We start from the raw sequence: 224,641 nt of genomic DNA on the forward strand, positions 1-224,641 counted from the left end.
GCTGCTCCCGCTGCGCCGGCTCCCGCTGCTCCGCCGGCACCGGTCGCCGTGCCTCCCGTGCCGCCGGCCGCGGCGCCCGCCCCCGCCTCCGCGACCCCGGTGGTGCACGCCGTCGCCGACGTCGCGACACCCCTGGTGGGGGCGGTGGGCGGCGCTCTGCACGACGTCACGTCGGGCGCCGGGGAGCTGCTCGCACCCGTCGCCGGTGGGGTGGCTCCCGTCGTCGAGGCCGCGTCGCCGGTCACGCACCGGCTCGACCTCGTGGGTGGCCCGCTCGCGCCCGTCGGCGAGGCCGTCGTCCCGGTGGTCGACGTCCTCGCGCCCGTCGGTGGCGCGTTCGCCCCGGTCGGTCGGGCCCTCACGCCGCTGGGCGAGGCGCTGGCGCCCGTGGGTGGCGCGCTCGCGCCGCTCGGTGACGCGCTGGCGCCGCTGACGCGCCCGCTCGCCCCCGTCCTCGGGCCGGTCCTGGAGCCGCTCGCCCCGACCCTGACTCCGCTCACCCCGGTGCTCGAGCCGCTCCTGCCGGTGCTCACCCCGGTCAGGCAGCTGCCGCCGTGGTCGCCTCCCGGTGCTCTCGACCCGCCCGCGGCCGGCCCCGCCGCCCTGCCGGGGCGCGCGCCCGGCGCGGCTGGTCCTGTGCACGTCGCCGACGCGGCGCCGATGTCGCCCGACGCCGTCGTCGCGGCCCCGTCCCTCTCGTCGTCCGTCGGCGTCGGGCCTGCGGCGAGCGCCGGGGCCCTGGCGCGTGTCGCGTCCGGACCCGTGTCGACATCGGCCACAGCTGACCCCGCGGACGGCGAGGTGACGCCGGAGCTCCCCGGCGCGCCGCTGCCCGGTTCGCCCGACGCGCCCGCGGCCCCGCCCGCCGGGACGGCCACTGGCGGCGCGCCCGGCGCGGCGTCGCGTCCGGCGCCCGAGGCGGTGCCCTCGGGCATCGCCGACGCCGCCGCGCTCCACCTGCTCGCGACGCTGACCGCCGGGCAGGACACGTGCCCGGCGGGCCCCGTCCTCGAGGTCCCGCACAGCCCCGCCTGACCGGACCGCCCGCGCCGTCGTGCGCGGCACGCGTCCACCGCGCCCCGAGCGGGCGCTCCCGTTCCTCAGGCAAGGAGCACGACCATGCACACGTACATCCGTCGAGCGCTGCACACGGCGCTCCTCGCAGGTGGCCTCGTCGCCGCCGGGGCCGCCGCGGCCCAGGCCGTCCCCACGGACGGCACCCTCCTCGACGTCGACATCACGCTGGGTGCCGACCACGCGGGAGGCGACGGGGGACTGATCGACCTCCCCGTCACCGTGCCCGTCGACATCTCGGGCGTCGCGCTCGGCGTCCTGGGTGACGCCACGGTCACGCGGGCCGCCCCCGCTCCGGTGGAGCCGCCCGCCCCCGCGCCGGCGGCCCCGGCACCCGAGCCGGCACCCGAGCCGGCACTCGTCCAGGTGCCGGTGACGGTGCCTGTCGACGTGTCCGGTGTCGCCCTGGGCGTCCTGGGCGACGCCGAGGTCACCGAGGCGGCGCCAGCGCCCGCTCCGGCCGCTGCACCGACCGCTCCGGCGCCCGCCGCGGAGCCGACCGGCCCCGCGGTCGTCGAGGCGCCCGTGACGGTGCCCGTGGACGTCTCGGGCGTCGCGGTCGCGATCGGGGGCGACGCCACCAGCGCGAGCACGGGCACCGCTCCCGCAGGCCCGGCACCGCAGGGCGACGCACCGGCGGCCACGGCCGGCGGCACGCTCGTGGACGCTCCGGTCGTCGCCCCCGTGGACGTGTCGGGGGTGGCCCTGGGCGTCCTGGGGGACGCCACGGTGACGGGGACGGGCACCTCGGTGCCGCACCCCGCGGCGTCCTCCGAGGGCACGGACCGCGCTCTCGTCACGGCTCCCGTCACGGCGCCCGTGCGGGTCGGCGGCGTCGCCGTCGCGGTGCTGGGTGACGCCGAGGTGGCCGGCACGGAGCCGACCGGCACCGGTCCGGGCGCCACCGCGCCGAGCACGGACGGCGGTCTCGTCGCGCTGCCGGTGACCGTGCCGGTGGACGTCTCGGGCGTCGCGCTCGGGGTGCTGGGGGACGCCACGGTGGCACGGGTCGTCCCGGAGGGGGCCGACCCGGTGAACCCGGCCGACCCGGTGAACCCGGTGAACCCGGCCGACCCGGCCGATCCGGCCGACCCGATGAACCCGGCCGACCCGGCCGACCCCGCGCAGCTGCCGGACCCGGCCTCCCCGGTCGGCGTCTCGGGGCGGAGCGGGTCGGGCGGTGACGGCACGGTGACCACGGGCGGCACGGTGACCGCGGGCTCCACGGTGACCACCCGCGCCACGGTGGCCGCCGGTGGCGCGGTGCGGACGGACCGGTCGGTCCTCGGCGCCGGCGCGTCGGACGTCCGGGGCCTCGCGGCACCGGCAGCCCCGGCCGAGCGCGCGGCGCTCGCCCGGACCGGCGCCGAGCCGTGGCTCGCGCCGCTCGCGCTGCTGCTCCTGACGGTGGGGATCGGCCTGCGGCGGCACGCCGCGCGCGGCCGCTCCCAGGGCGTCGTGACGGCCGCGCGGACCAGCGCGGTGACCGTGGTGCCGCGGCAGCGCGGCGCGACCGACGCGTCGTGAGCGTGCCGGTCGGCGGGGACGGGTGGACCGTCCCCGCCGACCGGGCGTCAGCGCGTGGCCTCGAGCCGCGCGAGCTCGGCCGCGACGTCGTACCCGGGCTCGGGCCAGCCGAGGTCCAGGTCGACGAGCGCGCGGTGCAGCAGCGCGCTCACGGCCAGCCGTGCGTACCACTTGCTGTCCGCCGGCACGACGTGCCACGGCGCGACCTCGGTGCTGGTCCGGTCGAGCACCTCCTGGTACGCGGCCTCGTACGCGGGCCGCCTGGCGCGCACGTCGACGTCCGACGGGCTGTACTTCCAGTGCTTGTCCGGCCGCTCGAGGCGCTCGCGCAGCCGCTGGTACTGCTCCTGGCGCGACACCCACAGCGCGACCTTGACGATCGTGGTCCCGGCGGCGGCGACCTGCGCCTCGAAGCGGTTGATCTCGTCGAACCTCTTCTGCCACACCTCCGGGGCGACCAGCTCGTCCACGCGCACGACCAGCACGTCCTCGTAGTGCGAGCGGTCGAAGACGCCGATGCTGCCGCCGCGGGGGAGCGCCCGGCGGACCCGCCACAGGTAGTGGTGGCGGCGCTCCTCGGCGCTCGGGACGCCGAACGACCGCAGCGCGACACCCTGCGGGTCCACGAGGCCGAGCACGTGGCGCACGATGCCGCCCTTGCCGGCGGTGTCCAGGCCCTGCAGGACGAGCAGCACGGAGCGCTGCCCCCCGGTGCGTCCGTGCGCGAACAACCGTTCCTGGAGGTCCGAGAGCTCGCCCCCCACCGCCGCCAGGGCCTGTTCGCCGTCGGACCGTGACCCGTCGAACCCGGGCGTGGCACCCGGGTCGACGTCCGCGAGCCGGAAGCCGGGGCGCACGCGCAGCAGCTCCGTGACGGCGTCACCGCGCACGAGCAGGTCGGTCGCGCTGCTCTCGGTCCCGCTCGCTGCCCCAGCCGTGGCGCGAGCCTTCGTCCGGGCCTTCGCCGCCTTGTCCGTCCCGGCCTCCGCCGCCTTGTCCTGCTTCCCGGCCTTCGCCGCCTTGTCCTGCTTGCCCGCCTTCGCGGACCTCTCCGCCGTGCCGGACCCCGCGCTGCTCTTCTTCGTGCCCTTCGCCATGACGGTCTCCTCGTCGTGATGCGGGTGGTGGGTGCGCGCGCTCAGGGACGTGCGGCGAAGCGCTCGAGCAGGTCGGCGTGGCCGCCGACGATGACCAGGTCGTTGGCCGAGATGCGGGTGTCGGGTGTCGCGTACTGGAAGTCGATCCCGGGCGACTTCACGCCGATGATCGTCACCCCGTACCGCTCGCGGACCTTGGACTGCGCCAGCGTGAAGCCCTGCGTCTCCTTCGGCGGGCGCATCTTGACGACCGTGAAGCCGTCCTCGACCTCGATGTAGTCGAGCATCTTGCCGCTGACGAGGTGCGCGACGCGCGAGCCGGCGTCGGCCTCCGGGAGCACCACGTGGTGCGCACCGATGCGCTGCAGGATGCGGGCGTGCTCGGAGCTGATGGCCTTGGCCCAGATCTGCGGCACCCCGATGTCGACGAGGTTGCCCGTGATGAGCACGGACGCCTCGAGGTACGAGCCGACGCCGACGACGGCGACGGGGAACTCGCGCGCACCCAGCTGCTCGAGCGCGTCGGGGTTCACGGCGTCCGCCTCGACCAGGGGGATGCGACCCGCCCACTGCGCGACGAGCTCCGGGCTGCGCTCGACGGCCAGCACGTCCTGGCCCAGGCGGTCGAGGGTCGCCGCGATCGCGGAGCCGAACCGCCCGAGGCCGATCACGAGGACACCCTGGTCCTTCTTGGGGGCGCGGGGCGCGGTGCGGGCGTCGCCGCCGGCCGGGCGCGGGCTGTCAGCCAATGATGGGCCTCTCCTCCGGGTAGCGGATGACACGACGACGGTTGCGCAGCGCGAGCGCGGCCGCAAGCGTCATGGTGCCGGTCCGGCCGATGAACATGAGTGTGACGAGCAGGTACTTCGCGGGTGGGGGCAGGTCCGCGGTGATGCCGGTGGACAGGCCGCACGTGGCGAACGCCGAGATCACCTCGAACAGGATGCGGTCCAGCGTCAGCCCGGTCATCGCGAGCAGCAGCAGGGACGCGACGAGCACGATCGTCGCGGAGATGAACCCGACCGCGATCGCGACCTGCAGCGTCTCGCGCGAGATCCGCCGGCCGAACGCCTCGACGTCGCGGTCGCCGCGGCCCTCGGCGACGATCGCCAGCAGCATGACGGCCAGGGTCGTGACCTTGATGCCGCCGGCCGTCGACGCGGACCCGCCCCCGACGAACATCAGCGCGTCGAGCAGCAGCCACGTGCCCTCGTGCATCTGGCCGACGTCCACCGTCGAGAAGCCGCCCGAGCGCGGCATGACGCCGGCGAACAGGGAGGCGAGGACCGTGCCGCCGGCGTCGAGCGGCTGGAACGTCCCGGGGTTGGTCCACTCGAACGCCGCGACGACGACGGACCCGAACGCGAGCAGCCCGAGGCTGGTCGTGATCGTCAGCTTGGAGTGCAGGCTCCAGCGACCCGGCTGGCGCAGGTAGCTGGCGACGTTGAGGATCACGGGGAACCCGAGGGACCCGATGAACACGCCGATGATGATCGGCAGCAGCATCCACCAGTCGGAGACGAACGGGCTCAGGCCCTCCGCGGTCGGCACGAACCCGGCGTTGTTGAACGCCGAGACCGCGTAGAAGCCGGCGTGCCACGCGGCGGTGCCGACGGGCTCGCCGTGCACGAGCAGCCGGGGGAACAGCACGATCGCGATGACGACCTCGAGCGCCGTGGACGTGACGATGACGGTGCGCACGAGCGACCCGACCTCGCCGAGCCGTGTCACCTTGGTCTCCGAGGAGACCAGCAGCCGCTGCGTGAGACCGATGCGGCGCGACACCGCCATCCCCAGCAGCGAGGCGAGGGTCATGACGCCCAGCCCGCCGATCTTGATGGCGAGCAGGATGACGACCAGTCCCCACGCCGACCAGTACTCCCCGGTCGGGACGACGACCAGACCCGTCACGGTGGTCGCGGACGTCGCGGTGAACAGCGCGTCCACGAACGGCGCCCGCTGCCCGTCGGCGGTCGCCCACGGGGCCGAGAGCAGCGCGGTGATGATGGCGATCACGAGGGCGAACACGCCAAGCGCGAGCCGGGCGGGGGACTGCCGGGCGGACCGGTCGACGTAGTCGCGCGCGCGCCACAGCAGGCCGGGCCCCGTCGCCATCCGACCTCCTGCCGCCGTGCTCGTGCTGACAGCACACTCTGGCACGCGGTGCCCGCGTCCACGCACCGGCGCGGCGGCCGCGCCACGGGGCCGGTCAGGTCGACACGTCCGCCACGGCGGTGGGACGGTGGGCCCATGTCCCCCACCGACGACCCGGCCGGCGGCGGCCGCGCGACGCTGCGGGTGGTCTGGTCGACGGAGCTGCTCGCCTACGACTTCGGCTTCGGGCACCCCATGACGTCGGACCGGATCGACCTGACGATCGCGCTCGCGGCCCAGCTGGGGCTGCTCGACGCGCCCGGCGTCGAGCTGGTGGGCGCGGAGCCGGCGTCCGACGCGCTGCTGGCCACGGTCCACGACCCGCAGTACGTCGCCGCCGTGCACGCCGCGGCCGAGCACGGGGTGCCCGACCTGGTCCGTGGGCTGGGCACGCGGGACGACCCGCTGTTCCCCCAGATGCACGAGGCGGCCGCGCGGGTCGTCGCGGGCACGGTCGACGCCGCGATGGCCGTGTGGGAGGGGCGGGCCGAGCACGCGCTGAACGTGGGGGGCGGCCTGCACCACGCGCAGCCCGGTGCGGCGTCCGGGTTCTGCGTGTACAACGACGCGGCCGTGGCGATCCGCGCCCTGCTCGACGCGGGTGCGCGGCGGGTCGCGTACGTCGACGTCGACGCGCACCACGGCGACGGCGTGCAGGCGGTCTTCTGGGACGACCCGCGGGTGCTGACCGTGTCGGTGCACGAGACGGGGCACGCGCTGTTCCCCGGCACGGGCTACCCGACGGAGACCGGCGGGCCGCTCGCGGACGGCACCTCGGTCAACGTGGCGCTGCCCTCGCGCACGGACGACCGCGGCTGGCTGCGCGCGATCGAGGCGGTCGTGCCGGCCGTGCTGCGCGAGTTCGCGCCGGACGTGCTCCTCACCCAGCACGGGTGCGACACCCACCGGATGGACCCGCTCGCGACCCTGCGCGTCTCCGTGGACGCGCAGCGCGTGGCCGCGACGATGCTGCACGACCTGGCCCACGAGGTCTGCGACGGCCGCTGGGTGGCGCTGGGCGGCGGGGGGTACGCGATCCTCGACGTGGTGCCCCGGACGTGGTCGCACCTGGTCGGCGTCGCGTCCCACCGGCCGGTCGACCCGCAGACCCCGCTGCCCGCGACGTGGTTGGACGCGGTCCGCCAGCGCTACGGGCGCGAGGCGGTGCCGTGGATGACGGACCACGAGCCCGCGACGTTCCGGCCGTGGTCCGCCGGGTACGACCCGGCCGACGACGTCGACCGGGCCGTCCGTGCGACGCGCAACGCCGTCTTCCCGTCCCTGGGCCTGGACCCCGAGCTCGACTGAGCAGCGTCCGCGCACCGCGCCGCGGTACGGCCGGGCGGGTGTCTCCCCTTTCCCACCTGTCACACCCGCCACTACTGTGATCCGAGCACCCGGCACGTCGGGTGCGCGACGCCGGCGCGCCCCGGCCTGCGGGAGGGCCGGAGCATGAGCGAGGGGCAGAGCGGTCCCCAGGGCCGCGTGCGGTTCCTCACGGTCGTCGAGGTCGCGGACCTCATGCGGGTCTCCCGGATGACCGTGTACCGGCTGGTGCACGCGGGCGAGCTGCCCGCCGTGCGGGTGGGGCGGTCGTTCCGGGTGCCGCAGGACGCGCTGGACGCGTACCTGCGCTCGTCGGCCACCGTCGAGCCCGAGGACCTGGGCGAGGGGCGCCGCACCTCCTGACCGACCCCCACGGGGCTCGGTGGCGGCCGCCGTTCGCGGTCGTGGGACCGGATCGCGTAAGGTGGGCGCTCGGACTTCTGCGTGCGTGGGTGATTCGGGTGGGCCCGATGCGCACCGCGCGTCGATCGACCACCATCTCGCGACCATGTCGGGTCGCGACCGGACACGAGTGAGGACCGCTATGGGTTCCGTCATCAAGAAGCGTCGCAAGCGCATGGCGAAGAAGAAGCACCGCAAGCTGCTGCGCAAGACGCGCCACCAGCGCCGCAACAAGAAGTGAGCTGACCGCCGCACCGCGGCGCGCAGTGCACCACGGGCCCGGTCGGACGACCGGGCCCGACGTGTGTCTGCCCTCACGGGCGAGGTCTACAACGATGTAGCCTGGCCCCGGTCCGCGATCCTGGAGCGCGGACGGCGGGCGCGGCCCGCCACGCGACGACGCGGCGACGATCGACGAGGCGGCCACGGTGAACCGACGACGCAGCGGTGCGGTGACCATGCACGACGTGGCCGCACGCGCCGGGGTGTCCATCAAGACCGTGTCCAACGTCGTCAACGGCTACCCGTACATCCGCGCGGAGACGCGCGAGAAGGTCGAGGCGGCGATCGCCGCGCTCGGGTACCGGGTCAACGTCGTCGCCCGCAACCTGCGCCGCGGGCGCACCGGGATGATCGGCCTCGCCGTCCCCGTGCTGTCCCTGCCGTACTTCGCCGAGCTCGCCGACTCCGTCATCCGCGCCGCCGAGGAGCGCGGCCTGACGGTGCTCATCGAGCAGACCGGTGGCGTGCGCGCGCGCGAGCTCGAGGTGCTGCACGGGCAGCGACGCCACTTCACGGACGGCCTGATCTACTCCCCGCTCGCGCTCGGCCCCGACGACGCCCACGAGCTCGACGGCCTCGACCACCCCCTGGTGCTGCTGGGCGAGCGCATCTTCGACGCACCCGCGGACCACGTGACCATGAGCAACGTCGAGGGGGCCCGTGCTGCGACGCAGCACCTGCTGGACCTCGGCCGGCGGCGGATCGCCGTCGTCGGCGGCGACCCGCACGAGACCGTCGGCGCGGCGGCGCTGCGCGTGCAGGGCTACGCCGCCGCGCTGGCGGACAACGGCGTGCCGTTCGACCCGGCGCTGCTCGGCGACGCCGGCCTGTGGCGCCGCGCCTCGGGTGCGCAGAGCATGGCGCGGCTGCTCGACGCGGACCTGGGCGTCGACGCCGTGCTCGGGCTCAGCGACGTGCTCGCCCTGGGCGCGCTGCACACCCTGCACCTGCGGCGCATCGACGTGCCGGGGCGGATCGCGGTCATCGGGTTCGACGACATCGAGGAGGCCGCGTTCTCGGCGCCCACGCTCTCGACCGTGCACCCCGGGCGCGAGCAGATCGCGACCACAGCGGTCGACCTGCTCCTGGAGCGCATCGAAGGGCGGGACCCCGGTGCGCCGTTCCGCCGGGTGGTGGCGGACTTCGCGGTCGTGCCGCGCGAGTCGACGCTCGGCCGCGGCGGCCCGGCCTGACCACCGCTGCGCACGCACCGGCTGACAGCGACGACGACCCGAGGAGGTCCCCGATGACCGTGGCACCGACGCCACCCATGGGCTGGAACAGCTGGGACTGCTACGGCACGACCGTCACCGAGGACGAGGTGCTGGCCAACGCGCGCTTCATGGCCGAGCACCTGCTGCCGCACGGCTGGGACACGGTCGTGGTCGACATCGACTGGTCCGACCCCGCGGCGCGCCCGCACGGGTACACCCCGGACGCGGACCTCGTGCTCGACGAGCACGGCTACCCGCAGCCGGCGCCCGGGCGGTTCCCCTCGGCCGCCGACGGCCGGGGGTTCGCCGACCTCGCCGCGCAGGTGCACGCGCTGGGCCTGCGCTTCGGGGTGCACGTGCTGCGCGGGGTCCCGCGCCGGGCGGTGGCGGCACGGCTGCCCGTGCGTGGCGCGCCCGCCGGCGCCGCGGCGACGACCGCCGACATCGCGGACACGGCCTCCACCTGCTCGTGGAACGGGCACATGTACGGGCTCGACCACACCCACCCCGCGGCCCAGACGTGGCTCGACGGCCTGGTGGCGCAGCTGGCGTCCTGGGGCGTTGACCTCGTCAAGGTCGACGACGTGCTCGCGCCCTTCCACGCCGACACCGTCGTGGCGTGGTCCCGGGCGATCGAGCGGTCTGGCCGCGACATCGTGCTCTCGCTGTCACCGGGGACGGGGCTGTCGACCGCGCACCTGCCGCTGCTGCGCGCGCACGCCCACATGTGGCGCGTCTGCGACGACCTGTGGGACCGCTGGGAGGACGTCCACGCCAACTTCGCCCGTCTGGCCCGGTGGGCGCCCTTCCAGCAGCCCGGTGGCTGGGCCGACGGCGACATGCTGCCGCTGGGCCGGATCGGCATCCGCGCCGAGCGCGGCGAGGACCGCTCGTCGCGCCTCACCCCCGACGAGCAGCGCACCCTGCTCACGCTGTGGGTCATGGCGCGGTCCCCGCTGATGATGGGCGGCGACCTGCCCACGTCGGACCCCGCGACGATCGCCCTGCTGACCACGCCCGCGGTCGGCCACGTGCTGCGCACGGCGACCGACGGCCGCGAGCTGCTGCGCGAGCCCGCCGACGACGGCGAGGTCGTCGTCTGGTCCGCACGCTGCGGCACCGGGCCGACGCACTACGCGGCGGTCTTCTGGACCGGTGCGGCGTCCCGCGTGCAGCGGCTGCCGCTGTCCGCGGTGCTGGGGGACGACCCGCCGGCCGACCGGTGGACCGTCCGGGACCTGTGGACGGGGGACCTCCTGCCCGACCCGGTGCGCGACCCCGGCAGCCCGGACACGGTACTCACGCTCGAGGTGCCGTCGCACGGGGTGCGGTGGGTGGCGCTCGACCCGGCCTGACGCGTGCGCGCCGTCCGGGCGGGTGTCAGAGCGGGCGCTCCAGCACGTAGTCGTCCTCGATCCGGGTGCCGACCCGGAAGTGCTTGACCCCGACCACGGCGAACCCCTCGCGCGCGTAGAACGCCTGGGCGCGCGCGTTGTGCTGGTTGACCCCCAGCCACATGCCGGCGCCGCCGAGCGCCCGCGCGTGGTCGAACGAGGTCCGCAGCAGCGTGGACGCGACGCCCGCGCCGTGCAGCGCCGGGTGCACGTAGCACTTCGACAGCTCGACGGTCGGGCGGATGTGGACGGCCGCGCGGGCGTCGTCGTCGGCGGGGTCACCGGCCACGAGCAGGGTGTAGCCCAGGAGCTCGTCGTCCGGCGTGGCCGCGACGAGCACCGCGCGCCCGGGCGCGGACGTGTGCTGCGTGAAGCGCTCGGCGCTCAGGTGGGCGTCGAGGAACGCCCGCTGGTCGGCCGCCGTCGAGCCCGGTGGGCACGCGAGCGGGAACGTCACCGCCGCGAGGTCGGCGAGCGCGTCCGCGTCCTGCGGGCGGGCGGTGCGCACCGCCCAGTCGGTCCTGGTCGTCATCCGGCCCCCATGCGCCGTCGGATCGAGCGGCGGACGGCCCGGGCGACCACGGCGACGGCCCAGGCCAGCCCGGCGAGGCTCGCGGCGTTGACGCCGCGCCGTGCCTGCCGCCGGCGCGAGCGGAACTCGCGCACGGGCCACCCCACCTCGGCGGCGTGCCGGCGCAGCCGGCCGTCGGGGTTGATCGCGCACGGGTGCCCCACGGTGGACAGGATCGGCACGTCGTTGGTCGAGTCGCCGTAGGCGTGGCACCTGCTGAGGTCGTACCCCTCGCGCGCGGCCAGCGCACGGACCGCGCTCGCCTTGGCCTCGCCGTGCAGGAGGTCGCCGACCAGCCGGCCGGTGTAGAACCCGCCCTCGTGCTCGGCGACCGTGCCCAGCGCGCCGGACGCGCCGAGCCGCCGCGCGATGAGCTCACCGATCTCCACGGGTGTCGCCGTCACGAGCCACACGGCGTGGCCGTCGGCCAAGTGGGCGTCGAGCAGTGCGCGCGTCCCGGGGTAGATGCGCAGGCTGAGGACCTCGTCGTAGACGTCCTCCGCGATCGCGGTGACCTCGGCCACCGAGTGGCCGCGCATGATGTCCAGCGCGCGGGTGCGCAGCTCGTCGATCTGCTCGCGGTCCTCGCCGAACACCCGGTACCGGGCCTGCTGCCACGCGAACCGGACGAGGTCGCGCTTGCGGAAGAAGCCGCGGCCGTACAGGCCGACGGCGAGGTGGAACGAGCTCGCGCCCCGGATGATCGTGTTGTCGACGTCGAAGAAGGCGGCGACCGGCGTCCCCTCGGGCACCAGCTCGGCGCGCGGCGTCTCGACCGTGGCAGCGACGACCGCACGCTCGTCCGTCCCGTCGCCCGCGTGCACCCGGCCACTGTAACGAGCGTGGCCCCGCGCGTCGCGGACCGTCCGGCGTGCGTGCGGCCCGCGGGCTAGCGTGGGCCCCGTGAGCGGTGCGACGACGCCTCGGGTGGTCCTCTACGGACGGGCCGGCTGCCACCTGTGCGACGACGCGCGGGACCTCGTGGCGCGCGTGTGCGCCGAGCTCGGGGCCTCGTGGGTGGAGGTCGACGTGGACGTCCCGGCGCCGGACGGCAGCGTGCTCGCGGACGAGCTGGGAGAGCTGGTGCCGGTCGTCGACGTCGACGGCGTGCGCCGCGGCTACTGGCGCATCGACGAGGTGCGCCTGCGCCGGGCTCTCGCGACGGGCGCCGGCAGGCCCTAGCGTGTGACTCCAGGCGACGGGGCCGTGCCGGCGCCGCGGGTGACGGAGGGGCGCGTGGACGATCGGCGCACGGCGGGACGCCGCAGCGGCGACCGGCGCGCAGGGCAGTCGGTGCCCCCCGCGACGGTCGCTCGGCTGCCGGGCTACCTGCGCGCGCTGGAGGCGACGGCGTCGCAGGGGGCGGTCCTCACCTCCTCCGACGAGCTCGCGGCGCGCGCGGGCGTGACGCCCGCGCAGCTGCGCAAGGACCTGTCCTTCCTCGGCTCGTACGGGCGCCGCGGCGTGGGCTACGACGTCGGCCACCTGCGCGAGCAGATCACGGTGGTGCTCGGGCTGGCCGACGTGCGGCGCGTGATCGTGGTCGGGGTGGGCAACCTGGGCCACGCGCTGGCGAACTACGCGGGCATCGCCGAGCGCGGGTTCGCCCTCGTGGGGCTCGTCGACGCGGACCCGGCGGTCGTCGGGTCGACGGTGGCCGGGCTCGTGGTCGAGCCGGCCGACGACCTGCGGGGCGTGGTGAGCCGCACCGGCGCGACGATCGCGGTGCTGACGACCCCGGCCGCGGTGGCGCAGCAGGTGTGCGACGAGCTCGTCGCGGCGGGGGTGGTGGGGATCCTCACCTTCGCACCCGGCGCGCTGCGTGTGCCCCCGCACGTCGACGTGCGGGCCGTCGACGTCGCCTCCGAGCTGCAGATCCTCGCCTTCCACGACCGCGCGCGCAGCGCGGACGGGGGCGCGTCGTGACGGGCGCGGTGCGTGCCGGTGGGGCCGGGCCGCGGGGTGGACGCGCCGCGGGGGCGCGACCGGTCGGGTCGCGCCCCCGCGGGGACGTGCGTGCCGGCGGCTGCCGGCGGGCGGCTCAGGCCTTGATGGCGGAGACGTCCAGGTCGATGCGCACCTTGTCGGCGACGAGCACGCCACCGGCCTCGAGCGCGGCGTTCCAGGTCAGGCCGAAGTCCTTGCGCGAGATGGTGACGGTCGCCTCGAAGCCGGCGCGCGTGTTGCCGAACGGGTCCACCGCGGTGCCGTTGAACTCGGTCTCGAGCTCGACCTCGTGCGTCACGCCGTGGATCGTCAGGTCGCCGACGACCACGTGGCCCGCGCCGGACTCGCGGATCGCGGTCGAGGCGAACGTCCACTCGCCGAAGGTCTCGACCTCGAAGAAGTCGTTGCTCTTGAGGTGCCCGTCGCGGTTGGCGTCACCGGTGTTGACCGTCGAGGGGTCGAGCACGACGGTGACCGACGACGACGCGAGGTCCTCGCCGACCGTGAGGGTGCCGGAGGTCACCGCGACGGTGCCGCGGACCTTGGAGATGCCCGCGTGGCGGACGGTGAACGACGCCTCCGTGTGCGAGGGGTCGATGGTCCAGGTGCCGGTCGTCAGGCCGGTGGGCAGCGCGGTCATGAGGTCCTCCGTGTTCGGTGCCGAACGCGATCGTTGATTCGACAAGTATCGGTTGTTGATATTTCTACTACAGTGGGGTGCGAGCCGCAACCCCTCCAGGAGGACGACGTGCCGACCCCGACCGCCGACCTGTCGACCGACGACGCCGCCGCGGGCCGCCCGGGCACCGGCGGGCCCGACCCGCGGCCCGAGCAGGCCGACGTGCGCTGGCTGACCGCGGAGCAGCAGCAGCAGTGGCGCGCGTTCCGGGACGGCACCGCCCTGCTCTTCGACGTCCTGGCCCGCGAGCTCGACGACGACAGCGGGCTGTCGCTGGGGGAGTACGAGGTGCTCGTGCGGCTCTCCGAGGCGCCCGGGCGCGCCCTGCGCATGTCCGAGCTGGCCGACGACCTCGCGCACTCGCGCAGCCGCCTCACGCACACCGTGGCGCGCATGGAGCGCGACGGGATCGTGCGCCGCGAGCCCGCGCGCGACGACGCCCGCGGCGTCAACTGCGTGCTCACGGAGCGCGGGTGGCAGGTGCTCGTGGCGGCGGCCCCCGGGCACGTGGAGTCGGTCCGCGCGCACCTGGTCGACGTCCTCGACGCCGAGCAGCTCGCCGCGCTCGGGGACGCCATGCGGGTCGTCGTCGAGCGGCTCCGGACACCGGACTGCCCGCCCCCGGGTGCCGGCCGCGCGTCGTCCGCCTGAGGCGCGGCCGGGGCACCCAGGAGACTTTGCGAGACTGTGCACATGGTCGCCACGACGGTCCACCTGCTGCGGCACGGTGAGGTCCACAACCCCGAGGGACTCCTGTACGGCAGGCTGCCCGGCTACCGCCTGTCCGAGCGCGGGCAGCAGATGGCCGAGCTCGTCGCCTCGACGCTCGCCGGCGAGCACGACGCGCCACGGCGCGACGTCGTGGTCGTGACCGCGTCCCCCCTGCAGCGCGCCCAGGAGACGGCCGCTCCGATCGCCGCCGCCTTCGGGCTCGCCGTCGGGACCGACGACCGCCTCATCGAGGCCGCCAACCACTTCCAGGGCATGGCCTTCGGCGTCGGCGACGGCTCCCTGCGCCACCCCGGCCACTGGCCGCACCTGCGCAACCCGTTCCGCCCGTCCTGGGGCGAGCCGTACGCGGAGCAGGTGGACCGCATGCTCGCCGCGGTCGACGCCGCCCGCGTGGCCGCCCGCGGGCACGAGGCCGTCCTCGTCAGCCACCAGCTGCCGATCTGGGTGACCCGGCTCGCGGTCGAGAACCGCCGGCTCTGGCACGACCCGCGGCGGCGGCAGTGCGCGCTCGCCTCGCTCACGACCCTGCGGTTCGAGGACGACACGCTCGTCGGCGTCGGCTACGGGGAGCCCGCCGCCGCGCTGCTGCCCGGCGCCTCGCCCGTCGCCGGGGCCTGACGTGCACCGCCGCCCCGTCGCCGGCCGTGCCGTGAACCGCGCGGTGACCCGCGCCGTGACCCGTGCCGCGTGCGTCGTCGCCGCGCTCGCGCTCGCGCTCGGCGGGTGCGCGGCCGCCGACGACGGCGGCACCACGGCGGACGTGGTCGACCAGGGCTACCAGTCCGGCGACGGATCGACGACGACGTGGGCCCGCGCCGACCGCCTCGGGCCGCTCGAGATCAGGGGCACCGACTACGAGGGCGGCACGCACGACCTCGCGCAGTGGCGCGGGGACGTCGTGCTGCTCAACACCTGGTACGCCGCGTGCCCGCCGTGCCGGGCCGAGGCGCCCGACCTCGCGGACGTCGCGACGGACTACGCCGAGCAGGGGCTGCACGTGCTCGGTATCAACAGCCGCGACGCGGCCGGGACCGCCCAGGCGTTCCAGCGCCAGCTGGGCGTGCCGTACCCGTCGCTCGACGACACGAGCGGGTCCGCCGTCGCCGCCCTGCAGGGCGTGGTCCCCGTGAACGCCGTGCCCACGACGGTCCTGCTCGACCGCGACGGCCGGGTCGCGGCGCGCGTGCTCGGCCTCGTCCGGCCGTCGACCCTGCGGGCGCTCGTCGAGGACCTGCTCGCGGAGGAGGCGACGTGACGTCCGGCGTCGTCGCGCTGGGCCTGGGGTCGACGGTCGTCGACGGGTCGCTGCTGCTCGCCGTGCCCGTCGCGCTGCTCGCCGGCGTCGTGTCGTTCGCCTCGCCGTGCGTGCTGCCGCTCGTGCCCGGGTACCTCGGGCTGCTGGGCGGGCTCGTGGGCGGGGACGCGCGGCCCGCGCCCGGCGCGCGGCTCGGGCTCGTCGACGCGACGGACGTCGTGCGGCTCGGTGCCCCGCCCGTCCCGGCGGCCGCGCACGTCCCGCTCACCGACGCGGCGACCGGACCCGCCACGCCGTCCGCGGCGGCAGCCGCCACCGCGGCCACCGCGGCCACCGCGGTCACCACGGCGCCCGCCACCGCCGGGCGCCGCACGCTCCTGCTCGGCGTCGTGCTGTTCGTCGCCGGGTTCTCGAGCGTCTTCGTCGCGTTCGGGGCGCTCGCGGGCTCGCTCGGTGCCGCGCTGTGGGAGTGGCAGGACCCGGTGAGCCGCGTGCTCGGTGCGGTGACCGTCGCGCTCGGGCTGACGTTCCTGGGCGCCCTGCCGTTCCTCGGCGGCGAGCGCCGGCTGCGCGTCGCCCCGCGCGCCGGGGTGTGGGGGGCGCCGCTGCTGGGCGTCGCCTTCGGGCTCGGCTGGACCCCCTGCATCGGCCCGACGCTCGCCGCGATCCTCACGCTGTCCCTCACCGGCGGGTCCGCGGGCCGGGGCGCGCTGCTCGCCGCGGTGTTCTGCGTGGGGCTGGGGCTGCCGTTCGTGCTCGTCGGGCTCGGTCTGCAGCGCTCGCAGCGCGCCCTCGGGTGGCTGCGTCGGCACCGGCTCGCCGTGCGCCGCACGGGTGGCGCCGTGCTCGTCGTCCTGGGTGTGGCCCTCCTCACCGGCGCCTGGGGGACGTGGGCGGCCTGGCTGCAGGGTGCCCTGACCGGCGGCGACCCGTTCGTGCCCGCGCTGTGAAGGACGACGTGACCCGCGACGACGTGACCCCGCCCTCCGCACCGGCGTACCGCCCCGAGGGGCTCGACGACGCGTTCACCGACGGCGGCGACCCACGACCCGCCGACGCGGGGTCCGGCTCCCTGCCCGCCCTCGGGCTCGTCGGCTGGCTGCGCTGGGTGTGGCGCCAGCTGACGAGCATGCGCGTCGCCCTGCTGCTGCTCGTGCTGCTGGCCGTCGCGGCCGTGCCCGGGACGATGTTCCCGCAGCGCCCGCAGGACCCGGCGGCCGTGGCCGCCTACCTCACCGACAACCCGTCGACCGGCCCCTGGCTGGACCGGCTCGGGTTCTTCGACGTCTACGCCTCGGTGTGGTTCTCGGCCGTCTACCTGCTGCTGTTCGCCTCCCTCGTCGGCTGCATCGTGCCGCGCACGCGCGTGCACGCCGCGGCGCTGCGCGGCCGCCCGCCGCGCACGCCGCGCAGGTTCGGGCGGTTCCCGGCGCAGGGGGAGGGGACCTCGGACGACGAGCCGCGGGTCGTCGTGGAGCGTGCCGCGGCGGTGCTGCGCCGGCGGCGCCTGGGGGTCCCGTGGTTCCGCGCCGACGTGCACGACGAGGGCGCCGGCACGTGGTCGGTGTCCGCGGAGCGCGGCTACCTGCGCGAGACCGGCAACCTCGTGTTCCACCTGGCGCTGCTGGGCCTGCTGGTCGCCATGGCCACCGGCCAGATGCTGCACTACCGCGGCCAGGCGATCGTCGTCCAGGGCACGGGGTTCGCCAACGTGCAGGCCGCCTACGACACGTTCGAGCGGGGGACCGCCTTCGACCCCGCCGACCTCGAGCCGTTCACGTTGCGGCTGGACGAGTTCGAGTCCCGGTTCGACCCCGTGACCCTGCAGTCCCGGGACTTCACCGCCTACGTCACGGTCACCGAGCCCGGCGGCGAGCCCGTGGAGCGCACCGTCAAGGTCAACCACCCGATCGTCGCCGGGGGTGCCAAGGTCTACCTGCAGGGCAACGGGTACGCCCCGGCCGTCACCGTGCGCGACGCGTCCGGCGAGGTCGCGTTCTCCGGTGCCGTGCCGTTCCTGCCGCAGGACGCCGTCTACACGTCGCGCGGCGTCGTCAAGGTGCCCGACGTGGCGGACGGCCAGCCGCAGATCGGCCTCGTCGGGTTCCTGCTGCCCACGGCCCAGGAGCCCGCGCCGGGACTGTGGCGCTCGGTCGACCCGCAGCCGCAGGACCCGCTGCTCGTGCTGTCGGTGTGGGCCGGCAACCTGGGGCTCGACACCGGCGTCCCGCAGAACGTCTACCGGCTCGACGAGTCGCGCATGGAGCAGGCCGTCGACGACGACGGCGACGTCGTCACGCTGTACGTGCGCCCCGGCCAGACCGTCGAGCTGCCGGACGGCCTGGGCACGCTGACGTTCGACGAGCTGCCGCGGTTCGTCGCGCTCGACCTGCGCCACGACCCGTCGCTGGCGTGGGTGCTGACGTTCTCGCTGCTCGCCCTGGCCGGCCTGACCGCCTCGCTGTTCGCCCCGCGCCGGCGGCTGTGGGTGCGGGCCGCCCCCGGGCAGCGCCGGGACGAAGGTCCCGGCGCCGGGACTACAGTGGTCACGGCCGCCGGGCTCGCCCGTGGTGACGACGTCGGCCTGCAGCCCGAGCTCGACCGCGTCCTCGCGCGCGTGCTCGGTGCGCCGGCCCCGTCGCACGACGCGACCGGGCTCGACACCCCGCAGGAGGGCAGGACATGAGCGTCGCCGAGCTGAGCGACCTGTTCGTCTGGTCGGCCGCGACCGCGCTGACGATCGCGCTGATCGCGTACTCGGTCGACCTCGCGCGGCTCACCGAGGCCGCGCAGGCCGCCCGTGCCGCGGCGCGCGAGCCCGTCACCGTCGGGGGGCCCTCGGTCGCCGCGGCGACGGCGCCGTCGGGGGTCACGGGCGGCGCCCGCGGGACCCGGGCGACCGGCATCGCGCGGTCCACCCTCGTGCTCGGCACGCTCCTGCTGCTCGTGGGCATCGTGCTGCGCGGCGTGGCGGCGGGACGCTCACCCACCGCCAACATGTACGAGTTCACGATCCTCGGCACCTTCTGCGCGCTCGTCGCGCTCCTGGTCATGCAGCGCCGCCGGCCCATCGCGTTCGTCGGGGTCGTCGTGTCGGGCATCGCCGTGCTGGCCCTCGTCCTCGCGCTCAACACCCTCCACGTGCAGGCCGACGCGGTGCAGCCCGCGCTGCAGCGCTACTGGCTCGTCATCCACGTCGGTGTCGCGATCATCGCGACCGGCATCTCGACGGTCGCGTTCGCGACGACGGTGCTGCAGGTCCTGCGCGACGCGCGGGACACGGGTCGCTCGCGCCTCGAGCGGCCGTGGTCGCGGCTCGACGGCGTCCGCCAGGCGTTCCACGGCGCCCGCGTCACCGGTCCGTCGTTCGCGTGGCTCGAGCAGGTGCCCGACGCGCGCCGGCTCGAGGCCTCCTCGTTCCGGCAGCACGCGGTCGGCTTCGTCCTGTGGACGCTGACCCTCATCGGCGGCGCGATCTGGGCGGAGGAGGCCTGGGGCCGGTACTGGGGCTGGGACCCCAAGGAGGTCGGCACGTTCGTCGCCTGGGTCGTGTACGCCGCCTACCTGCACGCCCGCACCACGCGCGGGTGGGCGGGCCGGCGTGCGGCCTACCTCGTGTTCGTCGCGTACGGCGTCGTGCTCGCCAACTTCACGGTCGTCAACCTCTACATCCCCGGCAACCACTCGTACTCGGGGCTCTGAGCCGCGCCACGGACGTGCGGCGCACGGACGTGCGACGGCACGGACGGGCTGCGCGGACGGGCTGCGCGGACGGTCTAGGCCGACGGCTTGCCGTCGGGGGCGTCGGCCGTGCCGGGTCCCTCGGCGGTGTCGTCGCGCGACCCCTGCTCCGGCGTGCCCTCCTGCCGGGCGCGTCGGCGCTGCTCCTGCTCGAGCCGGAAGAGGAACTCCGGGTCGTCGTCGGGCGCGACGGGTCCCCGGCTGCGCGGGCCGGCGGTGCCCGTGCGCGGGGTGCCGCGGCTGACGACGAGCCAGACCACGCCGCCCAGGACCGGCAGGGCGAGCACCACGAGCAGCCAGACCGGCGCCGGCAGGCCGCGGCGCGTGCGCTCGTCGCTGCCCAGCACGTCGAAGACGCAGTAGACGGTGAACGCGACGACGAGGACGAGCGGCAGGTACCTGAGCACCTGTCCACCCTAGACGCGTCGGCCGCGGCCTACCCTGGGGGAGTGCCTGTCGTCGTCTACTCCCTGCTGCGCGCCGCGCTGTTCCTCGCCGCCACCGGGCTGCTCTGGTGGGCCGGGATGCGCTCGTGGCTCGCCCCCGTGCTCGCCGCCGTCATCGCCTGGGGCCTGTCGTACGTCCTCCTGGCCCGCCAGCGCGACGCCGCCGCGCTGCACCTCGCGCAGCGTGCGGCGCAGCGCCGTGCGCGCGGCGGCCTGGGCGCGCGCGCCCACGAGGACGCGGCGGCCGAGGACGCAGAGATCCAGGACGCGGAGATCCAGGACGCCGAGATCCAGGACGCCGAGCCGGGCGTCGACCGCTAGCCGCGCGGACGGCGGGGCCCGTCGCGGCGACGCCCGCCGCGGCGACGCTCAGAGCGCGAGGCCGAGGCCCAGCAGCACGCCGAAGGCGAGCTCGAGCATCCCTGTGCCGCCCAGCACCGGCACCAGCGCGATCCCGCGCGCACCGGCGAGCACGCCGACGGCGAGCAGCACCGCGGGGGTCAGCAGCAGGAGCACGAGCAGCGACCACGGCGCGACGACCACGCACGCCGCCCCCAGCAGCACGGGCAGCACGACCATCACCGCGTACAGGCGTCGGGCCCGGTGGTCGCCGATGCGCACCGCCAGGGTGCGCTTGCCGACCAGGGCGTCAGTCTGGATGTCCCGCAGGTTGTTGACCATGAGCAGCGCGCACGCGAGCAGGCCGATCGCGACGGACCCCACGGCCGAGAGCCACGTCACGTGGCCCAGCTGCGTGTACGTCGTGCCGAGCACGGCCACGAGGCCGAAGAACACGAACACCCCGACCTCGCCGAGCCCGAGGTAGCCGTACGGCCGCCGCCCGCCGGTGTACGTCCACCCCCCGACGATGCACAGCACGCCGACGGCCACCAGCCACCAGGAGCCGGTGAGGACGATCAGCCACATCCCCAAGGCCGAGGCGACCGCGAACGACACGAACGCGGCGTTGCGCACCTGGCGCGGGGGCGCGGCGCCCGACGCCGTCAGGCGCATCGGCCCCACGCGGTCGACGTCGGTGCCGCGGACCCCGTCGGAGTAGTCGTTGGCGTAGTTGACGGCGACCTGCAGCGCGATCCCCACGCCGGTGGCGAGCACCGCCCGGCCGAGGTGCGCCCCGCCGGCGTGCGCCGCGGCGCCCGTCCCGACGAGGACGGGGGCGATCGCGGCGGGCAGGGTGCGGGGGCGCGCACCGGCGAGCCATTCGGAGGCGGTGGCCATCGTGCTCCTGTTCGTCGGGGTGGGGCGAGTCGTCGGGGTGGGGCGAGGGGTCAGGCGGAGGGGTGCCGGGCCATCAGCTGCGTCGCGAGGCGCGCGACGGCCCGCCGGTCGGGCTTGCCCGGACCGCGCGCCGGCAGCTCGTCGACCACGAGCACCTGCCGCGGTGCGCTGGCCGGCCCGAGCGCCGCCGCGACGGCGGTGCGCAGCGGGGTCAGGGCCGGCGCGGTGCCGTCCTGCGTGACGACGACCGCCACGACGGACTGGCCCCAGTGCTGGTCCGGGACCCCCACCACGCAGACCTCGCGCACGTCGGCGAGCCCGCCGACGACCTCCTCCACCGCGAACGGGTCGACCTTGACGCCCCCGGTCACCAGCACGTCGTCGAGCCGGCCCAGGACGTGCAGGACGCCCCCCTCGAGCCGCCCGCGGTCGGCGGTGCGCAGCCAGCGGCGTCCGCCGCTGGTGGTGAAGGTCGTCGCGTCCAGGTCGGGCCGGTGCAGGTACCCGGTCGCGAGCACCGGGCCGCTGAGCGCGACCCGCTGCTCGGCGTCCACGCTGACGGTGACGCCGTCCAGCGGGTGACCGTCGTACACGCAGCCCCCGCAGGTCTCCGTCATGCCGTACGTCGTGACCACCCGCAGCCCGGCGGCGCGTGCCCGGGCCAGCAGCGACGGCGGGCACGCGGCGCCCCCGACCAGGACCGCGTCGAACCCCAGCGCCGCGTCCGTCGCGTCCGGGTCGTCGAGGACCCGCACGAGCTGGGTGGGGACGAGCGAGGTGTGGTGCGGCCCGGGGCCGGCGGTCGCGGCGCGGGCCGCCGCCGTGAACCCGGCGGCGCGGAAGGGCCCCGGTGGCAGGGTCGCCGGGTCGCGCCCGGCGAGCAGGGCACGCAGCACCACCTGCAGGCCGGCCACGTGGTGCACGGGCAGGGCGAGCAGCCACGACCCGGGGCCGCCGAGGCGGGCGGCGGTCGCCGCCGCGGACGCCCGCAGCGCGGCGACCGACAGCATGACGTCGCGCGGGTGCCCGGTCGACCCCGACGTGCGCACGACGACCGCGACGTCCTCCGGCACGCGGTGCGCGGGCCCGGGGACCGGGACGTCGAGGACCCGCACCGCCGGACCGGTGCCGTCGAGCGCCGCGGTCAGGGCGGGGACGAGGTCCTGCACCTGCGCGGGCACGTCGCGCAGCGGCCGGTCCACCCGCACAGCGTAGGTCGTCCGTCCTGCGTCGCGCGCTGCGGGCCGGTGCGCGGTGCCGTCCGACCGGTGGCCGCAGCACGTCGCCGGGGTGGCGCGGGCGGGGCGTGCGCGCGGGCGTCGTAGAGTGTCCGCGGTCCGGCGCGTCCGGGCGGGCACCGCACCGCGGGCCCAGGGACGGACGGACGGCAGAACGCCGCAGCGGCGGGGGACGGGAGTGACGATGTCAGCGACGGCGGCACGCAGCGGATCGACGAGCACGGGCGCGGCACGCGGCTGGCACGTCCGGACCCGCGCCCTGGCAGCGACCGGAGCGCTCCTGGCGCTCGCGGCGTGCGGCTCGCCCGCGACGACGCAGCCCGCGCCCACCGTCACGGCGGAGGCGGAGGTCGTCGCCGACAAGCAGGCCGTCCCCGCACCGGAGGTGCCGCCGACGTGGCCGCTGACGGGCGTCGCGGGGACGCCCGACCCCCGCCCGGCCATCGGCGTGAAGATCGAGAACACCGCGGTCGCCCGGCCCCAGTCCGGGCTGGAGCAGGCCGACGTGGTCTGGGAGACGATCGTCGAGTTCGAGGTCTCGCGGTTCGTCGCCGTGTTCCACTCGCAGGCTCCCGAGGAGGTCGGCCCGATCCGGTCGGTCCGTCCCATGGACCCGCTGATCGTCGCGCCGCTGGGCGGCATGCTGGCCTACTCCGGCGGGCAGCCGGGCATCCTCGAGCTCGTGGCGGCCTCCGGCGTGCAGCAGATCTCGCACGACGCGGGTGCCCCCGGTCTGTACCGCTCGCGTGCGCGCACCGCCCCGCACAACGTCTACGGCACGCTCAGCACGTGGTGGGGGATCGCCGAGGCGGGCCGCACGGCGCCGCCCGAGCAGTTCGCGTTCGCCCGTAGCCCCGAGCTCGCCGCCGCCGCGACCGCCGGGACCCCGGCCGCGACCCTGTCCTTCCGGCTGTCGAGCCAGTCCCAGCCGGTCTGGACCTGGGACGCGGCGACGGGCACGTGGCTGCGGTCCGAGGGCTCGACACCGGCGACCGCGGCGAGCGGGGCGCGCCTGTCGGCCGTCAACGTGGTCGCCGTCACCGCCAACCACCCGAACACCCCCTTCGGTGCCCAGGGCGGCGCGCCGGTGCCCACGTACGACCTCGTCGGGTCGGGTGACGCCGTCGTCGCGACGGGCGGCAGCACCGTCGCCGTGCGCTGGCAGAAGGACGCGCAGGACCAGCCGCTGCGGCTCTACCTGCCGGACGGCTCCGAGGCGACGCTCGCCCCGGGCAACACCTGGGTGGAGATGGTCCCCGCCGGCTCCGGGTCGCTCACCGTCTCCTGACCCCCGGGCACCGACCACCTCTCCCCGACCCCCGGGCGTCGTCCGACCCGATACCTGCGGAGGACGGTGCCCCGCCGGCTGTCCACCCCGCGGGGGAGGTGGCGGACGCCGCAGGGCTGACCTCCGCGCGCAGGGACGGGACCCGGGGGCGACGCGCCGCGGGTGCCCCGCGGACGACGCTGGGGACATGGCCGCACACACCACGCTCCCCGTCACCGTCCGCCCCCACCGCACCGCCCGGCGCGAGCCCGAGGACCACTCGGTCCGCTCCGCCGTCGCCGTCGTCGTCGCGGGACTCGTCCTGGTCGCGCTGCTCGTCGGCGGCGGGGCGGTCGTCGCCACGCTCGTCGACCTCACGTCCTGGGTCGGCGGGGCCTGACGCGTCAGTACGCGTACCCGAACCCCGTCCAGTCCGGGTCGCGGCGCTGCAGGAACGCGTCCCGGCCCTCGACGGCCTCGTCCGTCATGTACGCCAGCCGCGTCGCCTCCCCGGCGAACACCTGCTGCCCGGCCAGGCCGTCGTCGGCCAGGTTGAACGCGAACTTCAGCATCCGCACCGCCTGCGGCGACTTGGTCGCGATGATCCGCGCGTACTCCAGGCCCGCGTCCTCGAGGTCCGCGTGGGCGACGACGTCGTTGACGGCACCCCACGCGTGGGCGTCGTCCGCCGAGTACTCCCGCGCGAGGAAGAAGATCTCCCGCGCGCGCTTCTGCCCGACCTGCCGCGCGAGGAGCGCGGAGCCGTACCCGCCGTCGAAGGACCCGACGTTCGCGTCGGTCTGCATGAACCGCGCGTGCTCGCGGCTCGCGATGCTCAGGTCCGCGACGACGTGCAGCGAGTGACCCCCGCCGGCGGCCCAGCCGTTGACGAGCGCGACGACGACCTTGGGCATCGTCCGGATCAGGCGCTGCACCTCGAGGATGTGCAGCCGGCCGGCGCGCGCCGGGTCCACGGCGGCGGCGCTCTCGCCGTCGGCGTACCGGTAGCCGTCGCGGCCGCGGATGCGCTGGTCCCCGCCCGAGCAGAACGCCCAGCCGCCGTCCTTGGGTGAGGGGCCGTTGCCCGTGAGCAGGACCGTGCCCACGTCCGACGACGTCCGGGCGTGGTCGAGCACGGCGTACAGCTCGTCGACGGTGTGGGGGCGGAACGCGTTGCGCACCTCGGGACGGTGGAAGGCCACGCGCACGACCGGCAGGTCCCGCTCGACGGCGCCCGCCGCGGCCTGCTCGGCCGTGGGCCGCGCCCGCCCGCGGTGGTACGTCACGTCCGTGAGGTGCGCGAACCCCTCGACGTCGCGCCACCGCGCCGGGTCGAACGTCTCGGAGACGCGCACGGGCAGGGGGGCAGGGCCGCTCTCGCTCACCGGACCACCCTAGCCAGCGGCATAGCCTGGTGCGGTGGGTGCGCAGCCGGACGTCGTCGTGTGGGACGTGCCGCTGCGCACCCGGTTCCGGGGCCTGACGCGGCGCGACGGCGTGCTCGTGCGCGGCGCCGCGGGGTGGGGCGAGTTCAGCCCGTTCTGGGACTACGACGACGACGCCGCGGTGCGGTGGTGGCGTGCGGCGCGCGAGGCGGCCGACGAGGGCTGGCCCGCCGCCGTGCGCACGCACGTCCCGGTGAACGTGACGGTCCCGGCGGTCGAGCCCGAGCACGCCCACCGCATCGTCACCGGCTCGGGCGGGTGCCGGACCGCGAAGGTCAAGGTCGCCGAGCCCGGGCAGCCTGCGGGCGCCGACGAGGCCCGCCTGGAGGCGGTGCGCGACGCGCTGGGCCCGGGCGGCGCGATCCGCGTCGACGCCAACGCGGCGTGGGACGTCGACACGGCGGTCGCGCGGCTCGCCGCGCTCGACCGTGCCGCCGGCGGGCTCGAGTACGCCGAGCAGCCGGTGCCGGGCGTCGACGACCTCGCGGCGCTGCGGCGCCGCACGCACGTGCCCCTCGCCGCCGACGAGGTCGTGCGTCGCGGCGACGACCCGCTCGCGGTGGTGCGCCGGCACGCCGCCGACGTCGTGGTCCTCAAGGTGCAGCCCCTGGGCGGCGTGCGCGCGTGCCTGCGCCTCGCCGAGCAGATCGGCCTGCCCGTCGTCGTCTCGTCCGCGCTCGAGTCGTCCGTCGGGCTGGCGGCGGGTCTGGCGCTCGCGGGCGCGCTGCCCGAGCTGCCGTACGCGTGCGGCCTGGCGACGGCCGCGCTGCTCACCGACGACCTCGTCGCCGACCCGCTGCTGCCGCGCGACGGCGCGATCGAGGTCCGGCGTCCGGTGCCGTCCGCGACGCTGCTGGCCGCGGCCGCGCCGCCGCCGGCGCTCGCCGCCCGCTGGGGGGCGCGGCTCGCGGCCGTGCGGGCTCGGGCATGATGGCGGGCGTGACATCCGTGCCCGAGGACCCGTCGGCCCGCCGTCGGCCGCGGCGGGCCCCGGCGAGCCTCGCCCCCGTCGGGGCCGCCCCGGCGTCGCCCGCCGTCACCGCGGCCCGCGTCCTCGTGCAGGCGCTGGCGGCGCTGGGGGTGCGGGACGTCGTCCTGGCGCCCGGCTCGCGCAGCGCGCCGCTGGCGTACGCGGTCGCGGACGCCGCGCGCCCGGACGACGAGCGTCCCGCCGGCGCACCGGCCCTGCGCCTGCACGTCCGTGTGGACGAGCGCGACGCCGCGTTCCTCGCCCTCGGGCTGGCCAAGGCGTCCGCGCACGCGGGGCAGCGCGGCCCCGGGCCCGCGCGGCCCGTGGCCGTCGTGACCACCTCCGGGACGGCCGTGGCCAACCTGCACCCCGCCGTCCTCGAGGCCCATCACGCCGGGCTGCCGCTCGTGCTCCTCACGGCCGACCGACCCCACGAGCTGCGCGGCACGGGCGCCAACCAGACGACCGAGCAGGCGCACCTGTTCACGTCGTCCGTGCGGCTCGCCGTCGACGTGCCCGCCCCCACCGGGCGCGCCGGGGAGGACCGCGACCTGCGGCGGGTGGTGTCGCGTGCCGTGGCCGCGGCGACCGGCGCACGCTCGGGCGACCCGGGGCCCGTGCACCTCGACCTGGCGTTCCGCGACCCGTTGGTCCCGGGCGACGAGCCCTGGCCCGCCTCCTCCGACGCGGGTCTCACCCACGTGGCCGCGCGCGCCCAGCCCAGCGAGCACGCGTCCGCGCTCACCGGTGCGCACCCGGTGGTCGTCGACCCCGTCGACGCGGGCGGGGAGTACCGCGCGGCAGCGTCGCGGCGTGCCCGCGGTGCGGTCCCCACCGTCGTCGTCGCGGGCGACGGCGCCGGCCCGGGAGCCGCGCGGCTGGCCGAGGCCAACGGCTGGCCCCTGCTGGCCGAGCCGTCGTCCGGGGCGCGGCAGGGCCCCAACGCCGTGGGTGCGTACCGGCTGCTCCTGGCCGACGACCGGCTCGGCGGGCGTGTCGGTCGCGTCGTCGTGCTCGGGCGGCCCACCCTGTCCCGGCCCGTGCAGGCGCTCCTCGCGCGGCCGGACGTCGACGTGCTGGTGGTCGCCCCGCGCGGCACGGACTGGCCGGACGCCGCCCGCAACGCCTCCCAGGTGCTGCTGGAGGTGCCGTGGCGCATGCGCCAGGGGCGGGTCGGCGCGCCCGCCGGCTGGCTCGACGCCTGGCGCACCGCCGACGCGGCCGCGCAGGACGTGCTGGCGGGGGTCCTCGACACCCCCGAGGACGCCCGACGGTCGCGCAGCGGGCCGCGGGTCAGCGGGTGGGCGCTCGCCCGCGCGGTGGCGCGCGCCAGCGCCCCGGACGACGTCCTGGTGGTCGGCTCGTCGAGCCCGGTGCGGGACCTCGACCTGGTCGCGCGCTGGGACCTCGCACCGCTCGTCCTGGCGAACCGCGGGCTGGCCGGGATCGACGGCACGATCGCGACGGCCACGGGCGTCGCGCTCGCGCTGCCGACCCGGCGGGTGCGCGCCTACCTGGGCGACCTGACGTTCCTGCACGACGTGGGCGGGCTGCTGCGGGGCCCGGGCGAGCCGGCGGCCGACCTCCAGATCGTCGTCGCGAACGACGACGGCGGGTCGGTGTTCACGACGCTCGAGCCCGGCGCACCGGAGCACACCGACGTCTTCGAGCGGGTGTTCGCGACGCCGCACGGGGTCGACGTGGCCGCCCTGTGCGCCGCCTACGGGGTGCGCCACACGCGCGTCGTCGACACCGACGGGCTGCTGCCGGCGCTGGCCGCACCCGGCACGGGCACCAGCGTCGTGGAGGTCCGGGTGGACCGCGCGCACCGGCGGTCGCTCACCGAGCGGGTCGAGGTCGAGGTCGCCGCCGCGGTCGACAAGGCGCTGTCCCCGTTGTCCTGAGCCCGCGCGCTGCCCTGAGCCCCCGGCCGGGCGCGTCCACAGCCAGCTCCCAGGTACCTGGGAGGCTGATCCCAGGACGACAGGGTGTGATGGGTGTCGACAAGGAGGCAGCCATGACCACCACACCCGAGCCGCGGCCCGCCGGCCACACCCCTGGTCCGGACGCGCACCCCACCCAGCCGCTGCCCGCCGCCGACGCGACGCAGCCCCTGCCGGCCCCGCAGCCGCCCGCACCGGCCGCACCGCCGGTCCCGCAGCCGCCCGCGCGTCCGGTCGACGCCGTACCACCGCAGCACCTGTCGCCCGCCCAGCAGTGGGCGCGCTACGAGGCGGCGCAGCGTGCCGCCCGGCAGCCCGTCGCCGCGGGCGTCGCCGCGGGCGTCGCCGCGGAACCTGTGCCCCCGGGGCACGGTCCCGGAGCACCGGCCGCGCCCGGCACCCCCGGGTCGGCCCCGGGCCAGGTGCCCCCCGGTGAGGTCCCGCCTCCCGGTGCGCCGGGCGCCGTGACCGGCACCCCGCAGCCGCGCCGCACGTCGCGGACGTGGGCCTGGATCGCCACGGCCGCGGTCGTCGGGCTGCTCGTCGGCGGCGGCTCCGTGGCGAGCGTCGCGTTCCTCGACCTCGGCACCTCGTCCGGCGACCGCGCCGCCTCGCTGGCCGACGTGGGACGTTCCGAGACCGGGCAGGTGCCGGTGTCGGGCTCGAGCGTCGAGAACCCCGACTGGCAGCGCGTCGTCGCGGCCGTGCAGGACTCGGTGGTCGCGATCGACGTGCAGACGCAGTCGGGCGAGGGCCAGGGCTCGGGCGTGATCATCGACGACGACGGGCACGTGCTCACCAACAACCACGTCGTGTCCGGCGCGCAGGGCGACGTCCGCGTGACGCTCACCGACGGCCGGATCCTCGAGGCCGAGGTCGTCGGCACCGACGCGAGCACGGACCTCGCTGTCGTGCGCCTGGTCGACGCCCCCGACGACCTGCAGGCCGCCGCGCTCGGCGACTCCGACGACGTGACGGTGGGTGACCCCGTGATGGCGGTCGGCAACCCGCTGGGCCTGGCGAACACCGTGACCACGGGCATCGTCTCGGCCGTCGACCGGCCGGTCTCGACGCAGGCCGTCGGCGGGGAGTCGGCGGTGACCAACGCGATCCAGATCGACGCGGCGGTCAACCCCGGCAACTCCGGTGGTCCGCTGTTCGACGCGACGGGCCGGGTCATCGGCATCACCTCGTCGATCGCGACGCTCAGCCAGCAGTCCGGCTCCATCGGCCTGGGCTTCGCGATCCCGGTGAACCTCACCAAGAACATCGCGTCGCAGCTCATCGCGGACGGCCAGGCGGAGCACGCGTTCCTGGGGGTCACGCTCTCGGACGGCACGGCCACGGCCGACGGCGTCACGCGCCGCGGTGCGGTGGTCGAGTCGGTGAGCGACGGCTCGCCGGCGGCCGCGGGCGGGGTGCAGGCCGGTGACGTGATCGTCGCCATCGGCGGGGACCCGGTAGGCGGTGCGGAGTCGCTGACGGCGTTCGTCCGCTCGATGGCCTCGGGCGACGACACCACGCTGACCGTCGTCCGCGACGGCCGGACGATCGAGGTCGACGTCACCCTCGCCACACGCCCCGACGACTTCGGTCAGAGCCCCCAGGGACAGGACGACCAGGGCCAGGACGACCAGGGCCAGGGTGACCAGGGCCGGCAGGACGACCAGGGCGAGGACGGCAGCGGCCTGCTGCCGAACGGCATGACGCCGCAGGAGTTCTGGGAGTGGCTGCAGCAGCAGCAGGGCCAGGGCTGACAGGACCCGGGCCGGCCCCCACCGGGGCCGCGCCCGTGCACCGCACCCCCGGGTGCGCGCACCGACGGGCCCGCCGTGAGCACCCCCTCTCGCGGCGGGCCCGTCGCCGTGCGCCCGTGCCCGGGCCCGTGCCCGGGGGCAGGACAGCCCGCGGCCGGGCTCAGGACAGCGCGTGCCGCATCGGGTCGAGCTTGGCGCGCGACTCCGCGAGCTCCGCCGCGGGGTCGGACGCCGCGACCACGCCGCACCCGGCGAACAGCCGCAGCCGGCGGGGGTCGTCGCGGTCCACCTCGGCCGAGCGCAGCGCGATGCCCCACTCGCCGTCGCCGTCGGCGCCGAACCAGCCGACCGGCCCGGCGTACCGGCCGCGGTCCATGCCCTCGATGCGCGCGATGAGCTCGCGGGCGGCCTGCGTCGGGGTGCCGCACACGGCGGCGGTCGGGTGCAGCGCGGCGGCCAGCGCGAGCGACGACGGGTGGGCGTCGTCGCCCTGGGGCGCGGTCAGCACGCCGGTGACGTCCGACGCGAGGTGCAGCACGTTCGGCAGGGACAGCACGAAGGGCACGTCCGGGACGTTCGACGACGAGCAGAACGGGGCGAGGGCCCGCGCGACGGAGGTCACGGCGTACTCGTGCTCCTCGAGGTCCTTCGACGAGTGCGCCAGGATCGCGGCGCGCCCCATGTCGGCGTCGTCGTCGCCGGTGCGCCGGATCGTGCCGGCCAGGACGCGGGACGTGACGAGCCCGCGCTCCGAGCGCACCAGCAGCTCGGGTGTGGCGCCGATCATGCCGTCGACGCTGAACGTCCAGCAGGAGCGGTACCGGTCCGCGAGCCGGTGCAGCGCCCACCGCACGTCGAGCGGGTGCTGCGTGCGGGCGTGCACGTCGCGGGCGAGAACGACCTTGTCGACCTCGCCGGCGCGGATGGCGGCGACGCCGCGCGCGACCACGTCGAGCCAGGCGTCCGCGTCGACCGCCCCGTCGGTGTACGTGACCTCGCCCGGGGCTGTCGGCGCCGTGCGGACCGGGGCGACGTCCGCCGGGCGCGGCGCCGGGCCGAGCTCACCGGCGGTGCTCAGGGTCGTCAGCCAGGCCCGCCCGTCACGGCGGCCCACGACGACCTGCGGGACGACGACCACGCCGCCGGCGGGCGAGTCGTCGTCGAACGCGAAGGAGCCGAACGCGACCGGACCGGTCCCGGGCAGCCGCACCTCGTCGCGCACGATCGCGTGGGCGAGGACCTGCCGCCACGCGCGCTCGGCGTCCGCGAACCGGTCGGCGCCGCGCACCTCGATGCGCACGGCCTCGCCCCACGCGACCAGGCCGTCACCGCGGCGCACCCACGCGAGGGGGGCGTCCGGGCCGAGCAGGTCGAGCAGGTCGGCGGCGTCGGGGACGTCGCCCGCGGGCAGGTCGCACGCGACGGTGCGGACCACCAGGGGGTGCGGGACGCCCCCGGTCACGGGGTCGCTGGGGGACGTGCTCATCGCCGTCCAGGGTAGGGCCTGGACGTGCGCCGCCCGCGCCCGTCCGCGTGCGACGCTCGTCTCAGCCGGGCCGGCGGGCCACCACGACGTCGCGCTCGATGGCCTGGTCGACGCGGTGCGCCAGGCCCAGGAACGGCGCGTCCTCCAGAGGGTCGAGCCCGGCGTCGACGAGCATCGCCACGAGGTCCTGGCGGGGCAGCACCTTGGTGTTCCACGACAGGCCGAGGGCGCCGCCGCGGCGCAGCAGCCCCACCCACACGGGGATCGCGTCGGCGAGCAGGTCGCGCGGCGAGCGCGAGGGGGTGCGCGGGCCCGTGACCGAGCCGTGCTGGATCCCGTACGGCGCGTCGGCGACGACGACGTCGAAGAACCCCGCGCGGTACATGCGGTCGGCGTCCAGCGTGTCGCCCTGCGTGATCTCGAGCGTCTGGACGTCGCCGGCGCGGAACTCCTCCTTGGTCGCGGCGAGGGTGAAGGTCGTCCGGCGTCCCAGGGTGGTGCCGGCGACCCGCACGCGACCGGTGCTGGTGCGGTGCTTGAGCCGCTTGTCCTGCAGCCACCGCCCCGCGAACGCCGTGTACGCCTCGACGTCGCGCCGGTCGACGTCGACGCCGTACGCGTCCCACCCGTACATGACCGCCTGGTTGAGGGTCGTCCCGCGGCCGCACATCGGGTCGAGGACCCGGACGCGTGAGCCGAGGAACCCGTCGCGCGGCAGCGCGGCCGCGGCCGTGAGGTTGAGCAGCAGCCGGGTGAGCTGCTCGTTGGTCTTGCCGACGTACTTGAGGATCGTCAGCAGGTCGTCGTCGTACCGGTCGAGGCGGTCGGTGTCGACGGGCAGCAGCGCGCCGTCGTCGCGCAGCTCGAACAGCGCGAACAGCGACGACAGGTTCGCGACCACCCGCAGGTCGTCCGCCGTGAGGTCCGCGTCCAGGACGAGGTAGGGGACGCCGCCCATCGTGCGCTCGGCCGGTCCGCCCCGTGCCGCGACGCGTCCGTCGAGCAGCAGCCGGTCGAGCGCGAGCAGCTCGTTGCCCACGAGGCGCGCGGCCTGCTGCGTGTAGACCCGGTTCGCCGACGGCTGGACGAGGATCGCGTACTGCGGCATGTCTGGTGACGCCCCCGGGGGTCGGCTCGGCGGCGCGACCCGGCGGCGCGCCCACGCCGCACGGTACCCGAGCACGGTGCGCGGCCCTGGGCCCGGACCTGCGACCATGGGGCCATGCCTCGCGCCGCCCTCGACAAGGACCCCCGCGACGTCGCCGCCATGTTCGACGCGGTCGCGCACCGCTACGACCTCACCAACGACGTCATCTCCCTGGGCCAGGACCGCGCGTGGCGCCGGGCCACCCTGGCGGCGCTCGACGCGCAGCGCGGGGAGACCGTGCTGGACCTCGCGGCGGGGACGGGCACGTCGAGCGAGCCGCTGGCGGACGCGGGCGTGCACGTCGTGCCGTGCGACCTGTCGACCGGCATGCTGCGCGTCGGGCGCCGGCGCCGGCCGGACCTGCCGTTCGTCGCGGGCGACGCGCTGCACCTGCCGTTCGCGGACGCGTCCTTCGACGCGGTGACGATGTCGTTCGGGCTGCGCAACGTGTCCGACGTCGACGCGGCGCTGCGCGAGCTGCTGCGCGTGACCCGGCCCGGGGGGCGCCTGGTCGTCTGCGAGTTCTCCCGGCCGACGTTCGCGCCGTTCCGCACCGTCTACACCAACTACCTCATGCGGGCGCTGCCGCCCGTGGCGCGGGCGGTGTCCAAGGAGCCGGACGCGTACGTGTACCTGGCCGAGTCGATCCGCGAGTGGCCGGACCAGCGCGGGCTGGGGCTGCTCGTGCGGGACGCCGGGTGGGAGCAGGTGGCCTTCCGCAACCTCACGGGCGGCGTCGTCGCGCTGCACCGCGCGCGCCGTCCCTGAGCCGACCACCGGGGCGTTCGCGCGCCCCGGGGTGTGCCCTGCGCGCCGGTCGCGCTGCGCCCGGGCGCGTGCTCGGCGACGATGGGAGGGGTCGGACCCCCGTGCCCCGTGGCTCGGGCCGCCGAGGTGGTGTCGGCACTGGTCGGGGGCGCCGGCGGGGACCAAGGTCCGGGCGCGTCGCTGAGGTAAGCCAACCCTTCGCAGACACGCCCGGGGGCGCTGGTTACACTCGCCAAGGTTGCACGTGAACAACGTCACAAGTGGGGTGGCACGGTGGTCGGAGCGGTCGATGACGCGGACGTCATCGTCGTCGGCGCCGGCCCGACCGGGGCCTCCGCCGCGTACCACTGCGCCGCCGCCGGGCTCGACGTCCTGCTGCTGGAGAAGGCGACGTTCCCGCGGGACAAGATCTGCGGCGACGGGCTGACGCCCCGCGCCGTGGCCGAGCTGGTGCGCATGGGCGTGCCCGTGCGCGAGCAGGACGGGTGGATCCGCAACCGCGGGCTGCGCGTCATCGGCGGCGGCCACCGCCTCGAGCTGCCGTGGCCCGAGCTGTCGGTCTACCCGTCGTACGGCCTGGCCCGCGCTCGCACCTCCTTCGACCAGACCCTCGCCGAGCACGCGCGCGCCGGTGGCGCCAAGCTGCTCGAGGGCACCGCGGTGACGGGTCCGGTGCGCGACGAGCGCACCGGCCGCGTGGTGGGGGTGCGCGCCCGCGCGGTCGCCTCCGACGGCGCGCGCACCGTCGACGCGGCCGACGAGGTCGAGTACCGCGCCCCGGTGGTCGTCGCGGCCGACGGGGTGTCCGCACGGTTCGCGACCGCCGTGGGCCGCACCCGCCGCGACGACCGGCCGATGGGCGTGGCCGTCCGCACGTACTTCCGCACGCCGCGGCACGACGACCCGTGGATGGAGTCCCACCTGGAGCTGTGGGACGGCGCTCCGGGACGCTCGAACCTCATGCCCGGGTACGGCTGGATCTTCTCGCTGGGCGACGGCACCGCGAACGTCGGCCTCGGCTCGGTGAGCTCGACCGCGACCGCGACCAAGGTCGACTACAAGGACCTGTTCGCCCGCTGGATGGCCAACGCGCCCGCCGAGTGGGAGTTCACGCCCGAGAACCAGCTCGCCCCGGTGCGCGGCGCGGCCCTGCCGATGGGCTTCAACCGCGGCCCGCTGTACGCCGACGGGCTCATGCTCGCGGGCGACGCGGCCGGGATGGTCAGCCCTTTCAACGGCGAGGGCATCGCCTACGGGCTGCAGGCCGGGCGCGTCGCCGCCGACGCGATCGCGCAGGGGCTCGCGCGTGGCTCGGCCGCGGGGCGCGAGCGCGCGCTCGCGACGTACCAGCAGCGCATGAAGGACGACCTCGGCGGGTACTACACGCTGGGCCGGGTCTTCGTGCGGCTCATCGAGCACCCGCAGGTCATGCACCTGTGCACGCGCTACGGTCTACCTCGGCCGCTGCTCATGAAGTTCGTGCTCAAGCTCCTGGCCGACTGCTACGAGCCGCGCGGGGGTGACGTGGTGGACCGCGTGATCGCCGGCCTCGCCCGCCTGGCGCCGGACGCATGAGGCACCGCGCATGACCACCGCACCGCGCGGCCGGCCCGCCGGCCGGACGTCTTCGACGAGGAGGACCGCCCGATGAGCAACCCGTACGTCCCGCTCCTGGTGATGATCGGGATCGCGGCCGTCCTCGCCCTGGGCGGGGTGGGCGCGAGCGCGATCCTCGGTCCCCGGCGCTACAACCGCGCCAAGCTCGAGGCCTACGAGTGCGGCATCGAGCCGACGCCCCACGCCATCGGCGGCGGCCGGTTCCCCATCAAGTACTACCTGGTCGCGATGACCTTCATCATCTTCGACATCGAGGTCGTCTTCCTCTACCCGTGGGCCGTCGGCTTCGCGGAGGTCGCGACCTTCGGGCTCGTCGCCATGATGGCGTTCCTGCTGATCATCACGGTCCCGTTCGTCTACGAGTGGAAGCGCGGCGGCCTGGAGTGGGACTGACCGTGCACGGACCGGCGCTCCCGGTCGCGACACCCGCCACGACGCGCCGCCGACCCACACCGAGGAGGGACTGACATGGGCATCGAGGAAGCGCCCTCGGGCTTCCTGCTGACGACGGTCGAGGACCTCGTCGGCTACTTCCGCAAGGCCTCGCTGTGGCCCGTGACCTTCGGGCTCGCCTGCTGCGCGATCGAGATGATGGCGGCCGGCACGAGCCGGTACGACATCTCCCGGTTCGGCATGGAGGTCTTCCGCGCGTCGCCGCGCCAGTCGGACCTCATGATCGTGGCCGGGCGCGTGAGCCAGAAGATGGCGCCCGTGGTCCGGCAGGTCTACGACCAGATGGCCGGGCCCAAGTGGGTCCTGTCGATGGGCGTGTGCGCGTCGTCGGGCGGCATGTTCAACAACTACGCGATCGTCCAGGGCGTCGACCACATCGTGCCCGTGGACATCTACCTGCCCGGCTGCCCTCCGCGCCCCGAGATGCTGCTGCACGCGATCCTCGCGCTGCACCAGCAGATCCAGGACGAGCCGCTCGGCGTCAACCGCCGCGAGGCCGCGCGCAAGGCGCAGGAGGCCGCGATGGCCGCGACGCCGACGTCGCACATGACGGGACTGCTGCGATGAGCGACGAGACGACCCCCGAGGACGCGACGGCCCCCGCGGACGACCGGCCGACCGAGGGCGCGCGACCCACGCCCGAGAAGGCCGACGCGTCCGCGGCGGCCAAGCCCGGCGAGGTGGCGCCCGCCGGCACGCAGCGTGCCACCGCCGCGGCTCTCGAGGCCGGGTCCCAGAACGTCCCCGCGGGCGTCGACCCCACCGCCGCGCGCACGCCGCTCGACATCGTCGACGTCCGCACCGGCATGTTCGGTGTCGCCGGCACCGGCGACACCTCCGGGTTCGGCGGCCTCGTGCGCACCGTCGCGATGCCCGGTCCCAGCGAGCGGCCGTACGGCGGCTGGTTCGACGAGGTCGTCGACGTGCTGACCGAGGTGCTCGACGAGTCCGGCACGGGGTACGCGACCGCGGTCGAGTCCGTCGTCGTCGACCGCGGCGAGCTCACGCTGAACGTCGCCCGCGAGCACCTCGTGGAGGTCGTGCAGGCCCTGCGGGACGACCCCGACCTGCGCTTCGAGCTGTCGCTCGGGGTGTCGGGGGTCCACTTCCCGCACGACGAGGGCCGCGAGCTGCACGCCGTCTACCACGTCGTGTCCGTCACCCACTCTCGCCGCCTGCGCCTCGAGGTCGCGGCACCCGAGGGCGACCCGCACATCCCGTCCACGACCGCCGTGTACCCCGCGAACGACTGGCACGAGCGCGAGACGTGGGACTTCTTCGGCATCGTCTTCGACGGGCACCCGGGCCTCGCCCGGATCCAGATGCCCGACGACTGGCCGGGCCACCCGCAGCGCAAGGACTACCCCCTCGGCGGGATCCCGGTCGAGTACAAGGGCGCGACCATCCCGCCCCCGGACCAGCGGAGGTCGTACAGCTGATGACCGCCCCCACGTCACCGACCCCCCACTCGACGCGCCACGTGCCGCTCGACGACACGCAGGGCGTGCCCTCCTTCGAGGCCTCCGGCGGCGACTGGTCCGACATCGCCGAGGAGGCCGCCCGCCTCGGCGAGGAGCGCATCGTCGTCAACATGGGCCCGCAGCACCCGTCGACGCACGGCGTGCTGCGGCTCATGCTCGAGATCGACGGCGAGACCGTCACCGAGGCCCGGGCCGGCATCGGCTACCTGCACACGGGCATCGAGAAGAACATGGAGTTCCGCACCTGGACCCAGGGCGTGACCTTCTGCACGCGCATGGACTACGTCGCCCCGCTGTTCCAGGAGGCGGCCTACTGCCTCGCGGTCGAGCGGCTCCTGGGCATCACCGACGACGTCCCCGAGCGTGCCTCGGTCATCCGGGTGCTGATGATGGAGCTCAACCGCATCACGTCGCACCTGGTCTTCCTCGCCACGGGCGGCAACGAGCTCGGTGCCACGACGATCATGATCCTGGGCTTCACCGCCCGCGAGGAGATCCTCAAGGTCTTCGAGATGATCTCGGGCCTGCGCATGAACCACGCGTACATCCGCCCCGGCGGCGTCGCGCAGGACGTGCCCCCGGGCGCGATCGACTCGGTCCGCGAGGCCCTGGTCAAGGTGCGCGGGTACTTCCGCCAGCTCGAGGACCTCATGCTGGCCAACCCGATCCTGCACGCGCGCATGAAGGACGTCGGCGCGCTGAGCCTGGCGGCGTGCATGTCGCTGGGCGTCACCGGGCCGCTGCTGCGTGCGACGGGACTGCCGTACGACGTGCGCAAGACCGACCCGTACTGCGGGTACGAGACGTACGACTTCGACGTCCCGACGCAGGACGCCGCGGACTCCTGGGCGCGGCTGCTGGTGCGGGTCGAGGAGTGCTACCAGTCGATGCGCATCGTCGAGCAGTGCCTGGAGCGGCTCGCGAAGCCGGGGCCGGTCATGGTCGCCGACAAGAAGGTCGCCTGGCCCGCGCAGCTGGCCATCGGCACGGACGGCATGGGCAACTCCCTGGACCACATCAGGGAGATCATGGGCACCTCGATGGAGTCCCTGATCCACCACTTCAAGCTCGTGACCGAGGGCTTCCGCGTCCCCGCCGGGCAGGTGTTCCAGACCGTCGAGCACCCGCGCGGCGAGCTGGGCGTGCACCTCGTGTCCGACGGCGGGACCAAGCCGTACCGGGCGCACTTCCGCGACCCGTCGTTCAACAACCTGCAGGCCGTCTCGATGATGTGCGAGGGCGGGCAGGTCGCCGACGTCGTCGTCTCCGTGGCGTCGATCGACCCGGTGCTGGGAGGGGTGGACCGCTGATGTCCGTCGAGCACGCGGGCGCCCCGGCGCCCCACGACCACGGCCGCACCCCGGGCGGGCGGCACGCCACCGGCTACGACGACGACACGCGCGCCCGGCTGACCGCCGACGCGCAGGAGATCATCGCCCGGTACCCGCAGGCGCGCTCCGCGCTGCTGCCCATGCTGCACCTCGTGCAGTCGCAGGACGGCTACGTCAGCCCGCGGGGCATCGCGTTCTGCGCCGCCACGCTCGGCATCTCCACCGCCGAGGTCTCGGCCGTCGCGACGTTCTACACGCAGTACAAGCGGCACCCCAACGGCACGTACACCGTGGGGGTGTGCACCAACACGCTGTGCGCGGTCATGGGTGGCGACGCGATCTGGGAGGAGCTCAGCGAGCACCTCGGGATCGGCCACGACGAGACGACCGACGACGGCGCGATCACCCTCGAGCGCATCGAGTGCAACGCGGCCTGCGACTACGCGCCGGTGGTGATGGTGAACTGGGAGTTCTTCGACAACCAGACGCCCGCCTCGGCGGTCGACGTCGTCGACCGGCTGGTCGGCGGCGAGGCGGTCGCACCCACCCGTGGCGCGTCGTCGGTGTGCACGTTCAAGGAGATGAGCCGGGTCCTGGCGGGCTTCCCCGACGGCCGGGTCGACGAGGGCGTGGGCGCGGGCGAGGCGACCGTGCGCGGCACCCGCCTGGCCCGGGAGCGCGGCTGGACGGCGCCGTCGTTCGACGCCGACGAGCACGCCGCCACACCCGTGACGGGCCAGGACGAGCCGGGCGCGGGCGAGGAGCGCTCGAGCGCCGACCGGCCCACGACCACGCCCGCGGACGCCTCACCGGCCCGTGAGCAGCGCAAGCAGAAGTCCGACGACGCGAAGGAGTCGTGATGACGACCCTCACCCCCGTGCTGTCCGCGCACTGGGACGCGGACCGGTCCTGGAAGCTCGCGCGGTACGAGGCCGACGGCGGCTACCGCGGCCTGCGCCGCGCCCTGGGCATGGCACCCGCCGACGTCGTGACGACCGTCAAGGACTCCGGCCTGCGCGGCCGGGGTGGCGCCGGGTTCCCGACCGGGATGAAGTGGGGCTTCCTGCCCGCTCCCGACGGCGGCCCGCGGTACCTCGTGGTCAACGCCGACGAGTCCGAGCCGGGCACCTGCAAGGACATCCCGCTGATGATGGCGAGCCCGCAGGAGCTCATCGAGGGCGTGGCCATCACCTCCTACGCGATCGGCTGCCACCACGCGTTCATCTACGTGCGGGGCGAGGTCCTGCACGTCTACCGCCGGCTGCTCGAGGCCGTGCGCGAGGCACGGGAGGCCGGCTACCTCGGCACGGACATCCTGGGCTCGGGCTTCGACCTCGAGGTCACCGTGCACGCCGGGGCCGGGGCCTACATCTGCGGCGAGGAGACGGCCCTGCTCGACTCGCTCGAGGGCCTGCGCGGCCAGCCGCGCCTCAAGCCGCCGTTCCCCGCGGTCGCGGGCCTGTACGCGCGTCCGACGGTGGTCAACAACGTCGAGTCGGTCGCGTCCGTGCCGGGCATCCTGCGCGGCGGCGCCGAGTGGTTCACGTCGATGGGTACGGAGCGCTCCGCCGGTCACGGGCTGTTCTCCCTGTCGGGTCACGTGACGCGACCGGGGCAGTACGAGGCGCCGCTGGGCATCACGCTGCGCGAGCTGCTCGACATGGCCGGCGGCGTCCGCGCGGGCCACCAGCTGAAGTTCTGGACGCCGGGCGGGTCGTCGACGCCGATCTTCACCGCCGAGCACCTCGACGTGCCGCTCGACTACGAGTCGGTCGGCAAGGCCGGCTCGATGCTGGGCACGCGCGCGCTGCAGATCTTCGACGAGACGACGTCCGTCGTGAAGGCCGTGTCCCGCTGGATCCAGTTCTACAAGCACGAGTCCTGCGGCAAGTGCACGCCCTGCCGCGAGGGCACGTTCTGGCTCGCCCAGATCATGGGCCGGCTCGAGGCGGGTCAGGGCACCAGCGCCGACATCGACCTGCTGCTCGACCTGTGCGACAACATCCTGGGCCGCGCGTTCTGCGCGCTCGGCGACGGGGCCACCAGCCCCGTGACGAGCGCGATCCAGTACTTCCGGGAGGAGTTCGAGGCGGGCACGCACACCCCCGCCGACGTGCTGTTCCCGCCCGAGCGCAGCTCGCTCTTCGACTACACGCCGCGTCGCAGCACGCAGCTGGCGGGGGTGCACGCATGACGATCACGACCCCGAAGGCCACCGACACCACGCCCCTGGTGCCGGCCGCGCCCCCGGTCACGGCCCCCGAGACCGACGCGACGGTGACGTTCAGCGTCGACGGCATCGAGACGACCGTGCCGAAGGGCACGCTCGTCATCCGCGCCGCCGAGCAGCTCGGCATCCAGATCCCGCGGTTCTGCGACCACCCGCTGCTCGCGCCCGCCGGCGCGTGCCGGCAGTGCCTCGTCGAGGTGTGGGCCCCCGGTCGCGACGGCAACGTCGCCAAGATGCCCAAGCCGCAGGCGTCCTGCACGCTCGAGGCGACGCCGGGCATGCAGGTCAAGACGCAGCACACGTCGCCGGAGGCCGACAAGGCCCAGCACGGCGTCATGGAGCTGCTGCTCATCAACCACCCGCTCGACTGCCCGGTCTGCGACAAGGGCGGCGAGTGCCCCCTGCAGAACCAGGCGATGAGCAACGGGCGGGGCGCGACCCGGTTCGTCGACGTCAAGCGCACGTTCCCCAAGCCCATCGCCGTCTCCACCCAGGTGCTGCTCGACCGCGAGCGGTGCATCCTGTGCCAGCGCTGCACGCGGTTCTCCGAGGAGATCGCGGGCGACGTGTGGATCGACCTGCAGAAGCGCGGCGCCGCGCAGCAGATCGGGACCTTCGACACCGAGGTGCTCGGGTTCGTCGGCGACACGCCCGTGGGCGCGTCGACGCTCGACACCAGCGGCCGCCCGTTCGCGTCGTACTTCTCCGGCAACACCGTGCAGATCTGCCCGGTCGGGGCGCTGACGTCGGCCGCGTACCGCTTCCGCTCCCGGCCGTTCGACCTGGTGTCGGCGCCCGCGATCGCCGAGCACGACGCCAACGGCTCGGCCATCCGCGTCGACCACCGGCGCGGCGTCGTGCTGCGCCGCCTCGCCGGTGACGACCCCGCGGTGAACCAGGAGTGGATCAGCGACAAGGACCGGTTCGCGTTCCACTGGCAGTCGTCCCCGGACCGGGTGACGACCCCGCTGGTGCGCCGCCGGCTGCCCGACGGCACGCGCGGCGAGCTGGAGCCGTGCTCCTGGACCGAGGCGCTCGACACCGCGGCGGCCGGGCTGCAGGCGGCCCTGGCACCGTCGGGCGCGGCGAGCCCGACGGGCGTCGGCGTGCTGCCCGGCGGTCGCCTGACGCTCGAGGACGCCTACGCGTACGGCAAGTTCGCGCGCACCGTCCTGGGCACCAACGACGTCGACCACCGGGCACGCCCGCACTCGGCGGAGGAGGAGGCGTTCCTCGGCCACGTCGTCGCGGGCCGCACGCTGCAGGTGACCTTCGGCGACCTCGTCGCCGCACCGGCCGTGCTGTGCGTCGCGTACGAGCCCGAGGAGGAGGGCGGCATCCTCTTCCTGCGGCTGCGGTCCTCCGTCGTCGCCGGGCGCACCCGGGTCTTCTCGCTGGCGGCGCTCGCCAGCCGGGGGATCGAGCGGCTCGACGGCACGCTGCTGGCCGCCGCACCCGGGACCGAGCCCGAGGTCCTCGACGCGATCACGACGGGGGCCGACGACGACCTCGGCACCGCGGCGCAGGCGCTCGGCGCCGACGGGGCCGTCATCCTCGTGGGGGAGCGCGCCGCGACGGTGCCCGGCGCGCTGACCGCGGTGCTGCGGCTCGCGGAGCGCACGGGTGCACGCGTCGCCTGGATCCCCCGTCGGGCCGGTGAGCGCGGCGCGGTCGAGGCCGGCACGCTGCCGACCCTGCTGCCGGGCGGTCGCCCGGTCGCCGACGCGTCCGCCCGGGTCGACCTGGCCGCCGCCTGGGGGGTCGACGAGCTGCCCGGGACACCCGGCCGCAGCGCGGACGAGATCCTGGCCGCCGCCGCGTCCGGGCGCCTGGGGGCGCTCGTCGTCGGGGGCGTCGACCCCGCGGACCACGCCGACCCGGCGCTCGCGCGGGCCGCGCTCGACGCCGTGCCGTTCCTCGTCTCGCTCGAGGTGCGCCGCAGCGAGGTCACCGACCTCGCCGACGTCGTCCTGCCCGTGGCGCCCCCGGTCGAGAAGCCCGGCACGTTCGTCACGTGGGAGGGGCGCCCGCGTCCGTTCGCGCAGGCCCTGACGACCACGCACCTGTCCGACTTCCGCGTGCTCGACCGGCTCGCTGACGCGCTCGGTGCCGACCTGGGGCTGATGACGCTCGCGGACGTGCACGCCGAGCTCGACCAGCTCGGCGGCTGGGACGGTGCGCGGGTCGCGGCGCCCGCGACGGACCCGGCCGAGCCTCCCGCGGTGCCGGCCGGTCACGCCGTGCTCGCCACGTGGCACCAGCTGCTCGACGCGGGCAGGCTGCAGGACGGTGAGCCGTACCTGGCCGGTACCGCCAAGCAGCCCGTCGCACGCGTCTCGGCCGCCACCGCGGCCGCGGCCGGGCTCACCGACGGCGACGAGGTCGCCGTCAGCACGGACCGCGGCACGATCACCGCTCCGGTGCAGGTCACGGAGATGGCCGACCACGTGGTGTGGCTCGCGACCAACCCGCGCGGCGCCGCCGTGCGCGAGCTCCTGGGCGCGGTCGGCGGCACGGTCGTCCGGCTGGCACCGGCCGGTCCCGGCGACGCGCCGGGCGTGACGGCCCGTGCGGGCTCCGGCCTCGCCGGGGACGCCGCGGAGGCCGTCGCCGGCGTCCGCGTGGACGAGGAGGAGCGGGCATGAGCGGGCTGGCCACGGTGCTGGGTGCGCTGCCGACGGCCGTCGGCGACGGCGCCGTCGCCCCCGTCACGGCGGACTTCAGCCAGGACGTCTTCTGGGTGTGGCTGGTCAAGGCGGTGGCGATCATCGTCTTCCTGCTGACGAGCGTGCTCATCGCCATCTGGTTCGAGCGGCGGGTCGTCGCGCGCATGCAGGTGCGCCCGGGCCCGAACGTGCACGGGCCGCTCGGCCTGCTGCAGTCGCTCGCGGACGCGATGAAGCTCCTCGTCAAGGAGGACGTCACCGTCAAGGCGGCCGACAAGTTCGTCTACATCCTCGCGCCGATGATCGCGGTGCTGTGCTCGCTGCTCGTGTTCGCGGTCATCCCGTTCGGTCCCGAGGTCAGCATCTTCGGCGTCGTCACGCCGCTGCAGCTCACCGACTTCTCCGTCGCGGTGCTGTACATCCTGGCGTGCGCCGCGGTCGGCGTGTACGGGATCGTCCTGGGCGGCTGGTCCTCCAACTCGACGTACCCCCTGCTGGGCGGCGTCCGGTCGACGGCCCAGGTGATCTCCTACGAGCTGGCGATGGGCCTGTCCCTGGTCAGCGTCTTCATCATGGCCGGGTCGATGTCGACGTCACAGATCGTCGACTCCCAGACGCAGGTCTGGTGGTTCCTGCCGCTGCTGCCGGCGTTCGTCATCTACCTCATCTCGATGGTCGGCGAGACCAACCGCCTGCCGTTCGACCTCCCCGAGGCCGAGGGCGAGCTCGTCGGCGGGTACACCACCGAGTACTCCTCGATGAAGTTCGCCTGGTTCTTCCTCGCCGAGTACATCAACATGCTCAACGTCTCGGCCGTCGCGACCACGCTGTTCTTCGGTGGCTGGCGCGCGCCGTGGCCGATCTCCGCGATCAACGACGGCATGTTCAACACCGGCTGGTGGCCCGTCCTGTGGTTCGTCGCCAAGGTCTGGATGTTCATGTTCCTGTTCGTCTGGATCCGCGGCTCGGTGCTGCGCTTCCGGTACGACCAGTTCATGAAGATCGGCTGGAAGGTCCTCATCCCCGCCGCCCTCGGCTGGGTGGTCTGCGTGACGCTCGTGCAGGGCGCGCGCCAGCTGTGGGACGTGGACCTGCGCACGCTGCTGTTCGTCCTCGCGGGCGTCGTGGCGGTCGGTCTGGTCGCCTCCTTCCTCGTGCCCGAGCGCACGCCCGAGCCCGAGCCCGAGCCGACCGGCCCGCAGGAGATCGACCCCTTCGCGCACGGCTACCCCGTGCCGCCCCTGCCGGGGCAGGTGCTGCCCCCGTCGCCGCGCGCGCAGCGACGCCTCGCGGCGACCGACCCCGGCGACCCGTCCGGACCCGAGACCCCGTTGGAGGTGCGCGGTGGCTGAGCAGCGCAAGAAGAAGCCCGCGCCGGGTGCAGCCGCGCCCGGCGATGCGGCACCGGGCACCGGCGGCCAGGTGCAGCGCACCACGGGCAGCGGTGGCGAGGTCGACCGCCCGGCACCGTACGAGTCGCTCATCGAGAAGCGCTCGGGCCTGAGCGAGCTGCTCGCGCCCGTCGCCGGCTTCGGCGTGACGTTCGCGAACATGTTCAAGCCCACGGTGACCGAGCAGTACCCGCGCGAGCAGGTGCCGACCAAGCCGCGGTACCACGGTCGCCACCAGCTCAACCGCTACGCCGACGGCCTGGAGAAGTGCATCGGCTGCGAGCTGTGCGCGTGGGCGTGCCCCGCCGACGCCATCTACGTCGAGGGTGGCGACAACACCCCGGACGCGCAGTTCTCGCCGGGGGAGCGGTACGGCCGCGTCTACCAGATCAACTACCTGCGCTGCATCTTCTGCGGGCTGTGCATCGAGGCCTGCCCGACGCGCGCGCTGACGATGACCAACGAGTACGAGCTCGCCGGGCCCACGCGGCCGGGCATGATCTGGGAGAAGCAGGACCTGCTGGCCCCGCTGCGGTCGGGCCAGCTCGCCGCGCCGCACCCCATGGTCGAGGGCACCTCCGACACGGACTACTACCGCGGCGAGGTGACCGGGGTGACGGACACCCAGGTCGCCTGGGTCGCCGAGCACCGCCCGGACGACCCGACGCTGCCGGAGAACGCCGCGCAGGGCGCGACCGTCCCCGACCTCGGGGAGACGCGTCTCGCGCAGCGCGCGATCACGGCCGCTGCGCACCGCCAGGGGGGTGCCAGGTGAGCACGCTGTTCACCGCGCTGCCGGCAGCCGCCGGCGCGCTGACCGACGCGGGCCAGACGAGCACGGCGGAGGCCGTGCTCTTCTGGACCCTCGGCCCGCTGATGGTGCTCGCCGCGCTCGGGCTCCTGCTGGCGCGCAAGGCGGTCCACGCCGCGCTCGCGGTCATCTTCATCATGATCTCGCTGGCGTTCATGTACGTCGCCCAGGGCGCGGAGTTCCTCGGGGTCGTCCAGGTGGTCGTCTACACCGGCGCCGTGATGATGCTCTTCCTGTTCGTCCTCATGCTCGTCGGCGTCGACCGCTCGGACTCGCTCGTCGAGACGATCCGCGGTCAGCGCTGGGTCGGCGTCCTCGCCGGCCTCGGGCTGGGCGTCGTGCTCGCGGGCGTCGTGGGCCGCGCGACGTACGGTCCGCCCGTCGGGCTCGTCGACGCCAACGCACCGTCGAACCCCGAGGCGGTCGCGTACCTCATCTTCGGTCGGCACGTGCTGGCGATGGAGGTCGTCGGCGCGCTGCTCGTGACCGCCGCGCTCGGCGCGCTCGTGCTCACGCACCGGGGCCGTCTGACCGCCAAGGTCGGGCAGCGCGAGCGGGCCGAGCGCCGGCTGCGCGACGGCGGGCACCCGGTGTCCCTGCCGGCGCCCGGCGTGTACGCCCGCCACAACGCGATGGACGTCCCGGCGCTGCTGCCCGACGGCTCGCCGCTCGACAGCTCGGTCCCGCGCGTGCTGCGCGTCCGCGGCCAGGAGGCCGACGCACGCGAGTACGCCGCGCGCATCGACCGCGTCCTGGCCGGCGGCTGGGCCGTCGGGGCGGGCACGTTCACGTCCGACGACGAGTACCGCGGGGGCCCCGGCGGGGCCGTCGCCGGGGGAGTCGTCATGCGCGACCCCGCCGCGGGGCCCGACGCCCCCGTGGACGGGACCGACGCACCGACGCACGACGAGGAGGACGGCCGGTGAGCCTCACCCACTACCTGGTGCTGGCCGCGATCCTGTTCGCGATCGGCGCCACGACGGTGCTGCTGCGCCGCAACGCGATCATCGTCTTCATGGGGGTCGAGCTCATGCTCAACTCGACCAACCTGCTGCTGGTGACGTTCTCGCGGATCCACGGCAACCTCTCGGGCCAGGTCCTCGCGTTCTTCGTCATGGTCGTCGCGGCCGCCGAGGTCGTCGTCGGGCTGGCGATCATCGTGACCATCTTCCGGACCAGGCGCTCGGCGTCGGTCGACGACGTCAACCTGCTGAAGAGCTGAGGGGCAGCACGTGCACACCCTGATCTCCCTGACGTCTCCTGCCGTCCTGCCGACGGTGGTCGAGGACGTCACCGCACCCGTCTCCTGGGCCGGGGGGCAGTACGCCGTCTGGCTCGTCGCGCTGCCGCTGCTGTCCGCCGCCGTGCTGCTGCTCCTGGGCCGCCGCGCGGACCGGTGGGGGCACTGGCTCGGCGTGCTGGCCTCCGCGGGCTCGTTCGTCGTCGGCCTGGGGCTGCTGCTGGGCCTGCTGGGCCTGCCCGCCGGTCAGCGCGTGCACGACGTGCACCTGGGCACCTGGCTCGACGCGGGCGCGCTGAGCATCGACGCCGGCCTGCGGGTCGACCCGCTGTCGCTGACGTTCGTGCTGCTCGTGACGTTCGTCGGCACCCTGATCCACGTGTACTCCGTGGCGTACATGGAGCACGACGCGGCCCGCCGCCGGTTCTTCGCCTACCTCAACCTGTTCGTCGCGGCGATGCTGCTGCTGGTGCTCGCGGACTCGTACGTGCTGCTGTTCGTCGGCTGGGAGGGCGTGGGCCTCGCGTCCTACCTGCTCATCGGGTTCTGGAACCACCGCACCCCGTACGCCGTCGCGGCCAAGAAGGCGTTCGTCGCCAACCGCGTGGGCGACGTCGGCCTGCTCGTCGCGATGGGGCTGCTGTTCGCGACGTTCGGCAGCCTGGACTTCGCGACGGTCGAGGCCGGTGCGGCGTCCGGGACCGTGTCCCAGGGCACCATGACGGCCATCGGCCTGGCGCTGCTGCTCGCGGCGTGCGGCAAGTCGGCGCAGTTCCCGCTGCAGTCCTGGCTGGGCGACGCGATGGCCGGCCCGACGCCGGTCTCGGCCCTCATCCACGCGGCGACGATGGTCACCGCGGGCGTCTACCTCATCATCCGCTCGGGCGCGGTCTTCACGGCCGCCCCGACCGCCCAGCTCGTCGTCGCGATCGTCGGTGCCGTCACGCTGCTGTTCGGTGCGGTCGTCGGCTGCGCCAAGGACGACATCAAGAAGGCGCTGGCCGCCTCGACGATGTCCCAGATCGGCTACATGGTGCTGGCCGCGGGCCTCGGGCCCATCGGCTACGCGTTCGCGATCTTCCACCTGGTCACGCACGGCTTCTTCAAGGCCGGCATGTTCCTCGGCGCCGGGTCGGTGATGCACGGCATGGACGACCAGGTCGACATGCGCCGGTTCGGCGGGCTGGGCCGGTACATGAAGATCACGTACTTCACGTTCATGGCCGGCTGGCTCGCGATCCTCGGCGTCCCGCCGTTCGCCGGGTTCTTCAGCAAGGACAAGATCATCGAGGCGGCGTTCGTGCCCGTCGACGGTCAGCCGTGGCGGGCCTGGGTCTTCGGCTGCGTCGCCCTGGTCGGTGCGGGCCTCACCGCGTTCTACATGTCGCGGCTGTTCTTCATGACGTTCGAGGGGCAGAAGCGCTGGAGCACGACCAAGGACGGCGCCGAGCAGCACCCGCACGAGTCCCCGGCCCTCATGACGTGGCCGATGATCGTGCTCGCCGCCGGGTCGGTGGGGCTGGGCCTCGTCCTGTCGCGCGTCGGGTTCGTCGAGTGGCTCGAGCCGTCCGTCGGGCACGCCGAGCACGAGGAGCCCGTCCTGGCGATCCCGCTGATCATCGGGCTCACGCTGCTCGCCGTGGTCCTCGGGCTCGTGCTCGCGTGGCGGCGCTACGCGGTCACGACCGTGCCCGTCACACCACCGCTGGGCACCGCGCTGACCCGCGCCGCCCGCGTGGACCTGCACCAGGACGCCGTCAACGACGCGCTCCTGGTCGCGCCGGGGCAGTACCTGACACGGTCGCTCGTCTACGGCGACAAGGCCGTCGTCGACGGGGCGGTGACCGGGCTGGGCCGGGCCACCGTCGGTGTCGGCGACCTCGTGCGTCGTGTCCAGAACGGGTACGCCCGCTCGTACGCCGCCGTCATGGTCGTGGGTGTCGTCGTGCTCGCGTTCGTCGTCCTGGCCGCGCGCGGCTGACCGAAGAGTCGACAGGAGACCTGGAACTGATGTCGAACTTCCCCTGGCTCACCGCGCTGGTGGTGCTGCCGCTGCTCGGCGCCGCGGCCCTGTGGCTGCTGCCCGCCGGCGCGCGCGCCCGTGCCCGCACGGTCGCGCTCGGCTTCGCCCTCGCGCAGGTGCTCCTCGCCGTCGGGGCCTTCGCGGCCTTCGACACGGCCGACGCCGCGACCCACCAGCTCCTCGAGACCGCGCCGTGGATCCCCGCGCTCGGGGTGTCCTGGGCGGTCGGCGTCGACGGCGTGGGGCTCGCGCTCATCGGCATGTCGGTGGTGCTCGTGCCGCTCGTCGTGCTCGCCGCCTGGCGGGAGCAGGGCTCCACCGACGGCCCGACCGACCGGCTGCGGCACTACCTGGCGCTCGTGCTGCTCCTCGAGGCGCTCATCGTGCTGGTGTTCGCCGCCCGCGACGTGTTCCTGTTCTACGTCGTCTTCGAGGCGATGCTCATCCCCGTCTACTTCATGATCGGCGCGTTCGGCGGCGCCCAGCGGCGCTACGCCGCCGTGAAGTTCCTGCTGTACTCGCTGGCCGGCGGGCTCGTCATGCTCGTGGGCGTCATCGCGCTGTACCTGCAGGGACCGGGCGGCAGCGACGGGTTCCTCGTCGAGAACCTCGTGGGACTCGAGATGGACCCGAACGTCGAGAAGTGGCTGTTCCTGTCGTTCTTCCTGGCGTTCGCCATCAAGGCGCCGATGTTCCCGGTGCACACGTGGCTGCCGGACGCGGCCCAGCAGGCACCCGCCGGGACGTCCACGCTGCTGGTCGGCGTGCTCGACAAGGTCGGCACCTTCGGGATGCTCACGCTGTGCCTGCCGCTGTTCCCCGCCGCCTCGCGGTGGGCGGCGCCCGTGGTCATCGTGCTCGCCGTCGTGTCGATCCTCTACGGGGCGCTGCTCGCGATCGGGCAGAAGGACATGATGCGCCTGGTCGCGTACACCTCGGTGTCGCACTTCGGGTTCATCGTCCTGGGGATCTTCGCCTTCACGTCGACGTCGATCGCCGGGTCGTCGTTCTACATGGTCAACCACGGGCTGTCGACGGGTGCGCTGTTCCTGCTCGTCGGGTTCCTCGCCGCGCGGCGCGGGTCGCAGCAGATCGCGGACTTCGGCGGGCTGCAGAAGGTCGTGCCCGTCCTGGCCGGCCTGTTCCTCGTCGTCGGGCTGTCGGCCCTGTCCCTGCCGGGCCTGTCGACGTTCGTCAGCGAGTTCCTCGTCATCGTCGGGACGTTCGCCCGGCACCCGGCGGCCGCGATCGTGGCCACGCTCGGCGTCGTGCTGGCCGCGGTCTACGTGCTGTGGCTCTACCAGCGCGTGTTCACCGGCCCCGTGCGGCCCGAGCTCGCGGACATGGCCGACGTCGGGGCGCGCGAGCGGTGGGTGGTCGGCCCGCTCGTCGCGCTCATGCTCGTCCTCGGGTTCGTCCCCGGCCCGGCGCTGGACCTGGTCCGGCCGCCCGCGCAGGAGAGCGTCGCGCAGCTCGACGTCGCCGACGTCGAGCCCACGACGACCACCACGACCCCCGCCGGTACGGAAGGGAGTGACCAGTGAGCGGCTTCACCGCCCCCGAGATCGCATGGGGGCCGACGGTCCCCGTGCTGGTCGTCCTGCTGGCGGCCGTCGTCGGCGTGCTGGTCGAGGCGTTCGTGCCCGTCGCCCGCCGCCGCGTCGTGCAGCTGGCGCTGACGCTGGCGGCGCTCGCCGGCGCGCTGCTCGCCGTCGCGGCCCTGTGGTCCGACGTGGCGCGCACGGGCGGCACGGACGTGCTCGGCGGCTCGCTCGTCGTCGACGGTCCGACGCTGGTCCTGCAGGCGACCATCGCCCTGCTCGCGCTGCTGTCGACGCTCGTCTTCGCCGACCGCGTCGCCGGGGGTGAGGACGCGTTCGCGCCCTCCGCGGCCGCCGTGCCGGGATCGGACTACGAGGAGCTCGCGCGCCGCAAGGGTCTGCGCCAGACCGAGGTGTACCCGCTGCTGCTGTTCGCGACCGGCGGCATGATGCTCTTCCCCGCGACCACCGACCTGCTCACGCTCTTCGTGGCGCTCGAGGTGCTCTCGCTGCCGCTGTACCTGCTGTCCGGGATGGGCCGTCGCCGTCGCCTGCTCTCGCAGGAGGCGTCGATGAAGTACTTCCTGCTCGGGGCGTTCGTCTCCGCCCTCATGCTGTTCGGCATCGGTCTGCTCTACGGCTACGCGGGCTCCCTGCGGTACAGCGACATCGCGGCCGCCACGGCGACCCCCAACGGCCTCGAGGGCCTGCTGGTCGTCGGCGCCCTGCTGCTGCTCGCCGGGCTGTTCTTCAAGGTCGGCGCGGTGCCGTTCCACATGTGGACCCCCGACGTCTACCAGGGCGCCCCGACGCCCGTGACCGGGTTCATGGCCGCGTGCACCAAGGTCGCGGCGTTCGGTGCGCTGCTGCGCGTGGTCTACGGGATGCTGCCCGGCCTCGCCTGGGACCTCGACGTGGTCCTGTGGGTCGTGGCCGTCCTCACGATGGTCGTCGGGACCGTCGCCGCGCTCGTCCAGACCGACGTCAAGCGGCTGCTCGCGTACTCGTCGGTCGCGCACGCCGGGTTCGTGCTGACGGGCGTCATCGCGCTCCAGGACTCGGGGATCACCGCGGTGCTCTTCTACCTGCTCGCGTACGGCGCGGCGACGGTCGGTGCGTTCGGCATCGTGTCGCTCGTGCGGGAGCAGGGCGTCGGCGACGACGACGGCCCGGCGGTGCTCGGCGAGGCCACGCGGCTGTCGCAGTGGGCCGGGCTGGGACGCAGCCACCCCCTCGCCGCCGTGACGTTCACGCTGTTCCTGCTCTCGTTCGCGGGGATCCCGCTCACCGCCGGGTTCGTCGGCAAGTTCGCGGTGTTCTCCGCGGCGGTCGAGGGCGGGGCGTGGCAGCTGGCGCTGGTCGGCGTGCTCGCGTCGGCCGCGGCGGCGTTCTTCTACGTCCGCATCATCGTGCTGATGTTCTTCACGGAGAGCCCCGACGAGACGGTCCCGGCCGGCCCGGGCGAGGTGACGTCGCTCGCGTCCGCCGAGGCCCCCGACGCCGCGCCGGCGGGATCGACGCCCGCGCCGGTCCTGACGGCGCAGGCCGAGCGGAGCGCGCGGGCGACCGTCACGGGCGGCGAGGGCCTGACGGTGGTCGCGGTCGCCGTGTGCGCGCTGCTCACGGTCGTGCTCGGTGTGGCGCCGTCCCCGGTGCTCGACGCGATCGCGTCGGTGGCGGTCCTGCTGCCGTGACCCCGCTGCTCCGACGGGCGGGGGACGGACCCGGAGCGACCGGACATCCCCCGTCCCCGGTTCAGCCCTTCGGCCGCCGGGCGGATAGGTTCGTGCTGTGACGACCGCCCTCGCCCTCCCGCTGCACGACGCCGCGCTCGCCGAGCGACTCACCGGGCGGCTCCGGCTCGTCGAGGAGCTGCTGCGCGACGCGGTCACGTACGCCGACCCGATCGCCCACGACGCGTCGAGCCACCTCGTCAACGCCGGGGGCAAGCGGCTGCGTCCGCTGCTGACCCTGCTCACGGCCGAGCTCGGTGACGGCAACCGTCGTGAGGTGGTGGACGCGGCCGCCGTCGTCGAGCTCACGCACCTGGCGACGCTGTACCACGACGACGTCATGGACTCGGCGCCCGTGCGGCGCGGGGCGCCGTCGGCGCACGAGGTCTGGGGCAACTCGGTCGCGATCCTCACCGGTGACCTGCTGTTCGCCCGGGCGTCGTCGATCGTCTCGGGACTGGGGCCGGAGGCGGTGCGGATCCAGGCGCAGACCTTCGAGCGCCTGTGCCTCGGTCAGCTCCACGAGACCGTCGGCCCGCGGCCCGGCGAGGACCCGGTCACCCACTACCTGCAGGTGCTCGCCGACAAGACGGCCTCGCTCATCGCCACGTCCGCACGGTTCGGGGCGATGTTCGCGGGCTGCCGCCCGGACGTGGTGCGCACGGTGACGCAGTTCGGCGAGACCATCGGTGTCGCGTTCCAGCTGGCCGACGACGTCATCGACCTCACGTCCGACGGCACGGTGACCGGCAAGACGCCCGGCACCGACCTGCGCGAGGGGGTCCCGACCATGCCGGCGCTGCTCCTGCGCTCGCGCGCCGCGGCGGCGCCTGCCGGGTCGAGCGACCGCGACGTCCTGGCGCTCCTCGACTCCGACCTGACCGACGACGCCGACCTCGCGCTCGCCGTCGAGGCGCTGCGCGGCCACGAGGTCGTCTCGCTCACGCGCCGCCGCGCCGTCGAGATGGCCCGCCAGGCCGTCACCGAGCTGGGCCCGCTGCCCGCGGGGCCGGTCAAGGACGCGCTCGTCGCGTTCGCCGACGCGCTCGTCGACCGCGCGTCGTGATGCGGGCGCGGTGATGGTCGCGGGCGTCCGGCTGCGGTCCGCCGTCGCCACCGACCAGGCGGCGCGGGAGACCAACGAGGACACCGCCTGGGCGTCGGACGGCCTGTTCGTCGTCGCCGACGGCATGGGGGGCCACGAGGCGGGGGAGGTCGCGTCGCGCCTCGCGGTGGACGTGGTCAGCGAGCTGGCGGGGACCAGCCCGACGCTGGACGACGTGACCCGCGTGGTGCGCGAGGCGCACCGGCGGGTGCGCGGCCTGCCCGTCGAGGGGGAGCGGCGCCCCGGGACGACGTTGACCGGGGTCGTGGTCACCGAGCACGCCGGTGAGGCCTGCTGGCTGGTCCTCAACGTCGGGGACTCGCGGACGTACCGCATGGTCGGGGGGATGCTCGAGCAGCTCACGCGCGACCACTCCGAGGTCGCCGAGCTCGTCGAGCAGGGGCTGGTCCCGGTGGAGGACGCCGCGCGCCACCCGCGCCGGCACGTCGTGACGCGGGTGCTGGGCGGGGGTGCGTCGCGGGTCGACCCCGACCTGCGCATGTTCCCCGTGAGCCGCGGCGACCGCATGGTGGTGTGCTCCGACGGCCTGACCGACACCCTGCCGGACGCCCGCGTGCAGGCCGTCCTGCGGGCCGAGCGGCACCCGCGGGCGGCCGCCGAGCGGCTGGTCCGTGAGGCGCTCGCCGCGGGGGCGCAGGACAACGTGACGGTGGTCGTCGTGGACGCCGTGGCCGTCACCCGGGAGCCGGGCGCGTCGGGGGGCGCGGACGTGGCACGATGACCGCGCACCCGACCCCGGAGGACCGCCCGTGAGCACCCGCGCCTCGGCTCCGCGCTGCGCATCGTGCGGCATGCCGCTCGCCCCCGACGCCGGCTCGTGCGCGGTCTGCGGTGCGCGCGTCCCGCTCATCGCGCGCCCGGCCTCCGAGGACGAGGAGCCGACGCACGACGAGGACGCGCCCCGTGCGGGCGGGCTGTCCGCGCGCCGTGCCGCCTCGGGTGCCGCCGGCGGCGCGGGCACGGCGGTGCCCGGCTCGCCCGTCCCCCCGGCGACGTCGTCGAGCGGGCTGCGCCCGCCGGCGTCCGGCGCGCCCGCGCCGCTGCCGGGCGGGTCGTCCCTCCCGGCGCCGTCGGCGCGCACGGCGGCGTTCGACGCGGACGCGGCGGCTCGTGACGTGCGGGCGGCCGCTCGCCCGGCGCGCCCGCAGGCCGCGCGGCCGTCGGCGGGGGCCCCGGCGATCGGCACGCGGGTCCTGGCGTACGCGGTCGACGTGCTGGTCGCCGCCGCGGCGGTGGGCGTGGGACTTCTTCTCGTCCAGCTCGTCGGGCGGGGGTCGGCGGTGCTGCCGGGGCTGCTGGCGCTGGTCGTCGGCGTCGGTCAGGTGGTCGCCGAGGGCCGGGGCGGTGCGACGGTCGGTGCGCGCCTGCTCGGCCTGCGCACCGTCGACGAGCGCACGGGCGAGGCCCCCGGCGTGCCACGGGCGTTCGTCCGTCAGCTGCTGGTGGGCGTGGGGGCGCTGGCGTGCCTGGTCGGCAACTGGGTCGTGGCCGCGTCGGGCGCGTGGGACTCCGGTCCCCGGCGTCGCGGCTGGCACGACAAGGCGTCGGGCACGGTGGTCGTGCCGGCGGGTGCGCAGGAGCCCGTGTCGGGCCGGCAGCCCCGCGCGTCGGCGCCGAGCGGGCCGCGCGGCACGTCGCGGCCGTGGACCCCGACCCCGCCGTCCGACACGGCCGCGCCGGCGACGGCGCCGGTTCCCGCTCCGCGGCTCGACGACTTCCTGTTCGCCCCGCCGCCCTCACCGGGCGGGGGTGCCCCGTCCGCACCGGTGGCCGCGGTCGAGCCCCCGGCACCTGACCTCGTCCCCGCCGCGCCCACGGGGCAGGGTGCGCCGTCCCCCGCTCCCGGCCGGCCCGAGGCCGACCTCCTGCCGCCGCCTCCCGCTGCCGGCCGGCGCGATCGCGGTGCGGCCCGTCCGCCCGAGCCGTCGCCGGCGGTGGTCCCGCCCCACGTGGACGAGGACCTCGCCGAGCTCGAGCACACCCGCGTCCGGGACCCGGAGTCGCTGCGCCGCCGGACGGGCACGCTCGCGCTGCACTTCGACACCGGCGAGCGGGTGCGGGTGGTCGGCCGTGGGCTGGTGGGCCGCGGTCCGCGGGCGGAGGACGGGCAGGACATCCTGCACGTCGTCGTGCTCAACGACGCGGCGCGCTCCCTGTCGCGCGTGCACGCGGAGTTCGGCCCGCAGCCGGCGACGGCCGACGAGGACACGGCGATCTGGGTGACGGACCGCGGGTCCACCAACGGCACGGTCGTCGTCGACCCGACGGGTCACGCACGGGTGCTGCCGGCGGGGACCCGCGCGCTCGTCGGTGCGGGCTGGACGGTCCGGCTCGGTGACCGTGAGGCGCGCGTCGAGGACGACTGACGGACGCCCGGTCGACCCGTCCGCGGCCGGTCAGGCGGGGGGTGCCGGACGCGCGGGCGGTGCGGGACGGCGGGAGTGCCGCAGGCCGTCGACGGTGAGGACGACCAGCGCGAGCCACACGAGGCCGAACCCCCACCAGCGGGCGAGCGGCATGCGCTCGCCGGCGACGAGGACGCCGATGGCGAGCTGCAGCACCGGGGCGAGGTACTGCAGCAGCCCGACGGTGGTCAGCGGGAGCCGCCGTGCGGCCGAGTTGAACAGCAGCAGGGGGACGGCGGTGAGCACGCCGGTGCCGACGAGGGCCAGGCCGTGCAGGTCGAGCGCGAAGGTCCCGGCCCCGACGGCGTGGAGCACGACCAGGTAGACCACCGCGACGGGGGTCAGCACGGTGGTCTCGGCGGCGAGCCCGGGCAGCGCGGCGACGCGGGGGCCGACCCGGCTCTTGATGAGGCCGTAGGTGCCGAAGCTGCCGGCCAGGACGAGCGCGATCCACGGCAGGCGCCCGTACCCGACGGTGAGGACCACGACCGCGGCGGTCCCGCAGCCGACGGCGACCCACTGCACGGCACGCAGCCGCTCGCCGAGCACGAGCACGGCGAGCGCGATCGTCACGAGCGGGTTGATGAAGTAGCCGAGGGCGGCGTCGACGACGTGACCGGTGGTGACGCCGTGGACGAACACGAGCCAGTTGACGGCGAGCAGCACGGCCGCGGCGCTCAGGCGCAGCAGCAGCCCCCGGTCGCGCAGGATCGTGACGTACGCGCGCCAGGTCCCGGTGACCTGCAGCAGGACGAGGCAGAACAGCAGCGACCAGACGACCCGGTGGGCGATGATCTCCACGGGGTCGGACGGCGTGAGCAGCGGGAAGTACAGGGGCAGGGCGCCCCACAGGGCGTAGGCGGCGACACCGGCGGCGAGCCCGCCGCGGCGGCCCGGGGCGGGGGCGTCCACCCGCCGACTGTAGGCCCCGTCGCACCGTCCCACATCGTGGACTGTCCGTATCGTGGAGTGGACGTCGAGCCGGTGCGCGGTCCCGTCCTAGACTTGGGGTGCACTGCTCTCGCACCGACGGCGGGCGCTCGGCCGCCAGGCGCGACGCCGGCTCCGGCAGGACGCCCCGTCGCGTGAGGGCTCCCCAGAGCGGAAGGCACCAAGGTCCCGTGAGCACCCCGACCCTGCGCGTCGCGATCGTCGGCGCCGGTCCGGCCGGCATCTACGCGGCCGACATCCTGTCGAAGACCGATCTCGACGTCAGCATCGACCTGTTCGAGCGGCTGCCCGCCCCGTTCGGCCTCGTGCGCTACGGCGTGGCGCCCGACCACCCGCGCATCAAGCAGATCATCGTGGCGCTGCACAAGGTGCTGGAGCGCGGCGACATCCGCCTCCTCGCCAACGTCGACTACGGCACCGACCTCAAGCTCGACGACCTGCGGACGTTCTACGACGCCGTGATCTTCTCGACCGGGTCGATCCGCGACGCCGCGCTCCCGATCCCGGGCATCGACCTCGACGGCTCGTACGGCGCGGCCGACTTCGTGTCCTGGTACGACGGGCACCCCGACGTCCCGCGCACCTGGCCGCTCGAGGCCACCCAGGTGGCCGTGCTCGGTGCGGGCAACGTGGCGCTCGACGTCGCGCGGATCCTGGCGAAGCACGCCGACGACCTGCTGCCCACCGAGGTGCCGGCCAACGTCTACGACCTGCTCAAGGCCAGCCCGGTCACCGACGTCCACGTCTTCGCCCGCCGCGGCCCCGCGCAGGCGAAGTTCTCGCCGCTGGAGCTGCGCGAGCTCGGCCACGTGCCGGACGTCGACACGATCGTCTACCCCGAGGACTTCGAGTTCGACGAGGGCTCGATGGCCGCGATCCACTCGAGCAACCAGACCAAGCAGGTCGTCAAGACCCTCACGGACTGGACCCTCAAGGAGCCGGAGGACCTCACGGCGTCGCGCCGCATCCACCTGCACTTCCTCCACAAGCCCGTCGAGGTCCTCGGCGAGGACGGCAAGGTCGTCGGGCTGCGCACCGAGCGCACCGTGCTCAACGGCGACGGCAACGTCACCGGCACGGGCCAGATGCACGACTGGCCGGTCCAGGCCGTCTACCGGGCGGTCGGCTACTTCGGCTCGCCGCTCGTCGACATCCCGTTCGACGACGTCGCCGGGGTCATCCCCAACCGCGAGGGGCGCGTGCTCGACGTCGACGGCCAGCACCTCGACGGGGTGTACGCCACCGGCTGGATCAAGCGCGGGCCGGTCGGGCTCATCGGGCACACCAAGTCCGACGCGTCCGAGACGATCCGCCACCTCGGCGAGGACGTCGCCGCCGCCGGCGACGGGTTCTACACCGCGACGGAGCGGGACCCGCAGGCCGTCCTCGACTTCCTCGTGCAGCGCGGCGCCGACACCATCGAGTGGACCGGCTGGGAGCTCCTGGACGCCTACGAGCGGTCCCTGGGCGAGCCGCAGGGGCGCGAGCGCGTCAAGGTCGTGCCGCGCGAGCAGATGGTCGCGATCGCGCTCGGCCGCGAGCTCCCGCAGGACTGAGCAGCAGCCGACCCGCGGGCCCCCGGACGACCGACCGTCCGGGGGCCCGCGCGCGCCCGGGGGAGACGGCGTGGTGGGCCGGTGCGGGAACGCCGCCGACCCGACGGGCGTTGGACGTGGTGCGCCGGGACGCACGACTCCGGGCGTGGGGAGGACGAGGGACACCGATGGGTCATCGGCACTACAACGGGCTCAAGACGGCCGCGCTGTTCGGCGCGATGTGGGCCGTGCTCCTCGGCGTCGGGTGGCTCGTCGGCGGGGCCCGGTACCTGTGGGTCTTCGCGGGGCTCGGCGTCGTGATGACGGGCTACAGCTACTGGAACTCCGACAAGATCGCGATCCGCGCGATGCGGGCCCGTCCCGTCAGCGAGATCGAGCAGCCGGCGATGTACCGGATCGTGCGGGAGCTCTCGACGGCGGCGCGGCAGCCGATGCCGCGGCTCTACGTGTCGCCGACGATGGCGCCCAACGCGTTCGCGACCGGACGCGACCCCAAGAACGCCGCCGTGTGCTGCACGGACGGCATCCTGGCGATCCTCGACGAGCGGGAGCTGCGCGGCGTCCTGGGCCACGAGCTCATGCACGTCTACAACCGGGACATCCTCACGTCGTCCGTCGCGGCGGCGGTCGCCGGCGTCATCACGTCGCTCGCGCAGTTCGCGCTGTTCTTCGGCGGCGGGGACCGGCGCGAGGGGGGCAACCCGATCGCCGGCCTGCTGATGGTCCTGCTGGCGCCGCTCGCGGCGACCATGGTGCAGCTGGCCATCTCCCGGACGCGCGAGTACGACGCGGACGAGGACGGCGCCCGGCTCACCGGCGACCCGCTCGCGCTGGCGTCGGCGCTGCGCAAGCTCGAGGCCGGTGCGCGGGCCCGTCCGCTGCCGCAGGACCGCGAGCTCGTCGACGTGTCGCACCTCATGATCGCCAACCCGTTCCGCGGGCCCGGGATGGGGCGCCTGTTCGCGACGCACCCCCCGATGCCGGAGCGGATCGCGCGCCTCGAGGCGATGGCGGGCGGCGGCATCACGCGGTACTGAGGCCGCCGCCCGGGGCCGTCAGCGGTAGTTGACGAACTGCAGGGCGGCGTCGACGTCGGCGCCCTTGAGCAGCGCGATGACGGTCTGCAGGTCGTCGCGGCTCTTCGCGGTCACGCGCAGCTCGTCGCCCTGGATCTGCGTCTTGACGCCCTTGGGGCCCTCGTCGCGGACGATCTTCGCGAGCTTCTTGGCGATCTCGCTGCTCAGGCCCTCCTTGATGGCCCCCGCGAGGCGGTACTCCTTGCCGGACGGCTGGGGCTCGTTCTCACCGGTGTCGAGCGCCTTGAGCGAGATCCCGCGCTTGATGAGCTTGGTCTGGAAGACGTCGAGCACCGCGAGCACGCGCTCGGGGGAGTTCGCGACCATGAGGACGCTGTCGCCGCTCCACGAGATGGAGGCGCCGACGCCCTTGAAGTCGTAGCGCTGCGTGATCTCCTTCGCGGCCTGGTTCAGCGCGTTGTCGACCTCCTGACGGTCGACCTTGCTGACGACGTCGAACGAGGACTCGCTCGCCATGCTGCTCCCTCCCGTCACCCGTGCGGGTGCGTCTGCGTCCGTGCTGGCGGGGGCCGTGCCGCTGCGTCGTGCGCGGCCGCGCGGGCGGTCGTCCGCGGGCCGCGACGCGGCCGTGTGCACGAGCCCCCTCTGGGAGTTGCTATCCTTCCATCCGCACGCCGTTCGCGCGGACGCGCCGGCCCCGCCGTACGACCAGTCGCACAGACCGGTCGGACACCGGGGGCGACGTCGACGACGCGGCCGCGCGCCCCTTGGCGGGTTACCCGAGTGGCCAAAGGGGGCTGACTGTAAATCAGCTGGCAACGCCTACGGGGGTTCGAATCCCTCACCCGCCACGTTCCGAAGGGGGCGTCCTGACCAGGACGCCCCCTTCGTCGTCCCGTGCGGGAGCGGGTGGTCAGCAGGTCCAGGTGCCGCGGGTGAGCGAGATCGTGGTGCCCGCGTCGCGCGTGTCGAAGACGCCGGCGTCCTGCTCCGAGGCGAACGCCACGCCCACGCCGACCGGCTCGGCGAAGTCCGTCAGGCCCGCGAGCTGCTCCTGCGCCCCGGACTGGCAGGCGGGGGACCAGGGCTCGACCTCGTAGCCCTCGTCGGCGAGGCGGGCGACCTCCGTGGCGAGTGCCGGGTCGTCGCCGTCCTCGGCGACGGCGGTCCAGACGACCCAGAACTCGCCGTCGGCGTCCGCGGGGGTGACCGCGGCGGGCCAGTCGGCGGTCGAGGGGTCGACGCCCTCGTCCCCGCCGCTGCAGGCGCTGACGGTCAGCAGGGCGGCCACGGACAGGGCGGTGACGGCCAGGCGGCCGTGACGGTGACGAGGGGTGCGCATGGGCCGGATCGTGGCACGCGGGCCGACGTGCCGCGACGAGCTGAAACGGTTCGGGCAGGCCTGGCGTGGGGCGCGCCCGTGCGTCGTCCGCGGGCGCGCGGGAGACGATTTCACGGGCACCCCGCGGCCCGTGTACTCTGGTCCGCGCTGCCCCGATAGCTCAGTCGGCAGAGCGTCTCCATGGTAAGGAGAAGGTCAAGGGTTCGATTCCCTTTCGGGGCTCTGTGGTGTGTCACGGGCCGATCGTCCTCGGACGGTCGGCCCGGGGCACGACCGCTGTGGCGGGATAGCTCAGGTGGTTAGAGCACACGGCTCATAATCGTGGTGTCGCGGGTTCGAATCCCGCTCCCGCTACCACGTCCGGCGACCATCCGTCGCAGCAGCGTGCGTCGGCCGGCGCGCGCCAGGAGAAGAACGCCGCCCCAGCGGGGCGCGAGAGGTGACACAGACATGGCCAGCAAGAGCGCGGACGTCCGCCCCAAGATCACGCTCGCCTGCACGGAGTGCAAGGAGCGGAACTACATCACCAAGAAGAACCGTCGGAACACCCCCGACCGGCTCGAGATGAAGAAGTACTGCCCGCGGGACAACAAGCACACGGTGCACCGCGAGACCCGCTGACGCGGCTCGTACCAGCCGACTGATCCACTGACGTGCCGGTCGACACCACCTTCGCCGGGCGGGCCTACCCGCCCGGCGACGTGTACGTGGTCTCCCGCGAGAAGCTGCGCGAGTTCGCCGAGGCGACGGGTGCCACGCACCCCGCCCACACGGACGTGGAGGCGGCCCGCGCGCTCGGCCACCCCGACGTCGTCGCGCCCCCCACGTTCGCCGTGGTGATCGCGCAGCGCACCGAGGCGCAGTACGTCGAGGACCCCGCCGCGGGCATCGACTTCAGCCGCGTCGTCCACGCCGACGAGCGGTTCACGCACCACCGGCCGATCCACGCGGGCGACCACCTGCGCACCGCGCTGCACGTCGACGCCGTGACGCAGCGCGCCGGACTGTCGATGATCACCACGCGGTGCGAGATCGCCGACGTGAGCGGGCAGCCCGTGGCGACGGTCGTCTCGACGCTCGCCGTGCGACCCGAGGACGACGCGTGAGCGCCCGGCCCGTCGCCGCCGGGCTCACGGTCGGCCAGGAGGTCGCCCGGCGCACCCTGACGGTCGACCGGGCCCGCCTCGTCCGGTACGCCGGGGCGTCGGGGGACTTCAACCCCATCCACTGGAACGAGCGGGTCGCCGCGTCCGTGGGGCTGCCCGGCGTCATCGCGCACGGCATGTGGACCATGGGAGCCGCCGTGACCGTCGTCGTCGACTGGGCGGGCGACCCCGGCGCCGTCGTCGACTACCAGACGCGCTTCACGCGGCCCGTGCCCGTGCCCGACCCCGGGGAGGCCGCGGTCGAGGTCGTCGCCACGGTGGGGGCGCTCGACGCCGACGCCGGCACGGTGCGCGTCGACCTGACCGTGACCGTCGAGGGTGCGCGCGTGCTGGGCAAGGCGCAGGCGGTCGTCCGGCTCGCCGCGGCCTGACCTGGCCGCCTGGTTCCCCGACCCGCCCGTCCGGCTCCGGGTCGTGCCGTCGGGGCGGTGCGTCAGGTGGTCGGGACCGGCCCGGTCGTCGTCCCGACCCGCAGCTCCACGGGCAGCACCCGCGGCTCCGGGGTGCGCCCCGCCAGGAGCTCGGCGACGGCCTCCCCGATGACGGCGCCCTTGCGGGCGAGCGGCTGGGCGACGCTCGTCAGCACGTCCGGTGCGAGCCACGGCAGGTCGAGGCCGTCGAACCCGGCGACGGAGACGTCCTGCGGGATGCGCAGGCCCAGCTCGCGTGCGGCGAGCACGACGCCCGACGCGAGCAGGTCGGACTGGCACAGGATCGCGGTGGGGCGGTCGGGTGCCGAGAGCAGCGCCCGCCCGGCGGCTGCGCCGTTCTCGACGAGGGACGCCGGGGTCTCGTACACGACGGTCGGGGTCACGCCCGCGTCCCTGACGCCGGCGAGGCGGCGCCGGGTGATCTCCCACGAGATGCGGGCGAGGCGGGCGGGGGTCGCGGCGCCCTCGGACCGGTCGCGGTCGAAGGGGAGCGTCACGGTGGCGATCCGGGTGTGACCGAGGTCGAGCAGGTGCCGCGTGAGCTCGGTCATCCCGCCCTGGTCGTCGATGCCCACCGCCGCGACGTCGGGCTGGGGCGTGCCCTCGACGAGGACCGTCGGCGTGCCGCGTCGGCGCAGCATCTCGAGGACCGGGTCGTCGGTGGTGCCGCCCCACATCTGGACCGCGACGTCCATCGCCGCGGACTCCAGGAGCGGGTCGACGGCCGGCTGCGAGGGGTCGTGCGGTCCGGGGACGAGCAGCACGCCGAGCCCGAGCGGGCCGAGGGTGCTGGTGAGCCCGTCGAGCACCTGGACGGCGACCGGGTCCCGGAAGGCGCGGCGCAGGGCGTCGCCCATGATGACCCCGACGATCCCCGAGCGGCCGCGGCGCAGCTGGCGTCCGAGCGGGTTCGGGCCCGCGTACGCCAGGGCCTGCGCGGCGTCCAGGACGCGCGAGCGCGTGGCGTCGGCGATCGGCCCGGACCCCGAGAAGGCCAGCGAGGCGGTCGAGACGGACACGCCGGCCCTCGCGGCGACGTCGGCCAGGGTGGTGCGCTGCGCGGACAGGGCGGGACCTCCGGGGCCGGCGAGGCAAGGGTCAGGGCTGACGTTTGACGTCGCGGTCAGCGTACCCGCAGGATGGTGCCGTCCCCTCATATCGATTCGACACCGTCACCGGCGGGGATCGAATCGATTCGACCGTCGCGGCCAGGTTGCGTCGTGCCGGGACACCGCCTCGTCCCCCGCCTCGGAGCTCCTCTGTGACACGTCCCGCCCCGGCCGTCGCCCGCGCGCGCCTCCTGCTCGTCGGGCTCTTCGCGCTCGCCGGCGTCGCCTTCGCGAGCTGGCTCGCGCGTATCCCGACCGTGCGTGACCTGCTGGACCTCAGCACGGCGGACCTCGGCCTGCTGCTCCTGGTGGGTTCCGTCGGCTCGCTGCTCACGGTCACCGCGTCCGGCGTCGTGCTGCAGCGCCTCGGCAGCCGCCGCGTGCTGCTGCTGTCGACCGGTGTGCTCGCCACGGCGCTCGTGCTGCTGGGTGTCGGCCCGACCGTCGGCTCGCGCGGCCTGCTGGCGACCGGCATCTTCCTCAACGGCGTCGCGGTCGCCCTCGGCAACGTGGCGATCAACGTCGAGTCGGCACGCGTCGAGCGCGCGCTGGGGCGCACCGTGATCCCGCAGTTCCACGCCGCGTTCTCCATCGGCGCGGTGCTCGGCTCGGCCACCGGCGCGCTCGCCTCCGCCACCGGCGTGCCCGTGGCCGTGCAGCTGCCGCTGACGGCGGTCGTCGTCGTGGTGTGGCGTCTGGCGTCCCTGCCCGGCGTGGTGCTGCCGGTATCCGCCGTCGAGTCCGACGAGCGCGCCGCCGTCGCCCCCGCCGCCGTCGCTCCCGTCGGCGCCGCCGCGGGCGTCGCCCGGCGGCGCGCGGGGCGGCTGGGCAGCGCGCTCGACGCGTGGCGGGAGCGCCGCACGCTGCTCGTCGGCGTCGTCGTGCTCTCGGCCGCGTTCTCCGAGGGCGCCGCCAACAACTGGCTGTCCCTCGCGGTCGTCGACGGCTTCGGGCGCAGCGAGTCGGTCGGTGGCGCGGTCCTCGGCCTGTTCGTCGCCTCCATGACCGCGGTCCGGCTGCTCGGTACCCGCCTCATCGACCGGTGCGGGCGGGTGGCGGTGCTGCGCGCGTCCGGTGTCGCCTCGGTCGTCGGGCTCCTGACCTTCGGGTTCGCCCCGACGTTCGGCCTCGCGTCGGCCGGTGTCGTGCTGTGGGGCGCGGGCGCCGCGCTCGCGGTGCCGATCGGGATCGCCGCGGCGTCCGACGACCCGGTGCGCGCGGCCGGCCGCGTGGCCGTCGTCTCGGCGTTCGCGGCGATGGCCTCGCTCGTCGCGCCGCCCGTCCTGGGCCTCGCCGCGCAGTCGGTGGGCGCCCGCCACGCGCTCGTGCTCATCGTCGCCGCGATGGTGGCGAGCGTCGTCGTCGCGCCCACGGTCGCCCGCGAGCAGATCGCCGACGCACCCGCCGCCCCCGGCGCGGCCGACGCCGGAGCCGATCCCGAGCCCGGCCTCGACCGGCTGGAGCGGGCGCGCCGCCACGTGCGCCCCGGGCCGTCCGGCCGGGCCCGCCCGCGTCGGCGCGCACCTCGACCCGCGACGCGCGGTGGGGCACGATGAGCCGCATGGCCGACGCCGGTCGCGCACCCGCCCCGCACGACGTCCGGCTCGCCTCGGCGGCCGTGTTCGCGGTGTTCCTGCTCTCGGGCGTGAACTTCGCCTCGTGGGCCGCGCGGCTCCCCGCCGTGCGCGACGCGCTGGACCTCACGCCCGAGCGCATGGGCGTGCTGCTGCTGATCGGCGCCTTCGGGTCGCTGTTCTCGCTGCCGCTGTCCGGGATGGTCGTCGAGCGGCTGGGGGCCCGCCGCACGGTCCTCGGCTTCGCCGTCCTCAACGCCCTGGGGTTCGCGGTGGCCTCCCTCGGCGTCGCCCTGGGGGAGGTGGTCCTGGTCGGCGCCGGGCTGGTCCTCGCCGGGATCGGCGCGGGCGTGTGGGACGCCGCCATGAACATCGAGGGAGCGGTCGTCGAGCAGCGGCTCGGGCGCACGGTCATGCCCCGGTTCCACGCCGGGTTCTCGTTCGGCACCATGGCGGCCGCGGGCCTCGCCGCCGGCGCGGCCGCGCTGCACGTGCCCGTGCAGGTGCACCTGCCCGTCGTCGTCGCGCTGTCCTCCGTCGCGGTCGCGGTGGCCGTGCGCGCGTTCCTCGCCGGTCCCGAGCCGGACCGCGGCCCGGACCGCGGCCCGGACGACGGCCCGGCGGGCGACCTGGACCGCGCGCAGGCGCCGACCGCCCCCGCCGGCGCGGTGACCGGCGCACCGGCCCCGCGCGGCGCGGCGCGCGCGGCGCTGCGCGCGTGGCTGGAGCCGCGGACCCTCCTCATCGGCCTCGTGGTGCTCGCGGCGGCCCTCACCGAGGGCGCCGCGAACGACTGGGTCAGCCTGGCGGTCGTCGACGGGTTCGACACGGGCCACGCCACCGGTGCCATCGGCTTCGGCCTGTTCGTCACCGCCATGACGGCGATGCGGCTCTTCGGCACCCCGCTGCTCGACCGGTACGGGCGCGTCGCGGTGCTGCGCCTGTGCGCCGGGCTCGCGGCCGTCGGGCTCCTGGTGTTCGGCCTCGCCGACCAGCTGTGGCTCGCGCTCGCCGGGGTCGTGGCGTGGGGCATGGGCGCGGCGCTCGGGTTCCCCGTCGGGATGAGCGCCGCCGCCGACGACCCCCTGCGGGCCGCACCGCGCGTGGCCGTGGTCTCCACCATCGGGTACTCGGCGTTCCTGGCCGGTCCGCCGCTGCTCGGCCTGCTGGCCGAGCACGTCGGGTACCGGCACGCGCTGCTGGCGATCCTCGCGCCCGTCGTGCTGGGCCTGCTGGTCATGTCCGCGGCCCGCCCGCTGCCGGTGACGCCCGCCGTCGCGGCCGCGTCGCCGCGCGCGCACTAGCCTGGGCGCGTGGAGCCCGACACCTGCGCCCTGCCCGGCCCGGCCCCCGAGCCGGCGCGACCGGCGGTCCCGACGCACGCCGGGACGCCGGCCCTCGCCGACCTGACGACGCTGCACGTCGGCGGGCCTGCCCGGCGGTACGTCGAGACCACGACGCAGGACGAGCTGGTCGACGTCGTGCGCACGGCCGACGACGCGGGCGAGCCGCTCCTCGTGCTGGGCGGCGGGTCCAACGTGCTCGTCGCGGACGCGGGCTTCGACGGCGTCGTCGTGCGCGACGTGCGCGGGGGGATCACCGTCCCGGACGCGTCCGCGTGCGCGGGCGTCACGCTCACCGTGCCGGCCGGCACGGTGTGGGACGACGTCGTCGCGTACGCGGTCGCGCACGAGCTCGTCGGCGTCGAGGCGCTGTCCGGCATCCCCGGGTCGACCGGGGCGACGCCCGTGCAGAACGTCGGCGCCTACGGCCAGGAGGTCGCCCAGACCGTCTCGCAGGTGCGGGTGTGGGACCGCGGACGGCGGCGCGTGCGCACCCTGCCGTTCGCCGCGCTCGGGTTCGGGTACCGCACGTCGACCCTCAAGCGGTCGATGCGCCCGGACCCGTCGGACCCGGCGGCTCCGTGGGGTCCCACCCCCCGCTACGTCGTCCTCGACGTGACGTTCCAGCTCCGGCAGGGGTCCCTGGCCGCGCCCGTGGTCTACCCCGAGCTCGCGCGGGCGCTCGGCGTGGCCGTGGCGGAGCGCGCGCCGCTGGCCGACGTGCGGGCCGCGGTGCTCGAGCTGCGGGGGCGCAAGGGGATGGTGCTCGACGAGGCCGACCCCGACACGTGGAGCGCCGGGTCGTTCTTCACGAACCCGGTCCTCACGCCAGCCGCCGCGGTCACCCTGCCCCCCGACGCCCCCCGCTGGCCCATGCCCGACGGCGCCACCAAGACGAGCGCCGCCTGGCTGATCGAGCACGCGGGATTCGGGCGCGGGCACGGTGCGCCCGGTCCGGCGACGCTGTCGACGAAGCACACGCTCGCGCTGACCAACCGCGGGGACGCGCGCGCCGCGGACCTGCTGGCGCTGGCCCGCGAGGTGCGCGGCGGTGTCCGCGAGCGGTTCGGCGTCCTCCTGGAGGCCGAGCCCGTGCTGGTCGGCGACACGCTCTAGCCGTACCGACACCCCGCAGGCGGGCGCGGAAGACTACCCGCGGGACCCGTGCGACGCATCGGCCGCACGACGGGTCCGGTCCCACCCCCGCGGCCGATGCCCGCGCCCGTCCGGTCGGGCCAGGCTGGCGGTGCGCCGACGGCCGGGCACCCGAGCACCGGCGGGCGCCGTGCAGGGGGTGCACCCATGAGACGACCACCGACCCGTCATGCCGTCGCCGCGACCGCCGTCGCGGCCTGCCTGGCCCTGACCGTGACCACGCTGACCTCCGCCGGGGCGGCCGCCCACGGCCGCGGCCCGGGCCACCCCGGGCACCCGGGACACGACCGGACCAGCCGCGTCGAGGCGGCGCGCGTGGACCGCGTCCCCACGCCCGACCCGCGCTGGACGGACTGCTCGCAGGCGGCCGGCACGACCGCCGAGTGCGGCACGGTGGACCTCCCGCTCGACTACGACCAGCCCCGCCGCGGCACCACGCGCATCGCGCTGCTGCGCGTGCCGGCCACCGACCCGCAGGCACGGATCGGCACGCTCTTCCTCAACCCCGGCGGTCCGAGCGGCTCGGGCGTCGACATGGCGGTGGACGCGCACGCCTTCCTCTCGCCCGAGGTGCTCGCCCGGTTCGACGTCGTCGGGTTCGACCCCCGCGGCGTGGGCTACTCCGCGCAGGTGCGCTGCTTCGCCGACATGTCGGCGCAGACGCAGGCGCTCGCCGGGATGTTCGTGGCCTTCCCGACGACCGAGCAGGAGACGACCGGCTTCCTGGCCTCGGCCCACGCGCTCGGCCGCGGCTGCTCGACGACCGGCGCGCCGCTCAGCGCGTCGATGTCCACGGCGCAGGTGGCGCGCGACCTCGACGTGCTCCGGCGGGCCGTCGGCGACGAGCGGCTCAGCTACCTCGGCTTCTCCTACGGCAGCGTCCTGGGCCAGGTGTACGCGAACCTCTTCCCGGACCGGAACCGGGTCCTGGCGATCGACGGGGTGATCGACCCGTGGGCGTGGGCGGGGACCCGGCGCACGGCGGGGACGCCCGTCACGGACCGGATCGGGTCGGGTGCGGCCGGGTGGCGCAGCATGCTCGAGGTCCTCGACCGGTGCGGGGCGGCCGGCCCCGACGTGTGCCGGACGGCGGGCCTGGGAGCGCCGCGCGACGTCTGGGCCCAGGTCACCGACGCGCTGCGGGTCGCGCCCGTCGGCCTGCCGGACCCGGACAGCGGCGCGCCACTGGGTGAGCTGGCGTACGCCGACGTGGTCGCGCTCGTGCTCGGTGAGCTCTACTCGCCCGTCGGTGCGCAGCGCGTGGACACCGTGGTCTGGGCGGTGCACCACCTGCAGCTGCCCGACACCCCCGAGAACGCGGAGCTGCGGCAGCAGGCCGCGCGCGAGCTCCTCGCCCTGTTCGACGTCCCGCTCGAGGACCTGGTCGAGGCCGAGCGGCGGTTCGTGGCGCTGTCCGAGGTCTTCGGTCGGGACACGACGTACGCCAACGGGTTCGAGGCGTTCTCCGGCGTCGTGTGCGCCGACGCGCTCGGCCCGCGCCGCGGCGAGGCGTGGATCGGCGCGGCGCAGGCCTCCGAGGCCGCGGCACCCGGGTTCGGGCCGCGCTGGACGTGGCTGTCGACGCAGTGCGCGACGCGCTCGTGGACGGCGCAGGACGAGGACGCGTACCGGGGACCGTTCGACGCCCGGACCGTGGCCCCCGTCCTGGTCGTCGGCAACCTGTGGGACCCCGCGACGCCCTACGAGGGCGCGCAGGCCGCGGCGCGCGAGCTGCCGCACAGCCGGCTGCTGTCGTCCGACAGCTGGGGGCACGTGGCGTACGGCACGTCCGCGTGCGTGACCGGCGCGGTGGACCGGTACCTGCTCAGCGGTGAGCTGCCGGCCGAGGGCGCGACGTGCGTCGGCGACGCCCAGCCGTTCGTCGAGCAGCCGCAGACGCGCTCCGCGCAGGAGCCCCGGTCGCTGCCGCCGGTGGTGCCGCCGGTCCCGGGGGCGACGCCGCGCACGTCCTGACGCCCCGACGGCGGGGACGGGTGGGGGCCGGTGCACGCCGGCCCCCACCTCGCGTCGGTGAGCTCCCCGACGGGTGCGGTCAGACCGCGACGGGCTCCGTCGCGAGCCACGCGTCCACGCCCGCGAGCAGCCGGGCGCGGGTGCCGGGGGACGCCGCGCTCGCGGTGATCGAGGCCCGCGCCAGGTCGGCCAGCCCCGCGTCCGTGAACCCGTGCTCCTCGCGGGCGATGCGGTACTGGTCGACCAGACGGGACCGGAACAGCAGCGGGTCGTCCGCACCGAGCGCCAGACGCGCTCCCGCGTCGACCAGGGCGCGCAGCGGCACGTCGGCCGGCCCGGCGTAGACGCCGAGCGACACGTTCGAGGCCGGGCACACCTCGAGCGGGACGTCCCGCTCGACGACGCGGTCGAGCACGCGGGGGTCCTCGCCGCAGCGCACGCCGTGGCCCAGGCGGTCGGGGTGCAGGTGGTCGAGCACCTCCTCGACGTGTGCCGGACCCAGCAGCTCACCCCCGTGGGGGACGCTCAGCAGCCCTGCGCGGCGTGCGATGGCGAACGCCCCGGCGAACTCGGCGGTGGTGCCGCGCCGCTCGTCGTTCGACAGGCCGAACCCGACGACCTCGCCCGGGCCGTCGCCCGCGTGCCGGACCGCGAGCCGCGCCAGGGTCCGGGCGTCGAGGGGGTGCCGCATGCGCGACGCGGCGACGACGACGCCGATCTCGACGCCCGTGGTCGCCTGCGCGGCGCGGGCCTCGTCCAGGACGATCTCGAGGGCCGGGGTCAGGCCCCCGACGAACGGCGCGTACGACGTCGGGTCCACCTGGATCTCGAGACGACCCGATCCCTCGGCGGCGTCGTCGGCCGCGGCCTCCGCCACGATCCGCCGCATGTGCGCCTCGGCGCGCACGCACGCGCGCGCCGCGTCGTACAGCCGCTGGAACCGGAACCAGCCGCGCTCGCCGGCGGGCACCCGCAGCGGGTCGTCGTCGAGCAGCACGGACGGCAGCCGGACGCGCTGCTCCGCGGCCAGCTCGGCCAGCGTCGCGACCCGCATCGACCCCGTGAAGTGCAGGTGCAGGTGCGCCTTCGGGAGCAGGGTCAGGTCGCGCATCGGGGCCAGTGTGCCAGGCGCGCGGCTCGGGGCCGTGTCACGCGCGCGCGTCCACCAGCCGGTAGCCGACGCCGCGGATGGTGTCGAAGTGCTCGGCCCCGAGCTTGCGTCGCAGGTAGCGCACGTACACGTCGACGACGTTGGAGCCGGGGTCGAAGTCGTACCCCCACACCTCGGACAGCAGCCGCTCGCGGGTCAGCACGTCGCCCGGGTTGCGCATGAAGGTCTCGGCGAGCGCGAACTCCCGGGCCGAGAGGTCGACCTCCGTGTCGTCGACCCGCATCCGGCGCGTGCGCAGGTCGAGCTGCAGGCGGCCGTGGACCAGGACGTTGCCCCGGGCGGCCGTCGGCGGCTGGCTGCGCAGCCGCAGCCGGACACGGGCGAGCAGCTCCTCGAACCGGAACGGCTTGGCCATGTAGTCGTCGGCCCCGGACTCCAGGCCGGTCACGGTGTCGGTCACCGACGAGCGGGCCGTCAGCACGATCACCGGGAGGTCGTAGCCCTCGGCACGCAGGAACCGCAGGACCTCGAAGCCGTCCATGTCGCCCAGGCCCAGGTCGAGGACCAGCAGGTCCACGCCCCCGGACTCGACGCGCTCGAGCGCGGCCTCACCGGTCAGGACGGCGGTCGCCTCGTACCCGTGGGCGCGCAGGCCCTTGGCGACGAACGCGGCGATGCGTTCCTCGTCCTCGGCGATCAGGATGTGGGTCATCGGTGGGGCTCCACGAGCTCGAAGGACTCGGCGTCGCCGTCGACGAGGCCGACGGCGGGCAGGTCGAGGACGAACCCGACGCCGGGACCGGCGCCGGGCGGGGGGTGCTCGAGGAACACGCGCCCCCCGTGGGCCGCGGCGATGGCCGCGACGATCGGCAGGCCCAGCCCGGCACCGTGCTGCACGCGGTCGGCCTGCCCGCGGTGGAAGCGCTCGAAGATCCGGGCCTCCTCCGCCGGTGGCACGCCCGGCCCCTCGTCACGCACCCACACCAGGAGGCGCCCGCCGGAGACCTCGCTGCCGAGCCGCACGACCGACCCCGGCGCCGAGAAGCGCACGGCGTTGGCGAGCAGCTGCAGCCACGCCTGCGTGATGCGCTGCGCGTCGACCTCGACGACGACGTCGGCGCGTGCGACGACGACGAACCGGCGCTCGCCGAGCCCGCGGGCCTTCTCCAGGACGTCGTCGGTGAGGCGTCCGAGGTCGACGGGGGCGCGCCGCACGAAGTCCGGCCGGTCGGCGGTCGCCAGCGTCACGAGGTCGTCGACGAGCCGCTGCATGCGGTCGAGCTCGTCGAGGGCGAGCGACTGGGTGGCGCGCACGTCGGCCTCGTCGCCGGGGTCCACCAGCTCGAGGTGGCCGCGGACGATGGTCAGCGGGGTGCGCAGCTCGTGGCCCACGTCGTCCAGCAGCTCGCGCTGCGACCCGAACGCGCGCTCGAGGCGCTCCAGCATCGAGTTGACGGACGCGGCGAGGTCCGCCAGGTCGTCCTTGCCGGTGACGTCGATGCGCTCGGACAGGTCGGACTCGGTGACGCGCCGCACCGTGTCCCGCAGCACCCGCACCGGGCGCAGCATGCGCCCGACGACGAACCACGCGACGAGCGACGTGACCGCGAGCGCGGCCAGGCCGACGGCCGAGTACGTGAGGAAGATCCGCCACACGCCGGCGTTCTGCGCGGTCCGGTCCGACGCGACCACCAGCATCCCGGCGACGTCGGGCTCGGTCGCCAGGCTCACGGGGACGGCCACCAGCCGGTACTCGGTGACCGAGGTGCGGACGGTCCGGGGCAGGGCGGCGAGCGGGTCGTCGGCCGGGCGCGCGGCCAGCCACGCCAGGAGCTCCTCGTCGGTGTCGAGACGGATCGCGCGGGTCTCGTCGGCGGGGCGGAAGTCGAAGGTGCCGTTGATCATCGACACCACGCCCTCGTGCTCCCCGGGCACCCGCGCCTCGACGGCCTGGCGCAGCAGCTCCCGCACCGACGTCCACGGGGCGACGGTGCCGTCGGGCTGCATCGTGCCGCCCGCCTGGGTGGTGCGCAGGGCGCTGACGGCCCGGCTCAGCGAGTCGTCGATCCGCGCGTCGGTCGCACGCAGCTGCAGCGCCAGGCCCGTCACGCCCGAGATGGTCATGGCCGCCGCGGTCAGGGCGACGACGGCGGTCATCAGCCGGCCCCGGACGGTGACGCGCGACGTCGGCCCGCGCGCCGGCTCCGCGGGCACGGCGACGGCGTGCCCCGTCGTCGGCCCGTTCCGCATGCGCACAGTATGGTCGCGGGCCCACCCCGGCAGCAGGTCCGTCCGAGCGCCGGGCGCTGCCCGCCCGGGCGCGGGAGGGTCACGCCCCGGGCAGGATCCCGCGCTCGATCGCGACCGTCACGGCGCGGGTGCGGTCGTCCACCCCGAGCTTGGCGAAGGCCCGCAGCAGGTGCGTCTTGACCGTGGCCTCGGTGATGAACAGCTCACGCCCCACGGCGGCGTTCGACAGCCCGCGGGCGACGCCCGCGAGGACCTGGCGCTCGCGGGGCGTGAGCCGGTCGCCGCTGTCGCCACGCACCTGCTGGACGAGCCGGCGTGCCACCGACGGCGACAGCGCGGACTCGCCACGTGCTGCGGCGCGCACCCCGGCCACGAGCTGCTCGCGCGGGGTGTCCTTGAGCAGGTAGCCCGTCGCGCCGGCCTCGACGGCCCGCAGGATGTCGGTGTCCGTCTCGTAGGTCGTCAGCACCAGTACGTGCACGCCGCCCGGCTCCGCGACGATCCGGGCGGTCGCCGCCGCCCCGTCCGTGCCCGGCATGCGCAGGTCCATGAGGACGAGGTCGGGGCGCAGCTCGCGGGCCAGGGCCACCGCGTGCTCGCCGTCGCCGGCCTCGCCGACGACCTCGAGGTCGGGCTCGAGGTCGAGCAGCGCCACGATCCCGGAGCGCACCACGGGGTGGTCGTCCACGACGACGACGCGGACGGTCATGACACCCGCCGACCGGCGGGGACGCGCAGGCGCACGCACGTCCCGTCGCCGGGGGCTCCCGTCACGTCCAGCGTGCCCCCCGCGGCGTCGGCGCGGGCCCGCATGCCGCGCAGCCCGGTGCCCTCGGGCGTGCCCGCCGGCAGCCCGCGCCCGTCGTCGACGACCTCGAGCACGACCTCGTCGTCCTCCTGCGCGAGCCGCAGCACGACGTGCGACGCGCCCGCGTGGCGCCGCACGTTGGCGAGCGACTCCTGCGCCGCGCGCAGCAGCACGACCTGGGCCTCCGACCCTGCCGCGTCGCCCGCGTCGTCGACGACGTCGACGTGCACGCCCGTCTCGGCACCGAACCGTGCGGCGAGCCGCACCAGGGCGTCCGCGAGCGTGCCGTCCTGCAGGTCGGGCGGGGCGAACGCGGCGACGAGCGCGCGGGCCTCGGCCAGGTTGTCCCGCGCGACGTCCTCGATGCGCGCGAGCCGGGTGCCGACCCGGTCGGTGTGGCCGCGGGCCAGCTCGACCGACGCGGTCTGGGCGAGCATGACGACCGACGTGAACCCCTGCGCGAGGGTGTCGTGGATCTCCGCCGCGAGCCGCTCGCGCTCCGCGAGGACCCCCGCCGCGTGGTGGGACGCGGCGAGCGCGTCCTGCGCGGCGCCCAGCTCGTCGAGCAGGTGGGCGCGTTCCTCGCTGCGCTCGGCGACCTGCGTGATCCACAGGCCGAGGACGACGGCGAACAGCAGCGCCGTGCCGAACTGGGCGGCGATCTCGGCGACCTGCGGGCCGGTCGCCTGCACGCGCAGCACCGCGGCCACCGTGATGCCCACGGTCAGCACGGACGACCACACGACCCCCGCGACGCGCGCGCGGGCGAAGAACCAGATCTGCGTGTACGCGAGGAACAGCAGGACCGAGCCGATGTCGCCGTTGGCGACCTGCCCGACCACGACGACGACCAGCACGACGAGGTACGCGTCGGCCAGCCGCCCGTCGCCGCGCCGCGCACCGCGCCGGCCGACCAGGACGTACGCGACCGAGAGCAGGGCCATCGTCGTCACCGGCACGACGGCGTCGGCGACCCCGTCCCCCTGCGCCAGCACCGCGACCAGGTAGACGGTCGCCATGCCGACGAACACGAGGTCGTACATCCGCAGCGTGCGCACCCAGAAGGCGTGGCGGTCCACGGTGCGGCGCTCGCGCTCCGGGTCGGACGCGGTGCTCATGGGCGCGACTCTGCCACGCCCCGGTGCGGCCGGTCGACGCCGCTCACCCGTCGTCCCGACGCCGCCAGCGGAAGGTCCGCACACCCACCACGAGCGCCGCGACGAACCAGGCCGCGAGCACCGCGGCCGTCGCGCCGTGCTGCCACGTGCCCGCCGGCTCCAGCGCCCGGGCCTCGTCGGGCAGGAACACCGAGCGCATCCCCTGCGCGACCCACTTCAGCGGGAAGACGGACGCCAGCTGCTGCATCCACGTCGGCAGCTCGTCGAACCGGAAGAAGACGCCGGACACGAACTGCAGGACCAGCACCACCGGGATCACCACAGGGCTCGCCGAACGCCCGGAGCGAGGGACCGAGGAGTACGCCACGCCGCACACCGCTCCGGCGGCGGTCCCGAGCGCGAAGACCCACGCGAACGTCCACCAGCGGCCCGCGTCCGTCGGCAGCGGCACGTCGAACACCACGGCCGCGACGACCAGCAGCAGCGCGGTCTGCACGCCGGCCGTCAGCAGCACCTGCCCGGTCTTGCCCAGGAAGTACGCGGTCGGGGGCAGGGGGGTCGACCGCAGGCGCTTGAGGGTGCCGTCGTCGCGCTCCGCCGCGATCGAGATCGCGAGGTTCTGGAAGCTCGAGAGCATGACGCCGGTGGCGACCATCCCGGGCAGGAAGTACTGGGGGAAGTACACCCCCGACCCGGGCAGCACCTCGGAGTCGGAGCCGAACGCGGCCGCGAAGATCGCCAGCATGAGGATGGGGTAGGCGAACACGAACACGACGGCGTCGCGCTCGCGGAAGAAGCCGACGACCTCGTAGGTCGTGCGGGACCAGGCGAGACGGGCCAGGCCCGGCAGGGCGGGTGCGGTCGGCCGCGCGCCGGGCGCCGTGCGGGGGTCGGTGGTGCCGGTCGTGGTGGTCACCGTGCCGCCTCCTCGTGCGCGTCCGTCCCCGTGCCGCCGATGAGCCCCAGGTAGACGTCCTCGAGCGTGGGGCGCAGGACCTGCAGGCCGGGGACCTCCCCGTCGGGCCGGCCGACCTGCGCGGCGAGTCGTGCGACGAGCGCGGTCGGGGTGTCCGTCGCCTCCTCGTGGCGCACCCCGTCGACGGTCCAGCGCACCCGTGCGCGTCGTGCCCCGCGCCCTCCCAGGTCCGCCGGGGCGCCCTCGGCGACGACGTGGCCGTGCGCCACGACCACGACGCGGTCCGCCAGGCGCTCGGCCTCCTCGAGGTAGTGCGTCGTCAGCAGGATCGTGGTGCCCTGCGCGCGGACCGACTCCACGAGGTCCCAGAAGTCGTGCCGCGCCTGCGGGTCGAACCCCGTGGTGGGCTCGTCGAGGAACAGCAGCTCGGGGTCGCCGACGACGCCGAGCGCGACGTCGAGCCGGCGGCGCTGCCCGCCGGAGAGCGCACGCGTGCGCGTGGACACCTTCTCCCGCAGGCCCACGGCGTCGATGACCTGGTCGGGGTCACGGGGGGCCGGGTAGAAGCCGGCCACGTGCCGCACGACCTCACCGACCGTCACCTCGGCGAGGTCGTGGTTGTCCTGCAGCACCACGCCCAGCCGGGACCGCCAGGCCCGGCCGGCGCGGGCGGGGTCCTCGCCGAGCACGCGCACGTGCCCGGAGTCGGCGCGCCGGAACCCCTCGAGGGTCTCGACCGTCGTGGTCTTGCCCGCGCCGTTGGGACCCAGCACGGCCACGATCTCGCCGTGCTCGACGCGCAGGTCCAGGCCGTCGACGGCGCGCTTGTCGCCGTACCTCTTGTGCAGCCCCTCGACCAGGACGGCCGGGGCTCTCGTCGTCGCCATGCCGACCAGCGTCGCGTGGTTGGGCGGCCGGCCGGGACGACCGCCCGGTCGTCCGCGGGGTCCACCGATCGGTGGACCCCGCGGCGGCGTCAGGAGGTCAGACGGCCTCGCCGAGGAGGGTCTGGATGCGGCTCACGCCCTCGACCAGGTCGTCGTCGCCGAGCGCGTACGACAGCCGCAGGTAGCCGCTGGGCCCGAAGGCCTCGCCGGGGACGACGGCCACCTCGACCTCGTCGAGGACGAGCGCGGCGAGCTCGGCCGACGTGGTGGGCGTGACGCCGCGGATCGTGCGGCCGAGCAGCCCCTCGACCGACGGGTAGGCGTAGAACGCACCCTGCGGCGCGGGGCAGCGCACGCCGTCGATCTCCTCGAGCATGCCGACCATGGTCCGGCGCCGGCGGTCGAACGCCGCGCGCATGGTCTCGACGGCGGACAGGTCGCCGGTGAGCGCGGCGACGGCCGCGCGCTGCGAGACGTTCGCGACGTTGGACGACAGGTGCGACTGCAGGTTCGTCGCGGCCTTGATGACGTCGGAGGGCCCGATCATCCAGCCCACGCGCCAGCCGGTCATCGCGTAGGTCTTCGCGACGCCGTTGAGCACGATCGTCGTGTCCGCGAGCTCGGGGACGACGCGCACGACGGGGGTGAACACCGCGTCGTCGTAGGTCAGGTGCTCGTAGATCTCGTCGGTGATGACCCAGATGCCGTGCTCGAGCGCCCAGCGGCCGATCTCCTCGGTCTGCTCGGGGGAGTAGACCGCGCCCGTCGGGTTGGACGGGGAGTTGAACAGCAGCGCCTTGGTCCGCGGCGTGCGTGCGGCCTCGAGCTGCTCGACCGTCACCAGGTAGCCCTGGTCGACACCCGCGAACACCTCGACCGGCGCGGCGCCCGTGAGCCGGATGGCCTCGGGGTAGGTCGTCCAGTAGGGCGCGGGCAGCAGCACCTCGTCGCCCGGGTCGAGGATCGCGGCGAACGCCTGGAACACGGCCTGCTTGCCGCCGTTGGTCACGAGCACGTCCGCGGGCCTGACCTCGTAGCCGGAGTCGCGCAGCGTCTTCGCGGCGATCGCCTCGCGCAGCACGGGCAGGCCGGCCGCGGGGGAGTAGCGGTGGTTGACCGGGTCCTGCGCCGCGCGCACGGCGGCCTCGACGACGTAGTCGGGCGTCGGGAAGTCGGGCTCGCCGGCACCGAAGCCGATCACCGGCCGGCCGGCCGCCTTGAGGGCCTTGGCCTTCGCGTCGACCGCGAGGGTCGCGGACTCCGCGATCGCGGCGACCCGGGCGGAGACCCGGGCGCGGGTGGACGTCGTCGTCGGTGCGCTGTGCTCGGTCACGCGGACATCCTCGCAGAGGGTCCCTGGGCCGACCCGCGGATATCAGGACGTGGAACGCGGGGTCCGGACGACGGGTTCGACCGTTCGGCCCGGGTCGCGTACAGTGATCCCCCGGCGGTTGACGTCCGCCATGATGAAGCACGCCTTGAGGCCGAGCCCGCGATGTCGGGCCAGGTCCGACGGTCGGGCGGGGTCGTGGTGGTGCTGGCCGTCGTAGGGCAGTGGCGCAATTGGTAGCGCAGCGGTCTCCAAAACCGCAGGTTGCAGGTTCGAGTCCTGTCTGCCCTGCGCACGCGGACCGGCTCGACCCCGAGACGTCTCGGGGTCCGGGCCGGCGTCGTGAGCAGGACCGCCGGTCGGTCCGGCGCGTCGCGTCGGCCAGTCCGTGCGTCCTCGACACGCGGCACCCACCCCGGGTGGCGCACCGATGACGAGACAGGGGCCAGACGTGAGCGATACCGCTGCCGCCGCGGCGTCCGACGCCGAGGGCTCGGCCGCCAGCAGGAGCGAGCGCGCGCCGCGTCGCGGCGAGGAGAAGAGCGGGCTGTTCGCTCGCATCGCGCTCTTCGTCCGCCAGGTCGTCGCCGAGCTCAAGAAGGTCGTCCGTCCCACCCGGCAGGAGCTCGTCACCTACACCGGTGTCGTGCTCGTCTTCGTCACGGTCGTCATGCTGTTCGTGACGCTGATCGACCTGGGCATCGGGCAGCTGACGTTCTGGGTCTTCGGGTGACGTCCGGCTGACGCCGACGCCTCACCCCACACGCGCGGGCCGAGCCGCGCACGCACCGGCGCGCGCCGGTCCACCACGGAGAAAGCAGGTTGCACGTGTCGCAGGAGTCGCAGGAGCCCACGCCGGGCGCCGAGGCCGAGCTCGCGGACGCCCTGGCGTCCGTCGAGGCCGTCGAGGCGAGCGCGGGTGACGAGGTCGACGACACGGACGCCACCGCAGGCGACGAGGTCGAGGCGACCGACGTGCCCGACGACGGGGCCACCGACGACGAGGCCACGGACGACGAGGTCGACGAGGCCACCACCGACGAGGCTGCCACCGACGAGGCCGACGAGATCGACCCCGACGAGGACCCCGTCGCGGCCTTCAAGGCGCAGCTGCGGCGCATGCCCGGCGACTGGTACGTCATCCACTCCTACGCGGGGTACGAGAACCGCGTGAAGGCGAACCTCGAGTCGCGCACGCAGAGCCTGAACATGGAGGACTACATCCACCAGGTGGAGGTCCCCATGGAGGAGGTCGTGGAGATCAAGAACGCGCAGCGCAAGGTCGTCAAGCGCGTGCGGATCCCCGGCTACGTCCTCGTCCGCATGGACCTCACCGACGAGTCGTGGGGTGCCGTGCGCCACACGCCCGGCGTCACCGGGTTCGTCGGCCACACGCACCAGCCGGTGCCGCTCACGCTCGACGAGGTCTTCTCGATGCTGGCACCCACGCTGGAGGCCAAGACCCCCGCGCAGCAGGCGGCCAAGGCGTCGAGCAAGCCCGTCGAGGTCGACTTCACCGTCGGCGAGTCGGTCACCGTCACCGACGGCGGCCCGTTCGACACGCTGCCCGCGACCATCTCCGAGATCAACGCCGAGAGCCAGAAGCTCAAGGTGCTCGTCTCGCTCTTCGGCCGGGAGACCCCGGTCGAGCTGTCCTTCAGCCAGGTCTCGAAGATCTGACCTGCTGATCCGCCCCGCGCACAGCGGGGTACTGCAACCGGGTCATCGCCCACGGCGTCGGCCCACGACACGAACGGAAGGCACCATGCCCCCCAAGAAGAAGGTCACCGGGCTGATCAAGCTCCAGATCAACGCCGGTGCCGCGACCCCCGCGCCGCCGATCGGCCCCGCGCTGGGTCAGCACGGCGTCAACATCATGGAGTTCTGCAAGGCGTACAACGCGGCCACCGAGGCCCAGCGTGGCAACGTCATCCCCGTCGAGATCACGGTGTACGAGGACCGCTCGTTCACCTTCATCACGAAGACGCCGCCGGCCGCCGAGCTGATCAAGAAGGCCGCGGGCATCGCCAAGGGGTCGCCGACGCCGCACACCGTCAAGGTGGGCTCGCTGACGACCGACCAGGTGCGCGAGATCGCGACGACCAAGCTCGAGGACCTCAACGCGAACGACCTGGCGGCGGCCGAGAAGATCATCGCCGGCACCGCCCGGTCGATGGGCATCAAGGTCGAGGGCTGAGTCCAGCCCCGCCAGCACCACCCCCGTCGGTGAGCGCGACCCGCGCTCACCGGCACGTGGCAGGGCCCGTGTGCGGCCCGGACGACCACGACTGCTGACACGAGGAGAACAAGCAGATGGCCAAGCACAGCAAGGCGTACCGCGCCGCCGTCGAGAAGATCGACCCGGAGCGGATCTACGCCCCCCTCGAGGCCGTGCGCCTCGCCAAGGAGACGTCGACCACCAAGTACGACGCGACCGTCGAGGTCGCGTTCCGCCTCGGTGTCGACCCCCGCAAGGCCGACCAGATGGTCCGTGGCACGGTCAACCTGCCCCACGGCACCGGCAAGACGGCCCGCGTCATCGTGTTCGCCAACGGCGAGCGCGCCGAGCAGGCCCGTGCGGCCGGCGCCGACGAGGTCGGCGGCGACGAGCTCATCGCCAAGGTCGCCGACGGCTGGACGGACTTCGACGCCGCCGTCGCCACCCCGGACCTCATGGGCAAGGTCGGCCGCCTGGGCAAGGTCCTGGGCCCGCGCGGTCTCATGCCGAACCCCAAGACCGGCACCGTGACGATGGACGTGGCCAAGGCCGTGTCCGACATCAAGGGCGGCAAGATCGAGTTCCGTGTCGACCGGCACGCGAACCTGCACTTCATCATCGGCAAGACGTCGTTCTCGGAGACGGCGCTCGTCGAGAACTACGCCGCCGCGCTGGACGAGATCCTGCGTCTGAAGCCGTCGGCGTCGAAGGGCCGCTACATCGCCAAGGCGACGCTGTCGACCACGAACGGCCCCGGCATCCCGCTGGACCAGAGCAAGACCCGCAACCTCACGGAGGAGGACGCGGCCTGACGGTCGCCCCTCCCGCGTGACGACGGCCCGGCACCCCGCGAGGGGCGCCGGGCCGTCGTGCGTCGCGTGCCGTCCGCGCCGCGGGCACGCGGACGGGGCCCGGTCCCCCCTGCGGACCGGGCCCCGCCGCACGCCGCGCGTGCGGCGTCAGCCCCTCACCAGGGCAGCCAGGCGGTCACGCACGTGCCGTCCGCGCTCCGGCAGACCAGGCGCACGGGTCCCTCGGGGCGGGCGTGGAGGCGGAAGTACCCCACCTCGTCGGTGTCGACGCCGGTGACGTCGCCGTCCGGCTGCCGCAGCTCGACGCGCCCGGGGCGTGCCGGGATGAGCTGCCCCTCGACCGCGCCGTCGGTGACCTCCACCTCGACACCCACGCCGTCGCCCTCGAACACCAGGGTCCGCGACGGCTGACCGCTGCGGTCCCGGACGCCCGCGAGCGCGCCGGCGGTGCGCGAGTCGTGGACCAGCGCGAGCAGGAGCAGGTCCGTGTCCAGCTCGTCGCGCAGCGCGAGCATCCCGCGGTGCGCGTGGAAGGCCGTCGACGCCGCGGCCGTCACCCGTCGCGCCACGTCGGCCTCCGCGGTGGCGCGGGCGAGGTCCGACGCGAGGGCGTCGTCGTCGTCCCACGCGTCCGCCGGGCGCGGCTGCGGCAGGCTCACGTCATCCGAGTGCCAGCACATCGCGGCCTCCTTCGCCGAGCACGGCGCCGGACGGCACCGCGAGGTAGGTACGGATCGCCTCCGTCCGACGCAGCCGGGCCAGCCCCCGCTGCCGGGTGGGGCCGATCGACCCCACCGGGATCCCGAGGCGTGCGGAGACCTCCTGGTAGCTCGGCGGAGGGTCCGTCGAGAGCAGGAGGAGCAGCTCGCGCTGGTGCGCGGGCAGCTCCTCGAGCGCCGCGCGCAACGCCGCGTGGCGCTCGCTGCGCAGCAGCTCCCCGTCCAGCTCGGTGTCGTCCTGCGCGTCGAGGCGGCCGGTGGTGGGGTCCACCGGGATCGACCGACGCGACAGGTGGGTCATGCGGATGCACTCGTGCCGGGTGGCCGTGGAGATCCACCCCGGCAGCGCCTCCGGCTCCCGCAGGTCGCCCAGGTGCTCGAGCAGGTTGAGCCAGACGGTCTGCGCGACGTCCTCGGCCTGCTGCGGCGTGAGCCGGAACTGCCGCACGCGCGCCATCACGAGGTTGGTGTGACGTCGCACGATCTCCGACCACGAGCCCTCGTCGCCGGTCAGCGCGCCCGCCACCAGCTGCGTGGTGGTGCGGCGGTCGTACGGTCTGCCCAGCTGTTCCCGGCTGCTCACGGCACGACTCCTTCGCCTGTCGGGTGCGCCCCGGAGCCCATCATGGCGCTCCGCGAGGCAGGTGCCCAGCACGTCAGGCCCCGGGCAGGATCTGCAGGGCCTTGCCGTAGCCCGCCACGGGCTTGCCGGCGGCGAGCAGCGCGTCCACCGCCTGCGGGCCGGTGACCCCGAGCTCGGTCATGGTGCGGGCGATCGCGCCCGACACCTGCGGCGCGGCGAAGGACGTGCCGACCCAGGACGCGAACGCGTTGGCGCCGAACGTCCGGCCCTCCCCGAAGGCCGGGTTCTGGGTGCCGGGGACGTAGGTGGAGACGACGTCCTCGCCGACGGTCGAGATGTCCACCCACGGCCCGTGGCTCGACCAGGTCGTGGGCTTCAGGTCCGCCGTGAGGCCGCCGACCGCGACGACCCGGCCGAACGCGGCGGGCCACGTCGGCCCCGTGTCGCCGTAGTTGCCGGCCGACGCGACGAGGACGGTCGTGCTGCCGCGCTCGTCCTCGATGTCGCGGATCACGTCGAGCGCGGCACCCAGCGGGATCGACGCCTCGTCGAACAGGGTCTGCGTCCCCAGCGAGAGGTTGACGACGTGCGCGCCGTCGCGGACCGCGCGGACGAGCGCGCACGCGACGTCGAGCTCGCACCCCGCCCCGCCGGAGCCGACGGCCTTGTACACGCGGATCTGCGCGCCGGGAGCGACGCGCGCGACGATGCCGGCGACGAACGTGCCGTGCCCCGCGTACACGTCGAGCCAGCCGTCGGCGGGGTCGGCGTCCAGCGGGTCGACGTTCGACTCGTCGCCGTGCGTGGCGGGGTCGTCGGCCGTGACCCGCGGGACGTCCGCGAGCCAGCCGTCGGTCCGCTGCTCGGGGGTGATGCCGGTGTCGACGACGGCGACGACGACGCCCTCGCCGTACCGCGGCCCCGCGCTCGCGTACTCGGGGAACGTGGCCACCTGCGGGGCGAACTCCCCGGTGTAGGGCTTCATGATCGGTCGTCCGCCGAGCGGCGTGACGTACGACATCGAGACCACGTGCCCGCGCTCCCGCCACGCCTCGACCAGGTCTCCCAGGCCCGTCGAGCCGGCGCCGTCCGTGCGGCGCAGGCGCACCACACGGCCCTCGAGCTCGGGGTGGTCCAGGGGCACCTCCGCCAGCCCTGCGGCCTGCGCCTCGGTGCGGATCTCCTCCCAGGTGCCCGGGGTCGCCAGGAGCTCGCCCGAGATCGGGAACACCTCGGCACCGTGATCGTTCGTCTCGACCTCCAGCTCGGGGGCGCCGCGTCGTGCCCACCCGGACCGGAGCCGGTCGACGACGGCCGCGCGGCGCCGCGCCACCGCCTCGTCGGGGTCGTCGGGGGACAGCGCCGCGCGCAGCCCGCGCAGGTACGGCGAGCCGGGCCCCGCGGGCCGCACCATCGCGGCCGCGGCCGGGCCGGTGCCGCGGCGGCGGCCCACCAGCCGGGCCCCGTACTCGTCGTCGTCGAACGGCCGCCCTGCGGGTCTGCGCGCGAATCGTGCCACGGGGTGCTCCTCCTCGGTGTCCGGTACCGTCCTGCCGCTGTGCAGAGGGGGGCGGTGCACCGCCTGATACGTCCGGCGCCCTAAAATCTCAGGGTGCAGCCTGCCGAGCGGTCGTCGTCCACGGACACCTCCCGGGCGGAGCTGGTCGACGAGGCCCGGACGCTGGAGTCCGCGATCGACGTCGACCCCGCGGACGTACGCCGGCGCGCGGGTCGCGTGGTGGCGCAGGCGCGCCGGTCGGACGTCCCGGAGGCGCTGGTCTGGGGCCTGCGGACCATCGCCGTGCTCGACCGCCTGGAGGGCGATCCGGCCGCCGCGGTCGCGCTGCTCGACGACGCCCTCGCGGTCGCGCGTCGGGCGGGGCTCCCGACGCTGTGCGCCTGGGTGCTGGCCTCCAGGTCCGTCACCCAGCTCGAGCTGGGCCGCACCGCGCGGGCCCGGTCGGACGCCGCGGCGGCGCTGGCGGTCGTGGACGAGCACCGCGCGCGCGACGCCGCGCTGGACGACCTGCACGCCCGGATCCAGCTCCAGCTGGCCGTCATGGACCACAACGCGGGCCGGCTGGTGGAGGCGGAGGCGCGCTACCGCGCGGTCGCCCGCGAGGTCGAGCCGGGGGACCCGAACTTCGTGCGGGCGGCGAACAACCTGGCGCTCGTGCTGGTCGCCCGGACCGCGTACGGCGAGGCGCTGCGCTGGGCGGAGCTCGCGGTCGACGGTGCCACCCGCCTGGGGCCGGCGCTGCGGTCGTGGCCGTACCTGACGCGCGCGCTCATCGAGGTCCAGACGGGGCGGCTCGGCGACGGCCTGCGTGACCTGGAGCGCGCCGCCCGCGCGTCCGAGGAGGCCGGGCAGTCGCCCGGGGAGTACTACGTGGAGTACGCGGAGACGATGCGCGAGCTGCGGCTCCTGCCGGAGGCGGCCGCGGCCGGCCGTCGCGCGCTGGAGGAGCTCGTCGCGGCGGGAGGCGGGCTGGTCGAGGTGGACGCCCGCATCTCGCTCGCGGAGACCCTGCTGCTGCTCGGCGACGCGGTCGGGGCGGCGCAGCAGGCGCAGACGGCCCGCGTCCGTGCCCGGGCGCAGCGACGCCCGGGTGCGCACGACCGGGCCGTGCTCGTCGCCGTCCGCGCGCGCGTGCGCGCCGGTGACGCCGGTCCGGCCGACCTCGCCGCCGTGCGCCGGGCCGCCGCGCGCCTGCAGCGTGCCGGCGAGCTGGGGCCGGCCGCCGACGCGCACCTCGAGGGCGGCCGGCTCGCGGCGGCGCTCGCGATGCCGCGGCGGGCCGAGCGGCACCTCGTGGCGGCGGCCGCGCTCGCCCGTCGGGGGCCGCTCTCGGTGCGCCTGCGGGGCCGGCTCGCGGCAGCGCTGTCGGGGCGCCTGGGCGGCGCGGACGACGACGTGCTGCGGCAGTGCCGGGCCGGCCTGCGCGATCTCGCGCGGCACCGCCAGGCCCTGCCGACGATGGAGCTGCAGGCGCTCGCCTCCGGGCACGGTGCCCAGCTGGGGGAGCTGGGGCTGGAGGTGATGGTGCGCCGGGGCGCGCCGGCGGCCGTGCTGCGCTGGATGGAGCAGACCCGTGCCGCCGCGCTGCAGGCGCGGCTGCCCGTGGCGGCGCCGGAGCCCGAGGGCGCGCAGGTCGCGTCGCGCGCGGGCGCGCAGGCGTCCTCCCCGGTCGGTCCGGACGCCACCGGCGACCGTCGGGCCGTCCGCCGGTCGGTGATCGTCGCCGACGACGAGCTCGAGGCCGACGCCCGACGGTCCGCGTGGCTGGAGGACACCGCGGACCGGGTCCCGACCGCCGGCCGGGTGCCGAGCCTGGCCACGGTGCGGGCCGCGCTCGCGGGTCGGGTCCTCGTCGAGTACGGGCGCCACGGCGACCGGTTCGTCGCGGTCGTCGTCGACGGCGCCCGGGCCAGGGTCGTCGACCTCGGACCGACCGCGGGTGAGGTCGCGGACGCGCTGCACGCGCTGGTCTTCGCGCTGCGCCGGATGGTCGACCCCAGCAGCGCCGCGGCGGCCGACGCCGCGCGCGCGAGCGCCGACCTGCGGCTGGTGCGGCTGCGCGCGGTCCTGCTCGAGCCGCTCGACCTGCCGCCCGACGCGGAGCTCGTCGTCGTGCCCGTCGGCGTCCTGCACGGCGCGCCGTGGTCGGCGCTCCACGACGGCCCGGTGGCGCTCGCGCCGTCGGCCGCCGCCTGGTTGCGGACGCGGGAGCGGCCCGCCGCCCCCGCGGGACCCGTCGTGCTCGTCGCCGGGCCCGACCTGCGGGGCGCCCAGGACGAGGTGGAGGCGCTGCGCGCGCTCCACCCCGGGGTGCGCGTCCTCGGCGCCCACGACAGCCACGCGGACGCGGTGGTCGCCGCGGTCGCCGACGCGGATCTCGCCCACCTCGCGTGCCACGGCACGCTGCGGTCGGACAACCCCATGTTCTCGGCCGTCGTCCTCGCCGACGGGCCCGTCACGGTGCAGGAGCTGCACCGCTCGGGGGTCGCACCGCGCCGACTGGTGCTGGCGTCGTGCCACTCCGGTGCGGACGTCGCCTACGAGGGCGACGAGGTCCTCGGGCTGGTGTCGGCGATGCTGTCGCGGGGGACGGCGGGCGTGGTCGCCTCGATCGCCGCGGTGCCGGACGTCGAGGTGGTGGACCTCATGCTGGCCCTGCACCGGCGGCTGGCGGCCGGCCAGACGATGGCCCGCGCGCTGCACGGGGCGCGCGGCGAGATCGACCGCGACATCCCGGCCGGGTTCGTCAACTGGTGCACCTTCAGCGCGCACGGCGCGGCCTGACGTGGGCGCGGCACGCGGTGGCGGACCGGGGCCGGGCGACGCGGATTTGGTCGTTCCCGCGGGTGTGTCGTAGTCTCGTGGCGCCCAAGACCGCCGGTCGTCGGTCCGCTCGTCGGACCGGCCGAAGCTCCGCGACACGCGGGGGCCTGCGCAGGTGAGAGTTCGTCGCACGTGATCGTGCTGCTCGTGGCCGCGGCCCGTGCGGCGGTCGGTGTCCGAGCCCCGCGCCTGCGCGGGGCTCTCGTCATGTCTGCGGCAGCGTCGGACGACGCCCGGTGGCACCACCATCGGAAGGAATGCCATGGCGAGGCCGGACAAGGCTGCCGCTGTCGCGGAGCTGACGGAGCGCTTCCGCGGCTCGAACGCGGCCGTGCTGACCGAGTACCGCGGGCTCACCGTCGCGCAGCTCAAGGCGCTGCGCAAGGCGCTCAGCGGTAACGCGCACTACGCCGTGGTGAAGAACACGCTGACCGCGATCGCGGCCAAGGACGCCGGCCTCGAGGGCCTCGACGACGCGCTCGCGGGCCCGTCGGCGATCGCCTTCGTCACCGGTGACCCGGTCGAGGCGGCCAAGGGACTGCGTGACTTCGCCAAGGCGAACCCCGCACTGGTCATCAAGGCGGGCGTCCTCGACGGCCGCCCCGTGACCGCTGCGGACATCACCAAGCTCGCGGACCTCGAGTCCCGTGAGGTCCTGCTGGCCAAGGCGGCCGGCGCGATGAAGGCCAAGCTCTACCAGGCCGCGTACCTGTTCACGGCTCCTGCCTCGCAGGCCGTGCGCACCGTCGAGGCCCTGCGCGTCAAGCGCGAGGAGTCCGACGCCGCAGCCTGAGCCCGACGCTCCGGCCGCACGCTCACGTAGCACGCCCAGCACCTCCCGCCGTCCGACCATCGGGCAGCGGGTCCGAACGGAAGGAACCGCCATCATGGCGAAGCTCACCACCGACGAGCTCATCGACGCGTTCAAGGACCTCACGCTCATCGAGCTGTCCGAGTTCGTGAAGGCGTTCGAGGAGACCTTCGAGGTCACCGCCGCCGCTCCGGCCGCCGTCGCGGTCGCCGCCCCGGCCGGCGGTGGCGCCGACGCCGAGGTCGAGGAGGAGAAGGACTCGTTCGACGTCGTCCTCGAGGCCGCCGGCGACAAGAAGATCCAGGTCATCAAGGAGGTGCGCACGCTCACGAGCCTCGGTCTGAAGGAGGCCAAGGACCTCGTCGACGGCGCGCCGAAGCCGGTCCTGGAGGGCGTCAACAAGGAGACGGCCGAGAAGGCCAAGGCTGCGCTCGAGGGCGCGGGCGCCACGATCACGCTCAAGTGATCCGCGCCGGCCGTCAGGCCGGCCGCGTCGACGAGGCCCGGTCCCCCGCACGGGGGACCGGGCCTCGTGCCGTCCGGAGGTCGTCCGGGCGCAGCGTTTCCCCGCAGCGGGCGGGTGTGCCACCATGGCACGCGGCGACGACGAGGTCGCCGGTGCGGGCGGTGTGGCCCGCAGTGGCACTGCCTGTGGGCTGAGTTGACGACGCCCGCAGAGGTGCGTACGCTAGCGCTTTGCGCTGGCCTGTGCCCGCGATCTCAGATATCCCGACACCGATCTCGACGCACGTGCGCGTCGGGACCTCGTGCCGTGGCCGGTGATCGCGCCTCGCCAGGCGGCGCAGCGTGCCACGATCCGCAGGGAAGGACCCCTCTTGGCTGCCTCGCGCATCCCTACTGCACCGTCCGCCGACGCCATCGCGAACCGCACCGCATCCCGTCGCATCTCCTTCGCCAAGATCCACGAGCCGCTCGAGGTCCCCGACCTGCTCGGTCTGCAGACCGAGAGCTTCGACTGGCTGCTGGGCAACGAGCGCTGGCAGGCCCGCGTGGCCGCCGCGCTCGAGGTCGGCCGCAACGACGTGCCGGAGACCGCGGGCCTCGAGGAGATCTTCGAGGAGATCTCCCCGATCGAGGACTTCGGCGGGACCATGTCGCTCTCCTTCCGCGAGCACCGGTTCGAGCCGCCGAAGTACACGGCCGAGGAGTGCAAGGAGAAGGACTTCACCTTCGCCGCGCCGCTGTTCGTCACCGCCGAGTTCGTCAACTACACGACCGGTGAGATCAAGTCGCAGACCGTCTTCATGGGTGACTTCCCCCTGATGACCGAGCGCGGCACCTTCATCATCAACGGCACCGAGCGCGTCGTCGTGTCCCAGCTCGTCCGCTCCCCGGGCGTGTACTTCGAGCGGACCGCCGACAAGACGTCCGACAAGGACGTCCTCACCGCCAAGGTCATCCCGAGCCGTGGCGCGTGGCTCGAGTTCGAGATCGACAAGCGCGACAACGTCGGCGTGCGCGTCGACCGCAAGCGCAAGCAGAACGCGACGGTCCTGCTCAAGGCGCTCGGCATGACGGAGAGCGAGATCCGCGAGGAGTTCGCCGAGTACCCCGCGGTCATCGACACGCTCGAGAAGGACCACGTCCAGACCCAGGACGAGGCCCTGCTCGACCTGTACCGCAAGATCCGCCCGGGTGAGCCGCCGACCGTCGAGGCCGGCCGCGCGCTGCTGGAGAACTTCTACTTCAACCCCAAGCGCTACGACCTGGCGAAGGTCGGCCGCTACAAGGTGAACAAGAAGCTCGGCCAGGACGCGCCGCTGTCCGACTCGGTGCTGACGCTCTCGGACGTCGTCGCGACCATCAAGTACCTCGCCGCCCTGCACATCGACAAGCCCACGCTGCCCGGCACGCGCGGCGGCGAGTCGATCGAGCTGCGCGTCGAGCCGGACGACATCGACCACTTCGGCAACCGCCGCATCCGCGCGGTGGGCGAGCTCATCCAGAACCAGGTCCGCACGGGCCTGTCGCGCATGGAGCGCGTCGTGCGCGAGCGCATGACGACCCAGGACGTCGAGGCGATCACGCCGCAGACGCTGATCAACATCCGCCCCGTGGTGGCCTCCATCAAGGAGTTCTTCGGGACGAGCCAGCTGTCGCAGTTCATGGACCAGAACAACCCGCTCGCGGGCCTGACGCACAAGCGGCGTCTGTCGGCCCTGGGCCCGGGTGGTCTGTCCCGTGACCGTGCCGGCATGGAGGTCCGCGACGTCCACACCTCGCACTACGGCCGCATGTGCCCGATCGAGACCCCCGAGGGCCCGAACATCGGCCTCATCGGCTCGCTCGCGACGTACGGGCGCATCAACCCGTTCGGCTTCGTCGAGACGCCGTACCGTCGCGTCAAGGACGGCAAGGTCTCCGACGAGGTCGACTACCTGACCGCGGACGACGAGGACCGGCACATCATCGCCCAGGCGAACGCGCCGCTGAACGCCGACGGCTCGTTCGTCGAGGACGCGATCCTCGTGCGCACGAAGGGCGGCGAGCCCGACCTGGTGCCCGGCGCCAACGTCGACTACATGGACGTCTCGCCGCGCCAGATGGTCTCGGTCGCGACCGCGCTCATCCCGTTCCTCGAGCACGACGACGCCAACCGCGCGCTCATGGGCGCCAACATGCAGCGCCAGGCCGTGCCGCTGGTGCGCTCCGAGGCGCCGCTCGTCGGCACCGGCATGGAGCGTCGTGCCGCGGTCGACGCCGGTGACGTCGTCGTGGCGACCAAGCCCGGTGTCGTGACCGAGGTGTCCGCCGACCTCGTGGTCGTCGCCAACGACGACGCGACGACGTCGACGTACCGGATCGCCAAGTTCCGTCGCTCGAACCAGGGCACCTGCTACAACCAGCGCGTGCTGGTCGAGCACGGCGCCCGCGTCGAGCCCGGCTCGGTGCTGGCCGACGGCCCGGCGACGGACGAGGGCGAGCTCGCGCTCGGCCGCAACCTGCTGGTGGCCTTCATGTCGTGGGAGGGCCACAACTACGAGGACGCGATCATCCTGTCGCAGCGCCTCGTGCAGGACGACGTGCTGTCCTCGATCCACATCGAGGAGCACGAGGTCGACGCGCGCGACACCAAGCTCGGCCCGGAGGAGATCACGCGGGACATCCCGAACGTCTCCGAGGAGGTCCTGGGCGACCTCGACGAGCGCGGGATCATCCGCATCGGTGCCGAGGTCGGCGCGGGCGACATCCTCGTCGGCAAGGTCACGCCCAAGGGCGAGACCGAGCTGACCCCGGAGGAGCGCCTGCTGCGTGCGATCTTCGGCGAGAAGGCCCGCGAGGTCCGCGACACGTCCCTCAAGGTGCCCCACGGCGAGTCCGGCACGGTCATCGAGGTGCGCACGTTCAGCCGCGACGACGGCGACGAGCTGCCGGCCGGCGTGAACGAGCTGGTCCGCGTGTACATCGCGCAGCGCCGCAAGATCACGGACGGCGACAAGCTCGCCGGCCGTCACGGCAACAAGGGCGTCATCTCCAAGATCCTGCCCGTCGAGGACATGCCGTTCCTCGAGGACGGCACCGCGGTCGACGTCGTGCTCAACCCGCTCGGCGTCCCCGGACGCATGAACGTCGGCCAGGTGCTCGAGACGCACCTCGGCTGGGTGGCCAAGCAGGGCTGGGACATCCAGCTCGCCGAGGGCGAGGCCGCCTGGCGTGACGGCGTCCCGGACGTCGCGGCCAGCTCGAGCCCCGGCAACCCCGTCGCGACCCCGGTCTTCGACGGTGTGCCGGAGCAGACCCTCACCGGCCTGCTCGGCTCGACGCTGCCCAACCGCGACGGCGAGCGCATGGTCAAGGGCGACGGCAAGGCGCGGCTCTTCGACGGCCGCTCCGGCGAGCCGTTCCCGGAGGCCGTGTCGGTCGGCTACATGTACATCCTCAAGCTGCACCACCTCGTGGACGACAAGATCCACGCCCGCTCGACCGGCCCCTACTCGATGATCACGCAGCAGCCGCTGGGTGGTAAGGCGCAGTTCGGTGGCCAGCGGTTCGGCGAGATGGAGGTGTGGGCACTGGAGGCGTACGGCGCCGCCTACACGCTGCAGGAGCTCCTGACCATCAAGTCGGACGACGTCCCGGGCCGCGTGAAGGTCTACGAGGCGATCGTCAAGGGCGAGAACATCCCGGACTCCGGCATCCCCGAGTCGTTCAAGGTCCTGCTCAAGGAGATGCAGTCGCTCTGCCTGAACGTCGAGGTGCTGTCGTCCGACGGCGCCTCGATCGACATGAAGGAGAACGACGACGAGGTCTACCGCGCTGCGGAAGAGCTCGGCATCGACCTGTCGCGGCGCCCGAACGCCAGCAGCGTCGAAGAGATCTGATGGCGAGCCCCGGTCCGGTGCGCACACCTGTGACGCCGGACCGGGCGCCCGCACCCTTCAGCACGTTTTCCGTTCCGTCGGTCCTCGAGGCCGGCAAGCGAAGGAAGTAGGACCCCCTTGCTCGACGTCAACGTCTTCGACGAGCTGCGCATCGGCCTGGCCACGGCCGACGACATCCGTGCCTGGTCGCACGGCGAGGTGAAGAAGCCCGAGACCATCAACTACCGCACCCTCAAGCCCGAGAAGGACGGACTCTTCTGCGAGAAGATCTTCGGCCCCACCCGGGACTGGGAGTGCTACTGCGGCAAGTACAAGCGCGTGCGCTTCAAGGGCATCATCTGCGAGCGCTGCGGCGTCGAGGTGACGCGCTCGAAGGTGCGCCGTGAGCGCATGGGCCACATCGAGCTGGCCGCCCCCGTCACGCACATCTGGTTCTTCAAGGGTGTGCCGTCGCGACTGGGCTACCTGCTCGACCTGGCGCCGAAGGACCTGGAGAAGGTCATCTACTTCGCGGCCTACATGATCACGTGGGTCGACGTGGACGGTCGCCACGAGGACCTCCCGAACCTCCAGAACGAGATCGACCTGGAGAAGAAGGAGATCTCGGACCGCCGCGACAACGACATCAACACCCGCGCGCAGAAGCTCGAGGCCGACCTGGCCGAGCTCGAGGCCGAGGGTGCCAAGGCGGACGCGCGCCGCAAGGTCCGTGACTCCGCCGAGCGCGAGATGGCGCAGATCCGCAAGCGCGCGGACGCCGAGCTCGACCGCCTCGAGCAGGTCTGGGACCGGTTCAAGAACCTCAAGGTCGCCGACCTCGAGGGTGACGAGATGCTCTACCGGGCGCTGCAGGACCGGTACGGCAACTACTTCGAGGGCTCGATGGGCGCCGCGGCGATCCAGAAGCGCCTCGAGGCGTTCGACCTGGTCGCGGAGTCCGAGTCGCTGCGCGACACGATCAAGAACGGCAAGGGGCAGCGCAAGACGCGTGCCCTCAAGCGGCTCAAGGTCGTCAACGCGTTCCTCACGACGAACAACTCGCCGACGGGCATGGTCCTCGACGCGGTCCCGGTCATCCCGCCGGACCTGCGCCCGATGGTCCAGCTCGACGGTGGCCGGTTCGCCACGTCGGACCTCAACGACCTCTACCGCCGCGTCATCAACCGGAACAACCGCCTCAAGCGGCTCCTGGACCTGGGCGCGCCGGAGATCATCGTCAACAACGAGAAGCGGATGCTCCAGGAGGCCGTCGACTCGCTGTTCGACAACGGCCGCCGCGGGCGTCCGGTGACGGGTCCGGGCAACCGCCCGCTGAAGTCGATCTCGGACATGCTCAAGGGCAAGCAGGGCCGGTTCCGCCAGAACCTGCTCGGCAAGCGTGTCGACTACTCGGGCCGTTCGGTCATCGTCGTCGGCCCGCAGCTCAAGCTGCACCAGTGCGGCCTGCCCAAGCAGATGGCGCTCGAGCTGTTCAAGCCGTTCGTGATGAAGCGCCTGGTGGACCTCAACCACGCGCAGAACATCAAGTCGGCCAAGCGCATGGTCGAGCGCGCGCGCCCGGTCGTGTGGGACGTGCTCGAGGAGGTCATCACCGAGCACCCGGTGCTGCTGAACCGCGCACCCACGCTGCACCGTCTGGGCATCCAGGCGTTCGAGCCCCAGCTCGTCGAGGGCAAGGCGATCCACCTGCACCCGCTCGTCTGCGCCGCGTTCAACGCGGACTTCGACGGTGACCAGATGGCCGTCCACCTGCCCCTGAGCGCGGAGGCGCAGGCCGAGGCCCGCATCCTCATGCTCTCGAGCAACAACATCCTCAAGCCGTCCGACGGCCGGCCCGTGACCATGCCCTCGCAGGACATGATCATCGGCCTGTTCCACCTGACCTCCGACAAGGAGGACCCGGTGGGCCAGGGGCGGTCGTTCAGCTCGGTCTCCGAGGCGATCATGGCGTTCGACCAGGGGTCGCTCGACCTCAACGCGGTCGTCAAGATCCGGTTCGACGACCTGGTTCTCTCCGAGGAGCAGGCGCCCGAGGGCTGGGAGCCGGGTCAGACCCTGCTGTACGAGACGACGCTGGGTCGCGCGCTCTTCAACGAGCTGCTGCCCGTCGACTACCCGTACGAGAACGGCGTCGTCGACAAGAAGCGCCTGTCGGTCATCGTCAACGACCTCGCGGAGCGGTACCCGAAGGTCGAGGTCGCCGCGTCGCTCGACGCCCTCAAGGAGGCCGGCTTCCGCTGGGCCACCCGCTCGGGCGTCACGATCGCGATCTCGGACGTCGCGACCCCGGCCGAGAAGCAGGGGATCCTCGACGAGCACGAGGCGCGCGCGGCGAAGGTGCAGGGCCAGTACGAGAAGGGCCTCATCACCGACGACGAGCGTCGTCAGGAGCTCATCGAGATCTGGACCAACGCCACCGACAAGGTCGCCAAGGCCATGCAGGCCAACTTCCCGGCCCGCAACACGGTCTTCCGGATGGTCGGCTCGGGTGCACGAGGCAACTGGATGCAGGTCCGCCAGATCGCCGGCATGCGTGGCCTGGTGGCCAACCCGAAGGGCGAGATCATCCCGCGCCCGATCAAGGCGAACTACCGCGAGGGCCTGTCCGTCCTCGAGTACTTCATCGCGACGCACGGTGCTCGTAAGGGTCTGGCGGACACCGCGCTGCGGACCGCCGACTCGGGCTACCTGACGCGTCGTCTGGTGGACGTCTCGCAGGACGTCATCGTCCGTGAGGACGACTGCGGCACCGAGCGCGGCCTGACCATGCCGATCGGCGTGGACGCGGGCGACGGCACGCTGCGCCGCCACGACAAGGTCGAGACGTCCGTGTACTCGCGGACGCTCGCGACCGACATCGAGGTGGAGGGCGAGGTCATCGGCCGCTCGGGCGACGACGTCGGCGACGTCCTGCTCGACCGGCTGCTGGAGACGGGCGTCACCGAGCTCAAGATCCGCTCGGTGCTCACCTGCGAGTCCCGCGTCGGCACGTGCGCGCGCTGCTACGGCCGCTCGCTGGCCACCGGCAAGCTCGTCGACATCGGCGAGGCCGTCGGCATCATCGCGGCCCAGTCGATCGGTGAGCCGGGCACCCAGCTGACGATGCGGACGTTCCACACCGGTGGTGTGGCCTCGGCCGACGACATCACGCAGGGTCTGCCCCGTGTCCAGGAGCTCTTCGAGGCGCGTACCCCCAAGGGCGAGGCGCACATCGCGGAGTTCTCGGGCCGGATCACGATCGAGGAGACGGACCGCGCACGTGCGCTCGTCCTGACCCCGGACGACGGCTCCGAGGAGATCCGCTACGCGATCACCAAGCGCTCGCGCCTGCTGATCCAGGACGGCGACCACGTGTCGGTCGGCACCCAGCTCGTCGTGGGCGCCGTCGACCCGAAGAAGGTGCTGCGCATCCTCGGCCCCCGTGCCACGCAGAAGCACCTGGTGGACGAGGTCCAGGAGGTCTACCGCTCCCAGGGCGTGGACATCCACGACAAGCACATCGAGGTCATCGTGCGGCAGATGCTGCGGCGCGTGACGGTGCTCGACTCCGGTGAGACGGGCCTGCTGCCCGGCGAGCTGGCCGAGCGCGGTCGCTTCGAGGACTTCAACCGCAAGGCGGTCTCCGAGGGCGGTCAGCCGGCCTCGGGTCGTCCCGAGCTCATGGGCATCACGAAGGCGTCGCTCGCGACGGACTCGTGGCTCTCGGCGGCCTCCTTCCAGGAGACGACGAAGGTGCTCACCGAGGCCGCGATGTCGAGCCGCTCGGACCCGCTGCTGGGCCTGAAGGAGAACGTCATCCTCGGCAAGCTCATCCCCGCCGGCACCGGGCTGCCCCGGTACCGGAACGTGGCGGTGGAGGCGACCGAGGAGGCGAAGGCCGAGCTGTACCCGGCCTTCGGCTACGACGAGATCGACTTCCCGGCGCTCGGCCTGGGCTCCGGCGAGGCGATCCCGCTCGAGGACATCGACTTCGGCGACTACCGCTGAGGTCGACCACCTCCCAGCTCGACCCCGAGGGGCCCGTCGGTTCGACCGACGGGCCCCTCGGGCGTCGGCCGGCGCTAGCATGTGCGCGCGGACCGCGGGCCCGGCAGGGCGCGCCCGCACGCCGAGGGTGTCGAACAGGACGGGGTCGAGTGGTGGGACGTGGTGCGCGAGCGGTCGGGGCCGCTCTGGTCGTCGGTGTGGTCGCCCTGCTCGGCGCGTGCGGCGCGCAGGAGCCGGACGTGCCCGAGGGCGCGGTGCACCTGAGGTCGGGTGAGCCGGTCGAGGTCGACGGGCTGACCCTGACCGCCGCGAACTTCGGGGAGGAGAGCATCTCCCTGATCGCGTCGGACGGTCAGGACTACGACGACGCGGTGGACCTGACGGTCGGGCGGGCCGGCGAGGTCAAGGGGCGTACCTTCGAGCTGGTGGCGGTCGACGTCGAGGGCTCGGGCGACGACGTCGTGGAGGAGTCGGGCCAGGCCTGGGTGCTCGCGACGGACTGACCTCCCCCTTTGACGCTCCGTTCCGCGCCGGGTAACGTAGGACACCGTGCCCGCGCCGTCGGGCCCTTGCGCGTGCACTCGGTCGACCTTCCGTCTCGGAAGCGAAGACGCGAGGCACCGGGTGGCTTCCCACCTCCTTCGGAACGGTCCCGTACGGGACGGTCGCCGTGCGGGGGACCGGGACGACACGCCCGGGCGCGGGGGTCGGTGCGGGACGCAAGGCCCCCCGGGGTAGTCGCGCGACGGGCGACGATCCGGACGCTCGCCGGCCGTCCAGGGTGACGGGTGCCGGTCAGACCAGAGAACACCGACAGACGGAGACGTAGTGCCTACGATCCAGCAGCTGGTCCGCAAGGGCCGGCAGGCGAAGACGAACAAGTCGAAGACGCCTGCCCTCAAGGGCTCCCCCCAGCGACGCGGTGTGTGCACCCGCGTCTACACGACCACCCCGAAGAAGCCGAACTCCGCGCTCCGCAAGGTCGCGCGCGTGCGTCTCTCTTCGGGCATCGAGGTCACCGCGTACATCCCGGGTGTCGGTCACAACCTGCAGGAGCACTCGATCGTGCTCGTGCGCGGCGGCCGTGTGAAGGACCTCCCCGGCGTCCGCTACAAGATCGTGCGCGGCGCGCTCGACACGCAGGGCGTCAAGAACCGCAAGCAGGCGCGCAGCCGCTACGGCGCGAAGAAGGGCTGAGACAGATGCCTCGCAAGGGTCCCGCTCCGAAGCGGCCGCTGATCGTCGACCCCGTCTACGGCTCGCCGGTGGTCACGCAGCTCATCAACAAGGTGCTCCTCGACGGCAAGAAGACCGTCGCCGAGTCCATCGTCTACGGCGCGCTCGAGGGCGTCCGTGAGAAGACGCAGTCCGACCCGGTCGTCGTGCTCAAGCGCGCGCTGGACAACGTGCGTCCCTCCATCGAGGTCAAGTCCCGCCGCGTCGGTGGTGCGACCTACCAGGTCCCGATCGAGGTCCGCCCCGTGCGGGCCACGACGCTGGCGCTGCGCTGGCTCACGGACTTCTCCCGCGCCCGGCGTGAGAAGACCATGACCGAGCGCCTCATGAACGAGATCCTCGACGCCTCCAACGGCCTGGGTGCCGCGGTCAAGCGTCGCGAGGACATGCACAAGATGGCCGAGTCCAACCGGGCGTTCGCGCACTACCGCTGGTGACCCCGGCGCTCGCCGCGGGCCGTCCGGTGACGGGCAGGGCCCGCGGCGACGCGAACGGCACCCACCTCAAAGCCAACCGACAAGGGGCTACCACGTGGCACTGGACGTGCTGACGGACCTCACGAAGGTCCGCAACATCGGCATCATGGCGCACATCGATGCCGGCAAGACGACGACCACCGAGCGGATCCTGTTCTACACGGGGGTCAACTACAAGATCGGTGAGACGCACGACGGCGCCTCGACGATGGACTGGATGGAGCAGGAGCAGGAGCGCGGCATCACGATCACGTCGGCCGCGACGACCTGCTACTGGAAGAACAACCAGATCAACATCATCGACACGCCCGGCCACGTCGACTTCACGGTCGAGGTCGAGCGCTCGCTGCGCGTCCTCGACGGTGCCGTCGCGGTGTTCGACGGCAAGGAGGGCGTGGAGCCCCAGTCGGAGACCGTCTGGCGCCAGGCCGACAAGTACGACGTCCCGCGCATCTGCTTCGTCAACAAGATGGACAAGCTCGGCGCGGACTTCTACTTCACCGTCGACACCATCGTGAACCGCCTCAAGGCCAAGCCGCTGGTCATCCAGCTGCCGATCGGCTCCGAGAACGACTTCATCGGCGTCGTGGACCTGGTCGAGATGCGCGCCCTGGTGTGGCGTGGCGAGACGGCCCTCGGCGAGAAGTACGAGATCGAGGACATCCCGGCCGACCTGCAGGAGAAGGCCGAGAAGTACCGGGCCGAGCTCCTGGAGTCCGTCGCCGAGTCCGACGACGAGCTGCTCGAGAAGTTCCTCGGTGGCGAGGAGCTGACGGTCGCCGAGATCAAGGCCGGCATCCGCAAGCTCACGATCTCCTCCGAGGCGTACCCGGTGCTGTGCGGGTCGGCGTTCAAGAACAAGGGCGTGCAGCCCATGCTCGACGCCGTCATCGACTACCTGCCGACGCCCCTGGACGTCGCGGCCGTCGCCGGTCACGACGTCAAGGACGCGGAGATCGTCGTCGAGCGTCACCCGGACGCGACCGAGCCGTTCTCGGCTCTCGCGTTCAAGGTGGCCACGCACCCGTTCTTCGGCAAGCTGACGTACGTCCGGGTCTACTCCGGCCGGGTCGACCAGGGCGCTGCGGTGCTCAACTCGACCAAGGGCAAGAAGGAGCGCATCGGGAAGCTCTTCCAGATGCACTCCAACAAGGAGAACCCCGTCCCCGAGGCGCAGGCCGGGCACATCTACGCGTTCATCGGTCTCAAGGACGTCACCACCGGTGACACCCTGTGCGACCCGAGCGCGCCGGTGATCCTGGAGTCGATGACCTTCCCGGAGCCCGTCATCGACGTGGCGATCGAGCCGAAGACCAAGGCCGACCAGGAGAAGCTCTCGACGGCCATCCAGAAGCTCGCCGAGGAGGACCCGACGTTCCGCGTCCGCCTGGACGAGGAGACCGGCCAGACCGTCATCGGCGGCATGGGCGAGCTCCACCTCGACATCCTCGTCGACCGCATGCGGCGCGAGTTCAAGGTCGAGGCGAACGTCGGCAAGCCGCAGGTCGCCTACCGCGAGACCATCCGCCGTGCCGTCGTCAAGATCGACTACACGCACAAGAAGCAGACCGGTGGCTCGGGCCAGTACGCGAAGGTCCAGATGACCTTCGAGCCGCTGGACCCCGCCGAGGGCGAGCTGTACGAGTTCGACAACAAGGTCACCGGTGGCCGCATCCCGCGCGAGTACATCCCGTCGGTGGACGCCGGCATCCAGAGCGCGATGCAGCTCGGCGTCCTCGCGGGCTACCCGCTCGTGGGCGTCAAGGCGATCCTGCTCGACGGTGCCGCGCACGACGTCGACTCCTCGGAGATGGCGTTCAAGATCGCCGGCTCGATGATCCTCAAGGAGGCGGTGCGCAAGGCGGACCCGGCTCTCCTCGAGCCGATCATGGCCGTCGAGGTGCGCACGCCCGAGGAGTACATGGGCGAGGTCATCGGCGACATCAACTCGCGGCGCGGCATCATCCAGTCGATGGAGGACGCGACGGGCGTCAAGGTCGTCCGCGCCCAGGTGCCGCTCTCGGAGATGTTCGGGTACGTCGGCGACCTGCGGTCCAAGACCCAGGGTCGTGCCGTCTACTCGATGCAGTTCGACAGCTATGCCGAGGTTCCTCGGGCGGTTGCCGAAGAGATCATCAAGAAGACCCGGGGCGAGTAGTCCCACAGGTCGAACCCTGCAGTTCCAGCTACACATCCGACCCGTAGGACCGCACGTCGAGCAGGTACCGTCAGGTGGCTGCCGTCGGGCAATCTCTACCAAGTCCTGAGGAGGACACCCAGTGGGCAAGGCGAAGTTCGAGCGGACGAAGCCGCACGTCAACATCGGGACCATCGGTCACGTCGACCACGGCAAGACGACGCTGACCGCCGCGATCTCGAAGGTGCTGCACGACAAGTACCCGGACCTGAACCCCTTCACGCCGTTCGACGAGATCGACAAGGCGCCGGAGGAGAAGCAGCGCGGGATCACCATCAACATCGCGCACGTCGAGTACCAGACCGAGAAGCGTCACTACGCGCACGTCGACGCGCCCGGTCACGCCGACTACATCAAGAACATGATCACGGGTGCGGCGCAGATGGACGGCGCCATCCTCGTGGTCGCGGCGACCGACGGCCCGATGGCCCAGACGCGCGAGCACGTCCTGCTCGCCCGTCAGGTCGGCGTGCCCTACCTGCTCGTGGCGCTCAACAAGGCCGACATGGTCGACGACGAGGAGATCCTCGAGCTCGTCGAGATGGAGGTCCGCGAGCTGCTGTCGTCGCAGGAGTTCGACGGCGACAACGCGCCCGTCATCCGCGTCTCCGGCCTCAAGGCCCTCGAGGGCGACCCGCAGTGGGTCAAGTCCGTCGAGGACCTGCTGGACGCGGTCGACGAGAACGTCCCGGACCCGGTCCGCGAGATCGACAAGCCGTTCCTCATGCCCATCGAGGACGTCTTCACGATCACCGGCCGTGGCACGGTCGTCACCGGTCGTGTCGAGCGTGGCTCGCTCAAGGTGAACGAGGAGGTGGAGATCGTCGGCATCAAGGAGAAGGCGATCAAGACCACGGTCACCGGCGTCGAGATGTTCCGCAAGCTGCTCGACTACGCCGAGGCCGGCGAGAACGTCGGTCTGCTGCTGCGTGGCACGAAGCGCGAGGAGGTCGAGCGCGGCCAGGTCGTCGTCAAGCCCGGCTCGATCACGCCGCACACGGAGTTCGAGGGCCAGGTCTACATCCTGTCCAAGGACGAGGGTGGCCGTCACAACCCGTTCTACGGGAACTACCGCCCGCAGTTCTACTTCCGCACCACCGACGTCACCGGCGTCATCACGCTGCCCGAGGGCACCGAGATGGTCATGCCCGGCGACAACACGGAGATCTCCGTGACGCTGATCCAGCCCATCGCGATGGAGGAGGGCCTCGGCTTCGCCATCCGTGAGGGTGGCCGCACCGTCGGCTCGGGCAAGGTCATCAAGATCACCAAGTGATCACCGCCCCTCGGGGCTGATCCGCCACGCAGGGCCCGGGAGCTTCGGCTCCCGGGCCCTGCGTCGTGCTGCCGGCGCGCGCTGCGGCCGCCGCGCGGATACTGTCGCGCGGTGGACGAGCGAGCGGGCGGGCGAGGCGGGGTCGGGACGACCGACGGGGACCGGCAGCGGCGCACGGGGTGGTTCGTCGTCGCCGGCGGCGTCCTGCTCGCGCTCGTCGTGGCGCTCGCCGTCCGCCCGTGGGACGACGGGAGCGCGGGCCCGTCGCAGGACGCGGCAGTCCAGGTGCCGCGGGGGAGCGCGGCGGCGGCGACCCTGGTGCTCGACGCACGGGCGGGGGACGTGCGGGTCGCGGCCGGAGCCGCGGCGGGCGACCTGCTCGACGCCCGCGGTGCGGGTGCCGACGCCTCGGCGGACCACGACGGCACGGGGGACGAGCACGAGGTGCGGGTCACCGGGACGTCCGCCACCGTGCGCCTGGCCGGCGACGTGGCGTGGACGCTGCTGCTCACGGTGGGGGCCGACGACGTCACGCTGGACCTCGGGGAGCTCGACGTGCGTGCCGTCGAGGTGGCCGGCGGCGCGGGCGCCGTCGTGCTGTCCCTGCCGGCTGCGGCCGACACCCCACGGGCCACGGTCTCCGCCGGCGTCGACACGCTGGCGGTGCGCCTGGTGGACGGCGACGCCGCGCGCGTGCTCGTGGAGTCCGGTGCGGGCTCGGCCACGGTGGACGGCACCCGGACGGACGGGCTCGGTGCGGGCAGCGAGGTGACGACCGACGGCCTCGAGGTCGGTGGCGACCACTGGGAGGTCGTGGTCGCCGGGGGCGCGGGGAGCATCACGGTCGACCGCGCCCCCTGACGCGGCCGGAGTTGGCCTTTCCCGGCCATCTCTGGCAGACTGTCGGGGTTGCCCGCTGGGGTGTGCGTTCACGCGCGCCCATCGGCTGGGCGAACAGACGTGGCGAGCGTCCGGACCCCGGGGTCACCCGGTGGGGGGCGTTCGACGACAACCACGACCCCTGTCCCGGGAACGGTACGCAGCACAGAGCCGCGTCGCGCAGAGCGACACGCCCGAGTGCGGGGGTCGGACGGACCGGTTTTTCGAGAGAGAGAAGTAGACGACGCCATGGCGGGACAGAAGATCCGCATCCGGCTCAAGTCCTACGACCACGAGGTCATCGACAGCTCGGCGCGCAAGATCGTCGACACGGTGACTCGCGCTGGTGCGTCGGTCGTGGGTCCGGTGCCGCTGCCGACGGAGAAGAACGTCTTCTGCGTCATCCGGTCGCCCCACAAGTACAAGGACAGCCGCGAGCACTTCGAGATGCGCACGCACAAGCGGCTCATCGACATCATCGATCCCACGCCGAAGGCCGTCGACTCGCTCATGCGTCTCGACCTGCCCGCGGACGTGAACATCGAGATCAAGCTCTGATCGCTGGGAAGGGACTGATCTTCATGGCTACCCAGCAGAACGCGCGCCCCGTCACGGCGCTGCTCGGCACCAAGCTCGGCATGACCCAGGTGTGGGACGAGGCAGGACGCCTCGTGCCCGTCACCGTCGTCGCCGTGGGTACGAACGTCGTGACGCAGGTGCGCTCCGCTGAGAGCGACGGCTATGCCGCGGTGCAGCTGGCCTACGGCCAGATCGACCCGCGCAAGGTCACCATGCCGCTCAAGGGCCACTTCGAGAAGGCGGGGGTCACCCCCCGTCGGCACGTGGCCGAGATCCGTACGTCGAACGCTGCCGAGTACACGCTCGGGCAGGAGATCACGGCCGGGGCGTTCGAGCCCGGGCAGGTCGTCGACGTCACCGGGACCACCAAGGGCAAGGGCACCGCCGGTGTGATGAAGCGTCACGGCTTCCACGGCGTCGGCGCCTCCCACGGTGCGCACCGCAACCACCGCAAGCCCGGCTCGATCGGTGGCGCCTCCACGCCGTCGCGCGTGTTCAAGGGCATCAAGATGGCCGGTCGGATGGGCGTCGCCCGTCAGACCACCCAGAACCTGACCGTGCACGCGGTCGACGCCGAGAGGGGTCTGCTGCTCGTCAAGGGCGCAGTTCCGGGCCCCAAGGGCGGCGTCGTCGTCGTGCGTTCCGCTGCGAAGGGTGCGTGACCTCGATGAGCGACACGCTGACCGTCGACGTCCTCGACGACAAGGGCAAGAAGGCCGGCACGGCCGACCTGCCCGGTGACGTCTTCGACGCCACGACCAACATCCCCCTGATCCACCAGGTCGTCGTCGCCCAGCTCGCCGCCGCGCGGCAGGGCACCCACGACACCAAGAGCCGCGGCGAGGTCCGCGGTGGTGGCAGGAAGCCGTACAAGCAGAAGGGCACCGGCCGCGCCCGTCAGGGCTCGACCCGTGCGCCGCAGTTCGCCGGCGGTGGCGTCGTCCACGGCCCGACCCCGCGTGACTACTCGCAGCGGACCCCGAAGAAGATGAAGGCCGCGGCGCTCCGCGGTGCTCTCTCGGACCGTGCGCGTGCCGGTCGCGTCCACGTCGTCACGGGCTTCGCCCCGGGCGAGGTCCCGTCGACGAAGTCCGCCATCGCGGTGCTCGACAACCTCTCCGGCCGCAAGCACGTCCTCGTGGTCGTCGAGCGTCAGGACGAGATCACCTGGAAGTCGCTGCGGAACGTCGAGCGGGTCCACCTGCTCGTCGCCGACCAGCTCAACACCTACGACGTCCTCATCTCGGACGACGTGGTCTTCACGCAGGGCGCGCTCGACGCGTTCCTCGCCGGTCCCGTCACGCGCTCGAAGAGCTCTGCGGCGACCGCGACCACGTCCGACGACGAGGCCCGCGAGGAGACGAAGTGACCGCCCTCGGCAAGGACCCGCGCGACATCCTGATCGCGCCGGTCGTCTCGGAGAAGAGCTACGGCCTGCTCGACGAGGGGAAGTACACCTTCCTCGTCGACCCGCGGGCCAACAAGACCGAGATCAAGATCGCCGTGGAGCACGTCTTCGGCGTCAAGGTCGAGTCGGTCAACACCGCGAACCGTCAGGGCAAGGCCCGCCGGACCCGCTTCGGCATCGGCCGCCGCAAGAACACGAAGCGTGCGATCGTCACCCTCCGCGAGGGCTCGATCGACATCTTCGGCGGACCGGTCGGCTGACCGAGAGCGAAGAGGACTTACTTTCATGGGAATCCGTAAGTACAAGCCGACGACGCCCGGCCGTCGTGGCTCGAGCGTCGCCGACTTCGTCGAGATCACGCGCTCGCAGCCCGAGAAGTCGCTCGTCCGCCCGCTGCACAAGACGGGTGGCCGCAACTCGACGGGTCGTATCACGACGCGTCACCAGGGTGGCGGGCACAAGCGTGCCTACCGCGTGATCGACTTCCGTCGTCACGACAAGGACGGCGTGCCGGCCAAGGTCGCGCACATCGAGTACGACCCGAACCGCACCGCACGCATCGCGCTGCTGCACTACGCGGACGGCGAGAAGCGCTACATCCTCGCGCCGAACAAGGTGTCGCAGGGTGACGTGCTCGAGGCCGGTGCCGGGGCGGACATCAAGCCCGGCAACAACCTGCCGCTGCGCAACATCCCGACCGGTACGGTCATCCACGCCATCGAGCTCAAGCCCGGCGGCGGCGCGAAGATCGCACGGTCGGCCGGTGCGTCGGTGCAGCTGGTCGCCAAGGACGGGCCGTACGCGCAGCTGCGCATGCCGTCCGGCGAGATCCGCAACGTCGACCTGCGCTGCCGCGCCACGGTCGGCGAGGTGGGCAACGCCGAGCAGTCCAACATCAACTGGGGCAAGGCCGGCCGCATGCGCTGGAAGGGCAAGCGCCCGACCGTCCGTGGTGTCGCCATGAACCCGATCGACCACCCGCACGGTGGTGGCGAGGGCAAGACGTCCGGTGGACGTCACCCCGTCAGCCCGTGGGGCCAGTCCGAGGGCCGCACCCGTCGTCCGAACAAGCCGAGCGACAAGCTCATCGTGCGCCGTCGGCGCACCGGCAAGAAGCGCTGATAGGAGCCCGAGAGAATGCCTCGCAGCCTCAAGAAGGGCCCGTTCGTCGACGGCCACCTGCAGAAGAAGGTCGACGCGCAGAACGAGGCCGGCACGAAGAACGTCATCAAGACGTGGTCGCGTCGTTCGATGATCACGCCGGACTTCCTCGGCCACACGTTCGCGGTGCACGACGGCCGCAAGCACACCCCGGTGTTCGTGACGGAGTCGATGGTCGGGCACAAGCTCGGCGAGTTCGCCCCGACGCGGACGTTCCGCGGCCACGAGAAGGACGACCGGAAGGGCCGTCGCCGCTGACCCCCGGGTCAGCCTGGTGACGCCCTGACGGCAGAGACAAGAGAGCAGGACAGCGATGGAAGCCAAGGCGAAGGCGCGGTTCGTCCGCGTCACGCCCCAGAAGGCCCGCCGCGTCGTGGACCTCATCCGTGGCAAGCAGGCGGCGGAGGCCGTGGCGGTGCTGAAGTTCGCGCCGCAGGCCGCGGCAGAGCCCGTCCTCAAGACGGTGCAGTCCGCGGTCGCCAATGCGGTCGAGGGAGCGAAGCGCAACAGCGAGCGCCTCGACGAGGCAGACCTCTTCATCTCGGAGGTCTTCGTCGACGAGGGTCCGACGCTCAAGCGGTTCCGTCCGCGGGCGCAGGGTCGGGCCAGCCAGATCCTCAAGCGCACGAGCCACATCACCGTGGTCGTCGCTGAGCGTGAGACGAAGGGACGGGCCCGATAGTGGGACAGAAAGTCAACCCGCTCGGGTACCGCCTGGGCATCACGACCGACCACCGTTCGCGGTGGTTCGCCGACTCGACGAAGCCGGGTCAGCGCTACCGCGACTACGTCCGCGAGGACGTGCAGATCCGCAAGCTCATGAGCACGGGTCTCGAGCGCGCCGGCATCGCCAAGGTCGAGATCGAGCGCACGCGTGACCGCGTGCGCGTCGACATCCACACCGCCCGCCCGGGCATCGTCATCGGGCGTCGTGGCGCGGAGGCCGACCGCATCCGCGGCGAGCTCGAGAAGCTCACGGGCAAGCAGGTGCAGCTGAACATCCTCGAGGTCAAGAACGCCGAGATCGAGGCTCAGCTCGTCGCCCAGGGCATCGCCGAGCAGCTGGCGAGCCGCGTCTCGTTCCGCCGTGCCATGCGCAAGGGCATCCAGTCGGCCCAGCGCGCCGGTGCCAAGGGCATCCGGGTGCAGGTCTCCGGCCGCCTCGGCGGCGCGGAGATGAGCCGTACGGAGTTCTACCGCGAGGGTCGTGTGCCGCTGCACACGCTGCGCGCGAACATCGACTACGGCTTCTTCGAGGCCCGCACGACCTTCGGCCGCATCGGCGTGAAGGTCTGGGTCTACAAGGGCGACATGACCGAGAAGGAGTGGGCGCGCGAGCAGGCCTCGCAGGCTCCCCGTCCTTCGCGCGGCGGCCCGCGCGGTGACCGTGGGGACCGCGGCGACCGCGGCGACCGTGGCCCCCGCAGCGGTGCACGCCGTCCCGAGCGTCAGGACGCACCCGCCCCGGCCGCCGAGCAGGCGCCCGCGGCGGACGCGCCCACCGAGTCCGGAACGGAGGCCTGAGCCGTGCTGATCCCGCGCAGGCTGAAGCACCGTAAGCAGCACCACCCCGGGCGCTCCGGCGCCGCCACGGGTGGCACGACGATCTCGTTCGGTGAGTACGGCATCCAGGCTCTCGAGCCGGCGTACGTCACCAACCGGCAGATCGAGGCTGCTCGTATCGCCATGACCCGCCACATCAAGCGTGGAGGGAAGGTCTGGATCAACATCTACCCGGACCGTCCCCTCACCAAGAAGCCCGCCGAGACCCGCATGGGTTCCGGCAAGGGCTCGCCCGAGTGGTGGATCGCCAACGTCAAGCCGGGTCGAGTGATGTTCGAGCTCGCCGGTGTCCCGGAGCCGCTCGCGCGTGAGGCCATGCGTCGCGCGCAGCACAAGCTCCCGATGAAGACACGTTTCATCGTGCGCGAGGGTGGTAACTGATGGCTATCGGAACCAAGGAGCTGGCTCCCACGGAGCTGGACACCTTCGACGACGAGAAGCTGGTCGCCGAGCTGAAGAAGGCCAAGGAGGAGCTGTTCAACCTCCGCTTCCAGTCCGCGACCGGTCAGCTCGAGAGCCACGGGCGCCTCAAGGCCGTCCGCAAGGACATCGCGCGCATCTACACGATCCTGCGCGAGCGCGAGCTCGGCATCCGTACCGCCCCGAGCGCGGAGTGAGGCAACCATGACCACGAAGCACGAGCAGACGACGGCGACGTCGCAGCCCCGCGCGTACCGCAAGACCCGCCGCGGCTACGTCCTGTCCGACAAGATGGACAAGACGGTCGTCGTCGAGGTCGAGGACCGCGTCAAGCACCCGCTGTACGGCAAGGTCATCCGTCGCACGAGCAAGATCAAGGCGCACGACGAGCTGAACGCAGCCGGCGTGGGCGACCTGGTCGAGATCATGGAGACGCGGCCGCTGTCCGCAGCCAAGCGCTGGCGCCTCGTCGAGATCGTCGAGAAGGCCAAGTAACACTGCGTCGGGCCTCCGGGCCCCTGCAGCACAGCACCACGACAGTTGCCCACGGCGCGGGCGGGTCTCCCGCCCGCGGCGTGTGCACCACGGCAACCATCCGGATGGCCAGGCTCGCCGCCTCCGTGCGAGCGAGAACCCGCCAGACGACAGGAGTAGGTAGATGATCCAGCAGGAGTCGCGACTGCGTGTCGCCGACAACACGGGTGCCAAGGAGATCCTCTGCATCCGTGTGCTCGGCGGCTCCGGCCGCCGGTACGCGGGGATCGGCGACGTCATCGTCGCCACCGTGAAGGACGCCATCCCCGGCGGCAACGTCAAGAAGGGCGACGTCGTCAAGGCGGTCATCGTCCGCACCCGCAAGGAGCGTCGGCGTCCCGACGGCTCGTACATCAAGTTCGACGAGAACGCGGCCGTGATCCTCAAGAACGACGGTGAGCCTCGTGGCACGCGCATCTTCGGCCCGGTGGGCCGGGAGCTGCGTGACAAGAAGTTCATGAAGATCATCTCGCTCGCTCCGGAGGTGATCTGACCATGGCGAAGATCAAGAAGGGCGACCTCGTCCTCGTGATCTCGGGCCGCGACAAGGGCCAGCAGGGTCGTGTGCTGGAGGTCCTGCCGGAGACGCAGCGCGTCGTCGTCGAGGGCGTCCAGCGTGTGCAGAAGCACACCAAGGCCGGCCAGACGTCGCGCGGCACCCGCACCGGTGGCATCGAGACGATCGAGGCCCCCATCCACATCAGCAACGTGATGCTCGTGGACCCGGAGACCAAGAAGGGCACCCGGGTCGGCTACCGCACGGAGCAGGTCGAGCGCGACGGGCGCACGCGTACCGTGCGCGTCCGCGTCGCCAAGCGCTCCGGTAAGGACATCTGATGACCGAGACCACCATCGAGGCCCCGGCGCTGCCGCGTCTCAAGGCGCGCTACAACGACGAGATCCGGACGGCGCTCTTCGAGCAGTTCAGCCACGAGAACATCAACCAGGTGGCGCGGCTGGTCAAGGTCGTCGTCAACATGGGCGTGGGTGACGCCGCGAAGGACTCCAAGCTCATCGAGGGCGCGATCCGCGACCTGACCCAGATCACGGGCCAGAAGCCGCAGGTCACCAAGGCACGCAAGTCCATCGCGCAGTTCAAGCTGCGCGAGGGCATGCCGATCGGCGCGCACGTCACGCTGCGCGGCGACCGCGCCTGGGAGTTCCTCGACCGACTGCTGTCCACCGCGCTGCCCCGCATCCGCGACTTCCGCGGGCTGTCGCCCAAGCAGTTCGACGGCCACGGGAACTACACGTTCGGCCTCGTCGAGCAGTCCGTGTTCCACGAGATCGACCAGGACAAGATCGACCGTGTCCGGGGCATGGACATCACGATCGTCACGACCGCGACGACCGACGACGAGGGCCGCGCGCTGCTGAAGCAGCTCGGCTTCCCGTTCAAGGAGAACTGACATGGCGAAGACCGCCCTCATCAACAAGGCGGCCGCGAAGCCCAAGTTCGCGGTCCGTGGCTACACGCGCTGCCAGAAGTGCGGTCGTCCGCACTCGGTGTACCGCAAGTTCGGCCTGTGCCGGATCTGCGTGCGGGAGATGGCCCACCGCGGCGAGCTCCCCGGCGTGACCAAGAGCAGCTGGTAAGCCAGCGCACCTGCACGACCCTCCTGACGTCGGTAGGTCCGCGGCCCCTCACGGGGCCGCGGATACCCCGGCGAGAAAGGGCTGACGCCCGATGACCATGACCGACCCGATCGCAGACTTCCTGACGCGTCTGCGCAACGCGAACTCGGCGCACCACGACACGGTGACGATCCCGTTCTCGAAGCTCAAGAGCCACGTCGCCGAGATCCTGCAGGCCGAGGGCTACATCTCCGGCTGGACCGTCGAGGACGCCCCCGTGGGCAAGAACCTCACGATCACGCTGAAGTACGGCCCCAACCGCGAGCGTGCGCTCGCCGGCGTCAAGCGCGTGTCCAAGCCGGGCCTGCGCGTGTACGCCAAGTCGACCAACCTGCCGAAGGTGCTCGGCGGCCTGGGTGTGGCGATCCTGTCCACGTCCTCGGGGCTGCTGACCGACAAGCAGGCCGCCAAGAAGGGCGTGGGTGGGGAAGTCCTCGCCTACGTCTGGTAAGTCCGAGACGGAGAGGAGAACAGCCATGTCTCGAATCGGCAGGATCCCCGTCCCGGTGCCGGCAGGCGTCGATGTCGCCATCGACGACCGCCTCGTGACGGTCAAGGGCCCCAAGGGCACGCTCAGCCACACCATCGCGGCTCCCCTGACGGTGGACCGCGACGACGCGGGCGCCCTCGTGGTGACGCGTCCCGACGACGAGCGCCTCTCGCGCTCGCTCCACGGCCTGACCCGCACGCTGCTGGCCAACCTGGTCACCGGTGTCACGGAGGGCTACACCAAGAAGCTCGAGATCGTCGGCACGGGTTACCGCGTCACGGCGAAGGGCGACACCCTCGAGTTCGCACTCGGCTTCAGCCACCCTGTGGTCGTCGAGCCCCCGGCGGGCATCACGTTCGCCGTCGAGACCCCGACGAAGTTCTCGGTCCAGGGCATCGACAAGCAGCAGGTGGGCGAGGTCGCCGCGAACATCCGCAAGATCCGCAAGCCGGAGCCCTACAAGGGCAAGGGCGTGCGGTACGCGGGCGAGAACGTGCGCCGCAAGGTCGGAAAGGCTGGGAAGTAGCCATGGCTATCGGCATCAAGGGCAAGGGCACGACCATCGCTCGTCGTCGTCGCCACCTGCGCCTGCGCAAGAAGGTGGTCGGCACGGCTGCTCGTCCCCGTCTCGTCGTGACGCGTTCGGCGCGCCACATGACCGCACAGGTCGTCGACGACGCGATCGGCAAGACCCTCGCGTCCGCGTCGACCCTCGAGGCCGACCTGCGCGGCGACGACGGCGACAAGACGGCCAAGGCACGGAAGATCGGCGAGCTCGTGGCCGCCCGTGCGAAGGCTGCCGGCGTCGAGGCGGTCGTGTTCGACCGCGGCGGCAACAAGTACCACGGCCGTGTGGCTGCGGTCGCCGACGGCGCACGCGAGGGCGGTCTGGCCCTGTGACGACGAACTCCGCATCGAAGAAGAGGACTTTCTGATGGCTGCTCCTCAGCGCAGCAACACCGGTGCCGGCGGCACCGGCGGCGACCGCCGGGACGGCGGCCGTCGTGACGGCGGGCGGCGCGACGCCGCCGAGAAGAGCGCGTTCGTCGAGCGCGTCGTGACGATCAACCGTGTCGCGAAGGTCGTCAAGGGCGGCCGTCGCTTCAGCTTCACCGCGCTCGTCGTGGTGGGTGACGGTGACGGCACGGTCGGCGTCGGCTACGGCAAGGCCAAGGAGGTGCCCGCGGCGATCGCCAAGGGTGTCGAGGAGGCGAAGAAGAGCTTCTTCCGCGTCCCCCGAATCCAGGGCACCATCCCGCACCCCGTCCAGGGCGAGAAGGCCGCAGGCGTCGTGTTCCTGCGCCCCGCGTCCCCGGGTACCGGTGTGATCGCCGGTGGTCCGGTGCGTGCGGTGCTCGAGTGCGCCGGCATCCACGACGTGCTCAGCAAGTCGCTCGGGTCGTCCAACGCGATCAACATCGTGCACGCCACGGTCGAGGCCCTGCGCTCCCTCGAGGAGCCCGAGGCCGTGGCCGCCCGTCGTGGGCTGCCGCTCGACCACGTCGCGCCGCACGCGCTGCTGCGGGCTCAGGCCGCCGGCCGCGCCGCGGCGTCCGCGAAGGCGGGTGCGTGATGGCGCGTCTCAAGGTGACCCAGACCCGGTCCGCCATCGGCGGCAAGCAGAACCAGCGCGACACGCTGCGCACCCTGGGCCTGAAGCGGATCGGCGACGTCGTCGTCAAGGAGGACCGCCCTGAGATCCGCGGCATGGTCAACACGGTGACGCACCTGGTCGCGGTCGAGGAGGTCGAGTGACCATGGCCGACGACAAGAAGGCTGACGACAAGACGACGGAGACCGAGGCGCCCAAGGCCGCCAAGAAGGCTCCGGCGAAGAAGGCCGCCGCCAAGGCGGAGGCCGCCCCGGCTGCGGAGAAGAAGACGAAGGCCACGGCGGACGCGTCCGCCACGACCGAGTCCTCCGCGAAGGCCGAGAAGGCCCCGGGGAAGAAGAAGGCTCCGACGGCTGCTGCGAAGGCTGCCGCCGAGGCCGCTGCCCAGCCCGGCGCGGGTGGCACCCTCAAGGTGCACCACCTGCGTCCGGCCCCGGGCGCCAAGACCGCCAAGACCCGCGTGGGTCGTGGCGAGGCGTCCAAGGGCAAGACCGCCGGCCGCGGTACCAAGGGCACCAAGGCCCGGTACCAGGTGCCGGACCGCTTCGAGGGTGGGCAGATGCCGCTGCACATGCGGCTGCCCAAGCTCCGCGGCTTCAAGAACCCGTTCCGTGTCGAGTACCAGGTCGTCAACCTGGACAAGCTCTCGGCGCTGTACCCCGACGGTGGCGACGTGACGGTCGCCGACCTGGTCGCCAAGGGCGCGGTCCGCAAGGGCCAGCGCGTCAAGGTGCTGGGTGACGGCGACCTGACGGTCAAGGTCTCCGTCGCGGTGGACGCGTACTCCGCGTCCGCGAAGGACAAGATCGAGGCTGCCGGCGGGAGCGTCGCGGAGGGCTGAGCCCCCCGACGTCCGCACGGTCGGACCACCCCCAGCGGGCGGTCCCGGGAGAGATCCCGGGGCCGCCCGCTGTGCTGTTCCCGAGAGTCGACCCGGGCGGGCGTCGGAGGTATCGGAGCCCCCCGCCGCCCCCGCCGGGCGGCGACATGCCGTGTGACCTGCATCTCTCGACCTCGATCGGGTGGTCCGACACGGGGTGAGTCACGTTTCGTCATGGCAAGCGTTCCGACTTTCGAAGCAGCGGGTGAAAGGCGCCGCGCGGCTGGGGAGTACCACCCGTCGTTGTGGCCGCCTAGGTCCCGGTGTGTCCGGTGGTAGCCGTTACGTCGCGATGGACGCCCGTCCTGGACGGATGACCTACTTGAACCTGCAACCGGCTGTCGGAAGCGCAGTGCTCGGCAAGGAGCGCGGCACGACGGCCACCAGCGGGATCCAGGGGGAGCACCGGTCATGGGAACAGTCGCGAGCAGGCAGCGCAGGGCGGGCACGCGTCGTGCCGCCCTCGGCGCAGCGCTCGCCCTCGTCCTCGGCCTGGGTCTCGCTCCGGTCGTCAGCGTGCTGACCGCGAGCCCGGCGTCGGCGGCGACGACCGGCACGATCCAGGCCAGCTTCACCAACCACCGAGGCACCGACGGTTCCGGCACGCTCAACCCGACGACCAACAACACGACGGCCAACTGCATCAGGTACAACCCGGGCAGCGGCACGCTGACCACGTCGGAGGCGCGCACCGCGCACGGCAACGAGATCGTCAACTACCGGACGCGGTCGTGGTTCCTCTTCTACACCCCGTGGAGCGCGTGGCAGACGACGAACCGGTGCCCCACCAACCTGAGCGACGGGTTCACGAACAACGGCGACCTGCGCGAGGAGTACTCGCTCGGACAGAGCATCATCGGCCTGACGCCGTCCCCGTCGACGACCGTCGCGAGCGGCACCTCCTTCCTCCTGGGGACGTTCCGCCACTACAACAACCCCATCACGGCGACCGCCAGCTACTACGAGGGCACGATGGGTGTCAGCCTCGGCGGTTCGGCTCTCTCGTCGACGTACGTGCTGCACGAGACGCCGAACAGCGCCACGCCCGCGTCCTCTCCGGTGAACAACGACACGGTCACCTTCACCAACCTCCTCCGCACCGAGACGGTCTCGCTCAACGGGATGACGTACCGCCTCAGCGTCCAGGGCTTCACGACCGCGGGGACCGGCACCGCGCAGTGCGCGAGCACCCCCACCGGGTCGTTCTCGACCGTCGTGCAGACCGTCGAGGAGACGACGACCGTCGCGTGCCTGTGGGCCCGCCTGGACCAGGTCCGTCCGCTCAGCGTGGTCAAGCAGGTCGCCGCCGCGGGCGACGTGCCGGGGTCCATCCCCACGACGACCTTCACGTCCGCGTCGTCCGTGAGCAACTCACCGTGGGCCGCGTCGAGCTTCTCCCTCACGCCCACGGCCATCACGGGCACCGGCAGCAGCGCCGCGCTCGCCGCCCGCGACTTCCGTGCGACGGGCGAGCGGGTGACCCTGACCGAGGGTGTGCCGGCCACGAGCTGGGAGCTCTCGTCGATCACGTGCTGGGACGGTGGCGGCGCCGCCCTCACCGGTGGCGTGACGGTCACGCTCGTCACCCGCCAGGTCGTCCTCGAGAACGTCCCGGAGGCCACGAGCGCTCAGACGGCGCCCATCGTCTGCACCTTCGTCAACACGTACGTCGCGCCCACGGTGCTGACGCTCATCAGCACCACGATCCCGAGCGGGACCGCGGCGGTCCCGACCCCGGGCTGGTCCTTCACGGTCGACGCCGTCGGTGCGCCGCTGGTCACCGCGGGTGCCGCCGGGTCGGTCGCAGCGACCATCCCGGTCCCGGCCGGGAACCGCGTCGTGCGCATCACCGAGACCCTGCAGACCGGTTACGTGTTCGACAGCATGGTCTGCCGGCGCAACGACGTCGGTGCGCTCCCGGTCACGGTGACGGTGAACCCGTACGACCTCACGCTCGAGCGCGGCCGCAGCTACACGTGCTCGGCCCTCAACCTGCGCTACGGCGTGGACCTGGTGAAGCAGGCGTACCTCGCCACCGACACCACGTTCACCACGCCGCTCGCCGCGGGCCAGGAGCGTCAGGCCGGCACGCCCGTCGTCTGGCGGTACACGGTGCGCAACACCGGCCAGACCCCCTTGACCGGCATCGTGCTGCGCGACGCGTACACGGTGACCCCGACCGTCGGGAGCCCGACCACCGGACACACGGTGATCTCGTGCCCCGGCCGACCCGACATCCCGTCCGGCACCACGGTGACGATCCCGTCACTCGCGGCCGGCGCGGAGATCAGCTGTCAGTCCTCGGGGGTGCTGTGACACCACCCACCGACCGCCGGCCACACCCACCGACTTCCTCCACCCCTCGGGGCGCCCGCCCGGACGTCCCAGATCACGCCTCCGGGCGGACCCACCAGAAAGGCACGACCATGAACAAGAAGACCAAGGGCATCCTCGCCGGCACCGCCGGTGTCGCACTCCTCGCCGGCGGCGCGACCTTCGCGACGTGGTCCGACGAGGCGTTCCTCGGCGGCGGCAGCATCGTCTCCGGTGACTTCGCCGTCACGCCCGGCGACGCGCCGGTCTGGTACGACGTGTCCGGCGACCGTGTCGACGCGGTGGACCCGGCGCCCGTGACGGGCACCCTGGGCCACGAGATCGACCTCGCCACCTGGAAGATCGTCCCCGAGGACACCGCCGAGGCGGCCTACGAGTTCGACGTCACGCTCGAGGGTGACAACCTCGCGGCCCAGCTGAACCTCTCCGGTCTGGACGCGGTTGCCGGCAACGGCGGCGAGGTGACCTACCGGGTGTACGTGCCCGGGGCCACGGCCGGCTCCTACACGGAGATCACCGGGATCACGAACGACACGCTGACGTTCGTGGCCCACGACGCCGCGGCGAACCTCAAGGCCGGCGCGGGCAACATCGTCGTCGACGACACCTCCGCCACCGACGTGGTGGTCGTCGTCAGCGTCTCCTTCGACGCCGACGACACCGACTTCACGGGCGACGACATCGTCGACCTGGACGGCATCGGCGTCACCCTGACGCAGGTGCGCGGCAACGCCGTCAACGGCTTCTGACACACCACGGGCGGCGGGCCGGCATCCCGGCCCGCCGCCCGACGTCGCCGTCCCCACGCGCTCCGACCCACTCCCGGGAGGTACCCATGAGCACCACGCGCACCCCGCGCCGCCGCTGGCTCGCGGGTCTCCTCTCGATCGTCAGCACCGCGGCCGTCCTGGCCGTCCTCGCCCTCGCGATCGCCCTGGCGGTCGTCCCGCGGGTGCTCGACGGTGCCGCACTCACCGTCCTCACCGGATCGATGGTCCCCACCTACAACCCCGGCGACGTCGTCGTCGTCCGCGGCGTCAAGGACGCCCGCACCGAGGTGCGCGTGGGTGACGTCATCTCCTTCCAGCCGCTCCCGGACGACCCCACCCTCGTCACGCACCGGGTCATCGAGGTGCGCTCGACGTCCGACGGCCCCCGCTGGGTCACGCGCGGCGACGCCAACGGCGCCGACGACGAGCCGCTGCAGGCCAAGCAGATCAAGGCCGAGGTCGTCTACCACGTGCCCTACGTGGGTCACGTGATGCTGGCCGTCGGGCAGCACCGGTCGTCCGTCGTGGTCGGCGTGGCGCTCGCGCTGTTCGCGTACGCCGCCTGGATGGTCCTCAGCCCGGACCGTCGTCGTCGCGGCACGGACGCCGCCGCCGCGCCGCACGAGGACTCCGCGGACGCGCCCGGCACGACCGACGCCGCCGCGCCCACCGCCGCGGGAGCCGGACGGTGAGCCGGCGCAAGCTCTCCGCCATCGGCGTCGCCGCGGTCCTCGCGGCGTCGCTGGCCGCGGGCGTCACCTACACCCTGTGGTCCAGCGACGCGGTCGCCTCGGTCGGCGTCCTGCGCTCCGGGAACCTCGACCTCGAGCTGGTCGGTCCCGTCACGTGGACCGAGACCAGCCCCGACGTCGTGCCGGCCCACAGCGTGCCGAGCACGGACGGGACCGCCGCGCACCTGGCGACCCGCGGCGACACCTTCACCGTGTCGCAGTCGTTCCGCACCACCCTCGAGGGCGACAACCTGCGTGCGGTCCTCACGGTCGCCTGGCAGGAGCCCGCCTCGCTGCCCGCCGGCGTCACCGGCACGTACGTCGTGACCCCGCCCAGCGGCCCGCCGACGGCGCCGGTCGCGCTCGGCACGCCGCTCGTCCTGCCCGGTGGCGCCGCCCGCCTCGGCCCGGGCGTGGGGGAGTGGACCGTCACGGCCACGCTCTCCTGGGCGAACGCGGCCGTCGTGGTCGTGTCGCCGTCCGCGCTCGCGAACCCCGCGCCGGCCCCCGACGCCTACGGCACCCTCCTGATCGACCTGCAGCAGGTCCGCGACGGGGACGGGTTCGACTCGTGACCGTCACCTGGGCGCGGACCCGCGCACGCCTCGCGAGCCTGCCGACGCTCGCCGTCGTCGCGCTCACGGTCGGCGCCGCGCTCGTGCTGGGCGTCGTCGGCGGCGGCACCCTCGCGCTGTGGCGCGACACCGAGACCGTCACCGCACGCATGCCTGTCGGCGTCGTCGTCTTCGGCGTCGGGGCCCCCGCACCCGCCGGCACGCTGGCCGACTACGCGACGAGCCCCACGGACACGGTCGACTTCACGTTCGGCGCCGCGGCGGCCGCGACGCTGTACACGACGGGAGCGGTCGCCATCCCGTTCCAGGTCGACGCGCTCGCCCAGGGGCACCGTGGCCTGACCTACACGGTGACCCGGACCATCGCGCCCGGTGGGGTCTTCGCGGACTCCACGGTGCGGCTCGTCCGCGTCGCGAGCCCGGCCGCCTGCACGACGAGCGCGGCCGGACCGGACACCACGTCCTCGACACCGGTCGCCGCGACGTACAGCGACACCCGCGTGCTGACGGTCGAGCACTGGTGCCTGGTCGCCACGTTCGAGCGCATGAAGGGCACGTACGGCAACACGGCGAGCGTCGACGCGGGCGTCTCGACCTCCGGCGGGCTCACCGCGCAGCGCGCCACGGACCAGGACAGCTGGAGCGCGCAGGTCCGCAAGACGTTCGTGCCGGCCAACGAGCCGCAGCACCGCCTGACGCTGTCCTTCACGACCACGCGGCCGGTCCCGTGAGCCGGCCGGCCCGGGTCCTCGGTGCCGCGGCCGGCCTGCTCGCGCTCGTCGCCGGGCCGGTCGCGGGCCCGGCCGCCGCCGCACCGGTCCCCGTCGTCGCGGCGCCGGTCGTCGCCGCGCTCGACGACGCCCTGGTCACGACCTGGGACGGCCCGACCGTCAACCTGGCCGCGGACGGTTCGACCTACACGACGTCGTCCTCGTCGTTCTCCGGTACCCCGGTCGCCGTCCCGGGCGACACCCAGGGGCGGACCGTCACGGTCACCAACGACGGACCGGCCGACGCCGTCCTGCGCGGCTGGGTGCGGGGCGTCACGCTGCTCGACCCCGATGCGCTCGACGTGCACCACGCCACCGGGATGCCGACGGGCGACTTCTACACCGACCTCACGCTCGCCTGGCGCACGGCCTCGGGCGAGGGGCTGTCCTCCTTCCGGGAGCTCGCGGCCGCGGGCCGGACCCAGGTCGTCGAGCTCCTCCTGCCGCGGGGGGCGAGCACGCAGGTCACCGTGGTGACGTCGCTTCCCCTGACGGCCACCTCGGGCAACCGGGCGAACGTCGCGCCGCGCGCGGCCACGTACGAGGTCGAGCTCCGGCTCGACGGGCGGACGCCCACGGCGACCGCGAGCCCGACGCCGGGGACCGGCGGGTCCGGAGCCGGGTCGGGTGGCGCCGACGCAGCCGACGCCGCCGCCGCGGGCAGGGGCGCCGGTGGGGGAGCCCTGGCGGCCGCCGCGCTCGCGATCACCGGCCTCGACGTGCTCCGGGCCGCCCTGCTCGCGGTCGTCGGGATCGGTGTCGGATCCCTCCTCCTGGGGGCCGCACGCCGTCGCCGTGACGTCCAGCACCCGGGCGGGTCAGGTTCCACGCCCTCCGCGGGGTAGTCTCTACCGGCGGTCCGTCCCGCTCATCGACGGCGACGGGGTCGGAGGACGGCCCACACAGCAGGAGGACGACAGGTGCTCAGTGCATTCGCTCGGGCGTTCAGAACGCCCGACCTGCGGCGCAAGCTGCTCTTCACCATCGGGATGATGGTGCTCTTCCGTGTCGGGTCGTTCCTGCCGACCCCCGGGGTGAGCTATCCCAACGTGCAGGCCTGCATCGAGCAGACCGCCGACAACGACCTGCTGGGCCTGGTCAACCTGTTCAGCGGCGGCGCGCTGCTGCAGCTGTCGGTCTTCTCGCTGGGGATCATGCCGTACATCACGGCGAGCATCATCGTGCAGCTGCTGCGCGTGGTGATCCCCAAGTTCGAGGAGCTCCACAAGGAGGGCCAGTCCGGCACCGCGAAGCTCACGCAGTACACGCGGTACCTGACCATCGGCCTGGCGATCCTGCAGTCGACGACCATCATCACGTTCGCGCGCAGCGGCAACCTGTTCCAGGGCTGCACGCTCGAGGTCATCCCGGACGACTCGCCCATCACGCTGCTCATCATGGTCATCACGATGACCGCGGGCACGGGCCTGATCATGTGGTTCGGCGAGCTCATCACCGAGCGCGGCGTCGGCAACGGCATGTCGCTGCTGATCTTCACGTCGATCGCGGCGTCGTTCCCCGGCGCCCTGTGGTCGATCGCCGGCGGCAACGACGGTGTGGTCAAGTTCATCGCCGTCCTGGCCATCGTCGTGCTCGTCATCGGTCTCGTCGTGTTCGTCGAGCAGTCGCAGCGTCGGGTCCCGGTGCAGTACGCCAAGCGCATGGTGGGCCGGCGCATGTACGGCGGGTCGAGCACCTACATCCCGATCAAGATCAACATGGCCGGCGTCATCCCGGTGATCTTCGCGTCCTCGCTGCTCGCGGTGCCGACGCTGATCGCGCAGTTCGGCGACGCGACGGCCGGGTGGGTGCAGTGGATCAGCGTGAACGTCGCCGACCCCGCCGCTCCGCTGCACATCGCGATCTACATCGCCCTCATCATCTTCTTCTGCTTCTTCTACACGGCGATCACGTTCAACCCGGACGAGGTCGCGGACAACATGAAGAAGTACGGCGGCTTCATCCCGGGCATCCGCGCCGGCCGCCCGACGGCCGAGTACCTCGACTACGTCATCACGCGGATCACGACGCCCGGCTCGATCTACCTCGCACTGGTCGCCCTGCTCCCGATGATCGCGTTCATCGTCCTCGGCGTCGGCGCCAACATCCCGTTCGGTGGGGCCTCGATCCTCATCGTCGTGGGCGTCGGCCTCGAGACCGTCAAGCAGATCGAGTCCCAGCTGCAGCAGCGGCACTACGAAGGGTTCTTGCGTTGAGTGCACGTCTGGTCCTGCTCGGCCCGCCCGGTGCGGGCAAGGGAACGCAAGCCGCCCGCCTGGCGGAGCGGCTGGGTGTCCCGGCCATCTCGACGGGCGACATCTTCCGCTCCAACATCACGAACGGCACCGAGCTGGGTCGGCGTGTGCAGGACATCACCGCCTCCGGCGCGCTGGTCCCGGACGAGCTGACCAACGAGCTCGTGCGGGACCGCCTCGGCCAGGCCGACGCGACGGAGGGCTTCCTCCTCGACGGGTACCCCCGCAACGTCGCCCAGGTCGCGGCGCTGGACGAGATCCTCGCCGCGGCGGGCCGTGAGCTCGACCTCGCGCTCGAGCTCACGGTGGACCCGCAGGTCGTCGTCGAGCGCCTCGCGAAGCGCGCGGAGATCGAGGGGCGGGCGGACGACACGGAGGACGTCATCCGGCACCGGCTCGACGTCTACGCCGAGCAGACCGCGCCCATCTCGCAGGTGTACGCGGCCCGCGGCCTGCTCGTGCAGGTCGACGGCCTGGGCGAGGTCGACGACGTGACGGCCAGGCTCCTCGCGGTGCTCAGCCCGTCCCGCTCCTGAGGTCGCGGACGTGTTCGGTCGCGAGCGCATCGAGTACAAGACGCCCGAGCAGGTCGCTCTCATGCGGCGCGCCGGGCTCGTCGTCGCGGACGCGCTCGACGCGGTGCGGGCCGCTCTCGCCCCCGGGGTGACGACGGCCGAGCTCGACGCGGTGGCCGAGCACGTCATCACCGCCGCCGGCGCGACGCCCTCGTTCCTCGGGTACCACGGGTTCCCCGCGTCCCTGTGCGTCTCCGTCAACGACGAGATCGTCCACGGGATCCCCGGGTCGCGCGTGCTGCAGCCCGGTGACGTCGTCTCCGTGGACTGCGGGGCGATCGTCGACGGCTGGCACGGTGACTCGGCCTTCACGGTGGTGCTCGAGCCCGCCGACCCCGCGGATGTCGACCTCGCCGCCACCACCGAGGACGCCCTGTGGGCCGGGATCGCGGCGCTCGCCTCCGGCGACCGGCTCGGTGCGGTCGGCGAGGCGGTCGAGGACGTCGTCGAGGCGGCCGCGGCACGGACCGGGGCGGACCCGTTCGGCATCGTCGAGGACTACGTCGGCCACGGGATCGGCACGGCGATGCACCAGCCGCCCGACGTGCCGAACTTCCGCACCCGCGACCGCGGCCTCAAGCTGCGGCCCGGTCTGTGCGTCGCGGTCGAGCCGATGCTGGTGCGCGGCGCCCAGGAGAACCACACGCTGGCCGACGAGTGGACGGTCGTCACGGACGACGGCTCGCGCGCCGCCCACTGGGAGCACACGGTGGCGATCCTCCCGGAGGGCATCGTCGTCCTGACGGCGCGTGACGGGGGAGCGGAGCGGCTCGGGCGGCTCGGCGTGGCCGTGGCGTCCCCGCCGGTCTGAGACCTCACGGGAGCGCGGCGCGGCACCCGGCGGACCGGGCACCGCGCCGCTGCCCGTCAGAGCTGGCGCCAGCTGCCGTCCCCGCCGGCCTCGACCAGGCCGATGCCCCCGGCCGCGCCGTTGAACTGCCCGACCGGCGTGCCGTCGCGGTTGAACCAGTTGACCTGGAGCACCCCGACCGGCGAGGTGATGCCCTGGACGTGCACCGCGTGGGCGTTGGCGAAGAACGCCGACCAGCTGTCGTACGCGGTGTACAGGAAGCCGACCGAGGAGCCGAAGTAGGCCGGCCCGCCCCACACGGTCGTGTGGTACGACCAGCGCTGCCCGTCGGGCCCGTCGGTGGTGACCTCGACCTTGCCCCAGACGGCCAGGTTGAGCGAGGCGGTGGCCCCGATGGGCGCGGGCGCGGACGGCGCGGTGAGCGAGCTGACGAAGTCGGCCGCGGCGCCCTCGTCGAGCCGGGCGCCCAGGGTCTCCTCGGCGCGTCGGCGCACTGCCGGGTCGTCCGGGCGCAAGCGGTCGTCGTCGATCGTGGTGCTCATGTTCTCCCCCTGAGGTGTCGTCGCCACAGCGCCGGTGGGTGACGTGACGTAGAGCACTCCCGAGACTAGGACCGCGTCCGAGCGGCCCGGAATGTCGCCCCGGGGTGAAACCGTGCGCCCGCGCCGGGGCGCACGCGGTTCCCGCACACCCTCGCGATGGCGTACGATGGACCGTTGGTTGTGTGCGCCGCTGTGCGGCGACCATTCACCCCACGACACCCCGCATGTTCCCGTGCGGGGTGAGGCACGCCCGAGGGCGCGCCGGGGGGCGACCACCGGCAGGACACGACGAGCACGACAGTTAGCGGAGGACATGGCCAAGAAGGACGGCGTCATCGAGATCGAGGGCAGCGTGGTCGAAGCGCTGCCCAACGCGATGTTCCGCGTGGAGCTCGCGAACGGCCACAAGGTGCTGGCGCACATCTCGGGCAAGATGCGTCAGCACTACATCCGGATCCTCCCTGAGGACCGGGTGGTCGTCGAGCTCAGCCCGTACGACCTGTCCCGCGGGCGCATCGTCTACCGCTACAAGTAACCACCCCCATCGAGACGCCGTCGGTCGGGCCACCCGTGGCCCGGTACGCGGCGGCGGAGGAACGAACGCGATGAAGGTCAAGCCCAGCGTCAAGAAGATCTGCGACAAGTGCAAGGTGATCCGCCGGCACGGTCGCGTCCAGGTCATCTGCGAGAACCTGCGCCACAAGCAGCGCCAGGGCTGAGCAGACGCACCACCCGCCCCCGACCGGGGCAGCAAGCGCACCGCCGCTCCGTGATCGTCGCCCTCGGGCCGCGACCACGGTGAACCCCCAGCTCGGAGGCTGGGGCCCGCAATCACTGCGGGAGGACGGTGCGGCAGACCTCCGAGAGCAGTACAGGAGCCACCAGGCACATGGCACGTCTCATCGGTGTCGACCTGCCCCGCGACAAGCGGGTCGAGGTCGCCCTCACCTACATCTTCGGGGTCGGACGCACGCGTGCGCACCAGGCCCTGGCCGCCACGGGCATCAGCCCCGACGTCCGGGTCAAGGACCTGGGCGACACCGAGCTGGTCGCCCTGCGCGACTTCCTCGAGGGCAGCTTCAAGCTCGAGGGTGACCTCCGTCGCGAGATCGCCGCCGACATCCGCCGCAAGGTGGAGATCGGCAGCTACGAGGGTCTGCGTCACCGCCGCGGCCTCCCGGTGCGCGGTCAGCGCACCAAGACCAACGCGCGTACCCGCAAGGGCCCCAAGCGCACCGTCGCCGGCAAGAAGAAGGCCGGGCGCAAGTGACGCCGCGGGCTGGTCGCGCCTGCCGCTGACCGCCCGCCCGTCGGCCCACCGACCCGCAGACCTCGAGAGAAGAAGAGATGCCTCCCAAGTCCCGTACCGCCGTGCGCAAGCCGCGCCGCAAGGAGAAGAAGAACGTCTCCCACGGCCAGGCGCACATCAAGAGCACGTTCAACAACACCATCGTGTCCATCACCGACCCGTCGGGCGCCGTGATCGCCTGGGCGTCGTCCGGTCAGGTGGGCTTCAAGGGCTCGCGCAAGTCGACGCCGTTCGCCGCGCAGCTCGCGGCCGAGGCGGCTGCCCGTCGCGCCCAGGAGCACGGCATGCGCAAGGTCGACGTCTTCGTCAAGGGCCCCGGCTCGGGCCGTGAGACGGCGATCCGCTCGCTGCAGGCGACCGGCCTCGAGGTCGGCTCGATCCAGGACGTGACGCCGCAGGCCCACAACGGCTGCCGTCCCCCGAAGCGTCGCCGCGTCTGACCCGCGTCCGGCCGGGACGGTGCCCCGTGGTACCCGTCCCGGCCCTCGCGTGTCCGCCGCGCAGCACGCCCGACACCACGTGACGGGACGGGACTGCGCGCAGGCGCGTCGGACCATCACAGCACTCACGCCCAGACGTGCGGACCGAGGCACGTCCAGGCACGCAGTACCTGCGACAGCGTCATATGGCGGACGCTCGCGGAGAGGAAACACACCGTGCTGATCGCACAGCGTCCCACCCTGACCGAAGAGGTCATCTCGGAGCACCGTTCGCGGTTCTCCATCGAGCCCCTCGAGCCGGGGTTCGGCTACACCCTCGGCAACTCCATGCGCCGGACGCTCCTGTCGTCCATCCCGGGCGCCGCCGTGACGTCCATCCGGATCGACGGGGTGCTGCACGAGTTCTCGACGATCCCGGGTGTCAAGGAGGACGTCACCGAGATCATCCTCAACATCAAGAACCTCGTCGTCTCCTCGGAGAACGACGAGCCGGTCGTGATGTACCTGCGCAAGCAGGGCGCGGGCGAGGTCTCCGCCGCTGACATCGTCCCGCCCGCCGGCGTCGAGGTGCACAACCCCGACCTGCACCTGGCCACGCTGAACGAGAAGGGCAAGCTCGAGATCGAGCTGACCGTCGAGCGCGGCCGTGGCTACGTGTCGGCCAACCAGAACAAGTCGTTCGACGCCGAGATCGGTCGCATCCCGGTCGACTCGATCTACTCGCCGGTGCTCAAGGTGACCTACAAGGTCGAGGCGACCCGAGTCGAGCAGCGCACCGACTTCGACAAGCTCATCGTCGACGTCGAGACGAAGCCGGCGATCAGCCCGCGCGACGCGCTCGCGTCGGCCGGCCGCACGCTCGTCGAGCTGTTCGGCCTGGCGCGTGAGCTCAACGTCGAGGCCGAGGGCATCGAGATCGGCCCGTCGCCGACGGACGCGGCGCTGGCCGCGGACCTGGCGCTGCCGATCGAGGACCTGCAGCTGACGATCCGGTCCTACAACTGCCTCAAGCGCGAGGGCATCCACTCCGTGGGCGAGCTCGTGGCGCGGTCCGAGGCCGACCTCCTCGACATCCGCAACTTCGGCGCCAAGTCGATCACCGAGGTCAAGGAGAAGCTGGCCGAGCTGGGCCTGACCCTCAAGGACAGCCCGCTGGACTTCGACCCCTCGGCGGCCGGCGCCTACTACGGGGACGACGAGACCGACTTCGTCGAGGACGAGCAGTACTGACGTAGGTGGTCCTGCGACCGCGCGCTGACGCGCCGGACGCGGGACGTCGCCCTCACCGCAGAACCCAAGGAGTAGAGACCATGCCCACGCCCACCAAGGGTCCCCGGCTCGGTGGCAGCCCGGCGCACGAGCGGCTCATCCTCGCGAACCTCGCGACGGCGCTGTTCGAGCACCGGCGGATCACGACGACGGAGACAAAGGCCAAGCGCCTGCGTCCCCTGGCCGAGCGCCTCATCACGTTCGCCAAGCGCGGCGACCTGCACGCGCGTCGTCGCGTGCTGACCGTCGTCAAGGACAAGGGTGTCGTGCACACCCTGTTCACGGAGATCGCGCCCGCCGTGGCCGACCGCCAGGGCGGCTACACGCGCATCACCAAGATCGGCCCGCGCAAGGGCGACAACGCCCCCATGGCCGTCATCGAGCTCGTGCTCGAGCCGATGTCGCCCAAGCAGGCCGTCGTCAAGGAGGCCACCAAGGCCACCGAGCGGTCCGCGCCGAAGAAGACGGCTGCCGAGAAGTCGGCGCCCGTCGAGGACGCGCCCGTCGAGGACGCCCCGGTCGAGGACGCCCCCGTCGAGGACGCCGCGGCCGACAAGGCCTGATCCACCCCGCACGGCACGAGGCCCGCACACCGTCACGGTGTGCGGGCCTCGTCGTGCGTCTGCGTCGTGCGTCTGGTGCGGGGGCGCCGCGCTCAGTCGGACCGGGCGACGGACCGCACGGCGTCGGCACGGACGGCCTGCGCCCGGGTGCCGAGCGCCGGGGTACCGGCGGTGGGGGTGCGGGCGAGCAGCGCCGCCGCGGCCCGGGTGCGTGCGGTGAGGTCCTCGGTGAGGAGGTCCCGCAGCAGCGGGTCCGCGGTGCGTCGGGCCAGGGCCACGTTCCACGCGGCGGGGCCGACCAGGACGGCCACGAGCCCGCCGGGGGTGTGCGAGGCGTACAGGGTCGCCGTGGCGGTCTCGACGATCGCCGCCGTGCGCGAGTCGCCGGCCGCGGCGGCCAGCGCGGTGGCGATGCCACGTGCCGCCGCCAGGACGTGCGCCGGGGCCTGGTCGTCGGTGACGACGGTGCGCTCGCCGGGGTCGAGCAGGAGCACGTGCGCGACGTCCCCGAGCGCGTCGTGCAGGCGCTCGAGGACGTCGCGGACGGGGTCGTCCATCTCGCTGGTCGCGGGGTGGCTCAGAGGTCGATCTCGTCCTCGAGCTGCTTGAGCGCGCGACGCGCGAGCGCCAGGTTGGCCTTGGCACGGTCGAGGACGAGGTACGAGAAGACGCCCGTGAGGCCGGGACGCGACGCCAGACGGATCAGGTGGTACTGGCCGGTGAGGGTGATGAGGATGTCCTCGATCGTCTCGTCGAGGCCGAGGCTCTCGATGGCCCGCAGCTTGGAGCGGATGACCTCGGTGTTGACGGCCGCCGCCAGCTCGAGGTCGAAGGGCACGTTGGTGCGGGTGGCGAGGGCCATGCCGCTGCCGTAGTCGACGAGGGCGATGGCGAGGGCGCCGTCGAGGTCGAGGGTGCGGGACAGAGCGACGTCGGGGGCAGTCATGGGGTGTCCTTGGGTGACTCGGGTGACGCGGGGCGTCGGCCCGCGGATGGGCCTGATCGATGGTCGCCACCGTTAGTTCAATCTGCAACCTATGGATTCGTGCCGAACGCGTCGTACGCGCCGGTTCGCCCCGGCCGTACCGGACGAGTCGGCAGAGTGCTTTCACCCAGCGACCCGGCCACGCTCACCCGTCCGGCCGTGCGGCGGTAGCGTCGCGAGCATGGCCGCCCGACCGACGCCCGTCCTGCTCGTCCACGGCCTGCGCACGTCGCGCACGATGTGGCGCGCGCAGCTCGAGTCCCTCGAGCGCGCGGGGCGCCCCGCGGTCGCGATCGACCTGCCGGGCCACGGCGAGCGGATCGCCGAGACCTTCATCTGGGACGGGGCGATCGCGGCGGTCCGGGACGCGGTCGACGCCCTGGGTGGACGGGCCGTGGTGGTCGGGCTGTCGCTCGGGGGCTACGTCGCGATCGCGCACGCCGCGCGCCACCCGGAGCAGGTGGTCGGGCTCGTCGCCGCGGCCTGCAGCACGCGGCCCCGTCCGGTCGTGGTCCGCGCGTGGGGGGCCCTCGCCGACGGCTTCTTCGCCCGGCTGCCGGACCGTGGCGCGGCGGTCAACCAGGCGCTGGTCGACCGCGTGCTGCCCCCGCAGGGCGCCCTCGACGTCGCCGCCGGCGGGTTCGCGTACGACGTGGTCGGGCAGGCGATGCGCGCCGTGCGGGCCGCGGACCCGATCGCCGACCTGGCACGGGTCGAGGTGCCCGTCTGGCTCGTCAACGGCCGCTACGACCACTTCCGGGGGGACGAGCGGCGGTTCCTCGCGGCCTGCCGTGACGGCCACCTCGTCGTCGTCCCGGGCGCGACGCACCTCGTGAGCCTGGTCCGGCCCGTGCGCTTCACCCGGGTGCTGCTGGAGGCGCTGGCCGATCTGGACGACCGCGGGCCGGGGGGCGGCGCGGACCGCTCAGACGTCCCGCGCCGCGAGGGCCCAGGCGCGCACCCCGCCGACGATCCCGGCCTGGTTGGGCACCACGACCACGTCGTCGCCGAGCCGCTCGAGGGTGGTCGCGGAGACGCGGCGCGAGTTGCCGCCCCCGAGGTAGAGCCGGTCCCAGTGGAAGACGGGACGGAACCCCTCCACGACCTTGCGCACCCGACGTGACCACAGCGCGTCGCCGAGACGTGCGCGCTCGTGCTCGCCGACGTACGCGTCGTACGTCGTGCCCCAGCGCACCGGGGCGTGCGACAGCTCGAGGTGCGGGGCGGGGCGGCCACCGTCGAACAGGGCCGACCCCAGGCCGGTGCCGAGCGTGAGGACGAGCTCGAGGCCGGTGCCCGACACCACGCCGGCGCCGTGCACCTCCGCGTCGTTGAGCACGAGCGTGGGCACCCCGAGCCGGTCGCGCAGCAGGGCCTGCACGTCGCAGCCCGCCCACGCGGCGCGCAGCTCCGGCAGCACGGCGGTGCGCGGACCCGCACGGGTCACGTAGTGCGGGGTCGCCACGACGACGCCGTGGCGGATCATCCCCGGCACCCCGACCGTGGCGCGCTGCGCTGCCGGCAGGCCGGCCGCCACCTCGGCGATGGTGTCCGCGAGTCGGTGCGGCGGCAGGGGGTAGGGCGTGGGGACGCGCACCGGCGGGGCGTGCAGCGTGCCGGCCGCGTCCAGCACGGACGCCTTGATCCCGCTGCCGCCGCAGTCGACGGCCAGGGTGTACGGCTCGGACGCGTGGGGCACCGTGCCACGGTAGCGCCACCGTTACGGTGGGGGCCGTGACCGGCGAGCAGACCCCGACCGTCCGGCTGCGCCTGGACCTGGCGTACGACGGCGCAGGGTTCGCCGGCTGGGCCCGGCAACCGGGCCTGCGGACCGTGCAGGGCGTCGTCGAGGACGCACTGGGCACCGTGCTGCGCTGCGGTCCGCGCGGGGAGCCCGCGCCCCGCCTGACGGTCGCAGGGCGCACGGACGCCGGCGTGCACGCACGGGGCCAGGTCGCGCACGTCGACGTCGCTCCCGAGGCGCTCGCCGCGGCGCGCGGCCGGTCGGACCGCGCCGACGTCGTCGCGCTGACGACCCGGCTGGCCGGGGTGCTGCCGCCGGACGTGGTCGTGCACCGTGTCGCGCGCGCCCCCGACGGGTTCGACGCGCGCTTCTCGGCGTTGCGCCGTCGCTACGCCTACCGGGTGTCCGACGACGACGCGTCGCGCGACCCCCTGCGCCGGGGCTGGGTGCTCTGGCACCGGCGACCGCTGGACGTCGCGGCGATGGACGCGGCCGCACGCTCGCTCGTCGGCCGCCACGACTTCGCCGCGTACTGCAAGCCGCGTCCCGACGCGACCACGATCCGCACCCTGGAGGCGTTCGCCTGGTCGCGGCCCGCGGACGGGCCGGACGCGGGCCTGGTGGTCGCGCACGTGCAGGCCGACGCCTTCTGCCACTCGATGGTGCGGGCCCTCGTCGGCGCGAGCCTCGCCGTGGGGGAGGGCCGGCGGCCCCCGTCGTGGCCGCGCGACCTGCTCGACAGCCGCCGGCGCGAGGGCGGTGCGACGGTCGTCGCGGCGCACGGCCTCACCCTCGAGGAGGTCGGCTACCCGACGGCGCCCGAGCTCGCGCGCCGTGCCGAGCAGACCCGTGCCCGCCGCCTCCCCGACGACGTCGACCGTCCCGGCGACCCGGGCTGCTGCGGCTGAGGCGGACCGCCCGGCGACGCGCACCGGACGGTCCGCCCGCCGACGACGTCGGTCAGTCGGCGTCCTCGTCCGTGACGTACTCCTCCTCGATGAGGTGGACGGCCGCCTCCTCGGCGCTCGCCGCACCACCCGCGACGCCCGCGTCGATCGCGAACTCGTCGTTCACGCCCGCGTCGAGCGCGGCGTCGTCGCTCAGGAGGCGACCCGCGCGCAGCTCCTCGCGCTCGCCGGACGGCGTGGGCGTGCGCTCCCAGACCTCCGGCTCCTCCTCGGCGAGCCGACGGTCCAGGGGCTCGCCGTGGACCTCCTCCCACGCCGTCTCGCCCCAGTGGTTGCTGCGGTCGCGCTCGGGGACGGTGTAGCCCTCGTCGAGCAGGTCGTCGACGCCGCGCTCCTCGAGGGTGTCCTCCTTGGGGAGCTGGTCGGCGTCGCCCTCCGAGCCGAGGGCGGGATCGGTGCTGGTGGCGGGGGTGTCGTCGCTCATGCCACGAGCCAAGCACCGCCCGCGCCCGCCCGCCACAGCACGCCGGGCCCGGCGGAAATCGGCTCGGGCCGAGGCCGGGGTCGGGGGAGACTGGGGGCATGGGTCATCTCGACGTCGGCGGTGTCGGCTACACGCTCCCCGACGGGCGTCCTCTGCTGCAGGACGTGACGTTCCGCGTCGGCGAGGGGGCGCGCGTCGCGCTCGTCGGGCCCAACGGCGTCGGGAAGTCCACGCTGCTGCGCATCGTCACGGGCGACACGGCGCCGCACGCGGGGTCCGTGCAGCGCAGCGGCGGCCTGGGCGTCATGCGGCAGGACGTCGGGCGCATCGACGACGAGCGCAGCGTGCGCGACCTGCTCGCCGGCCTCGCCCCGCCGGCGGTGCGTGCGGCGGCCGGCGAGCTGGCCGCGGCCGAGCTGGCGATGATGGAGGTGGACGACGAGCCCACCCAGATGCGGTACGCGCAGGCGCTCGCGGACTGGGCCGACGTCGGCGGGTACGAGGCCGAGGTGGGCTGGGACCGCGTGACCGACGCGGTGCTCTCGCTGCCCTTCGAGCGTGCCCAGCACCGGTACGTGCGCACGCTGTCCGGCGGTGAGCAGAAGCGGCTCGTGCTCGAGGCCCTGCTGCGCGGGCCGGACGAGGTGCTGCTGCTCGACGAGCCGGACAACGCCCTCGACGTGCCGACCAAGCGGTGGCTGGAGGACCGGCTGGTCGCCAGCGGCCGGACCGTGCTGTTCGTCAGCCACGACCGCGAGCTGCTCGCGCGCGTCGCGACGCACGTCGCGACGCTGGAGCCGACGGCCACGGGCGCACGGGCCTGGGTGCACGGGGGAGGCTTCGCGACGTACGCGCAGGCCCGTGCGGACCGGCGTGCCCGCCACGAGGAGCTGCTGCGGCGCTGGGAGGAGGAGCACGCGCAGCTGCGCGAGCTGGTCGTGACCCTCAAGCAGAAGGCCGCGTTCAACGACGGCCTGGCGTCGCGGTACCAGGCGGCGCAGACACGTCTGCGCAAGTTCGAGGAGGCGGGGCCGCCGGCAGCCCTCTCCCGGGACCAGCAGGTGAGCGTGCGGCTGCGCGGGGGACGCACCGCCAAGCGTGCCGTGGTCGCGCAGGGCCTCGAGCTCTCCGGGCTGATGAAGCCGTTCGACCTGGAGGTCTGGTACGGCGAGCGGGTGGCGGTCCTCGGCTCGAACGGCTCGGGCAAGTCCCACTTCCTGCGGCTGCTCGCGGCGGGCGGCTCGGACCCGGAGCACGCCCCGGCGGGCGACGTCCCGGTGGCGCCCGTGGCGCACACGGGCGCCGTCGCCCTGGGCTCGCGCGTGCGGCCCGGGTGGTTCGCGCAGAACCACGCGCACCCCGAGCTGGTGGGGCGCACCCTGCTGGAGGTGCTGCACCGCGGGGACGGGCACCGTGCGGGCCTGGGGCGCGAGGCGGCCAGCCGGGTGCTGGACCGGTACGAGCTGGTGGCCGCCGCCGAGCAGCCCTACGAGACGCTCTCGGGCGGGCAGCAGGCGCGCCTGCAGATCCTGCTGCTCGAGCTGGGCGGGGCCACGCTCCTGCTCCTCGACGAGCCCACGGACAACCTCGACCTGCACTCGGCCGAGGCCCTGGAGGCGGGGCTCGCGGCCTTCGACGGCACCGTCCTGGCCGTGACGCACGACCGGTGGTTCACCCGCACGTTCGACCGGTTCCTCGTGTTCGGTGCCGACGGGTCGGTCGTCGAGACCCCGGAGCCCGTGTGGGACGCGGGACGCGTGCAGCGGGTGCGCTGACGCCCGCGACCACGTGTTTTGCCGTGGGGGCGTTCCGGCAGGTAGTCTGGTGCGTCGTTGTGCGTCCCCTGTCGCGCACCGGTGGCTTCTCACCACCGGGTGCCGATGGCCGTCCTGGTGCGATCCCACTCGCCGGGCGGGATGCTCCGGCAGCCATCCTCGGCCGGTCGCCCCTGCGCGCCCGGCCACGACACGTATCACGAGACAGAGGCACCCCGTGCGCACGTACACCCCGAAGCCCGGCGACGTCGAGCGGAACTGGTACGTCATCGACGCGACCGACGTCGTGCTCGGCCGCCTGGCCAGCCACGTGGCCACGCTGCTGCGCGGCAAGCACAAGGCGACCTTCGCTCCCCACGTCGACGGCGGCGACTTCGTCATCGTCATCAACGCGGAGAAGGTCGCGCTGACCGGCAACAAGCGTGAGACCAAGCTCGCCTACCGCCACTCCGGCTACCCGGGTGGTCTGCGGGCGACCCGTTACGTCGACCTGCTCGAGAAGCACCCGGAGCGGGCGATCGAGAAGGCCGTCCGCGGCATGCTGCCCCACACGACCCTCGGGCGTGGACAGATCAGCAAGCTCAAGGTCTACCGCGGTGCGGAGCACCCGCACGCGGCCCAGCAGCCGAAGCCGTTCGAGCTCACCCAGGTGGCGCAGTAAGCCCCCGGCTGCTGCGGCAGAGAAACCAGAACGCGAGGATCCCGTGGCTCAGACCACCGTCGAGACCGAGTACGAGGGCGACGACACGCCCACCAGCTACACCTCCGAGACCGTCGCCCCCACCGGCCGCGGACAGTCCCTCACGGCACCGGGCCAGGCGCTCGGGCGTCGCAAGGAGGCCGTCGCCCGCGTCCGCCTGGTGCCCGGCACCGGCACGTGGACGATCAACGGTCGCGCCCTGGAGGAGTACTTCCCCAACAAGGTGCACCAGCAGCTCGTCAACTCCCCGCTGAAGCTCGTGGACGTCGAGGGTCGTTTCGACGTCGTCGCGCGCATCACGGGTGGTGGCGTCTCCGGCCAGGCCGGCGCGCTGCGCCTGGGCATCGCCCGCGCGCTCAACGCGATCGACGCGGAGAACAACCGTCCGGCGCTCAAGAAGGCCGGCTTCCTCACGCGTGACGCGCGTGTGGTCGAGCGCAAGAAGGCGGGTCTGAAGAAGGCCCGCAAGGCGCCGCAGTACTCGAAGCGCTGACCCAGCGCTCCGGCCCGATGGCCTCGGAGGTCCACCGACCTCCGGGGCCATCGGCATGCCGGGGGACGGGGCGGCGCCGCGCACCACGCGACGCCGGGATCGGATCAGGCACGGCGCCGGACGCGCACCCCCGCGGAGGTGGGTGCGCCCGGCAGGACGAAGGAGTCGGGTGATGGGTCGTCTGTTCGGGACCGACGGGGTGCGCGGTCTGGCCAACCGGGACGTCACGGCGGAGGTCGCGCTCGACGCGTCCGTCGCCGCAGCGCACGTGCTGGCCTCCCGGGGCGCCTTCGCCGGGCACCGTCCCCGGGCGCTGATCGGGCGCGACCCGCGCGCGTCGGGGGAGTTCCTCTCGGCGGCGGTCGCCGCGGGCCTGGCGTCCGCGGGCGTCGACGTCGACAACGTCGGCGTGCTGCCGACCCCGGCCGTGGCCTACCTGACGGCGGCGCGCGGCGTCGACCTGGGCGTGGTCCTGTCCGCCTCGCACAACCCGATGCCCGACAACGGCATCAAGTTCCTCGCGCGCGGCGGGCAGAAGCTCGACGACGAGGTCGAGGCGGCCATCGAGGCGCGCATGGGCGAGGACTGGGACCGGCCGCTCGGTGCCGACGTCGGTCGCATCCGCACCGACGTGAGCCTGGCCGGCCAGCAGTACGTGGACCACCTGGTCGGGACCGTGCCGACCCGGCTCGAGGGGCTGCGGATCGTCGTCGACTGCGCCAACGGCGCAGCGAGCGAGGTCGGTCCCGTCGCGCTGCGCGAGGCCGGCGCCGACGTCGTCGTGATCAACGCGTCGCCCGACGGCCGCAACATCAACGAGGCGTGCGGCTCCACCCACCCCGAGCAGCTGCAGGCCGCGGTCGTGGCGGCCCACGCCGACCTCGGCGTGGCGCTCGACGGCGACGCCGACCGCTGCCTCGCCGTCGACGCCTCCGGCACGCTCGTCGACGGCGACCAGATCATGGGCGTCCTCGCGGTCGCGCTGCACGAGCGCGGCGACCTGCCGCACGACACGCTGGTCACCACCGTGATGAGCAACCTCGGCCTGCGGATCGCCATGCGTGACGCCGGGATCGCGACCGTCGAGACGGGTGTCGGCGACCGGTACGTGCTCGAGGCGATGCGCGCCGGCGGCTACGGCCTGGGCGGTGAGCAGTCCGGCCACATCATCCTGGCGGCCCACGCCACGACCGGCGACGGCCTGCTGACCGCGCTGCAGCTCGCGGCCCGCGTGGTCGGGACCGGTCGTCCGCTCGCGGAGCTGGCGGGCGTCGTCCGGCGCCTGCCCCAGATCCTCGTCAACGTCCCCGGGGTCGACCGCACGCGCACCGACGACGAGGTGCTGGCGGCCGCGGTCGCGGACGCCACGGCGGCGCTCGGCGACACCGGCCGCGTCCTGCTGCGCCCCTCGGGCACGGAGCCGCTGGTCCGTGTCATGGTGGAGGCGGCCACGCAGCAGGAGGCCGAGCGCGTCGCGCACGAGCTGGCCGACGTGGTCCGCGACCGGCTGGCGCTGTGACGGCGTTCGCTCGTCACTGACCACCACCGGCCGCGAGCGGGAGGAGCAGCGATGACGGGGCGTGACCGGGTCGTGCGCGAGCTCGTGCGCCGCACCCTCGACGCGGCACGTGCCGCCGGACCCGACGCCGTCGCGCCGATCGTCCAGGCCGGCCACCCCGTGCTGCGCACGGTCGCGTCGCCGTACGACGGGCAGGTCGACGCCGCCGAGCTGGCCGAGCTCCTCACGCTCATGCACCGCACCATGCGGGCAGCACCCGGCGTCGGCCTGGCGGCCCCGCAGATCGGGCTGCCGCTGGCGGTCGCCGTCGTCGAGGACCCGGGCACGGGCGACGACGAGGTCGCACGGGTCCGGGAGCGGACCGCGGTGCCCTACCGCGTCCTGGTGAACCCGGCGTACACGCCGGTCGGCGACGGCACCGCGGCGTTCTACGAGGGATGTCTCAGCGTCGTCGGGTACCAGGCGGTGGTCCCGCGGCCGCGCGTCGTCCACCTCACGGGCCACGACGAGACGGGCGCCGCGCTCGACGAGACCGTCGCCGGCTGGCCCGCCCGCATCGTGCAGCACGAGACCGACCACCTGCGGGGCACCCTGTACGTCGACCGTGCCCTGACCCGGTCGCTGTCCGCGACGGACGCCTGGGGGGCACACTGGGGGGTGGAGCCGGAGCCGCGCGAGGCCGCACGCGCTCTCGGCTTCGATCTGCCGCGCACGGCACGACGGGGTGCCGGGGAGGAGTCGTGATGAGGCCGTTCCTGTTCCTGGGGGTGCGCCCCGAGGACGCGCCCGCGGACGACGAGTACGCGGCGATGCTGCGCTGCACGGGCCTGGACGAGTCGACCCTGCGTCGCGTGCGCCTGGAGGCGCGCCCGCTGGGTGACGTCGACCTGGGAGCGTGGTCCGGCGTCGTGCTCGGCGGCGGGCCCTACTGCGTGAGCGATCCCGAGGACGGCAAGTCGGCCGTGCAGCAGCGCGTCGAGGCCGACCTGGCGCGGCTGCTGGACGCGGTGGTCGCCGCCGACTTCCCGTTCTTCGGTGCGTGCTACGGCATCGGCACCCTCGGGCGGCACCAGGGCGGCGTCGTCGACCGCGCGCACCCCGAGCCCGTCGGCGCCGTGACGGTCGAGCTGACCGCGGCCGGGCGTGCCGACCCCGTCCTGGGCGTGGCGCCCCCCACCTTCGGTGCCTTCGTCGGGCACAAGGAGGCGCTGAGCGTGCTCCCGCCGCACGCGGTGCTGCTCGCCCGCTCCGCCACGGCCCCCGTCCAGGCCTTCCGCGTCGGCGAGCACGTGTACGCGACGCAGTTCCACCCCGAGCTCGACGCCGACGGGCTCGCGACGCGCGTCGAGGCGTACCGGTTCGACGGGTACTTCGACCCGGCGCAGGCGTCCCAGGTGGTGGCCGACGCGCGAACGAGCGGGGTGGACGCCGTGCCGCCGGTCCTGCGGGCGTTCGTCGAGCGGTACGTCAGTCCCGGGGATGACCCGGTGCGGGGCAGGGGTGTCCTGAGGGACGAGATCCGCGTCCCTCAGGGCTGATTGGGGGGCATACCCGATGTGCGTCGGGGTGGTCCGCGCCTAGCGTGGTCACGTCGGCCCCGTCGGGGTGGGCACGACGAGGGGAGGGCACGTGCTCGAGCAGTGGGCACTCGACCTGGCGGCGTCGCCGTGGGTCTTCGCGGCGCTGTTCGGGTTCGCGGCGGTCGACGGGTTCTTCCCGCCGGTGCCCAGCGAGTCCCTCGTGATCGCGCTCGCGTCGATGTCGACGTCGACCGGCAGCCCCGTGCTGTGGGCGGTGGTCGTCGTCGCCGCGGTCGGGGCGTTCGTCGGGGACCAGATCGCCTTCCAGATCGGGCGCGCCGTGGACGTGCGGCACCTGCGTGGGTTCCGGGGGCGTCGGGGCCGGGCGCTGCTCGACTGGGCCGAGCGGGCGCTGCGGGACCGCGGGGCGGCGTTCATCATCGCGGCGCGCTACATCCCGGTGGGGCGCGTCGCGGTCAACATGACCGCGGGGGCGCTGGGGTTCCGGCGGCGCCGCTTCGTGCTCCTCACCGCCATCGCCGCGTCCACGTGGGCGGTCTACTCGACGCTGATCGGTGTCGGCACCGGTGCGGTGCTGGGCCACTCGCCGCTGGTCGGCGTGGTCGCGGGGGTGCTGGGCGGGTTCGTCATCGGGCTCGGGGTCGACTGGGCGCTGCGCCGCTGGCTGCGGATCGACACCCCCGCGGTACCCGGGGCGGCCGCGGCCGGCCCCGGCGTCGAGCACGCCGTCATGACACCGGGCGGTCTCCCGCCGGCAGGTGTCGGGGGCGAGCCGGCCGGGGCCCGCAGCGAGGGCACCGCCGCCTGACCGACTTGTCGGAGGTCACGATGACCTCACGATGTCGGGAGTGTGACAACGATCCGGTATCGACGGTCCGCGTGGGCGCGACCGGCCCCGGTGGGCGTCCTACCCTCGCAGGTAGGGCGACGTCGACGTCGCTCTCCCCGCCCGTCCGCGAGGCCCCCGCGACCCGCGGGGGTCCGGCGTCGTGCGGCCGGGGACGAGACGGCGGAGGACGATGGTGCGGGCAGCAGGACGCGGCGTGACGGCGGTGCTCGTCGTGCTCGCGCTCGCCGGCTGCGGCCAGACGGTGGCCGCGCCGAGCCCGGTCGTGACGGCCGAGGTCCGCACGGACGCGAGCTGTCTCGAGCCCGACGTGCTGGACGCCCTGGGGCTCGAGCTCGACGCGTCGCTGCGGACGGCCGCCCCCGAGGCGGCCACGCGCGGTCTGCCGCCGGAGGACTTCGTCGCCGACACCGCGCTGGTGTGCGACCGCGGCGAGACCCTGCGCGACTCCGCCGGCAGGTGGTGGGCCGTGACGGAGACGCGCCTGGAGGGCGACCTGTCCCCGCTGGTCGGCGTCGTGACCCGTACCCCGGCCGCGTGCGGCGTCGGGGTCGTCGCCCAGGTGTGGCTCGTCGACGCGATGGGGGCCGCGGTCCTCCTCCCGCGCGACGCGGTGTGCGCCGGCGAGGAGGTGGAGGTCGCGCTCGGGGACCTCGAGGTCGTGGACCGCACGGAGCGTCCGGTCGCGCTCGCGCAGCCCGTCACGGCGCAGGCGCCGGGTTCCTGAGCGCACCGCGGCGGGTGGCCCGTCGGCGCGCGACGGTCAGATCTTGCGCAGCCGTACCCGCTGGACCGCGTGGTCCGCGCCCTTGGTGAGCACGAGCGTCGCGCGGCTGCGCGTCGGCAGGATGTTCTCCTCGAGGTTGGGGGCGTTGATGCCGTCCCAGATGCTCTCGGCGCGCGCGACGGCCTCCTCGTCCGTCAGCGAGGCGTACCGGTGGAAGTACGACTCGGGTCGTGCGAACGCTGTCGCGCGCAGCGACAGGAACCGGTCGACGTACCACTGCTTGACGTCCGACGTGCGCGCGTCGACGTAGATCGAGAAGTCGAAGAAGTCGCTCAGCGCGAGGTTCGAGGTCCCCTCGAGCGTCGGGCGGGCGGGCTGCAGCACGTTGAGCCCCTCGACGATGAGCACGTCGGGCTGGCGCACCACGACGTGCGCGCCCGGGACGATGTCGTACGTCAGGTGGTCGTACACCGGCACCGGGACCTCCCGGCGGCCGGCCTTCACCTTGGACACGAAGCGCAGCAGCGCCCGCCGGTCGTACGACTCGGGGAAGCCCTTGCGCTGCAGCAGCCCACGTCGCTCCAGCTCGGCGTTGGGGTGCAGGAACCCGTCGGTGGTGACGAGCTCGACGTGCGGCGTCGCGGGCCAGCGGGCGACGAGCTCGCGCAGCAGGCGCGCGGTCGTCGACTTGCCGACCGCGACCGAGCCGGCCACGCCGATGACGAACGGGGTGCGCCCCACGTCCTCGCGCAGGAAGGTGCTGGTCGCGTGGTGCAGCCCCCGCGTGGCCTGGATGTAGAGGTCCAGCAGGCGCGACAGGGGGCGGTAGATCGCGTCGACCTCGGCGAGGTCGATCGGGTCGCCGATGCCGCGCAGCCGGTCGACGTCCGCGTCGGTCAGCGGCAGGGGCGTCGAGGCGGACAACCGGGTCCACGCCTCGCGGTCGAGGTCGACGTAGGGCGTGGCGGGGACCAGGGACGGCACCCGACGATTGTTCCGCATCCCGGGTCGTGCGCCGTCCGGGGCGGGCCGCGGTGCACGCCGGGGTCGGGAGGTTCCCCCGTTAGGATCGTCGGCATGTGCGGAATCGTCGGGTACGTGGGCAGCGCGGGGCCGAGCGGACGTCCGTTGGACGTGGTGCTCGAGGGGTTGCGCCGGTTGGAGTACCGCGGGTACGACTCCGCGGGGGTCGCCCTGGTCGTGCCCGGCGGTGAGCTCGCGACGGCCAAGAAGGCCGGCAAGCTCGCCAACCTCGTCGGCGAGGTGGAGGCGCACCCGCTGCCGCCGGCGACCGCGGCCATCGGGCACACCCGCTGGGCGACGCACGGCGCACCGACCGACGCGAACGCCCACCCGCACGTCTCGGGCCGCGTCGCCGTGATCCACAACGGCATCGTGGAGAACTACGCCCCGCTGAAGGCCGAGCTCCTGGCCGACGGCGTGGAGTTCCTGTCCGAGACCGACACCGAGGTCGTGGCGCACCTGGTGGCGCGCGCGTACGACCAGGTGAAGGACCTCACGGCCGCACTGGCGTCGGTCGCGCGTCGCCTCGAGGGCACGTTCACCCTGCTCGCGGTGCACGCCGACGTGCCCGACACGGTCGTCGGCGCACGCCACGACTCGCCGCTCGTCGTCGGGCTGGGTGACGGCGAGAACTTCCTCGGCTCGGACGTCGCGGCGTTCATCGGCTCCACGCGCGAGGCCCTCGAGCTGGGCCAGGACCAGGTCGTGACGATCACGCCGACCTCGGTGACCGTCACGGACCTCGCCGGCGTGACTGTGCAGGCCAAGCCCTTCACGGTGGACTGGGACACGAAGGCCGCCGAGAAGGGCGGCTTCCGGTCCTTCATGGACAAGGAGATCAACGACCAGCCGCAGGCCGTCGCCGACACCCTCCTGGGCCGGCTGGACCTGTCGGGCCGGCTGGTCCTCGACGAGATGCGCATCGAGGAGTCGGTGCTGCGGGCGGTCGACAAGATCGTCGTCGTCGCGTGCGGCACGGCCGCCTATGCGGGGCACGTCGCGAAGTACGCGATCGAGCACTGGTGCCGTATCCCGGTCGAGGTCGAGCTGGCGCACGAGTTCCGGTACCGCGACCCGGTCGTCGACGAGCGCACCCTCGTGGTCGCGGTGTCGCAGTCGGGCGAGACGATGGACACGCTCATGGCCGTCCGCCACGCGCGTGAGCAGGGCGCGACGACCCTCGCGATCGTCAACACGCACGGCTCGACGATCCCGCGCGAGGCGGACGCGGTCCTGTACACCCACGCCGGTCCGGAGGTCGCGGTCGCGTCGACCAAGGCGTTCCTGTCGCAGATCACGGCGGCGTACCTGCTGGGCCTGTACCTGGCGCAGCTGCGCGGCAACAAGTTCTCCGACGAGGTCGCCTCGACGCTGGCCGAGCTGCGCGAGATGCCGGACAAGATCCAGGAGGTCCTGGACCGCTCCGACCGGGTCCGGGAGATCGCCCGGTGGATGGCCGACACGCCGTCCGTGCTCTTCCTGGGCCGGCACGTGGGCTTCCCGGTGGCCCTGGAGGGCGCGCTGAAGCTCAAGGAGCTCGCGTACATCCACGCCGAGGGGTTCGCCGCCGGGGAGCTCAAGCACGGCCCGATCGCGCTGATCGAGCCCGGTCAGCCCGTCTTCGTCATCGTGCCCTCGCCGCGGGGACGGCACTCGCTGCACTCCAAGGTCGTCTCCAACATCCAGGAGATCCGGGCGCGCGGCGCCCGGACCCTCGTGGTGGCCGAGGACGGCGACGACGCGGTCGTGCCGTACGCCGACGAGGTGTTCTTCGTCCCGCAGACGTCGACGCTGCTGGCGCCGCTGCTGACCGTGGTGCCGCTGCAGGTCTTCGCCTCCGAGCTGGCGCACGCCAAGGGCCTGGACGTGGACCAGCCGCGCAACCTGGCCAAGTCGGTCACCGTCGAGTGACCGTGCCCGCGGTCGTCGCGCCGTGATCGTCGGCGTCGGGATCGACGTCGTCGACGTCGCCCGGTTCATGGCGACCGTGGAGCGCGTCCCCGCGCTGCGGGTCCGGCTGTTCACGCCGGACGAGCGCGACCTGCCCGACGCCTCGCTCGCGGCGCGGTTCGCCGCGAAGGAGGCGATCGCGAAGGCGCTGGGCGCACCGCCGGGCATGAGCTGGCAGGACGCGACGGTGCGGCGCGTCGCCGGGGCGCAACCCGTGGTCGAGGTGGTCGGCACCGTCCTGGCGCGCGCCCGTGAGCTGGGGGTCGACCGCTTCCACCTGTCGATCTCGCACGACGCCGGCATCGCGTCCGCGGTCGTCGTCGCCGAGCGCGACGCCTGACACCTCCGGACCGCCTCCCGGCGGCCGAGGTTCGAGCCGGATCGCTCTCTCGCCGGATTGCTCTCTCACCGGGGTGGGTGGGGTGGGGATGGATTGCTCTCTCACCGGGGGGGTGGGCGCGCTCGTGCTGGATTGCTCTCTCACCGGGGGGGGGTGGGGCGGGATTGCTCTCTCACCGGGGGGTGGGGTGGGCGGGATTGCTCTCTCACTGCCGGTGAGAGAGCAATCCCGCACGTCAGCGGAGGTGGGGGACGACCTCGCGGGCGAAGAGCTCGATGCCCGAGCGGTCGTACGCGGCCTCGGCGAAGTACGTGATCGCGTACGTCATGCCGAGGTCCTGCAGCACGCGCAGCTTCTCGACGATCTGCTCCGGGGTGCCGACCAGGGGGCCGTGGCGGAAGTCCTCGGCGACCGACGCGGCCTTGTCGGGCACGGTGGTCGCGTAGTGCTCCTCGACCCAGGCGATGCGGTCGTCGACCTCGGCCTGCGTCGAGCCGATGACGACGTTGTAGTTGGCCGAGCGCGTGATCTCGTCGAACGGGCGGCCGATGGCCTCGCAGTGCCCGCGCAGCACCTGCGACTTGTGGGCGAAGCCCTCGGGGGAGCCGTCGAAGTTGGTGTACTGCGCGTGCTCGGCGGCGATCCGCAGCGTCTTCTTCTCGCCCCCGCCGGCGATCCACAGGGGCGGGCCGTCGACCTGCAGCGGCAGCGGCGACAGCTGGGCGCCGTCGACCTGGTAGTACGTGCCGTCGAGCGTCGCGGTGCCGTTGGTCCACATCTGCTTGAAGATCTGGACGCCCTCGTCGAGCATCGCGATGCGCTCGCCGGCGCGCGGGAACCCGTAGCCGTACGCGCGCCACTCGTGCTCGTACCAGCCGGCGCCGATGCCCATCTCGACGCGGCCGCCCGAGATGACGTCGGCGGTCGTGGCGACCTTCGCGAGGTAGGCGGGGTTGCGGTACGCCATGCACGTGCACATCTGGCCGAGGCGCACGCGGCTCGTGGACGCCGCGAACGCGTTGATGAGGCTCCACGCCTCGTGCGTCGCCTCGCCGTTCGGCTCGGGCACCGCGTGGAAGTGGTCGTACACCCAGATGGACTCGAAGACGTCGCCGTCGTCGGCCCACCGGGCCAGTCCGTGCATGACCTTCCAGTGGTCGCGGGCCTCGATGCCCGTGAGGTCCTGCCGCCAGCCCTGGGGGATGAAGAGTCCGAATCGCATGCCTGCCACGCTACCGGCGCTCGCCCCGGCGCGACCGTCGGGACAGGATGGGGCGCGTGCTGCACTCGTGGGACGCCGGCGCCGTGCGCGCGGCCGAGGAACCGCTGCTCGCTGCCGGGGAGCCGCTCATGGCCCGCGCGTCGTTCGCGCTCGCGACGCGCGTCGCGAGCCTCCTGCGGGAGACCCGGGGACGGGCCGGCGGGTCGCGGGTGGTGCTCCTGGTCGGCTCCGGCCACAACGGCGGCGACGCGCTGCACGCCGGCGCGCTGCTGGCCCGCCGGGGGGTGGCCGTCAGCGCCGTCCTCACCACCGAGCGCGTCCACGCCGAGGGGCTCGCGGCGCTGCGCGCGGCGCACGGCCACGTCCTCGCGGTCGACCACGACGACCAGGCCGTTCCCGACGCGGTCGCCGCGGCGCTCGCTACGGCGGACGTGGTGCTCGACGGGCTGCTCGGCCTCGGGGGGCGCGGCGGTGTGCGCGGCCCGGCCGCCCGGCTCGTCGCGCACGTCGCGCAGGCCCGGCCCCGGCCCGTCGTGGTGGCGGTCGACCTGCCGTCCGGCGTCGGCGTGGACGACGGGACGCGCAACGGCGTGGTCCTCGACGCCGACCTCACCGTGACGTTCGGTGCGTACAAGCCCGCGCTGCTGCTGCCGCCCGCGGCGGCGGCGGCCGGTCGCGTCGAGCTCGTCGACATCGGCCTGGCGCCCGCCGGCCCGCCCGCCGTCGCGCGGCTCGAGGCGCACGACGTGGCCGCGCTGTGGCCCGTGCCGGCCCCGGACGCGCACAAGTACGTGCGGGGGGTGCTGGGCGTCGTCACCGGGTCGGCGCGGTACCCGGGCGCCGCCGTGCTGACCGTGGCCGGGGCGGTGCGTGCCGGCGTCGGCATGGTGCGCTACATCGGGTCCGCCGGTCCGCAGGTGCTCGCCGCGCACCCGGAGGTCGTCGTGGGCGACGGGCGCGTGCAGGCGTGGGTCGTGGGCTCCGGGGTGGCGCCCGACGACGACGAGCAGCGCCGACGGGTGCGCGACGCCCTCGTGCACGCCGTCGGCCACGACGAGCCCGTCGTCGTCGACGCCGGTGCCCTGGACCTGCTGCCGGACGCGGTCCCGGCGCACGTCGTGCTCACCCCGCACGCGGGCGAGCTGGCGGCGCTGCTGACGGCGCGCGGCGAGCACGTCGCCCGCGCGGACGTCGAGGCAGCGCCGCTGGCGCACGCGCGGCGCGCGCACGACCTGACCGGCGCGACCGTCCTGCTCAAGGGCGGCACGACGGTGGTGGCCGGGCCGCACGGCGCCACGTACGCCCAGGCCGACGGCCCGTCGTGGCTCGCCACCGCGGGCGCGGGCGACGTGCTGGCCGGCGTCGTCGGCGCGCTGCTCGCCGGGCGGGCGGCGGACGCCGTGGCCGATCCGACGCTGCCGGCCGCACTGGCCGCCGCCGCGGCCCTGGTGCACGGGCGCGCCGCCGGGCACGCGAACCCGGGAGGGCCCGTGACGGCGGGCGACGTCGCGGACGCGCTGCCCGCCGTCGTCGCCGGGGTGCTGCGCGCGTGAGCGGCACCGCGCCGCTCGCCGGCCCGCTGGTCGAGCGGCTGCACCGGCTGCTCGCGACCAGCGGCCGCCGGGTCCTGGGGATCGCGGGGGCTCCCGGCGCGGGCAAGTCGACGCTCGCGGCGCAGGTGGCCGCGGAGCTCGGCGACCGGTGCGTGGTCGTCCCGATGGACGGGTTCCACCTCGCGCAGACCGAGCTCGAGCGCATCGGACGCGCCGACCGCAAGGGAGCGCCCGACACGTTCGACGCCGACGGCTACGTCGCACTGCTGCGGCGCCTGCGCGCACCGCGGCCCGGGCACGTGGTGTACGCACCCGAGTACCGCCGCGACCTGCGCAACCCGGTCGCCGGCGCGGTCGCCGTCCCGGCCGAGGTGCCGCTCGTGGTGACGGAGGGCAACTACCTGCTGCTCGACGGGCACGGGTTCGCGCCGGTCGCCGGGTTGCTCGACGAGGCGTGGTTCGTCGCGCCCGACGACGACGTCCGGCTGGCGCGGCTCGTCGCCCGCCACGAGCGGTTCGGCAAGCCGCCCGCGGCGGCACGGGCGTGGTCGACCGGGCCGGACGCGGCGAACGCCCGGCTCGTCGCCCCGACCGCCGTCCGCGCCGACGTCGTCGTGGGCCCCGACCTCCTGGCATGACGCGCCCCGTCGCGTCGGCCACGGGCGTGCGCGGTGAGACACTGGCGGGCGTGAACGACTTCCCGGCACGCGCGGTCGTCGACCTGGGGGCGGTGCGCGGCAACGTCCGCGCGCTCGCGGCCCACGCCCCGACGGCCCAGGTCATGGCCGTGGTGAAGGCCGACGCGTACGGGCACGGCCTGGTGCCGGCCGCGCTCGCCGCCCTCGAGGGCGGCGCCACCTGGCTCGGCACGGCGCAGGTCGCCGAGGCGCTGCACCTGCGCCGCGCGGGCGTCACGGGCGCCCGCGTCCTGACGTGGCTGTACGCGCCGGGTGCGCCGCTGCGCGAGGCGGTCGAGGCGGACGTGGACCTCTCGGTCGCCTCCCGCTGGGCCCTGGACGACGTGGTCGCGGCGGCGCGTGCGGCGGGGCGGACCGCCCGGGTGCACCTCAAGGTCGACACGGGCCTCGGACGCAACGGCCTGGTGCCCGCGCAGCTGCCCGACGTGCTCACCGCCGCGCTCGGCGCGGAGGCGGAGGGGCTCGTGCGCGTCGTCGGCGTGTGGTCGCACCTCGCGTTCGCCGACGCGCCGGACCACCCGGTCGTCGTCCGGCAGGCGGCGACGTTCGCGGACGCCGTCGCCGCGGTGGAGGCGGCGGGTGCGCGCCTCGAGGTCCGGCACCTGGCCAACTCCGCCGCCACGCTGACGTCCCCGGCGCTGCACTGGGACCTCGTGCGCCCGGGCATCGCCGTGTACGGCGTGACGCCCGTGCCGGACCTCGGCGGGCCCGAGCGGTTCGGGCTGGTGCCGGCGATGACGCTGGAGGCGGAGCTCGCGACGGTCAAGCCCGTGCCGGCCGGGTCCGGGGTGTCCTACGGGCACGAGTACGTCGTCCCGCACGACACCGTGCTGGGCGTGGTGCCGCTCGGCTACTCCGACGGCATCCCGCGGCACGCGTCCGGCACGGCGGACCGGTGGGGCGGGCCGGTGCAGGTCGCGGGTCGGCGGCTGGGCATCGCGGGGCGCGTGTGCATGGACCAGGTGGTCCTCGACCTGGGCCCGGGTGCGCAGGAGGTCGCCGGTGACCGCGTCGTGCTGTGGGGCGACGGCCGCGACGGCGGGCCGACCGCGCAGGACTGGGCCGACGTCGCCGGCACGATCGCGTACGAGATCGTGACCCGCCTCGGTGCGCGGGTGCCGCGCACGTACGTCGACTCCGAGCGCGGCGACGCGCTGGTGTCCTCCTCGACCGTCGGGGGTGCGTGATGACGGCCGTGGTCCGGCTCCCGGACGCCGACGCCACCCGCGCCTGGGGGCGGGCGCTCGCGGGCGTGCTGCGCGCCGGTGACCTGGTCGTGCTCACCGGCGACCTCGGGGCGGGCAAGACGACGCTGACGCAGGGCCTCGGTGAGGGGCTGGGCGTGCGCGGACAGGTCGCGTCCCCGACGTTCGTCATCGCCCGGGAGCACCCGCCGCTGCCGCGCGCCGACGGCTCGCGCGGCCCTGCGCTCGTGCACGTCGACGCGTACCGGCTGGGCTCGCTGGACGAGGTCGAGGCGCTCGACCTGGACGCGGCGCTCGACGAGGCCGTCACGGTCGTCGAGTGGGGCGCCGGCTGGGTCGAGGGGCTGACCGACGACCGCCTCGAGCTGGCCCTGCAGCGCCCGCACGGCGGTGTCGTCGACGACGTCGAGGACGCCGCCGCGGGAGAGCGGGTGCTCACCGCGCGCGGCGTGGGGCCGCGGTGGGCGGGCGTCGTGCTGCCCGCGGAGCCCGCGAGCGGGCCGGACGCGAGAGGTGCGGGCGACCGCACGGAGGAGGGGTCCTGATGCACCTGGGGATCGACACGTCGGGTGAGGTCGCGGCGTCGCTGGTGCTCGACGCCGACCGGGCCGAGACGCTCTCCGACGACGAGCCGCGCCGGCACGCGGAGCTGCTGACCCCGCTGATCACCGAGCTGCTCGCGCGGCACGGGCGGACCGTGCAGGACGTCGAGAGCGTCGTGGTGGGCACCGGGCCCGCACCGTTCACCGGTCTGCGCGTCGGGCTGGTGACCGCGCGCGTCCTGGGCCTGGCGCTCGGGGTGCCCGTGCACGGCGTCCCGAGCCTGGACGCCCTGGCCGAGGCTGCGGCCTGGTCGGGCCTCGACGACGGCACGCCGCTGCTCGTCGTGACGGACGCCCGGCGCCGGGAGGTGTACTGGGCCCGCTACGAGGTGCGCGACGGCGTGGCGGTACCGACGGCGGGCCCGGAGGTGGGCGCGCCCGCCGACGTCCCCCGGACGCCCGACGAGGTCGTGCTGGGGGCGGGGCGTGACCTCTACCCGCAGGTGTTCGGCGCCGCCGATCCGCGGCTGACCCCCGAGGTCCCGATGCTGCGCCGGCCGGACCCGACGCTCCTCGTGCGCATCGCGCAGCGGCGCCTGGCGGCGGGGGCGGAGCTGCCCGCGGACCCCCTGTACCTGCGGCGTCCCGACGCCGTGCCGCCGGCGGCGGGCAAGCGGGTCCTGGCGTGAGCACCGCCGTCGTCGACGTCACCGTGCGGCCGCTGGTCGCCGGCGACCTGGCCGCGCTGGACCGCATGGAGCGCACGCTGTTCGGCATCAGCGCGTGGTCGCGCCAGATGCTCGCCGACGAGCTCGTCGGTCCGGGACGGACGTACGTCGGTGCGACGCTGCCCGGCGGGTCGCTCGTCGGGTACGCCGGCATCTGGTTCGACGGGCGCGACGCGCAGGTCATGACGGTCGCCACGGACCCCGGCTACCAGGGACGCGGGATCGCGCGGCGCATGCTGGGCGTCCTGCTCGAGCGGGCGCGCGACCTGCGGGCCGAGTCCGTGCTGCTGGAGGTCCGGGTCGACAACGCGCCCGCGATCCACCTGTACGAGAGCCTGGGCTTCACGCAGCTGGGCCGCCGCCGGGGCTACTACCAGCCGGAGAACGTCGACGCCTGGACGATGCAGCTGCTGCTGCCCCGCCCGGCCGCGGACGAGGGGGAGCGATGAGGACCGACGACGCGGCGCGGCGGGACGTCCTGGTGGACGTCGACGAGCTCGCGCGGCTGCTGGCCGACGACGAGACCCCGACCCTCCTCGACGTCCGGTGGGTGCTGGGCCGCACCGACGGCCACGAGCAGTACCTCGCGGGGCACCTGCCCGGCGCCGTCCACGTCGACCTCGACACCGAGCTGGCCGCGCCGCCCTCCCCGGCCGCCGGTCGGCACCCGCTGCCGGACGTCGCCGACCTCGAGCGCGCGGCGCGGCGCTGGGGCGTGCGCGAGGGCGGTGCCGTGGTGGTGTACGACGACGCGGGCGGCATGTCGGCGGCCCGCGCGTGGTGGCTGCTGCGCTGGGCGGGGGTGCGGGACGTGCGGATCCTCGACGGCGGCCTCGGAGCCTGGGCGCAGGCCGGGTACGAGGTCGAGCCCGGTGACGTCGTTCCCGAGCCGGGCGACGTGGTCCTCGTGCCCGGTGCGTTGACGACGGTCGACGCCGACGGCGCCGCGGCCCTCGCGACGGACGGCGTGCTGCTCGACGCGCGCGCCCCCGAGCGGTACGCGGGCCAGGTCGAGCCGGTCGACCCGCGCGCCGGGCACGTCCCGGGGGCCTGCAGCGCGCCGACGTCCGCGAACCTGGGGCCTGACGGCCGGTTCCTCGACGGGGAGTCCCTGGCAGCGCGGTTCGCGGCGGTCGGCGTCCCGGCGGGCGGCGACGGCCCGCCGGTCGCGGTCTACTGCGGCTCCGGGGTGACGGCGGCGCACCAGGTCGCGGCGCTCGCGGTGATCGGGGTCGACGCCGCCCTGTACCCGGGCTCGTGGTCGCAGTGGGCGCACGACCCCGACCGGCCGGTCGCCACCGGCTGACGGTCAGACCTCGCGCGCGACCTCGTCCCAGGACAGGCGCGGCGCGCGGGGCCGGTCGGTGCCCTCCCCGTCGGGCCAGCCGACGTTGAGGACGGACAGCGTTCGCCACCCGGTGCCGGTGAGGAACTCGGCGTCGACGCCGTCCGCGTCGATGCCCGTCATCGGACCGACGCCGAGTCCGGCGGCCCGCAGCCCCACCACGAGGTACCCGGTCTGCAGCCACGCGTTCTCGCGCGCCATGCGCTCGCGGACCTCGGGCACGCCGGCGAGGCGGTCGCCCGCCGTCGGTGCGTGCGGTGCGAGCGTCGGCAGGTGGAGGTGGAAGTCCGTGTCCGCGGCGACGACGAGGGTGACGGGGGCCGCCAGCACGCGCTCGCGGTTGAACTCGGCCACGTGGGCGGCCAGCCGCTCGCGCGCCTCGCGGCTGCGCACGACGAGCAGCCGCAGGGGCGTCGAGTTGTTCGCGGTCGGTCCCCAGCGCACGGTGTCGTGGACGGCGCGCAGCAGGTCCTCGGGCACGGTGTCGTCGACGAACCGGCTCACGGTCCGCGCGCCGGTGAACACGAGGTCCGCGAGGGCGGTGTCGTCGGACGGCAGCAGGGTGGACGTCTCGTCGATCAGGTCGGTGGTCGCCATGCCGCCTGCAACGTCCGTGCCCGCGCCCCGATGCCCCGGGGCAGCCGTGAGGCGTGCCACACCGGGTGCGCCGCCTATCCTGAGGGGGTGAGCGCGCCCCTCGTCCTCGGGATCGAGACCTCCTGCGACGAGACCGGCGTCGGCCTCGTGCGCGGCTACGACCTCCTCGTCGACGCGGTCGCCAGCTCGGTCGACGAGCACGCGCGGTTCGGGGGGATCATCCCCGAGATCGCGGCGCGGGCCCACCTCGAGGCGATGGTCCCGACCATCGAGCGGGCGCTCGCCACGGCGCAGGTCACGCTCGACGAGGTGGACGCGATCGCCGTGACCGCCGGGCCGGGGCTGGTCGGGCCGCTGACCACCGGTGCGGCCGCGGCCAAGGCGCTCGCCCTGGGGCTCGGCAAGCCGCTGTACGGCGTCAACCACGTCATCGGCCACGCGGTCGTCGACGAGCTCGTCGACGGGCCCTTCCCGGAGCGCGTCATGGCGCTCGTCGTGTCCGGCGGGCACTCCTCGTTGCTGCTGGTCGACGACACCGTGCACGTCACCGAGCTCGGCTCGACGCTCGACGACGCGGCGGGGGAGGCGTTCGACAAGGTCGGCCGCCTGCTCGGCCTGCCGTACCCCGGCGGCCCGCACATCGACCGGCTGGCGCGCGAGGGCGACCCGGCGGCGATCCGCTTCCCGCGGGGTCTGACCGCGCCCAAGGACCAGGCGCGGCACGCCACCGACTTCTCGTTCTCCGGGCTCAAGACCGCGGTCGCCCGGTGGGTCGAGTCGCGTCGGGACGCGGGCGAGGAGATCCCGCTCGAGGACGTCGCCGCGTCGTTCGCCGCGGCGGTCGCCGACGTGCTCACGGCGAAGACGATCGCGGCGTGCCGGCGCGAGGGCGTGTCGACGCTCGTCGTCGGCGGCGGGTTCTCGGCCAACTCCCAGCTGCGGGACATGGCGGCGGAGCGCTGTGCGCAGGCGGGCATCGAGCTGCGGATCCCGCCGATCCGCTACTGCACCGACAACGGCGCGATGATCGCGGCGCTCGGGTCGGCGGTCGTGCGCCGTGGGATGCCGGCGTCACCGCTCGACCTGCCGGTCGACTCGACCATGCCGCTCACGCAGGTGCTCGTCTGAGTCCGGCACCGCACGGACCGCACGGCCCCGGACGGGGGCCGATGGGCTGCTTCGACGCGGTCCGACGGGTCAGGCGGGGGTGCTCCACAGGCGCCAGATGCGCGAGCCGAGCCCGAACGCGACGGCGCACAGGACGGCCGACAGCAGGACGGGCCCCCATCCGACGCTCGTGTGCATCGACAGCACCTCGTCGGTCCGGGTGAGCGTCACCGGGCTGCCCAGCCAGCTCAGCTCGATGACGCCGCCACCCATCTCCGCGACCGCGTCGAGGGCCCCCATCTGCCACGCGAGCCACATGTAGGCGGGCAGCACGAGACCGACGAGCCCGGCGAGGACGGCGCCGTCCGTCCAGCGGGGGCGCTCGTGCTCGAGGTCGGCGAAGTAGGCGGCCGCGAGCCCCGAGCGTCCGACGCGCAGGCCGCCGGTCTCACGCAGGTCAGAGCGGCCGGCCCGCGGCCATCTCCGCGAGCAGCGAGCGGACCACGGGCTCGAGCTCGCCCGCGTGCCGCCGCGCGACCGCGCGCTGCCGCTGGTACGACGCCCCGCGGCGCAGGATCACCCGCACCTGCTCGAGCTCCGCGGCGCAGCCGAGCCGCTCGGCGACCGGGGCCAGCTCGGCCAGCCACCGGCCGACGGAGTCCGTCACCAGCTCCTCGTCGCCGGCCGCGTCGGTGATGACGATCGCGTCCATGCCGTAGCGCGCCGAGCGCCACTTGTTCTCCTGGACGAACCACGGCGGCAGCGTCGGCAGCGGCTCGCCCGCGTCGAGCATCGAGGAGAAGTGCTCCACGAGGCAGTGCGTGAACGCGCTGATCGCCGTCACCTCGAGCAGGTTCGCCGCGCCGTCGGCGATGCGCATCTCCAGGGTGCCGAAGTGCGGCGCGGGCCGGATGTCCCAGCGGACCTCGTTCATCTCGTCGATGACGCCGGTGTGCCGCATGTCGCCGACGTACTGCTCGAGCTGCTCCCAGCGCTCGAACTGCGGGGGCAGCCCCGCGGTCGGCAGCTGCTGGAACAGCAGCGCGCGGTTCGACGCGTACCCCGTGTCCTTGCCGCCCCAGAACGGCGACGACGCCGACAGGGACTGGATGTGCGGGAACACGGTGAGCATCGCCCGGCTCAGCGGCAGCACCTTGTCGCGGTCCTCGATGCCCACGTGCACGTGCACGCCGTAGATGAGCATCTGCCGACCCCACCACTGCGTGCGGTCGATGAGGGTCGCGTAGCGCTGCTTGTCGGTCACGCGCTGCGTCGCCCAGCTCGCGAACGGGTGCGTGCCGGCCCCCATGAGCTCGATGCGCAGCGGCCGCGCGGCGGCGGCGACCTCGTCGAGCGCCCGCTGCAGGTCCGCGCCGGCCTCGCCGACCGTGCGGCACTTGCCCGACGAGACCTCGACGGTGTTGAGCAGCAGCTCCGAGGTGATGTGCGGGTGGTCGCGGCCGTCGGCGGGGCGCACGGCCTCGAAGATCGCCTGGGCGGCCTGCCGCAGGTCCCCGGAGTCGGCGTCGACGAGCGCCACCTCCCACTCGATGCCGACCGTCGAGCGCTCGGAGCGCGCGAACGGCAGCGCGACCGGCGCCGCCATCAGACGGGCTCCACGACGAGCACGCGCTGCTGCCCGGCGACGCGGGTGAGCACGACCGTGCCCTCGGACGGCCCCCGCAGGTCCAGCTGGCGGCGCAGCGTCTCGGGGACGACCGCGGTGCCGCGCTTCTTGATCGTCAGGCGTCCGACCCCGCGCTCGCGCAGGTACGTGCGCAGGCGCTTGAGTCCGAACGGCAGGTCGTCGAGCACCCGGTACGCGGTGGCCAGGGGCTGCCAGGCGGTGCGGTCGGCGAGGGCGTCGGAGGTCACGTAGGCGATCGTGGGGTCCACGAGGCGTCCGCGCACGCGGTGGGCGATCGTCCCGACCAGGCCGGCGCGGATCACGGCACCGTCGGGCTCGTACAGGTAGCCGCCGACGGGCCCGACGGGCGGGGCGTCGTCCTCGCCGTCCGGGTCGGCGCGCAGCGCGGACGCGCTGCCGGCGCGCAGGACGAGGGCCGAGCGACCCGGCCCGTCGGGCGCGAGCGGCCCGAACCACAGGCCGAGCTCGACGACCTCGCCGTCGGAGGAGACCCACTGCGCCTCGGCGTCGTGGGGCAGGTCGCGGTGCGCGATGCCGGGGCCGAGCTTGAGGCCGAGCGCGGGCACCGTCGCCCGCACCGCCAGCACCTCGTCGAGCGGCGGGGAGTAGGCGCGGGGGTCGAACACCCGCCGCCCCGTGCCGGTCCGGCGTGCGGGGTCGGCGTACACGCCGTCCACGCCCTCGGCGGCCAGGTCCAGCGCGAGGCCGTCGCCCATGCGTACCTGGACCTCGGGGAACGCGCGCAGGTTCACGGTCGCGAGCGCGGCCGTCGTCTCGTCGACGTCCGTCGCGAGCACCCGCAGGCCGACGCCGGCCATCGCGAGGGCGTCCGCGCCCAGGCCGCACGTCAGGTCCGCCACGTAGCCGCAGCCGGCGTCGCGGTACCGGCGGGCGTGGTGCGCGGCGACCTCCAGGCGGGTGGCCTGCTCGAGCCCGGCCACGGTGAAGAGCATCCCCTCGGCGAAGTCGCCGAGCTTGCCGCGCGCCTTGGCGCGCAGTCGCGACTGCGTGAGCGCGGCGGCCACCAGGCCGGCGTCGAACCCGTCCTTCTGCAGCCGCTCGGCGAGCGGGAGCGCGAACCGCTCGTCGTACGGCGGCAGCGCCTGCAGCAGCGCCCAGCCGTCGGGACTGAGCAGCTTGACCAGTCCGGCGTCGTCCACGGTCCCACCCTCCCACGTCGTGCCCGTCGGCCTCGCGCGCCGACACGCCCCGGCCCCGTCCCGCGTCCCCGGGAGCAGCGCGGACGCGCCGGATCCTGGCACTCGGGTTGACCGAGTGCTAACGCGTTCCTAGAGTGAGGAACTGGCACTCTCCCCGTGAGGGTGCCAACCGCTCCCGTGGCCCGGCTCCCGCGACGACGGCGCGACGGTGCGGCGCAGACACGCCTGAACTACTCACACGCGAAGGGGAGGTCCGCTGTGTCGGTCTCCATCAAGCCCCTCGAGGACCGCATCGTCGTCAAGGCCCTCGAGGCCGAGACGACGACCGCGTCTGGTCTCGTCATCCCGGACAGCGCCAAGGAGAAGCCCCAGGAGGGCGAGGTCCTGGCGGTGGGCCCGGGTCGCATCGACGACAAGGGCAACCGCGTGCCGCTGGACGTGGCCGTGGGCGACAAGGTCATCTACTCCAAGTACGGCGGCACCGAGGTGAAGTACAACGGCGAGGAGTACCTCATCCTCTCCGCCCGCGACATCCTCGCGGTCGTCGCCTGACGACAGCTCTGCTGACGGGGACCCGTCCCCGGCACGACGAAGGCCCCCTCCCGCGGGAGGGGGCCTTCGTCGTGCCAGGAGGTGTGGTCGGCAGGAGTCAGGCGGTGACGCGGCGACCGGCGCGCTCGGCGAGGACCGCGGCGCGCTCCTCCTCCGACAGCCCGCCCCACACGCCGTAGGGCTCGCGGACGGCCAGCGACTGCTCGCGGCACTCGTTCAGCACGGGGCACGAGGCGCAGATGGCCTTGGCAGCCTCGGCGCGGCGGCGACGCGCCGAGCCGCGCTCGCCCTCGGGGTGGAAGAAGAGGTCCTGGTCGGCATCGCGGCACGCGCCGTCGAACTGCCACTCCCACAGGTCCATCACCGGTCCGGGGAGACGCGAGATCTCGGCCATGTGTTCCTCCTTGGCTCCTGCGTGGTCGTCCTGCGGCACCGGCCGGGACGAAAGTCGGTGGTCGTCGCGGTTTCCCGTGTCGACTGCCGTAACCGTACAACCGCTTCAGAAGTTGTTCAAGACCCAGTTTGTGGCGCGATCATGCGCAACGGTGCGTGACGCGATCTGGACGCGGGTGCAGGACGGATGTCCGGCCGCCCGGCGTCGTCCGACGAGGTCCGCGTCGAAGCGCGCCACCACGGCTGGCACAATCGCGTCATGGTCCCTGCCGCAGACGAGACCTCGACGGGTCCGCAGGACGCCGCGCCCGCCGACGCGGAGCGCTCCGGTGCCGCCGACCTGCCCGAGGTCGAGCCGCCGGGTGCGAGCGGGCCCGCGCTGACCGTCGCCGCGGTCGCGCGCCGCCTCGGCGTCGCGCCGGCGACGCTGCGGACCTGGGACCGTCGCTACGGCCTCGGCCCCTCCGAGCACTCGGCGGGCGCCCACCGGCGCTACACGGCGCACGACCTCGAGCGGCTGCTCGTCATGCGGCGCCTCACCATCGACGGCGTCGCCCCGGCCGAGGCGGCGCGGCTGGCGCTGGCGTCGGAGGTCCACGACGTCGCCCCGGCCCCCGCCGGCAGCGACGACCTCACCGGCATGCTCCCGCCGGCCCGCACGACCGGCCCGCCGGCGGCCCGGCGCGGCCCCACCGGCCCGACGACGACCGGGGTGCCGACCGGTGGGCCGAGCGACGTGGCCGCGCTCGTCGACGCCGCGCTCACCGGACGCGCCGACCGCTGCGCCGCCCTGCTCGACACAGGGGGGCACGACCTCACGCGGTGGTGGTCGGACCGGGTGCAGCCCGCCCTCGCCGCGCTCGCGCGCCGCACCGTCGTCGAGCGGCCCGGGGTCGACGCGCGCGAGACGCTCGTCGCCGCCGTGCTCGCGGCGCTGCGCGCCCGCACCTCCGCACCGCCCCCGACCGGCGCCCCGGTCGTCCTGCTGCTGCCCGTGCCCGGCGAGCCCCGGCCCGTCCTCGCGCACGTGCTCGCGGCCGCACTGGTCGACGGCGGCGTCGACGCAAGGCTCGTCGCGGGGCCCGTCTCGACCCGCCATGCCGGAGAGCTCGCGCTCATGACGCGGGCGCGCGCCGTCGTGACCCTCTCCGAGTCCGCGACGCCCGACCTGTCCGTGGTCGCCAGCCTGGCGCAGGAGCGCACCGACCTGCCGCAGTTCGTCATGGTCGCCGAGACGGCCGGGTCCCACGTGCCGCTCGACCGCTCCGTGCACCGTTCCCGCACCCTCCCGGGCCTCATCCACGAGGCGCTCGCAGCCGTCGCGCAGTCTGCATCGCTGTGACGCGGTGTCATCCGGCCACGACGGTGACCCGTTCGCGTGACGGCATTCCACGTGTCCGCCCGCAACCGTGAGGAAACGGCGCGTTCGATTCTCGACGGTCGGTCACGAGGGCTAACGTGACGCACCGGTAACGCCGATGCAGGCATGGACCCGTGCACGCATGTGGTGTCGGGATCGGCGGAGGAGGAACCCCCATGGCTGGAGTCGTGGTGTGTCACGGCTCGGCGACCGTTCGTGAGCGGCTCGTCGTCACATCGATCGGCGTGCCCTCGTTGGCGCCCGTGCGCGCAGCGGCGACGGCGGACGAGCTGCTCGCGCTCGCGCGGCGCATCGCCCCCACGGTGGTGCTGCTCGACGCGCACCTGCCCGGGGCAGGACCGGCGGAGGCGATCCGACGACTGCGCGCCGTCGCGCCCTCGGCCGCGGTCGTGCTGCTCGCCGGCCCCGAGGACGGCGAGGCCCTCGACCGCGCGCTCGCCCTGGGCGCCCGCGGGTTCCTCGCGCCCGACGTCGGCCGCGCCGAGCTCGCGGCGGTCGCCGCGCACGTCCAGGCGAGCCCGGTCTCGTCCGCGCCGCCCGGCTCCCCGGCCGTGCCGCACCCGGCGTCGCCCCTGCAGGAGAACCACGGGGCGCGCGCCGACGCCGGTGTCGCCGCACGCCCGGCGGACGCCACGCCCGTGCTGACCAAGCGGGAGATCGAGGTGCTCGTCGGCATGAGCCACGGGCGGTCGAACGCGCAGATCGGGCAGGAGCTCTTCCTCTCGGAGGACACCGTCAAGACCCACGCGCGCCGGCTCTTCCGCAAGCTCGGTGCGTCGGACCGGGCCCAGGCCGTCGCCATCGGCCTGCGGCGGGGGATCATCGACTGAGAGGGCGTCCGCGTCCCGTCCCGCGCCCCGTATCCTGAGGCGATGACGGCGCCCGACTCACCCACGTCACCTGCGGACCCGTTCGCGCGGGTCGGACTCACCTACGACGACGTCCTGCTGCTGCCCGGCGAGACCGACGTCATCCCCTCCGAGGTCGACACCTCCTCGCGGCTCACCCGCGAGATCACGGTGCGCGTCCCCCTGGTGTCCGCGGCCATGGACACGGTCACCGAGTCGCGCATGGCGGTCGCGATGGCGCGCCAGGGCGGCGTGGGCATCCTGCACCGCAACCTGTCGATCGAGGACCAGGCCCACCAGGTCGACGTGGTGAAGCGCTCCGAGTCCGGCATGGTCTCCGACCCCGTCACGGTCGGCCCGGACGCGACCCTCGCCGAGCTGGACGCGCTGTGCGGCACGTACCGGGTGTCCGGCCTGCCGGTGGTCGACGCCGACCGTCGGCTGGTCGGCATCATCACCAACCGCGACCTGCGCTTCGTCCCGCCCGGCGAGTTCGCGACCCGGCGGGTGCGCGACGAGATGACCTCGATGCCGCTGGTGACCGCCCCCGTCGGCATCGCGCGCGCCGACGCGGCCGCCCTGCTGGCCAAGCACAAGGTCGAGAAGCTGCCGCTCCTGGACGACCAGGGCAAGCTCGCCGGCCTCATCACCGTCAAGGACTTCGTCAAGTCCGAGCAGTACCCGCACGCCACCAAGGACGGCGACGGCCGGCTGGTCGTCGGCGCGGCGATCGGGTTCTTCGGTGACGCGTGGGAGCGCGCGACCGCGCTGGTCGAGGCCGGCGTCGACGTCCTGGTGGTCGACACCGCGAACGGGCACGCCCGGCTCATGCTCGACATGGTCCGGCGGCTCAAGTCCGACCCGGCGACCCGCCACGTGCAGGTCATCGGCGGCAACGTCGCGACGCGCGCCGGCGCGCAGGCGCTGGTCGACAGCGGCGTCGACGCGGTGAAGGTCGGGGTCGGGCCGGGCTCGATCTGCACGACCCGCGTCGTCGCCGGTGTCGGGGTGCCGCAGGTGACGGCCATCCACGACGCGTCCCAGGTCTGCCGGCCGGCGGGCGTGCCGGTCATCGGTGACGGCGGCCTGCAGTACTCGGGGGACATCGCCAAGGCCCTCGTCGCCGGTGCGGACACCGTCATGCTCGGCTCGCTGCTCGCGGGCTGCGACGAGTCGCCCGGTGACCTCGTCTTCGTCAACGGCAAGCAGTTCAAGCACTACCGCGGCATGGGATCCCTCGGTGCGATGGCCTCGCGCGGGCGCGTCTCCTACTCCAAGGACCGCTACTTCCAGGCCGACGTGACGACCGACGAGAAGATCGTCCCCGAGGGCATCGAGGGGCAGGTGCCGTACCGCGGCCCGCTGTCGGCCGTCGCGCACCAGCTCGTCGGCGGGCTGCACCAGTCGATGTTCTACGTCGGTGCGCACACGATCCCGCAGCTGCAGCAGCGCGGCCAGTTCATCCGGATCACCCCGGCCGGGCTCAAGGAGTCGCACCCGCACGACATCCAGATGACGGTCGAGGCCCCCAACTACACGGGTCGCTGACGCGCGCCGGGCCGCGGCGCCGACCGGTGCACCCGCGCCGGTAGGCTCGTCGGGTGACCAGCGACATCGAGATCGGTAGGGGCAAGCGAGGACGCCGGGCGTACTCCTTCGACGACATCGCGGTGGTGCCCTCACGGCGCACGCGCGACCCGGAGGAGGTCTCGGTCGGCTGGCAGATCGACGCCTACCACTTCGACCTGCCGGTGCTCGCGGCCCCCATGGACTCGGTGGTGAGCCCCGCGACCGCGGTCGCGCTGGGACGCGCCGGCGGGCTGGGCGTGCTGGACCTCGAGGGGCTGTGGACGCGCTACGAGGACCCGACAGCCCTGCTCGAGGAGATCGCCGGGCTCGACGCCCCCCGCGCGACGGCCCGCATGCAAGAGATCTACGCCGCCCCGATCCGGCCGGAGCTGATCCGCGCGCGCCTGCAGGAGATCCGGGACGCGGGCGTCGTCGTCGCCGGCGCCCTGAGCCCGCAGCGCACGCAGGAGCACTGGCGGGCGGTCGTCGACGCCGGCGTCGACCTCTTCCTCATCCGGGGCACGACCGTGTCCGCCGAGCACGTCTCCGGCCGGGCCGAGCCGCTCAACCTCAAGCGCTTCATCTACGAGCTCGACGTCCCGGTGATCGTCGGCGGTGCGTCGACGTACACCGCGGCGCTGCACCTCATGCGCACCGGTGCCGCCGGCGTCCTCGTCGGGTTCGGCGGGGGAGCGGCGCACACCACCCGCGTGTCACTCGGCATCCACGCGCCCATGGCCTCGGCGGTGGCCGACGTGGCCGCGGCGCGCCGCGACTACCTCGACGAGTCGGGCGGCCGGTACGTGCACGTCATCGCCGACGGCGGGGTCGGGCGCTCGGGCGACCTGGTCAAGGCGGTCGCGTGCGGCGCGGACGCGGTGATGCTCGGTGCGGCGCTGGCGCGCGCGACGGACGCCCCGGGCCGCGGGTTCCACTGGGGCCCCGAGGCGCACCACCCGCAGCTGCCGCGCGGGGAGCGCGTCGAGGTCGGCACCGTCGGCACGCTCGAGCAGATCCTGTTCGGCCCCGGTCACACGGCCGACGGCACGCTCAACCTCATCGGGGCGCTGCGGCGCGCGATGGCCACCACCGGCTACTCCGACCTCAAGGAGTTCCAGCGCATCGAGGTCGTCGTCTCGCCGTACCAGCCGCACTGAGGCGTCACGGGACGGGCTGCGCCGCCGGGAGCTCGACGGGCGGCACGGTGGCCCCGGCGTCGTCGGTGCGCTGCGCACCTCGTCCCGTGCGGTGCCGGCCCATCGGCAGCACCAGGGGGGTGCCGCTGACCGGGTCGGGGACGACGCGGGCGGCCATGCCGAACACGTCGCGCACCATCTGCTCGGTGACGACGTCCGACGGGTCGCCCTGCGCGTAGAGGCGTCCGTCGGTCAGCGCGACCAGCTGGTCCGCGTACCGGGCCGCGAGGTTGAGGTCGTGCAGGACCATGACGATCGTCGTGCCCCGGTCGCGGTTGAGGTCGACCAGCAGGTCGAGCACGTCGACCTGGTGCGCCACGTCGAGGAAGGTCGTGGGCTCGTCCAGCAGCAGCACGTCGGTCTGCTGCGCGAGCGCCATGGCGATCCACACCCGCTGGCGCTGCCCGCCGGACAGCTCGTCGACGGGGCGGTCCGCGAGGTCGAGGATGTCGGTGGCCACCAGGGCCTGCTCGACGACGGCGTCGTCCTGGGCGGTCCACCGCCGGAACCAGCCCTGGTGCGGGTACCGCCCGCGCCCGACGAGGTCGGCCACGGCGATGCCCTCGGGGCACACGGGCGCCTGCGGCAGCAGGCCCAGCACGGTGGCGACCTCGCGCGACGGCATCGCGTCGATCGGGGTGCCGTCCAGCAGGACACGGCCCGTGCGTGCACGCAGCAGGCGGGCCATCGCGCGCAGCAGGGTGGACTTGCCGCAGCCGTTGGCGCCGACGATCGCGGTGACCGCGCCCGGGGCGATCTCGAGCGTCATGTCGTGCACGACGACCCGGTCGTCGTACCCGACGGTGATGCCCTCGACCGCGAGCGTGTGGACGGGGTCGGTCACAGGGAACCTCCGGATCGGTTGGTCCTGGCCAGCAGCCAGAGCAGGTAGGGCGCGCCCAGCACGCCGGTGACGACGCCGACGGGGAACCGGTGCACCAGCAGGTGCTGCCCCACGAGGTCGGCGGTGAGGACCAGGAGCGCGCCCACGAGCGCCGCGGGGACGAGCAGCGTGCCCGTGCCGCGCAGCAGCCGGTGGGCGATGGGACCGGAGAGGAACGCGACGAACGCGATGGGCCCGGTGGCGGCCGTCGCGACGGCGATCGCGGCCACGGCCACGAGCAGCAGCGCGAGCCGGGAGCGGTCGGGCGACACCCCGAGGCCGGCCGCGGCGTCGTCCCCGAGCTGCAGCGCGGGCAGCCGCCGGGCGAGCAGCAGGAGCGCGGGCAGGAGCAGGGCGAGGGCCGCCGCGAGCGGGCCGACCCCCAGCCAGAACGCGGAGTTGAGGGACCCGGTGAGCCAGCGCAGGGCCTCGTTCGCGTCGTAGATGCCCGCGCGGGTCATCGCGTACCCGATGACGGAGTCGAGCATGGCGCCGACGGCGATCCCGATGAGGACGAGCCGCGCGCCCTGCACGCCGCTGCGCCACGACAGCGCGTAGATCGCGCCCGCCACGCCGAGCCCGGCGACGACCGCGACGAGCGACAGCGCCGCACCGGACAGGCCGAACATCGTGATCGCCACGACGGCGGCCGCGCTGGACCCCGCGCTGACGCCGATGATGTCCGGGCTCGCCAGGGGGTTGCGCAGCATCGTCTGGAACACGACGCCCCCCATGCCGAAGGCGAGGCCCACGAGCACGCCCGTGAGGACGCGCGGCGCACGCAGGACCCCGACGTTGAAGGAGGCACCGGGCACCTGCTCGCCGAGCAGCACGCGCAGCACCTGCGTCGGCGCGTACGTGCGCTCGCCGACGCACAGCGCGACGACGGCGACGACGACGACCGCGAGGACGAGGACGAGCAGCACCGCGCGCCGGCGCCGCGCACGCGCACGTCGGCCACGGGCGACGACCGCCCCGGTGCCGGGCGCGGCGTCCAGCACCGCGGTCACAGCGTGGCCACCTTGTGCCGGCGGATGATCGCGATGAAGACGGGGGCGCCGAGCACGGCGGTGACGATCCCGACCTCGACCTCCTGGGGGCGGGCGACGACCCGGCCGACCACGTCGGCGGCCAGCAGGAGCGCCGCCCCGAGCGCGGCCGACGCGGGCAGCAGCCAGCGGTGGCTCGGGCCGGTGAACGTGCGGGCGAGGTGGGGGATGACGAGCCCGACGAACCCGATGGGGCCGGCGACGGCGACCGCGGTCCCGCACAGCAGCACGGCGGCGGCCCCGCCGACGGCCCGGATCGCACCGACCCGCTGGCCGAGACCGACGGCGACGTCGTCGCCGAGGGCGATGGCGTCCATGCCGCGGGCGCAGCCGACGGCCAGCACGGCGCCCACGGCGAGGAACGGCAGGACCTGGCCGATCTCCGCGAACGACGCGCGGCCCAGCGACCCGACCTGCCAGAACCGGAAGGTGTCCAGCACGTCGGTGCGCGACAGCAGCACCATGGACACGCCGGAGCCGAGCGCCGCGGTCGTGGCCGCGCCGGCGAGGGCGAGCTTGAGGGGGGTGGCGCCCTCGCGGCCGAGCGACCCGATCGCGTAGACGAGCACCGAGGCGAGCGCGGCGCCGGCGAACGCCATCCACACGTACTGCGTCAGCGTGGACATGCCGAGCAGCATGATGCCGAGGACGACGGCGAGCGAGGCTCCGGAGCTGATGCCCAGCAGCGCGGGGTCCGCCAGCGGGTTGCGCGTGAGGCCCTGCAGGACGGCTCCGCCGACGCCGAGGGCGGCCCCGACGAGCAGCCCGAGCACGGTCCGCGCGACGCGGGAGCGCACGGCGGCCTGCGCGATGTCCGACGTCTCGGGGTGCAGGACGCCCGCCACGACGTCGGACCAGCCGACGACCCGGGACCCGAACGCCAGCGACGCCACGACCGCGAGCAGCACGCCGAGGACGCAGACCGCCAGCCCGAGCACGCGACGGCGGCGCAGGGACGCCGGCCCCACCCCGAGGGGGGAGGCCGGCGTCCCGGTCGTGGCGGTGAGGGTCATCCGACCTGGGCGGCCGCGGCCTGGAACAGGTCGAGGTACGCGTCGAGCGCCCACGGCACGGACAGGACCGTCGGTCCCGACGTGGCCGAGGAGATCGGGTCGCCGTCGGGGACGACGACGACGGAGCCGCGTGCCACGGCGGGGATCTTGCTCAGCAGCGGGTCGGCCTGCAGCGCCGCGAGGGTGCTGTCGTCGCCGTAGGTGACGAGCACGTCGACGTCGGCGAGCGTGTCGGCCTGCTCCGCGGAGAGGTTGACGAAGAACTGGTCGGTGTCACCGGCGAGATCGACGACCGAGGGCGCGTTGACCAGGCCGAGGTCCTCGACCAGCTGCACGCGGGCGTCGAGCGGGGTGTACACGCCGATCGTGCTCGGGTCGGCCGGGTCGATCCACGTGTAGGCGAAGGTCTTGCCCTCGACGTCGGGGCGCTCGGCGAGCGCGTCGTCGATGTCGGCGAGGACGTCGTCGATCAGCGCCTGCGCCTCGGCCTTGCGGCCGAGGGCCTCGCCGTTGACCAGCGCCATGTCCTTCCAGTTGGTGCCCCAGGCGAACTCGGGGAACGACACGGTGGGCGCGATCTGGGACAGGGTCGTGTAGTCGTCCTCGGTGAGCCCGGAGTAGGCGGCGAGCACGACGTCCGGGGACGTGTTGTTCACGGCCTCGAACGGGATGCCGTCGGTCTCGTCGAACAGCACGGGCAGGTCGTCACCGGTCGCGCCGAGGCCCTCGAGCGCCTCGTACGTCCAGGGGTGCACGCCGTCGGTGTCGTCGTCGCCGTAGGTGGCCTTGGCGAACCCGACGGGCACGACGCCCAGCGCGATCGGCACGTCGTGGTTGCCCCAGTTGACGGTGGCGACGGCCGTGGGCTGCGCCTCGACGGTCGTCTCGCCGAACGTGTTCTCCAGCGTGACGGGGAACGCGTCCGACCCGGCGGAGGTCGCGTCGGGCGTCGCGCCGTCGGTCGGGTCGGCGGCGCCGCCGGCGGCGCAGGCGGCCAGGAGGAGCGAGGCGGCGGTGGCGGCGACCAGGGGTCGCAAGGCGCGGCGGGAGGGCGCAGTGCGCATGGTGTCCTTCGCAGAGGGTCGCTGTCGTCGCTGGGCAGGGAGCCCGCGACGGGCCCGCGGGTGCGGGCTCAGTAGGTGAGCCTTACCTTACGGCACGCGCTCGGCGTAGGGGAGTGACGTCCGCGACACCGCGCCGGGTACGCCCGTTCGTGCCCGCTTGGGCTCCGCGCGGGCGGCTGGGCCACGTGGCTTCGGCGTTCTGCGCTGATTCGGGCGAAAGAGTGACGCCCGTTTGCCGCCGAAGATGTGGGGATTGGTTGACATCGCGCCTGCGGGCGGTGATTCTTGTCCCGGACGCGGAGCGACGCAGCTCCGCACGTGCCCGCGAGGAGAGCGATGAAGGTCTTCCGTTTCTACGCCCCCGGTGACGTCCGTCTCGAGGACGCGCCCGAGCCCGAGGCCGCGGCGGGGGAGGTCAAGATCCGGGTCCGCGCCTGCTCGATGTGCGGCACCGACGTCAAGATCTCGACCTCCGGGCACCAGCGCATCGTCCCGCCCCGCGTCATGGGGCACGAGATCGCCGGCGAGATCGTCCAGGTCGGCGAGGGCGTCCAGGGGTGGGAGCCGGGCGACCGCGTGCAGGTCATCGCCGCGATCCCGTGCGGGACGTGCGACTGGTGCGCCCGCGGCCTGCAGACCATCTGCCCGCACCAGGTCTCCATGGGCTACGACTACGACGGGGGCTTCGCGCCGTCCATGGTCGTGCCCGCCACGGTGCTCGCGGTCGACGGCCTCAACCGCATCCCCGACGGCGTCGGCTACGCCGAGGCCTCGGTCGCCGAGCCGTTCGCGTGCGCGATCAACGCCCAGGAGATCGCGGACGTGCACGACGGCGACACGGTGGTGGTCGTCGGCTCCGGTCCCATCGGCTGCCTGCACGTGCGGCTCGCCCGGGCCCGCGGCGCGACCGCGGTCTACCTCGTCGAGCTCAGCCGCGAGCGGCTCGACATGGCCGCCGCCGTCGTCGGCCCTGACGCCGCGATCTGCGCGTCCGAGGTCGACCCGGTCGAGGAGGTCCTCGCGCTGACGGGCGGTCGGGGTGCCGACGTCGTCATCACGGCGGCGGCGTCGGGTGCCGCCCAGGAGCAGGCGCTGCGCATGGTCGCGCCGCGCGGCCGGATCAGCTTCTTCGGCGGGCTGCCGAAGGACCGGCCGACCATCACGCTCGACTCCAACCTCGTCCACTACAAGGAGCTGACCATCGTCGGCGCCAACGGCTCGAGCCCGGAGCACAACCGCAAGGCGCTCGCGATGATCGCGGACGGCTCGGTGCCCGTCGCCGACCTCATCACCCACCGGCTCCCGCTCGAGCGGGTCGCCGAGGGCATCGACGTCGTGCGCTCCGGCGCCGGCATCAAGGTGACCATCGAGCCCTGACGGACCCGACCCGGCCGGCCACGCCCCCCTCCGGCCGGCCGGGTCGCAGCACGGCAGCACGGCACCACCCGTCGTGGGCAGCGGCGGCGCAGGACCCGATCAACGACGATCACCGGCCGGGGGCCACGGCCCCGGCCCGACCCAGCGGAGTGTGAACGGCATGACGACCACCGCACCTGCCGCGCCGACGCTCGCCCGGGGACGGACCGCTCAGGTCCGTCTCCAGCGGTTCGGCGCCTTCCTCACGGGCATGATCATGCCCAACCTCCCGGCCTTCCTGGCCTGGGGCCTCATCACCGCCCTGTTCATCTCCGTCGGGTGGCTGCCCAACGGCGTGCTCGGCGGGTTCGGCAACGCCGACCTGCCCGGTGCGTGGCAGGGTGCCGCGACGCAGCTCGTCGTGGCCGAGGACGGGACCACGTTCCGTCAGTACCTCGGCCTCGTCGGCCCGATGGTGACGTTCCTGCTGCCCCTGCTCATCGCGAACGCCGGCGGCCGGATGGTGCACGGCGAGCGTGGCGGCGTCGTCGCCACGATCGCGACGCTCGGCATCATCGTCGGCAGCACCGTGCCGATGTTCCTCGGCGCGATGCTCATGGGCCCGCTCGCCGCGTGGGTGATGAAGAAGGTCGACGCGCTGTGGGACGGGCGCATCCGTCCCGGCTTCGAGATGCTCGTCAACATGTTCTCCGCCGCGATCGTCGGCGGGGCGCTCTCGGTCGGCGCGTTCTTCGGGATCGCGCCGCTGGTCACCCAGATCAGCGGCTGGCTGGGCGACCTGGTCGGCTGGCTGGCGGACAACCACCTGCTCCCGCTCATGAGCGTGATCGTCGAGCCGGCCAAGGTGCTGTTCCTCAACAACGCGATCGGCAACGGCGTGCTCGTGCCGCTCGGCGCGCAGCAGGTCGTCACGGACGGCAAGTCGCTGCTGTACCTCGTCGAGGCGAACCCCGGCCCCGGCCTGGGCATCCTGCTGGCGTACACGCTGCTCGGCGTGGGCGTCGCGCGCTCGACCGCCCCGGGGGCGATCGTCGTGCAGTTCTTCGGCGGGATCCACGAGGTGTACTTCCCGTTCGTGCTCATGAAGCCGGCGCTCATCGTGGCGGCGATCGCGGGCGGGGCGACCGGTGTCGCGACCAACGCGGTGTTCGGCAGCGGCCTGGTCGGACCGGCCTCGCCGGGGAGCATCTTCGCGGTGTACGCGCAGACGGCGCGGGACAGCTACCTGGGTGTCACGCTGTCGGTGCTGCTGTCCGCCGTCGTGTCGTTCCTCGTCGCCGCCGTGATCCTGCGCGCCACGCGGGCGCGTGACCTGGCCGCGGGCAGCAGCGGCGACCTCGCCGCGGCCGTGGCGCAGACCGAGGCCAACAAGGGTAGGTCGAGCGCGGCGCTGTCGGCCCTGGTGGCGTCCGACGGCGCCGAGGAGCCGGCGACCGGTGACGCGGTCGCCGGGCCGGTGCGGCTCGTCGTGTTCGCGTGCGACGCGGGCATGGGGTCCTCCGTCATGGGGGCGGCCGTGCTGCGCGACAAGCTGCGCAAGGCCGGCGTCGAGGGCGTCGAGGTCGTCAACAAGGCGGTCGCGAACCTCGACGACGGCGCCGACCTCGTCATCAGCCAGCGCGAGCTCACCCACCGCGCGCGGCTCCAGGCGCCGACGACGCGGCACGTGTCGGTCGACAACTTCATGAACAGCCCGGTGTACGACGAGGTCGTCGCCGAGGTCGTCGCGGCGCAGGCCGCCCGGCCCGGGGCGTCCTGATGGGCGAGGTCCTCACGCGCGAGCTGTGCGTGGCCGACGGCCGGGCCCGGACGTACGAGGAGGCGGTCCGCGAGGCGGGTGCGCTGCTCGTGTCGTCCGGGGCGGTCGAGCCCGGGTACGTCGACGGCATGCTCGAGCGCGAGCGGACCATGACGACGGCGATGGGCAACGGCCTGGCGATCCCGCACGGGACGCTCGACGCGACGCCGTTCATCCACCGGTCGGCCGTCTGCGTCGTGCGCTACGCGGAGCCGATCGACTGGAAGGGCGTGCCGGTGCGCGTGGTCGTGGGGATCGCGGGCGCCGGTGGTGAGCACCTCGAGGTGCTGTCCCGCATCGCGCTCGTCTTCGTCGACCCCGAGCAGGCGGCGGCGGTGGCGGCGGCGCAGACGCCCGACGAGCTGTACGCGGCGCTGGGCAGGGTCAACGACGCCTGAGCGACCACGGTGCGGCCCGGCGCGTCGCGCGCCGGGCCGCACCCGCGTCGGGCGATCCGTGCCGGATGCCCGATGCCACACAAACGGGCGTCTGTTCATGTCCGAACGTGCCCGAATCGCCTTGACAGACCGTTCGCCCCGGGTGATGCTGGACTCAGTCGCCACTCGGGGCGGCGCCGGACGACGGAGTCGATGTTGTACGCACCGGAGCGACACCAGCAGATCCTCACCCGGGCGCGCGCCGACGGTCGCGTCGACGTGACGGGCCTGGCCGCCGAGCTGGACGTGACCGCCGAGACCATCCGGCGCGACCTCACCGCGCTCGAGCGCCACGGCCTGGTCCGCCGGGTCCACGGCGGCGCGATCCCCGTCGAGCGCCTCGGCTTCGAGCCCGGCCTCGCCGACCGCGAGGGCCTGCTCTCGGGGGAGAAGGAGCGCATCGCCAAGGCGGCGCTCGACGAGCTGCCCGACGGCGGAGCCGTGATCCTCGACGCCGGCACCACCACCGTCCGGCTCGCCGAGCTGCTCCCGACCGACCGCGAGCTCACCGTCGTCACGCACGCCCTGCCCGTCGCGACCGTGCTCGCCACGCGCCCCGGGACCACGCTGCACCTCGTCGGCGGGACCGTCCGCGGTCGCACGCTGGCGGCCGTCGGGACCTGGGCGCTGCGGGACCTCGCCGAGATCCACGTCGACGTCGCCTTCCTCGGTGCCAACGGCATCACCGCCGACCACGGCGTGACCACCCCCGACCTCGCCGAGGCCGCCGTCAAGCGCGCCCTGGTGACCGCCGCCCGCCGCACCGTCGTGCTCGCCGACCACACCAAGGTCGGCCGCGTCGACCTCGCCCGCGTCGCCGCGCTCGCGGACGTCGACACCCTCATCACCGACTCCGACGTGCAGCCCGAGCTCGCCGACGAGATCGAGGCCGCCGGCACCCGGGTGGTGCGCGCATGATCGTCACGGTCACCCCCAACCCCAGCCTCGACCGCGCGCTCGACGTCGACCGGCTCGAGGTCGGCGAGGTCAACCGCGCGCACGCGGCCCACGTCCACCCCGGGGGCAAGGGCATCAACGTCGCGCGCGCCCTCGTGCGGCACGGCGAGGCGTCCGTCGCCGTCGTGCCGGTGGGCGGCGCCGACGGCGCGCGGCTCGTCGGGCTGCTCGCCGAGCACGGCGTCCCCGCCGTCCCGGTGGCCGTGGCGGGGGACACCCGCACCAACATCACGCTCGTCGAGTCCGACGGCGCCACCACCAAGGTGAACGCCCCCGGCCCCCGGCTGTCCGACGCCGAGGTCGACGCGCTGCTCGCGGCGGTCGAGGACGAGCTCACGCACGGCCCGCGGGTCGTCGTCGCCGCCGGCTCGCTGCCCGCAGGGGCGGGCGACGCGTTCTTCGTCCGGCTCGCCGGCCTGGCCGGCCGGCACAACGTGCCGGTCGCGCTCGACACCTCCGGCGCGCCGCTCGCCCGCGCCGTCCGCTCGGGCGGGCTCAGCCTCGTCAAGCCGAACGACGACGAGCTCGCCGAGCTCGTCGGTCGCGAGCTGCGCACCGTGGGCGACGTCGTCGGTGCCGCGCGCGAGGTGATCGCGCAGGGCACGTCGGCCGTGCTCGTCAGCCTCGGCGCGCACGGCGCGATGCTGGTGCGTGCCGACGGCACCTGGTGGGCCGGGGGCCCGCCGCTCGTGCCGCTGTCGACCGTCGGCGCCGGCGACTCCACGCTCGCCGGGTTCCTCGCCGGGACCGGCACGTGCGCCGACAAGCTGCGCACCGCCGTGGCGTGGGGGCGCGCCGCCGTGCTCCTGCCCGGCACTGAGGTGCCGTCCCCCGCCCACCTCGACCTCGACGCCGTCCGGGTCGTCGAGGAGCCCGACCCCGACCTCCCGCTGAAGGAGCTGTGACATGAGCACCACCACCCCGCTCATCACCGCCGACCTGGTCGCCGTCGACCTCGCGGCGACCGAGCGCACCGACGTGACGCGCCGCCTGATCGAGCTGCTCGTCGCCGCCGGTCGCGTCACCGACGGCGACGGCTTCGCGGCCGACGTCGCCGCGCGCGAGGCGCAGATGGCCACCGGCATGCCCGGAGGCATCGGCCTGCCGCACGCCCGCTCGGAGCACGTCGTCGTCCCGAGCCTCGCGGTCGGCAAGCTCGCCCAGGGCGTCGACTGGGGCGCCCCCGACGGGCCCGCGCGGCTCGTCTTCCTCATCGCCGCGCCCGCGTCGGGCGACGCCGACCACCTGCAGATCCTCGCCGCGCTCGCGCGACGCCTCGTGCACGAGTCGTTCCGCACGTCGCTGCTCGAGGCCCCCGACGCGGCGACCGTCGCCGAGATCGTCACCCGAGAGGTCGTGCCGTCATGAAGCTCGTCGCCGTGTCCTCGTGCCCCACGGGGATCGCCCACACCTACATGGCCGCGGAGGCGCTCGAGCAGGCCGGGAAGGCGGCCGGCCACGAGGTCCACGTCGAGACCCAGGGCGCGGCCGGCTCGACCCCGCTCGACCCCGCGCTCATCGCCGCGGCGGACGGCGTCATCTACGCGGCCGACCTCGAGGTCAAGGACAAGCAGCGGTTCGCTGGCAAGCCGTTCGTCGACGTCGGCGTCAAGAAGGCCGTGCACGACGCGCCGGGCGTCATTGCCGCGGCCGTCGCGGCCGTCGAGGCGGGGGTGCCGGCCGGCGCGGGGGAGACGCCGGCCGCCGCTCCCGCCGCCGCCGGCCCGCGCGCCGCCGACCGGAACGCCGGCGCCGGCACGAACGTCCGCAAGTGGCTCATGACGGGCGTGTCCTACATGATCCCGTTCGTCGCCGCGGGCGGGATCCTCATCGCGCTGTCGTTCATGCTCGCGCAGGTCGCCTGGGGTGGCGCCGAGGGCGCCATCGAGGTGACCGGGGTCGACCAGGCGCAGGTTGTCGCAGCGTTCGACCCGCTGTCGCTGCAGCACTGGGCGGTCGTGCTGCTCGCGACGGGCCAGCTCGCGTTCGGCTTCCTCGTGCCGGTGCTGTCCGGGTTCATCGCCTACGCGATCGCCGACCGGCCGGGCCTGGTGCCCGGGTTCCTCGGCGGGGCCGCCGCCGGGTTCGTCGGCGCCGGGTTCCTCGGAGGCCTGGTCACCGGCTTCCTCGCCGGTGGTGTGGCCCTGTGGATCAGCCGCTGGAACGTCCCCAAGGGCGTGCGCGGCATCATGCCCGTCGTCGTGATCCCGCTGCTGTCCTCCGCGGTCGTCGGCGTCGTGATGCTCGTGCTCATCGGCCGGCCCATCGCCGCGGCCATGGACGGGCTGACGGGCTGGCTCGACGGCCTGTCCGGGTCCAGCGTGGTGCTGCTGGGCGTCCTGCTGGGCGCCATGATGGGCTTCGACCTCGGGGGTCCGGTCAACAAGGTCGCCTACACGTTCGCCGTCACCGGCCTGGCCACGCAGGGGCTGGCCTCCGACGCGACGCAGTACCGCATCATGGCCGCCGTGATGGCGGCCGGCATGGTCGCACCGCTGGCGATGGCGCTGGCCACGACCGTCCGCAAGCGACTGTTCACGCACGCCGAGCAGGAGAACGGCAAGGCCGCGTGGCTGCTCGGGGCGTCGTTCATCTCCGAGGGCGCCATCCCGTTCGCGGCCGCCGACCCGTGGCGCGTCATCGTCTCCTCGGTCGTCGGCTCCAGCGTCACCGGTGCCCTCGTGATGGCGTCCGGCTCGACCCTCGTCGCCCCGCACGGCGGCGTGTGGGTCCTGCCGCTCATCGGCAACCCGCTCGGCTTCCTGGCCGCCGTCGTCGTCGGGACGCTCGTCACCGCGGCCGTCGTGGTCCTGCTCAAGACGCTCGCGCACGACCCTGTCGTGAGCGCCGAGCGCGCCGCCGAGGAGCAGCGCGACCCCGCGCTGGTCGCACCGTCCGCCTGACGCCCCCCGCACCCGCCCGTCTCGAAGGAGAGAACCCATGACCGAGCGCACCGTCGTCGTCGCGTCCCGCGTCGGGCTGCACGCCCGCCCCGCGATGCTGTTCACCCAGGCCGTGGCCGCCAGCGGCGTCCCTGTGACCATCGCGAGGTCCGGCGGCGCGCCCGTCGACGCGTCGAGCATCCTGTTCGTCATGTCGCTGGGCGTCCCGCACGGCGAGGAGGTCACGCTCGCGGCCGACGGCCCGCAGGCCGACCGCGTCCTCGACGAGCTGGTCGAGCTGTTGGCGACCGACCTCGACGCGGAGCCGTCCGGGGACGCGACGCAGGCCGGCTCGTGACGACGGCGCAGCCCGGGCCGCCCGGGGTGCTGCAGGGCGTGGGGGTCGGGCGCCTGGCCGTCGTCGGGCCGGTCGCGTGCGTGCGTCCCGCCCCCGCCCTGCCGCCCGACGCCCCGCTCCTCGTCGACGGCGAGCCCGCCGGGCCGGAGCAGGTCCACGAGGTCGTCGAGCGCGCGTTCACCGAGGTCGCCGCGGCGCTGCGGGAGCAGTCCGCGGGGGCGACCGGCACGGTCCGCGACGTGCTCGCCGCCACCGCGCAGATGGCGGACGACGCCGCGCTGCGCAGCCAGGTCCTCGCGCGCGTCGACGCGGGCGAGCCGCCGGTCGGGGCGATCGACGCCGTCGTGCAGATGTTCGCCGGCATGTTCGAGCAGGCCGGCGGGTACCTGGCCGAGCGCGTCACGGACCTGCGCTCCGTGCGCGACCGCGTCGTGGCCCGGGCCATGGGCCTGCCGGACCCCGGCGTGCCGCACCTCGAGCGACCGTCGGTCGTGGTGGCCCGCGACCTCGCACCCGCGGACACCGCCGCGCTCGACCTCACCCACGTGCTGGCCATCGTGACCGAGCTCGGGGGCCCGACCGGTCACACCGCGATCATCGCCGGTCAGCTGGGGCTGCCGTGCGTCGTGCGGGTGGCCGGCGTGACGGACCTCGAGGACGGCACGGTCGTGGCCGTCGACGCGGCTGCGGGCACGGTGCTGCCGCACCCGGACGACGCGGTGCGCGACGCGTACGAGCGCCGCCGCACGGCGCAGGCCGCGCTTGCCGAGGACACGTCGCCCGGGGCCACGTCGGACGGGCACGCCGTCGCGCTGCTCGCCAACATCGGGACCGCGGCGGACGCGGAGCGGGTCGGGGCGGGCGCCGAGGGGGTCGGGCTGTTCCGCACCGAGGTGCTGTTCCTCGAGCGGGTGCAGGCGCCGACCGTCGAGGAGCAGGCCGACGCCTACGCGGCGGCCCTGCGCGCGGCCGGCGGACGCAAGGTCGTCGTGCGCACGCTCGACGCGGGCGCCGACAAGCCCTTGGCGTTCGCGACGTTCCCGGACGAGGAGAACCCGGCGCTCGGGGTGCGCGGCTACCGGCTCGTGCGCTCGCACCCCGAGCTGCTCGACACCCAGCTCGCGGCGCTGGTCCGGGCGCAGGCCGCCACGGGCGCGACGCCGTGGGTGATGGCCCCGATGATCGCGACGCCCGACGAGGCGCGTGCCTTCGCGCAGCGCGCCCGCGCCGCGGGCGTCGCGACCGTGGGCGTCATGGTCGAGGTGCCCGCGGCGGCGCTGCGGGCCGCCGACATCCTGGCGGAGGTCGACTTCGTCTCGATCGGCACCAACGACCTCGCGCAGTACACGATGGCGACCGACCGGCTGCGCGGCGAGCTGGCCGACCTGCTCGACGTGTGGCAGCCCGCGGTGCTCGACCTGGTCGCCGCGACGGCTCGCGCCGGGCGAGCCACTCGCAAGCCCGTCGGCGTGTGCGGCGAGTCCGCCGCCGACCCGCTCATGGCGCTCGTGCTCGTCGGGCTGGGGGTCACCAGCCTGTCGGCGGCCCCCGGTGCGCTGCCCGCCGTGCGGCACGCGCTGCGCCGGCACACCCAGCAGCGCTGCGAGGAGATCGCCGACGCCGCGCTGGGGGCGCGCACCGCGCCCGAGGCGCGGGCGGCGGCGCTGGCCCTGGTCGACGCGGACGTCCGGGCGACGCTCGCGCTGTGACGCCGCCCGGCCGGGCGCACCGTGGGTGGGCCCGGCCGTGCGGCGTGCGTGCGTGCGTGGCGTGCGCGGTCAGCGGCGCTCGCGGCGGTACAGGGTCCGGGACCAGGCGTAGCCGACCGCGGCGACGGCGACGCACCACCCCACGGCCAGGAGCGCCGTCGCGCCGTCCGGCGTGGTGCCGGCCAGCAGCGCGCGGGTCGTCTCGACGACGGGGGTGAACGGCTGGTGCTCGGCGAAGGCGCGCACCGGCGCCGGCATGGTCGCCACGGGAACGAGCCCGCTGCTGAGGAACGGCAGGGCCGTCAGCAGCATCGGCGTGTTCGACGCGGTCTCCACCGACGGTGCGGCCAGCCCCATCGCGACGCAGAGCCAGGTCGTCGCGAACGTCACCAGCGCGACCAGGCCGACGAGCGCGAGCCACCCCGGCACCCCGGCGCCGGGCCGGAAGCCGAGCGCGACCGCCACCGTGAGCACGACCGCGACCGCGACCAGGCCCTGGACCACGGTGCCGAGCACCGGGCCACCGAGCACCGACCCGGGCGAGATCGCCATGGTCCGGAAGCGCGCCATGATCCCGCTGTGCGCGTCCATCGCCGCGGTGATCGCCACGCTCTGCGCCGCGCCGACCACCGCGAACAGCAGGATCGCGGGGGTGATGTAGTCGAGGTACGCCGCGCGGCCCTCGGCGCCGGGGGCGGCGCCCGGGGTGACCCCCGCGCCGATCGCCCCGCCGAACACGAACACGAACAGCAGGAGCAGCAGCACGGGGATCACGACCGTGAAGCTCGTCAGGGCGGGGTAGCGCACGGCGCGCAGCAGGTTGCGCCGCAGCATGGTGAGCAGGTCGGCCAGCGGGCGCGCGCCGGCGGTGGGGTGGAGCGTCGCGGTGGTCATCAGGCCACCTCCCTCGTGGTCGGTGCGGACGGGGCGTCGGGCGTGGGCTCGGTGAGGCGCAGGAAGACGTCGTCGAGGGAGCCGGCGTCGTGCGCCGACTTCAGCTCGGCCGCGGTGCCCTCGGCCACGATGCGGCCGCGGTCCAGCACGGCGACGCGGTCCGCGAGGTGGTCGGCCTCCTCGAGGTACTGCGTCGTGAGCAGCACGGTCGTGCCGGCCGCCACCAGGGCGCGCACCTCGTCCCACAGCGTGCGGCGGCTGCGCGGGTCCAGGCCCGTCGTCGGCTCGTCGAGGAAGACCACGGCGGGCGACCCGACGAGCGTCATCGCCAGGTCCAGCTTGCGGCGCATGCCGCCGGACCACGTCGAGACCGGCTTGCGGGCGGCCTCCGTCAGGCCGAACTGCGTGAGCAGCGCGTCGACGCGCTCGCGGCCCGCGCGCCGGCCGAGGTGGTGCAGCGCCGTCATGAGGCGCAGGTTCTCGACGCCCGTGAGCAGGTCGTCGACGGCGGACACCTGCCCGGTGACGCCGATGGCGCGGCGCACCGCGTCGCCCTGCGTGACGACGTCGTGCCCCGCGACACGGGCGCTGCCGCCGTCGGGGGACAGCAGGGTGGACAGGATGCCCACGATCGTCGTCTTGCCGGCGCCGTTGGGGCCGAGCAGCGCGGTGACGGTGCCGGCGGCGACGGTCAGGTCGACCCCGTCGAGCACGGTCAGGTCGCCGTAGGACTTGCGCAGGCCGCGGACGTCCACGGCGGGTTCGCTGGTCATGGTGGTCCTCCTGGTGCGTCGGGTCGCGTGGTGGGACGGGTCAGGGGCGGCGGACGAGGACGTGGCCGTAGCCGGTGCCGGCGTGGATCTCGACGGTCGCGTCGTCGTCGACCGGTCCGTCCCCGGGGGTCAGGTCGGTGCGGACCGTGCCGTGCTTCGAGGCGACGTCGAGCCAGGCGGCCGTGCCCGGCGGGACGCCCACCTCGATCGAGCCGTACGACGTGGTGAGGGTCAGCGCGCCGGACTCGACGCGCTCGACGCGGATGCCGCCCGACGCGGCCTTGGCCGTGAGGGTGCCGCGCACGGTGCCGACCACGACGTCGCCGTGCACCCCGGAGACCCGCAGGGTCCCGGTGAGCGCGCCGACGGTCGTGCCGCCGTTGCGGGCGTGGATCTCGCCGTCACCCGTGAGCTCGGCGATGCGGACGCTCCCGGCGCCGGCACGCACGTGGGCGCACGCGGTGACGCGCCCGGCGACGACCGAGCCCGCGCTCACGACGAGGTCCAGGCGGTCGACCTCCTCGACCCGGGCGTCCCCGCCGTTGAGGGTCAGGTCGACGGTGCCGAGCCGGCCCTCCGCGAACAGCGTGCCGGCCTTGCCGCGCAGGTCCGAGCCGGCGGGCAGCTCGATCGTCACCGTCGCACCGCCGGCGGAGAAGGGCAGGACGTACTGCCGCCACGCGGCCGGGTACACGATCGTGACGGCATCGCCGTCGCGCCGGACCCGGGTCTCGTCGGCGGCCCGCACGGCGCCGGGCTTGGTCGGGTCGGCGGGCAGGACCGTGACGACGACGTCGTCGCGCTCGCCGGCGACCACGTGCAGGTTGCCGAACGGGACGTCCACGACGACCGGGACCGGCGCAGGGGCGGGGAACGTGGGCATGCGGGCTCCAGGGGGTTCGTGGTGGTCGTGGGTGAGCGCGGTGCTCGTGGTGCTCGTGGTGCTCAGCGCACCCAGCCCGTGAGACGGTTCGTGGCGCGCGGGTCGGTACGCGGCTGCGGGTCCGGCCGGCCGCCGACGGGGTGCTCGAGGGCGCCGGCGACGGCGCGGACGAGCCAGGAGTTGACGGACACGCCGTCGCGCGCGGCCGCCACCTCGACCTGTGCCTTGAGGTGGTCGGGCAGGCGCAGCGTGGTGCGGGTGGTCGTGCCCTCGTCGTCGGGTGCCGGGAGCGTCGAGGGTGGGGTGGCGACGGCCGGGCGGGGCGCCGCGGGGGTGCCGGTCGGGTCCGTGCGGGCTCCCGCGTCGACCACGAACTCCGGGAGTCCAGCGCGCAGCCGGACGTCGACGGAGCCGGGGGCCAGCTCGGCCGAGATCTCGCCGGCGGCCTCCGTCAGCGCGTCGAGCAGGACGAGCCGGACGGCGGCGTCGAGCGGCGTGGTGAGCCGCTGGGCGAGCTGCCGAGCCTCGTCGCCGCCGATGGCGGCGGCTGCCGTCAGCCGCTCCTGCAGGTCGTCGACGTAGCGCGTGAGATCCATGACGTCATCATGACACCACAGTGACGTCACCACAAGCCTGTGGTGGTGTCACCTGCGGCGTGGCGTTCGGCGGCGCGCCGCCCGCAGCCCCCGGATGCGCGGCGTACGCTGACGCGATGGCGCACGAGCATGCCGACCTGCACGACCCGGAGACCGACCCGCTCGCCACGTACGTGCTCGAGCCGGACGACGTGCGCCCGCTCCTGGCACGCGTCGTCGCCGGCCCGGGGCACGCGACGTCGACCGCGGTCGCCCCCTTCACGGGAGCGCCCATCGCGGCCGTGCCGCTGACCGCACCCGACGACCTGCCGGACGCCGCGCGCCGGGCCCGTGCCGCGCACCGCCTGTGGGCGGCCCGACCCGTGGCCGAGCGCGCCGCGGTGCTGCTGCGGGCCCACGACCTGCTGCTCGAGCGGCAGTCCGACGTCCTCGACCTGCTGCAGGTCGAGACCGGCAAGGCCCGCGCGCACGCGTGGGAGGAGCTCGGCGACGTCGCCAACGCCGCGCGCTACTACGCGCTGCGGGCGCGTCGCCTGCTCGCACCCCGGACGGTCCGCGGACTCATGGGCCCCCTGACCTCGGCCCGCGTGCTGCGGCACCCGCTCGGCGTGGTCGGCGTCGTCACACCGTGGAACTACCCCCTGTCGCTCGGCCTCGGGGACGCGCTGCCCGCGCTCGTCGCCGGCAACGCCGTGCTCCTGCGCGCCGACCCCCAGACGGCCCTGACGCTCCTGTGGTGCGCCGAGCTGCTCGAGGACGCCGGCCTGCCGGCCGACCTGCTGCAGGTCGTCGTCGGGGGCCCGGCGGTGGGCATGGCCCTCCTCGAGCACGTCGACCACGCGGGCTTCACCGGGTCGACCCGCGCCGGCCGGGTGTTCGCGGCGCGCGCCGGGGAGCTCGGCGTCCCCGTCACCCTCGAGCTGGGCGGCAAGAACCCGATGTACGTGGCCGCCGACGTCGACGTCGAGGCCGCCGCCGAGGGCGCCGTGCGCGCGTGCTTCGGGTCCGCGGGCCAGCTGTGCGCGAGCATCGAGCGGATCTACGTGCACGAGGACGTGCACGACCGGTTCGTCTCCGCCCTCGTGCGGCGCACGGCCGCGCTGCGCCTCGGGGTCGGGCTGGACTACCGCGCCGACCTGGGCTCGCTGGTCGGCCCCGACCAGCTGGCCCGCGTCGTCGAGCACGTCGAGGACGCCGTGGGGCACGGCGCGACCGTCCTCGTGGGCGGCGAGCAGCGCCCCGACGTCGGGCCGTACGTCTACGAGCCCACGGTCCTGGCCGACGTGCCCCCGGTGGCCCGCGCGTACCGCGAGGAGACGTTCGGGCCCGTCGTGGCCGTCTCCCCGGTGGCGTCGGACGACGAGGCCGTGGCCGCCATGAACGACTCCGAGCTGGGCCTCGTCGCTGCCGTGTGGACCCGGTCGGCGGCGCGCGGCGCGGCGCTCGCCGCGCGGGTGCGCGCCGGTGCCGTCATGGTCAACGACACGCACCACCTGCTGTGGGGGAGCGTCGGCGCCCCCATCGGCGGTGTCGGCGCGTCCGGCCACGGCCGCCGCCACGGTCGCGAGGGCCTGTGGGAGACGACGTGGACGCAGACCGTCGTCGCCCAGCGCGGCGTGCACACGGGGCGGGGGCTCGGCATGCGCGAGATCCACGAGCTCGGGCCCGAGGTCTGGCCCCGCGTGCTCACCCGCCTGCTGCGCCTCGAGCGCGCGCTGCGCCTGCCCTGAGGACGCCGGCCGGCCCGCTCAGGCGCCGACGACCTCCAGCGCCTGGCGGGCGATCGCCAGCTCCTCGTTGGTCGGGACCACCAGGACCGTGACCCGGGCGCCGTCGGGGGAGATGACGGTCGGCTCGCTCTTGCGGCCCTCGTTGCGGGCGAGGTCGACCTCGATCCCCAGGTCCTCGAGCCCGCTGAGCACGCCCGCGCGCACGATGTCGTCGTTCTCCCCGACGCCGGCGGTGAACGCGATGACGTCGAGGCGTCCGAGCACCGCGTAGTAGGCGCCGATGTACTTGCGCAGCCGGTGCAGGTAGACGTCGAGCGCGAGCCGCGCACCGGCGTCCCCCGCCGCCACCAGGTCGTGCAGGGCGCGGAAGTCGTTGACGCCCGACAGGCCCTTGAGCCCGGACCGGCGGTTGAGCAGGTCGTCGATGTCGTCGATGCTCATGCCCGCGTTGCGGTGCAGGTGGAACACCACGGCGGGGTCGATGTCCCCCGAGCGGGTGCCCATGACCAGGCCCTCGAGCGGCGTCATGCCCATCGACGTCTCCACCGCGACCCCGCCGCGCACGGCCGAGGCCGACGCCCCGTTGCCCAGGTGCAGCACGATCTGGTGGAGGTCCTCCAGGGGGCGGCCGACCAGCCCGGCGACCTGCTGCGACACGTACTGGTGCGACGTGCCGTGCGCGCCGTACCGGCGCACCTGGTGCGCCGCGGCGACCTGCGCGTCGATCGCGTACGTCGCCGCCGCCTCCGGCAGGTGCCGGAAGAACGCGGTGTCGAAGACCGCGACGTGCGGGACGTCGGGCAGCAGCGCCTGGGCGACGCGGATGCCCGTGAGGTTCGGCGGGTTGTGCAGCGGTGCCAGGGGCGACAGCTCCTCGATGAGGCGCTCGACGTCCCGGTCCACGAGCACCGGGCCGTCGAAGCACGCCCCACCCTGCACCACGCGGTGGCCGACGGCCACGACGTGCGAGGCCTCGAGGTCCGGCCCGATCTCGTCGAACAGGCCGAGCACGATCCGCAGCCCCTCGGCGTGGTCCGGCACGGGCAGCTCGCGCCGCGTCGTCGTCCCGTGCGCGACGTGCTTGACGGCGCCGACGCCCTCGCCGATCTGCTCGACCAGGCCCGACGCGATCGCCTCCCCGTTGTCCGGGGTGACGAGCTGGTACTTGATGGACGAGGAGCCGGAGTTGACGACGAGCACGCTCGCGCGGGGCGTCTCGGACGGGGTGGTGGTGCTCATCGTGCAGGTGCCTCCGGTGTGGTGACGGTGCCGGCCTCGCCGGCCGCGGCAGCGGCCTGGTCGAGCGCCTGCGCCTGGATCGCGGTGATCGCGACGGTGTTGACGATGTCCTGGACCAGCGCGCCGCGCGACAGGTCGTTGACGGGCTTGCGCAGCCCCTGCAGGACCGGGCCGATGGCCACGGCACCGGCCGAGCGCTGCACGGCCTTGTACGTGTTGTTGCCCGTGTTGAGGTCGGGGAAGACGAAGACGGTCGCGCGCCCCGCGACGGCGGAGTCCGGCATCTTCGTCTTCGCGACCGACGCGTCGACGGCCGCGTCGTACTGGATCGGTCCCTCGACGGACAGGTCCGGCCGGCGCTCGCGGACCAGCCGCGTCGCCTCGCGGACCTTCTCGACGTCCGCTCCGGACCCGGACTCGCCGGTCGAGTAGGACAGCATCGCGATGAGCGGCTCGATGCCGAACTGCACGGCCGTCTCCGCCGAGGAGATCGCGATGTCGGCGAGCTGCTCGGCGGTGGGGTCCGGGATGACGGCGCAGTCGGCGTACACGAGCACGCGGTCCTCGAGGCACATGAGGAAGCAGCTGGACACGCTGCCGACCCCCGGCGTCGTCTTGATGATCTCGAACGCCGGCTTGATGGTGTGGGCGGTCGTGTGGACGGCGCCGGAGACCATGCCGTCCGCCATGCCCAGCTGGACCATGAGGGTGCCGAAGTACGACACGGACGACACGATCTCGCGGGCACGCTCGGTCGTCATGCCCTTGTGGCGCCGCAGGTCCGTGTAGATCTCCGCGAACCGCTCGAGCGTCTCCCCGTTCTTGGGGTCGATCACCTGGGCCCCCTCGAGGTCGAGGCCGAGCTCGGTCGCACGCGCGCGGATCGCCGCCTCCTCGCCGAGGATCGTGAGGTCGGCGACCTGGCGCTGCAGCAGCGTCGAGGCCGCGCGCAGGATGCGGTCGTCGTTGCCCTCGGGCAGCACCACGTGCTTGCGGTCGGCACGGGCCCGGTCCAGCAGCGCGTACTCGAACATCAGGGGCGTCACGACGCCGGGGCGCGGGACGTCCAGCATCGCCAGGAGCTCGGAGCCGTCGACGTGCTGCTCGAACAGCGCGAGGGCGGTGTCGACCTTGCGCTGGGCGCCGTGGGTGAGTCGACCCCGGGTCGCCGCCGCGGCGCTCGCCGAGCGGAACGTGCCCAGGGACGTCGTGATCAGCGGCAGGCGGGACCCGAGCCCCTCGACCAGGCGCTGGATCGTGGGGGCCGGCGTGAGCCCGCCGTTGAGGATGAGGCCCGCCAGCGACGGGAAGCCGTCCGCCTGGTGCGCCATCAGCAGGCCGAGCAGCACGTCCGCGCGGTCGCCGGGGGTGATGACGACGGCGCCGTCCTGCAGGCGGTCCAGGAGGTGCTCGATCGACATGGCGCCGACGAGCACGTCGAGCACCTCGCGACCCAGCAGCTCCTCGTCGCCGCCGGCCAGCGTGCCGCCGACCGCGTGCATCAGCTGACGCAGCGTGGGCGCGTACAGCAGGGGCGAGTCCGGCAGCGCCCACACGGCGACCTCGCCGGCCAGGGCCGACCGCACCTCCTCGAGCGACGACGGCGCGCAGCGGTTGGCGATGACCGAGACGACCTGGGCGTGGTTCGCGACGATCTCCGTGGTGGCCACGTCGACGGCGTGGTGCACGTCCTCGGGGGAGCGGTGCGCGCCGTTGACGACGAGCACGACCGGGGCCCCCAGGTTGGCGGCGATCCGGGCGTTGTACGCGAGCTCGGTGGGCCCGGCGACGTCCGTGTAGTCGGTGCCGACGACCACGACGGCGTCGCAGCGCCGCTCCACGTCGTGGAACCGCGACACGATCCGCGACAGCGCGGCCTCGGGGTCCTCGATCACGTCGTCGTACGTCGCGCCGACGGCCTCCTCGTAGGCGATGTCGACGCCGTCGTGCTCGAGCAGCAGCTCGAGGACGTAGTCGCGCTCGTCCGTCGAGCGTGCCACGGGGCGGAAGACGCCGACACGCTGCACGGTGCGCGTCAGCAGGTCGACGAGGCCCAGGGCGACGACGGACTTGCCCGTGTCTCCCTCGGCCGACATGACGTAGATCGTCCTGGCCACTGTGCTGCTCACTCCTCGTCCCCCGGGTGGGGGGTGGTGGTCGTCCGGTCGCGTCCGGGCCGGTGGGCCCGGACGCGACCGCGAACGGTCGGACTACTCGTTGTCACCGCCGGTCGACAGGGACGCCGCGATCTCCGTGGTGGAGGCCGCGTCGCCCGCGTCGGGCCACACCCAGTCCCGCACCTCGGGGATGTCCTCGCCGTGCGTCCGCGTGTACTGCCGGGCGCGGATGCGCTCGTCGACCATGCGCTGGCGCAGCCCTGCCTGCGAGGCGCGCAGCCAGTGGACGTGGTCGATGACGTCGATGACCAGGTGGAACCGGTCCAGGTCGTTGAGCATCACCATGTCGAAGGGCGTCGTTGTGGTGCCCTCCTCCTTGTACCCGCGCACGTGCAGGTTGGCGTGCCCGTTGCGACGATACGTCAGCCGGTGGATGAGCCACGGGTAGCCGTGGTACGCGAACACGATCGGGCGGTCGGCCGTGAAGATCGTGTCGAACTCGCGGTCCGACAGGCCGTGCGGGTGCTCGCGCTCGTCCTGCAGCCGCATGAGGTCCACGACGTTGACGACGCGCACCTTGAGCTGCGGCAGCTCGCGCCGCAGGATGTCGGCGGCCGCCAGCACCTCGAGCGTCGGCACGTCGCCCGCGCACGCGAGGACCACGTCCGGCTCCTCGTCCTGCGCCTCCGACCCCGCCCACTCCCAGATGCCCAGGCCGCGCGTGCAGTGCGCGACGGCCTGCTCCATCGTGAGGAAGTTCGGCGCCGGCTGCTTGCCGGACACGACGACGTTGACGTACTGCCGGCTGCGCAGGCAGTGGTCGTACGTGCTCAGCAGCGTGTTGGCGTCCGGCGGCAGGTACACCCGCACGACCTCGGCCTTCTTGTTGACCACGTGGTCGATGAAGCCCGGGTCCTGGTGGCTGAAGCCGTTGTGGTCCTGACGCCACACGTGGCTCGACAGCAGGTAGTTGAGGCTCGCGATCGGCCGGCGCCACGGGATGTGGTTGGTGACCTTGAGCCACTTCGCGTGCTGGTTGAACATCGAGTCGACGATGTGGATGAACGCCTCGTACGACGTGAACAGGCCGTGGCGACCGGTCAGCAGGTAGCCCTCGAGCCAGCCCTGGCACTGGTGCTCCGACAGCATCTCCATGACGCGGCCGGCGCGCTCGAGGTGGTCGTCGACCTCGGGCCCCTCGAAGTCGGCGTTCCACTGCTTGGCCGTGACGTCGTACACGGCCTGCAGCCGGTTCGACGCCGTCTCGTCGGGCCCGAAGATCCGGAAGTTGTCCGGGTTGCGGCGGATGACCTCGGTGAGGAACTCGCCCAGCACCCGCGGTGCCTCGGCGAACGTCGCGCCGGGAGCCGGCACGTCCTGCGCGTAGTCGCGGAAGTCCGGCAGGCGCAGGTCGCGCAGCAGCTGGCCGCCGTTGGCGTGCGGGTTGGCGCTCATCCGCAGGTCGCCCGCGGGTGCGAGCGCGGAGATCTCGGCGTCGGCGCGCCCGGTGGCGTCGAACAGCTCCTCGGGGCGGTACGACTGCAGCCACTCCTCGAGCACCGCGAGGTGCTCGGGGGTGTCGCGCGCGCTGGCCAGCGGTACCTGGTGCGCACGCCAGGAGCCGGTCGTCTTCTTGCCGTCGATCTGCGCCGGACCCGTCCAGCCCTTGGGCGTGCGGAACACGATCATCGGGTACATCGGACGCGTGAGGTCGCCCTGCGCGGCCCGCGCCTTGATGTCGGCGATCTCGTCGAGGACCTCGTCGAGGAGGACGGCGAAGCGGCGGTGGATCGACAGGTCGTCCTCGTCGTCGAAGCCGGCGACGAACAGGTGGGGCGTGTGCCCGTAGCCCCGCATGAGGTCCGCCAGCTCGTCGGCGGGGATGCGGTCGAGGATGGTCGGGTTCGCGATCTTGTACCCGTTGAGGTGCAGGATCGGCAGGACGATGCCGTCCTGCGCCGGGTTGACGAACTTGTTCGAGTGCCAGCTCGTCGCCAGCGGGCCCGTCTCGGCCTCGCCGTCGCCGACGACCGCGGCGACCAGCAGGTGCGGGTTGTCGAACGCCGCGCCGTACGCGTGGCTCAGGGCGTACCCGAGCTCGCCGCCCTCGTGGATCGAGCCCGGGGTCTCGGGTGCGACGTGCGAGGGGATGCCCCCGGGGAAGGAGAACTGCCGGAACAGCCGGCGCAGCCCCTCCTCGTCCTCGGTGATGTCGGAGTAGACCTCCGAGTACGTGCCGTCGAGGTACGCGCTCGCGACGAGGCCGGGACCGCCGTGACCGGGGCCGGTGATGTAGATCGTCGACTGCTCGCGCTCGGCGACGGCCCGGTTGAGGTGCGCGTACAGGAAGTTCAGGCCGGGCGTCGTGCCCCAGTGGCCGAGCAGGCGCGGCTTGACGTCGTCGCGGTGCAGCGGACGACGCAGCAGCGGGTTGTCGAGGAGGTAGATCTGCCCGACCGACAGGTAGTTGGCAGCGCGCCAGTACTTCTCGATGCGCTGCAGCGTGGCGTCGTCGACCTGGCCCGCGCCCTTGCGCCAGGCGGTGCGCGCCTCGGCGGCGGCGAACAGCCCCGGGGCGATGGGACCGGCACCCGCGTGGGGCTGCGGGTCCGAGGTGGTGGAAGTCATGTGTCCCTCCCGAGGGAAAGTGCCGTCCGGCTGCGTCGATCCCCAGCCTTGCGTGAGGTCCGGCCCAGAGGTGGGACGTCCGGCCCACGTGGCCTGTGCTCCTGACCACAGCCATACAAGCGCACCTGAGGCACCCCCGCAGGATCACCGGACGGACCACCGGGTGAACGCTCGTGCCTCACCCGGCGGACCGGGACGAGCCTGTCACGCCGGGTACCGTGAGGTGTGGCCGACACCCCCACCACCCTGTGGCGCGCCGCGGTCCGGCCGCGGATGCTCGGCCTGCTCGTGGTCCTGCTCGCGGCGGCTGCGGTGTGCGCCCGCCTCGGCGTGTGGCAGCTCGAGCGCGCCGAGGTCCGGGGCGCCGCGTCGGCCGAGCGCGAGGCCGCGCGCGTGCTGACCGCGCAGCCCGAGCCGCTGGCCGACCTGCTCGCCCCGGGGCAGACGTTCGTCGGGGACCTCGTCGCCCGCAAGGCCGTCGTGACCGGCACCTACGACGACGGCTCGACGCTCCTGGTCACCGGCCGCGCGCACGACGGCCGCACCGACGGCTACCTCGTGCTGACGCCCCTGCGCGTGCCCACCGCCGCGGGGGACGCGGTCCTGCCCGTGGTGCGCGGCTGGTCGCCGACCTCGGACGTGGCCGGCGCGCCGACGGGCGAGGTGGAGGTCGTCGGGTGGCTCCAGGTGGGGGAGGAGGCCGGCGCGCCGATCGTCGACGGGCGCACCGACGCGATCAGCGCCGCGCAGCTGCTGGCGGCCTGGGGTGGCCCGGTGTACACCGGCTACCTCGTCGTGCAGACCAGCGACCCCGCCGACCCCGCCGCCGCCGGCGGGCTCGTGGGCCTCGACCCGCCGACGCGCGCGGGCTCGGGTCTCAACGTCCAGAACCTCGCGTACGCGGCGCAGTGGTGGATCTTCGGGCTGTTCGCCGCCGGGCTGTGGTGGCGGCTGGTCCGCGACGAGGCGGCCGGCCGGCCGCCGCTGCCCGGCGACGACGCACCGGTCCTGCCGGGCGACGACGCACCGGTCCCGCCGGGCGACGACGCACCGGTCCCGCCGGGCGACGACGCACCGGCCGCGCCGCGCGACCGGGACCCGGCCGCCGCGTCCTCGGGGTGACGCGCGCGCTCAGGACTCGTGCTGCCAGGACCGCCACAGGGCCGCGTACTCGCCGCCCGCCGCGACGAGCTCGTCGTGCGGGCCGATCTCGCTGATGCGCCCGGAGTCGACCACGGCGACACGGTCCGCGTCGTGCGCGGTGTGCAGGCGGTGCGCGATCGCGACGACCGTGCGGCCGGCGAGCACCGCGGAGAGCGAGCGCTCGAGGTGCCGCGCGGCGCGCGGGTCCAGCAGCGACGTCGCCTCGTCCAGCACGAGCGTGTGCGGGTCGAGCAGCACGAGGCGTGCGAGCGCGAGCTGCTGGGCCTGGGCGGGCGTCAGCGCGGTCCCGCCGGAGCCGACCTCGGTGGCCAGGCCGTCGGGGAGCCCCTGCACCCACTCCCACGCGTCGACCGCGCGCAGGGCGTGCTCGATCTCGGCGTCGTCGGCCTCGACCTTCGCCAGGCGCAGGTTGTCCGCCACCGTGCCGACGAACACGTGGTGCTCCTGCGTGACGAGGGCCACGTGGCCGCGCAGCTCGTCGAGCGGCAGGTCGACCAGCGGCACCCCGCCGACCGTCGCCGTGCCCCCCGTGGGCGGGTGGATGCCCGCGAGCATGCGCCCGAGCGTCGACTTGCCCGCCCCCGACGGCCCCACGACGGCGAGGCGCTCGCCCGGTGCCAGGTCGAGGTCGATCCCGTGCAGCACGTCGTGGCCCTCGCGGTAGGCGTACCGCAGCCCGTGCGTCGCGATGCGCTCGTCGGTGGGCCGCGCGTCGCCCGCCTCGCGGTCGGGGTCGACGAGCCGCACGCCCACGATCCGCGCGAGGGCCGTGGCGGCGACCTGGATCTCGTCGACCCAGTAGATGAGCTCCCACACCGGACCGGTCACCTGGTACGCGTACAGCACGATCGTCGTGACGGCGCCGAGGGTGACGTGACCCGTCGACGCGAGGTACCCGCCCCACACCAGCACGGCCACCGGCGCCAGCACGAACGCGAGGTCGACCCCGGGGAACAGGATCGTGCGCAGCCGCAGCGTCGCGCGCTCGGCGGCGAACGCCTCGCGCAGGTCCTCCTCGACGCGGCGCTCGCGCGCGTCGGCCAGGCTCAGCGCGTCGACCGTGCGCGCGCCCTCGACGGTCTCGGTGATGGTCCCGTTGAGCACCGCGTAGGACGCGGACTCGCGGATGTAGGCCGGCGTCGCGCGCCGCAGGTACCACCGCACCACCAGGACCATCGACGGCACGCCGACGAAGAGCCCGAGGGACACGAGCGGGTCGACGACCAGGCACGCCGTGACCGTCAGCGTGACCGTCACGACCGCGACGATCACCCGGGGCACGCCGAACCGGACCGCGTGCTGCAGCTTGTTGACGTCGTTGGTCGTGCGGGCGACCAGGTCGCCGGTGCCGGCACGCTCCACCACCGACAGCGGCAGCGACGTCACGGTCTCGAGGAACTCCTCGCGCAGCTCGGCGAAGACCTTCTCGCCGAACAGCATGGACGCGCGCTGCGCGTACCGGATGAGGCCCGTCTGCGTGAGCACGGCGAGCGCACCGATGCCGACGAGCGTGTTGACGTACGTCGCGTCGGTGCCGCGCGTGACCGCGTCGACGAGCCGGCCCAGCAGCAGCGGCCCCGTCAGACCGGCGACGGCCGCGAGCGTGTGCAGCACGGCGAGGCGGCTCAGCGGCCGGCGGTGCCGGCCGAGGAGCGCGCCCGCGTAGGCACGCACCGTCGCCGCGTCGGCGATGGGCAGCTTCATGCGGCACCTCCGGTGGACAGGTCCGCGGGGGACAGGGGGGAGTCCTGCGCGTCGTCGAAGGACTGCTCGACCGGCAGGTCGTCGTCGAGACGGCGTCCGACGACGTCGCGGTAGGTCGCGGCGACCTGCGGGCCTGCGACGCCGTCGAGCAGGCCCGCGTGCGTCCCGCGGGCCACGAGCGCGCCGTCCTGCACGAGCTGCACCTCGTCGACGTGGTCGAGCACGAGCGGGCTGGCCGTCACGACGAGCGTCGTGCGACCGCGGCGCGCGTCGGCCAGCCGTGCCGCGATGCGGGCCTCGGTGTGGGCGTCGACCGCGCTCGTGGGCTCCACCAGCACGAGGATCTCGGCGTCGGTGAGCAGGGCGCGGGCCAGCGCGACGCGCTGGCGCTGGCCGCCGGACAGCGAGCGGCCCTTCTCGGGCAGCTCGCCGTCGAGGCCGTCGGGCACCGAGTCGAGCACGTCCTGCGCGTCCGCCAGCCCGATCGCGGCCAGCAGGTCCTCGCGGGCGGCGCGCCCCCGCACGTCGAGCCCGGAGGCGAGCGTCCCGGAGAACAGCTGCGGCATCGCCTCGGCGACGACGACCCGACGACGCACCTCGGCCAGGGGCAGGTCGGTCAGCCGCACCCCGCCGAGGCGCACCGGGGTCCCGGCCTCCGCGGCGTCGTCGAACCGCCCGAGCCGGGTCGCGATGCGGGCGGACTCGTCCGGGTCGGCCGACACGAGCGCGACGACGCGGCCCGTCTCGAGGGTGACGCCGCTGGCCTCGTCGACCAGCGGGGACCCCGCGGGCGGCATCGCGACCGTGGCGCCGGGCGCGGCGCCGGCCGCCGGCACGACCCGCAGGACGGCGAGCACCTTGCGCGTCCCGACGACGGCACGCGTGGTGGCCTGCAGGAACTCGGTGGCGTTCTGCACCGGCCAGGCCAGGAACGCCGCGTACCCGTACGTGGTGACGAGCTGGCCGGGGGTGATCGTGCCGGCCAGGGCCATGTGCGCGCCCATCCAGACGAGTGCCGCGACGAACATGCCCGGCAGCAGCACCTGCAGCGCGTCGAGCCACGACTGCGTGACGGCCACGTGCTCACCGCGCTCGCGGACCAGCTGCGACTGCCGGCGGTAGCGCCCGGTGAAGACCGACTCCCCGCCGATGCCGCGCAGCACGCGCAGCCCCGACACGGTGTCGGCACCGAGCGTCGTCAGGCGCCCCGACGCCTCGCGCTGCGCCGACTGCCGGCGCTGCAGCGGCCGGACCAGCAGCCCGAGCGCGGCGGCGACGGTCGGCAGGCCCAGCAGGACGACCAGACCCAGCGGGACGGAGACCCGCAGCATGAGAACCGCCACCGCGCCGTACGCGGTCAGCGACCCGACGAACCGGGCCATCACCGCGAACACCTCACCGACGCGCAGCGCGTCGTTCGCGACGGCCGAGACGACCTCGCCCGTGGGCAGCTCGGCGGTGATCGCGTGGCCCGAGCGGGCCGAGGTGCGCCCCACCAGCTGGGAGGTGGTGAACGCGGCGCGCAACCAGTTGGCGATGTCGAACCGGTGGCCGAGCGCCGACGCCCCGGCGCTGACCAGGCCCAGCGTCAGCAGCATGCCCGCGGCGCGCAGCAGGTCCGGCCCGAAGCCCTGCTCGAGCCCGTCGTCGATCGCGCGACCCGTCAGGTAGGGCAGGAAGGCCTGGCAGGCGAACTGCACGACGCCGCACGCGACGGCGGCGAGCAGGATGCCCCACTGGCGCCGGGCCATCCACCACAGGTAGGTGGCGGGTCCGCGCAGCGGTGGGGTGCCGGGATCGGCCAGGGGGAGGGAACGCACGTCGGGCAACGTTACGGGGGGCCACCGACACCCACGAAGGCGTTTTCCCGGGCGGCGGCGCAGGGCGGCAGGAGCGCGCTCACCTGCCCCGGCGGAGGTGTGCACGGCGCACCCGCAGGGGGTGAACTCCGGCGACTGGGCCCGTGGGCCCTGGCCGCCCGGGTCGTCCCCCCACGGCCGGGCCCACGGTGAGCCGGGGGGCCCTGCCCAGGGGCCCCGCCGACCGGGACGATCGGTGGGTGCCTCAGTCTCCCGAGCCCGGACGGGTGCCCTCGACGCGTGCCACGACGCTGCCCGGGCGCAGGTCCCAGCGCCGGAAGCTGCCGGTCGGGGCCTCGAGCACGTCCACGGCGCCGGCGCGGGGCACGACCAGGCCGAACGGCCGCAGCACGTGCACCGCGACGACGACGCCGGCGCGGTCGAGCTGCGCGACGTCGAGCGACCGGGTCATCCCGACGCCGTGCACGGAGGGCTCGTCGACGAACCACATCGCCTCGGGCAGGCGCCGACGCCCGAGCATCCCCCGCGCGCGCAGCGCCCAGGTGTCGGCCAGCATGAGCGCGGCCACGTCGCGACCGTCGACCAGGAGTCGGTGCACGGGGCCAGTGTGCCCGTGCGGAGCGGGGACCGACGACGCGGATGGGATGATCCGGACGATATCCTCCGGGCGCCCCCTCGCGCTGCCGGACCGCCACGCGGCCGGACGGGTGAACACGACAATCCGGACGTGCTTCCGTCAGGGGCGTGGGGCACTCTCGACGTGCCGCAGCTGCGGAACCGACCATCGAGCAGACCGAGGAGGGTGGACGTGACGGTCCTGGCGCTGAGCCCTGCGAGTCAGGTGCCCGAGGGCACGGTCGTCGCCGCACCGGACGTCGAGTCCGTCGTCGAGCGGCTCCTCGAGCTGGGCGACACCGAGCACGTGCTGGTCGTCGCGGCGGACCGTGCCGGGCACGAGGCCGCCCGGGCCGCGCGCCTGGTGCTCGGCGAGAGCCGGCTCGGCGTCCTGCGCCACGAGGCCCCGCCCACCGCGTGGTTCGTCGCCGTCGCGGCCCTGCGCATGCTGCCGCCCGTCGCGCTCGGCCTCGCCCCGGCGCTGCTCGAGGCGGTGGCACGGGACTCCCGGACGGCCGCCCTGCTCTCCTCGGTGACCGGGCTCGAGCGCCCGCGCCCGTCGATGGGCCTCGACCTGGCCAGCCGCATGCCGGGCTCCGTCTTCCGGGTCGACTGGAGCGCCCAGACGGTGGCGCGCGGCGACGCCCTCGACCTGCCCGCCGGGCTCGCCGCGATCACGGCGGCCTCGGAGCGGCCCGTGCGCGAGCTCGACGACACCGCCTGGGGCCCGACCCGGATCGAGCTGTCGGTCGACGGCACCTTCTGGGGCGCGAAGCGGTGGTTCGAGGCGACCGTGCTGCTGCGCCCGCTCGAGGAGACCGTGGACGGGCTCCTGCGTCACGACGTCGTCGCCGCCGCGGAGAGGTGCGTCTCCTGCGCGCGGCACGTCGCCGGCGACCTCTGCGTCTTCTGCCAGATCCCGGTGCCCTCCGGCGCCGTCCCCGCCCACTCAGGAGGACACGTATGAACCCGCGCCAGCGGCGAGGGGCGCTCTTGCTCGTCGTCACGGCCCTCGGCGCGATCGCGGTCTTCCTCGCGGTCGTCGTCTACGTCGGTGACGTGAGCTCACGCGTCGGACCCATGACGCAGGCCCTCCAGCTCACCCGCGCGGTGGACGCCTACGAGCCCATCGAGCCCGACATGCTCGAGGTCGTCGAGGTGCCCGAGCGCTGGGTCCCGCCGACCGCGGTCCGTGACGCCCAGGCGACGAGCGGCCTGGTGGCCGCGACCGCGCTGCCCGGGGGGTCGCTGCTGCAGGAGGGGATGCTCGTGCCGCGTCCGGGCGTGCAGCCCGGCTACCGCGAGGTCGCCATCGTCGTCGACGCCGAGACCGGCGTCGCGGGCAAGGTGGCGCCGGGCGACCACGTCGACATCCTCGCGACCGTCGAGGGCGACGAGCAGCGGCCGCCGCGGTCCGAGATCTGGGTCTCCAACGCCCTGGTCCTCGAGGTCGGGCTCCCGCGCGACGTCGAGTCCTCGGACGCGGGGGGCAACTTCGGCACGACCCAGGGGGTACCGGTGACGTTCGCTCTGACCTCGAACGACGCGCTGCGTCTGGCCTACGTCGAGAGCTTCTCGGTCAAGCTGCGCCTCGCCCTGCGCGGTGACGGCGACGACCAGATCCTCACCGACGACGACCTCGTGTTCCAGGCAGGGTGACGGCCATGTCGACCAAGGTCCTGCTCGCCTCCCCGGACGAGCGCACGCTCGAGCGGATGTCCCAGGTCCTCGCCGAGGCCGAGGCGATCACGCTCGTGCAGATCGTGCGCGACGCGCCCTCGATCGAGGACGCGCTCACCCGCAACCCCGACGTCGACGTGCTCGTGATCGACGACCAGCTCGACACCGGGCGCGGCCTGGCGGTCGCGCGAGCCGTGGGTGCGGCCAACCCGCTGCTCGGCATCGTCATGCTCGTCGACCAGGCGGGCCCCGAGCAGCTGGCCGCGGCCATGGACTCGGGCGCACGCTCGGTGCTGTCCCGCTCGTCGAGCCTCGCCGAGGTCGGCTCCCGGCTCGAGGGGGTCGCCCAGTGGGTGAGCGCCGCGCGGTCGGCCGTCTCCGCCGACGCCCGCGGCGGGCGCGCCGGGCGCATCATCGCCGTCGCGGGTGCCAAGGGCGGGGTGGGCGCGTCGGTCCTGTCGGTCCTCATGGCGCGCTCGCTCGTCGGCACGCGGACCGTCGGGCTGGTCGACCTCGACCTGCAGACGGGTGACCTGGCCGCCTACCTCGGCGTGCACACCCGCCGGTCCGTGGTCGACCTGGTCGACATCGCCGGCGAGATGACCGGGCGCATCCTGCGCGAGACGTCGTACGACGTCCCCGGGGGGATCCGGCTGCTCTCGGCCCCCAACGAGGGGGAGCGCGAGGAGGAGATGACCGCCCGTGCCGCGCGCTCCGTGGTCAACGCCCTGCGCTACCAGTACGACGTCTCCGTCATCGACGTCGGGTCCCACCTGACGGAGTCCACCGCGGCCGTGCTCGAGGAGGCCGACGCGGCCGTGCTCGTCGTGACGCCCGACCTGCCCGCGCTGCGGGCGGCACGTCGCACCCTGGCGATGTGGGAGCGGCTGGTCGTCCGACCCCGCTCGGGCGTGCACGTCGTGCTCAACCGCCAGCACCGCAAGAACGAGGTCACCGAGGCGCTCGCCGCCAAGATCGTGGAGTCGCGGATCGACGCGGCCGTGCCGGACGGCGGCGCGGCCTTCGAGTCCGCGATGAACACCGCGACCGTGGCCACCGCGTCGGGTCCGGCCCACACGGCGGCCGCGCGCTTCGCGGACGGCCTGGCGGGGCGCGCCGAGGAGGTGACGCCCGAGGAGGCGGTCGACGAGGGGTTCGCCGAGGCCAAGGGCCGGCGCCGCGCGCGCCGCGACGCGGGGCAGTCGTCGGTCGAGCTGCCGGTGGCCTTCGCGGTCGCGCTGCTCGTCCTGCTCCTCGCCGCCCAGGGGATCGCGTGGGGCGCCGGGTACCTGTTCGCCCGGGACGCCGCGCACGAGGGCGCCCGGACCGTCGGGATGGTCGCGTGGGGCCCGGCGGCCGTCGCGTCCGCCCGCGCCGACGCGCTCGACCAGCTGCGCGGCCCGTGGCGCGCGCGGGCGACCGTCGACGTGTCCCCGTCCGACGTCAGCGTGCACATCGTCGCGCCGACCGTGGTGCCCGGGGTCAACCTCACCTCGTCCGTGTCCGCCCACGTCCAGAGGGAGCAGTGATGCGTGCACCGTTCCGGGACCGCCGCAGCGGGCAGCCCGACGACCGGGGCGCGGCAGCCGTCGAGCTCGTGGGGTACGTGACGATCGTCGTCATGGCCGCGCTGCTCTGCCTCCAGGGCGTGTACGTCTCGCAGGTCGGGGCCGTCGCCCAGCAGGCGGCGCGCGACGGCGCCCGCGCCCGCGCGCTGGGCCAGGACGTCGCCTCGGCGGTGTACTCGCAGGTGCCGTCCTGGGCCCGCGTCGAGGACGTCCGCGCGCAGTCCTCCGGCGGTGCCTTCGTCGTGGAGGTCGACGTGCGCGTCCCGATCGTCGTCCGGGGGGTCACCTCGGCCAGCATCGTCGTGTCCCGCGACGCCGTCATGCCGGGGAGCTGAGCCATGGCGCTGCGCGACCGTATCCAGCCGAGCGAGCGCTCGTCCGACGAGCCCGACCTCATCGGCCACTACCGCGACCGGCTGCTCGAGGAGATCGACCTCGACGAGCTGTCACGTCTCAAGCCCGCGCAGCGGCGGGCGCGCCTCGAGCGCATCCTGTCGACCCTGTTGTCCGCCGACGGCCCGGTGCTCGCCTCGCGGGACCGCTCGGTCCTCATCCAGCGCGTGGTGGACGACGCGCTCGGGCTCGGCGTGCTCGAGCCGCTGCTCGCGGACGACTCGATCACCGAGATCATGGTCAACGGCCCGCGCGACATCTTCGTCGAGCGGCTGGGACGGCTGCAGCGTCACCCCACGACCTTCGCGTCGGAGGAGCAGCTCTTCCAGACCATCGACCGCATCGTGTCGACCGTCAACCGCCGTGTCGACGAGTCGTCCCCGATGGTCGACGCCCGTCTGCCCACGGGCGAGCGCGTCAACGTCATCATCCCGCCCCTCGCCCTCGACGGGCCGTCCCTGACGATCCGGCGGTTCCCCCGGCCCTACCGCCTGGGCGAGCTGGTGGAGAAGGGCAGCCTCGACGTGCACGCCGCCCAGCTGCTCGGCGCCTGCGTGCGCGCACGTCTGAACATCATGATCTCGGGCGGTACCGGCACGGGGAAGACGACGTTCCTCAACGCGCTCTCGGGTCTCATCCCGGACCACGAGCGCATCGTGACGATCGAGGACGCCGCGGAGCTCACGCTGCAGCAGGAGCACGTCGTGCGCCTCGAGTCGCGGCCGCCCAACGTCGAGGGCCGGGGTCAGGTCACCATCCGCGACCTCGTGCGCAACTCCCTGCGCATGCGTCCCGACCGCATCGTCGTCGGCGAGGTCCGCGGCGGTGAGACCCTGGACATGCTGCAGGCCATGAACACCGGCCACGAGGGCTCGCTGGCCACGGTCCACGCCAACACCGCCTTCGACGCGATGGGCCGGCTCGAGACCCTGGCCACGATGAGCGAGCTCGAGCTGCCCGTCGCCGCGATCCGCGACCAGATCAACTCCGCGATCGACATCGTCATCCAGCTCGAGCGCGGCATCGACGGCACCCGGCGGGTGTCCGAGGTCGCCGCCCTCGTGTCGAACCGGCGCGACGACTACGTGCTCGCGCCGCTCGTCACCTTCGAGCAGGACCCGGTGGGTCCGGACCACCAGGTGACCGGCACGTTCCGGCGCCACCCGCTGCCCGAGCTCCTGGCCGCACGGCTGCGCCGCGCGGGCGAGGCGATCGCCCCGGTGGGGGTCGGGCCGTGACGCCGGTCGTCATCGCGGTCCTGCTGTTCGTGACGCTCGTGCTGCTCGTCGTCACGGTCTCGGTGCTGCAGGAGGACGCCGCGCACCGCAGCCGGCTGCTGGCGGCCGTGGACGCGCAGCCCGCCTGGGGCTCGGGCCTGACGGACCGCGTCGACGCGCTGGTGCGCCGCACGCGCTGGGGCACGCGGCTGAACGCGCTGCTCGCCGGCTCCGGCCTGGGGTCGCGGTCACCGGCGATGGTGCTCCTGCTCGTGGGGGGCAGCACCGTGCTCGCGTCCGTCCTCACCTTCGCCGTCGCCGGCCGGATCGCGGCCGTCGTCGCGGGTGCCGTCGTCGTCGTGTCGTTCCGCCAGTGGCTCGAGCGCCGCCGCGAGGCCCGGATCGAGAAGTTCATCTCGCAGCTGCCCGAGCTTGCCCGGCTCCTGGCCAACGGCGCGCAGGCGGGGCTGGGCATCCGCCGCTCCATCGAGCTGGCGGCCAAGGAGATGGACGAGCCCGCCAGCAGCGAGCTGGCGCAGGTCGCCTCGGAGCTCGCGATCGGCCAGACGCTCCACGGGGCGCTCGAGCACCTGTCGGAGCGGCTGCCCTCACGCGAGCTCGTCGTCCTCGTGCAGACCCTCGTCATCCAGGGCAAGGCCGGCGGCGCGCTGGTGACGGCGCTGCAGAACATCGCCTCGACGCTCGACGAGCGCCGCCAGCTGCGACGCGAGATCACGACCGCCGTCATCGGCGCCACGTTCTCGGGTTACGCGGTGGTGCTCATCGGCGCGTTCTCGGTCGTGTTCATGAACCTGCTCTCGCCCGGTGCGCTCGACACGATGTTCGGCACGCTGCCGGGCCAGATCGCGCTCATCACCGCCACGCTGCTCTTCCTCACCGGCTTCGTCGTCATCCGGCGCGTGACGAAGGTGAGGTTCTGATGTCGCTGCTGCTGGGGGCCTTCGCGGCCCTGCTCACCGTCCTGGGCGTCACCGGCGCGCGGATGATGCGCACCACGGGCCTGGAGGACGTCGAGGCCCAGCTGCGCACCGCGCCGACGGCGCAGCGCGAGCGGGGGTTCGGGGCGTTCCTCGACCGGCTCGGCTCGCTGTTCCTCGGGACCACCATGCGCATGTACGGCCCGGTGCGGCTGCGTCGGCTCGAGGAGACGATCCGCCGTGCCGGACGCCCCGACGGGCTGACCCTGACCGTCTACCTGCGCCGGCAGGCCGCGTTCGTCGTCATCGGCGCCGTCGGCCTCGTGGTGTTCATGGCCGCCGGGCAGCCGTGGACCGGGATCCTGCTGGCGGTCCTGCTGGCCGGGTGGATGCGGCTGTGGCTGCTGTCCGCGGGCCGCAAGCGCCAGGAGCAGATCGACATGGAGCTCCCGGACTTCCTCGACGTGCTCGGGGTCACGGTCACCGCCGGCCTTGGCTTCCGCCAGGCCGTCGAGCGCGTCTGCGAGTTCCACACCGGCCCCCTGGCCGACGAGATGCGCACCGTCCTGCAGGAGATGGGCGTCGGGGTCTCGCGGCGCCAGGCGTTCATCGCCATGCGCGACCGCACGCGGTCCGACGGTGTCTCGGCGTTCGTGACGGCCCTGCTGCAGGCCGAGGAGCTGGGCGTGCCGCTGTCCAGCGCGCTGGACGACATCGCCTCCGACGTCCGCAAGGAGCACGCGCAGCGCGTGCGGCAGGCCGCCGCCAAGGCCGCCCCCAAGGTGTCCCTCATCGTGACGATGACGATCGTGCCCGGCACCCTCATCCTCATCGGCTCGTCGATCCTCCTCGCGAACCGCGAGGTCCTCGGTGGGATCTTCTGACATGACGACGCCGGTCGCGCCGGAGCGGCCGGCCCACCTCGCGATCAGCCGGGTCACCCGGCTGCTGAGCGAGGTCCGGCTCGCGACGCTCGCCGTCGCGCTGGTCTCGGCCGTCGTGGGCGGCACCGCCGACCTGGCCGACCTGTGGGTCGTGCTCCTCGCGGTGCCGTTCTCCGTGGTCCCGGCCCTCACGTGGGACACGCGCGGCGCGGCGCTGTCGCGCTCGGGGATCCTGCTGGCCTGCGACCTGGTCACCACGGTGCTCGTGCTGCTGGCGCTGTCGAGCGAGATCATGACGGTCTACGCGGCCGCGACGGTCGCGCTGCTGGGCGTCGTGGTCGGCGCACGGCTCGCGCTCGTCATGGCGGTCGCGATCGCCATGACGCTGGCCTACTCGGCGGGCGTCGAGGCGAGCGGGGCGACGTGGCTGGTCGCGCTCACGGGCGCGGTCGGCGTCACGGCGATGGCGTGGGCCGGTGCCGCCCTCGGCCGCTCCCTGCGCACGCAGGACGAGGTGGCCCAGCAGGCGGCCTTCGCCCAGGCGCGTCGTGCCGCGACCCTCGAGCGGGTCCGGATCGCCCGGGACCTGCACGACACCGCGGCGGGCGACCTGGCGGGCGCCACCATGCTCAGCGGGACCCTCGTCGAGCGGCTCGAGCGCGAGGGCGTCTCGGAGCGCACGCTGACGATCGCGCGGCAGCTCGACAGCGCGTGCCGGGCCGCCCACCTGGACACGCGCACCGCGCTCGGTGAGCTGCGACGCGCCGGCGGTCAGCCGCTCGACGAGCTGCTCGACGTGTGCCGGCGGTGGGGCCGGGACACGGGCGTGGCCGTCGACCTCGACCTCGACCCCGCGTACGCGGAGGTCGAGCCCGAGCTCGCCGGTGACGTGCGCGCCATGGTGCTCGAGCTGCTCGAGAACGTGCGACGGCACGCCGCGGCCCGGCACGTGGACGTCGTCGTGACGCTCGGCGGCGGAACCCTGGTGCTGACCGTGGACGACGACGGCTGCGGGATGGCCGACGACGCGGTCCCGGAGGCGCTGGCGTCCGACGGGCACTTCGGCCTGCTGGGTCTCGAGGAACGTGCCGGCAGCAGAGGGGGCCGCGTCGAGCGTGCTCCGGCTCCGCGCGGCGGCCTGCGCACCCGCGTCACGCTGCCGCTGGTGCCCGACGAGGTGGAGGTGCGATGAGGATCCTGGTCGTCGACGACAACGCGCTGATCAGACTCGGCCTGCGTGCCGCGCTGGAGGAGCTCGAGGACGTGGTGAGCGTCGACGAGGCCGGCGACGGGCAGGCGGCGCTGGACCGCGCCGCCCGGGGCGACATCGACGTCGTCCTGCTGGACGTGCGGATGCCCGGCCGCGACGGCCTGTCGGTGCTGCCGGAGCTGGTGGGGCACGCGACGGTCGTCATGCTGACCAACACGGACGACCTGGGCGCGGTGGGGGAGGCCATGCGCGCCGGCGCGGCCGGCTACATCATCCACGGCTCGCTGCAGCCCTCGGGGATCGGCGCGGCCATCCGCGCCTGCCTGGCGGGCGGCACGGTGATGTCCGGGCTGGAGCCGTGGGCCTCGCTCACGCCGCCGGAGCCGCCCGCGACGCCGTCGGTGGGCTCCGGAGGGCGGCGCGACGACCTGTCGACGCGCGAGGCCGAGATCATGGACGTCGTCGCGCAGGGGCTGACCAACACCCAGATCGCACGGCAGCTGTTCCTGTCCGAGAAGACGGTGAAGAACCACATCAACCGCATCTTCGCGAAGCTCGGCGTGACCAACCGGGCGCACGCCGTCGCCGTGTGGCTGGGCACGGACGCTGGGCCCGCGGGCCCAGGGACGAATGGGACCGCAGTGGGTCCTGGGCCGCTCGTGGACGGGCGGCCACGCCCGTAGCGTCGTCCTTGTCAGAACGGACTTCGGGGCGCTGGCCCCACGCTCAGGAGGAAACACCATGGAGAACCTCACGCGCCGCGCGCTCGCCGTCCGCCTCGCCGTCACCGGCATCGTCCTCGGTGCGTTCGACCGCGCCGGCCGGGACGACCGCGGCCAGGGCTCGGTCGAGTACGTCGGTATCATCCTGGTCGTCGTCGCGATCATCGGCGTCGTCATCGCCGCCGCGTCCGGCCTGGGCGGCACGATCGTCTCCCGCCTGTCCGAGGCCATCAGCGGCATGTGATCCGCCGCCCGGCGGCGTACGCCGCCGGGCTCACCGGTCCGGGCCTCCGTGAGGGGCCCGGACCGGTCTCGTCGTCCAGGAAGGACCTCCATGCGTCGTGCCCGACTGCTCACCGTCGCCGCTGTGCTCGCCCTCGCCGTCACCGCGTGCACGTCGTCGGACCCCGAGCCGGGGCCCACGACGTCGGGACCGAGCGCCACGGCCTCACCCACGGCGCCGGACGACGGCACGACGGTCGTGGAGGTCGAGCACCTGGGCGCCCCCGTGGAGCTCACCGTGCACCCGCTGCAGGTGGTGGGGGAGCACGCGCTGCTGACGGTGGACTACGCGATGCCCCAGGGCGCCCCGGCCGGGACGAACCTGTCCGTGGCCGCGCTGCTGCGCAACCCGGGCACGTTCCTCAACGTCGGGCGGCTCCGGCTGCTCGACACCGCCGGCGGGCAGGCCTGGGAGGTCGGCCGCGACGGCGGCGTGTCGATCTCGACCAGCGGTGAGCCGCTCAACCTGGCACCGGGCGGCTCCGTGACGTCGGAGGCGTTCTTCGCCGCCCCCGACACCGACCGGGTCGACGTCCTGTTCCCGTACTTCGGGCTCGTCGAGGACGTGCCCGTCGTGCGCGACGAGGACGTCGCCACGACACCGGAGGACCTGGGTGCGAGCGCCGCCGCGGTCTACCCGACGGGCGGCGTGGAGGTCTTCACGCTCGCGTACGACGGCGGCGCCAGCACCCAGGTGCAGGCGCAGGAGGCCACGGTGACCCTGGCCTCGGACGTGCTGTTCGCGACCGACGTCTTCGAGCTGACGCCCGAGGCCGCGGCCGTCGTCGACAACGCCGCCGCGCAGATCAAGCAGGCCGCCCAGGCGGGCGAGGTCGTCGTGGTGGGCCACACCGACGACGTGGGGACCGACGACTACAACCTCGACCTGTCGAACAAGCGGGCGGCCTCGGTCGCGGCGCGGCTCGGGCCGGCGCTGGGAGCGGGCTTCACGCTGCGGACCGAGGGCAGGGGAGAGACCGAGCCCGTCGCCCCCGGCACGAGCGCCGAGGCGCGCGCGGCGAACCGCCGCGTCGAGGTCCGCTTCACGGCGGTCGAGGCGGGGCAGGCCATCGAGGTGACGACGGGGGCCGCCGCGGTGCCCGAGGCCACGGGGCCCGTCGCGTCTGGCAGCACCCCGGTCGAGGTCGAGGTGCAGGGGGCCACCTGGTCGGTCACCGCGCAGGAGGTCCGACGCCGGGGCCCGTACCTCGTCGGCACCCTGCGTCTCGAGCGCGTCTCGAGCGGCATGGGCGCCCCGGTCGGCCTGTTCGGCGACTTCGCGTCCGGTCGGCTGCTGTCCCGCGGGCTGTCGTCGACGACGCTGACCGCCGGTGCCTACGGGGCGACGCTGCTCGGTGAGGGCTCGCGCTTCTTCCCCGCCGACTACCTCAACGGCAACGCCGGTCTCGACGACGCGCGCGGCGTGCTCGCGGACCAGTTCATCGACGTCCCCCTGTCCGAGGGGCAGGCCGTCACGGTGCACGCCGTGTGGCCCGACACGGGCGGCGACGCGGTGTCGATCGACGCCGAGGGCCGCTTCCGGATCACCGACGTGCCCGTCGAGCGCTGACGCGCGCCCCGTCCCCACCCAGAGAGCGAGCACGCGATGTCATGGACGAGCCCGGCCCCCCGGGGCCGCCGCGTCGACGGTCGGGCCGTCGCCCTGTTCGTCGTCCTCGACCTGGTGACGTTCGCGCTGCTCTACTGGCTGCTGCTGCCGGCGTTCGCGGCGTTCCTCGCCGCGATCGAGCCCACCACGGCCCTGGCCATCGGGTGGGTGCTCTCGGCCGTGCGCCTGACGTGCGTGGGGGTCGTCGTCCTGCGCTCGTACCGTGACCGCCGGGGCCTCGAGGAGCGGCGCGACGCGCTCCCGACGATCCTCGTGGCGGCCGGGGGCGCGTGGCTGCTGCAGCTGCTCCTGGGCGTGCTCGGGGCGGCGGTGCTCGGTGAGTCGATCTGGTCCTGGCAGGTGCTGCTCGACCTCGCCACGTGGGTCGGGTTCCCGCTGCTGGCGCTGCTGTTCGTCAGCCCGGGGGAGGCCCAGGTGCTGCCCCCGCGGTTCCGCCGCAGCCTGGCGGGCGACCGCGGCGCGACGAACCTGCTCATCGTCCCGGCGGTCGCCGGGCTCCTGGCCGTCGCGCTCCTGGTCATCGGGATCGCCGGGTCGGCCACCTCGGACTCCCGCGAGTCCCGCACCGCGGCGGACGCGGCGGCGCTCGCCGCGGCGGACGTGTGGCGCGACGGGGTGCGTGGCGCGTTCGACGCCGCACGGTGGGCGGGCGACCCGGACGACTTCTGGCGCTTCGCGGGGACGGACCTCGGGTCGCTCACGTCCGGCGCGATGATCGACTCCGCGCGCGCCTACGCCGCGGCGAACGGGGCGGAGCTCGTCGACGTCGACGTCGACGCCTACCGGGCGCAGGTCACCGTGCGGGTGCGGAACCACGAGACCGTGCCCCAGACCTCGCGACGCATCGAGTCCGTCGCGACCGCGGAGCTGCGGCTCGAGTCGGGCGTCTGCCGCTCCGGGCGGTTCCTCGGCTTCCGCGTGGGCTCGACGTGCCGCACGGCTGCCCCGGCGCCGACCCCGACCCCGTCGCCCACCCCGGAGCCCGTCGAGGACCCGGAGGCGCCGCCACCGCCGCCCCCGCCTCCGCCGCCGCCGTTCGCGCCGCCGTCGGGCATCGGGGCGTTCCTCGTGGACACGCGTCTGGTCGTCCGCGGCTGACCGCCGCGCCGCGAGGTCGGTGCGCGGCAGACCGCACCCACCGCCGCCGGCATAGGCCCAGGGGCCTGCCCCACGCCGCGTCCCCGCCGTGCGCCTGGGCCCGACGGCGCCCGCTGCGGGCACCCGGGCCCACGACCCGCAGCACCCCCGATCGTTAGTCTCGCCGTGAGTCGAGGAGGCAGGAATGAGCGCACGTCCGGGCGGCCCGTCGAGGTCGGTCATGCGGGGGCGCGTCGAGCGCACCGACGAGGGCGCAGGCCTCGTGGAGTACGTCGGTGCGATCGCCGTGGTCGTCGCCCTCGTCGCGGGGATCATGCTGTGGGCGACGCCGGTGGGCGACCAGATCGTCGCGCGCCTGTGCGACGCGTTCGACGCGGACTGCGGCGGTGGCGAGATCGACATCGACCGCGAGCCCGAGCGCGCGTGCACGCAGGCCACCGACACCACGTCCGTGCAGGCGGGCGTCTCGATCGCGTTCATCGACCTCGGTGGTGAGGGCTCGATGTCCGTCGAGCGCATGAGCGACGGCACGTACCGCGTGACGCTCAACGGCGAGGCGGCGGTCAAGGCCGTGGCGTCGGCCGGCGAGGCCCACGGTGGCCTCGAGATCATGGGCTACGGCGGCAACGTCGAGCTGAGCGCCGAGGCGGCGGCCGGGTTGTTCGCCGGTGCCGGTGCGGAGTTCACCTTCAGCTCGATGGACGAGGTCCAGGACTTCAACGGCTGGGTGCAGCGCAAGGTGCTGCAGGGTGCCGCCGTCTCCGCGGCCGGCCCCGGTGGCCCCGTCGTGGGCCTCGGCTTCGCCGCCGTCGGCGGGCTCATCGACTGGATCACGGGCTACGACTACACCCCGCCCGCGCCGAGCGCGGTGTACGCGGAGGGTGGTGTGGTCGCCAACGCCGGTGCCGGTGTGGGCGTCGGCATCGGGGGCGGCTCGGCCGAGGTCGAGATGAAGAACGCCCTCGGCACCAAGCTCGACACGGCGACCGGTGACATCACCATCTACACCCGGGTGGAGATCAGCGCGGAGGCCGCGGCGCAGCTCGGGTTCTCCAGCAGCGACCCGAACTGGGGCCAGGGCGGCGACGTCAGCGGCCAGGTGCAGATGGTCGTGGCCACGACCGTCGGGCCGGACGGGCGGCTGAACCACGTCTCGCTCGAGGGCGCCGCGTCGTCCGAGGGTGCCTACGCCCTGACGGACCTCGGCGGGTACCCGATCTCCGACGGCTACGGCAAGGGGGTGACGCTGTCCGCCGACTTCGCCGTGACCGACGCGAACCGCTCCCGCGTGACCGCCGCGCTGGCTGGTCTGGGTGCGGTCGCCACGACCACGGGCAGCCCGGCGCTGGGCGTGGCCGGGGGTGTGCCGCTGATCTTCGACGAGGCCCGCCGCAGCGGTGACATCACGGCCCAGTTCCTCGACGTCAGCTCCCAGGACCTGCTCGCCGCCGCGCTGTCCCTCAAGGCTCCGGCCGTCGGTGGACTAGGGTTCTCGCTCGGCGCCTCGACGTCGTCGTCCGAGACGACCGACGCCTACTACCTGACGCCGACCGGTTGGAAGGATTGGACGGGGTGCATCGCATGAGGGCTCTGAAGGCGACCGTCGCGGTGGTGGCGCTGCTCCTGGTGGCGTCCTGCTCGGGGGAGGACGACGCGGCCGGTCCGGAGGCGTCGGGCCCGACCTCGTGGGACATCACCGCGGTGGACGGGATCGACGGCGCGACGCGCGAGTCGGTCGACGGCATCGGGATCGACGTGCCCGCGGACTTCGAGGGTGACCCGCGCCAGGTCGACGGCACCACCTCGCAGCTCGTGCTCATGCGCGAGGGCGAGGAGCGCTCGGAGGTCAACCTCACCGTGACCCGCGAGGACGACCTCACGGACGACGCGGTGACCGCCGCCGCCGGCACCGCCTTCGCCCAGCTCGGCGCGACGGGGTCCGCGAGCGACCTCGAGCAGGTGCCGCTGAGGTGGGAGGGCTTCGGCAACGCGATCGCGGTGCGGGGCGTGCTGACGCTCGAGGACGGCACGGAGCGCGACGTGGAGTACGTCACGACCCGGGACCCCGACGGGACGCGGCTGGTGGCGGTGTGGACCGAGGCCCCGCGCGGCGAGCTCGAGGGCTCCACCGCGCAGGAGGTGCTGCGCTCCGTCCGGGTCGACGGCTGAGGGGTGCGGGCGGGGCTCGGCCGTCACGTCGCCGACTAGGCTGGTCCGCGTGACGCAGACCCCCGAGCCCGCCACGCCCCCCCAGCCCACGACGCACCGCCCGGTCCTCGTCGTCGACTTCGGCGCCCAGTACGCGCAGCTCATCGCGCGTCGCGTGCGCGAGGCGAACGTCTACTCCGAGATCGTGCCGCACACCGCGAGCGTCGAGCAGATCCTGGCCAAGGACCCGGCGGCGATCATCCTGTCCGGCGGCCCGTCCTCGGTGTACGCGGCCGGTGCGCCGTTCGTCGGCCCGGAGCTGTTCGAGGCCGGCGTGCCCGTGCTGGGCATCTGCTACGGCTTCCAGGCGATGGCGCAGGCCCTGGGTGGCACGGTGGCGCAGACCGGGCAGCGCGAGTACGGCGGGACGGCCGTCGAGGTCACCGCCCCCGGCACCGTGCTGGACGGCAGTCCCGACGCGCAGACCGTCTGGATGAGCCACGGCGACGCCGTGCACGCCGCGCCCGAGGGCTTCGAGGTGCTCGCGACGAGCGCCGGCAGCCCCGTCGCCGCGTTCGAGGACCGTGAGCGTCGCCTCTACGGCATGCAGTGGCACCCCGAGGTGAAGCACTCCCCGCTGGGCCAGGCCGCCATCGAGAACTTCCTGTACCGCGGCGCCGGCCTGGCGCCCGACTGGAACCCGGGCAACGTCATCGCCGAGCAGGTCGAGCGCATCCGCGCCCAGGTCGGCGACGCACGGGTGATCTGCGGGCTGTCCGGCGGCGTCGACTCGTCCGTCGCGGCCGCGCTCGTGCAGCGTGCCGTGGGGGACCAGCTCACGTGCGTGTTCGTCGACCACGGCCTGCTGCGGGCGGGCGAGGCGGAGCAGGTCGAGCAGGACTTCGTGGCCGCGACGGGGGTGCAGCTCAAGGTCGTCGATGCGCGCGAGCGGTTCCTCACCGCGCTCGCGGGCGTGTCCGACCCGGAGACGAAGCGCAAGATCATCGGCCGCGAGTTCATCCGCGTGTTCGAGGACGCCGCCCGCGAGGTCGTCGAGGACGCGGGCGCGCACGGCGAGGCCGTCGAGTTCCTCGTGCAGGGCACGCTGTACCCGGACGTCGTGGAGTCCGGCGGCGGTGAGGGCGCGGCGAACATCAAGTCGCACCACAACGTCGGCGGGCTGCCGGACGACCTGCAGTTCCGGCTCGTCGAGCCGCTGCGCACGCTGTTCAAGGACGAGGTCCGCGCCGTCGGCCTGGAGCTGGGCGTGCCCGAGGTCATCGTGTGGCGCCAGCCGTTCCCCGGCCCCGGGCTGGGGATCCGGATCGTGGGGGAGGTCACCGCCGAGCGTCTCGAGACGCTGCGCGCCGCCGACGCGATCGCCCGCGAGGAGCTGACGCGCGCGGGCCTGGACCGTGAGATCTGGCAGTGCCCCGTCGTCCTCCTGGGCGACGTGCGCTCGGTGGGCGTGCAGGGCGACGGCCGCACCTACGGGCACCCGGTCGTGCTGCGTCCCGTGTCCTCCGAGGACGCCATGACGGCCGACTGGACGCGCCTGCCCTACGACGTGCTGTCGACCATCTCGACCCGCATCACCAACGAGGTCCCCGAGGTCAACCGGGTGGTGCTGGACGTGACGAGCAAGCCGCCGGGCACGATCGAGTGGGAGTGAGCGGCACGGACGAGAGGACGAGCGTGGACGACGGACCGACGACCGCCCCGACGGGGGCCCGCGCACCCGAGGCGACCGCCTGGGGCCACAAGGCCCGCAGGTCGCTGTCGCGCTACCGGGTGATGGCGTGGATCACCGGCGTGATGCTGCTGGTCCTGTGCGTCGAGATGGTCCTCAAGTACGTGCTCCAGCTGCCGGGGTTCAACGTCGAGGGCGACTGGCGCAACGAGGCGGCGCGGATCGTCGCGATGGTGCACGGGTGGGTGTACGTCGTGTACCTCGTCACGGTCTTCGACCTGTGGTCGACCCTCCGCTGGCGGCTCGGGCGCCTGGTCACCATGGCGGCGGCGGGGGTCGTGCCCGTCATGTCGTTCGTGCTCGAGCGTCGCGTGCACGCGGACGCCCGGCAGCGCATCGACGCGGCCGCCGGGCCGCAGGCCTGACGCGGGGACCCGACGCGTGCGGATCGTCCACGTCTCCGACTGCTTCGCCCCCCGGACGGGCGGCATCGAGACGCAGGTCGGCGACCTGGCGCGGCACCAGGTGCGGGCGGGTCACGAGGTCCACGTCCTGACGGCGACGCTCGGCGAGGGCGGGGAGCGCGGCGGGGTCGTCGACATCGAGGAGGGCGTGCACGTGCACCGGCTCGGTGCGCGCCTCCCGTTCGACCTGCCTGTCAACCCCGTCGCCGGTCCCGGCCTCCTGCGGTCGGCGCTGGGGGACGTGCGGCCCGACGCCGTCCACGTGCACGCCGGCGTGGTCTCGCCGTTCGCGTTCGACGGCGTGCGCGTCGCCACCGCGGCGCGGTACCCGACGGCGATCACGTGGCACTGCATGCTCGACGGCACGCTCGGGATCGGCCGGCCCCTCGTGCGGCGCACCGCCTGGCGGCACCTGCCGGCGGCGCTCAGCGCCGTCAGCGGGGAGGCGGCGCAGCGGGTGCGCGCCCTGTTCGACGCCCCTGTCGACGTGGTGCCCAACGGCATCGACGTCGCGGCGTGGGCGCCGGAGCCGGGCGCGACGGGTGCGGGCGGGGACCCGGCCGCGCCGCTGCACCTGGTGGCGACGATGCGCCTGGCGCCCCGCAAGCGTGCCGTGCCGCTGGTCGACGTCGTCGCCGCGGCGGCCCGGCGCCTGCCTCCGGGAGCATTGCGGGTCACCCTGATCGGGGACGGTCCGGCGCGCGACGCGGTCCGGGCACGCGTGGCGTCCGCCGGGCTGCAGGACGTCGTGGACCTGCGCGGTCGTCTGGCGCGCGCGGACGTCCGCGCGGCGTACGGCGACGCCGACGTGTTCCTCGCGCCGGCCCGCCTCGAGTCGTTCGGCATCGCCGCCCTCGAGGCGCGCACGGCCGGGCTGGCGGTGCTCGCGCACGCCGGGACGGGCGTCGGGGAGTTCGTCACCGACGGACTGGACGGGTTCCTCGTCGCCGACGACGCCGAGATGGCCGAGGCGGTCGTGCTGCTCGCCGAGGACCGTGCCCTGCTGGCGAGGATGCGGGAGCGGGCCGCCACGGTGCCGCCGCCGTTCGGGTGGGAGCACGTGCTGGCCGCGGCCGACGCCCAGTACGCCCGGGCGTCCCGGCTCGTCCGCGCCGACGGCGCGGCCGCGACCCGGCCCAGGTGACGCACCTGCCCCGGGCCCTAGGTCCGGGGTAGCGTCGGTGCGTCACCCGGACGGGTGATCACTGCGACCCCCGTGCGGGACCAGGGTCCCACCACATCGGCCCGACCTGCGACGACGCTGTTCACGTGAGCACATGGCTCACCGGGCCGGACCTCCGGTCACGTGGGGGTCCAGTACGTACCGATCGGGGAGATCGAGATGTCGAACGCAGCAGTCCAGTCCAAGCCGGGCCACCTCAAGGTGCTGGCGATCATCGTGCTCGCCTTCGGCGGCCTGTTCGCCGTCTCCGGTACCGCCACCTGGCTCCTCGTCGCCGGCAACCTCCGCGCCGAGCAGGTCACCGTCGCCGACGACGCCGCGGCCTTCGCCGGTGAGCTGGTCGACACGCCCTGGGAGGCGTGGGCACAGGCTGACATCATCAACCACCACGCGCTCGAGGGCTCCGGCGGCAAGACCTACGCGCAGCTCGACCGCGACGACCCGGCCCGCGCCACCGTCATGAACGGGTCGTTCCTGCGGGCGTCGCTGTTCACCTCGGTGCTGGCCTTCGGGGTGTCGCTCCTGGTCTTCGGCCTCGGCGTCGTCTTCATCATCACCGGCGAGGCGCTGCGCCGCATCGCCGTCCGGCTGGAGTCGCCGATCGGCGTCCCGCCCGCCGCCTAGTCCGTCCGAGCGCCCGAACCCTCCACGGGCCGCACCGCGCGGACCGGTGAGCGGACCGCACGGCAGACGACCGAGGACCGGTACCCGTTACGGGTACCGGTCCTCGGTCGTGTGCGGTGGCCCCGCCCCGGCGGGCGGGCCGTCGCTCAGCGCTCGCCCGCCCGGCCGCGGCGCAGGCCCTGGACCAGCGGCCCGACGATGAGCGCGACGCCCGCGGCGATGAGGAGCACGATCGCGGCGAGCTGCACGTCGATCGTGTACCCGGCGGCGACGATGAGGACGCCGACGCCGACGAGCACGACGATCAGGCCCCAGGCGACCGTCCCCACCCGGACCCCGGTCCGGTGGACCGGCGGGGTGGTGTCGGACGTGACGTCGGACGTGGCGTCGGACGTGCCCGTGACGGGCTGGTCCTCGGGGGTGGTGGCGGTGCTCATGATGCGGCCTCCTCGATGATGCGGACCTCGCCGACGCCCGACGAGATGTCGAGCACGAGGTTCGGTGAACCGGCGGCGGCGGCGTCGTCCTCGTAGGTCAGGTCCCCGAGGCCGACGCCACTCTGCTCCTGCACGTCGTCGTCCGACTCGAAGCGGACCGAGCCGATGCCGGCCGTGACGTTCGCACGCACGGCCGCCTCCTGCGGGACGACGACCGTGAGCTGCCCGGCGCCGATCGAGATCGGCACCCGCAGCACGGAGTCGTCCAGCGGGACGCCGGTCAGGTCGATGCGGGAGGTGCCCGCACCGAGATCGAAGCCGCTGCGCGCGTCCTCGCGGCTCGTGACGGTGACGTCCCGGGCCTGGCCCTCCCAGCCCCGGACGGTGTCCGACCAGTCGGTCTGGTGCACCAGGGCCGTCGGGACCCACACCAGGGCGCCGGCGACGGCGAGGAAGCCGACGAACCCGCTGCTGCGACCCCGCAGGCCGAGGGTCACGATGCCCAGACCCGCCAGGGCCAGCGCGACGCCGCCCGCGGTGAGCCCCACGGGGCCGGAGAACGCGCCGACCCGCTCGGCGAGCAGGAGCACGCCCAGGGTGACCACGCTCAGCCCGATGACGGTGCCGACCGTGACGGCGTCCGCGCTGCGGCGCGGCGGTCGGGGCGGGACCGGGGGAGCGGGCGGGACGGGCGCGCTGCCGTACGACGCGTACGGCGGGTACGGCGGGTAGGGCGGCGCGGGCGGTCCGCCGGGCACCGGCGGCACCGGTGGCGCGGGCGGCACGGGCATGGCGGCCGTCGCCGTGGACGCCCACGTCACGGGCGCCGCGGCGGCGCCGGCCGTCGGGGCCGAGCCGGGCGTGGCACCAGCACCCGGCGCGCCGGGCGACCACGCGGGCGCCTGCCACGTGCCGGGCTGACGACGCTGCACGGCGGTCACGACCAGGGCGACCACGCCGACGACGCACGCGAGCCACAGGACGCCGCCCAGGGCGCCGCCGCCGTCCCAGAACCACCACCAGCCGTCGCCGCGGGCGAGGCCGACGACGACGAACGCGAGGGAGCCGAGCAGGGCGCCGTCGGCGTCGCCCGCGCCGAGCCGCTCGAGCAGGATGCGGTTGTCCCGGGCGTCCGGCAGGAGCGCCCAGGCCACCCCGTAGAGCACGAGCCCGAGCCCGCCGACGAGGAACGTCACGGCCAGCAGGCCGCGCACGATGAGTGGGTCGACCCCGACGCGCGCGGCCAGGCCGCCGGCGACCCCGCCGACCCAGCGCTCGTCGGAGCGGTACAGCCCCGTGCGGCGCACCCCGGCCCAGAAGGCGTGGGGGGCGGGCGGGGGCGTGGTGCCCGGGTGCGGTCCGGGACCCGGGCCGGGCGTCGTGCCCGGCGTGCCGGCGTCGGGGCCGGCGGGAGTCTGCGTGTCCATGGCTCGATCCTGGACGCCGGCGGTGCCGCACACATCGGGGACCACCCCTGACCCGACCCTGGGGCCGACCCCCAGGTCCCGCTCCGCGACCCTGAACCTCGCCCGGGTGCACGCCCGGGCGTCCCCCCGCGTGTGACGATCAGTGCGTGACCACTGCACCGTACGGCGCCACCGCGCAGGCCGGCGCGCCCGTGCGCGTCCGTCTGCCGCTGCGCCGCCCGGAGCGGGGGAGGTGGTTCGCCGGGGTCGCGACGGGGCTGGCGGCGCACCTCGACCTGCCGGTCGGGCTCGTGCGCGTCGTGCTCGTCGCGCTCGTGCCCGTCGCGGGCGTCGGCCTGGCGCTCTACGTGTTCTGGTGGCTCACCGTGCCCGTGGGCGACCCGGCCGTGGCGGCGGCGTCCGGACGGCCCAGCGCGCTGCAGCGGCTCGCCCGCCGCCAGGCGCTGCGTGCCGACGGGCGGCGCATCCCGTGGGCGGAGCTCGCGCTGGGCGCGCTGCTCGTGGTGACGGCCGGCGTGCTGGTCGCGATGCGGTCGGGTGCGCGCCTCGACGCGCCGTGGGCGCTGCCCGTGCTGGTGGTGCTCGTCGGCGTCGCCCTCGCCTGGAGCCAGCTCGACGCGGTCCAGCACGGCCGGGCGGACGGACGCCGCATCAGCGTCCTGCGGCTCATCGGCGGCGGGCTGCTCGCCGCGGCCGGGGTGCTGCTGATCGCGGGTCAGGCCGTCGGGCAGGGCGTCGAGCCGATGCTGCTGGTGCAGTCCGGCGTCGCGGCGCTGGCGGTGCTGCTGGGTGTGGGGCTGGTCATGGCGCCGTGGTGGGTGCGGCTCGTGCGCGAGCTGGGGGACGAGCGGGCGGCCCGCGCCCGGGAGGCCGAGCGGGCGGACATCGCGGCGCACCTGCATGACTCGGTGCTGCAGACGCTCGCGCTCATCCGCGCGCGCGCCGACGACCCGGCCGACGTCGCCCGCATGGCCCGCGCGCAGGAGCGCGAGCTGCGCGAGTGGCTGTACGACGACCGTCACGAGCCGGGGACGTCGCTGGTCGGGGCCCTGCGTGCGGTCGTCGCCGAGGTCGAGGACTCACGCTCGGGTCCGGGCGGCGAGCCCGTGGCGGTCGACGTCGTCGTCGTGGGCGACCGTGTCCCCGAGCCCGACACCCTCGCGCTGCTGCAGGCCACGCGCGAGGCCCTCGTCAACGCCGTGGTGCACGGCCGGCCGCCGGTGTCGCTGTACCTGGAGGTCGGTCCGCAGTCCGTCGAGGTCTTCGTGCGGGACCGCGGCGAGGGGTTCGACCTGGACGACGTCGGTCCCGACCGCTTCGGCGTCCGGGAGTCGATCATGGGACGCGTGCGGCGCCGTGGCGGCACCGCACGTGTGACGAGCAGCCCCGAGCGGGGCACCGAGGTCCACCTGTGCATGCCCGTCGGCGGCGGCGGGTCCGGCAGGGGCCCGGACGAGGACGAGGAGCGCGAGGCGTGAACGAACCGGTCGACGTGGTGCTGGTCGACGACCACCACATGTTCCGTGCGGGCGTGAAGGCGTCCCTCGACGCCCGCGTGCGCGTGGTGGGTGAGGCGGCGACGGTCGACGAGGCGGTGCAGGTGGTCCACGACCTGCGGCCCCCGGTGGTCGTGCTCGACGTCCACCTGCCCGGTGGTGACGGCGGGGGTGGCGCCGAGGTCGTGCGGCGCTGCGTCGACGTGCCCGGGACCCGGTTCCTCGCGCTGTCGGTGTCCGACGCGGCCGAGGACGTCGTGGCCGTCATCCGCGTCGGTGCGCGCGGCTACGTGACGAAGGCGATCGACGCGACGGCGCTCTCGGACGCCGTGCTGCGGGTCGCGGGCGGCGACGCGGTGTTCTCTCCGCGGCTCGCCGGCTTCGTGCTCGACGCCTTCGGTGCGGCGGCGGGCGACGTCGCGACGGGCGACGACGAGCTGGACCGGCTCTCGGCGCGCGAGCGCGAGGTGATGCGGCTCATCGCGCGCGGGTACACGTACCGCGAGGTCGCGGGCGAGCTGTTCATCTCGGTGAAGACCGTCGAGACGCACGTGTCCGCGGTGCTGCGCAAGCTGCAGCTGTCGAACCGCAACGAGCTGACCCGGTGGGCGGCGGCGCGTCGCCTGCTCTGAGCCGGCCTGCCCGGCTCAGCGGGGGGCGGTGCCCGCGTCCAGCGCGGCGACGACCGACGCGACGACGGCGTCCCACTCGTCGTCGGGAAGGGCGGGCAGGTGGTGCGTCCACAGCGGCATGACCAGGCCGCGCAGCTGCACCATGCCCTCGGGCCGGGCGAAGAAGAAGACGTGCAGGTGCCCGTTGCCGTCGCCCCAGCGGTGCACGTGCACCCGGCCGACGCCGGGGACGGCGGCCAGGGCACGTTCGACGCGCACGATCATGCGGCCCAGCTCGCCCGCGGCCTCGTCGTCGAGGTCGCCCAGGTCCCCGTGCGCGCGGGGGCCCAGGACGAGCGTCGGGACGCTGACCGGGCGGGGCGCGCTGAGCACCCACGTGTCGTCCGTCCACGCGAAGCGCGCGTCGTCCTGCGCGCACCGCGAGCAGGTGCTCGCGTCCTCGTCCTGCCGCGGCGGCTCGGGCACGACCGGGTCCTCGAGCGCGCGCAGCCGCAGGCCCTCCCGCTCGAAGGGGAAGGTCTCCCAGTCGGCGATGGTGCCGACGGCCGCGCGCCCGTCGGGGCCGGCCGCGGCGCGGGCGCGGGCGACCAGGGCCTCGACGTCGAGCGTGGCGCCCGTGGCCGGGTCGTCGGTCGTGCCGGTCATGCGCGCCCCCTGGTGGTCCGTGTCGTCCGTGTCATCCGTGGTCGTGCGAGCCGTGCCGGCCCGTGCGGGTCGGTGCGGGGCCGTGCCCGAGGCTAGCGGGCCGCCGGCGGCGGGGTCCGGTGCGCGTCCGGCAGCGGATCTGACGGGACGTCAGATCGTCTAGGGTGGTGCGCATGGACGTCGTGTACGGGGTGCTCGTGGTGCTCCACCTCCTCGGGTGGGCGATGGTGTTCGGTGGCGTGCTGGCCGGCCTGCGGAAGGCGACGCTCACGCCGGGCGCCCTGCACGGGGTGCTGACGGCGCTGCTGACCGGCCTGGTGCTCGTGGGGCTCGCGTCGTCGGGCGTGGCGGGCCAGGCGCCCGACCACGTCAAGATCGCGGTCAAGCTCGTCGTCGCCCTCGTCGTGACCGCGCTGGTGGTCGTCGGGCACCGGCAGCCCCGGCGCGTGACGCGCGGGTACCTCGGGGCGATCGCGGGCCTCACCGCGCTGAACGTCGCGGTCGCCGTCCTCTGGCGCTGACCGGCGCCGCCGGGCGCGAGTCGCTAGCCTCACGTCCGTGACGATCGACTGGGCCGCGGAGCTCGACCTGCTCGTGACGGTCCTCGTCGTCGTCGGGCTGGTCGGCGTGGTCGTGCAGGTGCTGCCCGGGGCCTTCCTCGTCGGCGGTGCCGTGACGCTGTGGGGCGCGCTGCAGGGCACCGGTCTCGGGTGGACGGTCGCCGTCGTCGCCGTGCTGCTCACCGCCGCGGGGCAGGTGGTGAAGTACCTCGTCGCGGGGCGCCACCTGCAGCGCTCCGGCGTGCGCAGCAGCACCCTCGCGTGGGGGGCGGTCGCGGGTGTCGTCGGGTTCTTCGTCGTCCCGGTGGTCGGGCTGTTCCTCTTCTTCGTCGGTGCCGTCTTCCTCGTCGAGTGGCTGCGCGCGCGCGACACCCGGACGGCCTGGCGTGCGACGGTGCGCGCCCTGCAGGCGACCGGCCTGACGATCCTCGTGGAGCTGGCCACCGCGATGCTGGTCGTCGGGGTGTGGGTGGTGGCGCTCGTCGCACGCTGACGCGGGCACGCCGGCGCCGGGATGTCGGTGGCGGCGCCTAGGCTGGGAGGTGCCATGACGTCGTTGTTCGAGAGCCTCGCCCTGCCCGTCCCCGGAGCGCCCGTCCCGGCGCCCGACGCGCGCGCCGCCGTCGCGCGCTCGCACGCCGGGGAGTCCTCCGGGCTGCCGCTGGTCGTCCCGCCGCGGGACGACGACCCCGCCGACCCGCACGACGCGCAGGCCGCGGACCGCGCGGCCGCCGACGCGACCCGTGCCGCCGCGCTGCTCGACGGGCTCAACCCGCAGCAGCGCGCGGCCGTGCTGCACGGGGGCGGGCCGCTGCTCATCGTCGCGGGTGCCGGGTCGGGCAAGACGCGTGTGCTGACGCACCGCATCGCGCACCTGCTGGCCACGCGCCGGGCGCGCGCGGGCGAGATCCTCGCGATCACGTTCACCAACAAGGCGGCCGCCGAGATGCGCGAGCGCGTCGAGCACCTCGTCGGGCCGTCGGCGCAGCGCATGTGGGTCTCGACGTTCCACTCCGCGTGCGTGCGGATCCTGCGGCGCGAGGCCGCGACGCTGGGGCTGCGCACGAGCTTCTCGATCTACGACCAGGCCGACTCGCAGCGGCTGCTGACGCTCGTCGCCCGCGAGCTCGAGCTGGACCCCAAGCGGTACCCGGCCAAGGCGCTGGGGCACAAGATCTCCGCGCTCAAGGACGAGCTCGTCGACCCCGACGCGTTCGCCGCCAGCAACGGCGGCGGGAAGGCCGACGAGTTCGACACGGTCCTCGCGCAGGTCTACACGCGCTACCAGCAGCGGCTGCAGCAGGCCAACGCCCTGGACTTCGACGACCTCATCATGCGCACCGTCCACCTGCTGCAGGCGTTCCCGCAGGTCGCCGAGCACTACCGCCGCCGGTTCCGGCACGTCCTGGTCGACGAGTACCAGGACACCAACCACGCGCAGTACGTGCTGGTGCGCGAGCTCGCGGGCGTCGGGGCGCAGGACGGCGACGGCGTCGGGCGCGGCGAGCTGACCGTCGTCGGTGACGCCGACCAGTCGATCTACGCGTTCCGCGGGGCGTCGATCCGCAACATCATGGAGTTCGAGGCCGACTACCCGGACGCCACCACGATCCTGCTGGAGCAGAACTACCGCTCGACGCAGACCATCCTCTCGGCCGCCAACGCCGTCATCAGCAAGAACTCCGGACGCCAGGCCAAGCGCCTGTGGACCGACTCCGGTGCCGGCGCGCAGATCGTCGCGTACGTCGCGGACACCGAGCACGAGGAGGCGCGGTTCGTCGCCGAGGAGATCGACCGGCTCGGCGACACCGACGGCGTGCGGCCCGGCGACGTCGCGATCTTCTACCGGGCCAACGCGCAGTCGCGTGCGCTCGAGGAGGTGCTGGTCCGCGTCGGGCTTCCCTACAAGGTCGTCGGCGGCACGCGCTTCTACGAGCGCAAGGAGATCAAGGACGCCGTCGCGTACCTGCGGGCGATCGCCAACCCCGACGACGACGTGAGCACCCGACGCATCCTCAACGAGCCGAAGCGCGGGCTGGGGGACCGGTCGGAGGCCATGGTCGCCTCCTACGCGGAGCGGGAGCGCATCTCGTTCGGTGCCGCCCTCACGCGCCTCGACGAGGTGCCCGGCCTCGGGACGCGCGCGCTCACCGGGCTGCGCGCGTTCGCCGGGATGCTCGACGAGCTGCGCGACCTCGCCGCGTCCGGCGCCGGACCCGCCCAGGTGCTCGGCGCCGCCCTCGACCGCAGCGGCTACCTCACGACGCTGCGCGGCAGCGACGACCCGCAGGACGGCTCACGCGTCGACAACCTCGCCGAGCTGCACGCGGTCGCCGCCGAGTTCGAGCAGGCCGAGCCCGAGGGGACCCTCACCGACTTCCTCGAGCGCGTGTCCCTCGTCGCGGACTCGGACCAGATCCCCGTGCCGGACGGCGCCGACGACGCCGCGACCGCCGCCGCGGCGCGCGACGCGGGCGTGGTGACGCTCATGACGCTCCACACCGCCAAGGGCCTCGAGTTCCCCGTCGTGTTCCTCACCGGCATGGAGGACGGCACCTTCCCGCACATGCGCTCCCTGGCCGACCCGGACCAGCTCGCGGAGGAGCGGCGCCTGGCGTACGTCGGGCTCACGCGCGCGCGGCAGCGCCTGTACGTGTCACGCGCCGCGGTGCGCACCGCCTGGGGCGTGCCCAACGAGTTCCCGCCCAGCCGCTTCCTCGACGACCTCCCCGACGACCTCGTGGACTGGCGCCGCCGGGAGTCCTCGACGTCGCGGCTGCGCGGCGGATGGGGCTCGGGCTTCGGGTCCGGCGGCGGTGCACGCGGCGGGTCGTCGTGGGGCGAGCGCGGCGGCTCCGGGTCGAGCAGCGGTCCGGTCCGCACCGAGAAGCGCGAGCCGCTGCCGCGCACCGGGGCCTCGTTCGGCTCGGCGACACCCCGTGCCGCCGTCCCCGACCTCGCCGTCGGCGACAAGGTCACGCACGACGCCTACGGGCTGGGGACGGTCGTCGCGCTCGAGGGGGCGGGTCAGAACGCGGTCGCCAAGATCGACTTCGGCACGAACGGCGAGAAGCGCCTGCTGCTGCGGTACTCCCCGGTGACCAAGCTGTAGGGACGGGCGGCCACGTCAGGGCGCGTGCAGCAGACGCGGCCGGGCAGGGTCGGCGTGGTCGATCACCAGGTCGGCACGCTCCGTGGGCGAGCACGCCGCGAGATAGAGCAGCTGGCCCTCGCGGCAGCGGGCGTTCGCCGGGTCGAGCGGGTCCGGCGGGCAGCCGTCGCGCTCGGCCATCCGCGCGAACGTCACCTCGGCGGGCACGTCGAGCCACACCGAGAGGTCCCACACGTCGGCCAGCTCGTCACGGTGCAGGAAGATGCCGTCGACGAGCAGCACCGTCGCGTCCTCGACGTCGACCCACGGGGTGCCGGGGTCGGCGTCCGTCGTGAGGTCGTGCACGGCCGTGCGCACGCGCCGGGGCCGCTCGGACCCCGGGGCCAGGGGATCGAGCAGCACCCGGTGGAACGCGTCGAGGTCGTAGGAGTCGAGGAAGAAGCCCTCGGGGCTCGTGCGTCCGCGGCGGTACCGCTCGACCGCGGGCCGGTGGAAGCCGTCGACCGACGCGCGCAGCACACGCTGCCCGCGTGCCCGCAGCACGCCCGCCAGCTCGTCGGCGAGCGTCGTCTTGCCCGCACCGTCCACCCCGTCGACCGCGACCCGCACGGGCCTGCCGAGCCTGCGCGGGTCGGGGACGGCGGCGGCGACCTGCGCCAGGACGCGGTCCCGCTGGTCGCTCACGCGGGCCACGCGGGGAGCCGTGCGGCGAGCCACCGCCGGACCAGCGCGTCGACGGGCCTGCCGGCGACGGACGAGGCGCACGCGACGAACGCGGCCGTGTCGACCGTGGAGTGCCGGTGCGTGACGGCCCACGTGCGCAGCAGCCGCGCGAAGGCCTCCTCGCCAAGGTCGAGCCGCAGCGCGTGCAGCACCAGGGCGCCACGCTGGTAGACCCGGTCGTCGAACATCCGGTCCGGGCCGGGGTCGGCGACGTCGATGTCCTGCGGCAGCCGGGCGTGCCGCGCGTGCGAGGCCCGGGCCAGCGTGTCGGCGTCCTGCCCGCCCGAGGCCGCGGACCACAGCCACTCGGCGTAGCACGCGAACCCCTCGTGCAGCCAGATGTCGCGCCAGGTGCCCACGGTCAGGCTGTTGCCGAACCACTGGTGCGCGAGCTCGTGCGCGACGAGCCGCTCCCAGGTGCCGCGCCCGTCGACGTGGTTGGCGCCGAACGTCGACATCGCCTGCGCCTCGAGCGGCACCTCGAGGTCGTCGGCGGTGACGACGACCGCGTACTCGGCGAACGGGTACGGCCCGAAGAGCTCGGTGAACAGCGTCATCATCTGCGGCTGACGCGCCAGGTCCGCGCGCGCCCGCGCCACCAGGGGGCGCGGCACGTACGCGCGCTGCACCACGGGACCGCCCGCCAGCAGGAGCTCGTCGTACCGGCCGACCTGCACCGCCGCGAGGTAGGGCGCGGTCGGCTCGGGCTGCTCGTACACCCACCGCACGCGCCCGGCGCGCGCGGTCCGCTGCGTCCGCACGCCGTTGGCGACCACGGTGTACGGGGCCTCGGCGCTCACCGCGACCCGGAACGCGGCCTTGTCGCCCGGGCTGTCGTGGCAGGGGAACCACGACGGGGCGCCGTCGGGCTGCCCGGCGACGATGACGCCGTCGGTCAGCTCCTCCCAGCCCACGTCGCCCCAGCGCCCGACGAGCGGCCGCGGCTGCCCCTGGTACGCGACCCGCACCGTGAACGACGCCCCCGCGGGCAGCGCGGACGCGAGGCGCACCGTGAGGTGCCGCGGCTGCTGCCGCCAGCGTGCCGGTCGTGCGCCGTCGACGCGCACGTCGCCCACCCGGAGCCCGGTGAGCTCGAGCCGGACCTCCTCGAGCGGGCGCGTCGTCGTGGCCGCGACCTCGGCGACGCCGTCGAGGCGGTTGGTCGCGACCCGGTAGTCCAGGTCGAGGTCGTACGACTGCACCGTGAAGCCGGGGTCGGGCCGCCCCGGCAGGTACGGGTCGGCGTCGTCGGTCGCGGGACGCTCGCGGGACGGGCGCAACCCGCTCATGCGGGGGCGATGGGGTTGCCCGCCCAGCGCGACCCGGCGGGCACGGCGTCGCCGCGCAGCACCAGCGACGACGCGCCGACGCTCGCCCCGTCTCCGAGGTGCGCCGCCGGCAGCACCACCCCGTGGGGCCCGAGGCTGGCGCCCGCGCCGATCCGCACCGTGTCGAGGCTCATGACACGATCATGGAACAGGTGCGTCTGGAGCACACAACCGCGGTTCACCGTGGCGCCGTCCCCGACGTGCACCAGGTCGGCCTCCGGCAGCCAGTACGTCTCCAGCCACGCCCCGCGCCCGATGCGCGCGCCCAGGGCGCGCAGCCACCAGGTCAGGGCGGGTGAGCCGAGCGTCGCCGGGCCCAGCCAGGGCACGGCCAGGACCTCGGCGAACGCGTCGGCCAGCTCGTTGCGCCAGACGAACGAGCTCCACAGCGGGTGCTCGCCCGCGCGGATGCGCCCGACGAGCGCCCACTTGGCGACGACGGCGGCCCCGCACGCGAGCACGGCGGCACCCAGCACCGCGACGGGGGACGCGAGCGCGGCGACGAGCACGCCGTGCGTGCCGAGCACGTGGGTCAGCGTGAGCAGCATCCCGACCGCGAGGGCGAACGACAGGACGACGGGGACGAGACGGCACACCTCGACGAGCGCCCGCGCGACCCGCAGCCGCGCGGGAGGCGCGTACGTGCGCTCGTCGGGGGCGTCGCCGGTGACCCGCCGCAGGCGCTGCGGCGGCGAGCCCAGCCACGACGTGCCCTTCTTGGCACGCTCGGGCGTCGCGGACAGCACGGCGACGAGGCCGCGCGCCGGCACCGCACGCCCGGGCGCGATCATGCCGGAGTTGCCGAGGAAGGCGCGCTTGCCGATGCTCGCGGGCTCGACGCGCAGGTACCCGCCGCCCAGCTCGTACGAGCCGATGAGGGTGTCGTCGGCGAGGAACGCGCCGTCGCCGATGCGCGTCATCGACGGCAGCAGCAGCACGGTCGAGGCCTCGACGTCGCGGCCGACCCGGGCACCCAGGGCACGCAGCCACGCGGGTGTCGCGCTGCTCGCGTACAGCGGGTACAGCTGGGTGCGGGCGTCGTCCATGAGCCGCAGCGTGGCCCACGCGCGCCAGCCGCTCGCCGAGCGGACGGGGTAGGCCCCGGGCTCGAGCCCCGTGGCGAGCAGCCGTGCCGCGGCCCACGTGGTGGTCAGCAGGACCAGCGCGGACGCGAGGGCGCCGACGGGCAGCACGGGCAGCGCCGCGACGGCGGCCGCGACCACGTCGGGTGCCCCGCGGGTGGCGCCCGCGACGACCGCGAGGCCGGTCGCGAGCGCGGCCAGCGGCAGGGACGCCAGCAGCGCGGCGCTCGCGCCGTAGACCGGGATCCAGCGTCGGCCGCGCGGCGGGCGCTGCCGGGGCCAGCGCTTGCGCGCGGGTCCCTCGAAGACGGCGGGCGAGCCGGCCCACAGCTCGCCGGGGGGCACCGACCCGGTGACGACGGTGCCGGGTGCGACCTCGGCGCCCTGGCCCACGCGGCTGCCGGGCCCCAGCGTGCTGCGGGTGCCGACCGTGGCGCGCTTGTCGACGCGGACGCGGCCCACCTGCAGGACGTCCCCGTCGAGCCAGTGGCCCGACAGGTCGACCTCCGGCTCGATCGCGCACCGGTCCCCGAGGACCAGGTGGCCCGTGACGGGCGGCAGCGCGTGCAGGTCGACGCCCGCGCCCACGCGGGCACCGAGCGCGCGGGCGTACACCGCGTTCCACGGGGCGCACGACAGGTTGCCCGCGCCTGCCGCGACGGCCCACGACTCGGCGAACCACAGCCGCAGGTGCACCCCGCCGCCGCGCGGGTAGCGGCCGGGGGTGACGCCGCGCAGCAGCGTGCGCGCGACCAGCACGGTCGACCCCATGCGTCCCAGCGGGCTGACCAGCAGCACCCAGCCGGCGGCGAACCACCACGCCGCCCCGGGCACGGGCGGTGCCCACGCGACGCCGGCGGCCGCGAGCGCGGCGTCGGCCCCCAGGGCCCACGTGACCCAGCGCAGCCCGACGAGCACCGCCAGCGGCAGCCCGAGCAGGACCTGCACGGCCCGGGCCCGCGCGGGCGTGGGGGCCGGCACGTGCGCGTCCTGCACGGGCGCGGGCGTGAGCTCGTCGAGCCGGCGCGCCAGGGCGCCGAGCCGCGGGTGCTCGTAGACGTCGGCCACCGTCGCGGTCGGGTAGCGGGCGCGCAGCGCGGACACGAGCTGCGCCGCGGCCAGGCTGCCGCCCCCGGCGGCGAAGAAGTCGTCGTCGGGGCCCTGGACCGCCGTGCCCAGGGCCGCGGTCCAGCACCCGGCCACCCACTCCTGCGTCGGGTCGAGGTCCGCCGCGGGCCCGGGGTCGGCGCCGGGTGCGCCGACGAGCGGCCAGGGCAGGGCGTCGCGGTCGACCTTGCCCGACCCGCGGGTGGGGATCTCCTCGACCACGGCGAGGAGGGGCACGAGCGCGGCGGGCAGCACGTCGCGCAGCGCGGACCGCGCCGCGTCGAGGTCGACCTGCGCGCCGGGCAGGGCGGCGAGGTAGCCGACGAGCACGGACGTGCCGGCCGGTGTGCGTCGGACGGCGGCCGCGGCGGCACCCACGCCGGGCAGCGCACCCAGGGCGGCGTCGACCTCGCCCAGCTCGATGCGCCGGCCGCCGATCTTCACCTGGTCGTCCGCCCGCCCGACGAACACGAGCCCGGCGTGCTCGTACCGCACGAGGTCGCCGCTGCGGTACGCGCGCTCCCAGCCGAGGCCCGGCGCCGGGGCGAAGCGCTCGGCGTCGCGCGCCTCGTCGAGGTAGCGCGCGAGCCCGACGCCGCCGATCACGAGCTCGCCGGTCCCGCCCTCGTCCACGGGGGCGCCGTCGGGGCCGACCACGGCCAGGTCCCAGCCGTCGAGCGCGTGGCCGATGCGCACCGGGCCGGTGCCGTCGAGCAGGGCCGCGCACGCGACGACGGTCGCCTCGGTGGGCCCGTACGTGTTCCACACCTCGCGCCCGGGGGTCGCGAGGCGGGCGACCAGCTCCGGGGGGCAGGCCTCGCCGCCGAAGATCAGGAGCCGGACGCCGTCGAGCTGGTCGGCGGACCACAGCCCGGCCAGCGTGGGGACGGTCGAGATGACGCTGATGCGCTGGGCGACCAACCACGGTCCGAGGTCCATGCCGGTGCGCACGAGCGCGCGCGGCGCGGGCACGAGGCACGCGCCGTGCCGCCACGCCAGCCACATCTCCTCGCAGGACGCGTCGAACGCGACGGACAGGCCGGCGAGGACCCGGTCGCCGGGGCCCAGCGGCGCGTCCTGCAGGAAGACCCGGGCCTCGGCGTCGACGAACGCCGCCGCGGACCGGTGCCGGACCGCGACGCCCTTGGGGACGCCCGTCGAGCCGGAGGTGAAGATGATCCAGGCGTCGTCCTGCGGCTCGGGGGGCGGGGGAGCGGGCACGCTCGTGGCGGCCGCCCGGCGCCGGTCGTCGGGCTCGGCCGCGAGGTCACCCTCCCCGAGCACCCGCACGACGCCGGCCTCCCGGAACACGGTGCGGGCGCGCTCCTCGGGGTCGTCCACGTCGACCGGGACGTAGGCGGCGCCCGCCGCGAGGACCGCGAGGATCGCCGTGTAGAGCTCGGTGGTGCCCGAGGGCACGTGGATGCCGACGCGGTCACCGCGCCGCACGCCCTGCGCGGCGAGGCGCGCGGCCCCCTCGCGGACGTGGACGGCCAGCTCGGCGTACGTGAGGACGGTGCGGCCGTCGTCCAGGGCGGGGGCGTCCGGGTGCGCGGCGACGGTCGCGTCGAGGACGTCCAGCAGGGTGCGCGGCGGCGGAGCGAGGTCGCCGCGCAGGTAGGGCGAGGTCACGACGGGCGATCCTGCCACCGGCTCCGCCCGGGAGCGGCCGCGTTCACGGTGCGGTCGACGCCTCGTCGTCGGGTGTTCACCGCCGACGGCGGTCCGGGCGGGCGGTGGTGAGCGCGGCCACAGTGTCTTGATGTCGAGGGACCTCGGTCCCGGCGATACGATCGTCCGGGCGATGCGGCCGCACCGGGCCGCTGCACGCGGTCGACGAGAGGAAACCGGACCAGGTGGACCTGTTCGAGTACCAGGCACGTGACATCTTCGAGAAGCACGGCGTGCCCGTGCTCGGCGGCATCGTCGCCACGACGCCACAGGAGGCCCGCGCGGCAGCCGAGCAGCTGCTCCCGCCCGAGGGCGGCGTCGTCGTCGTCAAGGCGCAGGTCAAGACCGGTGGCCGCGGCAAGGCCGGGGGCGTCAAGCTGGCACGCTCGGCCGACGAGGCCGCCGCGACGGCGGGCGAGATCCTCGGCATGGACATCAAGGGCCACACGGTGCACCGCGTGATGGTCGCGGCCGGCGCCAAGATCGCCCAGGAGTTCTACTTCTCGCTCCTGCTGGACCGCGCCGAGCGTCGCTACCTGGCGATGGCCTCGGTCGAGGGCGGCGTGGAGATCGAGCAGCTCGCGGTCGAGCGTCCCGAGGCGCTCGCCAAGGTCGCGGTCGACCCGCGCACGGGCATCGACCAGGCGACGGCGGACGAGATCGTCGCGGCCGCGGGCTTCGCCCCGGAGATCGCGGGCCAGGTCGCCGACGTCCTGCAGAAGCTGTGGCGCGTGTACGACGAGGAGGACGCCACGCTGGTCGAGGTCAACCCGCTCGTCCTCACGGAGGACGGCCAGGTCGTCGCCCTCGACGGCAAGGTCACCCTCGACGCCAACGCGGACTTCCGGCACCCGGACCACGCGGCCCTCGAGGACGCGGCCGCCGCGGACCCGCTGGAGGCGCGCGCCAAGGAGAAGGACCTCAACTACGTCAAGCTCGACGGCGAGGTCGGCATCATCGGCAACGGCGCGGGCCTCGTCATGAGCACCCTCGACGTGGTCGCGTACGCCGGTGAGGCGCACGGCGGGGTGCGGCCCGCCAACTTCCTCGACATCGGCGGCGGCGCCTCGGCCGAGGTGATGGCCGCCGGCCTCGACATCATCCTCACGGACCCGCAGGTGAAGTCCGTGTTCGTCAACGTGTTCGGTGGGATCACGGCCTGCGACGCCGTGGCCAACGGCATCGTCGCCGCCCTGCAGATCCTCGGGGACGAGGCGTCGAAGCCCCTCGTCGTGCGGCTCGACGGCAACAACGTCGTCGAGGGCCGGCGCATCCTCGCCGAGGCCGGGCACCCGCTCGTCACGCTCGCCGACACGATGGACGGCGGCGCCGACACGGCTGCCCGCCTGGCGCACGCCGCCGCCTGAGACCCCCGACGCAGAGAGAAGCAGACTCCACATGGCGATCTTCCTCACCGAGGACTCCAAGGTCATCGTCCAGGGCATGACGGGTTCGGAGGGCCAGAAGCACACGACCCGCATGCTCGCGTCCGGCACGAACGTCGTCGGCGGCGTCAACCCGCGCAAGGCGGGCACGTCCGTCACGTTCGGTGACGTCGACGTGCCGGTGTTCGGGTCGGTGGCCGAGGCCATCGCGGCGACCGGCGCCGACGTCTCCGTCATCTTCGTCCCGCCGGCGCACACCAAGGGCGCCGTCGTCGAGGCCGTCGACGCGGGCATCCCGCTGGCCGTCATCATCACCGAGGGCGTCCCCGTGGCCGACACGGCCGAGTTCTTCTCCTACGCGCAGGAGAAGGGCGTGCGGCTCATCGGCCCCAACTGCCCCGGCCTGATCAGCCCCGGCAAGTCGAACGTCGGCATCATCCCCGCCGACATCACGGGCCCCGGCAAGGTCGGCCTGGTCTCCAAGTCCGGCACCCTGACCTACCAGATGATGTACGAGCTGCGGGACTTCGGGTTCTCCACGGCCATCGGCATCGGCGGCGACCCGATCATCGGCACCACGCACATCGACGCCCTCGCCGCGTTCGAGGCCGACCCCGAGACCGAGGTCATCGTGATGATCGGCGAGATCGGCGGCGACGCCGAGGAGCGGGCGGCGGCCTACATCGCCGAGCACGTCACCAAGCCGGTCGTCGGCTACGTCGCCGGGTTCACCGCCCCCGAGGGCAAGACCATGGGCCACGCGGGCGCGATCGTGTCCGGCTCGTCGGGCACCGCGCAGGCCAAGAAGGAGGCCCTCGAGGCCGCCGGCGTGAAGGTCGGCAAGACGCCGTCCGAGACGGCACGGCTGGCGCGCGAGCTGCTCGGCGCCTGAGACGTCCGTCCCACCCGCGGCCCCGGTCCCCACGGACCGGGGCCGCGGTGCGTCCGGGACCCGGGCGGCGGGGCGGCGACGCGCCGGGCCCGGGTCCGGCGCCGCGCTGGGCGCACCGGTCACCATGGGCGGGTGCCCCTGTCCACCGGTCCCGTCCCCGTCGCGGGGCGCGCCCGTCGCGTCCTGCAGGACGACCCGCGCCCGACGTTCTTCACGTCGACGATCGACGGCGCCCCCCGGTGGGCGATCGGCGTGCTCACGGCCGTGCAGGCCGCGGCGCTGTCGCTGCTGACGCTCGCGGTGCCCGCGATCGCGGTGTTCGTCGCGACGTCGGCGGACCCCGCCAACGCCGACGTGGGGTGGACCCGTGCGGTCGTCGTGGCGACCAACCTGTGGCTGCTCGCGCACGGCGTGCCCGCGGGCCTCGGTGGCGTGGTCGTGTCCGTCGTCCCGCTGGGGCTGACGGTGCTGGCCCTGTTCACCTGCTACGCCTCGGCGCGCCGCTCGGGCCACGCGACCCGCAGCGGCGCCCTCGCCTCGATCGGCGGCTACGCGGGCGTCACCGGGCTCGTCGCGCTCGTCGTCGGTGCGGGTGCGGCGGGGGTGCTGCGGGCGCTCGTCGGCGGCCTGCTGGTCGGTGGCCTGGGCATCGGTGCCGGTCTGCTGCGGCGTCCCGAGGCGCCCCCGTGGGGGCGGGTCGTCGCACCGCTCGGTGACCGGCTCCCGGCCCCCGTGGCGGTGGGTGTGCGGGCCGGCGTGCTCGCCGCGGCCGGCCTCGTGGCGCTCGCCGCGCTGCTGACGACGCTGTGGGTGCTCGCGGGCCGTGCGACGGTCGTCGACGTGGCCCGCGGCCTGTCGCTCGACGCGGTCGGCGGCATCGTGCTCGCCCTCGCCGAGCTCGCGTTCGTGCCCAACCTCGTCGTGTGGGCACTGGCGTGGATCGCCGGTCCGGGCTTCGCCGTCGGGGCGGGTACGCGCTTCGCGCCCTCCGAGGTGGTGGGGGGGCCGATGCCCGCGCTGCCGCTGCTCGGGGCGCTGCCGGACGCGCACGGTGGGGCCGTGCTGCTCGCACCGCTGCTCGTCGTGGGTGTCGGCGTCCTCGCCGGGCTCGCCGTCCACCGGTGGCTCGAGCCGGTCCGGCCCCGGGACGTCGCGGTGGCCGTGGGGGTCGCCGCGCTGGTCGCTGGGATCCTGGCGGCCCTGCTCGTGGCCGTGGCCGGCGGTGCCGCCGGCCCGGGGCGGATGGCGCAGGTCGGTGCCCACCCGTGGTGGGTGGGTCTGGTCGTCGCCGCCGGGGTCGGGGGTGGCGTGGCGGTCGCGGCCGTGCCGTCCGACCGTGCCGTGCGCGACGCGGTGCAGGACCGGTGGGCGCGGCGGCGCGGTGCCGTGCCGGCAGGCGTGCCCGACGCCGCGCCGGGCGCCGCGTCCGACACCTGACGGGGTGACGTGACGGGCTGAGGCGCCCCCGGTGGGACGTCAGGGCGGGGTGGGGACGCCCAGGCGTCCGAGCACGGACGTCAGCCGCTCGCGCATGTCCAGCTCGAGCTGGGTCGCGCACCCGCGCTGCGCCTGCTGGGTGAGGGCCGCCCGCTCGCACCGCGCGTACTCCTGGGCCGCGTCCACGTAGAGCAGGGTCTGGGCGCTGATGGCCACCCAGGCGAGGGCTGCCACGATGAGCACGACCGGCAGCACGATCACCGGGCCCCGGGCGCGGGCGCGGGCGGCGCGGACGACGGCGACGATCGCGAGCACGAGCCCGGCGACCGCGGCGACCGGTGCGCCGAGCATGGCCGGCCACGAGGCGCCGACGAGCAGCACCGAGGCGAGCAGCGCCGCGGCGGTCCAGGCGGCCGTGCGGGTGGCGCTCGCGACGCCCGCCGGATCGGGCGGGGGGGACGGGTGCGGCGCGTGCGGCGGCCCGGGCTGTGCCGGGGGCACCGGCCCGTGCGGGGTCGGCGCACCGGGCGTCGGTCCGGAGGCCCCCGTGGGCATCTCGGGGAGCTGCTCGGGCGTCGGCTGACCGGCCCCTTGCTGCCCGGGGGGCGACGACGGGTCCGGCGGTGCCCACGGGTTGGCCATGGCGCCATTCTCGCGCACGTCGCGGGTGGACGTGCGCCGGTGCGGTGCGGGCCGGGCCGGTAGGTTGCCCGGCGTGACGTCCTCCTCGCAGCCCGGCCCGCCCCCGCCCGACCGCGCCTCGGTACCGACGCACCGCCTGGTGGTGCTCGTCTCCGGCGGGGGGTCCAACCTCGGCGCCCTCCTCGACGCGCACAGCGACCCGGCGTACGGCGCCCGCGTCGTGGGCGTGGTCTCGGACAGGCCCGGGATCGCGGCGCTCGACCGGGCGCGCGACGCGGGCGTGCCCACGGCCGTCGTCGCGCTGCGGGACTTCCCGGACCGCGCGACCTGGGACCGCGCGCTCACCGAGGCGGTGGGCGTCTTCTCGCCCGACACGGTGGTCGCGGCGGGGTTCATGAAGCTGGTGGGCGCGACGTTCCTCGGCCGGTTCGGCGGCCGGACGGTCAACACGCACCCGGCGCTGCTGCCGTCGTTCCCCGGGGCGCACGGCGTGCGGGACGCCCTCGCCTACGGGGTCAAGGTCAGCGGGTGCTCGGTGATCGTCGTCGACGAGGGCGTCGACGCCGGGCCGATCATCGCGCAGGAGACGGTGCCGGTGGCCGACGACGACACCGAGGAGACGCTGCACGAGCGCATCAAGGTCGTCGAGCGGCGGCTGCTCGTGGACGTCGTCGGCCGGATCGCGCGCGAGGGCCTGAGCGTCGAGGGCCGCCGCGCACGCCTGGGCCGGGGCCCGGGCCGCTAGACTCGGCCGCGGTCGTGACTGGCGCAGGTGGAGGACCACCGGGGAGCGACCGCGCACACCCCCTGCCGTGCACCGCCCGCCTGGGTGCCGGGGTCCACCGAGGTCCGCCCGGACCACCGACCGACCCAGGAAGGCGCGCCATGCCGCACGGCACCACCCCCCTCGCCCCCGTCCCCGACCCGACCGCCGACGCCACGCGCCGCCCCGTGCGTCGTGCGCTGCTCTCGGTCTACGACAAGTCCGGCCTCGTCGAGCTGGCGACGGCGCTGCACGCGGCCGGCGTCGAGCTCGTCTCGACCGGCTCGACGGCCGCGACCGTGGCCGCCGCGGGCGTCCCCGTGACGCGCGTCGAGGACGTCACCGGCTTCCCCGAGTGCCTGGACGGGCGCGTCAAGACCCTGCACCCGCGGGTGCACGCGGGGATCCTCGCGGACACCCGCCGCCCCGAGCACGTCGCACAGCTCGACGAGCTGGGCGTCGCGGCGTTCGAGCTCGTCGTCGTCAACCTGTACCCGTTCACGCAGACCGTGGCGTCCGGCGCGGGCGTCGACGAGTGCGTCGAGCAGATCGACATCGGCGGCCCCTCGATGGTGCGGGCCGCGGCCAAGAACCACCCGAGCGTCGCCGTCGTCGTCGACCCGGCCCGCTACGACGACGTCGTCGCCGCGGTCGCCGCCGGGGGCTTCACGCTCGCCGAGCGCACGCGCCTGGCCGCGCAGGCCTTCGTCCACACCGCCTCCTACGACGTGGCCGTCGCGTCCTGGATGGGCAGCGTCGCCACGACGACCGACGAGGTCGCGGGCGTGG

General features: G+C 74.3%; 223 protein-coding genes, 4 tRNA genes, 1 pseudogene and 1 riboswitch (1 of these 229 cut by a window edge). Of the genes and pseudogenes, 168 read left to right on the forward strand and 60 right to left on the reverse strand.

Going from position 1 to position 224,641, the window contains the following annotated elements; genetic code table 11:
• Positions 1-1,035: hypothetical protein (locus tag Cph01nite_RS03245; RefSeq protein ID WP_203671105.1), on the forward strand; the 1,035-nt coding region annotated here is incomplete at its 5' end.
• 84 nt (positions 1,036-1,119) lie between these two features.
• The gene (locus Cph01nite_RS03250) at positions 1,120-2,601 is read left to right on the forward strand and encodes a hypothetical protein (RefSeq protein ID WP_203671107.1); all 1,482 of its coding nucleotides are present in this window, start codon (positions 1,120-1,122) and stop codon (positions 2,599-2,601) included.
• Positions 2,602-2,648: 47 nt separating this feature from the next.
• Here the strand turns inward: Cph01nite_RS03250 and Cph01nite_RS03255 are convergent, their stop codons facing one another.
• The 3 genes from Cph01nite_RS03255 to Cph01nite_RS03265 are packed head-to-tail and all read right to left on the reverse strand — an operon-like array spanning position 2,649 to position 5,813.
• Positions 2,649-3,698, reverse strand: a complete 1,050-nt coding sequence (locus Cph01nite_RS03255) for a PPK2 family polyphosphate kinase (protein ID WP_203671109.1) — start codon at positions 3,696-3,698, stop codon at positions 2,649-2,651.
• 41 nt (positions 3,699-3,739) lie between these two features.
• A complete protein-coding gene (locus Cph01nite_RS03260) occupies positions 3,740-4,447 on the reverse strand; it encodes a potassium channel family protein (RefSeq protein WP_203671111.1) in 708 nt (235 codons plus the stop codon).
• Positions 4,440-5,813, reverse strand: coding sequence for a TrkH family potassium uptake protein (locus tag Cph01nite_RS03265; RefSeq protein ID WP_203671113.1), 1,374 nt, complete (start codon positions 5,811-5,813; stop codon positions 4,440-4,442). Before Cph01nite_RS03265 ends, Cph01nite_RS03260 begins: the two co-directional genes overlap by 8 nt.
• A 135-nt stretch (positions 5,814-5,948) precedes the next feature.
• Here Cph01nite_RS03265 and Cph01nite_RS03270 point away from each other — a divergent pair, with 135 nt between their 5' ends.
• From Cph01nite_RS03270 to Cph01nite_RS03290, 5 genes are all read left to right on the forward strand, one after another.
• Entirely contained in the window at positions 5,949-7,160 is a 1,212-nt protein-coding gene (locus tag Cph01nite_RS03270; protein ID WP_203671115.1) for an acetoin utilization protein AcuC, read from the forward strand.
• A 144-nt stretch (positions 7,161-7,304) separates the two neighbouring features.
• Positions 7,305-7,541, forward strand: a complete 237-nt coding sequence (locus Cph01nite_RS03275) for a helix-turn-helix domain-containing protein (RefSeq protein WP_203671117.1) — start codon at positions 7,305-7,307, stop codon at positions 7,539-7,541.
• Positions 7,542-7,722: 181 nt separating this feature from the next.
• Positions 7,723-7,821, forward strand: coding sequence for a 30S ribosomal protein bS22 (locus Cph01nite_RS03280; RefSeq protein ID WP_003792170.1), 99 nt, complete (start codon positions 7,723-7,725; stop codon positions 7,819-7,821).
• Positions 7,822-8,038: 217 nt separating this feature from the next.
• The gene (locus Cph01nite_RS03285) at positions 8,039-9,055 is read left to right on the forward strand and encodes a LacI family DNA-binding transcriptional regulator (protein ID WP_203671521.1); all 1,017 of its coding nucleotides are present in this window, start codon (positions 8,039-8,041) and stop codon (positions 9,053-9,055) included.
• Positions 9,056-9,108: 53 nt separating this feature from the next.
• The gene (locus Cph01nite_RS03290) at positions 9,109-10,431 is read left to right on the forward strand and encodes a glycoside hydrolase family 27 protein (RefSeq protein ID WP_203671118.1); all 1,323 of its coding nucleotides are present in this window, start codon (positions 9,109-9,111) and stop codon (positions 10,429-10,431) included.
• Positions 10,432-10,456: 25 nt separating this feature from the next.
• Here Cph01nite_RS03290 and Cph01nite_RS03295 read toward each other — a convergent pair whose 3' ends face one another.
• Together Cph01nite_RS03295 and Cph01nite_RS03300 are read right to left on the reverse strand one after the other, a co-directional pair.
• On the reverse strand, positions 10,457-11,002 hold the full coding sequence (locus Cph01nite_RS03295; protein WP_203671120.1) for a GNAT family N-acetyltransferase: 546 nt from the start codon (positions 11,000-11,002) through the stop codon (positions 10,457-10,459).
• Positions 10,999-11,865, reverse strand: coding sequence for an HAD family hydrolase (locus tag Cph01nite_RS03300; RefSeq protein WP_203671122.1), 867 nt, complete (start codon positions 11,863-11,865; stop codon positions 10,999-11,001). The genes Cph01nite_RS03295 and Cph01nite_RS03300 overlap by 4 nt, the downstream gene beginning before the upstream one ends.
• 79 nt (positions 11,866-11,944) lie before the next feature.
• Here Cph01nite_RS03300 and Cph01nite_RS03305 point away from each other — a divergent pair, with 79 nt between their 5' ends.
• Entirely contained in the window at positions 11,945-12,223 is a 279-nt protein-coding gene (locus Cph01nite_RS03305) for a glutaredoxin family protein (protein WP_203671124.1), read from the forward strand.
• A gap of 54 nt (positions 12,224-12,277) precedes the next feature.
• Entirely contained in the window at positions 12,278-12,967 is a 690-nt protein-coding gene (locus tag Cph01nite_RS03310; RefSeq protein ID WP_203671126.1) for a redox-sensing transcriptional repressor Rex, read from the forward strand.
• Positions 12,968-13,082: 115 nt separating this feature from the next.
• Here the strand turns inward: Cph01nite_RS03310 and Cph01nite_RS03315 are convergent, their stop codons facing one another.
• Positions 13,083-13,628, reverse strand: coding sequence for a YceI family protein (locus Cph01nite_RS03315; protein ID WP_203671128.1), 546 nt, complete (start codon positions 13,626-13,628; stop codon positions 13,083-13,085).
• A gap of 108 nt (positions 13,629-13,736) precedes the next feature.
• Between Cph01nite_RS03315 and Cph01nite_RS03320 the strand changes: the two genes are divergently transcribed.
• Genes Cph01nite_RS03320 through ccsB form a run of 6 tightly spaced genes read left to right on the forward strand, consistent with a single transcriptional unit; the run spans position 13,737 to position 19,356 of the window.
• Positions 13,737-14,318 carry a MarR family winged helix-turn-helix transcriptional regulator gene (locus Cph01nite_RS03320; protein ID WP_373307536.1) on the forward strand — a complete coding sequence of 194 codons (582 nt, stop codon included), beginning with the start codon at positions 13,737-13,739 and terminating at the stop codon, positions 14,316-14,318.
• 42 nt (positions 14,319-14,360) lie between these two features.
• A complete protein-coding gene (locus Cph01nite_RS03325) occupies positions 14,361-15,017 on the forward strand; it encodes a histidine phosphatase family protein (RefSeq protein ID WP_203671130.1) in 657 nt (218 codons plus the stop codon).
• A 43-nt stretch (positions 15,018-15,060) separates the two neighbouring features.
• Positions 15,061-15,654, forward strand: a complete 594-nt coding sequence (locus Cph01nite_RS03330) for a TlpA family protein disulfide reductase (protein ID WP_239069003.1) — start codon at positions 15,061-15,063, stop codon at positions 15,652-15,654.
• On the forward strand, positions 15,651-16,604 hold the full coding sequence (locus Cph01nite_RS03335) for a cytochrome c biogenesis CcdA family protein (RefSeq protein WP_203671131.1): 954 nt from the start codon (positions 15,651-15,653) through the stop codon (positions 16,602-16,604). Before Cph01nite_RS03330 ends, Cph01nite_RS03335 begins: the two co-directional genes overlap by 4 nt.
• An 8-nt stretch (positions 16,605-16,612) precedes the next feature.
• Positions 16,613-18,340, forward strand: coding sequence for a cytochrome c biogenesis protein ResB (gene resB, locus Cph01nite_RS03340; protein WP_203671133.1), 1,728 nt, complete (start codon positions 16,613-16,615; stop codon positions 18,338-18,340).
• Positions 18,337-19,356: a c-type cytochrome biogenesis protein CcsB gene (gene ccsB, locus Cph01nite_RS03345; protein WP_203671135.1), complete on the forward strand. Its 1,020-nt coding sequence runs from the start codon at positions 18,337-18,339 to the stop codon at positions 19,354-19,356. Before resB ends, ccsB begins: the two co-directional genes overlap by 4 nt.
• A 74-nt stretch (positions 19,357-19,430) precedes the next feature.
• On the opposite strand, the gene Cph01nite_RS03350 is transcribed toward ccsB, so the two are convergent.
• Positions 19,431-19,802: a PLDc N-terminal domain-containing protein gene (locus Cph01nite_RS03350; RefSeq protein WP_203671137.1), complete on the reverse strand. Its 372-nt coding sequence runs from the start codon at positions 19,800-19,802 to the stop codon at positions 19,431-19,433.
• A gap of 42 nt (positions 19,803-19,844) precedes the next feature.
• Between Cph01nite_RS03350 and Cph01nite_RS03355 the strand changes: the two genes are divergently transcribed.
• Positions 19,845-20,162 carry a DUF4229 domain-containing protein gene (locus tag Cph01nite_RS03355; protein ID WP_203671139.1) on the forward strand — a complete coding sequence of 106 codons (318 nt, stop codon included), beginning with the start codon at positions 19,845-19,847 and terminating at the stop codon, positions 20,160-20,162.
• Between the two features lie 48 nt (positions 20,163-20,210).
• On the opposite strand, the gene Cph01nite_RS03360 is transcribed toward Cph01nite_RS03355, so the two are convergent.
• Both Cph01nite_RS03360 and menE read right to left on the reverse strand, forming a co-directional pair.
• On the reverse strand, positions 20,211-21,080 hold the full coding sequence (locus Cph01nite_RS03360; RefSeq protein ID WP_203671147.1) for a 1,4-dihydroxy-2-naphthoate polyprenyltransferase: 870 nt from the start codon (positions 21,078-21,080) through the stop codon (positions 20,211-20,213).
• 50 nt (positions 21,081-21,130) lie between these two features.
• A complete protein-coding gene (gene menE, locus Cph01nite_RS03365; RefSeq protein ID WP_203671149.1) occupies positions 21,131-22,282 on the reverse strand; it encodes an o-succinylbenzoate--CoA ligase in 1,152 nt (383 codons plus the stop codon).
• A gap of 220 nt (positions 22,283-22,502) precedes the next feature.
• Between menE and Cph01nite_RS03370 the strand changes: the two genes are divergently transcribed.
• Together Cph01nite_RS03370 and Cph01nite_RS03375 are read left to right on the forward strand one after the other, a co-directional pair.
• Positions 22,503-23,606 carry a DUF3048 domain-containing protein gene (locus tag Cph01nite_RS03370; RefSeq protein WP_203671150.1) on the forward strand — a complete coding sequence of 368 codons (1,104 nt, stop codon included), beginning with the start codon at positions 22,503-22,505 and terminating at the stop codon, positions 23,604-23,606.
• Between the two features lie 187 nt (positions 23,607-23,793).
• The gene (locus Cph01nite_RS03375; RefSeq protein ID WP_203671151.1) at positions 23,794-23,985 is read left to right on the forward strand and encodes a hypothetical protein; all 192 of its coding nucleotides are present in this window, start codon (positions 23,794-23,796) and stop codon (positions 23,983-23,985) included.
• Between the two features lie 4 nt (positions 23,986-23,989).
• Here the strand turns inward: Cph01nite_RS03375 and Cph01nite_RS03380 are convergent, their stop codons facing one another.
• Positions 23,990-24,970: a 1,4-dihydroxy-2-naphthoyl-CoA synthase gene (locus Cph01nite_RS03380; RefSeq protein WP_203671152.1), complete on the reverse strand. Its 981-nt coding sequence runs from the start codon at positions 24,968-24,970 to the stop codon at positions 23,990-23,992.
• Between the two features lie 34 nt (positions 24,971-25,004).
• On the opposite strand from Cph01nite_RS03380, the gene Cph01nite_RS03385 reads away from it, so the two are divergent.
• From Cph01nite_RS03385 to Cph01nite_RS03395, 3 genes are all read left to right on the forward strand, one after another.
• The gene (locus Cph01nite_RS03385; RefSeq protein WP_203671153.1) at positions 25,005-25,961 is read left to right on the forward strand and encodes an o-succinylbenzoate synthase; all 957 of its coding nucleotides are present in this window, start codon (positions 25,005-25,007) and stop codon (positions 25,959-25,961) included.
• The gene (gene menD / locus Cph01nite_RS03390) at positions 25,958-27,904 is read left to right on the forward strand and encodes a 2-succinyl-5-enolpyruvyl-6-hydroxy-3-cyclohexene-1-carboxylic-acid synthase (protein WP_203671154.1); all 1,947 of its coding nucleotides are present in this window, start codon (positions 25,958-25,960) and stop codon (positions 27,902-27,904) included. Before Cph01nite_RS03385 ends, menD begins: the two co-directional genes overlap by 4 nt.
• A 113-nt stretch (positions 27,905-28,017) precedes the next feature.
• Positions 28,018-29,700 (forward strand): S1C family serine protease, encoded by a 1,683-nt coding sequence (locus Cph01nite_RS03395; protein WP_239069004.1) that lies wholly within the window; start codon positions 28,018-28,020, stop codon positions 29,698-29,700.
• A 160-nt stretch (positions 29,701-29,860) separates the two neighbouring features.
• Here Cph01nite_RS03395 and Cph01nite_RS03400 read toward each other — a convergent pair whose 3' ends face one another.
• Both Cph01nite_RS03400 and Cph01nite_RS03405 read right to left on the reverse strand, forming a co-directional pair.
• Positions 29,861-31,186, reverse strand: a complete 1,326-nt coding sequence (locus tag Cph01nite_RS03400; RefSeq protein ID WP_203671157.1) for an isochorismate synthase — start codon at positions 31,184-31,186, stop codon at positions 29,861-29,863.
• 61 nt (positions 31,187-31,247) lie between these two features.
• Entirely contained in the window at positions 31,248-32,294 is a 1,047-nt protein-coding gene (locus Cph01nite_RS03405) for a TRM11 family SAM-dependent methyltransferase (protein WP_203671159.1), read from the reverse strand.
• Positions 32,295-32,408: 114 nt separating this feature from the next.
• Between Cph01nite_RS03405 and Cph01nite_RS03410 the strand changes: the two genes are divergently transcribed.
• From Cph01nite_RS03410 to Cph01nite_RS03500, 19 genes are all read left to right on the forward strand, one after another.
• Positions 32,409-33,101, forward strand: a complete 693-nt coding sequence (locus tag Cph01nite_RS03410) for a demethylmenaquinone methyltransferase (RefSeq protein ID WP_203671161.1) — start codon at positions 32,409-32,411, stop codon at positions 33,099-33,101.
• 273 nt (positions 33,102-33,374) lie between these two features.
• Positions 33,375-34,676 carry a geranylgeranyl reductase family protein gene (locus Cph01nite_RS03415; protein ID WP_203671163.1) on the forward strand — a complete coding sequence of 434 codons (1,302 nt, stop codon included), beginning with the start codon at positions 33,375-33,377 and terminating at the stop codon, positions 34,674-34,676.
• Between the two features lie 72 nt (positions 34,677-34,748).
• Positions 34,749-35,111 (forward strand): NADH-quinone oxidoreductase subunit A, encoded by a 363-nt coding sequence (locus tag Cph01nite_RS03420; RefSeq protein WP_203671165.1) that lies wholly within the window; start codon positions 34,749-34,751, stop codon positions 35,109-35,111.
• 75 nt (positions 35,112-35,186) lie between these two features.
• Complete coding sequence (locus Cph01nite_RS03425; protein ID WP_203671167.1) at positions 35,187-35,738, forward strand: NuoB/complex I 20 kDa subunit family protein; 552 nt, start codon at positions 35,187-35,189, stop codon at positions 35,736-35,738.
• The gene (locus tag Cph01nite_RS03430) at positions 35,735-36,610 is read left to right on the forward strand and encodes an NADH-quinone oxidoreductase subunit C (protein WP_239069005.1); all 876 of its coding nucleotides are present in this window, start codon (positions 35,735-35,737) and stop codon (positions 36,608-36,610) included. Before Cph01nite_RS03425 ends, Cph01nite_RS03430 begins: the two co-directional genes overlap by 4 nt.
• A complete protein-coding gene (locus tag Cph01nite_RS03435; protein ID WP_203671168.1) occupies positions 36,610-37,962 on the forward strand; it encodes an NADH-quinone oxidoreductase subunit D in 1,353 nt (450 codons plus the stop codon). Before Cph01nite_RS03430 ends, Cph01nite_RS03435 begins: the two co-directional genes overlap by 1 nt.
• Positions 37,962-38,843: an NADH-quinone oxidoreductase subunit NuoE gene (nuoE, locus tag Cph01nite_RS03440; RefSeq protein ID WP_203671170.1), complete on the forward strand. Its 882-nt coding sequence runs from the start codon at positions 37,962-37,964 to the stop codon at positions 38,841-38,843. Before Cph01nite_RS03435 ends, nuoE begins: the two co-directional genes overlap by 1 nt.
• A complete protein-coding gene (gene nuoF / locus Cph01nite_RS03445; protein ID WP_203671172.1) occupies positions 38,843-40,177 on the forward strand; it encodes an NADH-quinone oxidoreductase subunit NuoF in 1,335 nt (444 codons plus the stop codon). Before nuoE ends, nuoF begins: the two co-directional genes overlap by 1 nt.
• The gene (locus Cph01nite_RS03450) at positions 40,174-42,858 is read left to right on the forward strand and encodes an NADH-quinone oxidoreductase subunit G (protein ID WP_203671174.1); all 2,685 of its coding nucleotides are present in this window, start codon (positions 40,174-40,176) and stop codon (positions 42,856-42,858) included. The genes nuoF and Cph01nite_RS03450 overlap by 4 nt, the downstream gene beginning before the upstream one ends.
• A complete protein-coding gene (nuoH, locus tag Cph01nite_RS03455) occupies positions 42,855-44,231 on the forward strand; it encodes an NADH-quinone oxidoreductase subunit NuoH (RefSeq protein WP_203671176.1) in 1,377 nt (458 codons plus the stop codon). The genes Cph01nite_RS03450 and nuoH overlap by 4 nt, the downstream gene beginning before the upstream one ends.
• Positions 44,224-45,045, forward strand: coding sequence for an NADH-quinone oxidoreductase subunit NuoI (nuoI, locus tag Cph01nite_RS03460; RefSeq protein ID WP_373307537.1), 822 nt, complete (start codon positions 44,224-44,226; stop codon positions 45,043-45,045). The genes nuoH and nuoI overlap by 8 nt, the downstream gene beginning before the upstream one ends.
• The gene (locus Cph01nite_RS03465) at positions 45,042-46,007 is read left to right on the forward strand and encodes an NADH-quinone oxidoreductase subunit J (RefSeq protein ID WP_203671177.1); all 966 of its coding nucleotides are present in this window, start codon (positions 45,042-45,044) and stop codon (positions 46,005-46,007) included. The genes nuoI and Cph01nite_RS03465 overlap by 4 nt, the downstream gene beginning before the upstream one ends.
• On the forward strand, positions 46,004-46,303 hold the full coding sequence (nuoK, locus tag Cph01nite_RS03470) for an NADH-quinone oxidoreductase subunit NuoK (RefSeq protein ID WP_203671178.1): 300 nt from the start codon (positions 46,004-46,006) through the stop codon (positions 46,301-46,303). The genes Cph01nite_RS03465 and nuoK overlap by 4 nt, the downstream gene beginning before the upstream one ends.
• A 10-nt stretch (positions 46,304-46,313) precedes the next feature.
• Entirely contained in the window at positions 46,314-48,302 is a 1,989-nt protein-coding gene (nuoL, locus tag Cph01nite_RS03475; protein WP_373307538.1) for an NADH-quinone oxidoreductase subunit L, read from the forward strand.
• Between the two features lie 29 nt (positions 48,303-48,331).
• Complete coding sequence (locus Cph01nite_RS03480) at positions 48,332-49,888, forward strand: NADH-quinone oxidoreductase subunit M (protein WP_203671179.1); 1,557 nt, start codon at positions 48,332-48,334, stop codon at positions 49,886-49,888.
• Complete coding sequence (gene nuoN, locus Cph01nite_RS03485; protein ID WP_203671180.1) at positions 49,885-51,579, forward strand: NADH-quinone oxidoreductase subunit NuoN; 1,695 nt, start codon at positions 49,885-49,887, stop codon at positions 51,577-51,579. Before Cph01nite_RS03480 ends, nuoN begins: the two co-directional genes overlap by 4 nt.
• 97 nt (positions 51,580-51,676) lie before the next feature.
• On the forward strand, positions 51,677-52,684 hold the full coding sequence (locus Cph01nite_RS03490) for a polyprenyl synthetase family protein (protein WP_203671181.1): 1,008 nt from the start codon (positions 51,677-51,679) through the stop codon (positions 52,682-52,684).
• 13 nt (positions 52,685-52,697) lie between these two features.
• Entirely contained in the window at positions 52,698-53,465 is a 768-nt protein-coding gene (locus Cph01nite_RS03495; protein WP_203671183.1) for a PP2C family protein-serine/threonine phosphatase, read from the forward strand.
• A gap of 70 nt (positions 53,466-53,535) precedes the next feature.
• The gene (locus tag Cph01nite_RS03500) at positions 53,536-55,110 is read left to right on the forward strand and encodes an RDD family protein (protein ID WP_203671185.1); all 1,575 of its coding nucleotides are present in this window, start codon (positions 53,536-53,538) and stop codon (positions 55,108-55,110) included.
• Positions 55,111-55,140: 30 nt separating this feature from the next.
• On the opposite strand, the gene rarD is transcribed toward Cph01nite_RS03500, so the two are convergent.
• Positions 55,141-56,061 (reverse strand): EamA family transporter RarD, encoded by a 921-nt coding sequence (gene rarD / locus Cph01nite_RS03505; protein WP_203671186.1) that lies wholly within the window; start codon positions 56,059-56,061, stop codon positions 55,141-55,143.
• Positions 56,062-56,270: 209 nt separating this feature from the next.
• Between rarD and Cph01nite_RS03510 the strand changes: the two genes are divergently transcribed.
• Together Cph01nite_RS03510 and htpX are read left to right on the forward strand one after the other, a co-directional pair.
• Positions 56,271-57,656 carry an FAD-dependent oxidoreductase gene (locus tag Cph01nite_RS03510; RefSeq protein ID WP_203671188.1) on the forward strand — a complete coding sequence of 462 codons (1,386 nt, stop codon included), beginning with the start codon at positions 56,271-56,273 and terminating at the stop codon, positions 57,654-57,656.
• Between the two features lie 167 nt (positions 57,657-57,823).
• Entirely contained in the window at positions 57,824-58,693 is an 870-nt protein-coding gene (gene htpX, locus Cph01nite_RS03515; RefSeq protein ID WP_203671190.1) for a zinc metalloprotease HtpX, read from the forward strand.
• Between the two features lie 18 nt (positions 58,694-58,711).
• On the opposite strand, the gene Cph01nite_RS03520 is transcribed toward htpX, so the two are convergent.
• Positions 58,712-59,209, reverse strand: coding sequence for a YajQ family cyclic di-GMP-binding protein (locus Cph01nite_RS03520; protein ID WP_203671192.1), 498 nt, complete (start codon positions 59,207-59,209; stop codon positions 58,712-58,714).
• 253 nt (positions 59,210-59,462) lie between these two features.
• Between Cph01nite_RS03520 and Cph01nite_RS03525 the strand changes: the two genes are divergently transcribed.
• A tRNA-Tyr gene (locus Cph01nite_RS03525) sits at positions 59,463-59,544 on the forward strand.
• A gap of 62 nt (positions 59,545-59,606) precedes the next feature.
• On the opposite strand, the gene Cph01nite_RS03530 is transcribed toward Cph01nite_RS03525, so the two are convergent.
• Positions 59,607-60,035 carry a hypothetical protein gene (locus Cph01nite_RS03530; RefSeq protein WP_203671194.1) on the reverse strand — a complete coding sequence of 143 codons (429 nt, stop codon included), beginning with the start codon at positions 60,033-60,035 and terminating at the stop codon, positions 59,607-59,609.
• A gap of 149 nt (positions 60,036-60,184) precedes the next feature.
• On the opposite strand from Cph01nite_RS03530, the gene Cph01nite_RS03535 reads away from it, so the two are divergent.
• The 5 genes from Cph01nite_RS03535 to Cph01nite_RS03555 all read left to right on the forward strand — a co-directional run bounded on the left by Cph01nite_RS03535 (position 60,185) and on the right by Cph01nite_RS03555 (position 61,572).
• Positions 60,185-60,257 (forward strand) — tRNA-Thr (locus Cph01nite_RS03535).
• 58 nt (positions 60,258-60,315) lie between these two features.
• Positions 60,316-60,392 (forward strand) — tRNA-Met (locus Cph01nite_RS03540).
• Positions 60,393-60,485: 93 nt separating this feature from the next.
• Entirely contained in the window at positions 60,486-60,656 is a 171-nt protein-coding gene (rpmG, locus tag Cph01nite_RS03545; RefSeq protein WP_089798398.1) for a 50S ribosomal protein L33, read from the forward strand.
• A gap of 32 nt (positions 60,657-60,688) precedes the next feature.
• Positions 60,689-61,141 (forward strand): FAS1-like dehydratase domain-containing protein, encoded by a 453-nt coding sequence (locus Cph01nite_RS03550; protein ID WP_203671196.1) that lies wholly within the window; start codon positions 60,689-60,691, stop codon positions 61,139-61,141.
• Complete coding sequence (locus Cph01nite_RS03555; RefSeq protein WP_203671198.1) at positions 61,138-61,572, forward strand: MaoC family dehydratase; 435 nt, start codon at positions 61,138-61,140, stop codon at positions 61,570-61,572. Before Cph01nite_RS03550 ends, Cph01nite_RS03555 begins: the two co-directional genes overlap by 4 nt.
• 62 nt (positions 61,573-61,634) lie before the next feature.
• On the opposite strand, the gene Cph01nite_RS03560 is transcribed toward Cph01nite_RS03555, so the two are convergent.
• Positions 61,635-62,699, reverse strand: coding sequence for a LacI family DNA-binding transcriptional regulator (locus tag Cph01nite_RS03560; protein ID WP_203671536.1), 1,065 nt, complete (start codon positions 62,697-62,699; stop codon positions 61,635-61,637).
• A gap of 194 nt (positions 62,700-62,893) precedes the next feature.
• Here Cph01nite_RS03560 and Cph01nite_RS03565 point away from each other — a divergent pair, with 194 nt between their 5' ends.
• The 4 genes from Cph01nite_RS03565 (at position 62,894) to Cph01nite_RS03580 (ending at position 68,787) form a co-directional block, all read left to right on the forward strand.
• Complete coding sequence (locus Cph01nite_RS03565) at positions 62,894-64,297, forward strand: MFS transporter (protein WP_203671199.1); 1,404 nt, start codon at positions 62,894-62,896, stop codon at positions 64,295-64,297.
• Positions 64,294-65,619 (forward strand): MFS transporter, encoded by a 1,326-nt coding sequence (locus Cph01nite_RS03570; RefSeq protein WP_203671201.1) that lies wholly within the window; start codon positions 64,294-64,296, stop codon positions 65,617-65,619. Before Cph01nite_RS03565 ends, Cph01nite_RS03570 begins: the two co-directional genes overlap by 4 nt.
• 9 nt (positions 65,620-65,628) lie before the next feature.
• On the forward strand, positions 65,629-66,774 hold the full coding sequence (locus tag Cph01nite_RS03575; protein WP_203671203.1) for a UDP-N-acetylmuramate dehydrogenase: 1,146 nt from the start codon (positions 65,629-65,631) through the stop codon (positions 66,772-66,774).
• Positions 66,775-66,960: 186 nt separating this feature from the next.
• Positions 66,961-68,787 (forward strand): alpha/beta hydrolase, encoded by a 1,827-nt coding sequence (locus tag Cph01nite_RS03580; RefSeq protein WP_203671205.1) that lies wholly within the window; start codon positions 66,961-66,963, stop codon positions 68,785-68,787.
• A 79-nt stretch (positions 68,788-68,866) separates the two neighbouring features.
• Here Cph01nite_RS03580 and Cph01nite_RS03585 read toward each other — a convergent pair whose 3' ends face one another.
• The 8 genes from Cph01nite_RS03585 to Cph01nite_RS03620 form a co-directional block, all read right to left on the reverse strand.
• Complete coding sequence (locus tag Cph01nite_RS03585) at positions 68,867-69,898, reverse strand: adenosine deaminase (RefSeq protein WP_203671207.1); 1,032 nt, start codon at positions 69,896-69,898, stop codon at positions 68,867-68,869.
• A 37-nt stretch (positions 69,899-69,935) separates the two neighbouring features.
• Positions 69,936-70,610: a response regulator transcription factor gene (locus Cph01nite_RS03590; protein ID WP_203671210.1), complete on the reverse strand. Its 675-nt coding sequence runs from the start codon at positions 70,608-70,610 to the stop codon at positions 69,936-69,938.
• A complete protein-coding gene (locus Cph01nite_RS03595; RefSeq protein ID WP_203671212.1) occupies positions 70,607-72,148 on the reverse strand; it encodes a sensor histidine kinase in 1,542 nt (513 codons plus the stop codon). Before Cph01nite_RS03595 ends, Cph01nite_RS03590 begins: the two co-directional genes overlap by 4 nt.
• A gap of 79 nt (positions 72,149-72,227) precedes the next feature.
• On the reverse strand, positions 72,228-72,857 hold the full coding sequence (locus Cph01nite_RS03600; RefSeq protein ID WP_203671214.1) for a response regulator: 630 nt from the start codon (positions 72,855-72,857) through the stop codon (positions 72,228-72,230).
• Positions 72,854-74,074, reverse strand: coding sequence for a sensor histidine kinase (locus Cph01nite_RS03605; RefSeq protein ID WP_203671215.1), 1,221 nt, complete (start codon positions 74,072-74,074; stop codon positions 72,854-72,856). Before Cph01nite_RS03605 ends, Cph01nite_RS03600 begins: the two co-directional genes overlap by 4 nt.
• Positions 74,075-74,117: 43 nt before the next feature.
• On the reverse strand, positions 74,118-74,990 hold the full coding sequence (locus Cph01nite_RS03610; protein WP_203671216.1) for an ABC transporter permease: 873 nt from the start codon (positions 74,988-74,990) through the stop codon (positions 74,118-74,120).
• Positions 74,987-75,877: an ABC transporter ATP-binding protein gene (locus Cph01nite_RS03615; RefSeq protein WP_203671217.1), complete on the reverse strand. Its 891-nt coding sequence runs from the start codon at positions 75,875-75,877 to the stop codon at positions 74,987-74,989. The genes Cph01nite_RS03610 and Cph01nite_RS03615 overlap by 4 nt, the downstream gene beginning before the upstream one ends.
• Before the next feature lie 97 nt (positions 75,878-75,974).
• Positions 75,975-77,210, reverse strand: a complete 1,236-nt coding sequence (locus Cph01nite_RS03620; protein WP_203671218.1) for a pyridoxal phosphate-dependent aminotransferase — start codon at positions 77,208-77,210, stop codon at positions 75,975-75,977.
• A 215-nt stretch (positions 77,211-77,425) separates the two neighbouring features.
• On the opposite strand from Cph01nite_RS03620, the gene Cph01nite_RS03625 reads away from it, so the two are divergent.
• From Cph01nite_RS03625 to rplA, 5 genes are all read left to right on the forward strand, one after another.
• Positions 77,426-77,498: transfer RNA gene (locus tag Cph01nite_RS03625), tRNA-Trp, on the forward strand.
• Between the two features lie 160 nt (positions 77,499-77,658).
• On the forward strand, positions 77,659-77,940 hold the full coding sequence (gene secE, locus Cph01nite_RS03630) for a preprotein translocase subunit SecE (RefSeq protein WP_203671219.1): 282 nt from the start codon (positions 77,659-77,661) through the stop codon (positions 77,938-77,940).
• A 95-nt stretch (positions 77,941-78,035) separates the two neighbouring features.
• A complete protein-coding gene (nusG, locus tag Cph01nite_RS03635) occupies positions 78,036-78,887 on the forward strand; it encodes a transcription termination/antitermination protein NusG (protein ID WP_203671220.1) in 852 nt (283 codons plus the stop codon).
• 85 nt (positions 78,888-78,972) lie between these two features.
• Positions 78,973-79,404 (forward strand): 50S ribosomal protein L11, encoded by a 432-nt coding sequence (gene rplK / locus Cph01nite_RS03640; protein WP_203671222.1) that lies wholly within the window; start codon positions 78,973-78,975, stop codon positions 79,402-79,404.
• Positions 79,405-79,520: 116 nt separating this feature from the next.
• Complete coding sequence (gene rplA, locus Cph01nite_RS03645; RefSeq protein WP_203671224.1) at positions 79,521-80,237, forward strand: 50S ribosomal protein L1; 717 nt, start codon at positions 79,521-79,523, stop codon at positions 80,235-80,237.
• A 155-nt stretch (positions 80,238-80,392) separates the two neighbouring features.
• Here the strand turns inward: rplA and Cph01nite_RS03650 are convergent, their stop codons facing one another.
• The 3 genes from Cph01nite_RS03650 to Cph01nite_RS03660 form a co-directional block, all read right to left on the reverse strand.
• The gene (locus Cph01nite_RS03650) at positions 80,393-80,896 is read right to left on the reverse strand and encodes a hypothetical protein (protein ID WP_239069006.1); all 504 of its coding nucleotides are present in this window, start codon (positions 80,894-80,896) and stop codon (positions 80,393-80,395) included.
• A gap of 1 nt (position 80,897) precedes the next feature.
• On the reverse strand, positions 80,898-81,539 hold the full coding sequence (locus Cph01nite_RS03655; protein ID WP_203671228.1) for an RNA polymerase sigma factor: 642 nt from the start codon (positions 81,537-81,539) through the stop codon (positions 80,898-80,900).
• A 73-nt stretch (positions 81,540-81,612) separates the two neighbouring features.
• Positions 81,613-83,058, reverse strand: a complete 1,446-nt coding sequence (locus Cph01nite_RS03660) for a S8 family peptidase (RefSeq protein ID WP_203671229.1) — start codon at positions 83,056-83,058, stop codon at positions 81,613-81,615.
• A 93-nt stretch (positions 83,059-83,151) separates the two neighbouring features.
• Between Cph01nite_RS03660 and Cph01nite_RS19205 the strand changes: the two genes are divergently transcribed.
• The 41 genes from Cph01nite_RS19205 to map all read left to right on the forward strand — a co-directional run bounded on the left by Cph01nite_RS19205 (position 83,152) and on the right by map (position 120,189).
• On the forward strand, positions 83,152-85,842 hold the full coding sequence (locus Cph01nite_RS19205; protein WP_203671230.1) for a CHAT domain-containing protein: 2,691 nt from the start codon (positions 83,152-83,154) through the stop codon (positions 85,840-85,842).
• Positions 85,843-86,143: 301 nt separating this feature from the next.
• Complete coding sequence (rplJ, locus tag Cph01nite_RS03670) at positions 86,144-86,674, forward strand: 50S ribosomal protein L10 (RefSeq protein WP_203671231.1); 531 nt, start codon at positions 86,144-86,146, stop codon at positions 86,672-86,674.
• A 94-nt stretch (positions 86,675-86,768) separates the two neighbouring features.
• Positions 86,769-87,158: a 50S ribosomal protein L7/L12 gene (gene rplL / locus Cph01nite_RS03675; protein WP_203671232.1), complete on the forward strand. Its 390-nt coding sequence runs from the start codon at positions 86,769-86,771 to the stop codon at positions 87,156-87,158.
• A 370-nt stretch (positions 87,159-87,528) separates the two neighbouring features.
• Positions 87,529-91,035 (forward strand): DNA-directed RNA polymerase subunit beta, encoded by a 3,507-nt coding sequence (gene rpoB / locus Cph01nite_RS03680; protein ID WP_203671233.1) that lies wholly within the window; start codon positions 87,529-87,531, stop codon positions 91,033-91,035.
• 117 nt (positions 91,036-91,152) lie between these two features.
• The gene (locus Cph01nite_RS03685) at positions 91,153-95,022 is read left to right on the forward strand and encodes a DNA-directed RNA polymerase subunit beta' (RefSeq protein WP_203671235.1); all 3,870 of its coding nucleotides are present in this window, start codon (positions 91,153-91,155) and stop codon (positions 95,020-95,022) included.
• A gap of 152 nt (positions 95,023-95,174) precedes the next feature.
• On the forward strand, positions 95,175-95,525 hold the full coding sequence (locus Cph01nite_RS03690) for a hypothetical protein (RefSeq protein ID WP_203671236.1): 351 nt from the start codon (positions 95,175-95,177) through the stop codon (positions 95,523-95,525).
• Positions 95,526-95,850: 325 nt separating this feature from the next.
• Positions 95,851-96,219, forward strand: a complete 369-nt coding sequence (rpsL, locus tag Cph01nite_RS03695; protein ID WP_013117883.1) for a 30S ribosomal protein S12 — start codon at positions 95,851-95,853, stop codon at positions 96,217-96,219.
• 5 nt (positions 96,220-96,224) lie between these two features.
• Positions 96,225-96,695 carry a 30S ribosomal protein S7 gene (gene rpsG, locus Cph01nite_RS03700; protein WP_089798424.1) on the forward strand — a complete coding sequence of 157 codons (471 nt, stop codon included), beginning with the start codon at positions 96,225-96,227 and terminating at the stop codon, positions 96,693-96,695.
• Positions 96,696-96,789: 94 nt separating this feature from the next.
• Positions 96,790-98,892 (forward strand): elongation factor G, encoded by a 2,103-nt coding sequence (gene fusA, locus Cph01nite_RS03705; RefSeq protein WP_203671237.1) that lies wholly within the window; start codon positions 96,790-96,792, stop codon positions 98,890-98,892.
• A 121-nt stretch (positions 98,893-99,013) separates the two neighbouring features.
• On the forward strand, positions 99,014-100,207 hold the full coding sequence (gene tuf / locus Cph01nite_RS03710) for an elongation factor Tu (protein ID WP_203671238.1): 1,194 nt from the start codon (positions 99,014-99,016) through the stop codon (positions 100,205-100,207).
• Between the two features lie 111 nt (positions 100,208-100,318).
• Complete coding sequence (locus tag Cph01nite_RS03715) at positions 100,319-101,068, forward strand: toast rack family protein (RefSeq protein ID WP_203671239.1); 750 nt, start codon at positions 100,319-100,321, stop codon at positions 101,066-101,068.
• A 267-nt stretch (positions 101,069-101,335) separates the two neighbouring features.
• On the forward strand, positions 101,336-101,644 hold the full coding sequence (gene rpsJ, locus Cph01nite_RS03720; protein WP_013117879.1) for a 30S ribosomal protein S10: 309 nt from the start codon (positions 101,336-101,338) through the stop codon (positions 101,642-101,644).
• A gap of 23 nt (positions 101,645-101,667) precedes the next feature.
• Complete coding sequence (rplC, locus tag Cph01nite_RS03725) at positions 101,668-102,327, forward strand: 50S ribosomal protein L3 (RefSeq protein WP_203671240.1); 660 nt, start codon at positions 101,668-101,670, stop codon at positions 102,325-102,327.
• A 5-nt stretch (positions 102,328-102,332) separates the two neighbouring features.
• Entirely contained in the window at positions 102,333-103,034 is a 702-nt protein-coding gene (gene rplD / locus Cph01nite_RS03730; RefSeq protein WP_203671242.1) for a 50S ribosomal protein L4, read from the forward strand.
• A complete protein-coding gene (rplW, locus tag Cph01nite_RS03735; RefSeq protein WP_203671244.1) occupies positions 103,031-103,333 on the forward strand; it encodes a 50S ribosomal protein L23 in 303 nt (100 codons plus the stop codon). Before rplD ends, rplW begins: the two co-directional genes overlap by 4 nt.
• Before the next feature lie 25 nt (positions 103,334-103,358).
• Positions 103,359-104,195 carry a 50S ribosomal protein L2 gene (gene rplB / locus Cph01nite_RS03740; RefSeq protein ID WP_203671246.1) on the forward strand — a complete coding sequence of 279 codons (837 nt, stop codon included), beginning with the start codon at positions 103,359-103,361 and terminating at the stop codon, positions 104,193-104,195.
• Between the two features lie 15 nt (positions 104,196-104,210).
• Entirely contained in the window at positions 104,211-104,492 is a 282-nt protein-coding gene (gene rpsS / locus Cph01nite_RS03745) for a 30S ribosomal protein S19 (protein ID WP_013117874.1), read from the forward strand.
• Positions 104,493-104,547: 55 nt separating this feature from the next.
• Positions 104,548-104,916, forward strand: coding sequence for a 50S ribosomal protein L22 (rplV, locus tag Cph01nite_RS03750; protein WP_013117873.1), 369 nt, complete (start codon positions 104,548-104,550; stop codon positions 104,914-104,916).
• Entirely contained in the window at positions 104,916-105,758 is an 843-nt protein-coding gene (gene rpsC, locus Cph01nite_RS03755; protein WP_203671247.1) for a 30S ribosomal protein S3, read from the forward strand. The genes rplV and rpsC overlap by 1 nt, the downstream gene beginning before the upstream one ends.
• A gap of 3 nt (positions 105,759-105,761) precedes the next feature.
• A complete protein-coding gene (rplP, locus tag Cph01nite_RS03760) occupies positions 105,762-106,178 on the forward strand; it encodes a 50S ribosomal protein L16 (RefSeq protein ID WP_203671254.1) in 417 nt (138 codons plus the stop codon).
• Positions 106,178-106,414 (forward strand): 50S ribosomal protein L29, encoded by a 237-nt coding sequence (gene rpmC, locus Cph01nite_RS03765; protein ID WP_239069007.1) that lies wholly within the window; start codon positions 106,178-106,180, stop codon positions 106,412-106,414. The genes rplP and rpmC overlap by 1 nt, the downstream gene beginning before the upstream one ends.
• A 7-nt stretch (positions 106,415-106,421) precedes the next feature.
• Entirely contained in the window at positions 106,422-106,712 is a 291-nt protein-coding gene (gene rpsQ, locus Cph01nite_RS03770) for a 30S ribosomal protein S17 (RefSeq protein ID WP_203671261.1), read from the forward strand.
• A 163-nt stretch (positions 106,713-106,875) separates the two neighbouring features.
• Positions 106,876-107,244: a 50S ribosomal protein L14 gene (rplN, locus tag Cph01nite_RS03775; protein WP_013117868.1), complete on the forward strand. Its 369-nt coding sequence runs from the start codon at positions 106,876-106,878 to the stop codon at positions 107,242-107,244.
• Positions 107,245-107,246: 2 nt separating this feature from the next.
• Positions 107,247-107,588 carry a 50S ribosomal protein L24 gene (rplX, locus tag Cph01nite_RS03780; protein WP_203671262.1) on the forward strand — a complete coding sequence of 114 codons (342 nt, stop codon included), beginning with the start codon at positions 107,247-107,249 and terminating at the stop codon, positions 107,586-107,588.
• Positions 107,588-108,160, forward strand: a complete 573-nt coding sequence (gene rplE / locus Cph01nite_RS03785) for a 50S ribosomal protein L5 (protein WP_239069008.1) — start codon at positions 107,588-107,590, stop codon at positions 108,158-108,160. Before rplX ends, rplE begins: the two co-directional genes overlap by 1 nt.
• A 1-nt stretch (position 108,161) precedes the next feature.
• Entirely contained in the window at positions 108,162-108,347 is a 186-nt protein-coding gene (locus Cph01nite_RS03790; RefSeq protein ID WP_046528982.1) for a type Z 30S ribosomal protein S14, read from the forward strand.
• Positions 108,348-108,438: 91 nt separating this feature from the next.
• Entirely contained in the window at positions 108,439-108,837 is a 399-nt protein-coding gene (gene rpsH, locus Cph01nite_RS03795) for a 30S ribosomal protein S8 (protein WP_191782362.1), read from the forward strand.
• A gap of 25 nt (positions 108,838-108,862) precedes the next feature.
• Positions 108,863-109,402 carry a 50S ribosomal protein L6 gene (rplF, locus tag Cph01nite_RS03800; RefSeq protein WP_203671263.1) on the forward strand — a complete coding sequence of 180 codons (540 nt, stop codon included), beginning with the start codon at positions 108,863-108,865 and terminating at the stop codon, positions 109,400-109,402.
• Between the two features lie 2 nt (positions 109,403-109,404).
• On the forward strand, positions 109,405-109,776 hold the full coding sequence (gene rplR, locus Cph01nite_RS03805) for a 50S ribosomal protein L18 (protein ID WP_203671264.1): 372 nt from the start codon (positions 109,405-109,407) through the stop codon (positions 109,774-109,776).
• 34 nt (positions 109,777-109,810) lie between these two features.
• Positions 109,811-110,449: a 30S ribosomal protein S5 gene (rpsE, locus tag Cph01nite_RS03810; RefSeq protein WP_203671265.1), complete on the forward strand. Its 639-nt coding sequence runs from the start codon at positions 109,811-109,813 to the stop codon at positions 110,447-110,449.
• Positions 110,449-110,631: a 50S ribosomal protein L30 gene (gene rpmD / locus Cph01nite_RS03815; RefSeq protein WP_191782373.1), complete on the forward strand. Its 183-nt coding sequence runs from the start codon at positions 110,449-110,451 to the stop codon at positions 110,629-110,631. The genes rpsE and rpmD overlap by 1 nt, the downstream gene beginning before the upstream one ends.
• Before the next feature lie 2 nt (positions 110,632-110,633).
• Positions 110,634-111,329, forward strand: coding sequence for a 50S ribosomal protein L15 (rplO, locus tag Cph01nite_RS03820; protein WP_203671541.1), 696 nt, complete (start codon positions 110,634-110,636; stop codon positions 111,327-111,329).
• 450 nt (positions 111,330-111,779) lie between these two features.
• Positions 111,780-113,684, forward strand: a complete 1,905-nt coding sequence (locus Cph01nite_RS03825; protein ID WP_203671266.1) for a choice-of-anchor K domain-containing protein — start codon at positions 111,780-111,782, stop codon at positions 113,682-113,684.
• Between the two features lie 110 nt (positions 113,685-113,794).
• Complete coding sequence (locus tag Cph01nite_RS03830; protein ID WP_203671268.1) at positions 113,795-114,451, forward strand: alternate-type signal peptide domain-containing protein; 657 nt, start codon at positions 113,795-113,797, stop codon at positions 114,449-114,451.
• A gap of 86 nt (positions 114,452-114,537) precedes the next feature.
• Positions 114,538-115,164, forward strand: a complete 627-nt coding sequence (locus tag Cph01nite_RS03835; RefSeq protein WP_203671270.1) for a signal peptidase I — start codon at positions 114,538-114,540, stop codon at positions 115,162-115,164.
• Complete coding sequence (locus tag Cph01nite_RS03840) at positions 115,161-115,778, forward strand: hypothetical protein (protein WP_203671272.1); 618 nt, start codon at positions 115,161-115,163, stop codon at positions 115,776-115,778. Before Cph01nite_RS03835 ends, Cph01nite_RS03840 begins: the two co-directional genes overlap by 4 nt.
• The gene (locus Cph01nite_RS03845) at positions 115,775-116,509 is read left to right on the forward strand and encodes a SipW-dependent-type signal peptide-containing protein (protein ID WP_203671274.1); all 735 of its coding nucleotides are present in this window, start codon (positions 115,775-115,777) and stop codon (positions 116,507-116,509) included. The genes Cph01nite_RS03840 and Cph01nite_RS03845 overlap by 4 nt, the downstream gene beginning before the upstream one ends.
• Positions 116,506-117,393: a hypothetical protein gene (locus Cph01nite_RS03850; protein WP_203671276.1), complete on the forward strand. Its 888-nt coding sequence runs from the start codon at positions 116,506-116,508 to the stop codon at positions 117,391-117,393. The genes Cph01nite_RS03845 and Cph01nite_RS03850 overlap by 4 nt, the downstream gene beginning before the upstream one ends.
• A 75-nt stretch (positions 117,394-117,468) precedes the next feature.
• A complete protein-coding gene (gene secY / locus Cph01nite_RS03855) occupies positions 117,469-118,764 on the forward strand; it encodes a preprotein translocase subunit SecY (RefSeq protein WP_203671278.1) in 1,296 nt (431 codons plus the stop codon).
• Complete coding sequence (locus Cph01nite_RS03860; RefSeq protein WP_203671280.1) at positions 118,761-119,339, forward strand: adenylate kinase; 579 nt, start codon at positions 118,761-118,763, stop codon at positions 119,337-119,339. Before secY ends, Cph01nite_RS03860 begins: the two co-directional genes overlap by 4 nt.
• 10 nt (positions 119,340-119,349) lie before the next feature.
• Positions 119,350-120,189 (forward strand): type I methionyl aminopeptidase, encoded by an 840-nt coding sequence (gene map, locus Cph01nite_RS03865; protein ID WP_203671281.1) that lies wholly within the window; start codon positions 119,350-119,352, stop codon positions 120,187-120,189.
• Between the two features lie 56 nt (positions 120,190-120,245).
• Here map and Cph01nite_RS03870 read toward each other — a convergent pair whose 3' ends face one another.
• On the reverse strand, positions 120,246-120,731 hold the full coding sequence (locus tag Cph01nite_RS03870; protein WP_203671282.1) for a VapA/VapB family virulence-associated protein: 486 nt from the start codon (positions 120,729-120,731) through the stop codon (positions 120,246-120,248).
• A gap of 313 nt (positions 120,732-121,044) precedes the next feature.
• Here Cph01nite_RS03870 and infA point away from each other — a divergent pair, with 313 nt between their 5' ends.
• The 6 genes from infA to rplQ all read left to right on the forward strand — a co-directional run bounded on the left by infA (position 121,045) and on the right by rplQ (position 124,312).
• Positions 121,045-121,266 (forward strand): translation initiation factor IF-1, encoded by a 222-nt coding sequence (gene infA, locus Cph01nite_RS03875; RefSeq protein ID WP_012867920.1) that lies wholly within the window; start codon positions 121,045-121,047, stop codon positions 121,264-121,266.
• A gap of 70 nt (positions 121,267-121,336) precedes the next feature.
• A complete protein-coding gene (gene rpmJ / locus Cph01nite_RS03880) occupies positions 121,337-121,450 on the forward strand; it encodes a 50S ribosomal protein L36 (RefSeq protein WP_013117849.1) in 114 nt (37 codons plus the stop codon).
• Positions 121,451-121,620: 170 nt separating this feature from the next.
• On the forward strand, positions 121,621-122,001 hold the full coding sequence (rpsM, locus tag Cph01nite_RS03885) for a 30S ribosomal protein S13 (protein WP_046528974.1): 381 nt from the start codon (positions 121,621-121,623) through the stop codon (positions 121,999-122,001).
• A 77-nt stretch (positions 122,002-122,078) separates the two neighbouring features.
• Positions 122,079-122,480: a 30S ribosomal protein S11 gene (gene rpsK / locus Cph01nite_RS03890; RefSeq protein WP_013117847.1), complete on the forward strand. Its 402-nt coding sequence runs from the start codon at positions 122,079-122,081 to the stop codon at positions 122,478-122,480.
• Positions 122,481-122,696: 216 nt separating this feature from the next.
• The gene (locus tag Cph01nite_RS03895; protein WP_203671283.1) at positions 122,697-123,710 is read left to right on the forward strand and encodes a DNA-directed RNA polymerase subunit alpha; all 1,014 of its coding nucleotides are present in this window, start codon (positions 122,697-122,699) and stop codon (positions 123,708-123,710) included.
• Positions 123,711-123,790: 80 nt separating this feature from the next.
• A complete protein-coding gene (gene rplQ / locus Cph01nite_RS03900) occupies positions 123,791-124,312 on the forward strand; it encodes a 50S ribosomal protein L17 (protein WP_203671284.1) in 522 nt (173 codons plus the stop codon).
• Between the two features lie 92 nt (positions 124,313-124,404).
• Here the strand turns inward: rplQ and Cph01nite_RS03905 are convergent, their stop codons facing one another.
• Both Cph01nite_RS03905 and Cph01nite_RS03910 read right to left on the reverse strand, forming a co-directional pair.
• Positions 124,405-124,869 carry a hypothetical protein gene (locus Cph01nite_RS03905; RefSeq protein WP_203671285.1) on the reverse strand — a complete coding sequence of 155 codons (465 nt, stop codon included), beginning with the start codon at positions 124,867-124,869 and terminating at the stop codon, positions 124,405-124,407.
• A gap of 20 nt (positions 124,870-124,889) precedes the next feature.
• On the reverse strand, positions 124,890-125,258 hold the full coding sequence (locus Cph01nite_RS03910; protein WP_203671286.1) for a hypothetical protein: 369 nt from the start codon (positions 125,256-125,258) through the stop codon (positions 124,890-124,892).
• A gap of 277 nt (positions 125,259-125,535) precedes the next feature.
• Between Cph01nite_RS03910 and Cph01nite_RS18985 the strand changes: the two are divergent.
• Positions 125,536-126,096 (forward strand): annotated as a pseudogene (locus Cph01nite_RS18985) (alpha/beta fold hydrolase); the annotation flags it as partial.
• A gap of 126 nt (positions 126,097-126,222) precedes the next feature.
• On the opposite strand, the gene Cph01nite_RS18990 reads toward Cph01nite_RS18985, so the two are convergent.
• Positions 126,223-126,996 carry an ROK family protein gene (locus Cph01nite_RS18990; protein WP_239069009.1) on the reverse strand — a complete coding sequence of 258 codons (774 nt, stop codon included), beginning with the start codon at positions 126,994-126,996 and terminating at the stop codon, positions 126,223-126,225.
• Between the two features lie 26 nt (positions 126,997-127,022).
• On the opposite strand from Cph01nite_RS18990, the gene truA reads away from it, so the two are divergent.
• A complete protein-coding gene (gene truA / locus Cph01nite_RS03920; RefSeq protein WP_203671288.1) occupies positions 127,023-127,949 on the forward strand; it encodes a tRNA pseudouridine(38-40) synthase TruA in 927 nt (308 codons plus the stop codon).
• Between the two features lie 52 nt (positions 127,950-128,001).
• Here truA and Cph01nite_RS03925 read toward each other — a convergent pair whose 3' ends face one another.
• Entirely contained in the window at positions 128,002-128,433 is a 432-nt protein-coding gene (locus Cph01nite_RS03925; RefSeq protein WP_203671290.1) for a DUF5709 domain-containing protein, read from the reverse strand.
• A 98-nt stretch (positions 128,434-128,531) separates the two neighbouring features.
• Here Cph01nite_RS03925 and Cph01nite_RS03930 point away from each other — a divergent pair, with 98 nt between their 5' ends.
• The 8 genes from Cph01nite_RS03930 to Cph01nite_RS03965 all read left to right on the forward strand — a co-directional run bounded on the left by Cph01nite_RS03930 (position 128,532) and on the right by Cph01nite_RS03965 (position 136,035).
• On the forward strand, positions 128,532-130,208 hold the full coding sequence (locus tag Cph01nite_RS03930) for an ATP-binding cassette domain-containing protein (RefSeq protein ID WP_203671292.1): 1,677 nt from the start codon (positions 128,532-128,534) through the stop codon (positions 130,206-130,208).
• A gap of 217 nt (positions 130,209-130,425) precedes the next feature.
• On the forward strand, positions 130,426-130,869 hold the full coding sequence (rplM, locus tag Cph01nite_RS03935; RefSeq protein ID WP_191782414.1) for a 50S ribosomal protein L13: 444 nt from the start codon (positions 130,426-130,428) through the stop codon (positions 130,867-130,869).
• A 43-nt stretch (positions 130,870-130,912) separates the two neighbouring features.
• A complete protein-coding gene (gene rpsI, locus Cph01nite_RS03940; protein ID WP_203671294.1) occupies positions 130,913-131,401 on the forward strand; it encodes a 30S ribosomal protein S9 in 489 nt (162 codons plus the stop codon).
• Between the two features lie 172 nt (positions 131,402-131,573).
• Positions 131,574-132,920 carry a phosphoglucosamine mutase gene (gene glmM, locus Cph01nite_RS03945; protein WP_203671296.1) on the forward strand — a complete coding sequence of 449 codons (1,347 nt, stop codon included), beginning with the start codon at positions 131,574-131,576 and terminating at the stop codon, positions 132,918-132,920.
• A gap of 51 nt (positions 132,921-132,971) precedes the next feature.
• Complete coding sequence (locus tag Cph01nite_RS03950) at positions 132,972-133,664, forward strand: peptide deformylase (RefSeq protein WP_203671298.1); 693 nt, start codon at positions 132,972-132,974, stop codon at positions 133,662-133,664.
• Positions 133,664-134,458: a glutamine amidotransferase gene (locus Cph01nite_RS03955; protein WP_203671300.1), complete on the forward strand. Its 795-nt coding sequence runs from the start codon at positions 133,664-133,666 to the stop codon at positions 134,456-134,458. Before Cph01nite_RS03950 ends, Cph01nite_RS03955 begins: the two co-directional genes overlap by 1 nt.
• 91 nt (positions 134,459-134,549) lie before the next feature.
• Complete coding sequence (locus Cph01nite_RS03960) at positions 134,550-135,269, forward strand: DedA family protein (protein WP_203671302.1); 720 nt, start codon at positions 134,550-134,552, stop codon at positions 135,267-135,269.
• 235 nt (positions 135,270-135,504) lie between these two features.
• Positions 135,505-136,035: a hypothetical protein gene (locus Cph01nite_RS03965; RefSeq protein WP_203671304.1), complete on the forward strand. Its 531-nt coding sequence runs from the start codon at positions 135,505-135,507 to the stop codon at positions 136,033-136,035.
• A 36-nt stretch (positions 136,036-136,071) separates the two neighbouring features.
• Here the strand turns inward: Cph01nite_RS03965 and coaA are convergent, their stop codons facing one another.
• Complete coding sequence (gene coaA / locus Cph01nite_RS03970; protein ID WP_203671305.1) at positions 136,072-137,037, reverse strand: type I pantothenate kinase; 966 nt, start codon at positions 137,035-137,037, stop codon at positions 136,072-136,074.
• 75 nt (positions 137,038-137,112) lie between these two features.
• On the opposite strand from coaA, the gene glmS reads away from it, so the two are divergent.
• On the forward strand, positions 137,113-138,969 hold the full coding sequence (gene glmS / locus Cph01nite_RS03975; protein WP_203671307.1) for a glutamine--fructose-6-phosphate transaminase (isomerizing): 1,857 nt from the start codon (positions 137,113-137,115) through the stop codon (positions 138,967-138,969).
• 22 nt (positions 138,970-138,991) lie between these two features.
• On the forward strand, positions 138,992-139,348 hold the full coding sequence (locus tag Cph01nite_RS03980) for a holo-ACP synthase (protein WP_203671309.1): 357 nt from the start codon (positions 138,992-138,994) through the stop codon (positions 139,346-139,348).
• Between the two features lie 235 nt (positions 139,349-139,583).
• On the opposite strand, the gene Cph01nite_RS03985 is transcribed toward Cph01nite_RS03980, so the two are convergent.
• A complete protein-coding gene (locus Cph01nite_RS03985; RefSeq protein WP_203671311.1) occupies positions 139,584-140,570 on the reverse strand; it encodes an LLM class F420-dependent oxidoreductase in 987 nt (328 codons plus the stop codon).
• Between the two features lie 56 nt (positions 140,571-140,626).
• Between Cph01nite_RS03985 and Cph01nite_RS03990 the strand changes: the two genes are divergently transcribed.
• Genes Cph01nite_RS03990 through Cph01nite_RS04020 form a run of 7 tightly spaced genes read left to right on the forward strand, consistent with a single transcriptional unit; the run spans position 140,627 to position 146,602 of the window.
• Entirely contained in the window at positions 140,627-142,123 is a 1,497-nt protein-coding gene (locus Cph01nite_RS03990; protein WP_203671313.1) for an NAD(P)H-hydrate epimerase, read from the forward strand.
• Positions 142,120-142,761 carry a nucleoside/nucleotide kinase family protein gene (locus tag Cph01nite_RS03995; RefSeq protein WP_203671315.1) on the forward strand — a complete coding sequence of 214 codons (642 nt, stop codon included), beginning with the start codon at positions 142,120-142,122 and terminating at the stop codon, positions 142,759-142,761. The genes Cph01nite_RS03990 and Cph01nite_RS03995 overlap by 4 nt, the downstream gene beginning before the upstream one ends.
• Complete coding sequence (alr, locus tag Cph01nite_RS04000) at positions 142,758-144,008, forward strand: alanine racemase (RefSeq protein ID WP_239069011.1); 1,251 nt, start codon at positions 142,758-142,760, stop codon at positions 144,006-144,008. Before Cph01nite_RS03995 ends, alr begins: the two co-directional genes overlap by 4 nt.
• Positions 144,008-144,571 carry a tRNA (adenosine(37)-N6)-threonylcarbamoyltransferase complex ATPase subunit type 1 TsaE gene (gene tsaE, locus Cph01nite_RS04005; RefSeq protein WP_203671320.1) on the forward strand — a complete coding sequence of 188 codons (564 nt, stop codon included), beginning with the start codon at positions 144,008-144,010 and terminating at the stop codon, positions 144,569-144,571. The genes alr and tsaE overlap by 1 nt, the downstream gene beginning before the upstream one ends.
• On the forward strand, positions 144,571-145,257 hold the full coding sequence (gene tsaB, locus Cph01nite_RS04010; protein ID WP_239069012.1) for a tRNA (adenosine(37)-N6)-threonylcarbamoyltransferase complex dimerization subunit type 1 TsaB: 687 nt from the start codon (positions 144,571-144,573) through the stop codon (positions 145,255-145,257). The genes tsaE and tsaB overlap by 1 nt, the downstream gene beginning before the upstream one ends.
• Complete coding sequence (gene rimI / locus Cph01nite_RS04015; protein WP_239069013.1) at positions 145,254-145,745, forward strand: ribosomal protein S18-alanine N-acetyltransferase; 492 nt, start codon at positions 145,254-145,256, stop codon at positions 145,743-145,745. Before tsaB ends, rimI begins: the two co-directional genes overlap by 4 nt.
• Positions 145,742-146,602 (forward strand): sulfurtransferase, encoded by an 861-nt coding sequence (locus tag Cph01nite_RS04020; RefSeq protein ID WP_203671322.1) that lies wholly within the window; start codon positions 145,742-145,744, stop codon positions 146,600-146,602. The genes rimI and Cph01nite_RS04020 overlap by 4 nt, the downstream gene beginning before the upstream one ends.
• Positions 146,603-146,605: 3 nt before the next feature.
• Here the strand turns inward: Cph01nite_RS04020 and Cph01nite_RS04025 are convergent, their stop codons facing one another.
• Positions 146,606-147,238, reverse strand: a complete 633-nt coding sequence (locus tag Cph01nite_RS04025) for a malonic semialdehyde reductase (protein ID WP_203671323.1) — start codon at positions 147,236-147,238, stop codon at positions 146,606-146,608.
• Positions 147,239-147,325: 87 nt separating this feature from the next.
• Between Cph01nite_RS04025 and tsaD the strand changes: the two genes are divergently transcribed.
• Complete coding sequence (gene tsaD / locus Cph01nite_RS04030) at positions 147,326-148,366, forward strand: tRNA (adenosine(37)-N6)-threonylcarbamoyltransferase complex transferase subunit TsaD (protein ID WP_203671331.1); 1,041 nt, start codon at positions 147,326-147,328, stop codon at positions 148,364-148,366.
• 69 nt (positions 148,367-148,435) lie between these two features.
• Here the strand turns inward: tsaD and Cph01nite_RS04035 are convergent, their stop codons facing one another.
• From Cph01nite_RS04035 to Cph01nite_RS04045, 3 genes are all read right to left on the reverse strand, one after another.
• On the reverse strand, positions 148,436-148,678 hold the full coding sequence (locus Cph01nite_RS04035) for a hypothetical protein (protein WP_203671332.1): 243 nt from the start codon (positions 148,676-148,678) through the stop codon (positions 148,436-148,438).
• Between the two features lie 124 nt (positions 148,679-148,802).
• On the reverse strand, positions 148,803-149,951 hold the full coding sequence (locus Cph01nite_RS04040) for a glutamate--cysteine ligase (protein ID WP_203671333.1): 1,149 nt from the start codon (positions 149,949-149,951) through the stop codon (positions 148,803-148,805).
• Entirely contained in the window at positions 149,951-151,153 is a 1,203-nt protein-coding gene (locus Cph01nite_RS04045) for a class I SAM-dependent methyltransferase (protein ID WP_203671334.1), read from the reverse strand. The genes Cph01nite_RS04040 and Cph01nite_RS04045 overlap by 1 nt, the downstream gene beginning before the upstream one ends.
• 258 nt (positions 151,154-151,411) lie before the next feature.
• Between Cph01nite_RS04045 and groES the strand changes: the two genes are divergently transcribed.
• Complete coding sequence (groES, locus tag Cph01nite_RS04050) at positions 151,412-151,705, forward strand: co-chaperone GroES (protein ID WP_203671335.1); 294 nt, start codon at positions 151,412-151,414, stop codon at positions 151,703-151,705.
• Between the two features lie 97 nt (positions 151,706-151,802).
• On the opposite strand, the gene Cph01nite_RS04055 is transcribed toward groES, so the two are convergent.
• Positions 151,803-152,099, reverse strand: a complete 297-nt coding sequence (locus Cph01nite_RS04055) for a WhiB family transcriptional regulator (protein WP_203671336.1) — start codon at positions 152,097-152,099, stop codon at positions 151,803-151,805.
• A gap of 258 nt (positions 152,100-152,357) precedes the next feature.
• Between Cph01nite_RS04055 and Cph01nite_RS04060 the strand changes: the two genes are divergently transcribed.
• The 4 genes from Cph01nite_RS04060 to Cph01nite_RS04075 all read left to right on the forward strand — a co-directional run bounded on the left by Cph01nite_RS04060 (position 152,358) and on the right by Cph01nite_RS04075 (position 157,053).
• A complete protein-coding gene (locus tag Cph01nite_RS04060; protein ID WP_203671338.1) occupies positions 152,358-153,440 on the forward strand; it encodes a MerR family transcriptional regulator in 1,083 nt (360 codons plus the stop codon).
• 194 nt (positions 153,441-153,634) lie between these two features.
• Entirely contained in the window at positions 153,635-154,309 is a 675-nt protein-coding gene (locus tag Cph01nite_RS04065; RefSeq protein ID WP_203671340.1) for a response regulator transcription factor, read from the forward strand.
• Positions 154,310-154,351: 42 nt separating this feature from the next.
• The gene (gene guaB / locus Cph01nite_RS04070) at positions 154,352-155,875 is read left to right on the forward strand and encodes an IMP dehydrogenase (RefSeq protein ID WP_203671342.1); all 1,524 of its coding nucleotides are present in this window, start codon (positions 154,352-154,354) and stop codon (positions 155,873-155,875) included.
• 53 nt (positions 155,876-155,928) lie between these two features.
• Positions 155,929-157,053, forward strand: coding sequence for a GuaB3 family IMP dehydrogenase-related protein (locus tag Cph01nite_RS04075; RefSeq protein WP_203671344.1), 1,125 nt, complete (start codon positions 155,929-155,931; stop codon positions 157,051-157,053).
• A 4-nt stretch (positions 157,054-157,057) separates the two neighbouring features.
• Here Cph01nite_RS04075 and Cph01nite_RS04080 read toward each other — a convergent pair whose 3' ends face one another.
• From Cph01nite_RS04080 to Cph01nite_RS04095, 4 genes are read right to left on the reverse strand one after another with little or no spacing between them, the layout of a single operon-like run.
• Entirely contained in the window at positions 157,058-157,936 is an 879-nt protein-coding gene (locus tag Cph01nite_RS04080; protein WP_373307539.1) for an ABC transporter ATP-binding protein, read from the reverse strand.
• Positions 157,933-158,985 (reverse strand): FecCD family ABC transporter permease, encoded by a 1,053-nt coding sequence (locus tag Cph01nite_RS04085; RefSeq protein WP_203671346.1) that lies wholly within the window; start codon positions 158,983-158,985, stop codon positions 157,933-157,935. The genes Cph01nite_RS04080 and Cph01nite_RS04085 overlap by 4 nt, the downstream gene beginning before the upstream one ends.
• Positions 158,982-160,037, reverse strand: a complete 1,056-nt coding sequence (locus tag Cph01nite_RS04090) for a FecCD family ABC transporter permease (RefSeq protein ID WP_203671348.1) — start codon at positions 160,035-160,037, stop codon at positions 158,982-158,984. Before Cph01nite_RS04090 ends, Cph01nite_RS04085 begins: the two co-directional genes overlap by 4 nt.
• On the reverse strand, positions 160,034-161,101 hold the full coding sequence (locus Cph01nite_RS04095) for an iron-siderophore ABC transporter substrate-binding protein (protein WP_203671350.1): 1,068 nt from the start codon (positions 161,099-161,101) through the stop codon (positions 160,034-160,036). Before Cph01nite_RS04095 ends, Cph01nite_RS04090 begins: the two co-directional genes overlap by 4 nt.
• 336 nt (positions 161,102-161,437) lie before the next feature.
• Here Cph01nite_RS04095 and Cph01nite_RS04100 point away from each other — a divergent pair, with 336 nt between their 5' ends.
• The 9 genes from Cph01nite_RS04100 to ptsP all read left to right on the forward strand — a co-directional run bounded on the left by Cph01nite_RS04100 (position 161,438) and on the right by ptsP (position 170,619).
• The gene (locus Cph01nite_RS04100; RefSeq protein WP_203671352.1) at positions 161,438-162,478 is read left to right on the forward strand and encodes a zinc-dependent dehydrogenase; all 1,041 of its coding nucleotides are present in this window, start codon (positions 161,438-161,440) and stop codon (positions 162,476-162,478) included.
• A gap of 160 nt (positions 162,479-162,638) precedes the next feature.
• Positions 162,639-164,237 carry a PTS mannitol transporter subunit IIBC gene (locus tag Cph01nite_RS04105; protein ID WP_203671354.1) on the forward strand — a complete coding sequence of 533 codons (1,599 nt, stop codon included), beginning with the start codon at positions 162,639-162,641 and terminating at the stop codon, positions 164,235-164,237.
• Positions 164,237-164,674 carry a PTS mannitol transporter subunit IIA gene (locus tag Cph01nite_RS04110; RefSeq protein ID WP_203671356.1) on the forward strand — a complete coding sequence of 146 codons (438 nt, stop codon included), beginning with the start codon at positions 164,237-164,239 and terminating at the stop codon, positions 164,672-164,674. Before Cph01nite_RS04105 ends, Cph01nite_RS04110 begins: the two co-directional genes overlap by 1 nt.
• Positions 164,675-164,869: 195 nt before the next feature.
• Entirely contained in the window at positions 164,870-165,631 is a 762-nt protein-coding gene (locus Cph01nite_RS04115; protein ID WP_203671555.1) for a DeoR/GlpR family DNA-binding transcription regulator, read from the forward strand.
• Complete coding sequence (gene pfkB, locus Cph01nite_RS04120) at positions 165,628-166,575, forward strand: 1-phosphofructokinase (RefSeq protein WP_203671358.1); 948 nt, start codon at positions 165,628-165,630, stop codon at positions 166,573-166,575. The genes Cph01nite_RS04115 and pfkB overlap by 4 nt, the downstream gene beginning before the upstream one ends.
• A gap of 1 nt (position 166,576) precedes the next feature.
• On the forward strand, positions 166,577-167,038 hold the full coding sequence (locus tag Cph01nite_RS04125) for a PTS sugar transporter subunit IIA (RefSeq protein WP_203671360.1): 462 nt from the start codon (positions 166,577-166,579) through the stop codon (positions 167,036-167,038).
• Entirely contained in the window at positions 167,035-168,573 is a 1,539-nt protein-coding gene (locus Cph01nite_RS04130; protein ID WP_203671362.1) for a PTS fructose transporter subunit IIC, read from the forward strand. The genes Cph01nite_RS04125 and Cph01nite_RS04130 overlap by 4 nt, the downstream gene beginning before the upstream one ends.
• 37 nt (positions 168,574-168,610) lie before the next feature.
• Positions 168,611-168,910: an HPr family phosphocarrier protein gene (locus Cph01nite_RS04135; protein WP_203671364.1), complete on the forward strand. Its 300-nt coding sequence runs from the start codon at positions 168,611-168,613 to the stop codon at positions 168,908-168,910.
• The gene (gene ptsP / locus Cph01nite_RS04140; RefSeq protein ID WP_239069014.1) at positions 168,907-170,619 is read left to right on the forward strand and encodes a phosphoenolpyruvate--protein phosphotransferase; all 1,713 of its coding nucleotides are present in this window, start codon (positions 168,907-168,909) and stop codon (positions 170,617-170,619) included. Before Cph01nite_RS04135 ends, ptsP begins: the two co-directional genes overlap by 4 nt.
• Positions 170,620-170,688: 69 nt before the next feature.
• Here ptsP and Cph01nite_RS04145 read toward each other — a convergent pair whose 3' ends face one another.
• The 4 genes from Cph01nite_RS04145 to Cph01nite_RS04160 all read right to left on the reverse strand — a co-directional run bounded on the left by Cph01nite_RS04145 (position 170,689) and on the right by Cph01nite_RS04160 (position 173,765).
• Positions 170,689-171,513 (reverse strand): ABC transporter permease, encoded by an 825-nt coding sequence (locus Cph01nite_RS04145; RefSeq protein WP_203671366.1) that lies wholly within the window; start codon positions 171,511-171,513, stop codon positions 170,689-170,691.
• Positions 171,513-172,286, reverse strand: a complete 774-nt coding sequence (locus Cph01nite_RS04150) for an ABC transporter ATP-binding protein (RefSeq protein ID WP_203671371.1) — start codon at positions 172,284-172,286, stop codon at positions 171,513-171,515. Before Cph01nite_RS04150 ends, Cph01nite_RS04145 begins: the two co-directional genes overlap by 1 nt.
• 40 nt (positions 172,287-172,326) lie before the next feature.
• Positions 172,327-173,169, reverse strand: a complete 843-nt coding sequence (locus Cph01nite_RS04155; protein WP_203671372.1) for a DUF4097 family beta strand repeat-containing protein — start codon at positions 173,167-173,169, stop codon at positions 172,327-172,329.
• A 62-nt stretch (positions 173,170-173,231) separates the two neighbouring features.
• Positions 173,232-173,765: a toxin-antitoxin system HicB family antitoxin gene (locus Cph01nite_RS04160; protein ID WP_203671373.1), complete on the reverse strand. Its 534-nt coding sequence runs from the start codon at positions 173,763-173,765 to the stop codon at positions 173,232-173,234.
• A 116-nt stretch (positions 173,766-173,881) separates the two neighbouring features.
• On the opposite strand from Cph01nite_RS04160, the gene Cph01nite_RS04165 reads away from it, so the two are divergent.
• The gene (locus Cph01nite_RS04165) at positions 173,882-175,495 is read left to right on the forward strand and encodes a succinic semialdehyde dehydrogenase (protein WP_203671375.1); all 1,614 of its coding nucleotides are present in this window, start codon (positions 173,882-173,884) and stop codon (positions 175,493-175,495) included.
• An 18-nt stretch (positions 175,496-175,513) separates the two neighbouring features.
• On the opposite strand, the gene Cph01nite_RS04170 is transcribed toward Cph01nite_RS04165, so the two are convergent.
• From Cph01nite_RS04170 to Cph01nite_RS04180, 3 genes are all read right to left on the reverse strand, one after another.
• Positions 175,514-176,734, reverse strand: coding sequence for an acetate kinase (locus Cph01nite_RS04170; protein ID WP_203671376.1), 1,221 nt, complete (start codon positions 176,732-176,734; stop codon positions 175,514-175,516).
• The gene (pta, locus tag Cph01nite_RS04175; protein ID WP_203671559.1) at positions 176,731-178,851 is read right to left on the reverse strand and encodes a phosphate acetyltransferase; all 2,121 of its coding nucleotides are present in this window, start codon (positions 178,849-178,851) and stop codon (positions 176,731-176,733) included. The genes Cph01nite_RS04170 and pta overlap by 4 nt, the downstream gene beginning before the upstream one ends.
• Before the next feature lie 93 nt (positions 178,852-178,944).
• Positions 178,945-181,479, reverse strand: a complete 2,535-nt coding sequence (locus Cph01nite_RS04180) for a phosphoketolase family protein (RefSeq protein WP_239069016.1) — start codon at positions 181,477-181,479, stop codon at positions 178,945-178,947.
• 225 nt (positions 181,480-181,704) lie between these two features.
• Here Cph01nite_RS04180 and Cph01nite_RS04185 point away from each other — a divergent pair, with 225 nt between their 5' ends.
• The gene (locus Cph01nite_RS04185) at positions 181,705-182,601 is read left to right on the forward strand and encodes an SURF1 family protein (RefSeq protein ID WP_203671377.1); all 897 of its coding nucleotides are present in this window, start codon (positions 181,705-181,707) and stop codon (positions 182,599-182,601) included.
• A gap of 9 nt (positions 182,602-182,610) precedes the next feature.
• Here Cph01nite_RS04185 and Cph01nite_RS04190 read toward each other — a convergent pair whose 3' ends face one another.
• From Cph01nite_RS04190 to Cph01nite_RS04200, 3 genes are all read right to left on the reverse strand, one after another.
• The gene (locus Cph01nite_RS04190; RefSeq protein ID WP_203671378.1) at positions 182,611-184,347 is read right to left on the reverse strand and encodes an ABC transporter ATP-binding protein; all 1,737 of its coding nucleotides are present in this window, start codon (positions 184,345-184,347) and stop codon (positions 182,611-182,613) included.
• Positions 184,344-186,167, reverse strand: a complete 1,824-nt coding sequence (locus tag Cph01nite_RS04195) for an ABC transporter ATP-binding protein (RefSeq protein ID WP_203671379.1) — start codon at positions 186,165-186,167, stop codon at positions 184,344-184,346. Before Cph01nite_RS04195 ends, Cph01nite_RS04190 begins: the two co-directional genes overlap by 4 nt.
• Positions 186,168-186,411: 244 nt before the next feature.
• Positions 186,412-186,765 (reverse strand): DUF192 domain-containing protein, encoded by a 354-nt coding sequence (locus tag Cph01nite_RS04200; protein WP_203671380.1) that lies wholly within the window; start codon positions 186,763-186,765, stop codon positions 186,412-186,414.
• A gap of 210 nt (positions 186,766-186,975) precedes the next feature.
• Here Cph01nite_RS04200 and Cph01nite_RS04205 point away from each other — a divergent pair, with 210 nt between their 5' ends.
• The 18 genes from Cph01nite_RS04205 to Cph01nite_RS04290 all read left to right on the forward strand — a co-directional run bounded on the left by Cph01nite_RS04205 (position 186,976) and on the right by Cph01nite_RS04290 (position 204,513).
• A complete protein-coding gene (locus Cph01nite_RS04205) occupies positions 186,976-187,749 on the forward strand; it encodes a hypothetical protein (protein ID WP_203671381.1) in 774 nt (257 codons plus the stop codon).
• Positions 187,746-188,441 carry a Flp pilus assembly protein CpaB gene (gene cpaB, locus Cph01nite_RS04210; RefSeq protein WP_203671382.1) on the forward strand — a complete coding sequence of 232 codons (696 nt, stop codon included), beginning with the start codon at positions 187,746-187,748 and terminating at the stop codon, positions 188,439-188,441. The genes Cph01nite_RS04205 and cpaB overlap by 4 nt, the downstream gene beginning before the upstream one ends.
• A gap of 5 nt (positions 188,442-188,446) precedes the next feature.
• The gene (locus Cph01nite_RS04215) at positions 188,447-189,991 is read left to right on the forward strand and encodes a CpaE/TadZ family protein (RefSeq protein WP_203671384.1); all 1,545 of its coding nucleotides are present in this window, start codon (positions 188,447-188,449) and stop codon (positions 189,989-189,991) included.
• Positions 189,991-190,365, forward strand: coding sequence for a hypothetical protein (locus Cph01nite_RS04220; RefSeq protein WP_203671386.1), 375 nt, complete (start codon positions 189,991-189,993; stop codon positions 190,363-190,365). The genes Cph01nite_RS04215 and Cph01nite_RS04220 overlap by 1 nt, the downstream gene beginning before the upstream one ends.
• 3 nt (positions 190,366-190,368) lie before the next feature.
• Positions 190,369-191,661 (forward strand): TadA family conjugal transfer-associated ATPase, encoded by a 1,293-nt coding sequence (locus tag Cph01nite_RS04225; protein ID WP_203671387.1) that lies wholly within the window; start codon positions 190,369-190,371, stop codon positions 191,659-191,661.
• Entirely contained in the window at positions 191,658-192,581 is a 924-nt protein-coding gene (locus Cph01nite_RS04230; protein WP_203671391.1) for a type II secretion system F family protein, read from the forward strand. The genes Cph01nite_RS04225 and Cph01nite_RS04230 overlap by 4 nt, the downstream gene beginning before the upstream one ends.
• Positions 192,581-193,462: a type II secretion system F family protein gene (locus Cph01nite_RS04235; protein ID WP_203671393.1), complete on the forward strand. Its 882-nt coding sequence runs from the start codon at positions 192,581-192,583 to the stop codon at positions 193,460-193,462. The genes Cph01nite_RS04230 and Cph01nite_RS04235 overlap by 1 nt, the downstream gene beginning before the upstream one ends.
• Before the next feature lies 1 nt (position 193,463).
• Positions 193,464-194,654, forward strand: coding sequence for a sensor histidine kinase (locus Cph01nite_RS04240; RefSeq protein ID WP_203671395.1), 1,191 nt, complete (start codon positions 193,464-193,466; stop codon positions 194,652-194,654).
• Positions 194,651-195,355, forward strand: a complete 705-nt coding sequence (locus Cph01nite_RS04245; protein ID WP_203671397.1) for a response regulator transcription factor — start codon at positions 194,651-194,653, stop codon at positions 195,353-195,355. The genes Cph01nite_RS04240 and Cph01nite_RS04245 overlap by 4 nt, the downstream gene beginning before the upstream one ends.
• A gap of 58 nt (positions 195,356-195,413) precedes the next feature.
• Positions 195,414-195,638: a hypothetical protein gene (locus Cph01nite_RS04250; RefSeq protein WP_203671399.1), complete on the forward strand. Its 225-nt coding sequence runs from the start codon at positions 195,414-195,416 to the stop codon at positions 195,636-195,638.
• A gap of 90 nt (positions 195,639-195,728) precedes the next feature.
• The gene (locus tag Cph01nite_RS04255) at positions 195,729-197,246 is read left to right on the forward strand and encodes an OmpA family protein (protein WP_203671401.1); all 1,518 of its coding nucleotides are present in this window, start codon (positions 195,729-195,731) and stop codon (positions 197,244-197,246) included.
• Positions 197,247-197,282: 36 nt separating this feature from the next.
• On the forward strand, positions 197,283-198,404 hold the full coding sequence (locus Cph01nite_RS04260; RefSeq protein ID WP_203671403.1) for a hypothetical protein: 1,122 nt from the start codon (positions 197,283-197,285) through the stop codon (positions 198,402-198,404).
• Positions 198,405-198,588: 184 nt separating this feature from the next.
• Positions 198,589-199,989, forward strand: a complete 1,401-nt coding sequence (locus Cph01nite_RS04265; protein ID WP_203671404.1) for a hypothetical protein — start codon at positions 198,589-198,591, stop codon at positions 199,987-199,989.
• The gene (locus Cph01nite_RS04270; RefSeq protein ID WP_203671405.1) at positions 199,986-200,573 is read left to right on the forward strand and encodes a hypothetical protein; all 588 of its coding nucleotides are present in this window, start codon (positions 199,986-199,988) and stop codon (positions 200,571-200,573) included. The genes Cph01nite_RS04265 and Cph01nite_RS04270 overlap by 4 nt, the downstream gene beginning before the upstream one ends.
• Positions 200,574-200,622: 49 nt before the next feature.
• The gene (gene guaA, locus Cph01nite_RS04275) at positions 200,623-202,224 is read left to right on the forward strand and encodes a glutamine-hydrolyzing GMP synthase (RefSeq protein ID WP_203671408.1); all 1,602 of its coding nucleotides are present in this window, start codon (positions 200,623-200,625) and stop codon (positions 202,222-202,224) included.
• A gap of 23 nt (positions 202,225-202,247) precedes the next feature.
• Positions 202,248-202,667 carry a DUF3817 domain-containing protein gene (locus Cph01nite_RS04280; RefSeq protein ID WP_373307540.1) on the forward strand — a complete coding sequence of 140 codons (420 nt, stop codon included), beginning with the start codon at positions 202,248-202,250 and terminating at the stop codon, positions 202,665-202,667.
• A gap of 16 nt (positions 202,668-202,683) precedes the next feature.
• On the forward strand, positions 202,684-203,850 hold the full coding sequence (locus Cph01nite_RS04285) for a glycosyltransferase family 4 protein (protein ID WP_203671410.1): 1,167 nt from the start codon (positions 202,684-202,686) through the stop codon (positions 203,848-203,850).
• 198 nt (positions 203,851-204,048) lie between these two features.
• Positions 204,049-204,513: an aromatic ring-opening dioxygenase LigA gene (locus tag Cph01nite_RS04290; protein ID WP_203671412.1), complete on the forward strand. Its 465-nt coding sequence runs from the start codon at positions 204,049-204,051 to the stop codon at positions 204,511-204,513.
• A gap of 146 nt (positions 204,514-204,659) precedes the next feature.
• Here the strand turns inward: Cph01nite_RS04290 and Cph01nite_RS04295 are convergent, their stop codons facing one another.
• Positions 204,660-204,950 (reverse strand): hypothetical protein, encoded by a 291-nt coding sequence (locus tag Cph01nite_RS04295; protein WP_203671414.1) that lies wholly within the window; start codon positions 204,948-204,950, stop codon positions 204,660-204,662.
• Positions 204,947-206,377, reverse strand: a complete 1,431-nt coding sequence (locus Cph01nite_RS19210; protein WP_203671416.1) for a PspC domain-containing protein — start codon at positions 206,375-206,377, stop codon at positions 204,947-204,949. Before Cph01nite_RS19210 ends, Cph01nite_RS04295 begins: the two co-directional genes overlap by 4 nt.
• Before the next feature lie 146 nt (positions 206,378-206,523).
• Here Cph01nite_RS19210 and Cph01nite_RS04305 point away from each other — a divergent pair, with 146 nt between their 5' ends.
• Both Cph01nite_RS04305 and Cph01nite_RS04310 read left to right on the forward strand, forming a co-directional pair.
• A complete protein-coding gene (locus tag Cph01nite_RS04305; RefSeq protein WP_239069017.1) occupies positions 206,524-207,855 on the forward strand; it encodes a sensor histidine kinase in 1,332 nt (443 codons plus the stop codon).
• A 38-nt stretch (positions 207,856-207,893) separates the two neighbouring features.
• Positions 207,894-208,505, forward strand: a complete 612-nt coding sequence (locus Cph01nite_RS04310; protein WP_239069029.1) for a LuxR C-terminal-related transcriptional regulator — start codon at positions 207,894-207,896, stop codon at positions 208,503-208,505.
• 15 nt (positions 208,506-208,520) lie between these two features.
• Here the strand turns inward: Cph01nite_RS04310 and Cph01nite_RS19215 are convergent, their stop codons facing one another.
• Entirely contained in the window at positions 208,521-209,150 is a 630-nt protein-coding gene (locus tag Cph01nite_RS19215) for an HIT family protein (RefSeq protein ID WP_203671420.1), read from the reverse strand.
• Positions 209,151-209,323: 173 nt separating this feature from the next.
• On the opposite strand from Cph01nite_RS19215, the gene Cph01nite_RS04320 reads away from it, so the two are divergent.
• The 3 genes from Cph01nite_RS04320 to pcrA are packed head-to-tail and all read left to right on the forward strand — an operon-like array spanning position 209,324 to position 212,822.
• Positions 209,324-209,671: a hypothetical protein gene (locus tag Cph01nite_RS04320; protein WP_203671423.1), complete on the forward strand. Its 348-nt coding sequence runs from the start codon at positions 209,324-209,326 to the stop codon at positions 209,669-209,671.
• 37 nt (positions 209,672-209,708) lie between these two features.
• A complete protein-coding gene (locus Cph01nite_RS04325) occupies positions 209,709-210,203 on the forward strand; it encodes a DUF456 domain-containing protein (RefSeq protein ID WP_203671425.1) in 495 nt (164 codons plus the stop codon).
• A gap of 54 nt (positions 210,204-210,257) precedes the next feature.
• Positions 210,258-212,822, forward strand: a complete 2,565-nt coding sequence (pcrA, locus tag Cph01nite_RS04330; RefSeq protein WP_203671427.1) for a DNA helicase PcrA — start codon at positions 210,258-210,260, stop codon at positions 212,820-212,822.
• A 15-nt stretch (positions 212,823-212,837) separates the two neighbouring features.
• Here the strand turns inward: pcrA and Cph01nite_RS04335 are convergent, their stop codons facing one another.
• From Cph01nite_RS04335 to Cph01nite_RS04345, 3 genes are read right to left on the reverse strand one after another with little or no spacing between them, the layout of a single operon-like run.
• Positions 212,838-213,506: a nucleoside/nucleotide kinase family protein gene (locus Cph01nite_RS04335; protein ID WP_203671429.1), complete on the reverse strand. Its 669-nt coding sequence runs from the start codon at positions 213,504-213,506 to the stop codon at positions 212,838-212,840.
• On the reverse strand, positions 213,503-214,834 hold the full coding sequence (locus tag Cph01nite_RS04340; RefSeq protein WP_203671431.1) for a M1 family metallopeptidase: 1,332 nt from the start codon (positions 214,832-214,834) through the stop codon (positions 213,503-213,505). Before Cph01nite_RS04340 ends, Cph01nite_RS04335 begins: the two co-directional genes overlap by 4 nt.
• Entirely contained in the window at positions 214,831-218,694 is a 3,864-nt protein-coding gene (locus Cph01nite_RS04345) for a Pls/PosA family non-ribosomal peptide synthetase (protein ID WP_203671433.1), read from the reverse strand. The genes Cph01nite_RS04340 and Cph01nite_RS04345 overlap by 4 nt, the downstream gene beginning before the upstream one ends.
• Positions 218,695-218,918: 224 nt before the next feature.
• Between Cph01nite_RS04345 and sucC the strand changes: the two genes are divergently transcribed.
• From sucC to Cph01nite_RS04360, 3 genes are all read left to right on the forward strand, one after another.
• Positions 218,919-220,100: an ADP-forming succinate--CoA ligase subunit beta gene (gene sucC, locus Cph01nite_RS04350; RefSeq protein WP_203671434.1), complete on the forward strand. Its 1,182-nt coding sequence runs from the start codon at positions 218,919-218,921 to the stop codon at positions 220,098-220,100.
• A 31-nt stretch (positions 220,101-220,131) separates the two neighbouring features.
• The gene (sucD, locus tag Cph01nite_RS04355) at positions 220,132-221,010 is read left to right on the forward strand and encodes a succinate--CoA ligase subunit alpha (RefSeq protein ID WP_203671436.1); all 879 of its coding nucleotides are present in this window, start codon (positions 220,132-220,134) and stop codon (positions 221,008-221,010) included.
• Positions 221,011-221,142: 132 nt separating this feature from the next.
• Entirely contained in the window at positions 221,143-222,447 is a 1,305-nt protein-coding gene (locus Cph01nite_RS04360) for a cell division protein PerM (RefSeq protein ID WP_239069018.1), read from the forward strand.
• Positions 222,448-222,486: 39 nt separating this feature from the next.
• On the opposite strand, the gene Cph01nite_RS04365 is transcribed toward Cph01nite_RS04360, so the two are convergent.
• A complete protein-coding gene (locus Cph01nite_RS04365; protein ID WP_203671438.1) occupies positions 222,487-223,089 on the reverse strand; it encodes a hypothetical protein in 603 nt (200 codons plus the stop codon).
• Positions 223,090-223,162: 73 nt separating this feature from the next.
• On the opposite strand from Cph01nite_RS04365, the gene purN reads away from it, so the two are divergent.
• Positions 223,163-223,834 (forward strand): phosphoribosylglycinamide formyltransferase, encoded by a 672-nt coding sequence (gene purN / locus Cph01nite_RS04370; RefSeq protein WP_239069019.1) that lies wholly within the window; start codon positions 223,163-223,165, stop codon positions 223,832-223,834.
• A gap of 4 nt (positions 223,835-223,838) precedes the next feature.
• A riboswitch (ZMP/ZTP riboswitch) is annotated at positions 223,839-223,927 on the forward strand.
• 47 nt (positions 223,928-223,974) lie between these two features.
• Positions 223,975-224,641, forward strand: the start of a protein-coding gene (gene purH / locus Cph01nite_RS04375) for a bifunctional phosphoribosylaminoimidazolecarboxamide formyltransferase/IMP cyclohydrolase (protein WP_203671442.1). The gene runs 968 nt beyond the window's last position; the window shows 667 of its 1,635 coding nt (coding positions 1-667); the start codon lies at positions 223,975-223,977; the stop codon falls past the right edge of the window.

This window comes from Cellulomonas phragmiteti (genome assembly GCF_016862775.1).
GTDB lineage: Bacteria > Actinomycetota > Actinomycetes > Actinomycetales > Cellulomonadaceae > Cellulomonas > Cellulomonas phragmiteti.

What these genes read in the sequence shown, in the direction of transcription:
- Cph01nite_RS03250 (WP_203671107.1), top strand. Translation starts at nt 1,120, where the DNA reads ATGCACACGTACATCCGTCGAGCGCTGCACACGGCGCTCCTCGCAGGT.
- Cph01nite_RS03255 (WP_203671109.1), bottom strand. Translation starts at nt 3,698, where the DNA reads ATGGCGAAGGGCACGAAGAAGAGCAGCGCGGGGTCCGGCACGGCGGAG.
- Cph01nite_RS03265 (WP_203671113.1), bottom strand. Translation starts at nt 5,813, where the DNA reads ATGGCGACGGGGCCCGGCCTGCTGTGGCGCGCGCGCGACTACGTCGAC.
- Cph01nite_RS03270 (WP_203671115.1), top strand. Translation starts at nt 5,949, where the DNA reads ATGTCCCCCACCGACGACCCGGCCGGCGGCGGCCGCGCGACGCTGCGG.
- Cph01nite_RS03275 (WP_203671117.1), top strand. Translation starts at nt 7,305, where the DNA reads ATGAGCGAGGGGCAGAGCGGTCCCCAGGGCCGCGTGCGGTTCCTCACG.
- Cph01nite_RS03280 (WP_003792170.1), top strand. Translation starts at nt 7,723, where the DNA reads ATGGGTTCCGTCATCAAGAAGCGTCGCAAGCGCATGGCGAAGAAGAAG.
- Cph01nite_RS03285 (WP_203671521.1), top strand. Translation starts at nt 8,039, where the DNA reads ATGCACGACGTGGCCGCACGCGCCGGGGTGTCCATCAAGACCGTGTCC.
- Cph01nite_RS03290 (WP_203671118.1), top strand. Translation starts at nt 9,109, where the DNA reads ATGACCGTGGCACCGACGCCACCCATGGGCTGGAACAGCTGGGACTGC.
- Cph01nite_RS03295 (WP_203671120.1), bottom strand. Translation starts at nt 11,002, where the DNA reads ATGACGACCAGGACCGACTGGGCGGTGCGCACCGCCCGCCCGCAGGAC.
- Cph01nite_RS03315 (WP_203671128.1), bottom strand. Translation starts at nt 13,628, where the DNA reads ATGACCGCGCTGCCCACCGGCCTGACGACCGGCACCTGGACCATCGAC.
- Cph01nite_RS03325 (WP_203671130.1), top strand. Translation starts at nt 14,361, where the DNA reads ATGGTCGCCACGACGGTCCACCTGCTGCGGCACGGTGAGGTCCACAAC.
- ccsB (WP_203671135.1), top strand. Translation starts at nt 18,337, where the DNA reads ATGAGCGTCGCCGAGCTGAGCGACCTGTTCGTCTGGTCGGCCGCGACC.
- Cph01nite_RS03360 (WP_203671147.1), bottom strand. Translation starts at nt 21,080, where the DNA reads ATGGCCACCGCCTCCGAATGGCTCGCCGGTGCGCGCCCCCGCACCCTG.
- Cph01nite_RS03370 (WP_203671150.1), top strand. Translation starts at nt 22,503, where the DNA reads ATGTCAGCGACGGCGGCACGCAGCGGATCGACGAGCACGGGCGCGGCA.
- Cph01nite_RS03375 (WP_203671151.1), top strand. Translation starts at nt 23,794, where the DNA reads ATGGCCGCACACACCACGCTCCCCGTCACCGTCCGCCCCCACCGCACC.
- menD (WP_203671154.1), top strand. Translation starts at nt 25,958, where the DNA reads ATGATGGCGGGCGTGACATCCGTGCCCGAGGACCCGTCGGCCCGCCGT.
- Cph01nite_RS03395 (WP_239069004.1), top strand. Translation starts at nt 28,018, where the DNA reads ATGACCACCACACCCGAGCCGCGGCCCGCCGGCCACACCCCTGGTCCG.
- Cph01nite_RS03400 (WP_203671157.1), bottom strand. Translation starts at nt 31,186, where the DNA reads ATGAGCACGTCCCCCAGCGACCCCGTGACCGGGGGCGTCCCGCACCCC.
- Cph01nite_RS03405 (WP_203671159.1), bottom strand. Translation starts at nt 32,294, where the DNA reads ATGCCGCAGTACGCGATCCTCGTCCAGCCGTCGGCGAACCGGGTCTAC.
- Cph01nite_RS03410 (WP_203671161.1), top strand. Translation starts at nt 32,409, where the DNA reads ATGCCTCGCGCCGCCCTCGACAAGGACCCCCGCGACGTCGCCGCCATG.
- Cph01nite_RS03420 (WP_203671165.1), top strand. Translation starts at nt 34,749, where the DNA reads ATGAGCAACCCGTACGTCCCGCTCCTGGTGATGATCGGGATCGCGGCC.
- Cph01nite_RS03425 (WP_203671167.1), top strand. Translation starts at nt 35,187, where the DNA reads ATGGGCATCGAGGAAGCGCCCTCGGGCTTCCTGCTGACGACGGTCGAG.
- Cph01nite_RS03430 (WP_239069005.1), top strand. Translation starts at nt 35,735, where the DNA reads ATGAGCGACGAGACGACCCCCGAGGACGCGACGGCCCCCGCGGACGAC.
- Cph01nite_RS03435 (WP_203671168.1), top strand. Translation starts at nt 36,610, where the DNA reads ATGACCGCCCCCACGTCACCGACCCCCCACTCGACGCGCCACGTGCCG.
- nuoE (WP_203671170.1), top strand. Translation starts at nt 37,962, where the DNA reads ATGTCCGTCGAGCACGCGGGCGCCCCGGCGCCCCACGACCACGGCCGC.
- nuoF (WP_203671172.1), top strand. Translation starts at nt 38,843, where the DNA reads ATGACGACCCTCACCCCCGTGCTGTCCGCGCACTGGGACGCGGACCGG.
- Cph01nite_RS03450 (WP_203671174.1), top strand. Translation starts at nt 40,174, where the DNA reads ATGACGATCACGACCCCGAAGGCCACCGACACCACGCCCCTGGTGCCG.
- nuoH (WP_203671176.1), top strand. Translation starts at nt 42,855, where the DNA reads ATGAGCGGGCTGGCCACGGTGCTGGGTGCGCTGCCGACGGCCGTCGGC.
- Cph01nite_RS03480 (WP_203671179.1), top strand. Translation starts at nt 48,332, where the DNA reads ATGTCGAACTTCCCCTGGCTCACCGCGCTGGTGGTGCTGCCGCTGCTC.
- Cph01nite_RS03495 (WP_203671183.1), top strand. Translation starts at nt 52,698, where the DNA reads ATGGTCGCGGGCGTCCGGCTGCGGTCCGCCGTCGCCACCGACCAGGCG.
- Cph01nite_RS03500 (WP_203671185.1), top strand. Translation starts at nt 53,536, where the DNA reads ATGCCGCTCGCCCCCGACGCCGGCTCGTGCGCGGTCTGCGGTGCGCGC.
- htpX (WP_203671190.1), top strand. Translation starts at nt 57,824, where the DNA reads ATGGGTCATCGGCACTACAACGGGCTCAAGACGGCCGCGCTGTTCGGC.
- Cph01nite_RS03520 (WP_203671192.1), bottom strand. Translation starts at nt 59,209, where the DNA reads ATGGCGAGCGAGTCCTCGTTCGACGTCGTCAGCAAGGTCGACCGTCAG.
- Cph01nite_RS03530 (WP_203671194.1), bottom strand. Translation starts at nt 60,035, where the DNA reads ATGCGCACCCCTCGTCACCGTCACGGCCGCCTGGCCGTCACCGCCCTG.
- rpmG (WP_089798398.1), top strand. Translation starts at nt 60,486, where the DNA reads ATGGCCAGCAAGAGCGCGGACGTCCGCCCCAAGATCACGCTCGCCTGC.
- Cph01nite_RS03570 (WP_203671201.1), top strand. Translation starts at nt 64,294, where the DNA reads ATGAGCCGCATGGCCGACGCCGGTCGCGCACCCGCCCCGCACGACGTC.
- Cph01nite_RS03580 (WP_203671205.1), top strand. Translation starts at nt 66,961, where the DNA reads ATGAGACGACCACCGACCCGTCATGCCGTCGCCGCGACCGCCGTCGCG.
- Cph01nite_RS03585 (WP_203671207.1), bottom strand. Translation starts at nt 69,898, where the DNA reads ATGCGCGACCTGACCCTGCTCCCGAAGGCGCACCTGCACCTGCACTTC.
- Cph01nite_RS03590 (WP_203671210.1), bottom strand. Translation starts at nt 70,610, where the DNA reads ATGACCCACATCCTGATCGCCGAGGACGAGGAACGCATCGCCGCGTTC.
- Cph01nite_RS03595 (WP_203671212.1), bottom strand. Translation starts at nt 72,148, where the DNA reads ATGCGGAACGGGCCGACGACGGGGCACGCCGTCGCCGTGCCCGCGGAG.
- Cph01nite_RS03600 (WP_203671214.1), bottom strand. Translation starts at nt 72,857, where the DNA reads ATGACCGTCCGCGTCGTCGTCGTGGACGACCACCCCGTGGTGCGCTCC.
- Cph01nite_RS03605 (WP_203671215.1), bottom strand. Translation starts at nt 74,074, where the DNA reads ATGAGCACCGCGTCCGACCCGGAGCGCGAGCGCCGCACCGTGGACCGC.
- Cph01nite_RS03615 (WP_203671217.1), bottom strand. Translation starts at nt 75,877, where the DNA reads ATGGCGACGACGAGAGCCCCGGCCGTCCTGGTCGAGGGGCTGCACAAG.
- rplK (WP_203671222.1), top strand. Translation starts at nt 78,973, where the DNA reads ATGCCCCCCAAGAAGAAGGTCACCGGGCTGATCAAGCTCCAGATCAAC.
- rplA (WP_203671224.1), top strand. Translation starts at nt 79,521, where the DNA reads ATGGCCAAGCACAGCAAGGCGTACCGCGCCGCCGTCGAGAAGATCGAC.
- rplJ (WP_203671231.1), top strand. Translation starts at nt 86,144, where the DNA reads ATGGCGAGGCCGGACAAGGCTGCCGCTGTCGCGGAGCTGACGGAGCGC.
- rplL (WP_203671232.1), top strand. Translation starts at nt 86,769, where the DNA reads ATGGCGAAGCTCACCACCGACGAGCTCATCGACGCGTTCAAGGACCTC.
- rpsG (WP_089798424.1), top strand. Translation starts at nt 96,225, where the DNA reads ATGCCTCGCAAGGGTCCCGCTCCGAAGCGGCCGCTGATCGTCGACCCC.
- rpsJ (WP_013117879.1), top strand. Translation starts at nt 101,336, where the DNA reads ATGGCGGGACAGAAGATCCGCATCCGGCTCAAGTCCTACGACCACGAG.
- rplC (WP_203671240.1), top strand. Translation starts at nt 101,668, where the DNA reads ATGGCTACCCAGCAGAACGCGCGCCCCGTCACGGCGCTGCTCGGCACC.
- rplD (WP_203671242.1), top strand. Translation starts at nt 102,333, where the DNA reads ATGAGCGACACGCTGACCGTCGACGTCCTCGACGACAAGGGCAAGAAG.
- rplB (WP_203671246.1), top strand. Translation starts at nt 103,359, where the DNA reads ATGGGAATCCGTAAGTACAAGCCGACGACGCCCGGCCGTCGTGGCTCG.
- rpsS (WP_013117874.1), top strand. Translation starts at nt 104,211, where the DNA reads ATGCCTCGCAGCCTCAAGAAGGGCCCGTTCGTCGACGGCCACCTGCAG.
- rplV (WP_013117873.1), top strand. Translation starts at nt 104,548, where the DNA reads ATGGAAGCCAAGGCGAAGGCGCGGTTCGTCCGCGTCACGCCCCAGAAG.
- rpmC (WP_239069007.1), top strand. Translation starts at nt 106,178, where the DNA reads ATGGCTATCGGAACCAAGGAGCTGGCTCCCACGGAGCTGGACACCTTC.
- rpsQ (WP_203671261.1), top strand. Translation starts at nt 106,422, where the DNA reads ATGACCACGAAGCACGAGCAGACGACGGCGACGTCGCAGCCCCGCGCG.
- rplN (WP_013117868.1), top strand. Translation starts at nt 106,876, where the DNA reads ATGATCCAGCAGGAGTCGCGACTGCGTGTCGCCGACAACACGGGTGCC.
- rplX (WP_203671262.1), top strand. Translation starts at nt 107,247, where the DNA reads ATGGCGAAGATCAAGAAGGGCGACCTCGTCCTCGTGATCTCGGGCCGC.
- rplE (WP_239069008.1), top strand. Translation starts at nt 107,588, where the DNA reads ATGACCGAGACCACCATCGAGGCCCCGGCGCTGCCGCGTCTCAAGGCG.
- Cph01nite_RS03790 (WP_046528982.1), top strand. Translation starts at nt 108,162, where the DNA reads ATGGCGAAGACCGCCCTCATCAACAAGGCGGCCGCGAAGCCCAAGTTC.
- rpsH (WP_191782362.1), top strand. Translation starts at nt 108,439, where the DNA reads ATGACCATGACCGACCCGATCGCAGACTTCCTGACGCGTCTGCGCAAC.
- rplF (WP_203671263.1), top strand. Translation starts at nt 108,863, where the DNA reads ATGTCTCGAATCGGCAGGATCCCCGTCCCGGTGCCGGCAGGCGTCGAT.
- rplR (WP_203671264.1), top strand. Translation starts at nt 109,405, where the DNA reads ATGGCTATCGGCATCAAGGGCAAGGGCACGACCATCGCTCGTCGTCGT.
- rpsE (WP_203671265.1), top strand. Translation starts at nt 109,811, where the DNA reads ATGGCTGCTCCTCAGCGCAGCAACACCGGTGCCGGCGGCACCGGCGGC.
- rpmD (WP_191782373.1), top strand. Translation starts at nt 110,449, where the DNA reads ATGGCGCGTCTCAAGGTGACCCAGACCCGGTCCGCCATCGGCGGCAAG.
- rplO (WP_203671541.1), top strand. Translation starts at nt 110,634, where the DNA reads ATGGCCGACGACAAGAAGGCTGACGACAAGACGACGGAGACCGAGGCG.
- Cph01nite_RS03825 (WP_203671266.1), top strand. Translation starts at nt 111,780, where the DNA reads ATGGGAACAGTCGCGAGCAGGCAGCGCAGGGCGGGCACGCGTCGTGCC.
- Cph01nite_RS03830 (WP_203671268.1), top strand. Translation starts at nt 113,795, where the DNA reads ATGAACAAGAAGACCAAGGGCATCCTCGCCGGCACCGCCGGTGTCGCA.
- Cph01nite_RS03835 (WP_203671270.1), top strand. Translation starts at nt 114,538, where the DNA reads ATGAGCACCACGCGCACCCCGCGCCGCCGCTGGCTCGCGGGTCTCCTC.
- Cph01nite_RS03870 (WP_203671282.1), bottom strand. Translation starts at nt 120,731, where the DNA reads ATGAGCACCACGATCGACGACGACCGCTTGCGCCCGGACGACCCGGCA.
- infA (WP_012867920.1), top strand. Translation starts at nt 121,045, where the DNA reads ATGGCCAAGAAGGACGGCGTCATCGAGATCGAGGGCAGCGTGGTCGAA.
- rpmJ (WP_013117849.1), top strand. Translation starts at nt 121,337, where the DNA reads ATGAAGGTCAAGCCCAGCGTCAAGAAGATCTGCGACAAGTGCAAGGTG.
- rpsM (WP_046528974.1), top strand. Translation starts at nt 121,621, where the DNA reads ATGGCACGTCTCATCGGTGTCGACCTGCCCCGCGACAAGCGGGTCGAG.
- rpsK (WP_013117847.1), top strand. Translation starts at nt 122,079, where the DNA reads ATGCCTCCCAAGTCCCGTACCGCCGTGCGCAAGCCGCGCCGCAAGGAG.
- rplQ (WP_203671284.1), top strand. Translation starts at nt 123,791, where the DNA reads ATGCCCACGCCCACCAAGGGTCCCCGGCTCGGTGGCAGCCCGGCGCAC.
- Cph01nite_RS03905 (WP_203671285.1), bottom strand. Translation starts at nt 124,869, where the DNA reads ATGGACGACCCCGTCCGCGACGTCCTCGAGCGCCTGCACGACGCGCTC.
- Cph01nite_RS03910 (WP_203671286.1), bottom strand. Translation starts at nt 125,258, where the DNA reads ATGACTGCCCCCGACGTCGCTCTGTCCCGCACCCTCGACCTCGACGGC.
- Cph01nite_RS03925 (WP_203671290.1), bottom strand. Translation starts at nt 128,433, where the DNA reads ATGAGCGACGACACCCCCGCCACCAGCACCGATCCCGCCCTCGGCTCG.
- Cph01nite_RS03930 (WP_203671292.1), top strand. Translation starts at nt 128,532, where the DNA reads ATGGGTCATCTCGACGTCGGCGGTGTCGGCTACACGCTCCCCGACGGG.
- glmM (WP_203671296.1), top strand. Translation starts at nt 131,574, where the DNA reads ATGGGTCGTCTGTTCGGGACCGACGGGGTGCGCGGTCTGGCCAACCGG.
- Cph01nite_RS03950 (WP_203671298.1), top strand. Translation starts at nt 132,972, where the DNA reads ATGACGGGGCGTGACCGGGTCGTGCGCGAGCTCGTGCGCCGCACCCTC.
- Cph01nite_RS03955 (WP_203671300.1), top strand. Translation starts at nt 133,664, where the DNA reads ATGAGGCCGTTCCTGTTCCTGGGGGTGCGCCCCGAGGACGCGCCCGCG.
- coaA (WP_203671305.1), bottom strand. Translation starts at nt 137,037, where the DNA reads ATGCGGAACAATCGTCGGGTGCCGTCCCTGGTCCCCGCCACGCCCTAC.
- glmS (WP_203671307.1), top strand. Translation starts at nt 137,113, where the DNA reads ATGTGCGGAATCGTCGGGTACGTGGGCAGCGCGGGGCCGAGCGGACGT.
- Cph01nite_RS03985 (WP_203671311.1), bottom strand. Translation starts at nt 140,570, where the DNA reads ATGCGATTCGGACTCTTCATCCCCCAGGGCTGGCGGCAGGACCTCACG.
- alr (WP_239069011.1), top strand. Translation starts at nt 142,758, where the DNA reads ATGACGCGCCCCGTCGCGTCGGCCACGGGCGTGCGCGGTGAGACACTG.
- tsaE (WP_203671320.1), top strand. Translation starts at nt 144,008, where the DNA reads ATGACGGCCGTGGTCCGGCTCCCGGACGCCGACGCCACCCGCGCCTGG.
- tsaB (WP_239069012.1), top strand. Translation starts at nt 144,571, where the DNA reads ATGCACCTGGGGATCGACACGTCGGGTGAGGTCGCGGCGTCGCTGGTG.
- Cph01nite_RS04020 (WP_203671322.1), top strand. Translation starts at nt 145,742, where the DNA reads ATGAGGACCGACGACGCGGCGCGGCGGGACGTCCTGGTGGACGTCGAC.
- Cph01nite_RS04025 (WP_203671323.1), bottom strand. Translation starts at nt 147,238, where the DNA reads ATGGCGACCACCGACCTGATCGACGAGACGTCCACCCTGCTGCCGTCC.
- Cph01nite_RS04040 (WP_203671333.1), bottom strand. Translation starts at nt 149,951, where the DNA reads ATGGCGGCGCCGGTCGCGCTGCCGTTCGCGCGCTCCGAGCGCTCGACG.
- Cph01nite_RS04055 (WP_203671336.1), bottom strand. Translation starts at nt 152,099, where the DNA reads ATGGCCGAGATCTCGCGTCTCCCCGGACCGGTGATGGACCTGTGGGAG.
- Cph01nite_RS04060 (WP_203671338.1), top strand. Translation starts at nt 152,358, where the DNA reads ATGGTCCCTGCCGCAGACGAGACCTCGACGGGTCCGCAGGACGCCGCG.
- Cph01nite_RS04065 (WP_203671340.1), top strand. Translation starts at nt 153,635, where the DNA reads ATGGCTGGAGTCGTGGTGTGTCACGGCTCGGCGACCGTTCGTGAGCGG.
- guaB (WP_203671342.1), top strand. Translation starts at nt 154,352, where the DNA reads ATGACGGCGCCCGACTCACCCACGTCACCTGCGGACCCGTTCGCGCGG.
- Cph01nite_RS04090 (WP_203671348.1), bottom strand. Translation starts at nt 160,037, where the DNA reads ATGACCCTCACCGCCACGACCGGGACGCCGGCCTCCCCCCTCGGGGTG.
- Cph01nite_RS04095 (WP_203671350.1), bottom strand. Translation starts at nt 161,101, where the DNA reads ATGCGCACTGCGCCCTCCCGCCGCGCCTTGCGACCCCTGGTCGCCGCC.
- Cph01nite_RS04100 (WP_203671352.1), top strand. Translation starts at nt 161,438, where the DNA reads ATGAAGGTCTTCCGTTTCTACGCCCCCGGTGACGTCCGTCTCGAGGAC.
- Cph01nite_RS04105 (WP_203671354.1), top strand. Translation starts at nt 162,639, where the DNA reads ATGACGACCACCGCACCTGCCGCGCCGACGCTCGCCCGGGGACGGACC.
- Cph01nite_RS04110 (WP_203671356.1), top strand. Translation starts at nt 164,237, where the DNA reads ATGGGCGAGGTCCTCACGCGCGAGCTGTGCGTGGCCGACGGCCGGGCC.
- pfkB (WP_203671358.1), top strand. Translation starts at nt 165,628, where the DNA reads ATGATCGTCACGGTCACCCCCAACCCCAGCCTCGACCGCGCGCTCGAC.
- Cph01nite_RS04125 (WP_203671360.1), top strand. Translation starts at nt 166,577, where the DNA reads ATGAGCACCACCACCCCGCTCATCACCGCCGACCTGGTCGCCGTCGAC.
- Cph01nite_RS04130 (WP_203671362.1), top strand. Translation starts at nt 167,035, where the DNA reads ATGAAGCTCGTCGCCGTGTCCTCGTGCCCCACGGGGATCGCCCACACC.
- Cph01nite_RS04135 (WP_203671364.1), top strand. Translation starts at nt 168,611, where the DNA reads ATGACCGAGCGCACCGTCGTCGTCGCGTCCCGCGTCGGGCTGCACGCC.
- Cph01nite_RS04145 (WP_203671366.1), bottom strand. Translation starts at nt 171,513, where the DNA reads ATGACCACCGCGACGCTCCACCCCACCGCCGGCGCGCGCCCGCTGGCC.
- Cph01nite_RS04150 (WP_203671371.1), bottom strand. Translation starts at nt 172,286, where the DNA reads ATGACCAGCGAACCCGCCGTGGACGTCCGCGGCCTGCGCAAGTCCTAC.
- Cph01nite_RS04155 (WP_203671372.1), bottom strand. Translation starts at nt 173,169, where the DNA reads ATGCCCACGTTCCCCGCCCCTGCGCCGGTCCCGGTCGTCGTGGACGTC.
- Cph01nite_RS04160 (WP_203671373.1), bottom strand. Translation starts at nt 173,765, where the DNA reads ATGGATCTCACGCGCTACGTCGACGACCTGCAGGAGCGGCTGACGGCA.
- Cph01nite_RS04165 (WP_203671375.1), top strand. Translation starts at nt 173,882, where the DNA reads ATGGCGCACGAGCATGCCGACCTGCACGACCCGGAGACCGACCCGCTC.
- Cph01nite_RS04170 (WP_203671376.1), bottom strand. Translation starts at nt 176,734, where the DNA reads ATGAGCACCACCACCCCGTCCGAGACGCCCCGCGCGAGCGTGCTCGTC.
- Cph01nite_RS04180 (WP_239069016.1), bottom strand. Translation starts at nt 181,479, where the DNA reads ATGACTTCCACCACCTCGGACCCGCAGCCCCACGCGGGTGCCGGTCCC.
- Cph01nite_RS04190 (WP_203671378.1), bottom strand. Translation starts at nt 184,347, where the DNA reads ATGAAGCTGCCCATCGCCGACGCGGCGACGGTGCGTGCCTACGCGGGC.
- cpaB (WP_203671382.1), top strand. Translation starts at nt 187,746, where the DNA reads ATGAACCCGCGCCAGCGGCGAGGGGCGCTCTTGCTCGTCGTCACGGCC.
- Cph01nite_RS04215 (WP_203671384.1), top strand. Translation starts at nt 188,447, where the DNA reads ATGTCGACCAAGGTCCTGCTCGCCTCCCCGGACGAGCGCACGCTCGAG.
- Cph01nite_RS04220 (WP_203671386.1), top strand. Translation starts at nt 189,991, where the DNA reads ATGCGTGCACCGTTCCGGGACCGCCGCAGCGGGCAGCCCGACGACCGG.
- Cph01nite_RS04225 (WP_203671387.1), top strand. Translation starts at nt 190,369, where the DNA reads ATGGCGCTGCGCGACCGTATCCAGCCGAGCGAGCGCTCGTCCGACGAG.
- Cph01nite_RS04235 (WP_203671393.1), top strand. Translation starts at nt 192,581, where the DNA reads ATGTCGCTGCTGCTGGGGGCCTTCGCGGCCCTGCTCACCGTCCTGGGC.
- Cph01nite_RS04240 (WP_203671395.1), top strand. Translation starts at nt 193,464, where the DNA reads ATGACGACGCCGGTCGCGCCGGAGCGGCCGGCCCACCTCGCGATCAGC.
- Cph01nite_RS04245 (WP_203671397.1), top strand. Translation starts at nt 194,651, where the DNA reads ATGAGGATCCTGGTCGTCGACGACAACGCGCTGATCAGACTCGGCCTG.
- Cph01nite_RS04250 (WP_203671399.1), top strand. Translation starts at nt 195,414, where the DNA reads ATGGAGAACCTCACGCGCCGCGCGCTCGCCGTCCGCCTCGCCGTCACC.
- Cph01nite_RS04255 (WP_203671401.1), top strand. Translation starts at nt 195,729, where the DNA reads ATGCGTCGTGCCCGACTGCTCACCGTCGCCGCTGTGCTCGCCCTCGCC.
- Cph01nite_RS04260 (WP_203671403.1), top strand. Translation starts at nt 197,283, where the DNA reads ATGTCATGGACGAGCCCGGCCCCCCGGGGCCGCCGCGTCGACGGTCGG.
- Cph01nite_RS04265 (WP_203671404.1), top strand. Translation starts at nt 198,589, where the DNA reads ATGAGCGCACGTCCGGGCGGCCCGTCGAGGTCGGTCATGCGGGGGCGC.
- Cph01nite_RS04270 (WP_203671405.1), top strand. Translation starts at nt 199,986, where the DNA reads ATGAGGGCTCTGAAGGCGACCGTCGCGGTGGTGGCGCTGCTCCTGGTG.
- Cph01nite_RS04290 (WP_203671412.1), top strand. Translation starts at nt 204,049, where the DNA reads ATGTCGAACGCAGCAGTCCAGTCCAAGCCGGGCCACCTCAAGGTGCTG.
- Cph01nite_RS04295 (WP_203671414.1), bottom strand. Translation starts at nt 204,950, where the DNA reads ATGAGCACCGCCACCACCCCCGAGGACCAGCCCGTCACGGGCACGTCC.
- Cph01nite_RS19210 (WP_203671416.1), bottom strand. Translation starts at nt 206,377, where the DNA reads ATGGACACGCAGACTCCCGCCGGCCCCGACGCCGGCACGCCGGGCACG.
- Cph01nite_RS04310 (WP_239069029.1), top strand. Translation starts at nt 207,894, where the DNA reads ATGTTCCGTGCGGGCGTGAAGGCGTCCCTCGACGCCCGCGTGCGCGTG.
- Cph01nite_RS19215 (WP_203671420.1), bottom strand. Translation starts at nt 209,150, where the DNA reads ATGACCGGCACGACCGACGACCCGGCCACGGGCGCCACGCTCGACGTC.
- Cph01nite_RS04320 (WP_203671423.1), top strand. Translation starts at nt 209,324, where the DNA reads ATGGACGTCGTGTACGGGGTGCTCGTGGTGCTCCACCTCCTCGGGTGG.
- pcrA (WP_203671427.1), top strand. Translation starts at nt 210,258, where the DNA reads ATGACGTCGTTGTTCGAGAGCCTCGCCCTGCCCGTCCCCGGAGCGCCC.
- Cph01nite_RS04340 (WP_203671431.1), bottom strand. Translation starts at nt 214,834, where the DNA reads ATGAGCGGGTTGCGCCCGTCCCGCGAGCGTCCCGCGACCGACGACGCC.
- sucD (WP_203671436.1), top strand. Translation starts at nt 220,132, where the DNA reads ATGGCGATCTTCCTCACCGAGGACTCCAAGGTCATCGTCCAGGGCATG.
- Cph01nite_RS04365 (WP_203671438.1), bottom strand. Translation starts at nt 223,089, where the DNA reads ATGGCCAACCCGTGGGCACCGCCGGACCCGTCGTCGCCCCCCGGGCAG.